Source organism: Bacillus mycoides (assembly GCF_018742245.1).
GTDB lineage: Bacteria > Bacillota > Bacilli > Bacillales > Bacillaceae_G > Bacillus_A > Bacillus_A cereus_U.
Genome location: NZ_CP036132.1, coordinates 2,609,584 through 2,840,269 on the forward strand (window position 1 = coordinate 2,609,584; position 230,686 = coordinate 2,840,269).

Consider the following 230,686-nt stretch of genomic DNA (forward strand, 5'->3'; position numbering starts at 1 on the left):
TGCTCCGATTGTATAGTCGAAACGATATCTTTCAATTTATTATCTTTATTCTCACCTAATCGATATAGAAGAAAATCATCAGCATGCGAGACATCTTCATTTCCTTTTACATATGTATCAACAACACGTTCTAGTTCTCTTTTTCGAATGGAAATGTTTCGCTTTAAATAAACATCGCCTTCTACTAATCCGTCTGGTGAATGATAAAATGCTAATTCATCACCACCGGTAAATGAATAAAACATACTCGCGACAGGTGCTCGCCAATCAATTACAATTGGTTTCATCATATCTTTATCTGAAACACCTACTTTACCGATGTAAATCGGCATTACGTCTTCCTTGCCATCCTCCTGAAAATCTAACCTTCCAAAGTACGGCTCATGTACACCAATACGTAAGCTTTGTCTATTAGACTCCCTCATACTTTCAAGAATTTGCTCTTTAAAATCTTCTCCATAATAAACCGGAATTTTTTCAAGCTGTTCTAATTGATCATCCATCGTACTTAAAGTATCTTTCATTTTTTGTAACTCTGCGTCAAAAATGTTGTTCATTTGATGATTCCCTCCTGTCCGTTCCAATTTTTTTAGTCAAGACATAATTGTATTAAAAATCCATCCATAAAGTCAATAGTTCAAGTAAGAATTTTCCGAAATAAAGAAAAATATAAAAAACCATGCCTCTTTATCTAAGATTTTAAAGTATCCTCAAAACAAATTTTTTCTCTATATTTATTTATGAGAATTACATTCATTTTTTTATTTTGGGGACCAATCAATTTTTCACTTACATGCAGGAATTACATACTTACCAAATAAGTCTAAAGATGAAAGTACTTTATGATGTTCTAATCCACCAAAATTCATTACTGCCATAAAATTCGTAACACCTATTTCACTGTAAGACTGAATTTGTTGAATAACTTCATCAGGACTTCCTATTATTGGATTGAATTTATGTTTAAGGTCTTCATATGAAATATTAGTCCCACGTGGAGTATTCATAAATAGTTGATAAGGGCCTTTTGCATCTGATTCAGCATCTGCAGATGTTTCACCAACATGAACATGAAATGCAATAGGGATTTCCAATTCTTCTGGATTACCGTATCCTGACTTTAGATACGTATTCTTGTAAGTATCAATCAGCTTTGCTAATTCATCTCGTGATTTACTAAACCCAAGCCCCATGAAATTGTTTCCCATACTAGCAACATGATTAACACCTTTTTCACTAGAGGTTGCAATCCAATGAGGCGGAAACGGAGCTTGTGTTGGCTGAACATTAAGCCTAAGGTCTTTGTATTGAAAAAAGTTCCCTTGATGAGAAAAAATCTTGCCTGACCATGCCTTACGTAGCACTTCTAGAGACTCGTTAAAACGCTCAGTTTTTTCCTCCAATGAAATATTATAACCATCAAATTCCTTCTGTGCATATCCACTACCTAACCCAAAATCTAATCTTCCGTTTGATAAAAGATCAACCATCGCATAATCTTCAGCAACTCGTATAGGGTTGTGTAATGGAAGTACTGAAACACCCACACCAAGACGAATTCTATTCGTCCTTTGAGATACCGCAGCGAGCAGAACTGCTGGAGAGGGATTAATACCAAAATCTGAGAAATGATGTTCTGCAAACCATACCCCATCAAAGTTCATTTCTTCAGCCCGAACGGCTTGCTCCAATACCTCATTATAGAATTGTTTAGGAGTTCGGGATAATTGATTGGGGTAATTATCAAATATTGTCAATGTACTGAATTTCATTTAATATCGCTCCTGATAATTTTATTTAGTTTCTTCCCTTCATAGATTGCTTACAAACAATCTAGATGGCACTGTATGTGAAAATAATCATTCTATTTATCCGAATCATTCCACTGACGACTTATTTCTAGGCCATAATCCATATCGTAAACTTCTTTTATAGCTTTAACTTTTTCAAGACTTGCATCGCTAAATACAGATTTATTTTCAAAAGAATGTAGAACGATTCTTTCAAGAAGAACGCCTAGCGAAATATCATGATATTCTGCCATTGCTTTCAAAACTTTTACCATTCTTTTTTCCATCCTAATACCAGTTTGCACACGTTCAACTTTAACTTTTGTATTTTTTTCATTTATTTGTTCATTATTTTGTTTCATAACTTCACATCCTTAATGTAAAAAACGATATTTTGTTACCACGATAACAATGTATCATTATAACATTGATGTATGTTTTGTCAATTGTGTCATTTTATTATTGGTTAAACATAATAGATTCTCGCCCTATTACTATTATCAAGATAATGTAAATTTGTATCCATATAACGAAAAAAACGCTATTCTTTTTATAGAAATATACAAAAAGGATGGCGTTTTTAATATGAATTTATCGATTTTTAATGAACTAGTATTAGTTTTCAAATAATCACAACGATATATGCTGCCTAATAATTTGGAGTGATTAGTTAAAAAGATCTGATTCGTTTAACCAACAAGTGAATATAGTAGACCTATGTGTTTGGTTTAGCAAAAACATAGCTCATACTTCATTAACCCAACCTTTCAGTCGATTAGAAGCTAATAAAAATATTTACATGAATACGGAAGCACTTAACCAACAATCTATATCAACTATTTTCGTCGTATTTGTTTATTAGATTCTACAAATTTGAAATCCCCCTCATACACATAAACTTATCTTAATGTGTATGAGGGATAAGCCCTACCTTTTCTTTATTTCTTTTTTACTTTTATACGATAAGATAAGCAATCATATAGTGAAGCTTGCTCTTTATATCGCGATTGTTCAAAATCAAATGCTCCGCCTGGGAAGAATCCTACTATACTTAAACCTGCTTCACCGCATAGATGGCTAATCTCTTCTACTGTATAGCAACGTAAAGACTGTGTCACAATATCATTTGGATAATTAGGATTCCACCAATGATCTAACATTCTTTCATTTATACTATCATATTCATATTTTCGCATCGCTGAACTTAATGACATTTCTTGTCCACTTATCTTTTTCCAATACAATGGTTGATAAATATCAATAAGTGCACATCCATCATCCTTCATCCAATCTTTAATCCGTTTTAGTAGAAACAATTGCTCATCATCTGTTCCTACACCAAATCCATCTAAATAACTTACTACATCAAATTCTTCCGAAATGTCAATTTGATAGAAATCACCATGGTGAATCGTAATATCCTTACTTGAATGATCCCTTGCAAATTCAACTAATTCTGTTACAAGTTCAACTGTAATCATTTTTACATCTAACTTAGACATCGCCCTTGCGAATCCACCATTTCCTGCACCAAGTTCTAACATCGTTTGAAATGGATGACCAACTTGTTCTTGAACTTCTTTAGCAACCTGCTCTAGCCAGTTTTCTGTATTTATATCATAATTCGACAGTTCAAATTGCTTTTTGTAAAATTCCTTCACATTTAATTCGTTCATTATTATTCTCCTCCCGCAATAGATTTTTCTACTACAGGTGAGAAACTAAATTTCTGATCCCCCTGAAAAATCCCCCTTATCGTTTCCCTATATTCACAATTTATAAAAAAATAAGAATTTTAAAAGTATAAATTCAAAAAGCAGATAATGGATTATTCCACTATCTGCTTTCACATCATTCTATAGCTGCTTTTATTTCCCTTTTTGATACTCCACCCAATCACCAGAAATGATAACTTTCTTCAACATTTCTCTATCTTGAGCAACATACACATATGCATGTGTTTCTATATCCCAAAAATAAATAGTTTGGGTGATCCGGTCATATAAATCACTCTCGGGATTACCTGTATATTCTTCAAGTTCATCTAATTTTTGCAGAACATCACTATTTACTTCATAAACTTCCCCATATACTTTTTCCTCGTTTGAACAAACCATTGCAGGATACCCTTCGTTTGTATCAAATAATTTGCCATACGTCCATGCTCCGTCTGCGATGCATGTTGCACCTTGCATATAATGAGCATTCGTTTGCTCTTTTCTTAACGTGCCATACACGAAAACATGATGCATATGTCCCTATCCCCTTTTTATTGCTCTCTACTTTCTAATTTGTAAATATGCACGAATCATAAAGTAACTCACTTCATCTGGAAGCTGTTCTTTAATAGATTTCAAACCACCTTCTGCATTTTGTACGGCAGTTTCAATAAGAGCTTCATACGCTGCTGGAACAAAGCTTTGCCACTCTACTTCCATACCATCTTCAAAAGAGCGGATTAAGTGGTTTTCAATCGTTTGTCTTGATAGCCCTCTATCTTTCGCAATCTCATTTAGATCAATGCCTTGTTTATACATTTCATATGTTTCTATATGAGAATTCGCTGAAGCTTTTCCTGATTTTTTACGCTCTGAAACAACTTCAGTCTTAATTGTTTCCGCATAGTTTGGATTATCCTCAATAAAGTGCTGAACTGCTTGTAAGAAGTGAGACCCGTACTTCACAAGTTTGTGTTCTCCGATTCCTTTTACAGTTAGGAGTTCGGAGTCACTTTGTGGCATTTTCGCACACATATCTTTTAACGTTTGGTCAGAGAAAATAACGAACGGTGGTACACCTTCTCCTTGCGCAATTTCTTTACGCACTTCACGAAGCACTTCAAATAAAGGATGGTCTTGAACAATTTGTCTCGTTTCCACCCGTTCTTTGCGTAAAACATTCTCTTTACCAATTAATACTTCTTTTCCTTTTTCTGTTACTTTTAATGTCGGATACGTACCATGTTCAACTGCAATTAACTCTTCTGAAATTAAAAACTCAATAAACTCACTGACTTCTTTCACACTACGGTTTGACAAAAGACCGTATGTTGGCAAAGTATGAAAATTAAATTCAATGACTTTCTTATTTTTAGATCCAGTTAATACTTGTGCAATCATTTGCTTTCCGAATCGTTGGTTCGTTCGAATCATACAAGATAGTACCATTTGTGATTCTCTCGTCACATCGATACTTTCACGGTCGTCCGTACAATTACCACAGCGGCCACAATCTTCCTTCGGCTCTTCTCCGAAGTATTGCAAAATAAATGATTGTAAACATTGTTCTGTATGACAGTAATCGGTCATATTTTGGAGTTTTTCAAGTTCGTTTGAAAAACGTGATTCTCCAGTTGATTGATCGATTAAAAAGCGTTGTACTTGCACATCTTGAGAAGAATATAACAAAATACATTCACTATCTAATCCGTCACGACCAGCACGTCCTGCTTCTTGATAGTAACTTTCCATATTTTTTGGCAGTTGATAATGAATAACGTAACGAATATTCGATTTATCAATCCCCATTCCAAACGCTGATGTCGCTACCATAACGCTGATTTCATCTCGTAAAAAGAGTTCTTGCTGTTCATTTCGATCGTGATCGCTCATACCAGCATGATATTTCGATACCGAAACTCCTGCTTTCCCTAAATCTTCATATAACTGATCGACTACTTTTCTTGTAGCTGCATAAATAATTCCAGATTCCTTCTGATTTTGACGAATATAATCTGCTAAATACGCATTACGATCCTGTCCTTTAATTACTGAAAACGATAAGTTCTCGCGTTCGAACGTTGTCATAATTGTATTTTCTTGATTAATTTCAAGCGTATTACAAATATCATCACGTACTTGTGGTGTTGCTGTTGCTGTTAACGCTAAAACGAGCGGTTTTTCTGGAAGATAATCTAATATGCGATGTATATGTAAATAACTCGGGCGGAAATCATGACCCCATTGCGAAATACAGTGCGCCTCATCAATCGCTATCATCGGGATTTTCATATCGATAAGTTGATCAACAAACTCCATAGAATCAAGACGCTCAGGCGCCACGTAAAGCAACTTGTAATGCCCTTGTTTCGCCAATTGAATTCGTTGATTCGCTTCTGTAATAGAAATAGAACTATTAATATATGTAGCGGAAATACCGTTTTGTATTAATGTATCTACTTGATCTTTCATAAGTGAAATCAAAGGTGAGATAACTAATGTCGTTCCTTCGAATACTAATGCGGGAATTTGATAACAAATTGACTTACCACCGCCCGTAGGCATAATACAAACTGTATCTTTCCCATCTAATACATTTTTAATTGTTTCATCTTGTCCTCTTCGGAATGACGAATAGCCGAAATAAGACGCTAAAAGTTCTTGTGCTTTTGTAAACAAAAAAGAGTCACCTGCTTTTCTATATCTTTCATCTATTCCTATTATATCATCACTTATGCGTCATGAAAGTGCTGAATGAAAGAGTTATATATAATCTATCATCAAACTGATTCTCGCCATCCTTTTTCATTATTCTAAGTTTCTCTTCATTTTGGATATTAATTAGTATCGGTGTTTTAGTTGCTTTCTACGTTTTACAACATATAAAACACAAATCTAGTATACAAGAAGAAAGAATTTCAATATAAATATTCATTTTATTCGCCTTCCTAGAATACTACTAATCGTATACATGTGAATTTGAGGAGGTTAAATTATGAAATGTAGTTACAATAGTTCCATCAAGCCTAAAGAGTCAAATAAACAACTCCAATTCTCTAATAATGATGCGTGGAAATATGAATCATTTTATAAGTATCAGCCCTTATTTTCTTATAGCAAGCTTATGAATTTCCTTTCTCAACTTTTTAAACGTTAATACATGTGCCAAATATATATTATTCAAACAAATTTTCTCAACATATAACTTATAGACTTACTACAATACAGTTGTTACCATATATAATAATCTGTTAGATAAACCCCTTATGTTGACCTGCTTAAATTAGCAGGTCTTTTTTATCCTTACATATTGCAATGTATGATATCCTGGCTGAAAAGTCTTTTCTCCATTTTAGAACCCTATTCCACTCTCCACAAATGTTTATAATTCCAAAAAGCAAAATATAAATCCGCTACATTCATACAAGCAATTCATTTTTTCTCAATACACAAAGTAAATTTCATTTGTTATTATGAAGATACTCTAGATGAGTCTTTGCTCATCAACATTATCTAGTTAAAGGGGTCTGCCGCGGGAAGCAGATCCCTTTAACTTTATTAAAAATTATCCTTTTCATTTGGACACATTTACCAGGTTATTTCGAAAGAATTTTATGCTAATATTACGTAGTCGAGTCCGACATCTCGGCAATACCCTTTTGAGGTCCTGCAATTTCCCTTGCAGGACCTCTATTATTTTAAAATTCTTTTGATTCATATATATCATAAGTGTGTTTTTCATTCCCCTTCAACTTTCTCCTTTTCCAACTCTCAAAAAAACTCTTGGACACGTAACTTAAAAATAACGTTTATCATATTGTGAGATATACATGTTCAAAGGAGTGTAACTATTTATGTATACTTATTGGCAATCGTATTACTCCCCTTATCATATCACTAATGGAAACTTCGATTCATTTGTACGAAATTACCGAGTTAGTAAAAACGAAAACTTTTTAAAAGGATATATGCGTTCTTTATGGGAACAACACGTCGCTTGGACACGATTAGCTATTATAAGTATCATCTTTAATTTACCAGACGTAAACGCTACTGTTGGACGTCTTCTACAAAACGCAATTCACATGGGACTTTCACTTGAACCATTCTATGGTGAAGATGCAGTAAAAAAATATAGTGCATTAATTAAAGACCACTTAACAATCGCTGCTGATCTTGTTAAAGCCGCAAAAGCTGGCGATCAAAATGCCGCTTCATCTATAGAAAAAAAATGGTATTCTAATGCCGACGAAATTGTTGAGTTTCTAAACAGTATCAACCCATATATAGAAAAAGAAGAATTTAGAAAAATGTTTTATGAACATTTAGCGCTTACGAAAGCGGAAGCACTTGCCTTCCTAAATAAAGATTATGAGGCAAGCATAAAACTGTACGATAAAATTGAAAAAGAAGCATTAGAAATGGCTGATACTATAACAGATGCAATCGTAAAACAATTTCCGCAAGTATTTCAATAAAGTGAAATTTTAATCAGTGGGTATTTTGTCCATCCCCACTGATTATTAGCCCACACCAATCGGGCTTTTACGAACAGCTGACCTCCCACCTAAATTCTCTACTTAAGCTGAATTTCGAAGTGAGAGCCTTACTGCTCGTTAATGCAGGGTAAAAATAAGCCGATTTGAAAATCAAATCGGCTTATTAAGCGTTCTATCAATGATATTTCACCTCTCCTCTTTACATTTAACGTATATCGATATATTTTATTAATATCCGTTTTTTATAGGAGGAAATAGTTTGATTAACGCCATTGGTCTCGTATTTATACTCACAAATAAACACGAGAAAAAGAAGAAAGTGTATCTGAATGAAAAATTCGCATTAATAGACATTATTGATTCTAAAGAAGTATTTGATGATGAAGGAAACTCATTAGTAGAACTAACATGTAAATACAGTATATATTTAGACGAAAAATACTACTGTAAATCTCTCGATGATTATACTGGACAAGTATTCCCCTTCTTAAGTGCTAAAATAGGAAAAGGACTTCTTAGAAACTTAAATTATTATTTTTCTTACGTTGATGCCTATGATAAAAAACCACCTGTTAAAGAAATAAGACCGCTTATGAAACAAGTAACTAACAGATAACAATAATCATTCAAAAAGAAAGCATCTAATTTTTGATGTTTTCTTTTTTGAATCAAGAACTCGTTACCTTTCATCCTCTTCTAAATGTATGTACCCAGGCATAATTTAAATTAAAAACATTGGAGGATTAGACCGAATGAAATACTCAGAAACAATTGTTAGTAAACGGCTTCGAACACTAAAAATGTCTGGTATGTTTTTCATGCTAGTTTTAATCGCATGGCTTGGATATACAAAATTACTTTATGAAAACGGATTTCTTCAAGAAAAGAAAAATTCAGTTGAAGTAATGAATACTAGCATTACAGGAGAAATTGAAAACACTTTTCATGTAAACTTACAAGGTTATCGTAAAACGAGCCTTGATATCGTAATAGATGCAAGTAAAACCGATCCGAGCGAACTATCATTAATTGAGCTCATCAATAAATCTTGTTCACGAGATTGCATAGGTGAACCCATAACATATGTGAACTCAAACAATGGTTATATCTTTTATAAGGAATCTAACGGAACTAATGTAACTATAAAGATTAAAAAGCAAGATACATGGGAAATTGTAAAAAAATCCGTTCAAAATGGAATCTAAAAGGTTCATACAAAAAAAGAGTACTTACTTCTAAGTACTCTTTCAAAAAAATTACCACTTACGACATTTATCGTCATCATCATCACGTTTACGATTGCAACGGCAATCGTCACAATCACAATGACGTTTACGATTGCAACGACAATCATCACAATCTCTGCGTCTACATCTTCCAAACATTAAATCATCCCAAAATCTATTACAATCTCGGAAATGTCTACAACGACAATTATTTCCCATGAATATGACTCCCCCTAATACATATTAGAATTCATCATATTCTATGTTTAAAAGCATAAAAAGGCTTGTTTAATAGTCTATTTCAAATGTATAAATGTGATGTAATTTGAATCAAGTACTAATTCATGTCTATATTTCCTGCTGCCCTTCCACAGCCCCCTTCAATCTCTGCAACATATACCCAATCCCTCTAGATATGTAATGAGAAATGGCTATATTACACGGTTTATAGATGGGTTCGGTTTAACTAAGCGGATAAATTTATAGGATTTGCGACCAAAATGTGACCGCTATTCAAATAATAACTTGCTATTTGACATAATTATTTCCATTTTATTTTATATAAAGATTACTATACTAATCTAAAATTTCTGTGTTTACATTTTTTCTTTTTATCTCATAATTTTAATTTGGAAAAGGGACTTCACAGTAATTTCTCCTATTATATATATAAATCATGTTTAGTTGAATTAGTTTGATTTTATAAGGAGCCGAAAACCTCTAAATGTTTATTTTATAATTACATAATTAATCCTAACATCTCCAAAAATTGATATAATGATACAGTTATTAATAACCATTAGGGAGATATACAACATGAACTATACAAGTATGCCAAAAAGAATAGGTATGGTTAAGCGGACTCCATTCGCTTCGGTACCGAAGAAATTCAACGGTATTGGTAAGATTGTTAAAAAACAAACAAAAGTGGAGCGCCCTACATTAACCCAAGACGAACAAGAAATTATTGAAAACAAGTTATTATGTTCATTTCTTTCTGAAGAGAAGATGTTGATTACTTATTATAGAGATGGTCATTTACTTAATAGATATATGACTGTAACTGACATAAATCCGATAAAGAATTTAATAACTTGCACTGATGCATCTTATAACAGAATCTTCCTTAAATTTATAGATATAATTGATTTGAGATAAAAAACATACAGTTTTCCAAATATAACCGGGAATAAAAATGAAAGAATCTTGTATTCTAAGTTAAATACAGACAGAGCAAGAGTGTAATTTCTTATGAGAGTTAGCAAGATAAAGGCTGTTTGTTATGGTTATCGAATACAAACTCAATAGAGAAAGCAGAGGAAGCAGTTAGATAAATTCATACCACCATTAGAACCGCCTTTTTCTCCACCATCCCCAACAGTTTGTCCCGTTAGAGCGTTAGGAATCCTACTTTACTTTTTAACTCTCCGTTATATCCTGCTGCGCTTCCACAGCACCCTTCAATCTCTGCAACATATATCCAATCCCTCTACATCCCTCTAACGGATATGTAATGATTTCTTCTGGATATAGCTCCGTCACTACTTTTTTATGTTTCTTCCCTGCAAGTAAAACTATTTCATCAAACTGAAATAAGCCTTTATCAATCATCTGTTGTTTTAATTGTTCAATACTAATAACCTCATCACTCTTTGAATCAAATGCAAGATCATAGTTTTCCTGTACAATATCATTTGGTCTTAAAAATCCATGCTTTGCTGATAATATAACCCAGTTCTCGAAAAACTCAGTTGCATACGCCTGACATGCTTTTCCGAATGGACTAATATATACATCTTTTGCCTCTGCCTCTCCAGAATATGGGTACTTATCCCAAATCTTCTTCTTTCCGCATGGAATTATGCATAACCTTTTCATCGTTATTTCTTACCCCGCTTCTATATTTCTTATGAAATATCAATTTTTCAGTACATTTTTTTACAGAATACTATATACTAATCTTGAAAGATAAAATTACATTATCTTCTATATTTAGTTTAATTTATTTTAGAACAGTCTATTAAGCATATGTATTATTACATAAACACACCGTACTAAAGTCACTTTCATACAGCATGCATACACCTCATCCTTTAGTGAATTTGTAAAGATTTCGTAAAATCAAGTACACTTAATCTCCCAATCGCTATTCAATAGTACAATATATAAATGTATTATAAAAAGGAGGTGAACAACTATGAAAAATATACTCCCAGCATTATTAGCTTATATTATTGTTTGTATCATCGCGATTATCATTCCAGCATCTGACGGCTATAATACTGTAGGTTGGAAATTCTTTGTTGGGCAAGCGTACGCAATACCTATTTTCATTATTGCTGCTATTATTACATTTTATATAAATAAGAAACGATCTTATGAATAAACGATAAGTAGGATAGCTATTGCTATCCTTGTAATTTTATAATAAAAAAGGACAAGCAGCCACTCCGGCTACTTGTCCTTTCTGTTTATCCATACTCAATAATATTAAGCTTGGAATGTTTCTGTTAATACAGGAACGATTTGTTTTTTACGAGATACAACACCTTTTAAAGTAGCTGTGTTATTTTGTAATGTTACGTTGTATGCCTTCTCAACAACGTTTGCTTCTTTACCGATCGCAAGGCCAACAGAATCGTTAGTTAAGATGTCAGTTACAACGAATAAGAATAGGTCTAAACCTTTTTCTTCTACTACTGCAGAAATAACTTTTTCAAGTTCCGCTTGGTGTACAAGAACGTCGTTTGTATCAACAGCGTTTACTTGTGCGATTTCAACTTTCGCGTTACCCATTTGGAATTCTTTAGCGTCAAGGGAGATTAATTGCTCCATTGTTTTTCCGCTTAAGTCAGCACCAGCTTTTAACATTTCTAAGCCGTAGCTATCTGCATCTACACCAGCGATTTCCGCTAATTCACGAGCTGCTGCCACGTCTTGTTCTGTGCAAGTTGGAGATTTGAATAGTAAAGAATCTGAAATAATTGCAGATAACATTAAACCTGCAACTTCTTTACGAATTGCAACACCATTTTCTTTGTACATTTTGTTTAAGATTGTAGCTGTACAACCAACTGGCTCACAACGGTAGTATATAGGATCGCTTGTCTCAAAGTTAGCAATACGGTGATGGTCAATAACTTCTAACACACGAACAGATTCGATATCGTTAGCACTTTGTTGGCGTTCGTTATGGTCAACTAAAATAACGTTGTCCACTTCGTTTGCTACTGTCTCAACAAAACGCGGTCCTTCTACTTTAAAAGAGTCTAACGCAAATTGAGTTTCACCGCTGATTTCGCCTAAACGTACAGGCTCAGCATTCATTCCTAATTCTTTTTTCAATTCTGCATAAGCAATCGCAGAACAAATTGCATCTGTATCTGGGTTTTTATGCCCGAAAACTAGTACTTTTTCCATGTTTTCCACCTCTTCATGAAAAGGATATCTTAAAGAAGCAAATATGACAATATTTAAAGCGTATTTTTTTATAAATAATTGCAGTTTCTTCTATATTTTTCATCGTTTTCACAAAAAAAGACCATCTAAAATATTTTAGATGGTCAAAGGTTATCTTTTCGTTAAAATAAAGATGGAACTTGCACTACGTTATTAACTGCGAAATTGGCAAAGGCAGTCTAATTATCGAATAGCCCTCTTCCTCTCAGATTTGCGGACACAGGCTCCTTTCCTATTTCACGTGCCCATATAGATAACTGGCCGATATGGTGGATTTCGTGGACAATGACATGACGTATTATCTCTCCGTGTGTACATTCAATGACTCGGCGCCTAATTGGTGCGTCTCTAGAGCTAATCGGTTCTTCATTGAAATCAGTTTCTGAAAGTTTCCGAGAATCCATTTCATTTGTCCAAGATGTCACAAATTGCTTCACTTTCTCATGGTATTGAGCTGAAAGATTTTTCACTTTTTGCAAGCTGGCATACTCTTCAAACAACGGCTCCTCGAGCACTGGTTCACCTCGCAAACCTAAGATCCACATATATTCCACATCTACAATGTGAAATAAGGTATGCAGGATACTGCCGAACCCACCGAACCGTTTCTTTAATAGTTCTTCATCCGGTATGTCTTCGCACAATGTAAACCAATCATCACGAACTTGCCAATTATATTGAAACAGTTTCAACATCACAGCAACCTCCATCTTTTAGATTAACATTTAATATTCACCAAAAGACTTCAAAATCCCTATTTAAATAATAACTCTAAAAAACCTATTAAAACCTTCTACAAACTGGCTCTTTAATTGAACATTCCAGATGAAGTTAAAGGGTCAAAAGAAAAACACTATTGTACAGGGTTTTATCAAACTTTATTTTAAATTATCAATCTTTTTTACAAATCAATACACAGACATAATAACAAATATGTCGTTTGAAATTATCTCCCTTTTTAAATAAAAAACTAAATCATTTTATAATAAATAACCGTTGCATCTAACTCACCATTTGGAGAAATTGCATACCCTGGTATTTTGCCGGATTCTTGATAGTCTAATGACTTGTACAATCTATTGGAAGGATCTCCTTCTCTAGTATCTAACACTAAAAGAGACCTATTTTCTTGCTTTGCTCGTTCCTCTGCTTTTTGCATAAGTGAACGTCCAATACCGTTACGTCTAAAGTTTGGATGAGTCATTAACTTACAAATTTCGGCTCTATGGATCCCGTTCGGCTTTGTAACTAGATGTAGTTGAACACTGCCTGCCACTTCATTGTTTATTTTAGCAACATACAATATCACTTCTGGTGCTAATACAGTTTGCCAATACTTTGTCGCTTCTTCTCGTTCCAGTGGCGGTAGAAATCCTATTGAAGCTCCATCATCTACTACAGTTTTCAACAGTTCAGAAAATACTTCAATGTCTTCATCAAGTCGTTTAATCTCTTCTATTACTACACTTTGCATTCCTTTTCCCCCTTTTGTTCACTCAATATACACTTGTATATTACCACTAATTATAAGAGGAAAATTAAAGAAGGAATAACTGAATATTAAGTTGAAATTATTTAAGATATGATTTTTTTAGAAAGGATGGCTTTATGAAATATATTTTAAACAGAACATACGCAAAAGAATTACTTGAGTGGGCGAATCAACAAAACCCAGGTCCTTGGTTCGAACATTCAATTCATGTTGCCCATGCAACTGAGAACATCATTGTCGAACTTATTAAAAATGGGCATGACCTAGATGGTGACATAGCATACAATGCCGCTCTCTTGCATGATATAGGAAGATATAAAGGTTTTACCAAATCGGTTATTCATTCCTATGATGGTTATATGTATATGAATGATTTAGGGTATACAGGAAACGCCATTATTTGTGTGACACACTCATTCCCTTGCAAAAATGAACATATAGATATTGCAGCGGAGTGGAGTCTTGTTCCCGATTATATGGAAAGCCGGTTAATTGAAATATTGAATGAAAATAGTGACTATGACTTATACAATAAAGTAATTACTCTTTGCGACGCTCTCGCTGATGCGGATGGTTTTACTACGCTTGAAAGAAGATTGGTTTCTGTTGGTTTACGTCATGGCACAACCTCTCATACCTCTTTACATTGGAAAGGATTCTACACAATTAAGAATGAATTAGAATCTTTAATCGGTAAGAGTATATACACACTTCTCCCTGATGTAGAGAAATCGATTTATAAAAATATAGAATATTAAAATAAACGAAACTTAAAAACGATAGAATTTGTATTTATGATTCTAAAAAACTCTTTGAAAAGTGGAGGGATAAATTATTAGTAAAATGGGATTTGACTTGATAGAACATAAAGATAACTTTGATTTTGGATATGAAGATATAGTAAGTATATCTAGGAGATGTAAATTTTCTAACTGTTCGCATACTAACGAACCACACTGTGCAGTTCAAAAAGCTCTCTCTGACGGAATTCTTTCTGAAGAAATATTTAATAATTATTATAGAGATATAAATGAGGCACAATATGTTTCTGCACAAAGTAATAAAACAAAAGCTATCGATTATATGAAACAACTGAAACTCTTTCAAAAAAATTAGGCTAAAATAAAAAGCTCTCCTTACAAGCTTATTTTAAGGAGAGCTTTCTCATGTTTAATGAATTTGATTTTTCAATTCCACCATACACTCTTGCACTAAAATCATTGCTTAGCACTTTTCAGTTCTCCTGAAATTGCAGCTAAAACACAACAAGCTTCTAAAATCACTTTACTAAGATCAGCCTTTTTGTTTACGACCAAACAAGGACCATATATAACCCTGATTAAAGATTGAATTTTCAGTTTTTTAATACTAGAAATTTGCATGTTTAAAATTTAACACTATCATCCGCCGATACTTTTTCTTTAGAATTTTCCCTTTCAACCTCTTTACTCCGCTCTTCCCAAATCGTTAAACCTTCAATTCCTACTTTTTTAGGATCAAAAACAGGATCTTTTCCTTCTTTTTTCTGCGTTTCATAATCTTTTAACACTTTTAATGCAGTTTTGCTTAACAATAGGATTGCTATAAGGTTTAACCATGCCATACTACCAATTCCTAAATCTCCGAGGTTCCATAAAAACGAAGCTGATTCTACACTACCGATGTATACCATAATTAAAAATCCAATTTTTAATACTGGTTTTAACCAGCTATATTTGAGCCCACCATCTAAATAAGTAAGCGTCGTTTCAGCGATATAGTAGTAAGCGAGTAAAGTTGTAAATGCGAAGAAGAAGATTGCGATTGAAATGAATATTGGACCAAATCCAGTCATAACAGTTTCAACTGCTTGTTGTGTATAAATTGGACCTGCTTCCACATTTCCTATATTCCGTACAATTGCGCTTTTCCCTTCAGGTATAACATTATACATACCTGTTATTAAAATCATGAGAGCTGTTGCTGTACATACTACAATTGTATCGATATATACAGAAAAAGCTTGAACTAACCCTTGTTTTGCAGGATGCGATACTTCAGCAGCTGCAGAACTATATGTTGCTTCTCCTACACCCGCAACGTTTGAAAATACTGCACGCTTTACTCCCCATGCAATAGCTGCCCCAACGATTCCTCCAAACATTTCATTTACACCAAATGCACTTGAGAAAATTAAAGCAAACATACTTGGAATTTCCGTTACATTCGCAATTAATACGATACATGTAACAATTACATACCCAATTGCCATAAATGGAACTAACATTTGTGAAACGCCTGCAATTCTCTTTACTCCACCAAAAATAATCGCTGCCAATAATACAACTAAAAATATACCAGTTATATATTTACTAATGCCAGAAGAGTTTTCAAATCCAACCGCGATACTACTTGATTGAATCCCTGGTAATAAAACGCCATATGAAAGTGTTACAACCACTGCTACAATGACCGCAAACCATTTCATTTTCAAACCTTTTTCAATGAAATATGGTGTACCACCGCGGTATTCATTTCCTACTTTACTTTTATATACTTGTGCTAATGTTGATTCAACAAATGCACTAGCCGCTCCTAATAGAGCCATCATCCACATCCAAAATACAGCTCCAGGTCCGCCAAAAGCGATAGCTGTCGCGACCCCTGCGATATTCCCTATTCCAACCCTACCTGATAACGCCAAACAAAATGCTTGAAAGGATGATATCCCAGTCTCTGAGCTCTTTCCTTCAAATAATAGTTTAATCATCTCTTTAAAATAACGAATTTGTAAAAAACGAGTTGTAATTGTAAAATACACTCCTGCTCCTAATGCAAAAACAACTAAACCAATACTCCACACTTGCCCTACTAACCATTCTACTAATTTCTCCATCCAAATCCCCCTTATAATTCTTTTGAAAAAGCAATTTTATATATAAGAAAAAGGACAACCTTTATCCTACCTACCAGTTGTCCGCATCTCTTACTATATTTCATCATTCTTTTATCCCGCTATTTGTGGGTAGTATGATTCCCACCTCATGCGTTGAACACAGAGGAAGCAAGGTGGAAAATCACCTACCCGTAAATGCCTGATTGGTTCAACTACTATTCAGCAGGGATGAAAAGACTCCCGACTGAATAGAGTATCACTTAATATTTACCCAAACACTTTTCACTTCTGTATAGTTATCAAGGGCGTATGAACCTAATTCCCGTCCAACACCAGATTGCTTATATCCACCAAATGGTGCAGCAGCATTTTCTAAGTTATAATCATTAATCCACACTGTTCCTGCCTTTAATTTATTGGCAACTTGATGCCCTGTTTTAATATTTTGTGTCCATACACCCGCAGCAAGCCCATATGAAGAGCGATTCGCTCTTTCAATTACTTCTTCTGTTGAATCAAATGGAAGTACAACGACAACTGGTCCAAAGATTTCTTCCTTAACAATTGTCATATCATCAGTAACATTTGTGAATACGGTTGGCTGTACAAAATAACCTTTTTCAAATGCACGTTCACCGCCAGCTGCAACAGTAGCACCTTCAGCTTTTCCTTGTTCAATGTAATTTAGCACACGCTCTTGTTGTTTTTTAGATACGAGCGGTCCCATTTCAGTTTCCGCCTCCATACCTGCCCCAAGCTTCACTTCATTTGCCATTTTTACAAGTTCATTTACGACTGTTTCATAGTGCTTTCGATGAACGAAAACTCGAGATCCTGCGCTACAATTTTGACCATGATTATACATAATTCCTTGGAACGCACCGTTAATCGCTTCTTCTAAGTCAGCATCTTCTAAAATGATGTTTGGTGACTTACCACCAAGTTCTAGTGTTACATGTTTAATTGTTTCTGCAGATTGACGCATAATATATTTCCCTGTAACTGTTGAACCTGTGAAAGCTACTTTATCAATATCATGATGGTTTACAATTGCAGCCCCTGCTTCTTGGCCGAAACCTGGTACAAAGTTTACAACACCGTTTGGAAAACCAGCTTCTTTAAAAAGCTTCGCTGTATATAGTAAAGATAAAGGTGTTTGCTCTGCTGGTTTTAATACAATCGTACAACCTGTCGCAAGAGCGGCTCCCATTTTCCAAGAAGACATAACGAGCGGAAAATTCCATGGAATAATTTGACCTACAACACCAACCGGTTCATGGCGTGTGTAATTTAAATAATCTTTTGAAATCGGAATTGTTTGCCCGATAATTTTTGTAGCCCATCCCGCGTAATAACGATAATTTTCTACAGTTGCTGAAATATCATCATCAAGTGCTACTTGATATGGTTTTCCATTGTCTAAAGCTTCTAGCTGTGCTAATTCTTCTCTATGCTCTTCAATTAAATCTGCTAATTTATAAATAAGATGTGCTCTTTCAGCAGTAGTCATCTCTGCCCACGGGCCTGATTCAAAAGCAAATCTCGCCGCTTTTACTGCGATATCAATATCTTCTTCTTGTGCTTCACATACGACGGCTAGCACATCTTCTGTCGCTGGATTGTATGTTTCGAATGTCTTTCCACTAATAGAAGGAACAAATTCGCCATTAATAAACATTTTAATTTCTTCATTTAAAAACGCTTTCACTTTTGGTTTCAACTCAATGTTTGTCGTTAACATATATGCTCTCCTCCTTGTTTAAACAGCTGCATGAGCTGCAATTTTTGATAAAATCATTTGAAGCTTTTGATCTTCCTCTTCAGTTAATCCTAATCTCGGATAACGAGAAGGTCCCCCGGCTTGTCCGTGTAGTTCCATTGAACGTTTAACGATTTGTACATATTTCCCTGACCCTTCAAGAAACTCGCAAAGTGGTAAAATAGCATCGTTCATTTCCCACGCTTTTTCTAATTCACCATTTTGAAAATGCTCATACATTTTCGTAACGAGACCTGGAACGATATTTCCTGCAACCGAAACCCATCCCGAGGCACCAACTAAATAAGATTCCATAACTAAATCTTCAGACCCACAGAAGACTTGAAAAGCACCTTCGCCTTGTCTTACTAAATCTCTCGCTTTGCGAATATCTCCGCTAGACTCTTTAATATGTGTAACATTTTCACACTCTTTTCCAATTCGAAGCATAAGCTCTGTACTCATATCAATCCCAGAAGTAAATGGATTATTGTATAACATAATTGGTATGTTCACAGCGTTTGAAATTTCTTTAAAATGAAAATAGATTTCTTCTTCTTTCGGTTTACAATAATACGAGTTTATAATTAGTGCACAATCTGCTCCATGTGCTTCTGCATGTTTCGTATACTCAATCGTTTCTTTCGTCGTCTCCGCAGCAGTTCCAACAATTACTGGAATACGGCCATCAACTTCTTTCAATACTGTTTCTACCATTCTAAATTTTTCTTCTTTTGATAAACTTACAAACTCTCCTGTACTACCATTAATGATAATACCCGCAACCTTTTGATCAATAAAGTAGTTTACATTTTGTTTTACCCCATTCCAATTGATCTCTTGAAACTCATCCATCGGTGTTATTAATACTGGAAATGCCCCTTTAATTTTTTGCATATTTATCTCTCCCTTTAATATTTTATTTTAATAAGAAACCTGTCGGAAACGGATCCGTAGGGTCTAATAGAAACGTCTGCATCCCTGTAATAAACCCTCTACTTTCAAAACGGAAAATGTATCCCTTTTCTTCCTTCTTCACTTTTTCAACTGTTATAAAGCTATTAAATATACTTTCATTTTTAAAAGGTTTATCCGTTATAAAATCATTTTTAAATAAAGCATGAATATAAGACACAATTGTAGAAACAAATCCCGGTGAACGCACAATAAAGTTATCTTCATGAAATGTAATTGTCTTTATATTGTTCTCTTCTTTTTGCAATGAATCTACTAAAATAAGCCTTTTAATTAGAGAGTGTTTTTGTATGGCCTGAAGTGTAGCTTCTCCCCATTTTTTCAATTCAGAAATGTTTTCAATACGAATTTCTGGTGATGTCGTATCCTTTTCTACAACTGCATATACTTTATCTGCCTGTATAAGAGAGTAACTTATATTACCAATCTTTAAGTCTTTCTCAACCATGTAACATAGTTTGCTTTCAAACGAAACAGATATAACTTCATCATGCTCTACATACGCATGAACTGAAAAAATACCAGATAGCGTTTCAATTTTGTATTGATTAGACTCCCTCTTTTTTAAATATCCACTTTCTAGTAACATCGTTATTACGGCGACAATACCACCATAATGAAGAGGGATTGATCCTTCATGATTAAAAAACAATACAGCTGCATCCACTTCCTTATGAATAGAAGGAACGACAATACATCCATTTAAACCGATAAAACCACGTGGTTCATTTAATAAAAGCTTCATTTCTTCTGCTAATTCTCCTGAAAATTGTTCATTTAAATGTTCTAAACTGTAGTAGTATTTGCATGGTACGTCTTTCATTACACGAAATGCTTCGCCAGCTACGTGCACATCTACTGCTGTATAAATTTTTTGAATGTTCATTTTACATCCTCCGTTTCATGCTCCATCGGCGGAATTAGCAAAAAGCCTTCTTTAAGCGGATCCTTTTCATTGTAAAAAAATCTATGCATTCCCATAAGCCAAGCTGATCCCGTAATTTTCGTTACTACAGCTTCAATATTTTCGACATATGTTGTATTCATGACACACCCTTTAAATAGAGAACCTACAATACTCTCATGAACGAATTCTTCATCAATGTCGATTTTTTTATGAGCGTATAATACAGCTAACTTCGCTGATGTTCCTGTACCACATGGAGATCGATCAATTCCTCCCGGCGGAACAACAACTGTATTTTTCACATGCGCACTTTCATGAGTAGGATCTGTATAAAATTCAACATGTGTTAATCCTCTTATAAACGAATACTGCGGATGAATGATTTCAAACTTCTCATTAATTGTATTTCTAATATGAATCGCCTTATCAATGATTGTAGATGCGTTTTCTGGTACTAACTCTAGACCTACTGACTTCGCATCGATAATGGCATAAAAATTCCCTCCATACGCAATATCAGCCTCTACAGTTCCAATTCCATCGACGTGTACAGAAATATTTTTCAGTAAAAAAGCTGGTATGTTACAGAAGGAGACTTCTTTCGCCTTACCATTTTGAACAGTAATATCTACTTCAACTAAGCCAGCTGGTGTATCTAGCTTTAAAGAAGTAACCGGTTCAATTACAGGAATTAAACCTGATTCAACTAAAGCTGTACATACACCAATTGTATCGTGACCACACATCGGTAAATATCCACCTGTCTCTATGTATATAACGCCTATATCAGCTTCCGGATGACACGGATCTGTTAATAGTGCTCCTGACATTACATCATGGCCACGCGGTTCATTCATTAACAATTTTCGAATCCAGTCATACTCCCTTTTCATATGTAACATCTTCTCTGCCATCGTCTCTCCAATTAACTTAGGAAGTCCGCTAATTAATGTCCTCGTTGGATTCCCGCCTGTATGTGTATCAATTGTCGTAAAAACTCTTTGTGACCTCATCCGTTTAACACCCTTTCTGTAAAACGACTCAAACGAAGTGGTTCAATAGGAATGATTGTTTCTTTTTCATTTAATAACTCTTCAATCACTTTCCCGGTAACTGCTGCAAGACTAATTCCATCACCTTCATGTCCAGCTGCTATAAAGTAGTTCGGAATATGTTCCACTCCTGAAATGATTGGCAAATGATCTTCTGTCCACGGGCGTAAACCAGCATATGAACGAATCACCATCATATCTGCCATTTTCGGATAAAAACGAATTGCTCTATTCGCAATACATTTAATAACCTCATTGTTAATCCTCGTATGAAAGCCTACAAACTCTCTACTACTACCAATTAAAAAATTTTGGCTTTCTGTCGGTTCAAATACAAGTGCCACCCCGTATTTTTCAGTTAAAGCATCCACTTTTCGTTTTCCGCCAAATTTAGAAATTAAATAACCAAATTCCATTACTTTACGGCAACCTACGTGTTGTTGCCTTGAAGCTACAATAATATGTCCCTTTCTCGGTTCAATTGGGATATTCACATCTAACATCTGTCCGATTTTAGGAGCCCACACACCGGCTGCGTTCACAACTTGTTTCGCAGTAAACGTTCCATTTGTCGTTTCTACAATAAAGGAACCGTCTATATCTCTTTTTATTTCTTTCACTTCTGTATGATTAAAAGCTTTTGTACCAAATTTCTTCGATTCTGCAAGAAGTGAAAAAGCAAGAAGATATGGATTTACAGTTGAATCCGTTGCACATTCTAAACCACCCAATAAATCATCTGCAAAAAATGGTGATTCTTCTTTTATATCTTGCCTATCAAGCATTCGAAACGGTAATCCAGCTTCTTTTTGACGATTTACCCATTGCTGTGCTGCCTCCATTTCTTCGTCTGATTCACAAACGAGAATGCTTCCTGGCGCCCTATATTCAAATGAGTGCTCCAACTCTTCACTTAGTTCTGTTACTAATTTTTGACTTACTAACGACATTTGGCTATCAAACCCTGGGTCTTTATCAATCGCTAAAATATTCCCGTCACACCGTGAAGACGTTCCACTGACAAATTCTCCTTTTTCAATGATCGTTACGTCTCTTCCGTATTTTGAAGTGTAATAAGCGATAGAACATCCTATAATTCCACCGCCTATTATTAAAACGTCACAGTGCCTCATATATAGCACTCCTCCTTTCTCCTAAATCTCTCACTTTTTATTTATGCAATTGGTGTGCCAACTCTACATACAGAACTATTTATATGAAATAATTTTTATTTGTAAAAATATTTTAAATTTATCGTAAATAGGTGTATTATTTCTTTATCACTGTCTAAATTTTTATACATACCAGGAGGACACTATGACATTTTCATTTCCAACAATAAAAGAGTTTATAAAAATTTTATCAATTGATCGTACAAGTGTGTTTAAGCACATGAAACAGGTAGGTGAAAAATTTTATTACATCCATTCATCTACTGAAGAATGGAGTTGCGCAGTTATTTATGAAGAGGACTCTTTCACTACGTTAATCGAAGCTTTTTCTAACAATTCGGCAGTTGTAATTGTGAACGAAAATCTAGATCCTATATGCTGTGTAACTGCTCAACAAATGATTCCATTTCTTTATAAGTCTTACAATGATCTGCTAGCTTTTTATAACACTGTCATTCAAACGACTGATTCTTCTGTTACCGTCATTGATGAGAAAGAATGCGTTCGTACGTGGACAGATGGCGCTGAAAAAATCTTTTCAGTCAAACATAACGAAATTATTGGACAACCGATTACACGTTTTTTTGATTATAAAGATTTAGAAATTTTACAATCATTACATGACGGAAAAAGCATAATCGCCCAGTTCCATCAGCCTCGTCCGGATTTGTTCGTATTAATTAATTCAAATCCAGTTTATTGTAACAATGAAATTATAGGAGCAGTCGTTTCTGAAACTGATGTTACAAATCAAGTCGCTTTGAATGAAAAACTATTTAATATGTCGCATGAAATGCACCGATTAGAACAAGAAGTAGCAAAATATAAAGATACATCCGATCCTTTCCTTGCGATGAATGGAAAAAGCCCTGTTATACAACGAACGATTCAATTAGCTAGAAAGGTTTGTTCAGTGAAATCCACGGTTTTAATACTCGGCGAAAGCGGAGTTGGAAAAGAAGTGTTTGCGAAAGCAATTCATGAAGCAAGTGAAACAGCAAATGCCCCGTTTATTTCAATTAACTGCGGTGCAATTCCTGAAGCGTTATTTGAAAGTGAATTATTTGGTTACGAGCGCGGGGCGTTTTCTGGTGCAAATAGTAAAGGTAAGAAAGGAAAAATAGAGCTCGCGCAAGGCGGTACTTTATTCCTTGATGAGATTGGAGAAATGCCGCTTGATATGCAAGTGAAACTTTTGCGTGTACTGCAAGAACGAAAGTATTACCGAGTTGGTGGAGAAAAAGAAATAAATATTGATTTCCGCATTATCGCTGCTACAAATCGTGATTTACAAGAAGAAATGAGAAAAGGAACTTTCCGGGAAGATTTATACTATCGCTTAAACGTAGTAAGCTTGCATATTCCGCCACTACGCGAAAGACGCGAGGATATTATCGAATTAACCTATTCCTTCTTAAACGATTTTTCAATAAACTATAACAGGCCTATTCGCGACTTACCTTCAAGCATTATGCATGAACTGCTTCATTACAATTGGCCTGGTAATATTCGCGAGCTCCGCAACGTAGTTGAAAGACTCGTCGTATTTGCGACAGACGGCATTATAAAACAAGAATATTTACCGTTTCATACAAATGATACCTTAGACAATCATACGGCTCATTCCCTATTACTCAGCAATAATAATACGATTCTTTCTTTACAAGAAGAAATGGATGAGCACGAGAAAAAGGTAATTGAAAGAGCTTTACGCATTTTAGATGGTAATAAATTAGAATGTGCGAAACAACTTGGGGTAACGAGGGCCACTTTATATAACCGCTTAAAAAGGCTTGGGTTACAATAACCCCTTCTCCTCCTCTATGTTGGCATAGTTATTGCATAATAATTTGTGTAAACCGAACTAGAGGAGGAATACATATGACGAATAAAGAGAATTTAATTGTTTGTCGTTGTGAAGAAGTTACATACGGACAACTTCAATCGACAATTGCTGAATATAATTGCTCAGCTCGTGAGTTAAAACTAAGAACGCGTGCTGGTATGGGTTTTTGCGGGGGACGTACATGTAGAACAACACTAGATCGAATGATCGAAAACGCTAACCCTGGTACATCTCCTGACGAGATTCCATTAAAATATCAACCACCAGTGCGTGCAGTTACTTTTGGGGCGGTAGGTGAAAATAAATGAATAGAATTATAAATCACCCTATTTTAGGTAGTTTAAATAGTAGTCAGCGCATCAATTTTCAATTTAATGGTCAACAATATGAAGCATATGAACATGAAACGATAGCGGCCGCTCTACTTGCAAACGGAATAAGAACGTTAAGAGTGCATGAAGATAGCGGGACGCCGCGAGGTATTTATTGTAATATCGGGCATTGTTCTGAATGCCGCGTGACTGTAAACAATCAAACGAACGTACGAGCTTGCTTAACGGTTGTAGAAAACGATATGATTGTTGAAAGCGGAAAACAGCATCCAAATATCGTGAGAGAGATGGTGAAAAAGCGATGATCGATGTAATTATTATTGGTGCAGGACCAGCAGGATTATCAGCTTCCATCTCTTGTGCACGTTTTGGACTTAACGTACTTGTTATTGATGAATTTATGAAGCCGGGCGGGAGATTGTTAGGACAGTTGCATCAAGAGCCTACTGGGGAATGGTGGAACGGAGTAGAAGAATCCAAACGCCTTCACGAAGAAGCAAAATCCCTTTCAGTCGATATTCGGTGTGGTGTTTCCGTCTATAATTTAGATAAAGATGAAAGTTCTTGGTTCGTGCATACAAATATCGGTACGTTAGAAGCACCGTTCGTACTAATTGCTACTGGGGCTGCTGAGTATTCTATTCCCCTTCCTGGCTGGACACTTCCAGGAGTTATGTCAATTGGAGCAGCTCAAGTTATGACAAATGTTCACCGCGTGCAAGTTGGAAAAAAAGGAATCATAATTGGCGCTAACATTTTGTCTTTCGCCATTTTAAATGAATTACAATTAGCTGGAATTAAAGTAGAACATATTGTACTTCCTGAAAAAAGTGAGCTAAGCCAAAAGGCTGGTGAACCAGAAGAAGTTTTGAACTCTCTTTTAAATGCAGCTCACCTCGCTCCTTCTGCTTTTCTGCGTTTAGGTAGCCGTTTTATGAAATATGATTGGATTCGAAAAGCTGGATTAACCTTCTATCCAAATAGCGGAATGAAAATAAACGGGACGCCGCTTCATCTTCGTAAAGCTGCGCTTGAAATTATCGGAACAGATCAAGTTGAAGGTGTTCGTGTTGCTAATATTGATTCTAACGGAAATGTTATTAATGGATCAGAAAAGATATATGAGGCTGACTTCGTTTGTATTGCCGGAGGTTTATATCCGCTTGCTGAGCTTGCCGCTGTAGCGGGATGCCCATTCCATTACATTCCTGAACTTGGCGGGCATGTTCCGCTTCATTCAGAAGAAATGGAAACCCCTCTTCCCGGTTTATTTGTAGCTGGAAATATTACTGGAATTGAAAGCGGAAAAATCGCAATGGCGCAAGGAGCTGTCGCGGGTCTATCTATTGCTAAACATGCAAGTGAGAAACGTGACGTAGTCGACCAACAATTACAACAAGCAATGCAAAACGTTCACTCTGTTCGTCAAAAAGCAGCGATTCAATTTAATCCAATGATTGATGTTGGTAGACGGAAGATGAATGAACTTTGGTATGATTATTCTTCTACATATGCACATACTAAAAAGAGCTGCTGAGATTACTCTCAACAGCTCTTTTCACTACTCATCTGAGTTATTAAATTTCGCTAATGCGTAAATACCTTCTTCATCATCTAATTCAAGTTGCAATCTTGCTGCAAATGAATTGACGTTGTATTCTCGATCAAGTAGTAAGCGTAGTGCTTCGATTAAGTTCGCTTGAATTAATATTTGCTGGCGACCATTTACCTCTACTTCTGCAGAGAAACCGTAGTCATCATCATACATTAGTTCAACTGAAACTTCTTCTGGACCAACTTGTCTTTTTTCAGCGATATATATACAAAGCGCATTTATAAGCTCTTGTTCAGAAATTTTTATTGTTTCCATGCTACTTCATCTGCCTTTTTCTTACGTTGATCTTTGAAGTATTTAAATGCACGAACTGCTAACATTACGATACCAGCCATTATTAACATATTTACCATAAACGCTAATACAGAACCAAGAGCTCCCATATTTGCAAATAAGCTACCCATTAGTAAACCACCAAGACCACCTAGTAATAAACCTTTCATAAAGCCACCTTTATTACTTTTTGGTGCTGTGTTTGTTGCTTTTGTTTTTGAATCTGTTGTCGTTTTTTGTGAATTTACATTAGAATCTTTTTTGTTTAAATCAACTTTTGAATTTTGACCAGAACTTGGTGTATATGATTTTTTACCAGATTTGTAACTTTTCGCTTCCGCGTGATTTACGAACATAAAGCTACTAGCCCCAAAGATAACCATGAATGCTGTCATTACTGCTACAAGTTTTTTCAACATATTATATCCATTCTCCTTTTATATAGATATATGTGAAATCTACCTTTCTTTTAAAACAAGAATGATAGATTTATTTTAAAACCTTTTTAAAGGTTCTTATGAACTCATTATATGAACTTTTGTCGAAATATGCAAGTATTATTTACTATCGACAATAATTCCATAACAAAGGAAAAATTAAGAAAAACGGAATTGACTTTAAATGAAACAAAACATATTATAAGTTCATAAGAACTTTTTATAATTTTGGAGGTGAAAAGATGGAAACATTTCATCTCACACGAAACGAAATGGCAACGCTCCTTCTATCACTTAGAGGATGGAATCCGAAAAAACCTCTTAGCATTTTACAAGAAGCTTGGGCAAAGTCACATAAAAAAGATATTGAAAGCGGACAAAGCGTTACAGCTTTTATTACAACCGCACTTTCACCTATTTTTGAAAAATTAATTAAAATCGATGATACGGATGTCGGTTTTTCTTTAAATGAAATAGTTGCGCTTGGTAATCAGATTGAAAACACAAGTTTCTCTGTAACTGCTATGCAAAACTGGGTGAAACGAGATATAAAAGAAATGATTGGCTCCCCTCAAAAAGGGAAGAAATACTCAATCGAACAAGCAGCCTTATTATTCATTGTTGAAGATTTAAAAACAGCGCTTGATTTTGAATCTATTCGCAAACTATTACGACTTATCGTAAATGACCCGGCCGATCGAAGTGATGATTTAATTAACCCTGTTCATTTATATGTAGCTTATTCTTCTTTATTTGAAGAACTGAATCAAGGGAACTGCTTACAACTAAATGCAACAGATACCATTCATACGATCGAAAATATTGTAAAAGAAAAAGCTGATAAAATCGCAAGCAAGTTTGATCAAATCAATAACGAACAACGCGAAGCAATTCGTAACGCTATTATTATCGCTACCCTATCTGTTCATACCGCATATGTACAAATGTTAGCGAAACGTTATGTTTCAGCAACATTGTTTTTACAAAATTTAGATGTGAAACCGTAAAAAGAGGAGCCATAGTTTAGACTCCTCTTTTTGTATTTATAAAAGATAGTATATGAAATATCGATGTTGCAACTAGAAATAGCAAACCCTCCTCCCTATTTTTACCACATAGAAAATGAGGATTTTTTAATACTCCTTTCATTTTCTCTTCATGAAAACTCAATTTATTTCCTTTATTATAAATACGAGAGATAAAAAGTATTGAAATAGCAATCCCCTATGTAAATAAGGTATAATCTACATATAGTGAACCTTTTATGTTGTTAAATAAAAGGTTCACTATATTCAAAAATCCATGAACTAGAAGGTGCAACAATGTTAAGTAGTTTTATTCATTCAGTATTAACATTTTTTGAAGGATTAGGTTATTGGGGCATAATGCTTGGACTTATGATTGAAATTATCCCAAGTGAGATCGTCCTAGCTTATGCTGGATACTTAGTATTCAATGGTAGTATCTCATTTGTAGGTGCAGTTATATTCGGTACAATTGGCGGTGTTATTGCCCAAATCTTTGTTTACTGGATTGGTCGATATGGTGGTCGCCCTGTATTAGAACGTTACGGTAAGTATATTTTCATACATAAAAAACAAATGGATGCTGCTGAAGATTGGTTTAATCGTTACGGTACTGGCGTAATTTTCACAGCGCGCTTCATTCCGGTAGCGCGTCATGCGATTTCAATTCCTGCTGGTATCACAAAAATGCCATTACTACGTTTCACTACGTTAACAGCACTTGCGATAATCCCTTGGTCTATCATTTTCATTTATCTAGGTGAAAAACTAGGTGAAAACTGGGAGAATATTAATGAAATTGCTGGACCGTATGTGAAATCATTTGCTGTCGGTGGCGTCGTACTTATTCTTTTATATTTCGTAATAAAAAAGTGGACAAAAAAACGTAAACAGCTTGCTTAAGATTATAATAAAACCGCTATAAATTCATTTAGAATTATAGCGGTTTTTTATTATAGGCTTGTTTATATATTATAAATTGCATTATTTCTTCTTTATGTTTTAAATCATGTTGAATGAGTGATGAAAAATAATCGTTTAATCTCACTCTTTTCGTGCCGAATTGGTAGTCATCTTTAAAATTCCGGGCAGAAATTTGGTTAATTTGATCAACTAACTGTTTACGAGTAAAGCTAAATTGATCTATTAGTTCTTCTTTTGAAATACCAGACCTTGCATATTTTATTGCACCCTTATTCATTTCCTCAACATCTGTTGGAACGTTAGGTACAGATTGTCCACTTATAAAATATGGAATTCTATACTTCATTAAAAACTCATCCCAAACGATAAAATGTGAAATTACATCCGCAATTGCCCATGAACCTTTTTTAAATGGTTGAAACCATTTATCCTCCGATATTCCATTCAATGTTTGGCACCATTCTATTAGACTTAACTTTTCTTCCCGAATCCTTTCTTTCTCCATAATGCACTCCTCTTCCACACTAATAATTCATTCATATTAATGATTTCTAGACATTTCATTAAAACCCTCCAGTTTAAGATTTACTTGGATAAGTTACAATTCATTTGTAACTTCGTATAGTAACTCAAAAGGAGTGATTCCCCTATGCATTGGCATCAAAAAGTACCATACTTAATCGGACGCCCTATCGGCATTTCCTTCATGAATGGACAAGGAACTTCCGGCGTTTTATGCGGTGTACAAAATAATCAATTATTTGTTTACGAATACCTTTACCAAGCTCAATTTGCAATGAAACATTATGATTTTAGACAAATTCAAGATATACACGCCTTTCCAAATTGCCCGCACCAAAATCCTTTATATTAAAAAACAGGAACGGCTTTATCGCCATTCCTGTTTCCATTGTTTATACATTATTTTTCAGAATAAAACTTCTGCACTGCTTCATCAAAATAGATCCAGCCTTTCCAGCCTAAATGAATTGTATCTTTTAAGAAATACTTATCATATTCATGGCTAGAAAAATCAACTACTGGGTATCCTGCTTTTTCGACTTGATCGCGAACCTTGTTATAATACACATCACGGCGTTCTTTTGGGAAACCAGCGTAATCATACCACGGTCCGTTTACAGGCACAGAAATAAAGAGTGGTTTTACATTTTTTTCTTTGAAAAGATCTAAAACAATTTGTAAGTCATCATATTCTGGTGAATCATCATACGATTCATTTGCTCTAAAGTTTTTTAAACCTTTTAATTTTTTCTTTAAATTATGTTTATAGTAATATGGATTTTCAATTCCGAATGTATTTGTTGTGGATCCTACTTTACCTTCTTGTTCCGCATGTTTACGTGCATCTTCCCAAGAAAGTGAACGTAATCCCATATTTGTTTTCTCTTTCATCGGTTCGATTTTAAATAGAGAGTTAAATAGATCTCTATGATCTAAAATATTCCGGTACATGTATGCTAACGGTTTAGCTAGTCCAGCCTTTATGTTATGTTTTATATCGTTATACACAATACTTTCTAGTGAGCTACTTAATATCGCATCCTTACGAACTACTTTATAATCTAGTAAACGTTTCGCAATTTTCTTCTTCATATCAGGATTTATTTCATCATTAAAGATAAAATGATATGCTTGTTGTTTAGAAAAATTATTTAAAAAGTCCCCTTGTGATACACCAGTTTTTGTAAACCATTGTGGTGAAAGAACAAACACTACCTTTTTACCTTCTAATTCATCCATTGTTGACGTCATATTTAATATATGAGCCAAACTTTGCGTACCGCCAGTCCCCATTAAAAATGGTGTAAAGCCAGCTGGATTTACTTTAAAATAGTTAGACGGATGATATGCATCCATTCGTAAAAACTCTGATGAACCATACATCGGTAAGTACTGCGAATTCTCTAACATTTTCTGTTGCAAGAAAACACTTTGTAATTTCTCTTTTTGCAAGGAAGTTGCCGCATCTTCAACTTTCCTATCGCTAATAAGTGATACTAAACTTTTAGATGGAATAAGTAATACAATGAAAAAAAGTACGCAGGCTAAAATAATTGGTCCGAAAGCATGCTTCATCTTCATCTGCTATTCCTCTTTCTAGTACTATTAAATTGTAACCCTTGTTTTTGACACGTCATCATTTCTCTCCTTTTTCTCTATACATGTTCCATTCTATTTATCTATTATTTACATGTATGTATTCCATTTCTTTGCACTATTAAGTTAAATACTTATAGAGCAAGAAAGTGTTTCCAAAGAAACATGTTAATTATACAAGATTCTACATACATTTCACACTGGAATTTTAGTAATAATTTTATTTTTAAGCAGTGAAAAAATACATAAAATGTCTATAATTCATTTGAAGCTATAAGAAAAAACAGACTATCACATACGTGAAGTCTGTTTTTCCTCTTTCTTTACTTTTGTATGTCGGCCCATTTCAAGCTTGTTGCTGGGCCAAATTGATGTACGTATAAATCTTTCACGTATGGTTTTTGTAAGTAAGATAATCCGCGCTGGAATACTGGTGCGATTACTGCATCATCAAGGAGCATTTTTTCCGCATCTTGCAATGCCTTCCAACGAGCTTTTTCATCATTACCTAATTCTGTTTTAATCTTTTTAATTAACGCATCATATTCTGGATTTGCATATCCTGTATTATTTACAGTACTTCCCGAAAGGAATACTTCTAAGTAAGTCATTGGATCTGGATAATCAGGTAACCAGCGTGATAACGACATTTCATATTCTTTTTTCTTCTCTAGCGCTAGTTTTTGAGTATGTGGTTGTAATTTCACATTTACTTTTAGCCCTGGTAAGTTTTTCTCAAGCTCTTCTTTAATATACTCTCCTACTTTTTTAAAGTTTTCTAAGTCATAGTTTAAGAATTCTAACGTTACTTCATTTGTTCCCGTCTCTTGCTTTGCTTTTTCCCAATATTCCTTCGCCTGTTTTACGTTCGTCTTATTAAACTCTCCAGCCGTATCTCTAAAATCTTTCTTATCTGGGCCCTTTAAAAATCCTTTCGGAACGTAGTAGTTCGCAGCTACCGATCCATCATTTAAAAACGAAGTCGCAAGTCCCTTCTTATCAAAAACTGTGCTAAGTGCAAGACGTGCGTTTTTATTTTTAAGAATCGGTACATTTTCATTGAAACGGAAGAAATACATAACCGGATCTGTATATTGTTTCAGTTCTTTATTATTTTTATATTTATCTACGAATTCTGTGGAAATGACAGCTCTGTCAACTTTATCTGTTTCATATAAATTTACCGCAGTTGAAATTTCTTTAACAATTTGGTAGTTTACTTCATCTAATTTCACTTCTTTTTTATCCCAATATTTATCGTTTTTCTTCATTGTAAAACTTGCTTCGTGCTTCCACTCTGATAATGTAAACGGCCCATTATATATCGCTTTATTCGCCTCTAAACCGTATTTATCCCCTTGCTCTTTCGCAAACTTTTCATTAATTGGATAGAATGACGGTAAAATAAGTAGTTTTGTAAAATACGGTACTGGATGTTCTAATTCCACAACGAACGTTTTATCATCTTTTGCTTTCACACCTAATTCTTCTAATCCTAATTGTTTCTTATTTATTTTTTCCGCATTTTTCACATCGTACGCAATATATGCATATTGAGAGGCTGTATCTGGATTAATAAGTTGCTTCCAAGCATATACGTAATCATGAGCTGTTACTGGATCGCCGTTAGACCATTTCGCATCACGTAAGTGGAATGTATAAGTCTTTCCGTCTTTACTCACTTCATATTTCTGTGCCCCAGCCTGGATCACTTCATCATTTTTCGATAAACGGAATAACCCTTCCATTACGTTATTCAAAACGTTAAACGATACGGCGTCTGTTACTTTCCCTGAATTTAATGATGGAATTTCACCCGTTTCTAGTAGCTGTAATACTTTCTTCTCATCTTTCGGCTTTGTAGTTGTTTTTTCTTTTGCACAGCCAACTAAAAATGAAGAAACTAATAGAGTACTAACTAATGAATAGCGAACTACCTTTTTCATTTCAAAACCCCCTCTATTTTTTACGGTAAGTAACGACGAGCACCAGCGTATTCTTCTATATATCCTGGTGTATTTAACGGGATTATTTCAACTGACCTTTCAGCTCTTGGTGAGTGAATCATATTTCCATCACCAATATACATTCCAACGTGATGAACACTACCTTTTCCTTGATTATGTGCAAAGAATATTAAATCGCCCTTTTGTAGGTTTTCTTTATCAACCGCAATTCCTGCTTTTGATTGTGGCCCAGAATCCCTCGGTATGGTAATGCCATGTGATTTATAAATCGTATGTGTAAATCCAGAGCAATCAAAACCAAACCCACTTGTACCAGCCCATATATATGGTAAGCCTAAAAACATCTTGCCGGTGTTTATTAAATCATCAGCTGTTGGCATAGGAATATCATTTTGAGAACGGTGAACAGTTCCATCATTTTTCCGTAGCCACGCCTTCTGACCATTTGGCAACAATACGCGATATGAGATCGTATCTTCACTTAATAGGGGTAAACGCGTATTATAGCTGACTTCAAGCGATTTATGTTTTTCAGAAGGGTTAATATATACAATTGCTGTCGGTTTCGTTACTAATACAAAAGGTTCGTTTGTTTTATCTGCAAATTCCTGATTATACGTTAATTGTTTTTCGGGCATCCATCCCGGGTAACCTACTTCGTTTCGTGGTGTTGGCTGACCATGGACTAACACTTTCACCCAGTCACCTTTCTTATCAACAACCGTTACTTCTTGACCGAGTAGCGCTTGTGTTTCTAATTTATTTGCGTTTGTTAACCAAAGCTTCTCATCAAGCGTCATTGATTTCGTCCACTTCCACAAATCAACTGGATTTGTGGCGCTCGGTGCATCGATTGGCCGAAGCGAATCTGGTGCGGTCCATAACGTCGCAGCTGCCACATCAATAAATGCTTTCTTATCTTTTTTCTCTTCGGCATTTGCCGATGTGAAAGATGAAAAAATGAATAATGTCGTTAATAATGCAGTCCCCACTTTTTTCATAATATATCCCCCTTAAAAGATAGTTTACTAGGTACTCCTCCTAAGATTGTATATTCACTACAGAATGCAGGTTTACCTTTGGGCCAGTGTAAGTCATCCCTTCTGGCGCTTCTACTAACCATAACGGTGCATCAAGATCAAAGTAATGAATGTTCGGATGAGCCGCAGCTAAATGTGCAACAGCGCTAACTGAAAGTGAAGATTCCATCATACTTCCAACCATACACTTCACACCTGCTGCTTCCGCAATATCCGCAATTTTCCAGGCTTCTCGAATACCACCGCATTTCATTAATTTAATATTAAGTAGGTCTGCATATCCTCCTTGGACAATCTTTAATGCGTCGCTTGCCGAAAACATACTTTCATCTGCCATAATAGGCGTTTGTACATTGTCCTTCACGTACTTTAATCCACCCCAATCTTTCGCATGAACTGGTTGTTCTACAAATTCTATATTTAAATTTCTATTCTCCATTTCTCTAATAATAGAAACCGCTTCTTTCGGTTTCCATCCTTGATTTGCATCTAAACGTAACGTCGTATTCTTTGGAACCACATTTCGAATTGCCTCTATGCGTTCCAAATCTAAATGTGCCTCTTTACCCACCTTAATTTTTAATGTTTGGAATCCCTTTTCGATATGCTTTTCTGCTTCTTTTGCCATTAATAAAGGTTCATCCACACTTACTGTAATATCAGTATAAATCTCTTTCTTTCCACCTAGTAATGCGTATAACGGTATGTTGTGAAATTGACAATACACATCGTATAAAGCCATATCTACCGCCGCTTTTGCACTTGTATTTCCTATACAACTCATTTGAATGTGTAACAATAACGTTTGAAATTGCAGTACATCTTTTTCAACTACTACAGAACGAATTGGTCCTAATATTGCTTCCTCCATCCCGTTGGCAAAATCACCTGTAATAACCGGCGTTGCTGCAGCAGCTCCTTTTCCAACAATTCCTTCATCTGTATGAATAAACACATCTATACTTTCGATTTCCGTTACAGTACGAAGCGCTGTTTTAAACGGTGTATGAAGCTTTACATGTCGGCGGTTTACCTTCACATCGGTAATTTTCATTTTGTTCATCCTTTCGTTGTTTATAGAGTAATACTTTAATCCACGGGAGGCTTTATTCTGCCCGTTAATGCGAAACAAAAAAATCCAGCCATAAGAAGATTCTTACGGCTGGATTTTGTCTATGAATGGGTAGACAAAGCAGCGATCTGATTATATTTTTTTTGTGCATCCTTTAGCGCTACAAGTAGCGCCTTTTGAGACGAACCGAAGTATCGATTTTTTATTTCTGTTACTAATGCTGGGTCATTAATATTTTTATGTAGAAACAAATATTTAACAAATTGAGATGTTAATGCAATTGTCGCTGAGCAATCTGCATCTACAATTTCCCCTGTATCCTTCTCAAGTACAAATGCTACAAAATAACTTTTGAACTTTTCGGTAATGGGATTATTTTGAGGTGCTTTCGCATCCCCTACGACGTAAATTGTATTTGAAGCGTACACAGCTATCTTCCTTTCTTATACGAGGATAACGGTTTTCTTAACAGACGTATAAGCTGTTAACTCAACGTTGATCAAAAAATGTATCCGCTTACCTTGTATTATATACAATTGACAGAATTTTAACAATATTTATTTTGACATATATTCCATAATTATGGAAATCTCTTAAAACAATTAAAAATGGCTCAAACTTCTCATTTTTACAATATGTCATTGCTCCTTGTACCATGACATTCACACTACAAACACCTTTTCCTCATACATCAAAAAACAGTTAGCTATCGCTAACTGTTCCACCACTTCACTTTGGCAATACGAATATTGTTTCGTTTGACTTAGAAAATTGATACTCTTTTCTCGCAAACTTTAATATTTCTTCTTCATTATCCGTTAAATTCTCGATGTTAGTCTTTAAAGAACCTTGATCTTTCTTTAAAGAAACTAATTGTTTCTTTTGGTTCGTTATTGTATTTTGTTTGCCATTAATTACTTCTTGTTGTTTCGTCAAAATATATTGAACGTAAAGAGTAGTCGCAGCAATAAAAATGAACATGAAAATAAAACGCCTTAACTTCTTCTTATTTATAGTTCGATTGTCGTTAGGCTGTGATAGTTGCTCTGGTATATTAGGAACATTTACTCTTTTGAGTTTCCTCATTTTCAAATCCCCCTAACCCATATTTTTTCACTACCATAGGCACGATCTCTTATTAACTTAAATTCTATTCTTATAAAATAAGCTCCTTCACAAAAAAATCTCACAAATTAACCAATTAGAGATAGCGTTCGACGACATCTCTGTATTTAAAATGAGAATTTTTATTTATGCTGCTATAAAATAGTAGTTTATGTTATTCTTTTTCCCCAATTGTAGAAAACATTTTTACACATATAAATTCTAATTTTGCATACCGATGTTATAACATGCTTACAAGGAGGAAAAATGATGCACTACCGCACATTGGGTAAAACTGGAATTACTGTTTCTGAAATTGGCTTTGGAGCGTGGGCGATTGGCGGCGATGAATGGGGTCCTGTTAACGACAAACAATCTATAACCGCTATGAAGAAAGCAATTGAATACGGCGTAAACTTTATTGATACTGCTGATGTATACGGATTAGGACATAGTGAAAGGTTAGTAACTCAAGCGATAAGAGAGCACCGTAATAATATCGTTTTATCAACGAAAGGTGGTTTAATTGGACATCACTATGATCCAAGTGGAGAGCCTGTTTATAATACTGCCGAAAAAGTGATCGCAGTATTTGAAACTAGCTTACTGCGCCTAGAAACAGATTATATTGATGTTTATTTCTGTCACATTTGGTGGGATAAACAAGAAGAAACAGAAGCATTTTTACGCGCATTTGAAATATTAAAACGGGACGGAAAAGTAAGAGCTGTTGGTGTTTCAACTCACGACCTACAATATATAAAACACTTCAATAAAAACGATGAAATTGATGTTGTGCAACTTGATTACAACATATTAAACCGAAAACCAGAAAACGACATACTGCCCTACCTACAAGAGAACAATTTAGGAGCTGTTATACGCGGACCTTTAAAAATGGGGATATTAACTGGAAAATTTACAAATAAAACAACTTTTCCTGATGGAGATTTACGCAAAGAATGGCCAAAAGAAAAGTGGTTTCAAGAAGATTTACAAAAAGTAGAAAAATTAAGGTTACTCTCAAATAAAAATCAGACATTAGGACAACTTGCACTTCGCTACGTCCTCTCCCATCCAGCAGTATCGGTCGCAATTCCTGGCGCAAAAACAGAAACACAAGCGAAAGAAAATGCAGATGCAACTACCCGTCCGATCCTTACAGATGAGGAATTAGCGTATATTCAGTCAATATAAAACAAGACCAGCAGTTGGATTTTTCCAACTGCTGGTCTTGTTTTACTTTTAATATTGTAAATCAATATCATATTCCATTCTCTTCGCTGTTTCTTCAGCAACCCGAGCACCTAACAAATTTTTCACAATATGAAATGACATATTAATTCCGGCTGAAATTCCACCAGACGTAATAATATGCCCCTCATCTACAAACTTTACATTTTCTAATACTTCAATATTCGGAAAATCATTTCTAAAACTTTCAATACTTGCCCAATGTGTTGTCGCTTTGAAGCCATCGAGTAATCCAGCTTTCGCAAGTAAAAGCGCACCGGTACAAACAGAAGTCATTAACTTTACTTCTTTCATTTGCTCGCGGATCCAATTTGTTATTATTTCATTTTTCATTTCGTTTTCTCTAACACCTAACCCACCAGGAATAATTAAAATATCAACTGGAGGCAAGTTTTCGATACTATAGTCCGGTTGTACCTTTAATCCATTTCTCGCTGTAATCATTTCTCCATCTTGACTAACAGTATGAACTGTAAATGGTTGACCTTCACTTGTTGCTGTAACGGAAAAAACTTCAAATGGGCCCGCAAAATCTAACACTTCCACTTCCTTAAAAAGAAAAATCCCTACATTCCAGTGGCTAATCAAAAGCTCACTTCCTCTTGCAAATGATGTAATAGGGATTCATGCCCTTTTTCTAAAGCAATATCATATGCGGTTTTCCCATCATTTTTCTTAATCATTTTATTAGCACCATTTTCAAGAAGTAATATAATGATTTCTTCATCTCCTAATAACGCTGCTTCATGAAGTCCTGTCCAGCCACCACTTTGCACAGCATTCACATCTGATCCCTTTTCAATTAAGAAAGCTACAAGCTCGCTTTGCTTATTCGCAATTGCTGCTTGTAGAGGTGTATTTTCATTTTCGTTTTTTGCTCTAATATGTATTTCTGCTCCCTGTTCTAAAAAGAAACTTGCAATTTCTTTCTGTCCAAAATAAGCAGCTAAGTGAAGCGGTGTCCATCCATCTTCACTAAATGAGTTAACAACACTTGGATCCGTATTAATGATTTCTACTACCTTTTCTTTTTCACCGCTTATGACTGCTTGTAATATTGATATGATTTGTTCCATAATGAACCTCCATGTATACAAATATTAAATACCCCTTAATAAATTCCATTAATAATCACATGTTCCTTTCTAAATAATTAAGTTTACATAATAATATTATTTTTATAATTCGTTATCCTAATAAAAAAACAACCCACTCTTGAGTAGATTGTTTTTGAATTTCATTTTTATAATTGTTTTAAAAAATTATCATTTTCACTTGCAACTAATTAACATTAATAAAAATGAAATGAAATTATATATTTAGCAGCCATGAACTGAACTCTTTACATATCGAAACCGGCTATTTACTTAAATCAATAGTTTTTTATCATTTGAAAGCCAAAATGAATTTTATCCTTACATTTGAAAAATCCATATGTAGCAAGCGTCTATAACGGTACTCTTATCATACTAATCTATAACAATTCTGCCTTCTTCCCTTACCTGTATCCTTTAAAACATAAGACTTTAAAACGAGTGCTGTTAGTGAATCTGTTAATGTTTTATATGATAAATTTGAAAGAGCTAATAGATCGTTCGTATATAACATTCTATGCTTCTCTAATAATAATAGTACTAATCGTTCTGACGGTTTTAATGTTTCATCACTTTCTAGTATAAAATCTATATTTTTCATATTCCCTACTTCTTACTCCTTATATAAAAAAATGATTTTAGTAGTTATTTAATATAAAAATACTACATAACAAATTTGAAGATATATCGAAATAACATAACACCCAAACACTTTTATACTATAACATAAAAAAGACATTTCCCCAAATTGAAAATGCCTTTTTATATCTACTTCTCTTTTTTATATAATTGATATGATTGTTCTAGCCCTTTATTATATTTCGTATTATTATCTGTCCATTCTCCCCCCAAGTTTCCTGGCCACCCTGATGTATTAGCAACATATTTAAGCAACTCCCAATCCTGCAGTCCTTTTTTCACACCACGCTCATACGATTTGACCATACTTGAAATTGCTATCGTTGTATTTATACGTGAATCCACTAAACTCTCTTCCGATAATTGTGCTGGTGCTAATCCACCACGATGTAATTGGAATAATCCGAAAGATGTTCCGTTATCTCCTATTGCTTTTCGGTTAAATTTTGTTTCATGATCCGCAATTGATAATGGTATCCAATCTGGAATATCATACCTCTTTGCAACTTCACTAATTACTTGTTTATTATTTTTAATCTCTTTATGCTTTTCATAGTTGGTATGAATTACATAACTTAAGGTAAATAACGTAAGTAATATAAATATATATTGTAACGCTTTTTTCATCATTTCATCTCCTGATTTGTGTATGTTTCACTTTCTATATACACTATAAGACTTTTATGTGACATTCATTTGACAAAATGATATTAATTATACATAAGCTGTTACAGTTTTAACTATCAATCTAAAAACTACAATTCTTCTAAAAGACTCCTTCAACACATAAAAACAATCAGCCTTTCATGTATAGTACATGAAAGGCTGATTGTTTTTCACTACACTTTTTTATGTATACAGTATATCCCTGCTATAATAAAACAAATTGAAATTACCGATAAAATTGCACCCTGGATTTCATAAAATGCAGTAAAGAATTTTCCGCTTGGTCTATCCCAAATTTCTAATGAACCCGCGTAAATTGCGGAAGTTATATATGTAAGACCGAATAGGAGAACTCCCGAAAGAACATAGGTTACTCCACTATTTTTCATTATTAGCTCACCTCCATTAATTCTATTTGTGAATAAAACAAAAAAGACCTTTATACGTTAAAGATCTTTTTCATCTTATTTTTGTTACAAAAAACGCCAGAATCTAAAACAAAAACTTACTTTAGGATAAAACATTTCTATATACAAATTAAATACTACAAGCATCTTCTCGATTAACATTTTTCACATTAAATATCTCTTGCAATATGCGGTTTACTATAATGGCTTGTTCCACCACCGCCTACTATTACTTTACCGCCTTTTTCAAAGATTAATAATTTTCTTGAACCATCAGAAAGTAAAACTACTACTTCCGCATTGTCACTTGTAGCCGTATATATTACATATCCACTTTTCGAAATACAAGTTGCCCAATTTTCATCAAATTCTGATCTTAATACTCGATTAGAATACACTTGATTTTCAATTCTTCCCAGCTGTTCATTTTCCAAATTTTTCTTAACTCCTTCCAAAGTTGTCATTTATATATAAATGACGGTTTCTCAATAAATTAGTGACCGTCCTTAATATAAATAGTATATGTAGTTAGTAGGAGAATGCTTGGACAATGAAAACGTAACAGCATTTAAGTATTTTACAATCGGAATTTCCCCTTAATCATTACAGCTACTTCTTTAGCACTCAAATGAGTATTATTAATTTTTATGTACTCTTCTTTTTCGATTTCACCATGAAGAGAGTTTAATCTATGCTTTTTCATCGTTTTTTTTAAAATTTTTTCAGACCATTCAATATCTCTTTTTTTTGGTTTATGTTCTAATCTATGTGGACTTTTATTCCGATCTAATCTTTCATCTAATTCTGCTTCGAGCTCTACAAAATATACTGCTGCACCTTTTGATTCAAAAATGCTTACTACATGATTTATATAATCCCAATCAGATTGAAGGTCAAATGCCCATACATATGTAAAAATCATTCCGTATAAATCACTTTGAGACACTTCTTCAAATATTTCATTACGAAACAAACTTACTAATCTTTTTGCTTCCTTTGTACTGTAATCAAAAAATGGACTTACTAGATCAATTGTCATGTGATTATGAAAAAGCTTTAAATCTGTAATTTTTGCTAACTCTTGACCGACTGTCATTTCCCCAACTGCTTGTGGGCCGAATATTAATATGAATTTCAATGGTTTTCCTCCGATTTTTCTCTATAAACAATCAAATAAAACATATCCTAAAATTGAAAATAAGGCAGTCGATGTTGTGTCGATTGCCTTATTTTCATGAATATTTCCTATATTATTCGTTTCGCACAGCTTCAAAAGTAATAATTTGATTTGCATTTGACGGTGCTTTTTCATAAACATATTCAGCAGAGCAAGTAATGTCAGTGAAACCTATACTTTCTAAAAGGAGTTTAAACTCTTCTATTCCATACCACCGCATTGCAAAACGTTGTAGTTCAGTTTGTACTAACTGTCCTTTACTCCATTTTTCATATTTTAAATATGATACAGTTACTTGGTTAAGCCAATCTATTTCAATTGATTTATTTTCTAATGTAATTCCGTCCCCGCTTGGCAAGGAAAAAGTCGATGTATGAATCTCACCCGTCTTCCAGTCATATGGAAGCGCAAGATCTACAATTAAACGCCCACCTGGATTAAGATGTTCATAAAAACATTTCAAAGCGTTTATAGAATCATCACGATTTTCAATTAAACAAAAGGATCCGGTAGGAATTATTATCGCCTCATATTTATATGGTAATGAAAATTGTTGTAAGCTTCCTTGGTATAAATTAGGGTTTAAGCCTCTCTCTTTACAACGCTTACGGCAAGAATCTAGCATTTTAGGTGAATAATCTATCCCATCAACTTTAAATCCAACTTCAAGAAGTGGAATAATGACACGCCCTGATCCTACTGCCGCTTCGAGAATTCTTCCCCCACAATTATTTAAACGTTCTTGGTAATACTCAATATCACCATTTAAAGAGTAACCGACAGGTTTTGTGTAATCATAAAGTTCTGTACAAAGTGTACTATAAAAACTAAACATTTATTTTCTCCTCCGTTTTATGTGTACGGAAGATTCTAATTTACTTAATCTTTCCGTACCTCAAATTTTAATGAGAATTCGAAAGAGCTGACTGTCATAATATATCACTCGCTTTCCATGTAATATATTTACATTGTATAATATTTCCTCGCGATTGAACATATCAAAGTTGAAAATTCTGATTATAAACAAAGAGCTTACTATAGTAAGCTCTTCATCAAAAACTATTTATTTCACAATCGGCAATGTCACTTCACTCAATTTTACTGTAAGCTTCGTGCCCGCTTTCGGTCTAATTGTATAATCGTAATCACTTGCGATTAAGACGACTCCTATTTGATGTCCTGCTTTAAATACGTAATCATCTGGCTGCATGTCCCATGAAAATGTGTAATCTTTACCAGGTTGAATCGCTGTTGAATTCTCTATACTATTTAAATTTTGTGGATCCATCCAACCTCTCGTTACAATTTCAGGCTTCGCTCCGCCGTAATCAACGAGTAATGCTGTTAAATTTGATACAGACCGATCAATATTCCCTTTAATTGAAATCTTCGGCGCACCGCTTATTCGCATATCTTTTTGCAGTACAGGCATTGTATATATTAATCGATTCGCTACTTCTAACTCAGGGTTTTCCACTAGTTGATTTGACTTTATTTTAGCATCATCTACTAATGAGAAAACATTGTTTACTGATCCCATACTTAATGGCAAATTGATTGCTTTATTACTTAAATACATACGGACTTTTGATGGTACAGCCGCTGGATCTGGCCAATTTTTTATTTTTTGCCACGATTTATTTTCACGTTGTACATCTACCATCGGTTCAGCCATAATTCCATTTTCAATCCCATATAACCAATAATCGAACCATTTATTTTGCGTTTGTTGCCAGTTATTACTTGATGTTCCGCCGTGTCCACCTTGATGTAACCACATTTTACGAGGAACATTATTTTTGCCAAGAGCTTCCCACCACTGTGAAAACTGCTTCGTTTTTACATTCCAATCATTTAGCCCATGAACTACAAACACACTAGCCTTCACATTCTTAACATCTTTTACATAGTTACGTTTATTCCAAAAATCGTTATAATCGCCTGTTTTACGATCTTGTCCAGCTGTTAGTTCTTTAATGATCTGACCGCAAACTTCTGGGTTCTTTCTTGTTAGTACTGCTTCAGCCATATTATCTGTATCTTCTCCTTGATAACCTCCTGGCGCAATTACTGCTCCATTTGCACGATAATAATCATACCAACTACTAATCGCTGCGATTGGAATAATTGTTTTTAACCCTTCAACTCCAGTCGTTGCGACAGCATTCGGTAACGTACCATTATAAGAAACTCCTGTCATTCCTACATTTCCCGAAGACCAATTTGCATTTACTTCCTTACCATCCTCTGTATATGCTTTCGCACGCCCATTTACCCAATCAATGACAGACTTCGTCCCTAGTATTTCTTGCTCATCTCCAGTTGTCGGACATCCATCTGATTTTCCAGTTCCGATACTTTCGCCTAAAATGACTGCATATCCTCTCGGAACATAATAATTACCATACGATCCAAGATTAACTGCCCCATACGGTTTTCCCTCATACGCATACAATTCTTCATCAACATTATAAACAGGAACGTCTTTTAATCCAGATCGATATGGACTCATTTCATATATAACAGGAACTTTCACATCTGGATTTGTCTTTGGACGCATAACCTTTACTGATACACGATCTTTTTTACCATCTCGATCACTATCAACTTCTGTCTCTACAAATAGATTTTCTACAATGGCTTCATCAAGTGAATAGATTGGTTTCGTCATCCCATTTTCTAATTCAATTTTCGTGTTTGACATTAAAGATTCTGAAACTTGACCATTTAACTTAACATTATTCTCCTTTGCGGAGATCCCTTCTTTATTTTCTGCATGTGCAGTCATACTAGAAACTCCTGAAGTAATTGTTAAAGATAATATAGTCGATAATGTAATTGCTAATTTCTTTTTCTTCATACCCTTCCCTCCCCATATGTTCCTTCTCTTACTATACATCAAAAATACAGAAAATTCAGTTTATATTTTATAAAAAGTTGAGAAATTTGTAGAACTATCAAATCTTTTTATATAAAAGAAAAGGAACTAATAACAATTAGTTCCTTTCTATATACATATAAAATTGTATTTCTCCATCTTCTACCGAAACCCCGTATTCAAATCCATGTCTTTCTAAAACACTTTTTACAATCGCTAGTCCTAATCCAGTACCTGATTTCTCTTTACTACGAGAAGATTCTAATACGTAAAAAGGTTCCCAAATTTTATCTATCTCTTTAACGCCCTCAGCAGCAATACCATTTTGAATTTGAAAATACACAACGTCATTTTTCTCTTCTAATGTGATTTTTATATTTTGATTCGTTGTATATTTTATCGCATTAGAGATTAAATTTTGAAAGACCATTCTCATTTTATTTAAATCAGCATAAACAATCGCGTCACCAGCATTATAGTTCACTTGCAACTTGATTTCTTTCGAATCCAGTTCAATTTTATGCTTATCTATTATACTTTGGACTAGTGGTTCAATAGGGAATTCTTCTTTTTGTAAAATATCTCTTTCTAATTTAGAAAATCGCAATAACTCTTCAATTAAATTTGAAATTTGATCTGTTTGTCTAATGATTGTATCAACATATGTACCATCATCTAAACCATCTTTTATTCCCATAGAATATGCTTTTACTAATGCGATTGGTGTTTTTAATTCATGAGTTACATCGCCCATAAATCGTTTTAAGTGGTCATTTCGATCTGTTAAATCTTGATGTGCTTCATGTAATTTATCACTCATGAGGTTAATACTATTTGCTAAATCACCTATTTCATCATTCGTTTTAACTTTCGTCCGTTTAAATTTCAGACGTGAAATATCTTCTGCGACATCACTCAATTCTTTCAGTGGAGTAGTGATTGTTTTTGAAAGAATCCAAACAAGCACGATAATAAGAAATAGTGAGAATCCCAAAATGTATAAATAAAATGAGTTAAGCGTTTTAATTACTTCATTGGAATGTGCGATAGAAACTCCTACTAAAATCAACATATCATCTTTCGCAATGTATTTCGCAAAAAAACTAGATTTTATCTTTTCTTGATCATATATTTTATTCGATTGTCCGAGGTTCTTCACTTTCGTAATTTCTTCTTTTGTAATCCAAAGTTTATTCAATGCAACTCTCTTTTTTGTAAGTTGCATGCGTAATTCTTCATTAATAGCATCTTCTGAATTATTTATTGATGTATATGCAATCGTAACATTACCTTCATTTTCAATACGATTTATAGCATCATCCAGTTCTTCATGCGGTATCGACTGTATTTCCGCTGTAATGCCTTCTAAGCTTTCACGTGTTTTGTGCACATTATATTTTGGTAAAAAATAGTTAATTAATAATAAAGAGATGACAAAAATAAGGATGACTGTTAAAGAAATGCTGAAAAATAACTTTTTACCGAGCTTATTCACACTCTTCCTCCAAACTGTATCCTAAACCACGATGTGTCTTTATAATATTTTCTCCTATTTTTTTACGTAATCTTCTTACATGCGTATCAACCGTTCGCTCTTCCCCAAAATAATCAAATCCCCAGACGATATCTAACAACTTTTTCCGTGTTAAAATCGTGCCTTTATGATTTAAAAAGCACTTTATTAATTGTAATTCTGTCTTTGTAATGTCTAATTCTTTCGTATTTTTATATACTTTATTTTTGGTGAAATCTATTTTTAAATCTTGAACTTGAATAACATCTTCATGCTGCACAAGCTTTTTCGCTCGGGTTATTAGCACTCCTGGATGAAATGGTTTTTTTACATACTCATCTGCCCCGCTTTGAAGAGCTACTAATTCATCTTCACTTTCACTTTTCGCAGTAAGCATTAATACTTTCACACTTGAATTCTTTTTTATTTCCTGACAGACAGTAATACCACTATTTTTCGGCATCATCCAATCTAAAATAGCTAAGTCAATTTTCTCATCATAAAATATTTGAAGTGCTTCCTCTCCATCCTTTGCTAATAAAACTTCGAAGCCTTCTTTTTCAAAATACGCTTTTAAAATTTTCAGCATATCTTGTTCATCATCTGCGATTAATACTTTCATTACATTTCCTCCATTACCTATAAACAAATATCAATTTTATCATACAACTTCTTTGTTACATGAATGTGACAGAAAAATATTTACAACATTTGAGGGTATAGTAAGTGTGAGGTGTTGTTTCATGTTCAAAAAAATAGGAGTCATTACTTTGCTTTTCTTTTTATTATCAACAAATGCGCTCGCAAATACAAATAAACAAATTGAAGTATTTGATTGTAAAAAAGAAATGGTAGTCCAAAAACAATCTTTAGATCGGGCCATTCAAAAAGAAGCAGTTCAATACGCAAAGTCAATTACCGGTCCATTTAAAAACTTAAATGTCGTTCCGAAAGATGGACATATGATAAAAATCCCTTTATCTAAACCTGTTTCTATTACAAATCAATGGTTACATACAACAATTGATGAAGTACTCATCCTTCTTCCATTTAATGAAAAACCTTATATTATGCTTTACGACGATGAGAATAATCCGCATTTTTATTATGTAAAAGGTGATCCGAAGGGATTATTGAAACAAATGAATGTTAAATTATAATTAATTAAAGAAAGATCCCACAAGTATCATTCGCGGGATCTTTCTTTATCAGTTAACAAGTTGATTTTTTAATATGATTTTCATTTAAAAAATTCACAATCTGCCTTTTGTGATGGTTATCGTGATTTACAAATTCTTTAATAATATATATAAGAGAATACGGCGTTCCAGTATGAGGACAATGCGATACTCCATTGGCAGTTAAATGTTCCTTTAACTTTCCAATAGACAGTCGGTGAAGCTCTTGAACAAGTAAATCTCTTTTAGCTTTTGCTTCTTCAAGAAGTTTTATCTTAGATATACCTGATTTTGCATAATTAGAGGCTAGTTTATTATATGTATCAAAGTCAGGGAACTTCATTCCCTGTCCATCTCTCACTGATGATAATGTCTCACGTAAAAGATAGTCATCCCAGTTCATAATATGAGATACGATCTCACCAACAGTCCATTTCCCCTCTGATATTGGTATCATCCACAATTCTTCTCTCATACCTTTCAATGCATTTATCCAAATTGAATATTCATTGAAATCATTAATAATTTTATTTTCTCCCATCATCTAATTCCCCATTCTAATAATAGATTTAAATAAATCATACCATAAATCTACACAAAAAAGAACAAACGTTCCGTGGAAGAACAAATAATAATTCACTACATCCTTTTATCTAAGTTTAGATAATGGCTCGTTCCTACATACATTGTTCCTTTCACAAATCCACTCGAAGTATAAAATTGATCCCCCTGTTTAGTATCTGTATGTAAGACAACAATAGTAAAATATTTTTTCGCATCGCTTATAATTCTCCCTAGCAGTAACCTCCCCAATCCTTTCTGCCGGTAATCTTTTGCAATATAAAATCTCCTTAATCGACCAATCTTATTATCTTTCGTATACGGATCTTGATTTAATCCTCCAATTCCAATTAACGTATCCTCTCGAAAAATGCCATATAAACATTCGCCCGTTTTACTAAATGTATTTCTTTTACTTTCATATTCATTTATTAATTTTAATAGGAAGTTAAAACCTTCTTCTTTACTTTCTTCGACAAGGTGATTGATCTCATGTTTTAGTAAATCTTCAATTTTCTTAATTTGAATATCTTGCAGCATAATTACCTACTCTTTCTATCGAAATCATTTCAGACTTCTTCTTTATCATAATTTAACCAATTAACCACTATAAGAATTGTATCTGCATAGAAATTAATATCATGTATTGTTTCTACTACTTGAATCGTTCCTAATTTCTGTTCTTCTTCGTCTGCACATTCAATTCGTAACGAGCGTTTTAAATTATATTCAAGCCATCCTAGCCTTCCTAAAAATCCAGCTGCTAATACTATTTTCCAGTTCGCGTGTAGTTCACCATATTTATTTTTATAGCCACTAATAAAAGAGGCGAATCTTTGTTTTTCAAGTTCACCTTGTTCATTTTTTGACCAGTAAATTGCGGTTTCAATTAAATCTTGCATCGGATTTATATAACCAGCTGATTCCCAATCAATAAGCACTGGTTTATTATTATTCCACATTACATTTTTAGGATCTAAGTCTCTATGACTTATTACCTCTGATTTTGAAAGTATTTCAGATGATTCAATTGCTGCCACATTCCATTTTTTGAGGTTATCAAAATTTTTCAGTAGCAACTCATCCCATTCTAAGTGTTCTTCTTTCCCCCTTAGCAAATAATAATTCCAATCAATTAATTGGTCATTATCCAATCCATCACCCGTTATATCTAACTTCGAAAAATCCGTTTTATGTATTTCTGCAAGGGTTTCACCAATCTTTTCACAGTGTACACTATTAATTTCATCGTCTTTCAGCTTTTCGCCTTCTATCCAATCAAATATGAGATAATACTGATCATTTATTTTTTGTATAGAATCGCCTTTAATTTTTTGGGCTGGGAGAGCTGGTACCTTTATAGATACGAGAGTAGCTATCTTTTCTGAATTAATATAGTTTTGTATTGCCATTGGTCTAATCATTATTTGAGGATTTAATAGTTTTATCGCATACTTTCCTTTCGTTGTTTCCATGGCATACATCCTATGCAAAAGCCCACCACATATAGATTTTGGAACATTCAACATCTCGCCAAGTAAAGAATTTTTGCATATGCTTTCAAAGTCTAAGTAATATTTGATAGCATCCATTTTCTCACCTGCTTTTTTATGTAATAGTTTAAAAACTAAAAATATAATTCTAGTAATAAACAAACCCATGCTCTGAAATATATTATTCTGAGCATGGGTTTGTTTGTTAGGTTATTCAATTCATTTCGTAAACATTCTTCATCTCAGGCAATATCACCTTTAACTCTATCAAATCATCTATTACTAAATCAGCATGAGCAAGCTCATCTTCTTTTGCAAAGTCAAAATTGCATCCAATCGCAATCAAGCCATTATCTTTAGCTGCATTGATATCAGATAAACGATCTCCAACTACCGCTGCCTCTTTTATATCGTATTTATTCAAAATACTTTTTACTAAGTCACTTTTATTAAGCGATTGAATTTGTTCAATACTGAATGTTTCCGTAACCCATTGGTCTAAATCATAATAAGAGACAATTGCTTGTAAATATTCCGTTAAGCCGTTACTAGCAATGTAAACAGAACAATTATTTTCCTTTATAAAACTAAAAACTTCCTTTACATTCGGATATAAAGCACCATTTCCGCTCTTTATATTTTCAATTAGTCTTTCTAAAAAATATGCATCTGTTTGTTCCCTTACTTCATTAGAATGATTAGGTAATAAAGCTTCCCAAACTTTAGGTAAAGGTACACCCATAATTTCACGATATTTATCAATTGGTGTTATCGTATTCCATAATTGTAGTGACCGTAAATGATCAAATGTATCATCTAGTGATAACTCTAAAATTTTATCTGTTTGAAATAAAGTTCCATCCATATCGAAAATTAGTGCTTGTAACATGATATTCTCTCCCATTCTTTACTTATGAACTACAATACAGTTTTACTCGAAATATTTTTAAGCATCTCAACAATAATTTCTGAACAATAATTCGCTGCGGTTTTCGCGAAATCATCATATGAAACTTGCGCCTCATCATCTGCACTATCAGAAATGCATCTCAAAACTAGAAATGGTATGTCATTTATATAAGCAACATGTCCAATTGCCGCCCCTTCCATTTCTGTACAATGAGGTGCATATTCAGTGACTAATTGCGCCTTTAATTTTGAATCCTCGACGAAGCATTCTCCGCTGATGATTCTTCCTTCATGAACAGTAATATTTAAACTACTACTATTAACAGCTTTTCTGGCTAAATCTCTTAATTCCTCGCTTGCATGAAACTCTTCTTGAAACGGAAATAGATTCTTCATTTGATTTTTATTAACATCATGATGCGTAACATTTGTAGAAATAACTAGATCGCCAACTTTCACATCCGGATGTAATCCACCCGCAACACCTGTATTAATGATAGAGTCTATATCAAACTTACTAATTAATATTTGTGTACATGCAGCTGCATTTACTTTTCCTACACCACATCGCGTAACAATAATTTCTGTATCCATGTAGTTTCCTTTATAAAAAGGCATTCCCGCAATTGTATGTTCCTCTTTTATATGTAGTTTTTCTAAAAGTAAGTCTATTTCAATTTGCATTGCTCCGATAATACCGATTCTGTTCATGTATGTAGTCCCCTTTGTTAATTTGTAATCCCTTTAATCCTCTCCGCCATAACCGAAAGTAAAAACTTCGGCAATACAAGTTGTCTCTTTATTCTTTTTGGCTGCGACATTAATCTATACAACCATTCTGTTCCAGTATCTCTCATTATTTTCGGTGCTCTTTTTACAGTACCTGATATTATATCAATCATGCCGCCTATACCAATAGATAGTGGCACGTTTAATGTTTGTAAGTTATCATAGATGAATTCTTCTTGTTTAGGTGAACCTAACCCTACCAACAATAAATGCGGATTGAATTGCTTGATTTGAGCTTTTACTTCTTCTATTTCTTCACCGTTTACAAATCCATGCTGTCCTTTAAAATGTGCATATGGATTTTGCTCTTTTAATTTTTCTAATGCTTTTTCATTACTTTCTGGTGCAGCTCCAAAAAGAAAGACACGATATCCATTTTCATTACAACATTTTATTAAATCGCGAGTTAAATCTGCCCCAGTAACACGCTCTTTCAACGTTCCTTTTAATATTCTCGATCCAATTATGACACCAATCCCATCGGCTGTTATTAAATCCGCAGATAGTAACATTTTTTTAAACTGCTTTGATGTAGCCGTGTTTTCCTTAGCTGACATAACAATTTCAGGATTTGCAGTTACTACAAATCTTGGTTTCTCTTGTTTTTCATGTAGCCAACCTTTTAATAAACTTATAGCTTTTGCATATTCTAAAGTTGAAAAAGGTATTCCTTTTATAAGCTGATGATCCACTATACTCTCCCCTTACGTAAGCTGCATATATTCATCAATGTCTTTAGAAATTTGTATAAAAGCTTTATTCCAAAATTCATAATCTGTTAGCTCAATATCAAAATGTTTTTTCATCAGTTCTTCAACTGGAGCTTTTCCCGTTTCTCGCAAAAATTCTTTATACCTCAAATGAAATTCCCTTTTATTTTCTTTCGCTAATTCTAGTAAACTAAAACTTACTAAATAACCAAATGTGTATGGATAATTATAGAAAGGAACATCTGCTATATAAAACTGAACGTATTTCATCCAAACAAACGGCTGATATTCTGTTAGTGCATTTCCATATGCCTTTTCTTGCACGGCTATAGATAATTTCTCAATTTCATCAGCACTTATAGGACCTTCTTTACTTTTTTCATAAAAACTCTTTTCGAACTGAAACGATGCACGAATCGCCATAACATAATTAAAGCTATTTCTAATTTTCCAGCTAAGCAATGACTTTTTCATTTCTGTACATTCTGCTGTTTTTATTAAGTGATCTACAAGTACCATTTCAAAGAAAATAGACGCTGATTCAGCTGTACTCATTGGCAGATAATCATCTAAAAATGAAGTGGATTGTTCAAAACTCATAACATAAAAATGCCAAGCGTGTCCTAATTCATGAGCAAGTACTCTTACACTATCAATACTCCCATCATAACGCATTGAAATACGGGATTCTTTTTCACTGAAAAAAGGAGCACAAAATCCCCCCAGCGGTTTATTATCTCTCGGTTCAGCATCGACCCAGCCATTCGCTATCGCATTCCGCGCGAACTTTGCCAATTCTTCATCTATATTTTCAAATGCATCATATATGTTTTGTACTCCTACTGAAAAAGGAAAAACATTCACATTACTTTCTTTTAATGTCATAAGTTCATGCCATGTAATCGAATTCTTTTCCTTTTTAAAAGCGTTTAAAGCACTTACTAGCTTATCAAGTTTAGATTCCGTTGCATCCCACATTTGTGATAATACAGTTTCAGAAATGCCATTCATTTGAAGGGATTGAGTTAAAACTTCTCTCCTTTCTAATTCATTACTCCGCGTATTACGTAATCTTCCTATTTGGTTCAATACAGTAGCAAAGATTTCTTTTTCCTTATTCAAAGTATTTGTAAGAGAATCGAACACTTTTAATCTTTCATTATGATCATCACTATTCATCGCAACATAATTCGCTTGTCCAAAAGATAAGGTCTCTTTATCGTGTATTACTTCTATCTTATTCCGTAATTGTATGTACATATCTTCCCAAGCTTTTAATTCATCTTCTATTAGCTTAATACTTGAATTATTACCATTAATATTTTGTTCCTTACTAGATTCTATTAATAGTTGAACTTCTTTCTTCAATTGGTTTATTATTACACCTTGTAAATTATTTTCGGGTGGTGGATCATCTTCAGTAGCGCGGCAATATAAGTAATACTCTGCTTTTTCGATAGCCTGTATAAGTTGTGAAAGGATTACTGAGTCTTTTGTTGCTTTATATTCAATTTTTAATCTTTCTATCGTTTCTATAGAAAACGTGAAGTTTTGTTCTTGAGGATATAGCCTGTCCAAATCCCATTGAGATTGAGATTGGGCTTGTATTATTTTATTCATTTTGCATCCTCCTTTTTTACAAATAGTTACAAAATTCTACTCTTTTCACTATTATATATGAACTATCAAAATTTTAACATCTTGAAATATTCAAACTTATATGAATGTAATTTGATATTTCATTTTCTATTTCTTCCTATTTAAATAAGTTGTAAGTATTACTACTTCTTCTAGTGAATTTCTAGGTTCGTATAGACTACACTGTTTATTTACTCTTTCTTTTGTTTGAAGTTTATAACTTTCACTCCACTTGGATTAATGTTATAAGTAATTGTTACAACATGATTTGGTGGGTTATGGGCGTTTGTATAAGTTCGATACTTTGCAACGACAATGAAGTTAAAAGTGTATTTTGGGGATCGGTCAATTTTTATAACCTTCGCATCAGTTAAACTATACTGATGCGAAGGTCCAAGTTTGCTTTGAATCGTTCGACTTGCATACGGAGCCAATAAAGTGTTATAGGAATCATAAAAATCTTTATCAGATATGTTAGCTGCGTTTCCTTCTTTCGGAGATGCAAATATGACCATTATTAAAATCCCGTAAATTATTAGGGATAGTTTACTCTTTAGCATGAGATTCACTCCAGGCTTATTAGATGATAAACTTTAGGATGCTCTAAAAAATAATGACTATTCTCTTTATGTTATTCTTAGCTTATTAAGCATCAAATAAATCAGAGCTTTTACTTGCGAGTCAATATTTTTAATAACATTTATGCTAGCTCGAATGACTGGAACTGATTTTTAAATATATTTCAAACAAATTGAAAAAAATACCGCCCTAACGATCTAAAGATGCTAGCTTTTACTGAGTATATATAGAATTTAAACATAGTAGAAAGTGAGAGAATAACTTATGACAACTCATATTGTACAATCAACCGACTATAATCAAGCATCTGATGCATTACGACTCGAAATTGCTGTAATGCTACAGCGGGTTTGGCCAGATTCTGATTCCCTGCCTGAGGGGAAAATTCCTGAAACACATCTTAAAGAATTTAATGTACACTCATTTTATTCCTATATAGATGAAAAGCTAGTCAGCTATGCAGGTGTAGTGCGCAAAACTATCCATCATAAGGGACAACCATTTAATATAGCCGGACTGAGTTGTGTAGCGATTGATCCAGATTATCATGGTCAAGGTTTAGGTTTACGTACAGTTACTGCCGCTACCAAATGGATTGAAAAACAAAGCGATATAGATTTCGGTATATTTACATGTAAACCGTCTTTAGCTCCCTTTTATAATCGTGCTGGCTCTTGGCCTGTTATACAAGATGTAGTACTTATTGGTAGAGAAGATGAAAATGCTTTATCTAGTGCATCCTTAGAAGTTGCTGTTTTAATGCGTTTGTTTTCAAAGAAAGCGAAATCCCATAAATCAATATTGCGCCATACCACTATTAATCTTGATTTTCCAGTTGCTCAGTTTCTATAATACAGATAAACAAAAGCCAATTTCCATACGATAAGGACATTTGCTTTTTTTTTTTATTTTGCTTCACATACGAAATTCGTATTTTGTGATTCCTTCCCATACAGAACCGCTAATGTGGGATAAAAAAAGGGTCTCCCTAAGAGCGTTAAAACACGTAATCTTTAGGATAACCTCTAATAATTTATAAACTAAGAAAACATATTACTGAAACCCTGTTTTAATCCATTTTATTTTCAGCTGAAATTTTAAAGTACTTCGCAGATAATTTATAAGAGCGATTCTCATTATAAAAGTTACCTAATTCATAGGATAATTCAGCAACTAAGCGATGTTGCTTTTTTTCTACTCCCACTTCAATTACTTTTTGCATATTTTTCTCGTATTCATAATAATCTCCACGCATTTTGAATACTTTAGCTTTCAAACCATATAGTTGGACATATGCAATTGGTACATCATAAATCGATAAAAAATGAAATGCTTCATCCATAACTTTATTAACATTTTTCCAATCTTTAAGTTCTATGTACACCTCTATCATGTTTCGTAATGCATATACCTTTTGATCTTTCCCCGATAAAAATTCACTTAACTCCAAAGTTTCTTCATAGTATTTAATGGCATTCGTATAGTCTTTCAAACCTTGATAAATTTTCCCGTAATCATAAGAAATGATAGGTAAATACTTTGAATCACCATTAGTAGCCAAACTATTTTCTACCTGCTGTAAAATTTCAAGTGCCTTTTCATATAACTCATCCATAATATACAATACGGCAAGCATTAAAAGTGCATTTATTACGTTTTGCTGCATACCGTTTTTTCTGTATATATTGAAAGCTTTTAAGGCATACAAACGACTAATACTTTTATCTTTATAAAGCTCCTTATATACATGACATAAATTATAGTATATATGAGCATGTTGTTCAGTTTCTTCTACTCCAAGTAAACTCTCAGCCTGTACATAAATATCATGCGCAGCAATGTAGTCTTGTTTATTATAAAAATAATAACCTCGAGATTTTAAATAATAAATATAATCTTCAGGATCTTGCATTTCGACCTGACTTGGTATCATTTGCGAAGCTTGATCTACAAGCGACTTCACATATAACAAGTTTTTTTGTCGGGCATGATAGTATATAAGTACACCATATACCTTTAATAATAAAGGGATTGAATCCACTTCACGAACGTATAATTCTAACAAAGATAATTCAGCTTCAGTTATAATTTTATCTTTTTTATATTTATTACATATTTCAAGAATAGTAAGCTTTATCTCCTCGTAATTGCCATCTATGAGAAAATCGCAATCAACACCCAGCTTCTTAGAAACTTGTTTTAAAAAAGAAGATGATGGTTTGATTTTCCCACTCTCAATTCTACTTAAATAGGTTACTGAGCATATTTCTGATACGAGCTCCCCCTGTGTCAATCCTTTATGCATACGAACTTGCCGAATACGTTCCCCTATTTCCATCTTTTTCTCTCCCTAATTAACCATTTCATGCTTTTTACTAATTAAGTCATTATGTATCTACATATTTTTCATACTAAATAAAATATACAATTTCACAAATGTAAAAAAATGTATCATTCATTTTAATTTTACATTCATATTATGATTATTTCTAGATAGCTTGTTAAATTTAATGGTTTAAATTTAAGGTTTTTGCCCACTTTTTTCATACAATTTTACTACTTGTTATTAACAAGGATAGCGCCATATACTTGAATTACGATAAACTTAATGAAAAGGATTTAACTACATGTAAACTATCATTCTTAAAATAGATCGAATGGTTAATTACATTTACCTAGTACATGGAAGACATCTATTGTAAAGGAAAATAAATTAAATGAGCTCAATAGATGAATTATTAATATCACATCCTAGAAATTAGTTTGTCGAATTATTTAGTAAATATGAAAGGATGACAAATATGATTGTAAAAACAAAAAAAGATTCAACACGAAAAATGGCAAGATATGTTGGAGGCGCTGCTACTCTTTTATTGCTAGCATCCTTCCTTTATCAGTGGAACAATGGTTTAGTAGTTGATGATACTGAAACATTTGGTTTCATACTAGCCTTCACTGGTTTCCTATCTACCTTCATACCTACTAAAAAGAAAGTTACTAACTAATATAAAATTACATATTTTTCATCCGCATAAAACAATTATATTAGAATTAAAAAAGGATTGATCAAAAGATCAATCCTTTACTCTACTTCATTTAAGAAGAACAACGTTAACGCACCTGGTCCGGTATGCGCTCCGATTGCTGCTCCAATTGTATTTACAATAAATACTTCACAGCCGAATCTTTCAGTAATTAATGCCTTTAATGCTTCGGCTGTTTCTAAGTCGTCGCCGTGTGTCATACCGATTGTTTGACCTTTAAGGTCTTTCCCACGCTCTTCCATAATATCAACAATTCGGCTTAATACTTTCTTTTTCCCTCTTACCTTTTCAAGTGGTACAAGTTTTCCTTCATCCACATTTAGAATTGGCTTAATATTTAGCAAACCACCGATGAAACCAGCTACTTTACTTAAACGGCCACCTCTTACAAGGTACTGTAAATCAGCTACAGTGAAGATATGCTCCATATGCTCCATTAAAAAAGCGACACGGTTTAAGATTTCTTCTTTTGACGCGCCCTCTTTTGCCATTTTGGCAGCCTCTAATACGACAATACCTTGACCGAGTGAGGCACATTTTGTATCAATAATTTCTAAATTTAAATCAGTGTATGTTTCTTTCACTTCTTCTTTAATGAGAACTGACGATTGATATGTACCAGACAATTCAGATGAAAAGGCTAAATATATACAAGGGTTACCTTCTTTTGCATAGGAAACAAATTTTTCTTGGAATGTTTCAAGTGAAGGCAATGACGTTTTATAAACTGCGCCTTCTCTCATTTTTTGCAATAAAGTAACTGATTTTAATGTAACCCCATCTAAATACTCTGTTTCTGCTTCATCATATACACGGAGTGGAATTAAATCTATATCATATGCTTGCAGCAATTCTACCGGTAAATCCGCCGCACTATCCGTAATGATTTTAACACTCATTTTTAAACCTCTATTCTGTTATAAATATATAAAAAAATAAAATAAAAATATTACTTTTAAATTATATACGTAAAACAAGAATGAAGAAAGGGAAAGTACTTTATATTGTATGCACTCTTCCTCAAAACTTGAACTGTTAAGAAAAATGATTTTGATTTATCCTCTTTTCACTAGTTATTGAGCTATATATAATGAGAATATTAATACTTTTCCAAAGGGGGTTACTTATGAGTATTCAACTAGCTACTTCTAAAGATTTAGAATGGATTAATAATCAATACGAATCAATAGGATTTGTACCAAGTGATTTAAAGCGGGATAAAGTTGCGATTATTACATACAACGGCGAGTATGCAGGTGTAGGTCGTTTAGTTCAAATTGATAAAGATACTATTGAAATGGGTGGTATTTTCATACTTCCTAAATTTAGAGGGTTACAATTAGCGGGAGAACTCGTTTTATTTTTAGTACAAACAGCGAAGGAATTACATATTCAAAATGTATTTTGTCTCCCTTTCGAGGAATTAAAAAACTTTTATAAAAAATACGGTTTTACTGAAGTCGATACTACGCAAGAGGTTGTCCATCCAATTATTCTAAAAAAATATAATTGGTGTTTAAAAACGTATGATAAACATGTATTACTATTTAAATTGTGAATTTTCTCTAATTAGAGGGGATACATATTGTATTACACCTCATATTTTAACAAAGATTTATCCGTTTCATCTATCTTAATAACTAGTATTTTCAATCGCCCCATCAGTTATAGTTCACATCTTTTCCCACCCCTTTATTAGCTAGCTCGTTTGTAAACTTGCTAGCACTATTTTTAAGTTTCTCTATTACATACTCCTGAAAAAAATTTTAGCTAATTAATGGAGATATGATCATTTATGTAATCCGCACACGAACTTCCTTTTCTTGCAATAATTGGATAGTCAATTCCAATACAATATTTTGCATTAACTGATAGAGCTTATCATGAGATGTACTTTGTTCTGAAATAAATTCAATACATTGAAATATATATCCCTCTACAAATAAGCTCCCTTTTTCAATTATAGATGGATTATGTCCTTTCTTTATTATTTTTGGCAATAAGAATTCTTTTTTGGTCAAAATAATTTCCTGTGATACCTCTTTTATTCCTATAACTTTTTCTTTAAATACCACCTTTTCTTGTAAGCTAATTTCACCTTTATATCTCCCTATTTCTATTGGTAGTTTCCCAGTTATATAATTATTTACGTCTGCTTCATCTTCCTTCTCTAATATTATACCGTGGATAGGAATCCACGAAGATGTGTCCACCCAATTCTCTTCCATATCCCCTTTTACTTTTTGATTAGAAAATTCTAAAAGCACTCTCTTTTCATGAAGGTTTGAAGAAACTAAATTACAATTAACTTCTCCATGATAATGTTGCACTGTAGTTAATAACTTAGCATCCAGTTCACGACCCCTAGCATCTTTTTCATTACGAAATACAAATGCTTCTTGTTTTTTTACATTAATATTAGGAAATTTTATAAAACTAGTCACATCCGAAATAATAGAAAATGGAGTTTTCACTATTATTGAACGCACTGAAGTTTCTATTTTTAATCCTGAATCTATACTTTCTTTCTTTGATTCAATTACTATTTCTTCTTTCTCTGATTCTGTTTCTTCATCTTCTTTTGCTGATCCAGTCTCTTCACTTTCTTTCTTTGATTCGGTTTCTTCATCTTCTTTTACTGGTTCAGTCTCTTCACTTTCTTTCTTTAATTCAATTACTATTTCTTCTTTCTCTGATTCGGTTTCTTCATCTTCTTTTGCTGATTCAATCTCTTCACTTTCTTTCTTTGATTCAATTACTATTTCTTCTTTCTCTGATTCGGTTTCTTCATCTTCTTTTACTGGTTCAATTTTCACCTCGTCTTCCTCTAATCCTTTCGCTTTATCTTCTTTTTTTAATTCAGTTTCTTCACTTTCTTTCTCTAATTCAATTGCTTTATCTTCTTTTTTTGACTCTGTTTCTTTACTTTTCTTTTTTTCTCTTATTTCACGCGAATCATCTTGAGCATTTAGCATTTTTCCTTTGTAAACTTTGTTCCATATTCCCTTACCAACCCATGGCTTATCCATCACCATCCCCCCATCTGATGAAATCCATAAAAATATTTTATTTGCCCGCGACCATTTCATCATTATATATGTTTTATAATAATAAAAAAGACATTGTCTTTTTAATAAAGACAATGCTTTTTTAGTTTTATACTTGTACTTGTTGTACTTGTAAAACTTTTAAAGTAAGGTCTAGTACAATTTTTTCACGAAGAGTTCCAAATGGCTCGTTTAATTCTGTTGGACAAGGGGAAAAGTCTAATTCGAAAAATTGAGCGCTTACTAATTCACAATATGGTTGTTCATTATAAAAAACTGTATTTTCGAAGAAGTATTTGTCTAAACGTGGTAAATCACCATTTTTAGGATTAATAAAGTGAGATGTAGTATCTGATGAAGAAGCTACTAAAGCTTGTGATAGAAAATCTGCTGCTGTTAAATCTGCAAAACCAGAAAATGGAACATTTGCAATACGATCATATAGCACTCCATTACACTCATCATTTGCATATTCGATATTTTTACGAATATATCCTTGTACAAATAATTTTGCTCTTGTAACTCGGCGGTAAGGTGTACCAACTACCGGAGTAAATGCTACAGGAACTAACTTACATTGTGTTAAAAATACGTTTTTTAGCACACGTTTAATCTCAGTTGCTGGAGGATCTAATGAAATATCAGATTCTACAACAATTTGAATTGTTCTTTCTGCTAATACAACTGGTATTTTTACAATCGGTGCTCCTGGAGTAAGAATTGGTGTTGCAGCTGCATCACTTAATGGCGTTTGAGTTTGTCCATCTACCTGACATGGTACATTAATTGGGCATTGTTCGCTCATATTTTATAATCTCCTTTATACAATATTTTGGAGTTTTTTAACTCTCTATACTGTATATGTATCTATTCTATTAATGCGTGGGTTCATATAATAGTTACTTTCATCATTTACAAAAAAAATAGCAATTTTATTGTTAGTTAAACACTCACAACTAAATATATTGAGCCTTTATATGTATCTACCTATATAAAAAGAGAATTTCTGAACCCTCATCGTGGACGTAGGAACTGATGTGTTCATTATATTCAATAGCAATGGAAGAGTAATCTTTTTCACTTAATACTATCTATACAACAAAAAATCAATATTGGCGGTACTCTATTAGTAAAAAAATAAAAACCGACTTAAAAAAGTCGGTTTTTATACCCAAAATTTTGCGAACTCCCTCAATCTTACCATTGATATTGTTTCTTTTTTTCAAATTTATCAATAGAATTTATCAATTCTTCTAATAGAACCAATCTGATTGTCATTCTTTCCCTTAACTTCATTAATTAACATCTGTTTCAATGCCTTTAACTTTGGTAAAATCACCTTCGGATAGTTTATATTTGCGATTATAGAAAACAAGTCTAATAAACATTAATTTAATAAGGTTGGCTAACCTTATGACGTTTTATAATTTGTACACACACCGTTTATTTACCTATTATTCACAAAATAAGTATCATACGCCTTATCAAAAACATATCCTAATTTTTCAGCTAGTTTAGCAGAAGTGCTATTGGCTGCATCCCAGTTTGGATATTTCCCATTTTCTAAACAATCCAATATTAATGCTGCACTAACTACAGTTGCCAATCCCTTTCTTCTATGATCAAGATCAGTAGCAACTTCAATTTCAATACCATCATCATAAATACTATATGATGATGCACCACATACGACTTCTCCATTATACAAAATACAATAACCTGTACCTCGATTTACGTGATCATCAATCGATCGAAATTGGCTTGTAAAATCTTCAGAAACGTTGTGTAATGTTGGATCATTTGCGATATGCTCATCTATTTTTCTTAATTCATATCCTTTTGGAAGTGCAGTTATAAAAGATTGTAATTTTAAGCGATTAAACATTTCTGCATTTCTTTTAAATTTATATCGTAAAAACTTATCTATTTTTCTTTCATGGAATCTTTCTAAACGCTTTTTCCACTCATCACTATTAACGATTACTAAAATTCTTTCAGGAATGTTACGCAATAACTCTTCTGTTTCTTTCGCATTTGAGTCTCCAGCGTAAAATGTAAAAATCCCTACGGTAATTTGTGCTACTTTCGGATTTTCAAGATCGTTCACCCACGCGTTACCCATATGCCCTTGTAAATAAGAAAGAAGAACAACATTATTAAAATCCTCGAACATAGAAACTAATTTTTTTCTTGTATGTATATTTGCTTCATATATCATTTACATTCCCGCTTTCTTTAAAATCAACTAGGCTCAACATTTTCATGAGTTAACTTTTATTAGTATTTTTATACACACTTATTTATTATCTAAGTAACTGTCTATGAAACTCAACCTTCAAATATCAAATAATTATAAATTATACGTAAATGCAAATTTATTATAACATCTAATTCTATTGAAATGATTTTCCTATAAAAACATGCTACATACTTATCTACTCATTAATTTAGAATTAATATTCCTACTTTCTGCAAACTTTACTCAGTTTCAGTAAAAATTTAAAGAATTAGAGCGATGGGATCCAAGATACATTTAATCGATTAATATATTTTATGTAACAACTCTCATACATAGCATAGTGTAGTGTATGAGAATTAATTGAAATAGATACGTTATACCTCCTTCTTAGAAGTATAAGATTCCGTCTCACCATTTATATATAGTTTAGTTAACTTAATAATTGAATTGTACATCATACTACTGTCGTTAATAATCTCTTTTTTCATCTCTTCTATTTCGACATTACCTGTTCCACTCTCTATTTTTAAACAGTTCGTTATATTGAGGTATCCCCTTGATGCGAAAAGAATGATAAACGTAATATCAGGGAAATTAATAAATAGCAATCCGAATTTCAAAGGATTCCCAGCTGTATCCGATAAGATTAATCGAAAATCTAACAGTTCAGGTACCGGAACGAAATCTTTAGAAACAATCGCTTCACCTACTATAGTAATTTGCTTTACTACATTCCCAAGCTCATCTACAAATTCAATACATCTAGGTGGATCAATCGTTGTTGTCTGTAAAGATAAACTTAATTCAGGATTATTAAAATCGAAGAATAGTGTACTTCCCTCAGTTAAACAATGTGGACAAACATTTCCAAGTAAACTGAATTCCTCTTCAATAAATTTAACTTTCGTTTTACAACTACAAACTTTCCCTATTCGAATCGCATCAATTCTTGAACAATCTACAAATATTACCTCACTGTCTTCTTGTGCAAACGACACTATACCTTTTATCTCATTAAATGAAATAAAATAGGATACAACTATTTCGTTTCCGCCTATTACGATACTCTCAACTCTAGAATAAGGATTTAAACTTTTCAAAAATTCACATATACTATTTTGACAACACCCACAATCACGTTTCGGCTCACAATCCACTGATTCTCCATTCCTTTCCTATATGTTTTACCTAATAAATATAATATGAAAGGCATGTAAGAAAAGCTTGGACAATATAACTCTAATATTAGTCTAGATAAGTATACAGACATATGCCTGTCAAATTAAGAAACTAATCGTTCCTCAAATAAGTAATAAAATATATTTTTCACTATAAATGCATATAACAATTTCATCTTTCAACAAAAAAGCGTTATAATAAAGTGAAACTTCTATTAGCGGGGAGCTTTATCTCCTACTAATGGTTAGCCCTCACCAATCGGGCTCTTACGGGCAGTTATCTCCCGGCCGTCCTCATCATTTGCTTCTTCACCTTGAGGCGGGAGTCTACTGCTCGTTATTGCGGGATGAATTGCAGCCTCTACGATTACGTTATAAAGGAGATTAAAACAATGACTAAAATTAAAGTATATCAAGTAAAAGAAGAAAATATGGAAGCAGTAAAAAACATTATTGATGTTGAGGAACAAAATCCAACTGCTGAAAACCTACAAAATCTATACGCATGTGTATTAGATACTGAAGATATGGCATTGCCTGAATCATACATTGAAGAAGATATCTTAATTGATTCTATGGAAGTTATGGTTAACGCTTCTCAAAGCAAGCTAAGAGACTTAGGTACATATGATGTAATCGAAGTTCAAAACAAAGGTAAGAAAACACACATTTTATTATTAGAAGACGAAGAATACGAAATTATCGAAGGCTAATTCGACTCCGTACATAAGAAAAAGCTCCTTTCAAAATTGAAAGGAGCTTTTTCTTTACGCTTTTGATGTTTCACTTTTCACCTTGTTTTGTTCTTTCTTATATACCATGCGTTCATTTCCCATAAAGAAAATGAATACGAATGCTAAACCAGCTGGTACCAATGCCCACATGAATGTTTGAACGATTGAACTAGAAAGAGCGTCAATAATTTTATCTAATATTTGCGGCGGAATTTGAGATCTAGCCGATTCTGATAAAATGGCTCTTGAATCTCCTAAAGCGTTTGTATTCATTCCCCCGCTCATACCTTTAAACGCTTCTTCTAATTGATCCTGGAAACCCGTTCTTTGAATCATTCCGAAGATTGTAATACCAAGTGTCATACCTAATGAACGAATGAAGTTACTAGTTGAAGTCGCAGACCCGCGTTGCTCCATACCGAAGTTATGAATAGCAGCCATACTTAGTACAGAGAATGAGAAACCAACTCCAAAGCCGATAATAACCATATAAATTGTTAATAATATACGACTTGTTTCTGGCGTTAATGTACTTAATAAGAATAATCCGATTAGCATAATTACAGCAGAAATAATCATAATATTTCGGTAGCTAAGTTTTGATGTTAAAAATCCACCTAACTGCGCTGTAACTACTGATCCTAACATCATTGGTAATAACAATAATCCTGAGTTTGTTGCCGTACCACCGTATACACCTTGAATAAATAACGGAATGTACACAGTTGCTGACATAAATGCCGCCCCGTAACATAAGGCAATAATTGTACTCATTCCGAATAGACGTTGTTTAAACATCTCAAATGAAATGATTGGTTCTTCTACTTTTCGTTCAATAACAATAAAAGCAATTACTAAAATAGCGAACCCAGCAAATAAACTTAAAATAAAGCTAGAATCCCAATCATACTTTTGTCCGCCTAATTCTAAGGCGAACATTAAACAAATTACTGCACCAACTAAAGTAATTGCGCCAAACCAATCAATCTTTTGTTCTCTATGAACTCGTGACTCTTTATAAAATAATGTAATAAAAATAAGTGCTAAAATTCCAAGTGGTAAGTTAATATAAAACACCCAATGCCAGCTAATATAATCCGTAATATATGCGCCCAGTAGTGGCCCGAAAATACTTGATAAACCAAATACTGCTCCGAATAAACCACCCATTTTCCCGCGCTTTTCTGGAGGGAAAATATCAAAAACGATAGTAAATGCGATCGGCACTAGTGCCCCGCCGCCAATACCTTGAATGGCACGATAAATACCTAACTGTGTAATATTTTCAGCAGTACCACAAAGTGCCGAACCAATCATAAAGACGATTAAACCGAAAATAAAGAATCTCTTTCTACCATACATATCTGATAACTTACCGAAAATCGGCATACCTGCCATTTCTGCAACCATATAGGCAGAAACAACCCATACAAAGTTTTCAAGACCTCCTAAGTCACCAACAATCGTTCCCATTGCTGTTACGACAATGGTATTATCCATTGATGCCATTAAGATACCCAGCAATAAACCGGCAACAACGAAGCCGAGTTTATTATTCTTCTCAACCATATTTCTTGCTCTCCCTCATACTACTTATATTTGTTTGTGTTCTTTTACGACTGAATTCCCTTTTTGGTTAAAACTAGTATGATATTCTACAACACTAATTTCACAGCCAGGGCCAATTATAACATGATTTCCTCTTACTACGTCTGCTATTGTATGTTCTAAATAAATATCATCCCCCTCAATAATTGATGTTTGAAGGCTCCCTGCATGACTTGTAAAAGGAATAAATCTCGCTTTTTTACGTACTGTAATCTTTTTCCCACCGATTTCTCTCACTTTACTTCCTTCATAACGAAGTGAGATTTCAATATTTTCAGCATTAAGCAAACCATCACTTTCAAGACCACCAGTTAGTAATAATTCCTCTACTTCTATATCTCCCTTCACATTTAAAGCGCCTTTCACATCTACGAAATCACCGGATAGCTTCCCTTTAAATTCTATCATACCTCTAACTTTTATTTTATTAATTTGTCCGTCACCTTGTACTTGGGCATTGCCATATACTTTTACATATTCCGCCTCCATATTCCCCTGTACTTCACTATCTCCATACACGACATAATTTTTCGCTTTCATATTGCCACGTACTTCACTCGTACCATACGTTTTAAAATCATTACAACTCATATGATTAGAGATTGTTCCTTCACCGCGAATCTTCACTTTATTATAATCTCCACCTGCCGAGCTACCTGATCCATTTACAGTAAGACTATGTTGATTTTCCATATCGATTGCTCCCTTCCTTTAAACCTGCTTAATTTCTTTCACACTTGCGTTTTTATCAACATTAAGTACACCTGTATATTCAATAAGATCAATCTCACAGTTCGGTCCTACTGTAACATTGTTTCCTCTTACCGTTTTAATGTGAGCATAATCAATATCGATATTGTCACCTTCTAACAATTCAGCCTCTAACTGCAGGCCAAATACTGTTTTAAAAAGTTTACTAAAAGTACTCAATCTATGTCTTACTTTAATTGTTTGACCGCCAATTTCTTTCGCTCTACATGTACCGTGAATATTAATATTAATTTCATCTGCGCTTAATAAACCACCTACCGTAAACTGTCCCTCTGAAGAAAAAACATCAACCTCGCAATTACCATCAATCGTCGCTTGGCCATTGATTTTAAATTCTTCACCGGTGACATTTCCACCTATCGTACCTTTTCCTGCAATTTTTAAACTGTTCGCCTTTACATCTTGTGTAATTGTCGCTTTCCCATCGATTCGCATCATTTCTGCGCTAACTGTACCATCAACTTTACCCGATCCGCTAATTATTGCATTACTACTTTTCAAATCACCAGTAACTGCACCGTAACCATTACATTCAAATTGCTCACATTTAACGTTTCCATTAACAGTTCCTTTTCCGTTTAGCTGTACTTTGTGAAACTCACCGCCATTCGATGTACCGTAACCGTTTATAATTAAATTTTCTGTACGCATGATTTCTCCTCCACTACAACAGTTTAGTTTTTAATGCTTCGGTATATTTCGTAATCGCTTCACGTAAAACAATTTTTGTTCCCTTTTCAAAAATTAAATCATCCACATTTGAAACTAAGAAACATGTAGAAATCCCTAACTTTCGAACGATAATTACATCACAATTTTTATGCTTAATCGCTTCGTAATTTTCACTTAATACTTGTAAGACCATTTTCCCCTCTTCTAAACTAACGTCTCCTGATTGAAGAAGTTCTTCTAACATATACACGTAAAGAATATCTGCAAATTGAAACTCTGCCGTTTTATTCGTTTGTTCTATAAAAAATTGTAAGACTGGTTCTGATGCAATACCCTTACGTAACAAATCATCCTTTGTTAAAAGAATTTCTGTCACGCTCGGTGAAAACATATTTGCTAATTCATCAAGGGATAAATCCTCTTTCATCGTTTGGATTTTATCAATACGTTCTAATATCTTTTCTTTCGGAAAAAATGTTTCCTGGCCTGTGAACGTTGACTTCCGTACAAACCAATCTTCCGGTATTAAATTTTTTCTCTTCCACCTATATAACTGTCCGTATGAAATACCAGTTAACTCTAATAAATCTTTTTTTGAAATTAAATCTGTACTCAACTGTATAACACTCCTTCCTGATAACAATGTAACATAACACTGTTACGCTGTAAACGGACTTTTATAATAAGTAGCGTAACAACGTGTAAAACAAACCTCCTTTTTATATAAAAAAAGGTTCTTACGCATTTCATCAAAATGCATAAGAACCTTTATATATCAAGCTTTAAACCATATATCGTAATAATCAATCCAGCCTTGTGAATTAATCATTACATTTTGTATTTTTTCGTGTGAACTTACTCGCTGTTTATTACGATATAAAGGAATGATATGTATTTCACGTAACAGTGTGCCCTCAATATCGCGTAACAGTGTCACCCGTTTCTCTAATTGATTTTCTGTAAAATAAGGCTGCAATACTTCGTTAAAGTTTATATTGCTATGCTGATGAATAAAGCTGTTTTTTGTAAGAAACATATATAGTAAACTATCTTCTATCCGTTCGCTAATTGTCGCACTATCGTGCATTATATCAGCCTTTTGTATCGTACTCATTTGCAATAACTCTTCTTGTTCAAGAAACTCAATATCAATTTTAATTCCGTATTTTGCACATTCTTTTTGTATCCAATGCGCATCTTCAACGTGATCTTGCCCTGTAAATGTATATAATCGCAGTGTTTCATTACGGTAAGAGCTGCATTTAATAAGTGTATGTATATCCCTGTTAATTTGAATTGTACCGTTCTTTGTAAGTACTAATTCCTCCGCTACTTCTCCGCGCTCTCCTTGTAATTCTTCAACAATTTTATTACCATGAATAATTTTATATAAAGCTCTACGAAACATCACATTTTGCATAGGTCCTTCTTTTGCAGTATTTAACGTAATGTAAGTTACATTCGACTCAAGTCTAGATACTTCTTTATGATGGTTTTCTATATTTTTATAACGTGCTTTCGCTAATATATCGCACGTATTAACTCTGTGCTCTACATTCCATAATTCAATTCGGTCGAGAAAAGGTCGCTCGCGAAAATATAAATCATTTGCTTCTAATACGAATACATCCTCATTCTTTTCACATAACCGAAACGGTCCAGTACCGATTAACTTCCCGTCTTCATCTTCATTTACAATCGAACACTGTTCTGTACTTAAAGCATGTAAAAACAACTTATTATCTGTAGATAAACGAATCTGCACAATATAGTCATCAAGAATATGTAAACTTTCAACGTGCTGTAACATCCAAGCATGTGGATTATTTTTCGCTTTCAAGAATCGTTTAAATGTCTGTTCAACATCATAAACGGTTAGTTCTTTTTTATTATGAAATTGAACACCTTTTCGTAAGTAGAAGGTCCATATATATTTCTGGTCATCATATTCCCAATAAAACGCAAGTCTTGGCTCTACACTGTTTGTATTTCCGTCTACATACACTAATGTGTCGTATATATGTTTTACCATATGACATTCCGAACGCATCGTAGCGTATACAGGGTCTAATGCAATATCTAGATTCATTTGCACTTGCAAACGTAGCACATCTTTTCTTCCTTGGGACGTCCTCTCAACTTGATAACCGAATATCGAATCTATCCAAGTTTGAAATTGAGTTTGAAGCGATGGGAAATCTGAGCTATACCTTTCAATAAATGCACTCCCGCTTTTTACATCCCCTTGTTTCGTTATTTCTTTTCCTCTTTCTAAAATTAAAGAAAGTGGATGTTTTTGAAATAACAACTTTGAACGATTCCCTCTCCCTCGGCCTGGAAACCACATAATCCAATTTAATTCTTCTAATTTTTTTATGATTAATTTACTATTTCGCTCTGTACAAAATAAAGTTTCAGATATATTTTGTATTGTTATTTCTAATCTTTCGTCCTCTGCTCTCCCTTTTCCATACTGGAGCCAAAGGTGCATATATTGCTCCAAAATAGTCATAAAACGCCCCCTAAAAGATGAAAAATCTTCCTCTTTCATTCTACCCTTTTTCATTTCTAGCTTCCATCTTATCATTTCAATATAGAGAGGAGGAATTAAAAATGAATCACCTTTTAAAACGTTATAATAAGCCCATCCTCATTCGGTTGTTCGGTGAATTGTTAGTCCGAACGACTGAGGCGATGTTAGCTATCATTTTTATTGTTCACGTTAATAAAGCTTTAAATGGTAATGTCATAGTTACAATGCTTCTTTTCGGATTACAGCCTCTCGCTGATATTGTGTTTACATTAATCGCTGGGGGTGTAACAGATAAATACGGCCGAAAGAAAATAATGTTACTCGGATTACTTTTACAAGCTTTTGCCGTAAGCGGATTCGTTTTTGCTGAAACGGTCGCCTTTTTCGCCTTATTGTATGTAGTTAATGGTATTGGCCGCTCTTTATATATTCCGGCACAGCGCGCACAAATCGCTGACTTAACGAAGAAAGAACAACAGGCAGAAATATTTGCTGTTCTGCATACTACTGGAGCGATTGGCTCTGTAATCGGACCATTAATTGGTGCCTTTTTCTATACTAGTCACCCTGAATATTTATTTATTTTGCAAGGTGTAGCCCTTACGCTATATGCTATTCTCGTTTGGACGCAGCTTCCTGAAACTGCTCCACTTTTAAGCGACAATGAAAAAATGAAAGAAGTATATTCGCCAAAACAATTTATTTCGAAACATTATGCTGTATTTGGGCTCATGGTTTCTACGCTACCGATTAGTTTTTTCTACGCTCAAACCGAATCGAATTATCGTATATTCGCTGAAAGTGTATTTCCAAATTTTCTATTCATACTTGTATTTATCTCAACTTGTAAAGCTGTCATGGAAGTTATTCTCCAGATTTTCCTTGTGAAATGGTCTGAACGATTTTCTATGCCTAAAATCATTGTTATTTCCTATACTTGCTATACGTTAGCTGCGATTGGCTACGGCTATTCCACAACAATATGGTCATTATTCTTCACATTACTCTTTTTAGTAATTGGGGAAAGTATCGCATTGAATCACTTACTGCGATTCGTTTCACAAATAGCTCCAAGTCATAGTCGCGGATTATATTTTTCTATATACGGTATACATTGGGATATTTCAAGAACTTGCGGGCCTTTTGTAGGAGCATTGTTATTAAGCAAATTAAGCGGTAGTACTCTATTTTATATTTGTGCCTTCTTATTAATAATTGGCGGTATCATTCAATCTGTTTTTGTTCAATCGTTAGAAAGAAACAAAGCAAAAGAGCTGTCCCTATAGGAACAGCTCTTTCATTTAACCCGCCATTTTATTAATACTATCCTCCGGTGAAAACACAGAAATATGATGTACTTTACCAGTTGAATTTGGAATAACGAATTTCAATTCAAACTGGTTATTTACTTTATAAACGTAGATTTTGTCATTACCATTTACTTTAATCGACGTCGGTTTTCCTAAAGCCTTTTCTATTTCTTGTAACGTAATCACCTTAAGTTCTGAATGGTAAGATCGCACGTCAAAAACTTGTGATCCTTTATTAAAGCCAAATGCAACATTTTTATTTGTAAAAGTCGCATACGTCCCGTTCCCTGCTTGATCAGTTTCATCTGCTTTTCCCCACGCTTTTTCTATTTCCTCGATGTCACCGGTATGTGCTGCATATGGTACATCAGGTACTTTACCTTCTTTCGCTTGCTCAAATAAATCTTTTACATGGTTAATTGATTTTTGATTAAGCACTGTATTCTTCGTATTAGACTCCGTTGAAGGTTTTACCGAATCTTGACCTTTTGGTTTTTCCATAGGTTTTTTCTCTGTTTTTGGAGCGGTGTCCTCATTCTTTTTACTCGTTTCTGACGTATCGCTCTTTTTTTCTGTACTATTTTCTGATGTTGAATTCGTTTGTTTCTTTTCCTCAGCGTTATTACACGCGGTTAAAGCCGCTACACACGTTAAAGTTAGGAACAATATAAGCACTTTCATATATATTTTCATAATTTTCAGCCTCCCTCTTCAACATATTCACTTTTGCAACCATTCCATAACACTGTCCTTTAAATTATTTTTAGTCCATAAAGTAAGTGCTTCCGTTTCTCCGAAAGTATGGACCATATACTCTATATATGATGTTCCTAAAAAATAACCGAGTCAGTTGTATCCGAAATAATACGAATGTCTTCTAGTTTTTTAGGATACTTTTTAATTGCACTAGAAAGACGTTCTTCCGTCTTAGGACATTAAAAAAGCTGTCCTATTTAAGGACAGCTTCAAATATGTATTTTTACACTTCGATTGATTTACCATCTTCAACGATATGGTAAAGTAAATGTGCTAAATGATGAATTGGACCATTTTCTTCCTCTTCTTCATTTGTTTCACCTTGGAATTCAAGATCATTTAAGTATAGTGCTAAAAATTGATAGAACAATTTCAAATCAAATCCGTAGCAAGCACTTGGTTCTTCATGATCTCCTTCATATTGTAACATTAAGTATTGCTCGTTTCCTTCTGCATCTTCAGCATCAAAGAATACGAAGAAACCAACGTTTGTATCTAAATCAAATAGATGACGAGTACCTTTTTCTGTTGCTTTATCGAAGTCCTCTTCACTTAATTTATATACTGTTGTTGCCTTTGCATTATCCTCTTGATGAAAATTTACTGTAAATGATTTCAATGCTGACACCTCCTGATTGTATAAAAGTAGCATAACAGATTAAACAACATAATACAAAGGGACTGCTCACAAATGTAAACAGCCCCTTACTATTTATTTCCGTATAGCTCGTAATAAGAAGCTCACAATGAAAATTAATATGACCGCACCTATTAAAGCTGGAATAATTGCAAATCCGCCAATAACAGGACCGAATTTACCAAGTAACAACGAACCAAGCCAAGAACCGATAATACCAGCAATAATATTACCAATTACACCGCCCGGTACATCCTTTCCAGTGATCAGACTTGCAAACCATCCTAAAATACCACCGACGATTAAATACCAAATCATATATTTACCTCCTTTATTTTTGAACAATAAAATTATAATCAGAAACAATTGCTTACCATTAGTTATGTTACATTTTTCATAAGTTATTCGTCTTATGAAAATCATTCAAGTCTGCTCAACATATTAAGGACAATCTGGCTTCAATATTGTTCTCATAAATTCGTCTTTAAACGCTTGATAATTAAATTCAACGGCAATTCTTTGTATAGGACGATTATCAAACGTCGTTGGCTCAGCTATTCTTCTAAAATCTGCAACACTTTGCCCTCTCGTTACATCATTTGTCGTACTTATCCAAACTGCTGATTTTTTATATTCAAAAATATCATCATTTATAAATGAAATGAACGGAAGTAAATCGTGAATCGGACTCCCAGCAATACCTGGATATTCTTTTTTGTAAAAGTTTTTGTAATAAAAATCGATCATTGGCTTAATAAGTTTCGCCTGTCCTGTTCCTTCTTTATCAATAGTATCGACCATTTCAGGAGTAATAAGTGCTTCTTGCGTTACATTTAACGGGTATATAGTAGCATTTTGCGCATATTTCATAACGATATTCGCGGCAATTGGATCGCCGTAAAAATTAGCTTCTGATACAGGTGTAACATTACCCGGAAATAGAAAAGCACCGCCCATTATATAATAAGAACATACTCGATCCATTAAATTTGGGTACAATAAAAATAATGTTGCAAGTGTTGTTAATCGTCCCGTCGCCACTATAATAATATCTTCTGGACAAGGCTCAATTAATTTAATCAATGCACAAAAATTTTCTCTTTCACAAATTCTCATTTTCGGTGGAATAATTGGACCTAAACCGTGCTCCCCATGAATTTCAGGAAAAAATAAAGGTTCTTCAGCTGTCATCGGTCTACTGGCACCTTTAATGATTTTCACTTTTGTAGCATAGTATCTTTCTAAAAAATAAACATTTTCCGTTACAATTTCTCTTGATACATTTCCATACTCTGCAACGATACCTATAATATCTAATTTGCATGTTTTATTCGCATAAATTAACGTTACTGCATCATCAATACCAAAATCTCCGAAAAAGATTATTTTTTTATTAACTTTTCTCACCCCTCTCCAGCATAATCTACTATCATTATTATGCAAAAAAGACAAGGCGGTGAAACGGAGATAATTAAAAAAGCCGCCTATTTATTGGCGACTTCAATCTTCTTATACGATAAATATGCTAGTACATTTTTGCTTGAATCATATTTCGGATTATTCCCTTTTCTCGGTTCTCTCATATGTGTTTTTTCAAACCCAGGAATGTCAGGCATTTTCTCTAAAAATTCAAGCATCTCTTCCTCAGTTCCCTCAATACGTACACGAATCATTATTGCTATTCCTCAATTCTCATTTTATCTGTACTAAGTATATCGTACATCAGAAAGACTGCAAGAAATTTATCTTTTTAATGTTGAACTTTTTTTACATACGAACAGTGCCATTTCAGTATAGAACGATTCTATTTTATTGTTTTCAAATTGAATTTTGAAGAATTCCTGCATTTCATTTGATGTTTTCATCATACACTCTGTTAACTTTACACGTTTTTGCATAGGTACATCCATCATATCGCACCACCAATCAAAATCGAACTTCTTGTCAAAAGTATGACATAATTGCATTTGCAAACCATGCTTCTCTAATAAAGTAATCCATTCTGTTTTTTTCAAAGCTCGTTCATGGCTCGGATCTCTCTTCTTTTCGATAAAGTTATAAAATGTATCAAATTCATTATTTTCTGGTGAAACGTTATCAATTAATATAAATAATCCATTATCTTCTAACGTTCGATTTACTTCAAAAATAAATTGCAAAGGATCAACAAAGTGATGTGCTGCAATTCGGCATGTAATTGTATCAAAAGATTCATCAGCAAATGGTAAATTTTCTGCATTTCCTGCTACAAATGATACATTTTCATGCCCGTTCCCTTCTATAAAACCTTTTGCTTTTTCTAACATTTTTTCTGTTAAATCAAGAGCGACTACCTCTTTAAACATTGGGGCTAACAAATTTGCAACATGTCCACCACCAGTAGCAATATCAAGAAGACGATTATTATGACGAGTTTCAACTTGCTGAACTACATATTGTAAATCCAGTCCTTTTGCATGAATTTTACTTTTCACATACTTCTCTGCATTACTACCAAATTGTTGTTTCACAAGTTCTTCTTTATTCATTTTTATCATCTTCTTTCTATAAAGTATTATATTTAATTTATAAGTTCTCTTTATATAATTTCAAATCCTCTTTTAGTCTCGTCTCTTCTATTAGAGACCTGCTATCAAAAAATTTAACTCTTTTATTTTTAAGTACAAAACAAAAAAGGTTATGGGAACTTATCCCACAACCCCACAAAGTATCTCTTATATTTGAGGATCTTCTTACACGTCTAAATAACTTAATCCCCCTGTAACTTCACAATAACTTCTACTTCGCTATTAGTAGCCTCTCTTGCATGCAATCCATATTGATCCATGCCAATCCATATCCACCCAGGACTATCATAAAGAATATCTATGTTGAAATGCTCCAACTTAGTAAGTTCTGACCTAATAAATTTATTCCTACTAGCTATTTGCTTATCAAGCAAACCATATTCTTTCCCATTTTCAAACAGTGCTATAATCTTTCCTGCAAGTGGATGTATACGAACAATAAAGTGATATTCCTTTTCATTTATATTCGCCACAATCTTACTAGAATCAGGTACATCCCATCTAGAATTAGGCATATTCATATCAATCAGCTCCTTTATTGGTTTCATTAACATCATAACAGATGAATATTTAAATATTATTAATATAATGTAAAAAATATAAAAGCTGACTTCCCTTTAGAAATCAGCTTTTACACATTGTTTATCTTTAAATTTTCTACAAATTTTATAATGTTTCTTTCTCTTCATCATTTCCGGAAACTAAATCTCCTAAAACATCCGCAGTAACTTCAACTACAAATTCACAAATCCCTGCTACAACTTCTCCAATTACTTCCTCCATCTTTCTACCTCCTTGTTTTATGTAACTTATTTGTAGTATAGGAGATATTGGTTAATTTTAACTATCGTTAAAGGTGACAAAAACATTACAGATTTGTAAGCTGTTTCAATGTTTTTTTGAATTTATACTTCTTCCCTTTGAAACTTTAAGTATTATTAACAACCAGATAGGTCATCATAATAGAAAGTATTTAAGAATCCTAATTTAAAGGAGGCGTGTAAAATATACTACGTAAAATTAATTAAAGGTCAATCTTTCTATGCTTTTGATCATCGTTTCTTAATATCTCAAGAAGAAGCGGTTTCGGAAAAAATTTTTAATTACTTACGCCGTAATGAATTCTTTGAAGTGCGTAAAGAAGAATATTCTGCCTAATGTACAAACAGCATCAAGAAACAACTCACAGTATTGTGATTCTTTCTTGATGCTTTTATATTATCGCCCTATATTCAACTTTATTCTCAATTCTATTAACATCTTCTAGTATATGTCCAAGCTAATTCATCGTTACTTTCATATTTTAGTATATGAGGAGGTGACGAACATGACTCATATCATTGATTACCAAGCTACTCAACCAATAAATAAAACGGGTGAAACAACTTTTGCAATTCCCCATTCCCCAAATAAAGCAATTCTAGCAAATATTAAATTGAAAATTTCAAGAAGCGATTCACGTAATAATCGAGTAGAATTAATCGCTACAGTTGGAGTTGAAGGTATAACTGAGATTTCACAAGTTTTATTCCGAATTTTCCGTGACAATACAGAAATCTTCAACGCTCAAGTAGGAATTGAATCTACAGATTCTGAGCAATTTTACGCGCAAACATTTCAAGCTATAGATCAAAATGTTAGCTGCGGGACTCACGAATATTCATTAACTGTAGAAAACCTTACTAGTGGTGCAAGTGCAGATGTTGTTGGTCCACTATCTTTTAGCGGTTTAGCTATTGGACAAGATCATAAGTGTTGCTAAAAGAATCTAGTGTTTGATGTTGCATTTGAGAAAAGTGAGAAGTAGTAACTACGTTCTCACTTTTTTATTTTCTCTATGTTTTTCTTTATTTTCAATTTGTATTTAATCAAGAGTTTTTCACATTTTGAATTACTTATTTCATCATATAATTAATCAAATTTTCAACAAATCAAAAAAATTGAAATCCACTAATGAAACACGTAATATAGACTCTGACTCTAAAAAAGCGCGTTAAAAAATAATGAATAAATACGGAGGTTTTATATACGAGTTTTTAATTTCAAAAGACTGAGAGGTTTAAATTATGTGGCGTAATAAAAATGTTTGGATCGTATTAATTGGGGAGTTTATTGCTGGTCTAGGGTTATGGCTTGGTATTCTTGGTAATCTTGAATTTATGCAAAAATACGTCCCTTCTGATTTTATGAAATCCGTTATATTATTTATCGGACTGTTAGCTGGTGTTCTAGTTGGTCCAATGGCTGGACGTGTCATTGATCAATATGAAAAAAAGAAAGTTCTTCTTTACGCTGGATTTGGTCGTGTTATTAGTGTTATTTTCATGTTTTTCGCTATTCAATATGAAAGTATCGCCTTTATGATTGCATTTATGATTGCACTTCAAATTTCAGCTGCATTTTATTTCCCTGCATTACAATCTGTAATTCCTCTAATCGTTCGTGAGCATGAGTTATTACAGATGAACGGTGTACATATGAATGTTGGTACAATCGCTCGTATTGCGGGTACTTCACTAGGTGGAATTCTTTTAGTTGTAATGAGTTTACAGTATATGTATGCCTTCTCAATGGCAGCATACGCTTTATTATTCCTCTCAACTTTCTTCCTACAATTTGAAGATAAAAAGTCAACTACATCAAGTAAAGAATCAGCTAAAGATAATAGCTTTATGGAAGTATTTCGTATTTTAAAAGGAATTCCTATTGCTTTTACAGCACTTATATTAAGTATTATCCCTCTATTATTTATAGCTGGATTCAATTTAATGGTTATTAACATTAGCGAAATGCAACACGATCCAACGATTAAAGGATTCATATATACAATTGAAGGTGTAGCATTTATGTTAGGTGCCTTCGTTATTAAACGTTTATCTGATCATTTCAAACCTGAAAAGTTACTATATTTCTTCGCAATTTGTACCGCTTTTGCACACCTTTCGTTGTTCTTTAGCGATATTAAATGGATGGCACTTGCCTCATTTGGTTTGTTTGGATTTAGTGTTGGCTGTTTCTTCCCTATTATGTCGACAATTTTCCAAACGAAAGTAGAAAAAAGCTATCACGGCCGCCTCTTCTCATTCCGTAATATGTTTGAGAGAGTTATGTTCCAAATTGTCTTACTTGGAACTGGCTTCTGCTTAGATACAATTGGATTACAGTATATGGTTCTAATTTTCGGCGTCATTTCATTGTTGATTATATTTATTTCCCTATCTAAACAGAAACAATATGAAAAACAACCTTCGCAATCTGCGAATTTATAAAGTGAAACTTTAATCAGTGGGGGTTTTGTTCATCCCCCACTGATTATTAGCCTTCACCAATCGGGCTTTTACGGGTAGTTACCTCCCACCAACCCACCTCGTATTCACCGAATTTTGAGGTGGGAGTCTTACTGCCCGCAAATAGCGGGATAAAACTAATACTTCTTAAGAATGGATCCAGTAGTTTACTTGGGCCATTCTTTTTCAATTTCTAGGATTAAACTTTATATACTTTGTATAGTCCAAATATTTAAAGGTGTATCGCCTACTGTTTTCGAATACAATAAACAATAGATTTTTCAAAAAGGAGCTGTGGAAATGTCTGTTGGAATGCAATTATTAATTACCCTTCTTTTTTCATTAATTATGTTTTGCATCCTTAATTTTTTAGCCATTTCCCTATCTCAAAATAACTTTAAAAGAAGGATTGTTGCAGGTTTCTTATTTTTACTGTTAACTCTCATTATCTTTTTGACTACTACAGCATTTGCTTCTATGTTCGATACAGGTGGATTGGGCGCAGCTAACCTAGCCTTTGTTATTGCAAATGTGTATGTTGTAAATGGAATTGTCATTCTTCTTTCCGCTTCATTTATCCTCAAAAGACATAACATAAGATAGACTGCTAGGCATGAATCTGATATTACACTAGATTCATGCCTTTTTATTTTGAAAATCTCATCTTTATCCAAATTTTTATGTGAAATTTAGTAATTCTTTATAAAAATTTAAACTTTATTTTTTACAATATTCCTATCGTATTCGCACGTTTATAAAAACTAATAAGAAAGGAGTACACAATGAAAAAGTTTCTACTTATTTTTCCTATATTAGTCGTTCTACTTAGTGGATGTAGCAATAATGATATATACGGCTCTTGGGAAATCATTGATAATAAAAAAGGTGAATGCCCTGTATATTATAAATTTGAAACAGTTGTAAAAGAAGAAAAGAAAGAAAAGCTTGTTCAAAACTTAGTAGAAATGCATACAACAAATAAAAAAGAAGATTTATATAAAGGAACATTTGTAAAAAACTCTAATGTGTATCATATTGATTATGGTAATTCTTTTACATCTAATCAATCCATAAGAAATGTAGATGGTAAGTTAAATGTATACTTTACAAGTGTTGATAAAATGTGTACATATAAAAAAACAAGTGATTAATCACTTAAATTAACACTCTTTCAGCAACCACACAACAGATCCACATTTTAACGTGTATGACGCGGAATATATTTTCTGCGTCATTTTATTTTGGAATTTAAAAAGTATGATATTTATAAATTCTTTAATTCGAATGTATTATTTTATAATACATTAATTTATTTCTATGTGAGGTGTTTATTTTGAGAAGTTTACGCTCTTTAGTTATATCAACAATATGTTCAGTAATTCTAATCATTTGGAATTCCCTTTCGTTTTATGATAAATATACAATGGGATACGCATACTATTGGGTTAGCGGCATAATTGGTCTAGTATTCCTACTCTTTTTCATTCGAGACATGCGTGATATTCTTAACAAAAACTATACAACATCCTAATAGCATTGAAAGCAACTACAAAAATAAATACTATACCGAAATTGGATAGCGCACCATAATCACCAAGATTAAGTAGATTTTTCATATAAAATACTTCCCTTCTCTAAATTTGTCAATCGTTTTAATTTTCATAAAAAAATGATAAAATGTAAACATGTGTTTTCAGAATAATTAAAAACGCAGAAAGAAAACACTGTTTTTAGGAGGGGTTTTGATGACTTACACGTTAGCAACTAGAATGAAAGCATTCCAATCTTCTATATTTAGTGAATTAGGGGCCTATAAAAAAGAGAAAATTGCAGCAGGTCATGAAATGATCGATTTAAGTATCGGGAATCCCGATATGCCTCCTGCTGATTTCGTAAGAGAAGCAATGGTACATACAGCAAGTGCAAAAGAAAGTTACGGATATACGTTATCTGGTATTCAAGAATTTCACGAAGCTGTAACTGAATATTACAACAAAACTCATAATGTTATATTAAATGCTGAAAAAGAAGTTTTATTATTAATGGGTTCACAAGACGGACTCGTTCATTTACCTATGGTTTTTGCAAATCCGGGAGATATAATACTAGTTCCTGATCCAGGATATACAGCTTATGAAACAGGAATTCAAATGGCCGGTGCAACATCTTACTACATGCCATTAAAGAAAGAAAATGATTTCTTACCTAACTTAGAAGTTATCCCTGAAGAAATTGCCGATAAAGCGAAGATGATGATTTTGAACTTCCCAGGGAATCCAGTTCCAGCAATGGCTCATGAAGATTTCTTTAAAGAGGTAATTGCATTCGCGAAAAAACATAATATTATCATTGTCCATGATTTTGCTTATGCTGAATTTTATTTTGATGGTCAAAAGCCAATTAGCTTCTTATCTGTACCTGGTGCAAAAGAAGTTGGCGTTGAAATTAATTCTTTATCTAAAAGTTATAGTTTAGCTGGTAGCCGTATTGGTTATATGATTGGTAATAAAGAAATTGTCGGCGCGCTTACGCAATTTAAGTCTAATACAGATTACGGTGTGTTTTTACCGATTCAAAAAGCTGCATCCGCTGCATTACGACACGGCGCTGCATTTTGCGAGAAAAACCGTGGAATTTACCAAGAACGTAGAGATACTTTAGTGGACGGATTCCGCAAATTCGGTTGGAATGTCGATAAACCCGCTGGAAGTATGTTCGTTTGGGCTGAAATTCCGAAAGGATGGACTTCTCTAGAGTTCGCTTATGCACTTATGGATCGTGCAAATGTCGTTGTCACACCAGGCCATGCATTTGGTCCTCACGGCGAAGGCTTTGTACGTATTGCACTTGTTCAAGATAAAGTAGTATTACAAGAAGCAGTTGAAAACATTAAAAATAGCGGTATTTTCTCTATTGAAAAAGTAGCGGAATTAGTTAAAAATTAATAATAACTCCCCTGCTTAACTTTAGCAGGGGTATTATTATTCCTGGAGGTACGATATGAATATTAAAGATACTCTTCCCCATCGCTATCCATTTTTAATGATCGATAAAATTACAAACGTTAAAGAATCTCAATCAGCTACAGGATACAAACTGATCACAAATAATGAGTGGTTTATTAATAACAATCAAAACTATATGCCTCATATGCTAATTGTAGAAGCACTCGCTCAACTTAGTGCTTTTCTAAGTACAGGTGAATCTGAAGGACTTGGTTTCCTCTCCTCTTTAGATGGGGTGGAATTTCATGAAAAAGCGTATCCCGGTGATAAACTTGACTTACATTATGAATTAACACGTAACAGACGAGGTTTTGTTCTTGGGAAAGGAATTGCCTCTGTAAACGGTCAATCAATCGTTACCATTGAAAAGCTATTAATATATCAAGCTGATTAAACAGACTACATAGTAAGGGGTAGGAAAATGCGGAATGTTGTTGGTATTGATGCTGGGGGAACATTAACAAAGATTGCTTACTTTAACCTAGAGGAAAAATTATGTTTTGAAAAATTTTATTCATATGAACAAGAAAGAATTAAAGAATGCCTTCATAATAATAATTCAATTACACAATTATGCATTACAGGTGGTAAAGCTAAACAGTTAGAACAACTACTTTCAGGTTCATATAAAATAGTAGAGTTAAACGAGTTTGAAGCTACTTTAGCAGGCGTACGCTACATACTAAAAGAAGAAAAACGTGCTATAAACAACTTTGTATTAACAAATATCGGTACAGGTACTTCTATTCACTACGTTCACGACAAGCAATACGTTCGTGCTGGTGGGACTGGAGTTGGCGGTGGTACTATTATGGGCCTTTCAAAACTATTAACAAATATAGATCATTTTGAAGATGTGATTCCGCTTACGAAAATTGGTTCAAGAAACAGTCTAGATATTACAGTTGGAGATATTTATGGAGGGATTCTCTCCCCTATTGATAATAACTTAACTGCTAGTAATTTCGGAAAAGCGGCCATTACAGATTCAAATTATAGTAGTTCAGATATACTAGCTACCGTTCAAGGACTTGTCGGTGAAGTCGTCACAGCATTAAGCCTTCAATTCGCCGAAACGAAAAATATTGACCATATCATTTACATCGGTTCTACTCTATGTAATAACGTACATCTTCAAAGTATTATAAGTAGCTATACAGAATATCAAAATAAAATACCAGTCTTTTTACAAGACGGCGGTTATAGTGGTGCGATTGGTGCTTTACTTCATGGTAGGAAATAAAAAAGCTGACTTTTGTCAGCTTTTTTGCAATGGTACTTCAAATTCAATAATTGACTCTCCATTCTCACCAATTCGTTCCACACTAATTCTATTAATTACACAGTCCAACTTCTCATGAAAACTAGGAATCCCCTTCGCTATTTCAGCCACTAACTCTGCGCTACCTTTTCTCCCAACCGTTACATGTGGTATGTATGGAATATCCGTTCTAAAAAATTGTAGTAAAGGACCTGTATACAATCTATCGTGCAATTCTTCTATTTTTTCTTTCCCTCTTTCTACTTCCAAAAATAAATACTCTCCCTCGCTGCTTATCCGGCTAGCAAACTCAATTTCAATCGTATGAATCCCTTTGGACACATTCAAAATATGTAATTTCAGATCATCATTCGAAATGGAACTTTCAAACGGGAATACAATTGTTATATGAGGAGGAATTAATCCAAATAAAGGATCATACTTTTCTCTCATACTTTCTATTTCATCAATGGGCATGTTATGTAAAAATAGTAAAATTGTACGCACTTTTATATCCCCTACTTCCCCTCAATTTTTTTATATTTATCATATTGTATGGTAGCGTGAACTTCAATAAATTATTTTGCTTGCATATAAAAATAAAAAACTTCTCAAATGAGAAGTTTTCATATAACATGGTTATTATTTTCTCGCAAAACTTTCCTGAATTTTATATAACAAGCAATTCTCCACGGAATAATATACGATACTGCAACGACGTAAAATAATAAACCGATCGTTTGTTGATCTAAATCAACAATATATTGTCTTGAACCATATCTCAAAACGACAAGTGCAATAAAAGTAATTAAAAAAGCTACACTTTTTTTCGTATAAATATTCCCATCATCTCTTCGCTCATAATTTGTTAGAATTATAAGTGGTACGGCGAAAAGACCCCCAATTAATGCTGCTATAACTACTTGTAATAGTGCTGGATGTACGGGTCCAAAAAACCATATTATCCCCGGTGTTAAAAATAGTAATGGCCACAAAATACGTTTTCCCGTCCCCTTAATCGGCTTATACATAGATCGATAACGGCGCCAAAAAATTAGTAAGGCCACGCATAAAAAGACGGTTATTAATGAAGAGGTGTCTCCCATGTATTATTCCTTCTCTCCTTTAATATTAATCTAACAATCTTTTAAACTGTTTGTTCGAATGAAACTTTACGAATAAATATACTACTAGTTAGGATATAAAGAATAGTTAATCCAATTGAAATTACAGTAAAATAGGGAATATCTATTAAAGATATATCACTCGTAAATAATAAACCGTTTATCCCTACTTCTCCATAAAGCACACTGTTTGTTGATAAGAAAAGCGTTCCACCTATCATGAGACCAATCCACTGAAATCGTTGTTTAAAAACTACTGCTACTTGGAAGAAACATGCTGTCGTAACATAAAACAAAAATTGTATAATAAACTGTTGTGCTGATTGCTCCCAAAAGCTAACATTTACTATGTTATATTTCATATCGTTTAAAAACATTACTTGAAGAAATGAAAATAATGCGGATTGCAGTACAATATAACAAATCGCTCCGATGAAATATTGAATTCTCGTTACACCAAATGAAATAGCTAAACGAAATAAATCATCTTGTATATTGAAAGTACTCACTATTATAAACATCATAATTGCTATTGAAGGATTATTGATAATTTCGGGTAAATAACTAATTTTCAATCCATTTAAATGAGCAGCACTCAAAGCTCCTTTTATTAATAAAGCTAAAATCCAAAATATTAAAATTGCTTTATAATGAAAATTTATATGTAATTTTAACTGCTTCATTAACATCGTCATTTCAATTCACCACCTGTTATGTGAATAAATAATTTTTGTAATGTAATTCTATCAACTGCTATTCCTTCTTTTTCGAGAGAGTAATAATCGTCACTAGAAAGCTCTTCCCATATAACAGCTATACCTTTCTTTCCATAAACTTCTCGATTTATTACTTTTTTATTGATTGAAAACTCATCCACTTTGTCTTTTCGCCCTGAAATAATATGACCTTGTTGTAATAAATCTTCCACTGATGATTGAACGACTAATCTTCCTTCTTTTATGATGATTACATCTTCAATAATATGGGTTACTTCTTCTACTAAATGTGTTGATAATATAATTGTTCGGGGATACTCACCGTAATCTTCTAATAGTAAACTATAAAATAACTCTCGATGTGCTGCATCTAAACCGGTAGTTGGTTCATCAAAAATAGTAATCGCTGCCCTACTTGCTAGACCTTGAATAATTCCTACGACTGTTTGCATACCGTGTGATAATTTATGGTATTTCTCTTTCATATTAAGCTGAAATTTCCCTGCCAGTTCTTCAGCATATTTCTGATCCCAATTTTTATAAAACATGTTACATAGCTCAAAAATCTCTTTAATTTTATTACTTAAATGCGTTTCTTCTTTCACTTTAACAAAGCAAATTTTTTGCATCGCTTTACTATTTTCAAAAACATTTTCGCCAAATATAGATACACTTCCACTACTTGAAATAATTTGTCCAGCAAGTAAGTTTAATAAAGTCGTTTTCCCTGCTCCGTTTCTTCCAAGCAAACCATATATTTTATGATTTTCTACATTAATTGTTACTTCGTTTACAGCTAGTTTCTTTTTATATTTTTTCGTTAAATCTTTCGTTTCAAGTGCAAACATTACTCTTTCCCCTCCTTCGTAATTTTTTGTATCATATCCATCAATTCGTCTTTTGATATTTCTAGTACTTTTGCTTCTTCCCACACTTTAGGTAAATACTCTGTCATAAACGTCTTTTGTCTTTTTTTTAGTACGACTTCTTTTGCTCCCTTTGCAACAAACATCCCAATCCCTCTCTTTTTATATAAAATCCCCTCATCCACTAATACATTTACCCCTTTAGCTGCAGTGGCTGGATTAATTTGTAACACCTTCGCAAATTGATTTGTCGACGGAACTTGTTCTTCTTCTAGTAATATGTCTTTTAAAATATCAGATTCAATGGTTTCTGCAATTTGTATGTATATTAACTTATTTTGCTCCAGAGTAGGTTTCACATTTTCACCACCTTAGGTTCATAGGTTCATTACTTATGTAATTAACCATAGCACATCGTTTTATTTTTTTCCATAATTTTCATCAAAAAAGAGTCATTCGATAATGAATGACTTCCTTTAAAAAATGTTCGTATTTTCAATCGTGAAATGACCCCCTCTTCCTCCATATCACTTAGATTCCCGCACAGGATGTTCATCAAAAAATTGCTTTCGAAAATCTTTATTATTAACTAGCTTTTCTATTTTTTCTTGATTACCGTAAAAGAAGTTCATTACGATTCCCTTATTCCATATAAGATCATCCTTTGGCAAATCATTAAATTCTTTATAAAGTATGGGTAAAAGTTCTTCTCTTTTCAATGCAAAACTTTGATTTTTAACCTGAAACTCATACCCTTTCGCATTTGGCACTAAAATTGCAAGATAAATAGCATTAAAGAGAAAGTTCTTTTTCATCGTATCCCTTTCATCAAACCAATACGTCTCAATGATATCTTCTGTTAAATTACCACTCTTTTTCTCACCGTATTTCACCGCGATCTTCTCATTTTTCAAATTTATACTTTGAACTGTTCCACCACCAGGTAAGTTTTTAACAATCGCAAACACATCGGAATTATTTCCAACGTATGTCCCCGTATATTTTTTGAAAGCCCCAGGTTCAATATGCGATATTTCTTTTATTTGTTCCCCATTAGAACAAGCAGTAACAAATAAAAAAATTGTTAGCATAACACCTGCTATTCTATTCATATAGTTCATTAGACACCCCCAAGTTCTATTTACTATCCAATCTATACAATGTATCCCTTAAAAACCCTTTAAAATATACGCATTTTAATCAAAATTAAAAATTTTCAATTTTTCTGTATACAATTATCCATTAATTGTATATACTTACTAACGTAAGAAAAATATTCTAAAAGGAGGTCGAAGAAAATGATGAAATTACAATTACATGCTTTAACTTTAGCGTTAACTGCACCTGTGTTTTTCGGACAATTAAATATGAATTCGACCACCCTAACGGAGAATTGAAAATCGTACTTTATTTCTATTAATTCATAAATTCGCCACAGGAGGTCGTATACTTTCCTGTGGTTTTTTCACGCCCAGCCATAGGAGAACGATATCTTCCTGTGGCTTTTTTGTGCGATTTTTTAGTCTCATACATTATTTTTTAAAGAAAGGAGCAACATTCGATGACTATTAGCGTATTGTTTTTAAGTATTACGATTCAAAGAAATACACTTTCCAAAGCTGAAATTCTTCATAATGAGCAAATTGCAAAAGCTATGAATGATGTTAAGGAGCGCCAAGTGCTTTATTGTAATCACCTGTAATTCCTTTTCGAAAGGAGGAATTCGTCTATGACTTTTCATATTTTCTTTTTTACGACAGCACTTCAGAAAAAAACGTTATCTGAAGCTGAAATCTTTCGTAAACAACAATTAAAACAAACTATGGATAAAATAACGGACATTAAAAGTTCGTATTATACACAAATGTATTAAAATTTTTTTAAAAGGGGTAATAATCTAATGAAATTTAAAGCTTTCTTTTTAACAATCACCATTCAAAAATACAAACTTTCAAAAGATGAAATTTCTCACGAACAACAAATTAAAAATATTATGGACGGAGTAAAAGAGCGCCAGTCCTCTTATTACAATCGTCTTTACTAAATAAATTATAAAGGGGTAAAAATCCAATGAAATTCAAAGTATTATTTTTAACAATTACCATTCAAAAAAATAAACTGCCTGAGTTTGATATACTTCATGGCCAACAAATTGAACAGGCAATGGACAACGTAAAAGAACGACAAAGTCATTATTGTAGTCACCTGTAATTCCTATTCGAAAGGAGGAATTCATGTATGAAGTTTCACCTTTTCTTTTTAACCATTACGATTCAAAAAGAAACTATATCTGCAAATGAAGCAAAACAAGAGAGACAGTATAAAAAGATTATAGATGAGGTTCGTGATCGTAGAAGCAAGTACTACACTCACCTATAATTGTTTGAAATTATATTAGAAATGAAAGGAGTCGATTATGATGTTAATGACGCAGTGTAAAGAGATGATTTGGATAGTTCAGAGGGATTCCACATAGTTTATAAAGTTTATTTAACAAAAAATTATCGCCTGATTTGATGTGTAAAAAATATATAATAATAAGTATTTCATACACTCTAAAAAAATAAAAGATACACCACTTTTTGCGGTGTATCTTTCTCAACATATTCTATTTCCGTTTACTTCGTTTCGTCTTAAACAATCTCACTAAGTTCGAAACAACTGTTTTCGTTACCGCATAAACAGGCACTGCTAAAATCATTCCGATAATTCCCGCGAAATTACCTACCCCTAAAATAAGGATGATAATTGTTAACGGATGGATGTTTAATTTCGAACTCATAATACGTGGAGATATGATGTTACTTTCAAACTGCTGTACAATTGTTACAATAATAATTACGTACAGAGCTTGCATCGGAGATACGAACAGCCCTACAATTACAGCTGGTGCTGCTCCGATAAATGGACCTAAGTTCGGAATTATATTTGTAAATGCTGCGATAATCCCTAAAACGAAAGCATACGGTAAACCGATAATTAAATAACCAGTAAATGTAAAGGCACCTATAAATAAACAAACGAGCGCTTGCCCTTGAATATATGCAGATAATGTTTCGTTCGTTTCCTTTATGATACGAAGTCCTTCTTCACGGTAAGACTCTGGTAATACACTAACAGCTTTTCCTGGAAATGCATGTCCATCTTTAAACATATAAAATAAAATGAACGGTACTGTAAAAATAACTAACGCCACGTTCGTGATAATACCAAATAAAGCCGTTGCACTCGACGTAATTGTGTTTGGTATTTCCTTTAAGTATTCAATCGCATTTTTCTCAATTGTTTCAATGGAAACGTAGTTTTGTGTAGATAACCATTCAAATAACCTATGATGGGATAGATCTTGTATGTATACTTTCCCCTCTTTTATATAAGTCGGCATGTTTTTCACTAAATCCATTAGCTGTTGTGAGATGGTTGGAACAACTACTCCAATAGCAACTCCAGTTAATGTGATAATAAAAAGATACAGTAGTAAAATCGCTAAACCTCTAGGTACTTTTTTATTCTCCAAAAAGACTAACAATGGGTTAAATATGAAGTATAAAAATAACGCTATTAAAATTGGGAAAAATAATGTTGATATGAAGATACCAATCGGTTGAAATAGAAACGATATTTTTGTGCAAATAAATATAATTCCTACAACCATCAGCACTTCTAATGTCCAAAAGTGCACTTTCGATTTCAAAAAAACGTCCTCCTTTAAACTAGCACTTCTCTTCATTGTACCAAATTAAACTTAGATTTCACATAATATTTTCCTTTACAACATTCCAAAATCCCATTAAATACACTACAATGAGATTACAGACAAATTTGCAGGTAAAGGTGATAAATATGACACAATGCATCATTTGCAGAAAAGATACGAAAGAACTTAGTGAACAATATGTCATTCCAGAGATATTATGTGGATATTATTTCACAAACTCAATTTGTGATTCCTGTCATGAACATATGACAACAAATATTGACCGTCCTTTAATTAGACATAAATTAAGTCAATATAAGATTGAGCAAATGAAAAAACAAATCGACTCCCCTCTCTATACGAATGAACATGGTGAGGAGCTAGCAGCCGCTGAGACAGATGTAGTCGAAGTAAGTGATGAGATACTTTATTCTAATGCATTAATTATGAAACTATGTAAAAAGCACGATATTTCATTACATAATGAAATTTGGAAAGAAGAGCGCGTAACAAAAGTAGCTAGTTCTATTCAACGTGAATTGCTTTTAGATAACCGTAAATATAAGATGAGTGTATTAAAAATGGCTTATACTTTTGCTGTACAAACAATTGATGGCTACTTTGACGATCCAGATGCGATTGATATTTCTACCATTCTATTAAATGCCGATTTCATGGAATTAAAGGAAAAGAGTATCGTTCGTGACTTAAGCAAAAGCTCTTTATGGAATACATTAAATACAACAAGCGAAAACCATTACTTTATTTTACTTAGTGATAAAGACGGTCTGTTCTGCTTCATTCGCCTATTTGATATTTTTGATGTTGTTGTTCATTTATCAGAAAAGAGATACAATCTTCCATCACCAATTGTCGGCGTAAATAATGTAGACAAAAAAGGATTTTTTGTGGAAAGTTTAAAACAGTATATGGATGGGCTATTTAAAGAAACTACACGTTCTATTTAATCTACATGAGAACATACGGTCTCCTTTCTTCATGAAAAGACACTGTGTTATAATGAGTATGAAAAGAACAATACAATCACATAAAACAATTAAAAACTGTATATAAATAAAAAAGACTAGTGTGCGGCTACACACTAGTCCACGTAACTTAGCAGATTGGATTGTTCATTTATCCTATTTGTTTCGTACAAACACAACAACCCACATTCTATAGGCATAGGTGGGTTGTTATTTTTTGAGCTTGTCAATTAAGACGACAATAAACGTTAACAGTGCAATGAGAAACAGTCCACCTTGCAGTAACAACGTAATTTCACTCACTTATTATCACCCCCCTCCTACTCGGAGAAGTGATAATTGAACAACCAACCTTACCATAAGTTACCTCTTAATTTTATCATATTTTTTAATTGTTTACGACGAAAACCCGCAAGCTATTAAGTTGCGAGTTTTTTATTTTTCACTATTTTTACTCCTATTTCAATTTCTCCATAACCGCATCATAAAATTTCCGTTCATCGTCTACATTTAAGTGAACACGACTTACTGTTTTAGAAAATCCATATAACAACTGCGCTTTAATTGGCTCTTTTAACGTTATTTCAAAAGTTGCAGGTTCCTTTATAAATTCCATAACAGTTGCGTCAAGAATCTCTTTCTCTTCTTCTTTCGGTAAAGATTCGCCTTTATAAAATGCAATGTTATCAATTTGTATAAATGGTATAACGATTTTCTTTCCTAATCCAATTTGAATAATCACTTTTTCTTCCGCAACGATAATTGGATTTTTACGCATCGCTTGTATTTCAGCTAAAAAATAAAACATCGCATATATGTTTAAGATGAGTAAAATCCAAGCTATTACTGGATTCCATTGATGAAGTAAATAATGAAAACCGATACTTTCAATTAATGTTGCATGAATAATCATGATATAAACACCTATTGCACCGGTCTTTTTATGATATGAGTATGTGAATTCACTTTCTAATACTTTTTCACGCCACGATAAAAAAGCATAATAGAGTAATTTACACTCTGTTAGAATGATATTTACTGTCTTACTTCTCTTCATATTAGCATCAAATGCTGCATCAATCGCATAAGAAAATGAAGAATACTCACTTCGATATTCTTTATATCGTTTTATTATTTTAGGAAGTACTCTTATAATTTTATATATCAGAATCAGTTCAAAACATACGAACACAATTTCTCCAGCAACTATTACATACGAAACAAATGAAAAAGCTTGTAAATAATCACTAGGAATTATAAATCTTGCGAATACGTATCCAGCTATAACTACAGGAAACATATACGTTAACGAATATCTTTTCCGTATAATAAAGAAATATGTGATAACCGGAATTACAAACATAAAATCTAATAATGAACCGAGGACTACTTCTTTCGGGGCAGCTGGTACTATTGGAAGGGCATACAATAAATAGTTTGATAACATAATTAAAGATATGAGCCCAATCCAAATGCCTTTTCGCCTTCGTGAAATTGATGGATTCATTCCTTCTCTCCTCTATTCAAAAACCTCATTTAAATGATCTTTATAAAATGAAATGGCACGTTCAAATTCTTTTACTTCCTCTACTTTTACGACCATTTCAAGTAGTAATTTCATCGCGGATTCATGATCGTTTACGTTATATTTTGCTAATGATAAAAATACTTTCATCACGTCATTTTCAGGGAACTTCTTTATCCCTGCTTCTAATACAGTAATCGCTTTATCATATTCCCCTATACAACGATACGTACTGCCAAGACCGATATACGCACCGCGAAGTGATTCACCATCAAGTCCGTTCGCAATCGCCTGTTCATAATACGGAACCGCCTCCATTTCAAGACCCATGACATCATGTATCCAAGCGCATTGATATAGCACTTCTGCATCTCTCGTAAAATTTGTTAATCCTATAAGTATCTCTCTAGACTGCGCATATTTCTTTTCATTTCTAAGTTTAATAGCTTGCTTTAATAAATGTTCCATACAATCCACTCCTCACAAAATGTTCATTATGCATATATCATGTATTACACATTTACGAGCAGCTAATGGCCTATTCCATTGATTTGATTCAATTTAATACTTAGTGAGGGATACGTTCCCCCACTAAGTTAATATTAACTCCATTATATACTATGCGACTGCAGCTCTTTCTAAAAGCTTAAATTTCCATCGCAGTAGTACGATTACATAAATGCTCTAACATATTGACAATTTCTTTTGCAGTTTTATCTTTCCCATTACATAACTTCACATTACCATCTTGTCCAATGACGTGATGCACGGCGCCGCGAGAATATAAAGAATGCGGTGAGTTCGCAACCATTACACTCGCTTTTGCACCTTCCATTCTTTTACTTGCTCTTTCAATAAGTTCTGCTTCATTTACATCACTTTCCAGTTTAAAGCCTACGAGTATCGTTTCTGGATCCCAACTCTTTATTTGTTTTAATATTTTTGGCGCTTTTTGAAAATGAATAATTGGTGCGATATCACTTGAAATCTTTCCGTTCATATTAAGAACATTTCCATCTTGATCACAAATTTTTTCGACAACCCAATCTGAGCCAGCTGCAGCCATAATAACTGCATCTACTTTTTCATGTGTAATAATACTTTTCATCTTATCTTGTAAATCAATAATCCCCTCAAATGGGTGCAATTCTAATTGGTTATTTACATCCATTGGCTTCTCAGCAAAGTAGCCATGCAAATATATTACATTTGCTCCTTTTGTCATTAGCTCTTCTGCAATGATTCTTCCAATCGTACCTTTTGCTAAATTTGTATGCCCGCGTACTTGATCCCATTTTTCTAGGCAACCGCCGCTCGTAATTAATACTTTTTTCCCCTTCATAATAACCATCCCTTACTGATTTTTCGCACGAAACCACTCTGTTCCAAAGTCAACTGCATCACGTTGCCTCATAAAACGGCACGTCGCATTCCCTATCTTCCCACGCGTAACTGTTCCTTTACGCTCATATTCAACTCCGATTTCTACAAACGTGTCAGAATCGTAATCCATTTCAACGAATTCTTTCCATACTCTTACACCTTCTTCTATAATAGGTGCTCCTACCTTTATTAACTCACGTGCACCTGTACGTACCTCAGATAAATGTATGGACGTATTGGAGTCATAACCGACACCAAGTAATAATATGCATCCATCTAAATCGTATATTTTTCGTAATGGCGATTCTTCACCAAAACTTATGGAAAGTGAATGATTCGCTGTAATTTCTTCTGCGTGTTTCCCCCATGCTGCAAAACTACTGAGCGGATGATTACTGCGCAATACATTCGGATATGTACGAAAACATTCAACTACTTCTCCCATTGCCCTTGTTGGTGTTATACGTGGGTCAAATGCTGGGACGTTATCCCGAATAATTTGCCACCAGTCTTCTGGTACAGGTGGTCTTGACCAATGTTTTGGATCGGATAAGTCTGAAGATTGGGTTGGCATAATGATTGTTCCCTCTTCCGTAATGACTTTCATTAACGCCTCTACTACTGCAACTGCTCCGCCAGATACCCAACCAATCGAACTTAATGATGAATGAACAATAACTGTCATTCCTTTTTCTATCCCTAATTCTTTTAAATCATTTGTAATTGTTTCGATTGTATTTGGAAGTTGTGTACTCGCCACTATTTCATTCATTTTCACGATTGTTCCCCCATTTTGCTTTAAACTAGTACATACATATATTATCATATTTTTCTTAATTTTTAACATAATCCATATAGATTACTATACTCCTATCGTTCTTATCATATCGGAAACAGTTAAATTATGGTATATTTATTTAAAATTAATAAAGGAAGGTGAAAACAATGAAGAAAATTATATTACCCCTTTTCATATTAGGAATGATTAGCTTAAGTGGTTGTACTTTTTCTAATAATGAATATGAAGATTTTTGGGTGTTAGAAAAGTCTAGATATAACGAAGGTGGATATGGTCCTTCAAACTTATACGAAAAAGCACAAGAAGATCCAACTATGATCCATTACTCAAATGATAGCATTAGTGAAGGAAAGAGAATGGTATATTTAGCATTTGGAGAAAAGTATAAAAATGATAAAATTACAGTAAAAGAAGTTAAAGACGAAAAAGATACATCCGTTATCGTCTTACGTATTGAAAAAAACAAAGGAAAAGATAAAAACCCTGTTATGTATATCGGTGTGCCTAAACTTAGAGATTCTATTAAAATTGTAGATGAAGATGGTAAGAAAATTTTTGAAATGAAACAAAATGAAAGCGTTACATCACAGCAATGAAAAACTTTCACTCTAGCAATCTTAAATCAAACTTTATACTCATATGAAAGAGTCCATCACAAACGATGCGCTCTTTATTTTATTCATTCTCTAAATAACAATAAAACCTTTCTATCCCCGGGTATTTTTCTCCCAAACTTTCAATCTTAAAGTTACATTTCTTATAAAATCCGACTGCCTCTCTGTCTGTCTCAGCCTCAATATATGTTAACTCATATTTCCTAACTATTTCTTTAATCATTTGAAGTGCAATTCCATGATTACGATATTTTTCATCAACAGCTATGTGACATATTCTCGCTCTATTTGTATCAATTAACGCAATACCTATGCAACCCTTATTCCCATATTTATATAGCACTGCATGATTATTTTCATACAATGAAACTGCTTTAATTAAGCTTACTTCACTCGGGCCGGTCGCATGCTTTAATACTTTCTTAATTGGATCTATTTCTATATGCTCAACACGCTGTAACATCATATCGCCATCCCTTTTCATGAAAAATGACTAGCTCTTTATGGAAAAGAGCTAATCATTTTACGCGGTTATTTTTTCTGCTTTTTTCACAACTACAGCTACATAACTATGAAGTATCATTCCAACAATTACAAGGCTCATTCCAATCCAAGATAAAGAAGACGGAATTGGAGCCGATAGCCAAATGAGCTCTCCTACTAGCGCAAATAAAACTTCGCCGGACTGTGTCGCTTCGACTGTTGCTAATTTTTGCGGATCATCTTTTACAAGATCTGTCGCATAGAAGAATAATACTGTTGCAATTAAACCTGAACTAATCGCAACGATAAAACATTGAAAAACTTGACTACTTGACGGTAAACCGCTTGTAGATACTTCATATCCAGATAGTAAAAACCAAAATGGTAAACTTGCTAATGTCATACCTAGAACCCGCTGGAAGACATCTAATTCGCCCTTACATACTTGCATCATTTTTCTATTTCCAAGTGGGTACGCAAACGCAGCAATGAGTACCGGAACTACACATAAAATGGTTTCACGAATTCCTAAAGAAGAAGCGTGTTCTACTTGCATAAGAACAACACCGAATAAAATAATGCCTGACATTACTAATTCCTTCATCGGAAGCTTCTTATGTAATGGGTCTACCGCGAAAAATGGTGTTAATAAAATTCCTGCGACTATCGTAATTTGCCAAGTTGAAGCAACGAGCCACCCCGGTCCAAACGCACCCGCGAAACTAAGCGGTGCATAAAAGAGACCAAATCCAACAATACTCCATAACAACCATTCTTTCGGATTGTTTTTCATATATTGAAAGAGTTGTTTTAAGTTCCCTCTATACATAACAATAAGTAATAGCATTGGAACCATAAAGTAATACCGTAGTGATGCACTCCAAATCCAACTTCCGCCTTCTAAGTCCATCGACCGGTTTAACACAAAGGTAAAGGCAAAGAAAAACGATGCCACTATCCCTACTGCAATAGCTTTCATTATAAAACCCCTTATATACTTTCTCCTTTTACTATATAACAAAATGAATATAATTAATATTCGAAAATCTCATTATGGATGTAGTCTTTAAAGAAACAACACCATATTTTCATCATCACTATACACACCATTCATCTTTATAGCTCTTTTTTCAATTGCATACGTTTTAAAGCCCATTGATTCGTACAATTTTTTTGCTGGTTCGTTTGTGGATACAACCCCTAAGTTCAATTGCTCTAGTTCTATTTCTCTCGCTCTTTGAATTGCATTTGCAATTAACTCACGTGCCAGTCCATTACGTCTATTTTGTGCATCTACATACATCGCAACGATATGACCTTTATGCTTATACGCCTCTTTCTCTTCTGTTAGTAAAGTGACAACTCCAATTAATTGATCTTCTTCATTAAAAGCACCAAATGTACAGCTAGTATTAGATGTTAAATTACTTGCAACTCGCTCAAGAGGATTTTCTTGCCGCACCGCTTCTTCATAAGTTGTTACAAATGCCTCTGGATTTACTTGTAAGGCTTGTAAACGTAAGTCCCAATATTGCTCCGCATCTTCTTTAGTAAGTAATCGAATCATTTTCCCCATCCCCTTTAAGTTTACATAATATTTTTATAGACTATTGAATAAAGATTGATATTCTTCTTTTAACATACTATAACGATAGCGATGAATGAACTTACCTTGACGTAATCGATCATTTCTCATTATTCCTTCACAAACAAATCCAGCTTTTTCATAACTCTTTCTAGCTTTTAAATTATCTTCGTCTACTCGTAGCCAAACTTTTTCTAATTGGAATTCAGAAAAGCCGATTTGTAACATACTGTATAGAGCTGCCATTCCATATCTTTTACCCCAATATTCTTTATTTCCAATTGCAATCCCTAGTTCGGCATTTTTATTTGTATTATCAAAGTTTTTTAGGTCTACCCATCCAATGTGTATACCTTCCTTTGTAACGATAGCTCGTTGTTCATAACCATTCTTTCGACTTATGCATGCTTCAATCCACCTTCTCGTATCTTCACGAGTGAACGGTGGATATTGATTTGGTACAACTAAATGCTTTGTTACTTCTGTATCTAATGACCATTGATATCGATCTTCTACATTGTCTAGTGTCAATTCTCTTAATTGAACGAATGGTATATTCACTTTGCTATCCCCTTCTCATTTCCCTATAGAAAAGCCTTCGAACATTCTTCCTCCATACTGATCTAGCGTGCTTTCTACAAAAGTAATTAATTCATTTTTCTCCTCTGTTTTATAAAAATGATCAAAAGCCGCTACAAAATGTTCTGCATATTGCTCGTCATACCTTCTTAACACTCTAATAAACCATTTTGAATTTCCAAGCCACCTACCATTTACCCTTAAAACATATTCATGTACTAAATCAGCTAATAAATTTGCGATGAACAATTCTTCTTCTCTCTTTGTTGCACCAATGAAATCATCCAAAGTATCCGTAATAAAATAGCGTTTCTGTTTCATCGTTTCTTCTGACCATTTCTCTGGTCCTTTATTTAATAATTCATTCGCTTCTCTTTTGAGTATCTCTACAATTTCATCTTTACCTTTTAATTCAATCCCTTCTGAAACTAATTGAGGTAATGAAGGTCGCCCGCGCTCACAATCACTTTTAAAAAAGGTTTTGTACGTTTCAAAATTATGTACGAATACTTCAACAGGCCAGCCATTACTATAGAAAGATTCTCTATAACAAGATGACAAACTTTGGTCAAATATTACAATATCAAGGTCAGATGTTTTCGTAGCCTCTCCTCTAGCAACACTTCCCCCTAGTAAAGCAACATCACAATTCGAAAATTGTGATGTAATAATACTTCGTGCCGCTTCAATTGGTTTCATAGCCTTTCTCCTTCTCATATTTTACTTTCTTCTTTTCAGCTCTTTCTCGTGTCTTTTTAATATAGGATTCTGCATCTGGTGTTTTGCATGACGTTTCACCGTGATCAACTTCTACTTTTCCAACTTCACGTGAGATTTCAATTGCTTGTTGCTCTAAAGCTTCATTTCGAACCCCTACCGCAATTAAAGCTCTATTCATCGCTTCTCTTTTACGATTTTTTTCATTATGTATATGAACTTTAATCTCTTCTAAATACGGTAAGAAAAAATCATCGTCTAACGTTTTATTTTTTATTGCGATATTCGCTAATAATGACCAACCAGCTCTTCCAATCCATTCATCATCAGACTTCGTCCATTCTTCCATTCTTTCTATCGCGATTGGCGACGTACATATAGCTGTCATAAGAACATCCATTAAACAATAATAATCAACATCTTGAACCCATCTATTTAGCTGTTCTGACGTTAGTTTCTTCGGATCTAAAACCATTGTTGCTAAAGTCATTGCGTCCATATTTTTTGTTTCCCATAATGAGATTGCTAAATCATGATCTTTTTTTATCTTCTTTTTCAACAATTTTAAATTTGCAAAACTAACTCCAAATAACGGCTCTTTCGCCCCATGGTTTTTATACGTCTTACGAGTTTGTTCTGTCCCATATTCTTCTAGTTGCTGCATTACTTCTTCAAGTAACATAGGTCCACCTCTTTTATATATTTTGTTGACTTCACATATGTATGTAAGATATATTCTACATTACTTTTTGGTTTTCCTATATTTATTTTTAAAATACGGTATGTGAAATTTTTAATGATGCATTTTAAAACAACAAATATCCTCTTCTTTATTTTTCACACGGTTGTTCATTCACACTCTGTATACAATACTCCACTAGCGCATTCAACGGATTCATTATGTTCCTTCCTATTATATTTTCTACCCTTGTAGCAGCGTCTACCATTGATAATTGCGCAACTGAAAGCATTTCGTTTCTACCTTTCATAATTTCATATAAATACTTTTCTAATTTAACATCATGCTCTTCTTTACGACCTTGCATAATTAATTCAAATATCCCCTCTATCACTTCTACTTTTACATGTATGGATTTATTATTCTGCCGAGCGTATTGTTTTAAACGTTCCATCGTTCCTGAAACAGTGCGGTTATTTGTAAAAAGTATGGTCTGTGGCTCTTCAACATGACAAATCATTTCAAAGAATGGCTCATCAATTTTCAATATAGGTATGTCTATTTTGAAATTCTCATCTAATAGCGTAATATAATCTGTACAAGTTAATAAAAGTGTGTCTACATCACTTTTGGCTATATACTTTATAATATCTTTTAAATTATTTCGTGCTTGTTCTTTTTCAAAATCACAATCTTTTTTTAATATGCGCGATAAGATGGGATCTACAAAATGGAGTATTTCTATTCCAAAAGATTGCAACGCTCGGTCAATGTATTCAATATTTGAATGATGAGCATGTAAACAAGCTAGTTTTTTCATACTTATCCTCCCTTTCTAAAACAAAAAACATGAATGAGCCGTAATAAATGCCGTTCCACACATTCAATTCTTGTTTCATTTTATTAAACCTGCAAAACAACTGAAATCTTGCATATTTTCTAACAAACTTTTTTGCGCTTGTAAAAAAGTTTTTTTGCATTTCCCCCTCTAAAATTGCTAATATAGTAGAGTAGAACTTTTATAGAGAGTAGGAAAATTATGCACAATGGAATTCGGATGACAACTTTAGTGAAAAGGGCTCTGTTGATTTGCGCCGGGGTATTATTTACATACGAAGCTGCTTACGGATCAACACATATCGCTCTAGCAAGTACAGAGGATGACGCTAAATCTGTTCAACTTGTAAGTGAAATTCAAACATCCCTTGCTCCGAAAGAAGCTCCAAAGCACTATAATGGGCAAGTTAGAAAAGTCGCTTACTTAACATTTGACGATGGTCCTGGAAAATACACAGCTGAGCTTTTAGATATGTTAAAGAGTGAAAATGCAAAAGCAACATTCTTCCTAATTGGTTCAAACGTAAAAGCTTTCCCTGATCTTGTAAAACGTGAAGATGCTGAAGGCCACTATGTTGGGATGCACAGTATGACTCATAACTACAAGAAGCTTTACACAGAAGGTCATTACGTTGATGAAATGAAAGAAGACCAAGGCTTAATCGCTGGCGTTCTAGGAAAATCACCAGTATTAACTCGTCCAGCTTACGGCTCAATGCCAGGGTTAAATGAAGCGCTTCGCAACAAAGCTGTTGAAAATGGTTTAAAAGTTTGGGATTGGACAATTGATTCATTAGACTGGAAATACAACAAAATGCCAGTTGACGCTGCATCTGCTAAAATCGTAGAAAACGTTCTAGCTGGTGCTACAAATCCAACAGAAGTTATTCTTATGCACGATATTCATCCACAATCAGTTAAAGCAGTACCTGGAATTATTAAAGGGCTGAAAGAAAGAGGATATGAATTAGAAAGCTATCATGAGAACGAACACTTCCCATTAAACTTCTGGCATGATAATCGTATTTAATGAAAAAGACTTGATTTCCTCTAGTAGGTTATCAAGTCTTTTTATTATCGTTTTGGGAATTTCTTTTGCTGCTCTTCAATAGAACGAATAATATTCTCTCTATCATCTTGAGTGATACTGATAGAAAATTCGTACTCCTCTTCCTTACACCATGAAGGATTAAGTTCCAGCGATAAGCGAATAACAAGGTGAAACTCCCCTTCTTTTTCTCCCATAAATTCAAACGCTAAATTTGGCTCGATGAAATCTAGTTCGTTATATGTAGGGTTTGGTAATGCTTGAAACCATTTTATCATGTACTGTAAATCGGATGTTTGTAAAAAAGGATCCATCGTTTCAAAAACTTTATTTTCTTCTGACAGTCTCGCTTTTACTCTTAACCAATTTCTATCACACTCGTCTTTTGCATCTTTATATTGGTATTTCACAACCTCTAAATGTAATGCTACTTTTTCATTTTTAAAATTCATGAATATCCCCCTTCTATCTCTGGATCTTTTGTTTTATAAATTTTTATTAATCCCGATCCTTAAAATCATTACCCTTTATACATGAAATAAATTTGATTTGCAATATAATCTGAACTAAAGTGAAGTCCATTCCTTATCCACCACATGATAATACCTACCAATGAGGCTGTTTTAATATCAACCGCAACATAATCATCTGGCAAATCCTTTTTCGTATTCTCTCTTCTCGTTTCTATTAACTCTTTTAAAAATAAAAATAGTTGCTCCTCAAATTGATTCATTTTAAATAATATAAATAAATAATTTCGGTGAATATATAAATAATCAAGTAATTGTGTTAGCTTTTGTTTTTCTGATAAATCTTTTGCATGTATCAAATCAACAATTTTATTAGAAAGCTCATTTGAAATCTCATTCGTGATTTGGTCTAGTAAATCTTGAATATCTTGATAATGTAAGTAAAATGTCGTTCGATTTAATCCTGCCGTTGTTGCGACTTTCTGAACCGTTAAGCTTGAAATACTAGGATTCTCACATAGGAGAGAAAAAACAGCATTTTTAAACATTTCTCTTGAACGAACTGTACGTGGATCTTCTTTTTTAGGTGTAGACATTTTGAAACTCCTTTATAGATTTTCTCTTTACTTACTCGACAGTGCATACCTTCAGTGCCGAGTAGTGAACATTTTCAACAAAACTGTTCATGGTCAAAGAAAATTTATTTTGTTACCATTAATTTTATCGACACATTGTCGATAAATCAAGAAAACAACGAAGGAGTTTACCAATGCAAAAGGAAATATCAGAAAGAAATAAAAAAATTATATTAGTTGTGCTCATTGCCGGCTGTTTTTTATCAACATTAAATCAGACGCTATTAAATGTGGCGATGAGTAATTTGATGGAAGTATTTGATGTTTCGGCTGCAACAGTGCAATGGCTATCGACAGGCTTTATGCTCATAAATGGTGTTCTAGTGCCAATTACAGCATTTTTAATGAAACGATTTACTACAAGGCAGCTATTTATTAGCTCGATGCTCTCTTTGTTTATCGGGACTGTTCTTTGTGCATGCGCCATGAATTTTGGCACTTTGTTAACAGGAAGAATGATTCAAGCAGTTGGCGCAGGAATTATTATGCCACTAATGATGACAGTTATTTTATATTTATACCCTAGTGAAAAGCGTGGCAGTATTATGGGAACCATCGGCTTCGCCATAATCTTTGCGCCAGCCATCGCTCCAACATTATCTGGCTTTATTATTGAATATGTATCATGGAGATGGTTATTTATTGGATTAGCTCCCTTTGTATTAATCGTTATTATTCTCGCGCTAAAACATTTAATGAATGTTGCTGAGACAACAAAAGCAAAATTAGATATCGTAAGTGTCATTTTATCAACGATTGGCTTTGGTTGTATTATATTCGGGTTCAGTAGTGCAGGAAGCAAAGGATGGGATCATCCAGTTGTTATTACTACAATTATCATCGGAATACTTGTTACAACGCTATTCTGTTTACGTCAAATAAAGTCTAGCGATCCACTATTAAATTTATCCGTATTTAAATATAAAATTTTCACTCTTACATCAGTCATTAACGTACTCATTACGATGATTATGTATGCTGATTTAATTCTTCTACCGATTTACTTGCAAAATGGACGAGGTTTCACTGCTTTTGAATCCGGTTTACTTCTATTACCTGGCGCTGTAATTAATGCCTTCTTATCACCTATCACAGGTAAAATGTTTGATAAATACGGGGCAAAACCACTCTTTATTACAGGTTTAATATGTATCATTATATCAATGTGGGGTGTAATTGACTTGACCGAATCCACCACTTATATGTATTTAATGGTTCGTACTATTATTCTACGCATTGGACTAAGTTTCATTTCGATGCCTTTAAATACAGCAGGTTTAAACGCTTTACCAAGAGAACTGGGTTCACATGGTTCCGCAGTGAATAATACCGTACGTCAATTAGCTGGTGCTATAGGAACAGCAGTCATTATCACTGTGTATACAATTCAATCTACTTCACATACTTCACAGTTATCTAGTGAGAATGGAAGCATATCAGCTATGCAAGTAACGAAATTAGCTTCTATCTTCAGCTCAAGTGATGCCTACGCATTTATGTTAGTCTTATCTTTTGTAGCTTTGATTATTGCATGTTTTATGCCTAAAAAAGTAGCACTCCAAAAATCCGAAAGTAAATCTTAAAACAAAAAATCCTACTCGTATTCCATACGAGTAGGATTTTTTATTATTTATTTCGTTTCCCCGTCTTCAGTCGTCTTCACCTTCGTTTTATTGTTATCACGATGGTTATAGTTATACTTAGAAGGTTCTACCGGTGTAAATCCTTCTGGTGTGTAGAATCGTAATAAGTCACCGTTAACAACTTGGTCGGAGTATTTTAGTGATTTTTGAACCATTTGTTCATTTTGTTTTATTTCATCTGTAAATTCTACAGGTTTCCCAGTCGCTGTATCATAATATTTACCGTTAAGTGCTGTAACTGTTGGGCTTACGTAGTTACCGTTACGGAACGGAACGACTTGTTTATGCTCTGGTGATAATAAATCTGATCCGAATTGGACATAATTTTTCGTATCTGTACCTAGTAAGTGTAATAACGTTGGAAGAACGTCAATTTCTCCGCCGTATTGATGTTGTACGCCGCCTTTCATTCCTGGTACGCGAATGATTAAAGGTACACGTTGTAATTGAGCATTTTCAAATGAGTTCATTTCTTTACCCATTATTTGAGACATTGCTGCGCTATGATTATCTGAAATACCGTAATGGTCACCGTACATAACGATAATTGAGTTATCGTATAAACCAGATTGTTTCAAGTAATCCATGAATCCTTTTACAGACTCATCTAAATAGCGTGCTGTTTGGAAATACGTATCTACAGAAGTATCACCTGTTTTCGCTGGTTCAATCGTTGCTTCTGCCTTATCGATAGGATAAGGGAAATGGTTCGATAACGTAATGAACTTCGAATAGAACGGTTGTTTTAACGTTTGTAATAATGGAATTGATTCATTAAAGAACGGTTTATCTTTTAATCCATAGTTTACTACATCTTTTTCGTTCATATCATAGTATGACGCATCAAAGAATTTATTAAAACCAAATGATTTATAAATTTCATCACGGTTCCAGAACGTTTTATAGTTACCGTGGAACACTGCTGATGTGTATCCTTGTTGACCTAAAATAGCTGGTGCTGATTGATACGTGTTATGAGCTTTATTTGTAAAAACAGATCCTTGTGGTAATCCAAACATTGAATTCTCTAACATGAACTCCGCATCAGATGTTTTACCCTGTCCTGTTTGATGGAAGAAGTTATCAAAGTATAACGTATTCGCATCTTTTGTAAATGAGTTTAGGAATGGTGTAACTTCTTGGCCATTTAGCTTGTAGTTTAGTAAAAAGTTTTGGAATGACTCTAAATGAATATAAATTACGTTCATTCCTTTTCCTTTACCGAAATACTCAGGATTTGGACTTGCATAAGTTGATGTAAGATAGTTTCTAACTTCTGTCATATTATCTCCATCCGCTAATGCTCGTTCTGTTGATGCTTTCGCACTTTGAATACCATCATAAATCGTAAAGTTGTACGCCCCTAAATATTTCACGATATAATTGCGGTCAAATGTTCTTGTTAACAATTCAGGACGGTCAGATTCTGCCAGACCTAAGTTAACGCTAAAGAATAAAATACCTGCTACAAATACTAGAGATAATTTATGCTTCGCAACACGGATTGGTTTAGGATTTACAAATTTCGTTGCGACTAAAACAATTAAAATGATTGTATCTAAGAAATATAGTGGATCATATAAGTGTAGCAATGCAAAAATACTACCACCTAAATCTCCAAAGTTATTCGATTGTGTTAATGTCGGGAACGTAATAAAGTCGCTGAAAAAGCGATAATATACTACGTTGGCGTATAAAAGTATAGACATTAGCAAATTAATAATAATTAACCAAATGTAAGCTCGTTTCCCTTTTGCGAATAATGCGAGTCCTAAAAATAGAACTGCTGAGCTTAACGGGTTGAAAAACAGTAAGAACTTTTGGATTGTGTTCGATATCCCTAAATTAAATTCTGTCACATATGCTGCATATGTTTTTAACCAAAGTAAAATAACGGCAAATACGAAAAATCCAAAATGATTACTTAATACTCGTTTACTCTTTAATAAAAATTGTTGCATCTCTCCACCTCTTTTGATCATCCAAGGCTTATTTTATATAAGTCTGTCTCTCTATTTGATTTTTCTTCTTCAGATAGATTTTATTTGTTTAACTATATGAAGAATATTAGTAATTATAATTTGTAGCTTTTATTTATTCAACTATTTCTTTTTAAACATTTTGACCTTGGTTTCTATTTAACAAAATACATTTGTAACATTTCCTGTTTTCTCCCAAGGCTCATCCACTAATTATGACTCCACAAACTATAATCCTTTATTTCCTCATTTGCAAACTAATCTATCTCCAATTTTGGTACATATTTCACATAAGAAAAAGTGTAGTTTGAAGTAAATGCTCAAACTACACTTTTCCTACAATCTTATCCTTTATAACTAACTTCCTCCTACTTCAGGAGTATTTTCCGTTACTTTATTCGTCCCTTCCAATGTAAAAAAACATTTCTTCATCATTTCAGGGTTTATCCACGCTTCAAAATTTTCTTACCATTGCTAATGTTATTTTCGAATAACTATTGATTTCAGTCCCCCCCTTTATTTAAATGAAAAGATTGTATTTCTTTTCAACAAAACCCCCGCTCTCATAAAAGAGAGCGGGGGTTTTAATCATTCATTATTGACCTTTGTACATTGCATCAACTTGTTTTTGAAGTTCTTCATTTTCTAAGAACTCATCATACGTTGCTACCTTATCAACTACACCGTTTGGCGTTACTTCGATAATACGGTTTGCAATTGTTTGTACGAACTGATGGTCATGAGAAGTGAATAGTAATGTTCCTTTAAATGTGATTAAACCGTTGTTTAATGCTGTAATAGACTCAAGGTCTAAATGGTTCGTTGGATCATCTAATGTTAATACGTTTGCACCGCTTAACATCATTTTAGATAACATACAACGAACTTTTTCTCCTCCAGATAAAACAGAAACGTTTTTCTTTACTTCTTCACCAGAGAATAGCATACGGCCTAAGAAACCACGTAAGAAACTTTCTGATTCATCTTGTGGAGAGAACTGACGTAACCAATCAATTAAAGTGTAATCACTGTTCTCGAAGTACTCAGAGTTATCTCTTGGGAAATGAGCTTGAGATGTTGTTACACCCCATTTGAATGAACCGCTATCTGGCTCCATTTCACCCATAAGAATTTTAAATAATGTTGTCATTGCAATATCGTTACGGCCGATAAATGCAACTTTATCACCTTTATTTAAAGTGAAGTTCACATTATCTAATACTTTTTCTCCGTCGATTGTTTTAGAAATACCTTCAACCGTTAATAAGTCATTTCCTACTTCACGCTCTGGTGTGAAACCAACGAACGGATAACGACGTGATGACGGTCTAATATCATCTAATGTAATTTTATCTAATAATTTTTTACGAGAAGTTGCTTGCTTCGCTTTAGATGCGTTTGAGCTAAAGCGTGCAATAAAGTTTTGTAACTCTTTTACTTTCTCTTCTTTTTTCTTGTTAGAATCTTGAGTTAGTTTTAATGCTAATTGGCTTGACTCATACCAGAAGTCATAGTTACCAACGTATAATTGAATTTTACCGAAATCAAGATCAGCCATGTGCGTACATACTTTATTTAAGAAGTGACGGTCATGGGATACAACGATAACTGTATTTTCAAAGTTCATTAAGAAGTTTTCTAACCATTGAATCGCCTTTAAGTCCAAATGGTTGGTAGGCTCATCTAGTAATAGAATGTCAGGTTGACCGAATAAAGCTTGAGCAAGTAATACTTTTACTTTCTCTGCCCCTGTTAATTCAGACATCTTTTTATCATGAATATCTTCACCGATACCTAATCCTTTTAGAAGGATTGCAGCTTCTGACTCAGCTTCCCAACCGTTTAGCTCAGCGAACTCACCTTCAAGTTCTGCAGCACGCATGCCATCTTCATCACTAAAGTCTTCTTTCATGTAAATTGCATTTTTCTCTTGCATTACTTTATAAAGACGTGTGTGACCCATCATTACTGTTTCTAGTGCAGGGAACTCTTCATATTCGAAGTGATTCTGTTTTAATACTGCTAGACGCTCACCTGGCGTAATATGTATGTCACCTGTTGATTGGTCAACTTCTCCAGATAAAATCTTTAGAAATGTTGATTTACCAGCACCGTTTGCTCCGATTAAACCGTAGCAATTACCTGGCGTGAATTTTATGTTAACATCTTCAAATAATTTGCGATCTGCGAAACGCAAACTAACGTTACTTACTGTAATCATTTGTGTCCTCCTACTAATACCGCTTATTTCAGCGTTTTCTCACCGATTGTCTTAAAAAATCGCATATTACGACTCAATTATTGTAGACTATAGCTATTATATAGTAGAAGCTGGATGAATAGCAACGGTTGATTAGCTTTCTACAATGAAATCGAATAGTTTTTATCCATTCCCCTAGCTATTTTTTGTATATCATCGACCTCTTTCTAATATCCCTATTCGCTTCTCATTCTGTAATACATTGAATCATTTTTTCATTTCATATTTTATATAAAAAAAACCTGTAGAGAAAACATTCCCTACAGGTTTTTTTTATTTCGTATTTATTATTTTCTCTTTATAACTCTTCAATTTACTCGTCAATCCTATTAAAGCAGGTAACAACATTGGCAATACAATTACAGCTAATAGTAACAGGGCAACGCCAACAACTGATGCTACTTGTATAAGCGTCAATACTCCTGATGGAATTAACGCTGCAAATGTACCACCTAAAATAAGTGCCGCCGATAATACAACCCCTCCAATATGGCGAGATGCATTTACAATTTTCGTTACTGAATCCCCTTCTAGCTCATTGTATCGCATCATTACGAAAATGCTATAATCCACTCCTAGTGCAACAATCATAATGAAGCTAAAGAATGGAACATTCCAGCTTAGTGACTCCACGTTTAATACATGTATACTAATTAATTCACTTATACCAAGTGATGTGAAATACGCTAAAATTAATGATCCAATAATAAAGATTGTGTTTACGAATGAACGTGTAATCATGATTAATACAAGTGAAATACCGATCAACATAATAGTAGCTGTACGTAAGAAGTCTTTTTGTGTTACGTCTTTTAAATCCACGTTTCGAGCAGTTGTCCCGCCGATTGCTGTTTTCGTCGATTTTAATTCTGTACCATTTAACGTACCGTCTATCGTTTTATTAATCTCCTGAATGATTGGCATCGCTTCTTTTGAATACGGGTTTACGTCTAAAATAATTGTCATTTTAGCAGTCTTTCTATCATGTGACATGTACGTATTCAATGCTTTTTGGAAATCTTCTCCTTCTAAAACTTCTTTCGGAATATAAAATTTCTCAGAGCTTTTCGACTCATTTAGCTCTCCTAAATATTTTTGAGCATCCCCTAGGCCATTACTTACTTTTCCAAGCCCTTCTGTACTTTTAGATAAGCCTGATTGTAATTGCCCCATCTTTTCTTGCAAATCTTTCAATCCAGTTAATAATTGCCCTTGCCCATCGTTTATTTTCGTTAATCCAGATTGTAACTCAGCTGATTTGTTCGCAATTTGTTTTGAACCTGTAGCTCCTTCGTTCAATCCATTTTTCAGTTCAGCAGCTCCTTTTTGTAGTTGCGTTACTCCATTGTTCATTTCCTTTAAACCATTATCTACTTTTAGTAACGATTGATTTGCTTCTTTAAATGAACTCATCGCTGCTTTGTGCTGCGTCGCTAATTGATTTAATTCATTTGAAAGAACACTCAATTGCTTCTGAGCTTCTTTTGCAATTCCTAATGTTTGCTGCACATTAGGATCATTTGCTAATTCTGGTTTTGTTTGAATGAAATTGTTCATTAACGTTTCAATTTGTTCATATCCTTTTTTCGCACCATCAATCGCTTGAGAAATACTTCCGAAATATTGATCGTACGAACTTAAACCTTTTTCTAACTGAGCATAACCAGCATGAAGCTGTGAAGTTGCATTTGACAGGGCATTGATATTTCCGTTTAATGATGCTAGCCCATCCTCTATTTGCTTCGCTCCTTGTGCTCCATTGTTTATTCCATTCGATAATTGATTTAAAGCTGTCCCTAATGCTGATACGCCATTTTTCGCTTCATTTGTTCCATCAATTAACTTTTGAACATTTGCGAGACTATTTGAGTCATTACTACCCATTTTATCTTTCGCATCAGTTAATCCTTCATTAATTTCTTTTATGCCACCATTTGCATCTCCTAAGCCTGTATTCAATTCTCCGGCTTGTTTATTTATATATAATTCTTTAATCTTATCTCCAGTTGGACGCGTCGGTGAATATACTTCTGAGACTCCTTTAACTTTCGAGATTTTATCAGTAAGTTCATCTAAAGTTTGTAAAGAAGTCGCCTCATCTAACTTTTTATCCGATTGAATGACTAACGTACTTGGTGAAGAAAAACCAGGCGGAAAATGCTCTTCTATTACGTTAATCCCCATTTTTGATTCATATTTATTATCCACTTCAAATAAATCATTGTAATTAAGCGTGTTAGAATATTTTAATATGAAAGGAATCGATATCACTAATACGATAATTAAAGCGATAAAAGGTCTTGCTACTGAATTTTTCGCAAAGAATCCCCATAAACGACTATCCTCATGTCCTTTAAATGTTTTAACTGGATAAAACATTCCTTTTCCTAATAGCACCATGAAAAATGGATTTAAAGTGGTTAATACAAGTAGTAATACTGCGACACCAATTGCTACCGCTGAAGTAGATTGATATAATTTAAAACTTGCTAAAGCAAGTGATGCAAAACCAATTAGCACTGCAATTCCGCTATATAAAACGGTTTTACCTGCTGATTTAAATGTTTCTTTCGTAGCTAAATATGCATTTTCTTGTTTACTTAATTCTTCTTTAAACCTCGTATATAATAAAATGTTATAATCTGTTCCCACTCCAAACAGTACGACAACTACAAATACTTGCGTAAAGTTAGAAAACGGAAAATTAAATTGATCTACAAGATGAGAAATAATCCCCATTGAGACTAAATACGATACACCAACTGTAAGAAGAGAAACAATCGGAACAACTGGTGAACGGAATACAATGATTAATACTACAAGAATGAAAATGATTGAAATAACTTCTGTCTTTTTCACTCCCTCTTGAGAGGATGTAAGAAAATCACCCGCTATTAAATCACTTCCTGTTAAGTACGTTTTAACTCCTTTCGGTTTAATTTTATTATGAAGTACATTTGCAACTTTTGATATTTCACCATGCTTTTTATCTACCGATATTTGCGTTAAAATAGTCGTATTGTCTTTAGAAATTAACTGTTTTTCCAAGTCTTTATTATCTAAATGTGAAACAACTTCCTTAATTCCTAATTGCTCTTTTTCACTTTGTAACGCATTGATCGTTTTTGTTATTTCCTCTTTTTGCTCAGTAGTTAAAGCTGCTTTATTACCACTATTAAAAACGGCTATAATTTCGTACTTTTCAACACCTTCTTTATCCATCTCTTTTATCATCTTGTCAGCAATACTACTTTGTTCTGTATTAGGAATCGTAATTTGCCCTTTTTCTTTCACTAACTTATCCATATTAGGCATCGTTACGACCATTGTAATAGTAATAACTACCCATAATAGAAAAGATAAACTTCTCCAACTTTTTAATTTGCTCATATGAATCATCTCCTACTTTTAGAATTTCATGTTGCATTCGGAATGAACGTTCATTCCTATTATTCTATTAAATTATTTTTAAATCTATTTACCTACCTCTATCGGAATGAATATTCATTCCTTTAGTTGTACGGATATATCATCTCCTGTTCTCATTTTATATATCTATTTCGGAATGAATGTTCATTCCTATCCTTATAGAGCTATAGAATCAAATGATTCTAATAGCATTCCAAGAGCTTTCTTCCAATTCTTTTACTAATTCTTTTGAGTATTCTAATTGCCCTGTTGCCATTACTTTAGTTAATTTTTCTAGCGGTTGATATACAATAATAATTAAAGCAACTGGAGGCAATGGACGGAGCAAACCTTTTGCGATTCCATCTTCTATAATATTCATAAAGAAGCCTATAAAATCGTCAAATATTTTGTTACTCTGTTCATCAAGAAAATAACTATCACAGTGAGAATTTGTAAAAAGAAAAGCATCCACATTGTTTCTCGCAAATTCAAATAAACGGTTATAAATATGACTAAACTGTTCACGAATATTTGCTTCAACAGGAAAATCAGTTTTTAGTATTTCAGATAATTGCAACATGCTCTTTGAAAATAGTGAGTTAACGAGTGCCTCTTTATTTTCAAAATAGCGATAAATAGTACCAGCGCCAACATTTGCTTTTTCAGCAATCATCGGAATTGTCGTACCATCGTAACCACGCTCTGCGAAAAGTTTTATAGCAGCATCAAAAATATCCTCTTGTTTATTTTTAGCCATTTTGCTCACCTCAATTTTTAGGAATGAAAATTCATTCCGTTTTTAATTATAAATTACACGGATTAAAAGTCAAGTGCGTGACAAAGTAATACAGAATTTTTATAGCCCATGCTTGTGAATGAAATTACATCAGCGATTTTTAAGATATATCGACTTACCGACAAAAACTGACAACATAAGAGGAAGCCATCCAAAAATTTTATTTTGGACAGCTCGATTTCATATATGTGAATTAAAAGAAATCATAAATAAATGCTTCTCGTACCGGTACTAAATTCTCAAATACTCGTATTTCCTCTTCGCTTCCGCTAATTAATTCAAGTTCTTTTAGCTCTAACGGACGTTTGTAGCCAAACATTATTGTAGATAACGCATTGATATCTAGTCTAATTCCTTTATGCAATGTCTCTTCGTTTATAATTGTTACTTCATGATTTGCAAGTTTCACAGTTACGTTATTCCAAGGTGCAAATGAATCTGTAATTTGTAAGATCACTTCTTGCTGCGCACTGTTCCAATTAAACTCATATTGATTTAAGAACTGCTCCACATCTACAATTCTACCCATAAAATATGGTTTCAGTTCTGCCTTCACTCGCGGTTCTTGCAATGTATATAACAATGGTTCTTTTTCACTTAGTATCATTTCTAGATCTTTAATCATAGAATCATGTTGGCAGATGAAGTTCCAAAGACCAATTCTTGCTTCATTATGTAATGGGACAAATTCTTCTACTTTCATTTTAGAATTCTCTATTTTGTATAAAATGTAACCAGCTACCGTTTTATTTTCATCATAGTAAATTGCCAATGTTAAATCATGATACACCGCTTGTAACCACCATTTACGTCCGCGAACTAACATACCAGAAAATCGTTCTGCAAATGTTTCATATAGATTCTCTACTTCTTCTGGATGATTATCTTTACTAAAACGTTTCACTGTACCATTCACTTGTTTTTTAATTATTAAATCGCTCTTTGTCATCTGACATACGATTCGATTCGCACAAAGTTCCCAGCCGTATTTACGATAAAATGAAACGGCAAATGGATGTAACATCGATACACTATATCCATCTCTTTTCATAGTTTGCAGTGAATGCTGAAGTAACTCTTTTACATATCCACTTCTTCTATGTTCCGGATACGTCGCTACCCCCGCAACGCCGCCCATTTTAAATTTGTCTTTGCCTATGTAAATATGAAAAGGAATAAGGTGCAGTTTTGCTGCTAAATCTTTCCCTTCCATAATGCCGTATATTTCATGACTTTCTTTCATTCGAGTAAGTTGCTGCTGCAATCGTTCCTCATTTACTTTATATTGAAAAGCGTATTCTGATAAACGTAATGCTTCTCTGAACTTATCTTCTTTTAATTGTATGACGGTCATATAATTCTCCTCCATTCCCTATATGTATTGTATTATAATTTTGAATGTTTCGGGTTGATGATTAGAAATATATCAACGTTTTGAATCCCAGATAAGATTGGTAGGAAAATATGGATTTTCAACGCTAAGTAAATCCTATAATAAAAAAGCTTAATTTCTCGGTATTGTAAGAGAGAAATTAAGCTTTAGTTAGTTCATATGACTTATAAAGACACATTTACCACTTTAAATAATATTAGGGTGATTTTTCTCGTTGTAAAGTTATAGAAAATTAATCCCCCGCATTATCTTTCCATTTACAGATTCTTAATCATTGTGCGATGAGGGATACCCGCATCTATAAATTCTTCAGAAATACTTTCATACCCTAAGTTTTCATAGAAACCAATTGCATGTTTTTGGGCATTCAATTTCACTTTAGAAATGCCCTGACTTTGTGCAAACTTCTCAATTTCATTCATAATTAATTTTCCAGAACCCGCTTTACGATCAGTTGCCACTACACAAATTCGTTCAACTTTACCAACGCCATCTACAATACGAAAACGTCCAGCTCCAATTGGCTTGCTATTATCGTATAACACAAAATGAGTAGCGGTTTTGTCATGTTCATCAATTTCTTCTTCTACATCGACTTGTTGTTCTTCTATAAAAACCTTTTGTCGAATAGCGTAAGCATCTTCTAATTGTTGTTGATTATTTACGATTTCTACTATCATAAATATTTCTTCCTTTCTAAGTTGAAATGTTTCATCAATTGTCCAGTTAATAAAATAAATGAAAACGATTAAAATCAATAGGTACCTTTCTTCTTGTTCGGCTTCTTTTCAACGTTAAGGGAAAAACCTTGTCTCAAAAGTCCTATCGTTGTTAAATAATTCATTTTTAACATTGTAAGTAACTTGCTTATCAAGTCCTTACGAGCTTAATGTATATTTAATACTGTATACCTGCTTTTCATCCTACTATTTAGCTAACTTTTGAAGTTCTTCGAAGAACGTAGGATATGATACTCCTACTGCTTCTGCATCTTCAATTGTTGTTTCTCCTTCGGCTATACAGCCAGCAATTGCAAGCATCATTCCAATGCGATGATCACCGTGACTATGTACTGTATTTCCTTTTAGCTTCGATTTACCGTAAATAATCATTCCATCATCAGTTGCTTCTATGCGAGCTCCTAGTTTCGTTAATTCCGCAACGACTGTATCGATACGATTTGTTTCTTTCACTTTTAGCTCGTGTGCATCTTTAATGACTGTAATTCCGTCTGCTTGTGTTGCTGCTAAGGCGATAATTGGAATTTCATCGATTAGTCTCGGAATAATATCCCCGCCGATTTCGATTCCTTTCAGTGACGATGTTTCAATTGTAATGTTTGCAGCTGGCTCTGATGCACCTTCGTTAATTGGCTCTACAGTAAACGTAGCCCCCATTTTCTCAAGAACATCAATAATACCTGTACGAGTCGGATTCATTCCTACATTTTGTAATAACAGTTTACTATTTGGAATAATTGCACCTGCTACTAAGAAAAATGCCGCAGATGATACATCACCCGGAACTTGAACGTCTGTTCCTTTTAGATTTTGTCCACCAGCTAGTTTTACAGTTTTCCCTTCGCGAGTTACTGTAACGCCAAACGCCTCAAGCATTCTTTCTGTATGATCACGCGAAACGTGAGGTTCTGTAACAGTTGTTACACCTTCAGCACGAAGACCTGCAAGTAAAATAGCTGATTTCACTTGCGCGCTTGCGACAGGTGAAGCATATTGGATCGCTTTTAAATCTCCTCCGCGTATTGTTAGCGGCGTAAACGTTCCTTCTTCTCGACCATCAATTTTTGCGCCCATTTGCTTTAGTGGATTTGTTACACGCTGCATCGGTCTCTTCGCAATTGAAGCATCACCTTGCACGCAAGAAAAGAATGGTGTGTTTGCAAGTATTCCTGACATTAATCGGATCGTTGTACCAGAATTACCAACATCTAATACAGCTTTTGGTTCTTGCAAACCTTCTAATCCTTTTCCAATTACCGTAACTTCGTCTTCATTTTGCGTAATCTCTACTCCCATTTCTTTAAAACAAGAAATCGTACTTAAACAATCCGCACCAGGAAGAAATCCTTTAATTGTTGTTTTTCCATCTGCAATTGCGCCAAACATGACAGCGCGATGCGAAATTGATTTATCACCTGGGATTGTAATTGTGCCATTCAATCCATTAGTTACAGGTTGTATTTTTGTTCCCTTCACGTTCTCACCTTCTTTTTTAAATTGTTTCATACGTTTGGTATTCTTCTTTTCCTAGCGCCAGCTTTGCCTGCATGCGGTCTTCTTCTCTTTGGAAGCTAATTCTAAGCACCCCAAGCAATCCTTCGCGCGCTTCTAATATTTGCAAGTTTGTAATGCTAATTTCTTCTTCTGCTAAAATACTCGTAATATGAGCTAATGCCCCTACTTTATCTAAAACATCGACGTATAAGTCGTGATAGGCAGGAATTGCGCCTCTCTTTCGCACTGGTAAAGAGTCACGGTATTCTTTCGCATCTGCAAAATAGCTTTGTATTTCTCCTGCATCTCCTTTAGAAACCGTCTTATATAACTCTTCCATTTCTGAGATCCATTCTTCTAATAGTTCCAATAAATGACCGCGATTTTGTTTTACGATATCACTCCACATTTTCGGACTACTTGATGCGATACGCGTTATATCTTTAAATCCGCCTGCCGCTAGTTGGTGAATAAGCGGGTTATCCCCTGCATGTTTCTCAACTTGTTTTACTAATCCTGCTGCGATTAAATGTGGGAAATGACTAACTATTCCTGTTACATAATCATGTTCTTTTGTATTTAATACGAGAAAATGAGAACCTGTTCCTTTTAACCATTCTTTTAGCTCGTCTACTTGATCCGCCTGCACGTGATTCATTGGCGTTAAAATGTAAAATGCGTTTTCAAAAAGGTGTGCCTTTGCACTTTCAACTCCTGTTTTGTGAGAACCTGCCATCGGATGACCGCCGATAAATGAAACTTTCTTTGTTAATAAAGCCTCCGCTTCATTCATGATTGTCCCTTTCGTACTTCCTACATCGGTAACAATGACATCTTCTCGTAAATGAAATGATGCAAGTTTGTGTAATAACTTTTTCGTTTCTTCAACTGGAGAGGCAAAAACAATTAAATGTGCCTCCTCACATGCACTCTGTAAATCTACTGCTACTTCATCAACTACATGTAATTCTTTTGCGCGCTCTACTTGCTCTTTAAATATGTCATAGCCGGTAATCGTTACATCGTGCTCTTTTTTTATCGCTAATGCAAGTGAGCCTCCTATTAATCCTGTTCCAATTAATACTACCTTTTTACACATTTGCCTCATCTCGAGACTTACTTTTTTTATTTTCAAAGTGTTGTTTTAACACTGAAATCACTCCCTCATTTTGTTCCCTTGTTCCAATTGTAATGCGCACGCCATTTGGAAACGGACGAATAATAAAACCAGCGTGCGCGCAAGATTCATAAATTTCTCCAGCATCATCTACTGGTAAGAAGATAAAGTTCGTTTGCGACGGATAAAACGGGATTTCATTTTCTGTACAAAAACTTTCGTACTGGTGTAATCCCTCTTTATTAACACGTACTATTTCCTCAATAAACGCTTCATCACTAAAGGCAATCGTTGCCGCTTTTTGCGCTAATGAAGATACGTTAAATGGCAAACGGACAACATTTAATTTCTCAATTAACTCTTCCTGCCCTATTGCATATCCGACGCGGAAAGAAGCTAATCCGTATGCTTTAGAAAATGTTCTAAGTACAAGAATGTTTTTATGCTTTTCCAGAAGTGGTAATATCTCTGGAAAATCTTTTGCTGTTACGTATTCATAGTACGCTTCATCAATGACAATTAACGTATTTTCACTAATACCTTCAATAAATCGAGTCAATTTTTGCTCATTAACATATGTGCCTGTCGGATTATTCGGATTACAAATCCAAACGATTTTTGTATGTTCATCAATTGCTGAAGAAACTTCGTCTAGATCATATACACCGTTATTTAAAGGAACTTCTTTCACTTTACATCCTTCAATAACCGCATGGTGACGATATTGAGGGAATGTCGCACCAGCAGTAACAATGTTATCTCCTGCTCTGAGCACTGCACGGCTTATAATTTGAATGACTTCATCGAGCCCACTACCACAAAGTACTTGTTCCATTTTCACTTGTAATTTCTCTGCAATCGTTTGACGGAGCGTTGTAGCTCCGCCATCTGGATACAATGCATGTTCCTGCCACGATTTTTGTAATTCTCCTAAAACACGAGGTGAACAGCCAAATGGATTTTCATTTGATGCTAACTTAACAAATGAATGATTCCCGTATACTTCTTTCATTTGCTCTGGTGATTTACCTGGTTTATACGGTTGTAATGATGATAGTTGATCTTTTACTCGCATGTTAACCCCGCCTTTTCATTAAAATTCTTTTGCGTATTTGTTATGTTGCGTAATGTTTTGCTTTAGTAATTCCATGCGGTCTTTTCCGAATTGTTCGACTAGTGAATCTGCAAGTTCCCATGCAACAACCGCTTCAGCTACAACACCTGCTGCAGGTACTGCACAGCTATCAGATCTTTCAATACTCGCTTGGAACGCTTCTTTCGTATCAATATCTACGCTTGCTAACGGTTTATATAATGTAGGAATTGGCTTCATTACACCTCTTACTACAATTGGCATACCTGTTGTCATACCACCTTCTAAACCACCCGCATTATTTGTTTTTCTCGTGTATCCTTTCTCTTCATCCCACATAATTTCATCGTGCACTTTACTTCCCGGCTGTCTTGCCGCTTCAAAACCAATTCCGATTTCAGCACCTTTAAATGCATTCACGCTCATAATAGCACCGGCAAGTTTTGCATCTAATTTACGGTCGTAATGGACGTAGCTACCAACTCCAATTGGCATACCTTCTGCAATTACTTCAACAATACCACCGATTGAATCTCCGCTGCTTTTCGCATCATCAATCGCATCCATCATCTCTTGTTCTACTTCTTTATCTAAACAGCGAACAGGTGAATTTTCAGTAATCGTTTGAATTTCTTCTATCGGCAAGTGAGTAATAGGCTTCGCTTTTACTCCGCCAATTTCAAGAACATGTCCTGCGATTTCCACACCTAGTTCTTTCAAAATTTGTTTCGCAACTGCACCAGCCGCAACTCTAACAGTCGTTTCTCTTGCAGAAGAGCGCTCTAATACGTTTCTTATATCACGATGACCGTATTTAATTGCCCCGTTTAAATCCGCATGTCCTGGACGTGGTTTTGTAATCGTACGCTTCATTTCTTTACTTTCTTGCTCTGAAATTGGTTCTGCGCCCATTACTTTCGTCCAATGTTTGAAATCATCATTTTTTACGATTAACGTAATCGGTGAACCGAGTGTCATCCCGTGACGTACACCACTTACAATTTCAACTGTATCTGTTTCAATTTGCATGCGTCTTCCGCGCCCATGCCCTTTTTGTCTTCTTAATAATTCTTTATTAATATGTTCCGCCGCGAGTGTTAAACCTGCTGGTACACCCTCTAAAATAACTGTTAACTGCGGACCATGTGATTCTCCAGCTGTAATGTATCTCATTTCTCTTACCCCTTTATTATTTTTTTGTACAAAAAAGTCCCTACTGAGCGCTCAGTAGGGACGATGTTTATCGCGGTACCACCCTAGTTGTAGACTTATTTCGTCTACCTCTCTTCTGCTTTAACGATCGTTTGACCGTCTTTCCCTTCAAAAGTTGGCGGGAAAGATGCTCCAAGGCTGTAATTCATGCTTACCTTTGTACTGATTCACACCGACCATCAGCTCTCTTTAACAGTGAGATAAGCACTACTGTTTCCTCTTCAGTGCATATATGATATGGAATTAAGATAATTTATTTTTGAAACCTTTTAACTCATCCATGAATCTATGGAATTCTGGAATATCCATTTGTTGCGCAGAATCTGATAACGCAACTGCTGGGTCCGGATGTACTTCCGCCATTACTGCATCTGCTCCAATTGCAAGTGCCGCTTTCGCTGTTGGTAATAATAGATCTCTACGTCCTGTTGAATGTGTTACGTCAACGATAACTGGTAAATGTGTTTCTTTCTTTAAAATCGGTACTGCTGAAATGTCTAATGTGTTACGTGTCGCTCTTTCGTATGTGCGAATACCGCGCTCACAAAGAATAATTTGGTCATTACCTTGTGCAATAATGTATTCCGCTGCATTAATGAACTCATCAATTGTTGCTGCTAATCCACGTTTTAGTAATACTGGCTTATTAACTTTACCTACAGCTCGTAGTAAATCGAAGTTTTGCATGTTACGTGCTCCAACTTGAATTACATCAACGTATTCTAGCGCCATTTCTACGTCATTCGGATTTAAAATTTCACTAATAATCGCTAAGTCGAACTCATCTGCTACTTGGCGTAAAATTTGTAAACCTTCTACTCCTAAACCTTGGAAATCGTATGGAGATGTTCTCGGTTTGAAAGCACCGCCGCGCATTAATTTAAGTCCTTGATCTTTCATCGCTTGCCCTACTTGGCGAACTTGCTCTAAACTTTCTACCGCACAAGGTCCCATAATGAACGTTTGTGTTCCGTTTCCAATCAATTCACCTTTAACATTAACAATTGTATTTTCTTTTTTCTTTTTACGTGAAACTAGTAATGCTTTACGGTTATCATCTTCTTGTAATTCTAAGCTTGCTTTGAAAATCGTTTTGAAAATATGTTGAACCGTTGACGTTTCGAATGGTCCTTCGTTATGCTCTGCGATCATATCAAGCACTTCACGCTCACGTACTGGATCGAAGCGTTTCGTACCTTGTACTTGTTTTTGCTCTCCAATTTTTTGAACGATTTCACCGCGTTTGTTTAAAAGGTGTAATAGTTGTAAGTTAATTTCATCTACCTGTTTACGTAATTGATCTAATTCATGATTTGCCATTTGGAAATCCTCCTCTAATGTTTTAAAAGTATAGTAAGAGAATGTAAAATTCTCTATTTTCTGAACTGATAAATTATACAAATTTAAAGTGGAATCGATACCTCTTCTTATTTTAAACTAATAATTACCATAAAAACACTATCTACTAGTTAAAAATCACTTTTTTTGTACAAAAAATCCCTACTGATCCAATCAGTAGGGACGATATTTATCGCGGTACCACCCTAGTTGTAGACTTATTTCGTCTACCTCTCTTCATTGTTAACGATCATCTGACCGTCTTTCCCTTCATAAAGACAATAGTATCTTTACTACGAAAAAGATGCTCCAGGACTGTAATTCGCTCTTGTTTTTGTACTGGTTCGCACCAACCACCAGCTCTCTGTTACAGGGAAACAACAACTACTCCTTTTCCTTTCAACGCATATATATTTTATTTTCAAGTTGGACCATTAAAATACAAAAAGTCCCTACTGAATAAATCAGTAGGGACGATATTTATCGCGGTACCACCCTAGTTGTAGACTAACTTTCCGTCTACCTCTCTTCACTGTTAACGATCATTTGACCGCTCTTTCTTCATAAAGACAATACTATCTTTACTACGAAAAAGATGCTCCAAGACTGTAATTCATGATTATCCCTGTACTGGTTCACACCAACCACCAGCTCTCTGTTACAGTAAGACTAACCACTACTGTGATCTCTTCATTGCACTTTGTTTATTCAAATGTTTTTGAAATTGAATAAGTATGATTCGTATTATAGAACGCTTTTCAAAACACTGTCAACAACTTTTTATTTATTTTTTAAAAATCCGTTTTCGCCTTATGATTCCTCTTGTAAATTCTCCGTTACAATTCCGATACGAATTATCTCATTTTCTATTAAATTCAATACATGTCTTTCTACACCATACTTGGTTAATAGTTCTTTTATTTGTATAATTTCACTTTCAAGTAAATCGGCTTCTTGACACGTCTGAAGTAAAGTGAAAAACACATTTGCATACAATTCTTTATACGCTTTCAAACTCTCTTTCTTTTCAAGTATCTCTATAAACAACTGTTTCATTTCTTCTTGATTACATTGTCCTTCCACACCTTGAAATTTACTCGAAATAATATTTAGTCCTTTTTCTAAAACCTCATCCATGCATAAAACAATACGTAAAAGCATCATGTATTCTCTCGTTGATATTACGCCCATTTTCGGACGTTCTCTTAAAAACACACTAAGCCACGCTGTCCAAAATTTTTGTTGTTCCTTACCACTTAACGTTTTTACGTAGTAGAATAAATACTGCATAAATTTAATTTTATTTTCTTCGTTTTCTTGCATCAAAAGTGGATATAACCAATCTGTTTTTTGCTCCCAATATAATACGCATTTAATAAATACAAAGCTAAGCCATTTTAAAAATGCTTCTCTCGTATATGGATGTAGTGCCTCTAAATGTTCTACCGCATACTTAATATATCGCCTTATTTCTGTAAACAAAGGCACATTAATTTGCGTATAACATAATCCCGCCCACGCATATTTCGTAAGCTCACTTTCTTTCTTTAAATCTAAGTAAGGTAATAAATTTTTTCGACACCATTGCTTCTCAATATGGTATAAAAACGTAATATCTGCTGTTAAACGAGCAAACATAAAGTTCTTTCTTTCCGAAGTAATCCTTACCTGCTCCTCAAATAAAAATAAATATTCATACACGTTGCGATCGTATAAATGATCATATGCTAACAGTTTTAGTAATACAGCAGTCATCTTCCCAACAGGATGCTGAATAGATTCATTGTAAAACTCTTGTTTTCCAATCTTAAAATCCGATTCCCCTCTCATAACTTGTGGAAGTACAGAAAAAGAAAAACGTTTTACAATCCGTATACTATTTTCATCTAACTCTTCTAATCGATTACTAATTTCATATAGAAAATTACTAATTAACCAATGAAAAGCAGTATTTCTAACAAACTTCTGCAATAACGGTATAATCTTTTGAATTTGTTCATTCGTCAAATTTCTGTTATTTCGCCATTCTCTAATACACACAAACCATACTTCATTACTAATTTCGTGCACGCCTACTAGTTGATAAGCAAACGAAATACTCCACTCTACATTCAATTTACACGCTTTTGATAACATCTCTGAAAAATGACGTTGCTCAAAAACACCATCTCTTGAAAATTGCCGAACTTGCTCCATTATTTCATCGTCTTTCAGCTGCAGCAATCCATCAGCTGTTACATTGCATGTAATACGTTGTTCATTTGCCTCTTTCTTTGGAACACTGTATTGATCTGAAGAAAAATGAGGGTGTTTCTGTTTCATTAGCTCATATCCTTCCGCCGTACACTTACTATTCGGATCACACGTGAATAGTAAGTCTAATACAAGACAAGCATCAAACGCCCTCTCTTCTGCAAGATACTCTAATACATGTTGAATTACTTCTTCTTTCGTTTCTTCTAAAGCATCTGCGTAATAATTCTTTAAAAGTTGAAACACTTCATGTTTACATGTGAAATCTAAAAGAACATCTGCATGTAACGACCACTTCAGTTTGTCATCCGCTGTAATGAATACATTATTAATCATTGCTTCAATCGCAATTCGCTTTTGAAGTACGCTATCAGTTTCAATCATTTCTGTAATATAATAATTTGCTTTTTTCTCATTGTTTTCACATAAATATGTAAGACACTCTTTTACAATTTGAATTAAAAATGTAAAATCATTTTGCTGTAACTCCTGCACTGAAATTTCTCTATCTCTTTTTTTCAGTGCATGTTGTCTTAATGACAATAGTTGTATCTTTTCTAATCCCATAACCATAATTGGATTTGCGTAGTAAGCGATATGTGGTCTCATTTTCTCTTTCCAAATTTGCTCCACATGAGAAAAAATAGGCATTGGTATACGACTCGATTCCTCGAGTTCAATCGACTCTTGCGTATCATTTCCCCATCTTCTTACACGCTTCAGTTTAAGTTTCCCGTCTAAAATAAACGTTAATAGCAACAAGCCAATTTCTTTATGCTCAGGGAAAGAACATTTTTGCAATAAATATGTGATCATTTCAATAGAGCTACTATCTTTCTCTGCTGTTTCTAATAAAAGCAATGTCCATCTTGCAAACAACAAAGGGTCCATCGTTTCTTTCGTTTCGTTTAAGTAAGTACAAATTGTTCGCCACCATAACGGGGATATTTTAGAATGATTTTTAAAAATCAATTGAAATAGTTCTTTTTGATGACTAAATAGAAATTGCCCCACTAACCATTCCGCAAGCAATTCATCTACTTCATCATAATTTGCTGTAAGCAGAAATAAGTTTCTTAATTTCCCTTCTGCTTCAAGCCATTCCACCCATTCATAATCACGAGCAAATTCAACGAAGTACCGAACGGTTTCAATTTTTTTTATTGACTGTTTTATATAGGATAATTGCTCCTGCTCTACTGATGGAGGAACGGTTACAATATCACGAATACGCATTCTTTTCGTAATATAATTATCCCCCATTAATTCCGCCCACCGCTTCACCGCTTTCACAAGTGCCTGATGATTATTTGCTTTATTCGGATACACAATCGGTCTTATCCCTAAATGCTCCCAATGATATGTATTATCACCTTGTGCGACGAAAGCATAACGCCTTGTACTCGGTGGTAAGCCTGTTGCTAAATATTTCATTACAGGATCATTATGACTATACCCAACGAATAAAACAGTGTAATTTGAAAATAAATCAACTAAAAATCGTCTCGCCCATCCTTCTGTTAAGTAAGCCCTTCCAAAATCACCATCCGTTAAAATTAAAGCTTCTTTCTCTTGTTCTATATTCCCATGTATGTAAGCCAACCCTTTAAACGCTCTCCCTGTCGGTAAAGCAGGTGCATAATAAATATTCAGCTCTCTATTCATTTCTGTAATTACAGACGTAAAATGTTGATCAAAGTTTGTCGTTACAATTCGAACATCCGCATCTAACGGAAACAGCCTTGGAATCGCATAGTGTAATGGATTTGGTTTTGATTTTTCTATATTAACGAGGTCTCTTGCAACTTGATGCACATCTTTCGTTTTCGCAATTTTACCGAGATAATAATCGTGGGGTTCTGTCATCTCACGCCTTTCGACATATAAAGCTTTCGAAATTTCATCAACTAAATCATCGAAATTCGGTAAGTTTGATTTCCCCTTCATAGAAACTCCTGCTCCAACGAATAATACTAACTTCCCTTGTTCAAGGTGATCGATTAACTCATCTGGAATTTCTACTTCTGAAGTAATCCACATCCCGGATTCCCCCTTACCTAAAAATGTCATACGCTCTCATTTCACTATAACATTTTTTGAATGTTTTTTTAATATTTAGATAAAATTTCGACGTGATAAAGTTTTATCTAATTTAAACACTTACAATGTATGAACTCCTGAATTTATTGTAAAACTATGTATAAATGGGAGGTGTAAATATTGAGTGATATTACTGTAATACTTATTAAATTTATATCATGCATCATCGCTTTTAGTATCGGACTAGCTCTATTTTTCCCAGCAACGCTCGTCCAAATCATTTCTTTTAGTCTCTTCGTCACAATCGTTTCTTATATGTTTGTTGATAAAATTATTTTAAATCGAATTGGCAATTCCGCTGCCATTATGACGGATTTCTTACTTACGTATTTAAGCGTTTGGATTTTCGGTAATATTTTATTAGACAACTACATGCAAATTGCATGGGGCAGTATCCTTTCTGCCATCGTCTTTACATTATCAGAAGTAATCGTCCATCGCTTTTCTAATTCCCACTCAAGGCACAACAATGATAACATTCGAATTAATCGCCGGTTTGCATATGGTACGGAGTTTGCTGAAGAACAGAATGTGTTGGATAAAGATAAGAAGAAATAAAGCCATAATTACTGGTGCAAAAAAGGAGCTGTCTCATCAGTCGAATTTTTGACGATGTGGCGCTCCTTTTTATTTTTTGTAATATCAATACGGTGAATGAAATTATATTAACGATTTTTTGAATATATCAACGATTCGACAAAGAATATCGATTTACCGACAATGTTTGACGACCTATCCTCAAATAAAAAAGCTGCCCCCATTTAGAGACAGCCACTTCAATACTTACGCTTCTACTTTTAGATCTTTCAATGCAACAACATCCGCAAATGATCCAAACACAACATTATGATGCTTTACAATATCTTCAGCACGCAATACATCTGTATCAAACGTACTATGCGCATCGCTCACTAATGTTACTTTATATCCTTCACTAAACGCTCTGCGCGTTGTCGTATCAACACAGTACTCTGTTTGCATTCCTGAAATAATAACATGCTCAATCCCTTTTTCTTGTAACACTTCGTTTAAGTTCGTCTTATGGAATGAATCTGGCGTCGTCTTTTCAACGATATTGTCCCCTTCTTGCGATGCAATCGCCGCATGTACTTTCCAGCCATCTGTACCTTTTTCTAACGGATGATCTTTTGGCCCGTTATGTTGTACATAAATAACCGGAATACCACTTGAACGACATTCCCCAATAAGCTCTTGCAACGTTTCTAAAAACTTTACCCCATTATGTACTGGGATTCCTGCTGTATACATACCCGCTTGCACATCAATAACTAGTAATGCCTGTTTCATTTCACACAGCTCCCTTTGTTTGTATAAGCCCTTTCATAAATCATTATAATTGTTTATATTCCATCATCCAACAATCTTCTAATTTCCCCTCATGCAGTTCATGTTCCTTTAAAATCTTCACTTTTTTAAATCCGCATTTTTCATAACACTTTATCGCACGTTCGTTATTTACTTTAGGGTCCATTGCAATTGTTTCTGCACCCTCTTCTTTCATAATGTATGTAATTGCTGCTTGAACGAGTTTTGTTCCAATTCCCTTTCCCCAAAAGAGTGGTTCACCGATAAATTGGTCCATTCCCCATACATTTTGTGATTCTTCATATCCATATAACGCTTTCCATTCAAAATCAACTGGATACATTTGAATGTAACCGATCGGCACTTCATCGAATTCTATTAAACATCTTTTTTCATTACTGTTTGGATTATGTATAAAATGGGCAAGTACCTCTTCTACAGATTGCGGATTATCTCTTCCTTCGTAATACTGTAGGACTTCTGGGTCTTTTAACCATTTAGAAATGATAGGTGCATCGTTTTTTGTTACATATCTAACTAATAATTGTCCCTTTTGGAATAACATAGGCCACCTCCTTATTAGTTACTCTTATAATAACTTTTCTATATACGGATAGTAATTTTTTAAAACAGCTTTACTTGCATAATCCCACAATAAGAAATTATTCTGTTCAACTTATACTGAGTATCATAAACTATTACTTAACAAACTAAAAGAATGTTTCCCATAATGAAGTTCTTTTGTAACAAGACCTAAAAAACTAAAACAATTTGGAGATGAGACTTTGAAATCGACATTAATCATTCTTCGCGGAAACTCCGCAAGTGGCAAAACAACAATCGCAAAGGAACTGCAAGAACATTTCGGGCAAGGAACACTTCTAGTCTCACAAGACGTTGTGCGCAGAGATATGCTAAAAGTTCACGATACAATAGGTAACTTATCTCATGATTTACTATTTGAAATTACGAAGTACGGAAAAGGAAAATGTGAATTTGTTATTTTAGAAGGTATACTGAACAGTCGTAGATACGGTGATATGCTGAAAGAATTAATACATTATTTCGAAGGAAACGCTTATACATATTATTTTGACTTATCACTTGAAGAAACGATTAGACGGCATAATACGAGAGAAAAACGACTTGAATTTGGAGAAGATTTATTGAGTAAATGGTATAACCCGCACGATACAATTGAAGTTGATAAAGAAACTGTTTTTACAGATGATTTCACGCAAAAAGACATATTTCATGCCATTGTTAATGATGTGACACATCAAAAATAAGACTGACAGGATAAGTCAGTCTTATTTTCATTATGTTCCTTGTATTTCAGTTTTGATAACTGAACAATCTTTACATAAGTAATAATATATCTTCATTTCACCAAACTGAAAATCAACTACTGAAATAAGTTCCCGTTCCTCAAGGTCTTGTGTAATTGTAGCAACATATTTCATCTCTTTAGAACAAGCTGGACATCCCAAATCTTCTGGAACTTCATCGTATAAAGGCGCTCCTAACAATCTACATATATATTCCGAACCGAATAAGTCAAAAGCTTCCCAGTAACGATCTTCATCAGTAGGTATATCTTCATTTTTCATATTTGTTAGCTTTACATTAGTTTTTGGTAGATCGACCGGTAGTTTATCCTCATCTTCCATTATCCAATCTTCCGTATTGTCCTGCTTTATTATTTGTACCGTTTTACCACCATTACTTAACTGAAAATATTGCGGCTCCCACACCATCGAACAATTCAAGCAAGAAACGAATGGTAAAACATTCATTTCATCATTTTTAAGTTCAACAAGCCTATCATCTTTCAAATCTAAACTAAAGATTTGATGCATTTTCTCATTGCATAGCTTACATAGTGGTAAGTCACAATCTTGACCGCCAAAATAATGATTATATGAATCTTTCCCTTCAATTACTCTATACCCTTTTATTTCATTGTAATGTGTGCCATATAATTCTGTTGTCATATTTAATCCTCTTCTCGCTTATAAAGGTGATCCTCGATACTAATCTTTTAATAACTTTCGGTACATAAAACATTTTTTATTGTTGCTAATCATCATTTTTCTTATTCTTATCACCGTTATCTTTTTGGTATGAATACGATAATAAAATAATAACAATTTACCAGAAGACTGAGTTCTGTATCCATTCTGACACTATAGGGATTTGGAACGTTATAAACCCTAGTATAAGACTAAATAAAATAATTACTATTTTATGAATATTTTTCTCCTATTTATCTAATTGTATTTTAATAGTGATAGAAGTGCTAGAAGAACAATATGGTTGTCAGAAATACAAATAAGGATTAAATAATTCAATATGGTTACTTTTACTGCTTACTGTACTCAGCAGCAAAAGTAAGGTTTTATTCTTTTACATATCCTTCAAATTTTTTCAATGAATCACATTAAGGCAAAAAATAAAAGCCAGTCTCAATAAAGAGAACTGACTTCTATTTGGATAACCATTATTATAAAACTTTTACTTTAACAGTTTGTCTTCCCCAGTTCATAGCTTTACTTTTTGAACCCATTAAAACATCAATACGATTTCCTTTAATAGCACTACCAGTATCACCAGCAATAGCTTCTCCATAACCTTCTACCCATACTTTAGATCCTAATGGGATTACCTTCGGATCTACTGCGATAATTCTCATATTAGGATTTTCCGTTAAATCATGACCCATCGCAGTTAAAACGCGTCCACCATATGTACCATTTTCACTTGGATCAGCAGTATATGCTGTCGCTACTACCGTTAATTCACGTTTAGCAGACTGTGAGTTATTTTTAGATACTTCTTGTGTCTTTGTTGCTTCTTTTGCTTTCGCTTGTTCTTGCTCTTTTGCTTTCGCTTGTTCTTGTTCTTTTACTTTCGCTAATTCTTGTTCTTTCGCTTTCGCTAATTCTTGTTCTTTTGCTTTCGCTTGTTCTTGTTCTTTTGCTTGTTCTTGTTCTTTCGCTTGTTCTTGTTCTTTTACTTTCGCTAACTCTTGTTCTTTCGCTTTCGCTAATTCTTGTTCTTTCGCTTTCGCTTGTTCTTGTTCTTTTACTTTCGCTAATTCTTGTTCTTTCGCTTTCGCTAATTCTTGTTCTTTTACTTTCGCTTGTTCTTGTTCTTTCACTTTTACTTCTTCTTTCACTTTTACTTCTTCTTTCGCTTTTACTTCTTCTTTCACTTTTACTTCTTCTTTCGCTTTTACTTCTTCTTTTGCTTTTACTTCTTCTTTCGCTTTTACTTCTTCTTTCGCTTTTACTTCTTCTTTCGCTTTTACTTCTTCTTTCGCTTTTACTTCTTCTTTCGCTTTTACTTCTTCTTTCGCTTTTACTTCTTCTTTCGCTTTTGTTGCTACCTTAGCTTTTGCAACTTTCTGCGTTTTTGCTTCTTCCTTCGCATTTACCGCTTTTTGTACTTTCGCTACTTGCTTCGTTTTCTCTTCAGCTTTCTTTTCAATTGGTGCTGTACTTGATAGGAAAGAAACGTTTGCATAAGCTGTTTTTCCTTTATACTCAAATTGTAGCCATCCATCTTTTACTTGATGCGTTGATTCAATTACATCATCTTTTTTCAGTCTGCCAAGAATTTCTGATTCTGTGTTTGCTTCAGAACGTACATTTAATAGGTTTGCTGTTACATGATAAACATCTTTTGTAAATTCCGAACTTACAAACAATTCTTTACCATTTAAATCAATTTTTGACCATCCTTCTTCAGTATGTATGACTTTTAACTTTTGTCCTTCTTTTACTTTTTCGATAACTTTTGATTCCGTTGTTGGCTTTTCACGTACGTTGAGTACATCCGCTGTTACGATAGTTTCTGCGATAGCAGATGTTGTAAAAGCCCCCAATCCAAAAACTGTTGCTGTTGCTGCGCCAATTAATTTTTTCATAATAGCCTCCATTGCGTTTTTTGGGGTTTTATCAAATGCTTCCATAAAATTAGGTGATTTCACGGAATATCAAAACATTTGCAAAGGTACATTGATATCGCTTAATATACCGTTATTAAAACCCTTTACTCCAATAGTATCAAATTCTCATTTTTAATTCTATACATTATAAATCTACTTATCTTATATAAACGTTTCCTATCCTTCTTCTTTTTACTAAATGGTTGTCGCAATTCCTGCCAGAAATAAACTTACGATTGCTAAAAATTGAGTACCGACTATAGCCCCTCTTAAATGAAACTTGTAATCTTTATATCCCTTCATCCCTTCCGTACAAGGAATAACAACAAATCTCGGAGTAATCCAGCAAAATATAAGCCAATCGATTATTAATAAATCTACTAAATTGAAAATCATTAAAATGCTAAAACTATGTAAATAGGCCTCAATATACAATAGTTTTTCATGTTGATGTAATATATATGTTGAAACGAAAGGAGTACCGAAGAGAATCACATTGTATGCAATACTAAAGTAAATCGTTTGCTTTTTTTCATTAATCGATTTCGGAAAAACTACCTTTTGAATATCTTTTGGATAATCATTTAACCAAAGACGAGGATTATAATATAAAGACCCCAAAATCATTACGGATAGTACAATAGACATGATGACACCAACGTACATTGTTTGCTCTAATTGACTCATAAGTCTCATTCACCCTTTTCTGTAATTCCTATGTAAGTCATTCACTTAATTACACATTGTATGTACGTATACAACCAAAAATTAACAATTGCCTTTAACACCGAATCAAATTTCTTGCAATGTACATGCAACTTTTATACAGTGGAAGCCTAATTAGTACAGATAGGATTGGTGAAACCTATGAAAATCGAACATATCGCAATTTGGGTAAATGATTTAGAATTAATGCGTACTTTTTATACGAAGTATTTCAACGGCAAAGCAAACTCTTTATATCATAACGAAGTAAAACAATTTGAATCTTATTTTATTACGTTCGAATCTGGAGCAAGGCTTGAACTTATGCGTAAGAAAGGTATAGAAAACGAGCCTAATCTTAATATAACTGGCTATGCACATATGGCTTTCTCTGTTGGCAGTAAGGAACGTGTGAATGAACTGACAAAAACGTTAAAAGAAGCAGGCTATTCTTTATTAAATGGACCACGTTTCACTGGAGATGGCTATTATGAAAGTGTAATAAGCGATCCAGAAGGCAATCAAATAGAAATCACGATTTAACTATCGTTTATCTTTTCTGAAGAACAAATGAAAATTAGTTTGGAGGAAGCATATGCATAAGCTACATTTCAAAAAATTTGAAGCAACAGATTTTAATCACTACTTCCTGCTCGTATCAAATGAAAGAGTAATGGCACAAATTACAGAGCGCACCATTCCGTTAGATGAAGCACAAAACGACTATGAAAAATTATTAAGGCGCAATGAAAAACATAAACTGTATGGATCTTATAAAGTTTATAACAGTGCAACAAATGAATTTATCGGACTTGGACATATAACAGTAAATGAGGATGATTTTAAAGAAGCTGAACTTGGTTATATGTTATTGCCAGAACACTGGGGAAAAAGATATGGTAGTTGTATTGCAAGAGAATTAATTGAAATAGCGAAGCATACTGATGTAAACGTACTAAAAGCAATTATCGATCCAAATAATATCCCCTCTCGAAAAATTTTATTAAACGCTGATTTTACATCAGATATAGTTTGTGAGATTGATGGATTACCTGGGGAGATTTTAATTAAATATATTTAATTTTATTTAGGCAATGCTGCATTTATAATTTGTGTGGTGTTGCCTTTTATTTATTATTTCGATTCACTGATTCATCCGAAAACCTCATTCTAGGAATAATCCCCCTCACTCATTCATCTACTTATAACGTATAGTCAGTTCTATTTTTATATCCGCTTTTCCACATTACGAATAGCAATATAGATATTTTATTATGTGGCAAGGAGAGAATGCTTAAATGAGTAATCAAAACATTGAACTTACAGGACGTATCGTAACTCCCGAAAATCCAGAATATAATTCAGCTCGCGAGGAGTTCAACACATTCTTCAACAAATTCCCATTAATTATTGTCTTTGCTCAAAATACACAGGATGTAGTAAATGCAGTTCGCTGGTCGAGACAGTATAACGTACCTATGCGTATGCGCTCTGGTCGTCATAATTATGAAGGTTTATCCGTTAACAACGCTGGAATTGTAATTGATGTAAGTGAAATGAAGCAACTAGAAATAGATCATAACGGCGGGACTGTTACAATCGGAACTGGGTGGAGAAACCTTTCTTTAACTGAAACGCTCGCAGCTGAAGGGTTAGTTGTGCCAAGCGGCGTTTGTCCTACTCCTGGCATTGCAGGTGTAACATTAGGCGGCGGACATAGTATACTCTCCCGTCCATGGGGATTAACTCTTGATCATTTAATTGAGCTAGAGATGGTTGACGCGAACGGTTGTATTGTACGTGCCAACGCTAAGCATAATTCAGATCTCTACTGGGCATATCGAGGTGCAGGTGGTGGTAACTTTGGAATATGTACTTCATTCAAATTTCGAACACATAAAATTAACACAGTGGGATTTACGGAAATAAGCTGGGACTTAACAGATTTAAAATCTGTACTAAAGTCTTGGCAAGAATATACTCTTCCTTGCGCTGATAAGCGACTTACGAGCACCCTCTTCATGTCTTCAGAAGTGGAACCATCGTTATTAATGCAAGGAGTATTCCTAGGATCAGTCCAAGAATTGCAAGCACTTCTGCAGCCATTATTACAAGCCGGTTCACCGTTAACAGTAACTATAGAAGAAATACCTTGGGTAGAAGCGGCAACACGAATAGCTGCAACACAGCCTATAGAGCCTTTACCATTTAAAAGTGTAGGTCCATATGTGTATGCACTATTGCCAGAAGAAGCACTCACGATCATCGAACACTTTATAAACAATACACCACAACATGCAACAACTTCTGTATTTTTCCATGGATTAGGCGGAGCCGTAGCTGAAATATCGAACGAAGCTACAGCTTATTTTTACCGAAAAGCACTTTCGAACATGTCAATATTCGCCACTTGGAATCAAGCAGAAGGTGCTGCCGCAAGCATTCGGTGGACCGAAGATTTTCGATTAGCGATGCTCCCGTTCACAAAAGGCGTTTACGTTAATACACCTGACCTTTCCATTAAAGACTGGCCAGATGCTTACTACAGCTGTAACTTTGACCGGTTAATGGAAGTAAAGGCTAAATATGACCCGAAAAATGTTTTCAACTTTCCGCAAAGTATTCCGCCCTTTTAATAGTCCAAAATGAAAGGTATAGTTTATATTTCTCGCAAAAAAATGAACGATTCTTTCTGTAATTCTCACAGGAAAAATCGTTCATTTTTTATGTTGGAAATAATTCATTTCTTTTGTATGATATTGCTTTGTTTTCGCACCTTTCCATCACCTTACATAAAGCAAGTGAACACGAACGCCGGTGGAATATTCCAGTTTATTTTCTTCACCTCAATATTTGCAAAAAAAGAACGGAAAAATTGTTGTTTAAAGCGTGTATATTGGAAAGTAATAAATTTCCCTTCTTCCCCTAATACTTCTTTTGTTACCTGTAATATCTTTGTAGAAGTATCAAGGGATAAACTGGTAAATGGCAATCCTGAAATAATATAATCCACTTGGGTAATTTTATATTTCTGAACATACTTTTCCGTATATTCGGCAGAATCATGAATAATGTACACATTTTCCATGTGTGAATATCGCTTTTGAAGTATACGGTAAAACTGTACGTTATTCTCAATGATTAACAATACTGTTTCATTATGTTTATGTTGAATGAGCTGTTCCGTAAACACTCCAGTTCCTGGTCCATACTCAATAATGCATTTTGCTTGTTCAAAATTTATAGGGGCTACCATTTGTTTTGCAAGTTGCTTAGAACTTGACAATACCGCTCCTACAGTTCTTGGGTGCTTTATATATTCACTTAAAAAATGTAGTACATGCATAGTCTTCTTCCTCTTTCCTTGTAGGATACAAGGTATACACTACTAAAAAAATATTAAAATCTGATGAGAAATACATAAGATATTCTTAATATCCCCCTAAATACAAAAGAAACTTAACCGATTAGTCTCCAACTTATTGTTCGCAAAACAAAAAGACGTAGTATTACAAATACCCAATCACACATGCTTCAACATAGAGACACAAGTATTATAGCGTCAAATGCTTGTTATTATGACGGTCTTGGCATGTGAGTCATGCTTGTATAGACTCCATGTCAAACTATTATTTTGCAGAAAACGACCAACTTAGGATATCAAATGAAGAGTATCAATTTTGCTGTATTTTCAATGTCGCGAACAAAAAAAGGATATACTTTTTTAACTGTATTTGTTAAATAAAAAAGACACTTTAGAAATTTCTTTTTTTCATCTTATTTTAATGATTTTTTCATCCAAATTTCATCTGAATCTCATTCTTATTAGTTACACTCTGTATATAAATTGGCGCTGGCCATAAAAAACTAATAAGGAGGAATCCTACATGAACTATTATGAGAAGGATCAGGATAAGAATAGAGAAAATCCATCCATTTCTGATGAAGTCGCTTCCGTTTCATCACGAGGCTGGCAGATGCTGAACAAAGTTCCAGAAATCACGATTTTCTTCTGGATTATCAAAATCATGGCAACTACAGTGGGCGAAACAGGCGCAGACTTCTTAAATACAAACCTGAACTTTGGCTTGACTAAAACGACCTTTGTTATGAGTGCTCTCTTGCTCATCACACTGTTCTTCCAGTTTAGGTTGAAGAAGTATGTTCCAGGGATTTACTGGCTCACTGTCTTGCTGATTAGTGTTGTCGGTACGCTAGTCACCGACAATCTTACGGACAACTTCGGGGTCGCTCTAGAGACGACCACCATCGTTTTCACCCTTTCCTTAATGGCAACTTTTGCTGCTTGGTATGTGAGTGAGAAGACACTGTCCATTCACTCTATTTACACAATAAAGCGAGAAGCATTCTACTGGTTGGCTATCCTGTTCACCTTCGCCTTAGGTACTGCAGCTGGTGATCTCGTAGCAGAGCGTCTCAACTTAGGTTACTTGATTTCAGCGCTCATATTTGCCGCATTAATTGGGGCTGTAGCCATAGCTTACTACCGCTTCAAATTAAATGCAGTGTTGGCCTTTTGGATCGCTTATATTTTAACTCGTCCTTTCGGCGCCTCTTTTGGCGATTATTTATCACAGCCTCACGATTCCGGTGGCCTTGGTCTCGGTACGGTAGGAACAAGCGTAATCTTCCTCGTAATAATCTTGAGCTTAGTTATTTATTTGACCAAGACGAAAAAAGACGTAAGCCAGAGCCTAAATTAATATATATTTTGTCTAAACCTTAAAATAGGTGACATGATTGCCTAATCGTTAGTACAAAATTTCAAACAAAAGAAAATGAAAAGGCAATACTACGTTTAAACTACCAGTAGTATTGCCTTTTTTATAAAACAAATCATTATTCCCTTATTTCGTCTACTATACTTTGAATTAAAGAAATAAGAGCTTGCTTTGTATCCTCATCTGTAACTTTTGCATCATCACTAAATTTAGTACGCACAGACGGGATTAATAACGAACCATTTTGAACGACAACTGTATCAATCATACCTAGTGTAAGTAACAAAGATTCATGGGCTTTATCCCCCCTCCTCTAAACCAAGTAAAGTTTGGGATAGTTCAATTCCAATCTACAATTGAAGTTTTTTTGTGAAATTCATTGAAAACATACAAACAGCCATTATACATAATCTTAACTTGATGACTGCGTTATTTATAACAGCCAAGCAACCTCCCTACTATACAATAGAAAACATCATATACACTCCAACAACGAAGAAAACGGCTAATGTCTTAATTATCGTAATACCAAAAATCTCTTTATAAGCTTCCCGGTGCGTTAATCCTGTAACCGCAAGTAAGGTTATAACTGCCCCGTTATGAGGTAAAGTATCCATACCTCCTGCTGCCATTGCAATTACACGATGCAGCACATCTAACGGAATATCAAAGTTCGCTGCCGCTTCAATATATTTATCTGCCATTAAACCTAATGTAATACTCATTCCACCCGAACCTGATCCCGTCAGACCGCACAAAATATTCGTCATGACCGCTCCGCTAATTAAAGGGTTTGAAAATGTACCTGTCAAAGAATTTTGAATCATGACAAATCCGGGTAAAGCTGCTATAACGGCACCAAATCCATACTCGGCTGCAGTGTTCATGGCAGCTAAGATTGAACCACTTACGCCCACGCTTGTAATAGATTGAAACTGTTCTTTTACCGCTTGGAAGTTTAATAATATAGCAGCAAGTATTCCGATAAGAAGTGCCATTTCCACTGACCAAATACCTACGACTTGTCCCATATCAATCGTTCCGTACTCCTTCAAACCTATAGATGCAAAATCAAATCCCTTTGTATACCAAACCGGGATGAATTCTGTAAAGACTTTATTCATCACTCCGACCAGTACAAGCGGAAGAAAAGCTACCCAATAACTAGCTGGAATAACATCGCTGGAAACAATAGGCGCTTGCACCAATTGTGCGCTAGTTGTGGCAGCCAGTTCAGAAGTGGCACCGCTTTTTCCGAAGTACCCCTCTCCCTTAGCAGCAGCCTTCTTCCTACACCTTTCCAAATACAGCATGCCACATATAAAGATAAACAGTGCTCCGATAATCCCTAATGTAGGAGCTGCATAAATATCTGTTTTAAAGAACGTAGTTGGAATAACATTTTGGATTTGAGGTGATCCAGGAAGTGAATCCATCGAAAACGTGAATGCGCTGAATGCGATTGTCGCTGGAATGAGACGTTTCGGAATATCCGCCTCGCGAAATAATTGCGCCGCAAATGGATAAATCGCAAATACTGCGACAAATAAACTGACACCACTGTATGTAAGAATCGCTCCCATTAACACGATGGAAAGAATCGCTCTTTTCACACCTATAAAACGGATGATAATTTTCGCGATTTTTTCTGCTATTCCAGTGATTTCTACCACTTTACCGAATATCGCTCCAAGCAAAAACACAGGAAAATATAATTTTATGAATCCGACCATCTTCGCCATAAAAACATTAGAAAAGAATGGTAAAACATTCGCCGGTTCCGTTAAAAATACAGCCAACAAAGCACATAACGGAGCGAATAAAATGACTGAGAATCCTCGGTAAGCTACAAATATAAGCAAGCCAAGCGATAGCAATACAATCAATAAATCCATAACCGCATTCCCCCTCAATAAAATAGATTCTCTTAAATTTACTTTACACCCTTTTATATTTATATATATTATTGCAACACCTGCCAGAGGCAGGCATTACTTTTTGTTATTTTATTTATGATGAAAAAGCGGTACCCTCTTTTCTATAAAAGCCTCCACTCCCTCTCTTACATCACTCGTTTGAAATACATGGCCGAAATTCTCAGCTTCTATTTTTAGCCCGTCCTCAAGAGAAGAAGATAATCCCTTATTGATAGATTGCTTCATCAAAGATAAAGCAGGAAGGGAAAATTGAGCCATCTTCGCGGCTAGTTCCTTCGCCTTATTCAGCGCTTCGCCACGCGGAACAACATGATTCACCAAACCAACTCGCCAAGCTACCTCGGCAGTGAACGGTTCACCAGTGAACATCATTTCTTTCGCACTTGCAGTTCCTATCAATCGAGGCAAACGTTGCGTGCCTCCCGCACCTGGAAACAATCCTAACTTCACCTCTGGAAGTCCGATTTGGGCATGTTCTTCTATAATCCGTAAATCACATGATAAGGCTAATTCACACCCGCCCCCAAGCGCTAATCCGTTAATAGCAGCGATTACAGGCTTCGACAATCTTTCTATTTTATTTAATGGATTCTGAAGCCACAATGATTTTCCCTCTGCATATTCATTCCCTTTCCCAATCCATTCCGGAAATGACTTGATGTCTCCTCCTGCAACGAAGGCCTTTTCTCCAGCGCCAGTTAGAAGTACAGCAATTACTTCATCATCCCGTTCGATTTCATCGACCACCACCGTCAGTTGCTCAACCACAGCACCGCTCAATACATTCACAGGAGGATTATCAATGATGATTGTCGCGATTCCTTTTTCTTTGGACCATGTAACAACCCGCTTATTTTCCAATTCAATCCCTTCTTTCCAATATGTAATGAGATAAAAAGCAAACTGTTTTACTCCCCTTCAGCACATCAACTCGTTCTTTTAATTACATAGCCGACCTGTTCGCGATCCCAAGCAGTACTGATTCCTTCCTCCTTCAGCTTGAACTTCTGAATCCGTTCCGTCGCGGTTTTTGGGAAAGTTTCACTGAACTGAACATATCGCGGCACCATGAAGTAAGCCATACGTTCTTGACACCAATCTATAATCTCTTCATGGGACATCGTTTCTCCTTTCTTTACAATCACATATAATTTGACATCCTCTTCTCCCACTTCCGATGGAACACCGATGGCCGCTGATTCAAGTACTTTCGGGTGATTATTCACTACCTTTTCGATTTCCCAAGAGGAGATATTTTCTCCACGCCTCCGGATACACTGTTTGATTCGATCGCAAAAATATAAGTAACCTTCCTCGTCTAGATAACCACGATCTCCTGTATGGAACCATCCCTCCTTCATCGCCTCTTCTGTTTTATCCCGCATTTTATAGTAGCCTTCCATGAATGCTTGTCCCTGTAAGGAACGTATAAAAATCTCTCCAATTTCACCAGTCCGCGCTTCATTTCCATCCTCATTGACAATCTTCGTCTCTACGTAAGAATAAGGCTTTCCAATAGAAGGCGGCTTATTGGCATTCAATGGATTCGTTACACAAAAACCCGTCGTTTCCGTTAATCCGTAACCTTCTACAATCTGGACGCCAAACCTCTCCTCAAACGGCTTCCAAAATTCCTTAGGCGTAGCAGCACAAGCCGTCACCCTTACAAAATTTTCATTATCGTTTTCCTTTTCTGGTTGCTTGCAGAGAATAGGAATCATAGATCCTAAAGAATTAAAAATGGTTGCGCCATGACCGCGAATTTCATCCCAAAATCCAGAAGCACTAAACCGCTTGCCAAGAGCAATTGTCGCATTGGAAGAAATAGCACCGAGTACTGTATGGGCCTGGGCGTTAATATGGAATAACGGCAGCGCTGTAAATAAAATATCTTTCGAACTTGCGCCAACCATATAGGTGGCAAATGACTGCGCAGAATTTACATAGGCAGAATGACTTAACATGACCCCTTTAGGTAATCCAGTCGTTCCAGAGGTATAAAGAATACTGTTAATAGAAGAGGAGGAAACAAATTCAGTTGGAAGGTGATGATTATTTGTATTCAGTACATCTTTCAATTCGATTACCAGCGGTTCTTTACTATCGTTCAAAATGATTGCGCTTTCATCATTTCCGTAAACGACAATTTGAATGTCCCTTTGTATAAATGGCAAACAAGAAGCAATTTGAGGAACAAATTCCTTATCAACGATAATCAGCTTGCAATCAGAGTGAGATAAAATATACTGCAAACCTTCCCCTTTTAAATGCACATTCAGAGGCACCGCAATTGCTCCCATAAAAGATAAAGCAAACCATACATCCAGATATTCAGGAGCGTTATGAAGCATAATACAAACCTTATCCCCTTTTTGAATACCGAGCTCACAAAATCCCGCTGCAGCTTTTGTAATTCGATGATAGAGCTCCTCATACGTAACTCTTTGTTCTTCAAATTGTAAATAGACCTTACTTGGTGTTTTTTCAATACTTTGCATAATAAAATGTGGCAAACTGTGATTTTCCAGCATTGAATTCCATCCCTTCTTGCTATAATCTTTTTTATTTATATAGCAAGAAACATGCCAAAAATCGACTCATTCTCTATTCCCTTATTCCTTCAGGGACATACCCCAAGTCTCCCTTACATGTCCACCTTCACATGTCGCATTTGCGCTACAAATGATTACGATCATGTCGCATCCATAAGAAAGTGTCGCAAAAAAGAGACAGTATGTATTACTGCAAACCAAACAAAAAAAGGGCCTGTTTGCCCTTTGCTTCCTTTCACGAAATTCCATATTTTTCTATTTTACGATATAAGCTAGCCCGATGAATCCCTAAAAGCTTGGCTGCCTCTTTTATATTTCCAGCTGTCTTTTCCAAAGCCCTTGTAATCGCCCGTTTTTCAGCCGATTCCACTTCCTCCTGCAGTGAATAACTCATCTCATTCTTCTCTTGATCCACCGCAAATATTTCATGATATAACTCTTCTTCCAAATCTTTTTTCCGCAAATATACAGGAAGATGATGCACTTGAATAATCATTCCTTCTATAACATTCATCGCTCGTTCTAACACATTCTCTAGCTCCCTAATATTGCCTGGCCAATCATGCTCCATGAATATATCCCTTACTCTCTCATCCAATGAAAGAACGCTACTACCCAGCTCCCCATTCAATTTCCGAATTAAAAATTCCATTATATGTATCATATCTTCCTTTCTCTCTCGTAACGGAGGAATATCGATCGCAAACACATTCAACCTATAATATAAATCCTCCCTAAATTCCCCTCTTTGCACCATTTCACGAAGATTTCGATGTGTCGCCGCAATGAAACGGACATCAATCTTTTGAATTTTCGTACCACCAATTCTTTCAATCTCTTTCTCTTGCAACACACGCAGCAACTTCACCTGCATGTCCAAAGACATATCACCGATCTCATCTAAAAACAACGTTCCCTTATGGGCCAACTCAATCTTCCCAGGCTTACCACCTTTTTTCGCTCCTGTAAAAGCCCCCTCTTCGTATCCAAATAATTCAGCCTCCAAAAGATCCCTCGGAATCGCAGCACAATTCAAACGAATAAATGAACCCCTAGCACGCGGACTTGCACGATGTACCGCATGCGCAAAGAGCTCCTTCCCTGTACCGCTCTCTCCTCTTATCAAAACGGTAGACCGACTTTTAGAAACCTTCAAGGCCATCGTTTTAACTTCTTTCATTTTCGCACTCTCTCCTATAATACTTTGAAAGGACAACCTACCTTCTTGCAACCGCTGTAATTCAGTTTGATAGTAAGATAACTTTGATTCCATTGCACTAATCTGATCCCCCAAAGCTTTAAACTGCTGTATATCATGAAACATAATTTTACCAATCGCACCAATAACCTCCCCGTCCTTAACAATAGGTATGCGAGTTGCGATAATATTCCGATTACTTATACGCTGGATATGCCCAATTTCCACCTGTCCCGTCTTCACGATAATATGCATCCTCGTATTTTCAACAACCTCCGTACAATGCTTACCAATCGCTTCCTTTGGATCATTAATCCCTAAAAATTGTGCATAAGAACCACTTAAAAAATTGACAATCCCTTGTTCATTTACCCCTAGAATACACTCCGACAGTAAATTCAAGGCATTTTCATACCGACTGATGATACTTTCCAAGGACTGTATACTTTTTTCCTTGTTTTCCAAAATGGCAATTGATCCATCTTCTTTCCCGCTCTGATATACACGGGATTCATTCATAATCAATACTTGGTTGCCCACCTTACACTCGTACTTGTACAAACTATCATTTTGATTCACTACTAGCTTTTTACGATCAGGAATAATCGTTGATATATGCTTACCTATTATTTCATTTTCTTTTTTATGTAACATGCTGCAGAATGGTTGGTTGCTGAATGTGATGATTCCATCATGACTTATGACAGCAATTCCGTTATTCATTACCTGAAGAGCCTGGCTTGTTAACTGCAAATTCATTCTTTCATCCATATGCATTTGGAAGCCCCTCCTATCAAATTGTGCTCTTTCTCGCATGTATTATATATTCATTTTAAACATTTACTTTCCTTCGGCTCTTCCGTTTGAAGTAATAATTTCTTGAACCAGTAATATAGCTGATTAACCGGTAGGTTCTTTTTTGACACCTGTCAGGTTTTAATAATCCAATTTCTTTAAATCCTTGGATGTAAGAAGATGAATCTCATGGGCTATTTACAACTTGTAGGTGAGGAATATTTGACGCTTACCTTAGATACCTAATGAGTTTTATGAAAAGTAAAAAACAGTTGATGGAGTGTCTTCCATCAGCTATTTTAATTACGAATTTTGGTGATGAAACCCATAATTATTAGATTTACTTTAGCATAGCTTCTTATCCCCCAATCCCCAACTAAACCATCTCCCATGCCCTTCCGTTTCCCCAACAGTTTCACAATATTCGTTTCCGTTAATATAATAATCAATATGAAGGTCCCGGTCCCACATATTGTTATATAGGTGGAATACATCACGTTTTGCACCGATTTCTTTAATTTGTTTTTCTAGCGCATGTTTTACTTGCTTAGGTATTTGATTTGCGACGTGTGTATGGAAAATGCAGATAACAGCATCTTCACTTATTTGTTCAATAATAGATGGCAACAGCTCTACACCGTCTCCTTCTATTAATCGGACGGATTCATTTTTAACTAAAGATGCTGCTTGATCGAACAGTTCAAGTCTTTCTTTATGTTCTGGCCAAATTAGTGCACGTAGCCATAAATAATCTTCCTCATTATGTAAATCATTCACATGTAAATCAAGCCCGATTCTTTCTACGACAGGTGGACTTTGTTTTAGAAAACGGGGCACATTCTCCCCTCTTATTTCAGAGGTTAAATGTACATTCGAATTTATATTTCCATATGTTTCATCTGTTCCGTACGAATAGCTATATTGGTCCCAGAACAGTTGTAATCCAGAACTTGTACCAATTTCAATTACCACTAACGGTTTATTCACTTTGTTAAATATGTAGCAGAAACTTGGGTATAAGTATGCACATCGTCTTACTTCATTCGTTTGAACGAGTTTCGTTTGTAATAAAGTAATGATTTCTTCTCGGTACTCATTACAGAAATCTTTAAATTGTTCAAAAGCTTTATCTAAATTTGTTTTAGCATTTTCAACTAAGCTACTATAATACGTTTTTAAATGATGGTCTTTCCCTTTTAGCAATAAATAATGTACTGCACCTAATAATAAGTTTGGGATTGGTTGTCCTACTTGAGCGTAGGAAGATAGTGTAAGCACTTCCTCATCTTCAGAAATCTTCATTGATAAGTATTCGTATAAATCACTTGATCCTTTACATTCCTTGATTGAAAAATTTCGAAATAAGTTTGCGACTTGTTTTTTTGTAAGCATTGGTATCCCTCCTTGGTTATTTTCAGAATAATCTTATCATTTATTTGTTATTTACTCTATTTTTTCAAATTAGATGTTACAAAAATAGAATTTTACTAGTTCTCAAAGATAAAACATAAAAATAGAAGTTTTTTTGAGATAACATCAAACTGGAATTCTTCTTCAAATTCCGCTTTACTACTATGCTTTTTACCCTTATGACAGAAGAATTCTATGAAATAAAACGTTAAATAGTTTAAAATTATCAGATAACACTAGATATTTTAGTCTATTAATTATTATAATAGACTATGAGATGGTTATATAATTGAGACAAAAAAGGTAAATACCTAGGTGGGGCCTAGGCGGTGTTTTCTTTTTACGGCTTAGATATAAAAACACCTACTCTTTTTTGCCAATATAGGGGATGGAGAGATTATCATGAGCAACATGCAGCAAAAAACAGACGTTATCTTAATTGGCGCAGGAATTATGAGCGCAACGTTAGGATCATTACTTAAAGAATTGGCACCTGAATGGGAAATTAAAGTATTTGAAAAACTCGCTAATGCCGGAGAAGAAAGTTCTAACGAATGGAATAATGCTGGTACAGGACATTCTGCGCTATGTGAGCTTAACTATACATCCGAAAAATCTGACGGGTCTATAGATATTGGTAAAGCTGTAAAAGTAAATGAGCAATTTCAACTTTCAAGACAATTTTGGGCGTATCTTGTTAAGAGAAACTTAATTCGTAATCCACAAGATTTTATTATGCCACTACCTCATATGAGTTTGGTGCAAGGAGAAAAAAATGTAGAGTTTCTAAAAAATCGTTTTGAAGCGCTTTCAAAAAATCCTCTATTCCAAGGGATGGAATTTTCTGATGCACCTGACACATTAAAAAAATGGCTTCCACTCATTATGGAAGGCCGTACTTCTAATGAACCGGTGGCTGCAACGAAAATTGACTCTGGAACAGATGTTAACTTTGGTGCGTTAACGCGCATGTTGTTTGATTACTTAAAAACTAAAAATGTCGAGCTAAACTACAAACATAGTGTTGAAAATATTAAACGTACGAAGAACGGTTTGTGGGAAGTAAAAGTACACGATATGAATAGTGGTAAAATCGAACACCATACTGCAAAATTCGTCTTTATCGGCGGCGGTGGCGGTAGTCTACCTCTACTACAAAAGACTGGTATTCCTGAATCAAAACATATCGGCGGATTCCCAGTAAGTGGACTATTTATGGTATGTAAAAACCAAAAAGTTGTAGAGCAGCATCATGCAAAAGTATACGGAAAAGCTAAAGTGGGTGCTCCGCCAATGTCTGTACCTCACCTTGATACAAGATATATAGACAACAAAAAAGCTTTACTGTTTGGACCGTTTGCAGGTTTCTCGCCTAAGTTCTTAAAAACTGGCTCAAACCTTGATTTAATTGGTTCTGTAAAACCGAATAACGTCTTAACGATGTTAGCAGCCGGTGTAAAAGAAATGGGATTAACAAAATACTTAATCCAACAAGTTATGTTATCACACGAAAAGCGTATGGAAGAATTACGTGAGTTTATTCCGAACGCTAAAAGTGAAGATTGGGATACTGTCGTTGCTGGACAACGTGTGCAAGTAATTAAAGATACTGATGCAGGTGGTAAAGGAACACTTCAATTTGGTACAGAAGTTGTTAGTGCAAATGACGGATCAATCGCTGCGTTACTTGGCGCTTCTCCAGGTGCTTCTACTGCGGTTCACGTTATGCTTGAAGTATTAGAAAAATGCTTCCCAGAACGTATACTAGCATGGGAGCCAAAAATAAAAGAAATGATCCCTTCTTATGGCGTATCACTAACGGAAAATCCAAGACTGTTCCAAGAGCTTCACGCTTCAACAGGACGCACACTTGGGTTAAATGAAAAAGAAGCTGTTCACAATTAATGAATAGATTAAAAAAACGACATAATAAAAACGTCCGATATATTCGGACGTTTTTATTTTCTACTAGAAATTATACTTATCGATATTATCTTTCGTAAATACAACTCGTTCAGGTAATACGATAATACCATTTCCTTCTGCCTCATAGTCATACCCTTGAATAGAGTTCGGCTCTACTTTCACTTTTCCGATTCCTTTTACTTCAAAGCTATCCCCGACTTTTAACTTCTTCCCTTTTACAACAATTTCATTTGCAACATAAGTTGCTAGTGCACCTTGTTGTTTTACATCCCATAATCCAAATTGTTGTACTGTTCCTCGTTTCACATAATCACGCATAACGTTCGGTGTCGAAAACCCCGTTACGACTACTTTCTTATCCATTTTCAAATTCTCAGCTGCTTGTGCCATTGCTGGTAGTGCTGTTGCATCTGGACATATTACTGCGTTAATATCTGGATACGTTTTTAAAATACTCTCTCCAACTGATAAAGATTTTTGCGCATTATTTTCACCGTATTGCGTCGTTACAATTTCCCAATTCGGATATTTCTCTTTAATAATCTCTTTCGCCTTCGTTACCCACTGATTTTGATCTGTTACAGTCGGGCTTGAATAAAAGAATGCTACTTTTCCTTTATCTCCAATTTGCTTAGAAGTCATTTCAATTAATAAGTTTGCAAGTTGGTCTGGTGTACCTTGGCTAATATAAAACGAACGGTCTTTCGGATTCACATCAGAATCCCACGTTAATACTGTCATCCCTTTTTTCTTTGCACGTTGTAATGATTGCGAGAGACCATCAACTGACGTAGATGAAACCATAATTGCATCATAGTTTTGGTTAATAAAATTGTTTATATATTTTACTTGCCCTGATACACTTGCCTCAGACGGTCCATCGTACTTCACTTGTACACCTAACTTATCTCCCATCTCTTTTGCACCTTCACCACCTGATGTGAAGAAGCCAACTCCCGTTAATTTCGGAATGAACGCAAATTTTACATCATCTGCTTTTTTCTTATCCGCAGTTTGGCTAGAACAAGCAATTAAACCAATTAAACAAATACACATAATAATAACAATCCCCAGTTTTCTCTTCATGACATTTCCCCCTTATGCAAATTCCTTCTTTTCCCCGTAGCGAATCGTTGTAATTTGAAATGTCTCATAATAACAGAAACAATAAGGATAATACCTATTACTACATTAGATTGTTCATTCGTTAAGCCCGTCATTTGCAAACCGTACTGCATGAGTCCTATAAAAACACTCGCTAGTACTGTCCCAATAATACTCCCTTTTCCGCCTGTAATTAGTGTGCCGCCTAATACAACTGCCGTAATAACTGGCAAAATGGTTTCACTTCCAATATCAGCACGAGCAGAACCGAAATACGCTGTTAAGAAAGCTCCTCCTAATCCACCTCCTAACCCAGAAAGTACGTAAGCAGTAATCACTACTTTCTTCGTTCGAATTCCGGAATATTTCGCCGTACTTTCATTTGCGCCAGTTAATTTTGCGTGGCGACCGTATGTTGTACGGTGAAACAATATCGTAAATACTATCGTTAAAATGACAAGGAGCCATAATAAATTAGGTATACCGATAAAACTACCATTTGCCAGTTGCACATATGAATCTGGTAAACCACTTATTCCTTCATAGCCCGCTGCACCCGAACCACCTGAAATAACAAGGGCGATTCCTGCATATAAAAACATCGTTCCAAGTGTAACGACAAGAGGTTCTACATCTGTCATTTTTATAATAAGTCCATTTAATCCGCCCGCTATGCAACTTATTACGAGCGCAATGATAACAGCTAACAGTATAGGCATGCCATTCATCCAAAGTACTCCGATAAGAATCGAAGTAAGCCCCATAATAGATCCTACTGAAACATCAATTCCGCCAGTTACAATGACAAATGTCATCGGAATAGCCGTGATTGAAATAATAAGGAAATCGTTCATACTAAAAAGGAGGTTACTAATGTTTAAGAAATCACTATTTATGAAACTAAAGAGAATGAATTCTACGAGAAGCAATATGAGAAGAACCCCTTCCCATCTATACAAGCTACGTATTCCCCTCATAGATTCACCCTCCTTTCTTCTAATTGCCGGAGTTTCTTCCATTTTTTTAAGACACTATCTAATATGATGATGAGTAAAAGTAAAAATCCTGAAATAGCACTATTCCAAAATGCAGGTATTTTTAAAAAGACGAGTGAACTGCTTATCACTTCTAAGAAGAATGCACCTAATGCCGCTCCAAATATAGAACCTGTTCCTCCTTTTAAATGAATACCACCTAAAACAGCAGCAGCGATAACTTGCAATTCTATCCCTGTACCTGTTTGATTTGGAACGAATCCAATATTCATTACGAATATACATCCAGCGAACCCAGCGCTTATGCCTGATATGATAAACGCGTATATTTTCACTTTATCTACATGTATTCCAATAAGCCTTGCACCATCTTCATTATCACCGACCGCATAAAAATATCTTCCAATTTGAACTTTCATTAAAAAGAAATATAGCAGCAGTAATATGATAAGAACGGTCCATACCGTTATCGGAATCCCTAACATCATAATAGAAGAAATTTGTTTATACTCATTCGGAATATCTTCAATCCACTTTCCGCCCGTAAATATTAACATTACGCCTCTAATAATCCCGAGCATTCCTAATGTCATAATGATAGCTGGCACCCTAAATTTCGTAACGCCAATTCCGTTTACCATACCAATAAGGGCGCTAAGTATAATTGCCGCAAATATTGAAATAAAGGCACTGTATCCATCTGTTAACAACATCCCGCAAACCGCAGCGCTTAATCCCATAATAGATCCTACTGATACATCTATATTTTTCGTAAACAATACGAAAGATTGACCAATTGCCAAAACAACTAAAATAACGCTTGATTTCATAATTAAAGATAAAGAGCTAAACTGAACAAAACTAGGGTTCATTACTCCAACGAAGGCTATGTAAAGAAGTAATAAAATAATAATAGACGTCTCATGCATTTTAAATAAACGGTTCACTCCGTTACACCTCCCTTTCCTCCGTACGCAAGGCGTGTAACTTCATCAATACAAATTTCCTTCTTCTCCAAATGAGAGACGAATTCTCCGTTTCTCATCACATAAACACGATTCGCTAATTGAACGATTTCTTCCATATCTGAAGAAATTAATATGATCGCAAGTCCCTCTCTCTTCAAACTTTGTATCGTTTCGTATACTTCTAGTCTTGCTTTCGCATCAATACCGCGGGTCGGTTCATCAAGAATAATCACTTTCGGATTACATGCAAGATATTTCGCTAGCACGACCTTCTGTTGGTTCCCACCTGATAAAGACGTCATTTTCTCATTCATATGAGGGACAACAATTCGAAACTGTTTTATATACAATTCAGATAAAGCGCTTTCTTTTTTGTTATTTAAAAAGAAGCTACTCATACTGTTTAAAAATGCAGCTGTTATATTTTCTTTCACAGACGCAATTGAAAAAATGCCATTCCCTGCCCGGTCCTCCGGTACATACACCATACCTTCCTTTATTCGCTTATGTACCGAATACTTCGTAATGGATTTTCCCTCTAATAAAACAGAACCTGATTTCAAAGGCATTAATCCAAATATTGATTCAGCTAATTCAGTCCTACCTGATCCGACGATACCTGCAATCCCTACAACTTCTCCAGTGTGTACAGTTAATGATACATTTTGAAACGCATAACTAGACGCATTCGTGACATCTAATACTTTTTCCGAATGCTCTATTTCTTCTTGCGTGATTTCTTTCTTCTCCTCAAGTTTATAACCTTTCGGTAATAACCCCTCCATTAGCATGTCATATGTATAGCTTGATACATCCCCTTGACTTACAATCATTCCGTCACGCAAAATTGCTACTTTATTCGCAATTTCAAAGATTTCTGGAAAACGATGCGTAATGTAAATCATGCCAATTCCTTTTTCTTTTAAACTTTTCATCAACACAAAAAGACTCTTAATTTCGTGAGTTGTTAATGTCGATGTTGGCTCATCTAAAATAAGAATCTCAGCTTCTCTTATTAATCCCCTCAATATTTCTACTAATTGTTGCTGGGCAATGGATAACGATAACCCTAGCTCATGAAGTTGAATGTTCCAACCTAAGCCTTCTAGCAACTTATTAATTTTATTTCGAAGTTCTTTCTTTTTCGCTTTCATTCCGATACAAATGTTCTCTTCAATTGTCATATGCGGAAAGATGAGTGGCTCTTGTGGTATTAAATATATGCCATGTTGATGTGCTTCTGCTGTGTTTGAAAACTGTTGTATTTCTCCTTTCACAAACATATTGCCAGCATCGTATGAATACAAACCCGTTAATATTTTCATTAATGTTGATTTCCCGGCACCATTTCCTCCGACTAAAGCGTATACATCTCCACGCTCTAATTGTAAATTGACTTCTTTTAATACGAGTTGATCTGCAAATGATTTATTCATCTTTGTAACTTGTAATAAGGGCACTTTCTCCACATGTTGTCACCTGCCTTTATGCAGAACATTTTTTGAGAAAATGATTTTTTGTTCTACTTGTTTTGTAGCATTGTATATTTCTTTTTTCATATCTAGAACACTTTTTTCACCGGACTATTTATCGCTTCAACTGGAATAAACAAAATAACGAACACATATGTTTAAGCAGTGGTCAATTGTTGAAAGGGATGAAGAGTATGTCACAGCTCAACTTTGAAGACAATTTGTTAACAAAAGTAGCTTGGTACTATTATAAAGATCAATTAACCCAGCAAGAAATTGCTTCACTTCTTCACATTTCAAGAAATAAAGTCGTTCGGTTGTTAGATAAAGCACGGACGGAAGGTGTCGTCACATTTCACGTAAAAGGTACTGGTTTGCACTGTTTAAGCATCGAACGTGACCTTATGAAAAAATTCCATCTAAAAGATGCTTTCGTTATTCCAACGCCAACTGAGGATTATGCATTTTCACTCGGAAAAGCTGCCGCACAATATTTAGAAACTCATCTGCAACAAGGGGATTTACTTGGGATTGGCTGGGGAGAGACGATAAGTAAAATGCTAGAAAGCATTCATTTTGATAGCTCTATGAATCTTTCAATCGTTACTCTTACAGGAGGCGTAAATCACTATATTCCAAGAAACCAAAGCTATTTAAACTACATGCAAGGCGATCTTCATATTATTCCTACCCCTTTTCTTACATCTACAAACGAAATGACGCAAATTATTCTATCTGAACCGAGCGTGAAAGATATGCTTCACGTCGCTTCACTCGCTCATACAGCAGTAGTTGGCATTGGAAGCTTATCTCAAGACGCCACAATTGTGAAAGAAGAAAAACTAACGCTACGTGAAATGACTTATATACGTAGTCAAAACGGGGCCGGAGATATTTTAGGGCAATTTTATAATACTAACGGAAAACAATTAGAACTTCCTCATCATAATCGTCTTATCGGCACACCACTCTCTGTTCTTCAAAACATGAAACATGTCGTTGGTGTAGCTGGCGGTACGGAAAAGATAGATGCAATTTACGGCGCCTTAAAAGGAAAGTTCATTCATACATTAATTACGGATGAAGAAACTGCCCTCTCCTTATTAAGAAAGGAAGGTGACTCTTAATGTCTACTCTATTAGCTTACGACGCTGGTACAGGGAGCATTCGAGCAGTTCTTTTTGATTTAAACGGTAATCAACTTGCTGTTAGTCAAAAAGAGTGGGTTCATAAATCAGATAGTCGCTACCCTGGTTCTATGAATTTTGATGTAACAGAAAACTGGCAGATCGTTCAAGAATGCACGAAGGATGTTCTTCAAAAAAGTAATACGTCCCCCTCTTCTATTAAAGGTATTAGTGCAACGAGTATGCGTGAAGGCTTTGTTTTATACGATAAAAACGGGCAAGAAATATGGGCTTGTGCAAATGTTGATGGCCGCGCGTCAGCGGAAGTTAGTGAACTAAAACAAATTCGTTCCGAAATTGAAGAAGGTTTATATAGAAAATCAGGTCAAACTTTTTCGTTAGGTGCTTTACCTCGCTTACTTTGGATTAAAAAACATGAACCAGACGTGTACAGAAACATACATTCTTTCACGATGTTAAACGATTGGATTTTATATAAGTTGTGTGGCACACTGCAAATTGATTCTTCAAATGGATGTACATCCGGTATATTCAATTTACAAAATAGAGCTTGGGATAACTGGGTTGCTGAGCAATGCGGTCTTACTCTAGCCTTTTCTCCAAAAGTAAATGAAGCTGGGACAGTTATCGGGAATATCACAAAACGAAGTGCTGAATTAACAGGATTACATGAAGGAACACCAGTCGTTGCTGGCGGCGGAGATGCACAAATGGCATCTCTTGGAACTGGAGTTGTAAAGCCTGAACAAACATTTATATGCGGGGGCAGTTTTTGGCAACAAGAAGTAAATATAACAAAACCAGAAACTGATCCAAATGCGGCGATTCGTGTAAATTGCCACGTCATTCCTAACCTATGGCAATACGAAACAATCGCTTTCTTCCCTGGCCTTGTTATGAGATGGTTTCGAGATGCTTTTTGCCAAGAAGAAAAAAGGCTCGCTGAAAAACTTGGCGTAGATACTTATGAACTACTAGAAGAACAAGCGAAAGAAGTACCTGTAGGTTCACATGGCATAATCCCCACTTTTTCAAATGTAATGAATTATATTTCTTGGCGACATGCTGCACCATCCTTTTTAAATTTAAGTTTAGATGCTGAAAAATGCGGTAAGAAAGAAATGTTCCGCGCAATTGAAGAGAATGCCGCCTTCGTTACACTCGGCAACTTGAAATTAATAGAAGCTCTCACAGGTAATTTCCCTTCTGAAGTAACCTTTGCTGGCGGCGCTGCTAAAGGTAAACTTTGGCCACAAATACTGGCAGATGTCCTCGGAATCCCTGTTAAAGTACCCGTTGTAAAAGAAGCCGCTGCTTTAGGTACGGCAATTGCCGCTGGAGTTGGCGTAGGCATTTTTGAATCGATGGAAGAAACTGCCGAACAATTTGTACAGTGGGAAAACACATTTAAGCCAAACGCTGAAAATCATGAGCTTTATAAAGGGTTCTATGAAACATGGAAAACAGTGTATGCTAGCCAACTTTCTTTAGCTGATAAAGGCCTCACATCACATATGTGGATTGCCCCAGGTGCGCTGTAACACATTACATAAAGGAGTGATTTCTATGCTTAAAGTGAATGAGGATGATTTCACCTATCGCTTCGGTGATAACGGGCCTAAATATTTAATACAAGGTCCAAATATCGATCTTGGCCTAGTCGTTATTCAGCCTGGGCAAGAGTTTCAAAATCACTATCATACAACGTGCGAAGAAGTCTTCTATGCGTTAGAAGGCGAAATAGATTTCTATGTGAATAACGAGAGAGTTCCGATCAAACAAGGTGATGTCTTGCAAGTTCGCCCTCATGAATCTCATTATCTTATTAACCATTCCGATAAGCCTTTTAAAGCTGTTTTTATAAAGTCACCACATTTACCAAATAAAGATACTGTACAAACTGAAAATCCAACATTAACGAAGGAGTGATTTCGAATGACCTGGGGATTTAAAAATCGATTAAACACAATTTTACCTGACGGCAGAGCAGTTATGTTAGCGATAGATCACGGCTACTTTTTAGGACCGATTCACGGACTAGAACAACCGTTAGAAACAGTTAAAAACTTGCTTCCATATACTGATTCCCTCTTTTTAACACGAGGCGTATTAAGTTCCTGTATTCCTGAAAACTGCAGCACGCCGATGGTTATGCGTGTATCAGGTGGAGCAACTGTAGTCGGTAAAGATTTAGCGAATGAAACAATTGTTACACCTGTGAAAGAAGCCGTAAAACAAAATGCAATTGGCGTCGGCGTTTCTGTTTTCGTTGGATCAGACTATGAAACACAAACCGTTTCAAATCTCGCAAACGTAGTCTCTGAAGCTCACGATTATGGCCTGCCAGTACTCGGTATTACCGCCGTCGCAAAAGAACTGCAAAAACGTGAAGCACGGTTCCTAGCACTCGCTTCCCGTGTATGTGTTGAAATGGGAGCTGACATTATTAAAACATATTACTGCGAAGGATTCGAAAAAATTACGAGCACATGCCCTGCCCCAGTCGTAATCGCGGGCGGCCCAAAACTAGATTCAATCGAAGACGCATTAAACATTACGTACAATGCGCTGCAAGAAGGCGCAATCGGAGTAGACATGGGCCGAAACATATGGCAATCCGAACATCCAGCTGCGATGATTCAAGCAATTCATGGCATTGTGAAAAATAGATTGAATGTGAAAGAGGCGCTGGAACTATATAATGATGTGAAAAATTAATGTGAAAATGACAGACTATATATTATAACCGATTCGGTTCAGGGGTGTAAAACTTGTTTTGACACTCAAAATACACAAAGAAAAGGATGGCAAGTGCCATCCTTTTTGACATACATTGAACTTTTATTGTTTTCAAGTTACCTTCTTCGACTAACGAGCCAGAAATTTTAATCAACCTTTAACTTTATAGCTTTTGTAGCAATAAAAGTTTTAATATGCTTATCTAATATCCTTGTTCCACCAAAATCATCCTCATAAAAACCCATTATAACAAAACCAGCTTCAATTTGACCTTGGATTTGATCTTCTAGAGTATGTGCGTATTCTATTGTTTGATTTGAATTAATGTAATCTTGAACTTCATCCTCTGGTAAATAATCCAATGTTGATGAAGGTATTGAATGTTTAACATCCAAAATACCTTTTTGTTCTTGATTGTCATCAAAAATCCATAGTAAAGGATTTGTAAATCCAGAAATAAGAATACCTTTATTCTTTAAAACCCTTGAAATCTCATTCCATACAAGATGAACATCTTTTACAAACAAATTAGAAACAGGATTTACGACAATATCAAAATATCCATCTTCAAAATCACTAAGGTCTGACATATCTCCTTGTACTGTTTTTAAAGTTAATCCATCCCGTTCCGCTACCTTTTCATCTTGTTCCAATTGCTTCTTAGATATATCAGTAACTGTTACATCTGCTCCAGCAGCAGCCAGCACTGGTGCTTGTTGCCCTCCACCTGATGCTAAACAAAGTATCTTTAATCCCTCTAATGACTTTGGAAACCAATCTCTAGGAACTGATTTTTCTGTGGTGACTGTGATTTCCCATTCACCTGATTTACTTTTTTCAATAACCTCACTACTTACAGGTTGAGTGTATCTCGAACCTTCTTCAACCTTCTTATCCCATGCATTACTGTTTTGTTGTGTAGTATCCATTATAATGATTCCTCCTAACTATCTAGTTGCATTTTAATTGTGACATTATTAACTATTTACACCCTTTTTCTATTAACCTGCCGATAGTTAATAAATGGTTTTCTATATTTATTTTAACACATAAACACCCTATTTTTCGCAATATTTCAATTAATTGATTTTATTGTAAAAAATGAGAATTGTTTCAGTTATAATAAGATATGAAAACAAAAATAAAGGAAAAGAGGAATGACGATGAATCGAATGCCTTTTGAACGCCCTACTGATCATTACGATGAACGCTTATACTCTATTGATGAAAAAATTTGCGCCCTATTAAAAGAAAGAAAAGAACTTTCGAATGGGAACCCAGGATTTCCGCCTAATGAGGCTACTTCTAATTGGGCAAAGCAGTACGGATTTTATCCAGACTATTTAAATTCATTATTCTCTTCCATGATGGACGAAGAAGAATTTAAACCTCGGGTTGAACCGGCTAAGTTTAAAAAACATGTACCCGTTTTAAAAACTTATGAACGTAATGGAACAGTATATACTGTAACCTTTATTCGTCAATATTCTAATGCTAGCGTAATTTACTTATATAAAGAATGGGATTCGAAAAACAAAACACTTAATGAGGTAAATACACATAGCCTTGTTGAATTATCTATAAATACTACATACGATTGCTGGTCAGAAGGATGGACTGGAACAGATGGACATGTGAGCTACCAATTTGTTGTTTCCCCTACTCTTTCTGATAATTTGTCTGGAATAAGCTTATTATTTAAAGAGCAAAGTATGCCATTTATGAAAGATCGAGCTGTGCTTGAGTTTGAAATTCGGTTAGATTAATAAATAAATAAATAAATAAAGGAGCTGTCTCATAAGTCGGATTTCTGACTAAAAGATGCGTTATTTTATCCCTTTTAATCTATTTATCTAAAGGCGTGTATTTATAGTGAAAAATGAACAGAAGATCGGAACTGAAAGGCTGATTAAGGAACTATTGGGTAGTAATAAAGTTACTCCACTAAAGGGCCAGATTGTGTAATTGGAATATGATTAATAGAGAAGCAGAATGTTTTATACTAATGTAGAATGCTTATCTTGAATCTTTGCGAAAGGAATGTCTATATATGTCTAAAATGGTTAACATGCTTTCTATTTTATGGCTCCTCAAAACGAGAAAACAATTGACTGCTAAAGAATTAGCAGAGGAATTAGAAATCAGTATTCGTACGGTGTACCGCTATATTGATGCTCTGTGTGCAAGTGGAGTACCAATTATTTCAGATGCAGGGCATAATGGTGGGTACAGTTTACTGAATGAGTTTACAAAGGCACCTTTGTTTTTTAATTTGGATGAGCAGAAAGCGCTTGTCCATGCTGCAAAGTTTGCAATAGATGCAGGGTATCCCTTTAGTGAAGCGCTAGATGCATCAATTTCTAAATTAAAAATGTATACAAACGAGGAACAATTGAATCATATCAATCGTCATTTAAGAGGGTTTGAAGTCATCCATCCTACTGTCGAACCCTCTTTGAAATCTATTCTTCAAGATTTAGAAATTTCTGTTGCCGAAAGTTATAGGTTATTTATTGTTTATCGTAAGGGTGGAGAAATCGAACCTCAATCACGTCATATTGATCCTTATGGTCTTGTTTATTGGAAAGGCAAGTGGTACACAGTGGCTTATTGCCATCTGCGTAAAGAAATTCGAAGTTTTCGAATCGATCGTATTCAATCATTATCCCGAACAGATAAAAAATTTGATCGGCCCTTGGAATTTTCAGCGCGTTCTTTCTTTCTAAAAGACATTTTACCTGATTCAAACCAACTTAAAGAACTCATTTCTGTCCGTATCCAAGGCATGCCACATGCGCTTGATGATTTATGTCAGCATTGGTTATTTAACCATGCTTTAATAGAACGAAAAAACAATCAAGCTCTTTTTAAGGTTGATATAGAGTCTATTCATACTTTTGTACCTTACTTCCTTCTCCCTTATGGTAAATCTATTAGCATTCTGGAACCAACTTTATTACAAGAAAGATTGGCAACTATCAGCTTTGAATTATTCAATCATTATAAAAACCCTTCACTTCACTGACCGTAATTGTCAGTGAAGTTTTTTTATAATGTACATGTAGCGAATTAAATTTTTAGGAGGCATAAAAATCATGAAGAATTTGATGTATGAATTTTATATTGCAGGCTCACCAGAGGCAGTTTGGAAGGCATTGATCTCTCCTGAGGGTACAAAACAAATTTATTATGGGTCCATCATTCGATCTACATTTCAAGTGGGCGATCTCTTGGAATATGTAGGTCCTGGATTAGATGGAAATGAAACGGTGCATGTATACGGAAACGTATTGGAATATGAACCAAATCAGTTACTTCGATTTACTCACTATCCTGGAAAGTCTTATATGAAAGATGATCGTGTATTTGAGTCAAGAATTTCTTATATTCTAAAGCCTATTGGATCATGCACGAAATTAATACTCATTCATGACCAATGGAAAGAAGATGATCCTTATTATGAGAACAGCAACAAGGCCTGGTGGATGATATTAAATAATACAAAGACTTTAGTAGAAACAGGAAGTACACTAGACTTTGGTGAAATCTCATAGGCCCATCATAAATGATTTAACAGAAAGAAAATATTGGATTTCAGCTCCTGAACGAATTTGTATTTTAAGAATTATGTTTTTTGGCCTAGCTCACTGATTGTGAAGTAAACAACTTAAATGTGACTTAAAAAACTTAACCGTGACCTAGAATTTTTCTATACAACTGATTTCTTTGAGAAAATGATTAAACTTTTTTATAACACCATAACTGAAAACTGCTAGAGAATAATATGGGTTTGTGGAGTGTTTTTGATTAAACTTTATTTCAAGTCAACACATTGATACCTCCATATTTCCCCTATTATTTACCTTAACTAAAAAAAACAGCTAGTTAACCTGTTAAGTGAGAGTAGTTCAAATGATTAAATTTAGCTTTTTGAATAACGAGCATTATGATATCAAGCCCCTTCCCAAACTTGATAAGGGGCTACATATACACCTTCAAACAATTACTCTTGATGAATGCTATTTAGTTTTGAAACTTTCTTACCATCTCTATAATCAAGGCAAGAAACTTCAATTAATAATCCATTAAATATTGTAAAATAAAAACCATAACTACTACCTCTCATTGTATAAGGTTCCTTGTCTATTTCAATGCCGCCAGTTACTAAACGATTATATGCTCGATCAACTTCACTTGAAGTTTCCACCAAAAAACCAATATGAAAAGCTTCAGGATATGTAACGTCCTTGTTCCCCTTGAACGCTTTTGGATCACTTAACACAAGTATAAATCCATTCTCATCACTCATCACTACAAGGGCCTTTCCCTTTTGTTCCAAAAATTGAAAATCAAAAAATGTTTCAAAGAAATGTCTAGCTTCTGATAAATCATCAACACATAGATTTAAATGATTCAACCTCATTTACCCATCTCCTTTTAAACAGGGATTACACAGAAGTGTATTGCCCCATATTAATAACACTTGAATGTTAAAGGGGTTGTATTCAAGTGTTCATTTTTTAATAGTCTAATACTTTTTTCTATCGTCTAGAACGTTTTTTTAATGCAACATTTGGAATACAGTAAATGAAATTATATGAACGATTCGACACGGAATCTCGATTTACCGATAAAGATTGACAATCGTAGTAATCTACTTAATTCTTTGTGCAATTGGGTGATCATCTTTTAGTTGCAGCAGGTCCCATAAATTCCCGTATAAATCCTTAAACACTGCAACAATTCCATATGATTGCTCTTTCGGTTCTCTCACAAATTCTATTCCTCTTGAAATCATTTCATTATAATCTCTCCAAAAGTCGTCAGTATTTAAGAAAAGAAATACTCTACCACCTGATTGATTACCAATAAAGGGCTCTTGCTCAGGTTTAGATGCCCTAGCTAATAATATTGTGGTGCCGACTGAACCTGGAGGAGATACCACTACCCACCGTTTGTTTTCCTCTGGCTGATAAATATCTTCAACTAATGTGAAATTTAGTTTCTTTGTATAAAACTCTATTGCCTCATCATAGTCTTTTACTACTAATGCAATATGAACTATCGATTGAACCATTACTGTCCCTCCTAATCTTACTCACTAATCGAATTTATATTATAACATTTCTAATTTTAACCTGTCCGTTAATTCTTCTTACATCACATACGAATCATTCTCTTTATTCAATGTTAATAACCATCTATCAGTAAACAGATAGATGGTTATTTATTTGAAAAATTATAATTAAACAAATGTATTATTACGACTGTTGATAAGCCGATTTCGATGATTTCACATAATAAACCGCATGATCTACATTAATAATATGATCTGGTTTTGGTTTACCGCGGCCCGCTCTATGTCCAGCTAAATGTTCTTCACTAGTTTCCCAGTTTTTCCATGCTTCTTCCGATTCCCATCGAATCATAACTACTACTTCTTCATCTCCGCGTCTCACTTTTTTCACGAGAACACTTAAGTCGATGAAGCCTTCAAATTTTTCAATAATGCCTTCTCCTGTAAAACGCTCTACAACTATATCTGATGTACCCTCTTTTACTGTAAATGTTTTAGTTTCGATAAACATATATCCCACTCCCTCTTTGTAATACGAATACTAGTATTCTTCTATTATAATTGATTATGATAATTATTTTCAATTAAAAAGTTTCAAATCTTTAGAATTATGCTGACTTCTCCTCAATCGCCTCATCTAAAAATTTGAAATATGGAAGCAATATTCCTATTAAAGAAGTGACACATATAATCGAACCAATTATAAAATATAACACTCTCACTCCCCACATTTCACTCAGTATTCCCCCTAATAATACCCCTAATGGCATAGCGGATCGTATGAAAAATAACCGCACTGAAAATACTTTTCCTATCATATTATTTGGGACTGTTTGTTGGCATATCGTCGTGTTATGAACATTGAAAAATGCAATACATATACCGGCAATTACTTCGATTACAATCGCAATAATAATACTATTATTTAAACCTAGTGAAATGTAAGTAAGGCCCCCTACGAATAATCCTCCAAGCATTAGTAGGCGACGGCTTCTATACTTCACTTTCCCAACTAACATGGAACCAACTACATAACCAAGCGGGAAACCTGCCATGAAGTAACCGTACTCAGCATATCCTGCTGAAAGTTCGTCTTTTATATAAGGAAGATTCGTAACCATCGTTACTCCTACTCCGAATTGAACGAAAGTAAGAAATACCCCGAGCCAAACGATAACTGGTTTTGTGAAAAAGTATGTAAACCCGTGAAGAAACTCTTCTAGCCACGTTTTTCGAAGTTCTTGCTTTATCCTCTTTTCTCTAATGAAAAGTAATAATCCTCCACTTATAAATAGACAAATACACACAAAAAATAGTGTAAGCTTCATTCCAATTAAATGAATGACGATACCACCTAATACTGGCGCAAGAAACATCATAAGACGAGTCATCCCATCTATATACGCATTTGCATCTTGAAGCTGTTCTTTACTTACAATGCTCGGTGTAATCGCTTGACTGGCGGGTGTATACAGCGGCGTAATGAGCCCTATTATAATTTGAACAACGTAAATGTGCCATACTTCTACACTGTTAGTAACAAGCATTACTAAAGGCAGTAAGAAAACAGAGGCCCGCATCCATTGCGAAAAAATCATAATCCACTTTCGGCTCCATTTATCAATATATGGCCCGCTTATAAGTTGTAGTATGAGCGACGGGATAAAATATAGTAACCACATGCTGCTTAATGCTGTTTTTGATCCTGTTAATTCATAAACGAGAATTGAATTACATAGCGTCCCGAAAGCGCCGCCTAATTCCGAAATCGCACTACCTATCCACATAAAAAAGAATGAACGCTTTTTCAATACACTCTTCACTATAACTCACCAACTTTCCTATTAAATTCCTCCCTTTATGTACATTCTCGTTGTATATTATCTATTCAAAAACGCTTCTAATTCTTTCGCTAAGGACTGCACTGCTTTCTTTCTCAACACATATTTTCCGTCATGAATATCTACTAACTTTGCTGAACGTAAAAGTTTCAAATGATGATGTACTGTCGATTTTCCTAATTGTAATCTTTCCGTTATTTCTTGCAGCGTACGCTCTTGTTCAAATAGTAGTTTTACAATACGCAATCTTGCCTCATCCCCGAGCGCCTTATGTTTATGAACTAAAAAATAACTCGGCTCATATGGATCTTCTGGATGTATACTTTCATTTGCGACCGGATAATGAAACACTTTCGTATCTTCAATATCCGCTTCTATGTTCCACGGTCTGTACGTAATTTGCGGGATAAGAAGTACGTGATGAACACTTGGCTCAGGCATATATGTAACGCCACCTGTTGCCCACTCTACAAACTCTTCCGGTTTCATCTTTTTATTCATTTCATTTTTCGCTTCATAATCTCGCTGTAGTATAGAAACAATTTCTTCTGCCTCTTTTTTAACAACACAGTCATACCACCCTGTCATAATGGCGATTAAATGCGTTTTTAGTTCGCGCACATCGACATGACATATAAACTCAATATACGTAGAGAAAAACTGATGATCATGTGTCAGTTCCTTTAGTTCATGTATTACAGATACTTCTCCGCTTGCAGCTAAACGTCTTTTCGCTTGATACGCTTCTCCTAAAAACGGTAAACATATATACTTTAAATCTTCTTCTAAAAGTGAATCGATATTTGCAATAAACTGTGATAGATCCTGAAAATCTCCCTCATACAATAACTGAAGCAATGCTTTCCATGTATTATTTTCTTCTACAAACTGTAAATGCTCTCTCATCTCTACCGATAATGATTGTCTAATTTCTTCCCATTCGCTTTGAGATTTTTCAAGCGTGTCGATTAACCTCTTATGAGTAATTGCCGCAATGCCAAGTGCACATTCGAAAAGTGTCGAATACCTCATTTGAACGTTGTACGTTTCCCTCTTTCTGCTCGTTACGTGAAAGACTTCCATTTTATCCCCTCCTTATTTGCTATGTATCGAATTCTATATTTATCGAATTATACCTTCTATTTTTTTAGAATTTTAAAACCTTCTGAAACTTTATATTGCTACAAGTTTTTAAATTTAAGCTGCAGTTAATTTTCTTGTTCAACTATGAGGCAGGTTTCTTGAAGAGAAAGGAGAATTTATTGCATTAAGAAAAATGATTTAGAAAGCATAAGTTTATTTCTACAATTACTACAACGACGCCATATTGTTCTTTTAGAAACTTCCAAACATCAATCAGATGATATGTAGGTACGTTCCTATCCAATTTATCTAACACTTATTGTTGGTCTATCTCATAGTTAAGGAGGCTATACGAATGGGTAAAAAAGAAATATTACAAAATGGGTTCAAGCAGGTTTTTTACGAAGAAGAATGGTACCCACCGATATCAGAAGCGTTAAAGAATCTTACCGCTGCACAAGCATGTTGGCAACCCGAAGGAACGGCCAGTAATACGATTTGGGAAAATGCAAACCATTTACTAACCTTTAAAGAGCGTTTACTTTCCCGCTTACATCAAGATGACACATTTGTTGCTCCACAAAATAATGATGACACGTTTGTCCAAGGTGGACCTAATGATGATGATGCTTGGCAACAAACAGTGAAGCAAACGCTTCAAGTACATGATGCCTTGCAATCTTCATTAACATCCCTTCAAGAAGCAGAACTGGATCAACCAAGTCCGTCTCTACCAGTTTGGCAACAATATCTGAATATCCTTTTGCACGATGCTTATCATACAGGACAAATTATACAACTTCGTAAACTCCAAGGTTCATGGCCATCGCATCGTTCATATTTATAAACAATGGTTAAAGATGATAGACCAGCATATGATTCTATATTTAGCAGAATAAGTACAAAAAAGGCAAATGAGATTCTAACTCTCATTTACCTTTTTTGCATGTTGGAGAAACGTCCTGCATAGATAAAATAAAACTTTAATCAGTGGGATTTTGTCCATCCCCCACTGATTATCAACCAAAACCAATCGGGCATTTCTGGGCCATTATCTCCCACCTCACTTCCTCGCATTCGCCGAGTATTAAGGTAGGAGTCTTACCGCCCATTAATACGGGATAAAAAATTCATTCACACTTATTAATTCATCTGCGCATCGTTCAATAGCCCAATTATTTCACTCAACATTTCTTCTGTAAAAGCACCTGCGCTAAAGTTCACTAATGCTCGTAATGGCATATAGTTCAGCATAGCATCCATCATTTCAGAGGCATCACTATCCCCTTCAGTCATACTACCAAACGGACTGTCTTTTAATGCTTTTTCCATAAGCCCTTTTGCTATTGGTGCTAAAATTGGATCCGTAAATATGTCCCCAAGTAACGTATTACGATGCACTGGTTTTTGAATTATAGTCGTTGATTGAACATACATGCTATCATGTAAAACGATCTCTTTTGAAGACTTTCCTACTAAAATTTCAAATTCACCTGTTTCAACATGCCAGTCCTTTAATTCAACATTATAATAAGCAAATGATCTTTTATTTAAAGTAAAGCTAACCGTTTTTTCTTCTCCCGGCTGCAATTCTACTTTTTCAAATCCTTTTAGCTCTTTTTCAGGACGAGTCATACTGCTTTCAACATCTTTTATATAAAGCTGAACAATTTCTTTCCCTGCTCTACTACCAGTATTTTTCACGTTCACACTGATAGAAACAGTGTCCGTATCCGTTATCTCTTTCTTATTTATTGAAAGATTACTATACTCAAAATTTGTATAGCTTAAACCAAAACCAAATGGGAACAACGGTTCAATATTTTTCGCATCGTAATAACGGTATCCGACGAACACACCTTCTTTGTATTCTACTTTGTCACCTTCACCAGGGAAGTTTAAGTAAGAAGGATTATCGCTTAACACTTTGGGGAATGTTTCCGCTAATTTCCCGCTTGGATTCGCATCACCAAATAATAAATCAGCAATCGCTCCGCCTAATGCTTGTCCACCTAAATAGCCTTCAAGTATTCCTTTTACTTTACCTATCCATGGCATTTCAATTGGAGCACCGTTACTTAAAACTACAACGATATTACTTTGAACTTCAGCAATAACCTCAATTAATTGCACGTGATTTTCTGGCATCTGTAAATGTTTTCGATCAAAGCCTTCAGATTCATAACGATCTGGAAGTCCAACGAAAAGGACCGCTGTATCTGCTCGCGCTGCTATTTTTTTCGCTTCATTAACCATGCTTTCATTTACATCATCACTGGAAATGTCATAGCCTTGGGCAAATAATATGTTCGTTTTTTCACCTGATACAGTTTCAATTTCTTCAAGAATACTTTCAAGATTTGTTGGATTAATATGAGAGCTTCCGCCGCCTTGAAAACGTGGTTGCTTTGCAAATCCTCCAATTACTGCTACCGTTCCCTCTTTTTTCAGCGGAAGAATTGCATCTTCATTTTGTAACATAACCATACTTTCACTTGCAACTTCTCTTGCAAGCTGATGATGCGTATCCTTACTATACACAGCGTTTTCTAATTGGTTATCATAAGCTTTAAAAATAATGTCAAGAAGACGCTCTGCTGCTTGATCAAGTTTTTCTACAGATAGCTCACCACAGTTAACTGCATCAACAATTTTCTTCTCACCAATTCCAAAGCTTGAAGGCATTTCTAACTCCAAGCCGTTCGCTAAACTTGCAACACGCTCATTTACCGCACCCCAATCAGAAACGACAAAACCTTCAAATCCCCATTCATCTTTTAAAATATCATTTAATAAATAGTTATTTTCCGAAGCGTATTCGCCATTTACCTTGTTGTAAGCGCTCATTACTGTCCAAGGCTGTGCTTCCTTAATGACATCTTCAAAGCTAGCAAGATAAATTTCACGCAATGTTCTTTCATCGACAATTGCATCTACAGACATTCTGCGATGCTCCTGATTATTAGCAGCGAAATGTTTTAATGACGTTCCAACCCCTTGACTTTGTACGCCTTTAACATGGTTTGTAGCCATTTGTGCTGATAAATATGGGTCCTCTGAAAAGTACTCAAAGTTTCTTCCGCAAAGTGGCGAACGTTTTATATTTGCACCTGGCCCAAGGAGAACTCCTACATTTTCAGCCTGACATTCTTCTCCTAATGCAATTCCTACTTGTTTTATTAATTCTTTATTCCATGTACTCGCTAATCCTACTGCTGAAGGGAAACAAGTCGCTGGAATACTGTTATAAATCCCTAAGTGATCTGCTCCCTCTGCCTGTTTTCTAAGCCCGTGTGGTCCATCAGTTACCATAATTGAAGGAATTTCTAATCGCTCAATCCCTTTTGTATTCCAAAAGTCTAATCCAGAACATAGACTTGCCTTTTCTTCTAATGTCATTTGTGAAATGATTTTCTTAATATCTCTTTTCATGATAGCCCTCCTAAAAAATAATTAAGTAAACGCTTTCTTAATGTCATTATAGTTATTATTTTTTAGATATTATGGTATATTTTTTAGAATACTTGTAAAAATTTTAGCTGATTTTTAAAGAATAGAGGTTACAATAATGAGTTGCTCCAAACTAGAGGATTTATATTATATTTGTAAACTAATCTTTGACGTACATAAAACACCTATCTATTTTCTTAATAACAAAGGAGATTTAGTATTTGAAATCTCGTCCAATATTCAGCATAACCCTATGTATTCTTCAAAAGAGGCGATACTTAATGAACTATTTAAGGAACAGCCCCCCTTTACTTTTCCGTCATTAGAAGAGACAGCCTTTCTTGAAAATTTTTTCGCAATTAATTTGCGTTTGAACGACCAAATTAGTGGGAATATCATTGTTGGACCCGTACTTTATTCCAGGCTATCAGAAACATCAATTAAAGGTATCGTTAATGATCTTCAACTAAAAATAGACAAAGAAGAAATGATTCGATATTATCGTTCTCTACCCGTATTAAATAATTTGAGTTTTTTAAATATAAGTTTAGTGCTTTATTACATGCTGTATCAAAAACAGTTGAACATAGCAGATGTTCTGCAAAAAAACATGCTTGTAAAAAAGGTGGAATTTAAAATTGAACAGCCCGAAATACATATATCGGAGCAACGACAAAGTACATTAACTCATATCGATCCACTAGCTGAGAGGAAAATATTTGAATGTATTAAGCAAGGGAAAAAGGAGGATTTAATTAAAAATCTAAGGAGATTACCTGAATCAGGAGAGCTTGGGGTGTTATCAAAGACAAGTCACCTGCGAAGCCAAAAAAATTCTGCCATTGCAGCTATTACACTTGCAACTAGATCTGCTATAGAAGGAGGACTTTTCCCTGAAATCGCATATACTCTTAGTGATTTATTTATACAAAAACTCGAAGAAATACATAAAAATGAAGCCATTTCCCCTTTTTTGGAGAATGCTTTACTTGAGTTTGCAGAACGTGTCAAAAATGGGACTATAAAAAAACATTCCAAACCTATAAACGAATGCCAAAATTATATATTTACTCATCTTTATGGTGATATTACGCTAACTATCCTTGCAGAAATAGTCACATTAAACCCTAGTTATCTATCTTCCCTTTTCAAAAAAGAAGTTGGAATTTCTCTAAATGAATATATTCAGTGTGCCAAAGTAGATGAGTCAAAAAAGTTAATGACTTATACGAGACATTCTATATCCGAAATTTCTACATTATTAAATTTTCACGACCAAAGTCATTTTACAAAGATCTTTAAAAAACATACTGGTATTTCACCTAAACAATTTAAAAATGGATGCAACTATTAATTGTCCTTCGTTCTACCAATAGATTTATTTTGTTGCTTTACATTATTAATACCTATCCTTTATACAGCGAAAAAACATTAATTTTTAGTACATAAATTGAAATAGATTGATCCCAACATAATTTACATTCTTCATAACTTCTGATCATAATCCAAATTTGGAAGAATAGAGGCTTTTTTATATACAAATAATAAGCCTCAAGGAGTTGTTGACATGCATTTCATATTAAATATGTTAGGGATTTTTGTTGTAATATTAATCGTTTTTCTATGTTCGCCTAATAAAAAACAAATAAAATGGAGACCAATCGTTATTCTAATAATATTGGAGCTTTTTATTACGTGGTTTATGTTAGGCACCAAATTGGGCAGTATTATCATTAATAAAATTGCGTCATTTTTCAGTTGGCTACTTTCATGTGCGAATGAAGGTATTCGATTTGCATTTCCTTCAGCTATGGAAAATCAAACAGTTGATTTCTTCTTTAGCGCCTTACTTCCTATCATTTTTGTTATCACTTTTTTTGATATCCTTTCTTATTTTGGAGTCTTAACTTGGATTATTGATAAAGTAGGTGCAATTATTTCAAAGATTTCTCGTTTACCAAAGTTAGAAAGCTTCTTTTCCATTCAAATGATGTTTTTAGGAAATACGGAAGCACTTGCAGTTGTTCGTGATCAATTATCTGTGTTAAAAGAAAATCGTTTATTGACTTTTGGAATTATGAGTATGAGTAGTGTCAGCGGATCCATTCTTGGTGCTTATCTATCAATGGTTCCAGCAACATATATTTTCAGCGCTATTCCTTTAAACTGTATTAACGCATTAATTTTAGCCAATGTTTTAAATCCTATTGAAGTTACTAAAGAAGAAGATGTTATTTATAAACCTTCAAAAAATGAAAAAAAAGATTTCTTTTCTACTATTTCTAACAGTATGTTAGTCGGAATGAATATGGTTATCGTTATTTTAGCTATGGTAATTGGATATGTAGCTTTAACAGCATGTTTAAATGGTATTTTAAGCTTTTTTGTAACAGGTTTAACAATTCAAAAAATCTTCTCTATTATCTTTAGTCCCTTTGCTTTTTTACTCGGTTTAACAGGCAAAGATGCTATGTATGTAGCTGAATTAATGGGGATAAAAATAACAACGAATGAATTTGTTGCAATGATGGATTTAAAATCAAACCTAAAGTCTTTACAACCACATACAATTGCAGTTGCCACAACATTTCTAGCTTCTTTTGCAAACTTTAGTACAGTAGGTATGATTTATGGAACTTACAATTCATTATTTGGCGGGGAAAAATCATCCATAATCGGTAAGAATGTTTGGAAGCTTCTTGTTAGCGGAATGGCTGTTTCCTTATTAAGTGCTATGCTTGTGGGGCTTTTTGTGTGGTAAATGAATAACTGTAATAAGATGAAGACACTTAAACTGAATTGGGTGTCTTCATCTTATTACTTGTTCTTTTATAATTTTTATCTTCGAATTTGTCCATTTCCACGAATCACATATTTTGTGGAAGTCAATGCAGGTAGCCCCATTGGTCCCCTTACGTGTAGCTTTTGCGTACTGATGCCAATTTCTGCGCCGAAGCCGAATTCAGATCCATCTGTAAAACGAGTCGATGCATTATGGTAGAGTGCTGCGGCATCAACAGATGTGAAAAACTTGCTGACATTTTCCTCGTTCTCTGTAATAATCGCTTCGGAATGCATGGATCCATACGTATTTATATGATGAATCGCTTCTTCTACAGTGGAAACCACTTTAACTGCCAGCGTGAGAGATAAAAATTCCGTTTCCCAGTCTTCTTCCGAAGCTAATACAATAGAAGAATCAATTGTCAATGCTTTATTATCACCACGTAGCTCCACGCCTCTTTCCTTCAAGGAAGAAAACAGCTCGCTACCAAATTGCTGCGCCCAATTCTCATGAAGTATAATCGTTTCAATTGCATTACATACAGATGGACGCTGCGTTTTTGCGTTTATAATAATATCAAATGCCATTTGTTTATCCGCTGTTTCATCAATGAAAATATGACAATTTCCCGCACCTGTTTCAAGTACTGGAACAGATGCTTCTCTCACTACAGTATCTATTAACTGCTTCCCGCCTCTTGGGATAAGAACATCCAAGTACTCATTCAATGTAAACAACTGCTTTGCACTATCGCGCGTTGTATCTTCTATGAGCTGTACACTTTCTGAAGGCAAGCTTGTTTGTTTGAGCGCCCGGTGAATCACGCTAACGATGGCTTTGTTAGAATGAATAGCAGAAGAACTACCACGTAGTATTACTGCGTTTCCTGTTTTTAAGCAAATTGTAGCAGCATCCACTGTTACATTCGGCCTTGCCTCGTAAATCATGCCGACAACACCAAGTGGTACTCGCATCTCCTGAATAGATAATCCATTTGGTCGTTCCCATGCACTTACACATTCTCCAACAGGATCACGTAAATCAATTAGTTGCTTAATACCTTCAGTCATATCAATGATACGCTGTTCATTCAGCATAAGACGATCAAGAAGAGAGTCAGAAAATCCTTTTGCCTTACCTTCTTCGATATCCTGTTTGTTTTCCTCTAAAATATAAGCTGTTTCTACTATCAGCTGATCAGCAATCGCAGCAAGTGCTTCGTTTTTTTGATTTGTAGATTTAAGCACAAGTTCTCTAGCGATTTTTTTCGCTTTTTGTCCCTTTGCTAACACTTCATTCATTTTCATTTCCTCCTTTTATAAAGTTAATACGTAAAAATTCGAAACCCGTTTATCTCCACCAACTAAGTGTTTCCCGCCTATGGAATTAAAGAATTTGAGCAGTGGACTCTGCCCTCTCTATTCTTAAAATGAAACCCAATTATCCCTATGGATAACTTCATAACTATGCCTTTCCCCTCTTGCTTGAATATCCTGGCTCTGCATACCTTTTAGATTTTTTAGTTCCTGTGCACTATATGTGCATTGGCCTTTCCCTATTACGCGTCCCTGTTGCGTGATTACCTCCACAACTTCCCCGACTTTGAAAAATCCTGACACATTAGTAACACCAGCAGGAAGAAGACTCTTTCCATGTTGAATGATGGCAGCGGCTGCCCCGGCATCTACTTCAATTTGTCCGCTAACAAGCGAATGTAGTGCGATCCATTGCTTGTTCATCTTAATCACTTTTTGAGGAGCATTCCCTATATATGTTCCATCACCTTTGCCCTTCATAACATCTAAAAACTTCTCCTGTCCACATCCCGTTCCGATAAATACACTCACCCCAAGAGACAATGCCGTCTTTGCAGCATCGATTTTTGATTTCATACCGCCAGTCCCAAGTTTTGAGCCAGCATCTCCTGCAAGAGAAGCAATTTCTTCTGTAACCTCAGGAAGGAAATAATATTTTTTCGCATCCGCATTTTTCTGAGGATTTTTGTCATACAATCCGTTCACATCGGTAAAAATCATGAGCATATCTGCCGACACAAGTCCGCTTACTAAAGCTGACAGCATATCATTATCTCCGAACGTCAACTCTTCTAAAGAAATGGAATCATTTTCATTGATTATAGGAAGAGCAGAACGGTTTAGTAGCTCTCCTAAAGTAGCGTAAGCGTTACTGTATTGTTCTTTTCTAGAAAAATCACTTCTCGTTAGTAAAAGTTGTGCAGTAACGATACCATATTTACGGAATTCCTCCGTGTATGCCTGCATTAATAAACTTTGTCCGACAGCGGCAGCAGCCTGTTTCCCTTTAATTGTCACAGGCCTGCTAGGATACCCTAGAGCAGAAAAACCTGCAGCGACTGCCCCGGATGTAATTAGTAAAACTTCATGCCCTTCCTCTTTCAATCGTGCCAATGCAGCAACGTGATCTGAAAGTTGTTCTTTACAGATGCCTCCATGACTCGCTGCCAAGGAACTACTCCCAATCTTTACAACAATTCTTTGCTTTCTCACTTTTTTATCCCCCAAGTCTAAAATCAAAGTTTTTCATAAATTACACTTCTATCCATACAGTGTGCATCGATTTCTATCCTCATCAATGCTGCATCTATAGTATTAAAGGGCAAAATAAAAATGACCGCTTCGCCCTTAATAAAATAAAAAGGACGAAACGGTCATTGTTCCGCGGTACCACCTTAATTGATATACATAGATATCCACTTGGCGCCTATAACGCAGGCGTACGCCTAAACTTTCATTTAAGACTCAGGGATAGGTTCGATACATTCTATACGAGGAATCTTTCAGCCGGTGAATTCCACTCTCTTTCGCAAGAAGACATATGTACTATTTCCCTTCAACGATTTTCAATTTAATTTTTTATATTATGCTATATAGTTCCTTTTTGTGTCAAGAGGTATTTTGCAAAATGAATATGATGACAAGTTCCTTGTATGAGATTACGGACATACTGGATGATAGTGAAAATTGATATAACTATACTCATATTCATAAACATAAAATCTTTTAAAAAATCTCTCCTGGCATTCATGCGATTAATAACATATATTGTTCTCCATACCAAGGTATATAAAGTGAAACTTTAATCAGTGGGGGTTTTGTTCATCCCCCACTGATTATTAGCCCTCACCAATCGGGCGTTTACGGGCAGTTGATCTCCCACCTGAATTTTGAGGTGGGAGATCAACTGCCCACAAATAGCAGGATAACATAAAATCTTTAAATATAATGCGTGTACTTACATAATGTCGAATATAATTTTTTTTATATTTTGTATTGCAAAAAGGCACACACTCTCTTAAAATGTTTCTTTATATTGCATGGAGATATCATCATTATTTTAGAATAACAATATCAGACCGATATAATTTATGATAAAAGGAGCCAGATTGAGTTATTATGGACAAACAAATTGGATTCATCGGATGTGGAAATATGGGGATGGCTATAATTGGCGGGATGCTAAACAAAAATATAGTGTCTTCAAATAAAATCATTTGTTCAGATTTAAACACTACGAATTTAAAAAATGCCAGTGAAAAATACGGGCTAACTACAACTACTGACAACAATGAAGTAGCTAAAAATGCTGATATTTTAATTTTATCAATTAAACCAGACCTATACGCATCAATAATTAACGAAATAAAAGAAGTGATAAAAAACGATGTTATCGTCGTAACGATCGCTGCAGGAAAAAGCATCAAAAGTACTGAGGATGCTTTTCATAAAAAGTTAAGGGTTGTAAGAGTAATGCCTAATACACCTGCTCTTGTTGGAGAAGGAATGTCTGCGCTATGCCCTAATGAAATGGTGACAGAAAAAGATTTAGAAGATGTACTAATCATTTTCAATAGTTTTGGTCAAACAGAGATCGTAAGTGAAAAATTAATGGATGTTGTAACATCTGTAAGTGGTTCTTCGCCAGCATATGTATATATGCTTATAGAAGCGATGGCAGATGCAGCTGTATTAGATGGTATGCCAAGAAATCAAGCATATAAATTCGCAGCTCAAGCTGTGTTAGGCTCTGCAAAAATGGTGCTAGAAACAGGAATACATCCAGGTGAATTGAAAGATATGGTTTGTTCCCCTGGCGGAACAACTATAGAAGCTGTAGCAATATTAGAGGAAAAAGGCTTACGAACAGCAATCATTTCAGCTATGCAGCGTTGTACGCAAAAGTCTGTTGAACTATCTAGGCAAACTAAAGAGTAAAAACTGTAAAAGAGATCACTTTAGCTGAATACACATATCTTTAAATAGTTTTAGACTATATGCACATTTCATTTACATACTCCTCCTTTTTCACCAGTAACTGAACGGGCAAATTCAAGGATAATTGAGTTTGTCCGTTTTACATTTTGTTATTCTAAAATAATTCACCTATTCTTATTATCATTTATTTCATAGCGTAATACCCTTTTATTTATTAAGGTAACATCATTTCCATATGTATTTGCTGCAGATTGTATTAAGTTTTAAATCATACGTTTCTTGTAAGACATGATGCATACCAGATGAAATATACTCAGAGACTAAGCATAATATCTATTGAAAAAAGTAATATCAATCGCCTCAAATTGTTAACATAATATTTTTATCGTCTTCTTATATTAATACCTACTATTTCCTAATCCACCTCCATTACAATTTAAATCATTTAAGTTTTCTCCATATCGTACATCTACTATTTAAACAAAAACTCCCCTTAAATCGAAAATGATTAAGGGGAGTCAGTTATATGTGGTGAAGTTATAGTTCTGATTTTACTGGAATAGAAACATTGTTTTTCACTAAATTTTTAACGTCTTTAAAGCTAACAAAATTGTTACTTTGTTCATCCCATAGACGGAAACGAATTGAACGCAAACTTGTAGCAAGAGTAATCGTTGGTACATTTTTTAAAGGAAGCGTATTATTGTGTGCCTCTTCTAGTTTATAGTTAGGTACTCTTGGACTTAAATGGTGAACATGATGAAATCCAATATTACCAGTTAGAAATTGCAGGATTTTGGGAAGTTTATAAAATGAACTTCCTTCTACTGCCGCTTTCACATATTCCCAATCTTTATCTTCTTCAAAATAAGAATCCTCGAATGTGTGCTGTACGTAAAACAGCCAAATACCTATTGAACCTGCTATTAAGAATATGGAACCATGTACTAAAAGAAACGATTGCCATCCAATTGCCCAGCAAAGTAATCCTACTAAAGCAACAATTAAAACATTCGTCAAATAGGTGTTCATGCGTTCCTTCTTTCTAGCACCTTTTCGGTTAAATCTATTTTTAAGTAGGAAAACATAAATCGGACCTAATCCAAACATAACGAATGGATTGCGATATAAACGATATGCTAAACGGAGTCTAAATGGCGCTGCCAAATATTCATTCACTGTAAGGGTCCAAATATCTCCTGTACCTCGCTTATCCAAATTACCACTTGTAGCGTGATGAACGGAATGCTCATGCCCCCATTGATCAAACGGGAATAAAGTTAAAACACCCATACATGTCCCTACTATTCTATTTACACGACGACTTTTAAAAAAAGAATGATGGGTACAATCATGAAAAATAATGAAAACCCGTGTCATAAATCCAGCGGCTAACAGAGATGGAACTAATGCTAACCAATAAGAAACGGACAGGCTTTTATAAGCAAGGTACCATAAGATAATAAATGGCACTACCGTATTGATGATTTGCCAAACACTTTTTTTTGCCGTTGATTTTTCAAAAGGAGCAACTTGTTTTTTTAAATTTTTAGTATTTTGTAATGTCATTTTTTCTAATTCCTTTCCTTTATGTTGCTAATTCGTATTATAACACATTATTAGTAGTAGGTGTTATACGCAGGTATAATAAATATTTTATACTATGAAAATCTCTTTTTTCTTACTCATTCCTTACAAATTGCTTACGTCCAAAATAGCTTCTATTATAGGATAGAAGGAGCATTTGTGCCGGAAATTCCGAAGTTTTTCCCAATAAATATATTAATTAAAAAGAAACACAGAGTTTTTTTCCCTTCTGTACTGCCCCGTTTCCACAATAAGAAGTGAGCTGTCCCATAAGTCGGTGACACCGACTTTGATATGCTCCTCTTAGTTTCACCTTATTCTATCGATGAACGTAATGTTCACTTGTTGCAACTGATTTTACCGGAACTGGATCTATTTCATGAAACAAATCAAATTACATTTCAAATAAAAAACTAGTCTATTTTGAAAACTTCCTTCACTTTTATTTCACTGTTATTCTATATAAAATATAAAAATTTAATGTCCGTTTATTTAATTTTAAATCTATGATATATTCAAAATATTAATCATACAAAGTTAATAAAATGAAAATAAGGGAAATTTATGAAAAAACGTATTTTATATTCATACTAAAATCACATAGTTTTTAGTATAGAAAGGAGATTCAAAATTTGAATAAGAATTTAACCAAAATTACATTAATAAGCGGTATCGCTCTTATACTTTATCATTTTTTTAAATGGTATTTAGTTGAATTCCTTACCCCATTTATTATGCCATTTCTTTCAATAATAGTTCATGGATTGTTTTTCTTAATATTAATTTTCACAATCATACATCTCATCAAACACAAAAATTGGAAACCGTTAATTATTCAACTAATCATAGTAATTACTTGGATATGTATACCATTTAATGAGATTTATATAAATTTAGATTTTATTATCTATAAAGAAGACCGTGAAAAAGTTATAGCACTTATAGAACATAAAGAGTTAACTCCTAATGTTCATTATGATAGTAGACAAATTCATTTACCTAAACAGTTTGCATCCACCTCCAAAAACGGTGGGGATGTAATTATTCAACAAAATAAAAATGGTACTTCTGTTTTCTTTTTTACTTATCGTGGTATATTAGATAATTTTTCAGGATTTATTTACACACCAAATGATACTAGACCAAACAAATACGACTTTAATAATGAATATAAAGAAATCACAGAAATAGAACAAAACTGGTATTATGTCAAATCATATTAAAGAACACAAAAATTTTCTTTTAATTATATTAAAAACATACCGTATTTATAGAAAGGGAATGCTTGTATACTATATACTGATCTGTACTGCATTCCCTAATTAGGCCCGATACGAATTCTTGTCGTATTAGCTCATTCAAGGTGATGCATTTTTTTTACAAGCGATACATCTTTTTTATCATATACGTCGCTTTAACACCACTCAATATAGAGGTTGCTGTTTCAAATGAATCGAACCTTAACATAGGAGTAGCATCACACATCCATCAACTTCAGAATTTTCTCGTTTTGGATTATTTGTTTTTCTCAGCTTGATTGTGACAGGGCATTGCCAACAAAAAGCGATTTTCGTACGCTAAGATTCTTTCAACATAAAGATTGTTGATAACTTATACGTGTCAGTAATACCATCTAGCTGTAGAGTACCGAAAAAAAGTGAAGCAAACAAAAAATAACTCCAAAATCAACTTGTATTGTATATTTGGGAGTTACTTGACGTTTACTTTGCAACGAAAGAGAACCGCAACACTGCCTAAAACCTGGGCGCTTATCACATCCACAAACACACAAAATTAAGAAGCCTTCTTCATTCGTTGTTGCTCTTTAATTTGTTCAGCAATAGCTGCAACATGAATACATTCCATATATAGGTCGTCAGCATCTGTATCTTTCACGCTAACCTTTATACTTGTATACTCAAAATCCCGTTGATTTGTTTTTGGATGGTAAAACATGTTTCTCTACTCTTTCATATAGAGTAAGCAATTGCTTGATAAAAGAAAATTTCGGTACTAACCAATACGAAAATAACGCTGAAACACATCCTATTAAAGCCCCTATTACAACATCAAAAGGATAATGAACCCCTACCCAAATACGAGAGATCGCTACACAAAATGCAAGTATAATCCATAACCATCCAGTCTTTTTACGAACAAGCAAAAACGAAAAACAAATCGAAAAAAAGAGAATCGTATGGTCACTAGGAAATGAATTATCTACAGCATGGTCGACAAGTTTATTAACATCAGGCAATACTGCAAACGGTTGATAATTCAAATGAAATTTCCCTGCTATTTTTCCAATCACCTCAGCAATCACAAAAGCAACCATCGCTTGAATAACCATCATCCTACTTTTTCTGGACCCGGTAAACCAATAAGCTATAATAATTAAACCAAAAATATATACCATATATTCTGCCAAAAATACCATGGCTGAGTTTAGGAATGAATATTGTTTACCTAAATCATTAATTGCTCGAAAAATATCAATATTGAATTGAGAAAAAGACATTTTCAAATCCCTCCTTTATAGTAAGGTGTTTAACTGATTGCCATATACCTTCATTACACGAATAGTTTTGATTATTGTACTCATCTAAAAATACCAACCTTCTTGTGCGCTTATAATTTTATTATGGGAAAAAAGGTTTAAATGGGACTTAACTACTTCTTAACTATGTGAATGTACTGTTTCTTCCTCTAACATGACGTTTTCACTTAAAAAATAAGCGGCATACGTACGTATATTTCGACTAACGTTTTTAAACGCGAGCTGAGAAAACGTCATCTTCTGTCCCCTCCCACGCTTTTTTACTTCCATAAAAATAGGTATCACCATGAGTATGACATCTCCTTCTTCTTTCTTCTTTTTCACTATAATAAAAAAAGGAAAAGGAAAACATCGAACTTTCTTACATACATTCGTGCATTCTTACAGTTTTGTCATTTTGTAAATGTGTTTATCACCTTGCCTTTCGCTATTTTCAAAAACTCTTGTAACTCTGGGTTTATATTCGTCTTTCGGTATGCAACGGCTAGTTCCGCAACAATTTTAGAATCACATATTTCTTTGTAGACAACTTCTGATTGATATAATTTATTTGCAGACACCTATCCGCTGTTAATTAAATAAGAAAAATTATATGTTTCTAATACATGTTTTTGATCGAGCTTTAATTTAAACCTACAAAGAATTAAGGAAAGTACCCAAAACGACCGTTTATGGTACTTTCCTTATTTTTATCCAGATTGAGAAAAATACTATTCAAATTCAGTTTCAAAACTCATTACCAAAAATAAACGCTCCTAACATATTAGTCATATACAATATGTTAGGAGCGTGATATTTTAAGTGTTTTTTGGATTTAGGTCTTGATAATATACGCTAAGCAATCTTTCATATAAAAAAGCCGATTCCCTGTAATCTAAAGGATAATCGGCTTTTTGCTATTCATTTATTTGTAGTAGTTGAAGAAATTCTAAAGGTATAATCACCTTAATTATTATCTATAAAACAATTCGTTTCTCAGTTTCTGAATCAAAGTAATGCACTTTGTCCATGTTTAAACCTAGATCTATATTAGATTGACTTTGCACATCTAAAGATGTGTCCACACGTGCAACAAAGGATTGTCCATTAATGTTAGAATATAGATATGTTTCTGCCCCCATTAATTCTGCTACATCAATACATACCGTTACTTTTGCGTTATATGGTAAATACTCGATTTCTTTTCCATAATAAAAGTCTTCTGGACGTATTCCTATTATGATTTCTTTATTCGTATAGCCCTTATTTCGCAAGCCTTTCATCTTCTCTTCTGGCACTTCAATTTTCCACTTATCAATCATAACTGCATTATCTGTTAATACTCCTTTGAAAAAATTCATTCCAGGAGAGCCAATGAATCCGCCGACAAATACATTCTCTGGATTATCATACACTTCTTTCGGTGTACCGACTTGCTGTATAATCCCATCTTTTAGTACAACCAAGCGCGTCGCCATCGTCATAGCTTCAATTTGATCATGCGTGACATATACAGATGTCGTTTGCAGCTGCCTGTGTAATTTTGTAATCTCAGCACGCATTTGAACACGCAACTTCGCATCTAAGTTTGATAAAGGCTCGTCCATTAAAAATACCTTTGCATTTCGAACAATCGCTCGGCCTAAGGCAACACGCTGACGTTGCCCACCTGAAAGTGCTTTTGGCTTTCGGCTTAAATACTGCTCAAGTCCAAGAATTTTTGCTGCATGTTGCACACGCTGGTCAATTTCTTCTTTACTATATTTTCGTAGTTTTAATCCAAACGCCATGTTTTCATACACACTCATATGCGGATAAAGTGCATAGTTTTGAAATACCATTGCAATATCTCTATCTTTCGGTGTAACATCATTTACACGCTTTCCATCAATATAAAAGTCGCCCTCTGAAATCTCCTCAAGTCCTGCAATCATACGTAATGTTGTAGATTTCCCACACCCTGAAGGGCCAACCAAAACGATAAATTCTCCATCATTTACTTCTAGGTTAAAATCTTTTACGATTGTCACATCATGATCATATTTTTTGTAAATGTTTTTGAATGATAGTTGAGCCATAATATCCTCCTAGAATTCGAGCTATATTTATAGATATTGTTAAAAATTATGATGACATGAATTATAAAATCTTCGAAATATCCTTCATACTGTTTAAAATATAATCCGCTTTTCCTTCTAAATCTTCCTTCCTGCTCGCACCCGATAAGACACCCACTACTTTAATGTTACTATTTCTTGCAAATGTAACGTCTGTTAATGTATCACCTACCATAAGCACATCTTCTTCAGTTAGTGAAAATTTTTCTTTAAACATATGATAAAAGTCACTTTCAGGTTTTGTTCTATTCACACCATCATCTGCACCTAAAAAATCTACATAATCATATAACTCAGTCATTTTCAGAGAATGAATAGCTGCATCAACATCGTCTGCCGTAACAACCCCAATAATATATTCATTGTCTTTTAAATATCGTAACGTTTCCTTTGCACCTTCCACTTCTGTAAATACAAGATCATCTGCAGTAGAGTACTTTTTGAATAGAAGACATACATTTTGAATAAAACCCTCTTTATTCACATGTTGATTTTCTAACAACGAATACCATGCAGCCGCAATAAAGTAATTTGTGCGACAAGCTAGTAAACTCGTACTCTCAAAATCGTTATCATTCATACCAATAATCGTTAAGTAGTCATCTCGTTTACTTTTTTCATTTGGATACGTTTGAAATATATCATCTAACACACGATGCACAATTTTGTACCAAACTGAATCTAACTGTATTAATGTTCCATCTTTATCAAAAATAATCGCTTTATTCACCTTTTATTCCCCCTATAACTTCATTCCATGTTTTTATATTTTTATTCTGAACTTTATTATGAATAGGATTAATAAACGCTACTAATTCGTCCTCTTCCCATCCCTCAACTCTAGCGTACGCCCCTTCATTTAAAGTAAATGCAAAGGTTACATCGCTTCCGTATTCTTTTTCAATCATTCTTCCATTTATAAGTAATCTCCACTCACACGGTTTATCTGCTTGAACGTTATAAATAATATTTCCTTTAGCCTCATCTCCGACAGCAATCGTTTCACCTTCGTTTTGAATATCTATCGTTAGTTTTCTAAATCGAGAGAAATAAATTCTTCCGTTTTTGATCGCAAATTTCAAGTTTTTAATTGATAAACCGTTACATAATACATATGTTCCTGGATCACCGTAAATGGATGGGTCTTTTGATCCTGGGAATGTTTTAGACGGATGTAAATGAGAATCACTTCCTCCTATTCCCCAGATTTTAAGACCATTTGACCACATTTGATCGAAACAACGCAAAGCTTCTAAAGTAGATGATTTACTTTTTTTATACGTTGGATCACACATAATTTCCATCGTATGAACATTTTCTAAGTTAATATTAACTTGGTTCGCCCAAGGCTTCATAAATGGATGATTCACACTCAATAAATACCCTTTTTCTTTCATGAGTGAAAATAGTACATTCATTTTTTCAGCACTAAATGATTCATCTACATACTCTGTAAAATCAACAAATTCTCTTATGCCAAATATATTATAATGACCATAAGGAGTTGTAAGTTCCATAGATGGTATAATTAATGTGTTTCCTTTTTCATAAGATGGCATAACAATATTGTGCTCCGTCGCATATAAAAAATCTAATTCTTGTTTTTCACATACTTTCATTCCAAGTTCATCATCTATCTCGCCATCTGTTAAATCTGTATGTTCATGAAAATCCCCTTTGTACCAGCGATGTTCTTCATTTACTACCTTATTAAAACGGTCTTCATCGATAAAAACATTGCTCTTACAAAAATGCTCTCTATTATACTTTCGCTCCAACTGATCATTCACTTCCACATTTACTGTATAGTCAACTTTTTCCCCAGTAAATTTCACTACTTTCTTTGCACAATGAGGGATATATACGACTTCTAATTCCCAATTACCTGACTGTATGTCTCCTCCAATACAACCAGCAGAACAAAACTTTGAATCTTTCGAAACGACTAGTTTTTCATTTACAATTGGAGTTTGATATTGTATACGTACATAACCGTTAGGATCTCTTAAGATTAGTAAAAGCGGAATTTTCCGGCTATCCCCTTGATCAATTGTTAATGTAAAGTTTGTAATATCAGTTTCATCCATTGGGAAACAGTGTTTATTTTTTACGAATGGAGAGAGTGTTATCGTACTTGTTATTTCGATCATAGTTCTCACACCTTTTCAAGTGAATTTTAGAGGCACTTCCTTCGTTCAAAAGCACCTCACGTTCGTACTACAAACAGGTTTACTTCTTCTTTTTCAAAACTTTATCTAACTCTTCTTGCGCAACTTTAGCTGCTTCATCTAATGCTTTCTTTGCTGGAACCCCTTCAATCTCTACTTTATCTTTTGCTACATTTAAAGCGTCATTGATTTTTCCGCCCGTTGGATCTACAAATGGTCCCACTCCATTATTGTTGGCTTGTTCTAACGGAACTAATGCTTGTGGTTGTTTTTTAACAAATTCAGCATATGGACCGTACTCTGTTACATTGTTACGAACAGGAATATAGCCTGTTGCCATTGACCATTCAGCCGTTTTCTCCGTACTTGTCGCAAATTTCATAAAGTCATATGCACCTTTTGCTACTTCTGGATCAATATTTCTCGTTAATGTGAATAAATATGTTTCTAATTTTGGCGCTGGTTTATTATTACCCCAAGCAGGCTGAGGTAATGCTTCAAATGTGTTAAGGCGTTCTTCTTCCGTCATTCCTTTTCCTAATGATTTAAAGACAAATCCTTGATCACCAGATGATCCTGTAAATCCTAATGTTCTACCTTCAACTAAATCAATTACAGTTTTATCCCAATATTCCCATCCAGTACCACCTGAATGTATTTTCATAATTTTATCTTCATGTAGCCATGTACGGAATTTCTCCCATATCGAAACCCAAGTGTCATCGTTAATTAATACTTTTTTACCATCTTCACTTAATACGTTTCCACCGGCACTGCGAACCGCATCAATTAAATTGGAAGTTCCCCACATTGGCATCCAGCCCGCATATGTTACATTTCCATTTTCACCACGTTTTGCGACTGTTTTTGCTACCTTTTCTACACCTTCCCACGTCTTTAAATCCTCTTTTGTAAAGCCATTTTCCGCTAATGCTTTTTTATTGTAATAAAAAATTTGCGTTGTACCGTAAAACGGAATGCCATATAACTTCTCGTCAATTGTTGCTTGCTCCATAAACCCTTTCCCATAATCTTCTTTTTTAAAATTAGTATCATTTTTAACATATTCATCTATAGGTACGATTAACTGTTTTTTAGCATATTCTTGAATGACATCAGAACCTAGTAATGCAATTGCTTCTTGGTTATTCGCTGCAAATCCACTTTGTAGCTTTTGATATGACTCATCGTAGCTACCCGCTTTTGTCGTTTTCACTACATATTTGTCCTGACTTTTATTGTATTCTTCCACAATCTTATCTACACGATCTGCAAGAGAGCCCCCTACTCCATTAATGAATGGAACAACAACCTTCTCCCCTTCTTTACTCGCTTTAACCGTACTCCCTTTTCCACCTGAACAACCCGCAAGTGCACTAACAAACAATGTTATAACTGTTAGAAGCATGAATAGTTTTTTCATCCCACATATCTCCTTTAATATTTAATTACCCCTTTATTCCTGAATCAGTAACACCAGATAAGAACCATTTTTGTAGAATTAAAAATACGATTAAGAGCGGCACCGTTGCGATTGTACTTGCAACCATAATGTGTGACCAATCTCGTCCTAAAGAACTATTAATGAAATAATCAGCAATTCCATTCGTAATTAACTTTTGCGTATTATCTTTCAATATAAGAGCTGGCCAGACGTAATTATTATAATTACCAATAAATGTGACCAATCCTAGAGTTACAAATGATGATCGTGTCATTGGAAAAATAATCTTCCAAAGAATTCGCCAATCACTCGCTCCATCAATTTTGGCTGCTTCTACTATTTCAAAACCAACTTTGTGGAACGTTTGTTTCAAATAGAAAATGCCGAATACGCTAACAGCCATAGAAATCATGTATCCAAAATGTGAATCAAGCAAACCAAACTTCCCTAACATTACATATACAGGAACATACGAAACAGCTCCAGGAATCATATAGGTTGCCATCACGACACTAAATGTAATATTTTTACCTTTAAACTTGTAAAATGCTAACATATAAGCAAACAGTGCAGACGAAACAAGCACATATATAGTAATGATGAAAGATGTATAAAAACTATTAAATAAATATGTGTTAAATGGTAGTATGTCTAATACTTGCCGATAATTTTCCCAGTGAAATTCTTTAGGCCAAAAACCTCCTTGTAATACTTCACTAGATGTTTTAAACGAACCAAGTACCATCCATATGAATGGAAAAACAAATAGTATACTTGCTAATGCTAAAAAGAGATGCTTTACGATTAATGGACCTTTTTTCATATTATTCACCTTAATAGTTCACCCACTTATCACCTATTATTTTGTTAATAACAGATAGTAAAATTGTAATGATTAGTATGATAAATGCGATTGCTGTTGCAGATCCCATATCAAACTGTTCAAATCCTTGTTGGAAGAATAAATACAGTAACGTACGCGTTGAACCACTAGGCCCACCTTGTGTTAAAATTTTTATTTGATCGTAAGCCTGCACCGAAGAAATTGTATTAACGACAACTAAGAAGAAAGTTGTTGATGAAACCATCGGCAGTGTTACATATCGGAATTTCTGCCATGAATTTGCCCCATCAATACTAGCTGCTTCATATAAACTATCTGGAACTTTTTCTAATGCACCGATATAGAAGATCATCGTCCAACCAACTAATTTCCAAACCGTCATAATAATGACTGCTAACATCGCTGTTTGACTACTTTGAAGCCAGTCCAAACCTGGTATCCCGAAAAAGTTTAGCACTTTATTAATAACTCCAAATTGAGGTTCATATAAAAGTGACCACACAATGGATACAGCTATTGTTGGCGTTACCCAAGGTGAAAAGATCATTAATTGGTACAATGCAGAACCTTTAAATTTTTTTCGGAAGAATAATGCGAAACCTAAGCCCAATGCAATCGTTGGAATCACTGTTCCAATTCCGAAATAAAACGTATTGAGCAATGCTTGCATAAAAGAATCTTGTGTAAATAAATTAAAATAGTTTTCTAAACCAACAAAGTTAAAATCATTCGTCATAAAATCCCAATCAGTAAAACTAATACCTAAACTAATGAAATTCGGAATAATCCAAAACAATATTAGAGGTATTCCAACTGGTAGTAAAAAGAACACAGCTTTTGATAGTTTTATTTGCATTCTTGCCACCTCCTAATTCATATTGTACGAGTTCATTATTAACACAATGTTGTTTATTTGTTAACTAATTGTAAAAACAACAAATTAACAAAACAAAACAACATATAAACAATAAAAGAAGACTATTTCTCAACTTACTAAGAAATAGTCTTCTTTTAGCTTTTCTATACTGTTATTACTTCAACCCCATTACTTGTTAGCATATTTTGCCACGATTCATCGAGCTTCGCATTCGTATATAACGCATCAATATCACTAAAACTCCCGCTTTTATAAAACTTTGTTAAATTAAACTTTGACTCATCTACCATCATTACAACTTGTTTTGCATTATTCTTTAACTGCTTATATATTTGTGCATCTTCAATATACGAACATGTTAGTTCTTTTTCTAAAGAAATTCCATCACAAGAAGCAAATAACTTATTAACAGTGAAATGGTCAAGATAGTTTAACGTCATTTCTCCAGACAATGCTAATGAATTTGTATTCAATATTCCTCCAATGACTATTAACCTGCAATCAAAGGAATCATATTGTTCTTTAAGCTCAATAATTTTATTAACAGCTGGTATCGAGTTTGTTAAAATCGTCAAATTCTTTTTATCGTGTATGTAATCTAAAATTTGCATTGTGGTTGTCCCAATTTCAATTGCGATAATATCATTATCTTCTACGAGTTTACTTGCTTCCATTGCAATTTTTCGTTTTTCTTCAATATTCTCAGCTCGGCGCCTATCAAAATGAAATTCTAGTGTTTGATCTTTTTTCTTAATTGCACCACCATGTATTTTCGTAAGCTGCCCTTCCTTGTGCAACATATCTAAATCTCTTCGTATCGTTTCTGTTGTAACATTTAGTACCTTCGCTAAATCATTTACCATAACTCGGTTGTACTTTTCTAACTCATCTAGTATGTGTTTTCTACGTTCAAATTGCGTGTACGATTTCATTTCATTAACACCTCTTCAAATTACGAAAAATATTGATTTTCTAAAAACTCTTATTATACGTTACTTTTAACATAACATCATTTACAGAAAGAAGGAACGATTATCTGTACTATATTTCGTCAAAGGAACAATGGTATATATCACTATATTCACCATACTTTTTTATTACAAGAAGTCTATTTGTTTGGCACCCTTTTTTATAAAGAGCAGTACTTTTTATTTTCATCTAAAATTCAAATTTACTTAACAATAAAAACACGATTATAATAAATAAAAATTTATTGTTAAACGATAAATTTCATGTTAGATTAAATAGATAATTAATAAATGAGGTGCTTTATATGAAACAAAGATCAACACTCTTTTTAAAGACAGCTATTATTCTGATTGGAATCCCTATTCTTGCTTTGTGTATATTTTTAGTTCCTAACATAGGGAATTATGCAGCGGAATTGTATCCCGATATTGCATATATAAAATATCTTATTTTAATCAATCTGTATGCAACGGTGGTACCTTTTTATTTCGCTCTGTATCAAGCTTTTAAACTTGTAAGCTTCATTGACAAGGGTAACGCTTTCTCGAAATTATCTGTTAGAGCTTTAAAAAAGATAAAAAACTGCGCAGTAACAATCAGTATTTTATATGTGGTAGGTATGCCACTCTTCTATCTTGTGGCGGAAAGAGATGATGCACCTGGTATTATTATACTTGGCATGCTCCTAATCTTTGCTTCAATGGTTATCGCAGTCTTTGCTGCCGTTCTCCAAAGACTTTTAAAAGATGCGATAGATATAAAATCAGAAAATGATTTAACGGTCTGAGGTGAATAACATGGCAATAATAATTAATATTGATGTAATGCTAGCGAAAAGAAAAATGAGCGTAACTGAACTTTCAGAGAAGGTTGGAATTACAATGGCTAACCTTTCTATATTAAAAAATGGAAAAGCAAAAGCAATTAGAATTTCAACTTTAGATGCTATTTGTAAAGCATTAGAATGCCAACCTGGGGATATTTTAGAATATCAACCTGAAGATACCGAATAAAAAGAGTCCTTCTTATATGAAGGACTCTTTTTATTGCTCATTACGGCGCAAAATTTATTTGGCCAGTAAACAATAAGATAATCGCGATAATCCAAAAAATAAAGAACGATGAGGAAAGTATTAATGAGATAATTGCAATTGCCTTCTTCTCTGTTTTTTTCGTCATTGTGATTATTGAAATTATGATACCTACGCCTGTCAGAGCAATCGTAATATAATCTCCGACTATATTACCCGCATTCGCTATTCTCGTCGGAGTTATAAAAACGAATAAAAAACACATAATTCCGATGAGTAAAGATACATAGCTTATTATGCTGTACTTCTTTTTGGAAAATATTTCCGTTTTCATAATTCCCCCCTTCTATATGGCTATGAACTCATTTTAGCAAAAATAACCATAATTTGGTTAAAATAAAAAAACAGATAAAGTGGACACTCCCACTTTATCTGTTTTTTATTTAATATATAAACCTGCTATTTCTTCTTTATCATTATAAGTTACGATAAAGGTACGTTGTTCTTTACTATATTTTGCTACAAGAACAACTGTATATAAACCATCTTTTTCTTCAATCGACTTTTTTTCAATCTTTTCGAATGTACCAGCTTTTGCAATTACAGGAGTAAGATCTTTCATTTTCTCCTCTGATAATGCAGTTTTCATCTTGCTATCAAATTTTTCATGCACTTCTTTATACTTAGATTCATTTAGTAACGTTACAATTTCTTCCGCTTTCGGAATAAACTTTTTTGAAGTACTTTCATCTACTTTATTACCAGTACATGCTGCAAGTGCGAACGCCGCAATAGCACTTATAATAATGAGTAACATTCTTTTCATTTTAATACACCCTTTCTTTTTAAGATGAAACTATAACTAAATACAAGTAACGCACAAATTGCTATTGTAACTTCTACAGTAAATATAGCCCTATTTGCTGGTACGTATAGCGGTATGATGCCTGCTAGTGCATTTACAGTCCCATGGATGAAAATTGCATATACAACATAACGAAATTTATTTTGGACAACTGCTTGCAATACAATGAATGACAGACCGACATGGATTAACATCGCAAAGATACGTTCCACTCCACCGATAAAATAACTATCCGTATTTCCGCTAACTGTTTGCGATAATAATAGAGATACTACTGGAATACCGACTATCAACACAGCTTCAATACCACCGTGCCCTACTCCGAATAAAAATCCTGACTGCCAATCTCGTTGTTTCATAAAATAGCGCATTGCAATAAAACGAGCTATCTCTTCAAAAATACCAGCTGAAAAACTAAGCATAATCGCAAATAATATAGGCTGCATGACACTAAACATTGAAAAAGCTGTGCTATTTCCATTTAAATAATTCAGTATTGGTATACGGATTAAAATTTGTGATACAACAAATGCCAATACGCCTAGCATATACGGGATATAGCGTTTCTTCCAAAAAGCATATAAAAGTGCAACAAGTGGTAACCCTATACTTATAAACGCTGTAAAAATAAGACCATTCATCTCGTTTCACCTCTTACTTGAAGTGTATAAAAACGATTGAAGAAAGTATGTAGTTATTTCTTATTCGGTTTGATTTCCATCATAAATGGTTATCTGTTTTTTTAGTATGAAAGTTTGCGTGAAATGAGGACTCATATAAGTCGTTTCTAGCGTTGCATTATTCGTTTTATTTATAATACGTTTTAATGAGAATAACCCATATCCTCTGCCCTCTTCTTTCCTCGAATAGTTCTTCTCATAAATTTTTTGTAAATCAATCTCTTTATAATTGGAGCTATTACGAACAACAAAATATTGCTCTGCATCCATTTCAAAAAAGGCAATTTGCAGTACCTTTTCCTCACTATGTACCGCTTCTTCAGTTGCATTATCTAATAAGACTGAAATGATACGAATAAAAGGAACTATAGGCATCGAAACCTTCGCTATTTTTTCCGGAATATCAAGCATTACTTTTATTTGTTGTTGCTGGGCAGTACCCACTTTTGCTCTTAATACACTTTTCACTTCAGGTATATGTATACGAGATAATTTCGCAATATCGAGTTCATGATCATTGATTAATTTTAAAGTAGGAGTAATAACCTCATAATAAACTTGCTCGATTTCATTCACATTTTTTGTACGTATTCCCGCTTCTAACGCAAGTAACACATTAATATAATCGTGGCGGAAACTGGCCAATTCATCATGCATCGATTCTAATTTCTCAACATAATCGAGTAATTCTTTATCTAACCTTGTTTCATGTTCTTCTACCAACTTCGCTTTCGCCAAATGCGAACTCAGTAATACAATAAGTAGTAATACTAAGAACAATATAATTGCTGAAATAAAACTCAATTCACCATATTGCTGATTTAACTTTGCTAAAAAATCAGTGGATGGACTCGTTAAAATTAATTCAATAATAAACCCGATAATTAACAAAATATAAGTAACATAATATAGTGGACTTCCTACTATGTACTGAGCGATACTTTGAATTCGTTTACGAGCTAATACAATACCTATAAAAGTTATGAGCGACACGATAAGATGAATTATACTCGCTGTCCATAAATAGAAATCAAATGGTGTTAACATAAATAGTTTCATACCCACTTCGAGAAATAGCATTTTCACAAGCGTAATAATAACCATGCTAACAAGCGCAAAATATAAATTCCGCATAAAATTCAATTCATTTTGCATCATTCCTAAACTTATTAGAAATAACACAATTGTACTATTAAGCTCTGGATATCTCGTTACTGTTACGACAATTACAAGTAAAATAATAAATACAACACTTAAAGACGCTAACATTCTATATGACAATCTATTGTACCGGATTAATTGAATGTATAAGAAGGTATGACTCATACTAGTGAGCAACAGTGCAAACACATCATAAATATACATTACATCTCACCCTTTAACATTGTACGTACTTTACTAACTAAACGCCGCGATACTGGAATTCGTTTCCCACTTTTTAATATCATCATCTTCTGCGTTGTATCATAAGAAGACATTTGTGTAATATTCACGACATATGATTGATGACAACGAAATAACCGTTCATCTACTATTTCAATCTCTTTTAATGTTCCATAAAAATAAACGATACGATCTAACGTCACTAAAGCTAAACGATGTGGATCATCGGTCATAATATATTCGACTGCATGAAATGGCAGTCGCACAGTAGCGTTACTATTTTCAACAATAAAATCATCCTTAGGAATAGTAGTCTTATTGCGTGCCTCATATTGAAGCAAACATTGCTCAAATACTTGATATCGTTCTTCATACGGCAAACCTTTATCAATAAATGTTAAAGCTGATACCATGTATTGATACGAGATCGGTGCAAATTCTGAATGCGTCGTTACAAACACAATAATCCCTTGCGTATCATATTTACGAATTTCTTGCGCTACTTGCAACCCTTTACGTTCTTCTCTTTTTATCTCAATATCTAAAAAATAAATTGGTACATAAGTCGCCCGTGGAATGTTTTTAATAATGTTTTCACTTTTACTAGTTACTTCGATAAAATCGTACGGCAACATATATTTCTCACAAATCTCTTCAACTAACCGCTTCATTTGCTGCGCTTGTATGACATCATCTTCTAAAATGAAAATACTCATATTATCACTCGCCTTATAGAAATCTTTCACTTACTTAAAAAAGTTCAAAAACATACCCCTTTATCTACAGATTTATCTATAACTATATAATTCACATTATTATAACAATCTCCTTCTATACACTTGAAAGTATTAATCCACTATAGTTTTTTTAAACATAGAAAATAACCTCTACTTTCCGAGTAAAAAGTAGAAGTTTTAATCAAGCCGTTTATAAAGAAAACTCTCTATCTCTATCAATAACTACCTTAAAAAACTCAGAGTAATGCGATAAAGAATAGTCCGCTACATCACATTTATCTTGAAACATACATGTTGAAATACCTAATTCCTTCGCAGGCAATAGATCTAACTCTCTATCTCCAATTGCTAGATCAATATTGTGCTTTTTATGTAAATGATCATAAGCTAAAGAGTTCGGTTTTCGAGGGAAACCATCGTCAATTGTAACCATATCGACGAAGTATTTGTCCCATCCATAATACTTTAAGATTTCCATAACTCCTGCCCTATGTTTATGTGTCATAATCACGTTTTTATGCGCAAATTTCAAAATCTCTTCGACACCTTCAAATGGTTTCATATCTTTTGGAGTAAACTGTTTCTTCAAAACTTTAATCTGTTCTTCCTGTTCATTTGAAATGTTGTAATATTGAATTGCGTGGGAATATGATATTTTTAAGTTTTTGTATATTTCTTGTTTATCTACTGCATCACCTAATATTTCAGAAAGCATCATTGTATATGCAGGATACGTATTAAATAACGTCCCATCAAAATCCCATAAAATATTCATTTTATCCACCTTCTATTTTGTAATTACTAAATCCGCTCTCTCCCTTGGCAATTCCGCTTCCAAATAATGCTCCTCAGCTTTCCAATACCTACTTTGAAATTTGGAAAGGTTCTTCTGCGTTTCTGGACTTTCACGTAGAAACCTTGTCTCTCTTGAACAATCCAAATACACCATATAATGAAAGAAATCTCTCCATTCTTTTCGCTGCAGAAAAACACCTTCAACAATTATTACACCTACTAAAGGAAGCTGTATTTCTTTCATTTCACATATGTCTGTTTCATCATGATAGAAAGGCAATTGTATTTGTATATCGCTTTGTAACTTCCCAAAAAAGTTTCGCTGCAACCACTCTATATCCCATTGAAGGTTGTAGTACTCATACCATTCTGCAAATCCAGTACTATATCGCTTGTTACGCTCGGTAATGTGATCGTCAATATGAAAAATATGAAACGAGATTCCATTTCGTTTCATATTTTCTTCTAATTTTTTAACCAATGTTGTTTTACCCGAACGACTTAGTCCGTCTATACCTAGTATAAATCGCTCATCTTTATGTTCCTTAATAACTTTCATTATTTCATTTGTGCTCATTACTTTTTCCAATCTTCTTTTAATAATGAATAAACGACCGTGTCATGAGCAACATCATTTTGAATCATATATTTTCGAAGTAATCCTTCTTCTTGAAATCCGGCTTTTTTTAATAAATTACGGGAAGCTTCATTTTCTATATATACGACAGCTGCAATTCTTATAAAGTGCAACGTTTCAAATCCGTAAGCTAGCATTGCTTGCAGTGCTTCGGTTGCGTATCCTTGTCCCCAATATGTATCATCTAGCTCATAACCAATTTCAGCTCGTTTATGATGATTGTTAATTAAATGAAATCCACACGTACCAATTAATTGATCTGTGCCTTTCTTCTCTATTCCCCAGCGAAATACACTTCCCTCTTCATTACGCTTTCTAAACGTTTGAATAGTCGTTTTCGCTTGCTCAACATTTTCGAAAGAGTCCATTCCAAAATAACGAATAACGGATTCTTTTGAAAAATAATGGAACATTGTTTCTGCATCTAATAGTGTAAGTTCTCTTAATAGTAAACGTTCTGTTTCTAATTTTGGAAACCCCATCCTCTTTTTCTCCTTCTATTCTAATGAACTACAAATTTCAATATAATTACCGTCTGGGTCAGCAATGTAAGCAATTGTTTGTCCCCACGGTTTTACGATTGGCTCAACTAGAACTTTAACCCCTTGTTCTTTTAATTTCTCAATCGTTTCCTTAACATCATCTACAACAAATCCTATTTCAAAATGAGAAGATTGTAGTACACCTTCTGTAAGAGGTAGTCCCGTTAACTCCTTAACATCCTCTCGTGTATTCATCGCTAAAATTGTTGCTCCTGTTTCAAATTCAATATATGTACCGTGCTCTGCTTTTATAGGTAACTGTAAAATATCTTTATAGAACCTTAAACATTCCTCAAACTTTTCTACATATAAAATAATGTATTTCATTTTTAAGTTCATAACTATTCCCCCCTTTACCTTCACCTCTAAAAATTCGACAAATGTTTTTAAAAACCTTGTACCTTATAGAGATGAGCACAAAAAAATGAGGCCGATTTCTCGGCCCCCAGCTTATTGGCATAAAACAGGAGATTTGGTTTGGACATAACCAGTTCTTACATTTATTATATTTTATTTTTTCTGAATTTTAAATACATTAAAAACCTATTTATATTGAGAAAGTTTTTTTACTTGCATAAAATCATAGTGCTTAAGAAATGCTACAAATGGAGGTGTATACATATGGAACCAATGCTATGTCCAAGCTGTAAAACGAACCGAACTCGCTTTAATATTCTTGAGCAACAAGTAAAACCAGTGAAATTAAATCCACAAACTGGTCAAGTAGAAGAAGAATACACAAACGAAACGATGAATGCTTTTCATATGGCTTATCAAGGACCTACTTATCGCGTCCAATGTGCTGTATGCGGGCTTGTTGAAAATCCAGAACAATTTATAAAACCTGCGCAAAATCAGTCTTTCTCTTAAACATTTTCCCTACCCCCTATCAATTTTCTATAGGGGGGTTTTTCCGTTTTACGTAAGTAAGGTGGACAATTGCTGTTTAATCAAAGGTTCCTAATTCATCTACATGTCTACTATTCATACACCGTCATATATTTTTCAATTTCACACGATTATAGTGGACCCAATAGAGTTAAAGAACAGCTAAGCCTTGCGATCCAAAGTAAGGAAAATTGGATGAAGCAACAACCTGCAACCTTACTAGACTACCATCACTTTGAATATTAAATGCTGACACTGTCCCCTGATTTCCGTTAAGGGTGTAAAAATTTCGTCCATCTTTACTCACTCCAACATCCATCGGAAGACCTGGTGCTGTCCCCGGCGGTGTACTAGTAATATGCCTTACTACTGACAGTGCTCCATTCGGGGCGATTTGGTAGGTGGATATGGTGCCACTTAAAGTGTTCGTAGTATAGGCAAAACGTTCATCCTTCGTTGTTATAACCCAACAAGCAGTTTTATATCCGTTTTGTACAGAGCCGCTGATTACATGAAGAGTACCGTCATTGCTCAATGAATAAGATGACAACGCATTTGAAACTGCTTCTGTAACTAAGAGAATTCCGGACGATAGAAAGTAAGCACCCAATGGGCCTTTACCGTAAGAATCATTAACAATTGGTCCTGTAACCGTACCATCTTTATTTACATGGAAGACACTGAGATGGTTTGATGTAAGCTCGGAGACAACGATTTTACTACCATCCGGGGTGAAGAGAACTTGTGCAGGCTGAGCATTAAAGGTACTGAGAGCATGAGTGGATCCTGGAATATGTGTAAGGTTTCCCTTATCATCTATGTGAAATCCGGTAATATTTGATGCAAAATTGTTTGCAGCATTACCTACATTGGACACGTAGAGAAGATTATCATACACACCAATGCTATTGGGCTGAGCACCTCCTGATGGCTTTACATCCACGAAAATCGGCACCCCGTTATCTGCTATGATAAAACTACTGATACTATGACTGCCTGCGTTAACTGCAAATAGGAAACGACCATCACGGGACAATGTCAGAGAACCTTGTGATGCTAGAGGATCTATACCATCGTTTGCCGTTTCTGTAGAAACTTCCTTTATACCAGTACCTCTTCCGTAAGTTCGGTAAGAACCTAAAAAGGTGAGCATTCCATTCGTATCCATATGAAAAGCAACAATGTGATTCATTACTTCATTATTAGTCATCATGTATACCATACTCGCACGAGCACGAAAATAATTGTTCATTCTCTGCATTTTATGACTTTCCCCCCTTCATAATTTTATATGGTTCTTTTTTCATTTAAATTCCCATGCAAATGGAAATTGATTTAGGAACAAATGCTACTCACCTTGTAATTTCTTTAAGTGAAAACCTTATTCACTTCCATATTATATTTTCAACTCCACACTCTTTTGGTAATATTTACACAAGAGAGGTGAAATAAATGATTTTAAATAAAAAGTTAATGATTCCATCTACATTTCTACTATTAACTTGTCACATAGGCATTTTTTACTTTTGGATCTTCGATTGGAAGAAGATCTCGACTCCTTACGGTCTAGTTATATGGATTATTTCTACTGTTTGCGGCTTTTTACTTTATTACCACTTTAAACATCAAAACTCTAATAAAATAGTATTAATCGGTAGTTCATTATTATTAATCGCTTCTTCATCACTCATGATTTTTTTAGGTATTATTACTAGTATTATCTTTGTAACTGTTAGTTCTATGCCTTAAATATATAGTCTTTTATTGTGTAAAAAAGAGTGAACAAAATAGAATCACATAAAAATTAAAGAAGATGATTCCGGTAATCATCTTCTTTTAAAATCCAATCTTTATTATAATATTTCGCTTTTCAATTTCTTAATTTTCCATAAGAGCCTCATAAAGAAATAAACATACATACAACCTACAAGCCCTGTCATAACTTTCGCCCAAATTGGCACTCTTGATTCTGTTGAATTTAAAAATACGCTATACATTGAGGGTAATATAGTTATTGAAATCAATGCGAAAAATTGTAATAACTCCTTCATTTTTTGCACCTTCGTGTCCTTCTCTGAATATATGTCAGGTAACTCAATTCCCTCCTCTACTTCCTTACAAAAATAATTCCATCTTGTAAAACTTGTGACACGTTTCCAACCAGACATTTCATATATTTCAAAGTACTCTTGTTGTTTTTCTTTTGAATCCCTGTAAACCAATCTAAAATCCGCTTTATATATTACATCTTTTGGTTCTGTTTTCTTAAACGTATACATCAAATTATACCTTTGTAACGCCCAGCCTTTTTGATGCATTTTCCGTAAAAAAACTTCTTCTTTTTCTAAACTCCATGCCATGAAAAATTTGAATACCTTTTTTGTCTTCATCTTCCATTCACTCCCCTAATATACTGTTTCCATTCCTTACAGATCTCTGCAACCTGTTATACTCTAGCTCTAACACTTCTCTACCAAACGGCGTTAACTCATAGCACTTCTTTCTGTCTGTTGAGGCAACTTCAACAATTAACTTTTCTTTTAATAACTTCGTCGTATTCCCATATAAAGTACCAGGACCTAGCTTTACTTCCCCATTTGTCATCTCTTCTACCATTTGCATAATTCCATAACCATGCATTGGCTTAACTAGTGACAATAATATGTAATATGTCGCCTCAGTTAATGGAATGTATTTTTGCGCTTTCGCATTCATTATAACTACCTCCGATACATCGCTTCATGATATATCGACTAACGATACATCGTATACCGATATTATATAATCACATTCCAAAATATGCAAATAGAATTTAAAATTAAATATCCATTTCTTCGGATTAAAAAATCATACCAATTTTCTGAATAATTTGTTAAAATATAGAAATACTAACTCTTTTATTATGGAAGGAATGTTACATATGATAAATAAATTAAAAGAAAATATAGGGTCTGTTTTTGTCGGTAAGGAAAATGTAATTGATTTACTCCTCGTTTCATTACTTGCTGATGGACATGTACTGCTTGAAGACGTTCCTGGCACCGGGAAAACATTACTAGCAAAAACAATTTCTAAAAGCATTGGTGGTAATTTTTCTCGCGTTCAATTTACCCCTGATGTACTTCCGAGTGATGTAACAGGTATTGAATACTTCAATCCAAAAACGAGTGAATTCGAGTTAAGACTTGGACCAGTCATGACAAATATACTACTTGCAGATGAAATTAACCGCGCGATGCCGAGAACACAATCTAGTTTGTTAGAAGCGATGGAAGAACGACAAGTAACTCTTGAAAAGCAGTCTACTCCTCTTCCGAAACCATTCTTTGTTATTGCGACGCAAAACCCGATTGAATCACAAGGAACTTTCCCGCTTCCAGATGCACAACTTGATCGTTTTTTAATGACGATTTCAATTGGTTATCCGTCTCCTGAAGATGAGCTAAAAATGATGCGCCGTTTTCGTAACAATGCACCTTTAGAAAGCGTCACATCTGTCATTTCTTTAGAGGACATTTTAGAAGCGCAGCAACAAGTGAAAGAAATTTTCGTATCAGAACCGTTAGAACACTATATTATTAAACTTGCTCACGCTACAAGAAATCATGATTACATTGCCAATGGTGTAAGCCCACGCGCTACATTAGCTTTAGTACGTGCTGTTCAAGCATTAGCCTTTTTACGCGGCAGAGAATATTGTACACCTGAAGATATACAATTTTTAGTTCCTTCTGTTTGGAATCACCGTATCGTCTTATCAATGGAAGGTGCATTACGTACGACAAAAAACGAATTAATGCAAAGGATTTTAAAAGAAGTTGACGTACCCGTGGAGATTGAGCAAGCATGAATGGACAGCGCGTTGTAACTGTACCTTTATTTTTTCAAATCCACATTATTCAATTAACTGTGCCCATCGCTTTACTATTTACGTTTTTTCTACCGCAACGAATTATTATGTTTCTCTTTTTCTCCTACTATTTATTTGCGATTTTCATTTATAAATATGTCGCTTACATAGAGAAAAGATTTCAAGTTATAAATGAAAAACAAACAACTCGGCTTTTCCCTGATGAATCCGGACAGTTTTTTATTCATTTAAAAAATGGGGCAAATATACCACTCGTTAACGGTGTTTGTTACTTTCATTTAAATTCGTCCCTTATACCGCATAAAGATCAAGGGATTGAACAAATATCAAAAACGTTATTTTCTTTCCCATTTTCACAACCTGCTCATTCAGCACAAAAATGGGATTTAACATTAACCGCAACGAAGCGTGGTGTCTTTCAAATTGAACAATTTGAATGTGTTTTAAAAGACCCTTTTCATTTATTAACTGTCCATTTACCTGTTTTCGATAAATTAAAGACTGAAATTATTGTATACCCTACTCCTAAAGAAGTAGCCGGTTTACAAGAACTTCAGCAACTATTAACAGGTTCGTATCGAACGAATTTCTCTTTTTACAATGATGAAACATCCATTATCGGTGTTAAACGATATGAACGTGAATCTTTCCGCTCTATTCATTGGAAAGCATCTGCTAAAATGCAGGCGTTACAAGCGAAGCAATATGAACCTGTAAAAAATTATAGTTGGACGATTTGTCTTTCTTTAGCTGCTGATCGTGGGTTTGGTTGGAAAGAGAATGTAGAAGACCTTATTTCATTTACCACATACATTTGCCAATACGCAACGAAGCATCAAATTCCGTTTGAGTTATTTATTAGTATATTAGCAGAAGGTGGCCCTTTGCATTTACCATTAAACGAAGGACAAGCGCATTACGGGAAGGCATTAGAGGAATTGGCACGTATTTCAGATGATAGTACGCTTCTTCCGAAACAAGGATTTCTTCACTATGTAACGAGAAAAAGAGAACGCTCGTCTACGATGATTTACATCGGTATACAGAAGAATGCGCTCCCTCTTCTAACGCAACCTACATTTCTCATAAATAATGAAGGGATGGTGGAAGCAGTTGAAAACTTGGCTCTATCACGTTAATGACTTTATTCTGCTGCTCCTCCTTTCGTTATTAACGGAAAGAAACGAAATAGTTGGTATTGCTATATTTTTAGCGACCGGTTATGTAGGAGTACTTCTTATTAATAAATTAATGAAGAAAAAAACAACAGGATTTGTAATACTGTTAGTTGCTCAAATAGTCGGTTGTTCTTTCATTCTACCTTTTTCTCTTTTTGGCACAATTATGTTACCACTTTTCTTCTTTATCGTACACGCAGTTGGGCCTGGGTATCCGGTACAAAAGTCGTTAGGCGGTATTATATGGTTTGTCTTTTCAGCTATATTTCATGCCCCTTTTCCACCGTTATGGAAATTGTTACTATTAGTTTTTCACATTATGATTACATTTTGGCAAACAGGTTCAAATCGTAATCAACAGCTATTACGTTTTTCTTCTATTATTGCTATTGGAACAATTAGTGCTTTACTTATTCCGGTATTCCCTTATATTCGTCTTATTTTTTCTTATATCGTTCAAGTAGTTGCGTTAGGATTCGGATACGCTATCAATCCGTTATTTTCGGCAGCTGCATTAAAAGAAACAGATGATTTTTGGTCGAATAAAGGGAATCTAAAAGATCCTACAATTAAGGAGGAATTGGGGCAACGTACTTTTGATCCAACTCTCATAAATAGCGTTACAATAATAGTCTGTACAGCTATCGCTATTTACGTCGTTTGGAAAATAGTAAAAAAACGAAAATATTTAAGCTTAGCAAACATGCCAGTCTTCGAATCTACAATCATTACTGATAAAGAAGGAATCAGCCAAAAACGCTTCAAACAAAATAAACCACCAAATAACGAAATTCGAAAAGAAATTTTCAAACTTGAGAGTAAACTATCCCCTCCTTTAAATCGTGAACGAGGAGAAACTGTTGAAGCTTGGCTAGAAAGAGTAAATCATGAAGAAGAGGTAAATATTCAGAGTCATATCATTATAGATGCGTATAATGCAGTACGTTATTCAAACAGTGAAAATGCTGTGCTTTTGCATGAATTTAAGGAAGAGGTTCATAAGCTTTATGCTTATCAGAAGAGTTTGAAGAAGAAGAGAAAATAATGTATACAAAAAGACTCCTATTAAACTAGGAGTCTTTTTGTATAAAAGTCCACGTTGCTTTTCACAAATTATGCTTTTTTTCCTGCTTCAATTTCTAAAGATTCTTCATGCCACCAAAGTGTTTCTTCAGGATCCTCTTTAGCGATTTGATGTGCTTCTTTCTTCGATTCTACGGTAGGATAAGATCCTTTTAATGCACGTCCTGATGTTGTAACAAACAGTACACTAAATACAACTAATCCAATTACACTTACACCTGTTAAATAAAATGCTGGTGCGAGCGGGTTACCAGTCACATGAACTAAGTATGAACATACAAGCGGCGTTGTACCACCGAATATAGATACAGAAATATTAAAGGAGATAGAAAGTGCACGATAACGTACATCGGTGAAAAAGAGTGCTGGTAATAACGAAGGCAATGTTCCTTCATAAACACTAAGGAAGAAACCTAAGACGAAAATACCCGCAAACATGGCTACAATATGTCCGTTACCAATTAATAAAAATGCTGGAATTGAACATAATGCTAAACCAAGTAAACCAATTTGTACTACGCGTTTATTACCTACTTTATCACTTAATTTACCGAAATAAAGTGCCAGTGGAATCATAAGTGCCATCGTAATTGAAATAATCAATAAGCCAGTTGTTTCTTTGACTTTTAGTACTTGTGTTAGATAAGAAGGAATATACGAAAGGATCATATAGTTTGTAATGTTAAAGAAGGCAACAATTACTGTGCTTAATAAGAAGTCTTTTTTGTGATATTTTAATATATCCATAAATGAAAATTGTTCGTTGTCTTCAGATTCCTCTTGTGCTTTTTCCATCTCTTGAAAGATTGGAGATTCATCTAAATGACGTCGTAAATATAAACCGACCAAACCAATTGGTGCAGCAATTAAGAAAGGAATACGCCATCCCCAGCTGAGCATTTGCTCATCTGTTAATAATAACGTTAAAATGGTAACAATTACCGAGGCAGCAATGTAACCTGAGAGTGTTCCAATTTCAAGACCACTACCGAGTATACCACGCTTTTTATCTGGAGAAGATTCTGCGATATAAACCATTGCTCCTGAATATTCGCCGCCTGTAGAGAAGCCTTGAATCATTCGAGCAACTAAAAGTAGTATTGGTGCCCATACACCAATTTGTTCATAGGTTGGTAGTAATGCGATGAATAATGTAGAAAGTGCCATTAAAATAATAGTTGTACTTAAAACAATCTTTCGGCCATACTTGTCTCCTATTCTACCAAAGAAAATACCTCCAATTGGTCGAACTAGAAAGGCCGCCGCAAATGTACCAAATGTAAGTACAAGTTGCAAACCACTATCATTCACACCCGAGAAGAATAATTGACTTAAAATAACCGCTAAATAAGCATATAATCCGAAGTCAAACCACTCCATTGCATTCCCAATGCCAGTAGCAACAACTGCTTTCCTAGCTTGTTTAGGATTGACAATATTAACGTCTTGAGGTTCAAAATTTAAATCATTATTTTGTTGCATATAGTCAAACAGCCCCTTATTTAATTTAACTTCTTTCAGCACACCTTCTCTTACTAGAATAAATTCAATACGAAGCACTTAAGGAAAAGCAACGTCTCCTTATCTGTTATTATTGTTTCACATAATTAAGTATTTGTCCAATTAGATTCTTTCTAGGTTAAGTAATTAAGTATTTTAAAAAGCTGAAAAAGCGCTGTATGAGTGCCTTTTTCAGCTTTTTATTTTAATATATAAATTTATTTTTTGTCCTTATTTTCTTCCTGTACGAATTATAAATAAGGTACTTTTTATATTTGTATTTTCATCAAAATTCTTAAACACTTGCTATAGCTGCCACACTATGAATAGCGAATATAAATTCATTAATAAATGCATCAATTTCCTCTTTCGTAATTATATACGGGGGAAGTAAACGGATGATATTCCCTTGTGTAACATCGACTAACATCCCTTTCTCCATTAATTCTAGCTGTAATTTCTTTACGTTTTCATTTGTATCATTCATACTAATTCCAAACATCATCCCAGCATGACGTACTTCCTGAATATAATAAGAATTTTCTTTCTGAATTTCTTGCAGTTTATCATTTAAATATAGTGACGTTTCATAAGCTTCTTGCATTAAACCATCATCAATTAATGTTGTTAATACCGTTAAACCTAAAGCTGTTCCCATTGATGAATGAGCAAATGTTGTTCCGTGATCTCCTGGTGAAAATACATCACATAACTTTTCACCTACAATGATTCCTCCTAGCGGTATCCCGCCTCCTGCTCCTTTACCAAATTGAATAATGTCTGGTGTAATATTGAAATTTTGATAAGCAAATAGTTTCCCAGTTCTGCCTATACCACTTTGTACTTCATCAACAATTAGAATTACATTATATTTATCACATAGATATTGAACACCATGTAAATATTCACTTGATAAAGGATAGATCCCACCGCTTCCTAAAACAGGCTCTAGCATAATTGCAATGGGATGTTCATTAACAATTGTATCTTCTAATTCCTTTATATTTTCACGCTCCACTTCATATACAGGAATAGATGTTTTAGGGAAGTTTTGATATATACTTTCTTGTCTTGTAAAGTGAAGAGCTCCTAATGTTCGTCCGTGGAAACTACCTTTCAGTACAACGACTCCATCACGTTCTTCATTCGTAATAGATCTATATTTATCTATTAATTTTAACGTTGTTTCTGTCGCTTCTGTACCAGAGTTTGTAAAAAAGACTTTTCCATTTTTTAAAGAGTAATCAACTAATTTCTTTGCATACTCAATCGCAACTGGGTTTAAAAAATGAAATGGCAGATGCAACGACTTCGTAACTTGCTCCATTGTCGTTTGCACAATTTTAGGATGATTGTATCCTAATACGTTTACCCCTACACCAGAAAACATATCTAAATACTCTTTTCCATCTACATCATAAAGTTTACAACCTTCTCCTCTTTCTATTGCAACCTCCGTGCGACAATACGTAGGCATCATATATTCTTTATCTAATTGAAACCAATCCGACATGTTCAATTCCTCCTATTTATTTTTACTATTTTTTAATGTTCATTATCTATAAAGTTATTTATCAATTAATTTTTAAGATTGAAATTTTAATAGTGGGTTTTCCACCTTTTTACTAAAACGTGTTATTTCTCTTCCCGATATTCATTTTTCCATAATTTCTTCTATTTCAACAGGTCCACTGTATGTGCCTTTTTTTCATCTAGCGGTATGTTACTAATTTGAACTTCGTATGTAATACATAATCAAGGCTAAAGAATCATATTTAGTAACAATCAACGAAAAAATTTTGGAGGCTATGTCGATGAATGAAAAACATGATAAACAGAGGCAATCTTTATTAGGAGAAGACTTAAATAGCAATCGAGAACTTAATGAACCAGCTAAACTTCACTCTCAAACAGTTGGTTCACGTGGACCTATTTTAAAGCAAGATAATGTACTGCACGAGGCGTTACAAGAATTTATCCATGAAAAAATTTTAGAAAGACCTGTTCATGCAAAAGGATTTGGTGCATTCGGTTATTTTCAAACGATATATCCGATGTCTGAACATACAAAACTAAGCTTTTTACAAAATTCAAATGAGAAAATTCCTGTTATGGTGCGATTTTCATTAGCTGTTAGTACGAAAGGAACACCTGATACTTCTAGAAATGTACGCGGTTTTGCTACAAAATTTTATACTAAAGAAGGCGTATTTGATCTTTTATGTAATCACCTTCCTGTCTTTTCTGTTCGTGATCCGATGCGTTTCCCTGAAACTATTAACGCGTTATTGCCTTCACCTAAAAATAACTTACTAGATCCTGATAGATTTTGGAGTTTTGTCGCTAGAGCACCCGAATCCATTCATTTTGTTGTCCGTTTATACTCTGATGCTGGTACGGCAAAAAGTCTTCGCCACATCCCAGGACATAGTGTAAATACATATGTTTGGAGAAATGCTCAAGGTAATCGAAAGTACGTAAAGTATCATTGGTATCCATTTGAAGGTGTACAATCCATTACTAGTGAGGAAGCAAATAAACTAGCTGCCGAAAATCCTGATTATAGTGGAAAAGATTTATACGATGCAATTGAGGCTGGTAAACCAGTGGAATATGGTTTATATGTCCAGCTCATGGATCCGAAAGATGAAGCACATCTTTCTTATGACCCTTTAGATGATACTAAAGTATGGGATGAAAAGAAGTATCCTCTTATGCCAGTAGGCAAAATGGTATTAAATAAAAATCCTGAAAACTATATCGAACAAGTAGAAAAAGTCTCCTTCTCCCCTTCTAATTTACTAGACGGTGCAGAACTATCAGATGATAAAATGCTGCAAGGTCGCGCTAATATTTATAGTGATTCTCAAAGAAGAAGAATTGGACCCGAATTTCGTAAATTAGCGATCAACCAACAGCAAGATTGGACACCCGCTAATCAAATTACAAGCGGTGACGGAAGATACGTTGAAGGAAAACTCGAAAGAACTTCTATAACTAAGCAAGATGATTTTGGGCAGGCTGGTGAATTTTATGCGAAGTTATCACACATTGAAAAAGAACATCTTGCTGAAAATTTAGCTAATGATTTGAAAGTTATATCCAATGATATTAGGAAGATAGTTTTGGGGTATTTCGATCAAGTATCAACTGATTTGAAAACAAGCATTGAGACAAAAATGAAAGAGCATTAAGAAGATTAAAACATGCTTTACGAATGAGAATTCAAATCTATATTAATTATTTTCTTGTCAAAATCCAATGAGGTTATTTAATTTAAAAATATAAAGCCAATATACCCCTGTTCTATAATTAGAACAGGGGTATATTGAAGTAGTTTAATGTTTAACATTAACTACTTTACTTAGCTAAAAAATGCAATAAGTAGCCTTTCAAAACAAACTATAGTAAATTATTTTACTTGCACTGTATAATTCCCTGTTCCACCGCCATACTTATATACACTTAAGTAATATTTCCCTGGCTTCGCATTATAATTTCCAAGCAATTTATTTCCATCACGTTTTGTTGCATAAGCTACATAATTATTTAGATCTGATTCAGAATATAATACCCAGTTCAGTCCAAGGTTTTGTTCGTTCGTAACAGAAATCTGTAAATCTTTTTGATCCTTTACATCAATAACAAATTTATCCCCCTGATCTTGATCGCTTAAGTTTCCTCTTAACAAAATGTTCAAAGATAGTGGATTCGCTGTATCAAATGAATTATTCGGTTCTTTTTCTACAGCCGTACCTTCTTCCGTATTCAGCCCGCTAAATACAACATCATATTCAAATTGTCCAGCATTATTTACACGGTAATTTACAAAATAAGCAGTCAATGTTTTATATCCAGTCCACGCTTTTCCTGAAAGACGTTTCAACATATCATTTGTTGCTTGATTCATTACTTTCCAATCCTCAATCTCTCCTTTTGCCGCACTTCCAGTATATGTCCCCTGTAGTGTAAATGTATTAAAGAATTGTGATTTATTCTTTGTTACTTTCACATCTTTTAACTTTGCTTCATTAGTGATATCTGAAGTAACGTCCGAAAGCGATTTTGGATCATGCTGCGCTAAGTACTCATCTGATACTTGTGGAATTGTATACTTATCACGATTATCAATAAGCATTTGCATATAAGATTGATATTCTTCATTTAATTTATTATCTTTGCTTAATGTAGAACGGTATGCATCGTAACTTGAAACATCATTAGCACGAATTAAATCATGCACTTTATCGAACATTTCAGGACGGTTATTATACATATATGATTGCAATGCAAACGAATAGTTATAAAAATCAAACGTTCCATATTTCGCATTTAATGTTTGTGCTGCTGTGTATCGTTTTGCAGGATCATTAGATAATCCACCAATTATACTTTTTCGCGGTACTACACTATCTAATCGCGTTGAACCTGCAAAGAACTCCGCATTCCCTTCTTCAAACCATGTTAAACGTTCATTTTGATACATTTCCCCTTGGCCCCATAATCCCTGAACCTCGTATCTTCCCTGTAAGTAGTGTGTAAATTCATGGCGGAACAATTCTTCCAAACTATAAATACTTTGCTGTGGTGTACGTTCATATGTAAAGAAAGTTCCCGTTCCTTCAATGTACATTCCACCATTATTCGTTTCATATCCATACAATTGACGGTTAAATTGATATTCATCTGGACTATTATAAATAACCATTGTTAACACGTCATCAACATGTCCACTTTCAAGTGGTTTATCACTACCAACTGTACGATAAAATTGAGAGCGTACTTCTTTTGCCGCCCAGTATAGACGTTTAATTTTCTCTTCGCTAACTTTATCCCCAGCTTTAAAGACAATTGCTCCATCATCAAACGTATACGTTTTCGGTAAATATTTCTTTTTACCCTCTTCTCGAATTTGATCTAAATTCACAGTTTTTCCGTTCGCATCTAATCCGCCATAATTTGTAGTAATTTGTTCTGCTGCAACAAAGTATTGCTCTCCTAAAAATGGATAAATTCGCATTGCATCTGTAACAACTTGTTGTCCTTTTGTTGGCGTACTATGAAGCTTTCCTAATCGACCAGCATAGTAAATTCCGTTATTAATTAACCATCCATTTTTATCTGATACAGTACCAATTAGTGCGAAACGACTTACTTCATTAATAAAGTTATCGATATTTCGATACCACATCGTATCTTTCGGCTCTTTTCCAGTCGTGTACATATCCGTCTGAATATCAAAGTCAATTCCCTTCATCAACTCATATATAGCGTCTCCTTTTGTTCGGTCTTCAATGAAAGTTGCAAGGTTATCGTTATATTGTTTAAAAATTTCGCCTGCATATAAAACCGTTTCAACATCAGCCGATGCATTTCCAATTAATTTTCCATATGATGAAATAACTTTATTTTGTTCTGATGTACCAAGTTTGAAATTCGGATTTTTTGCAATTGTTTTTAAAGCCGGTAAACATTTATCCTGGTAGCTACGCTCATTTAATTTGCTTAATTCATCATGGTAAAAACCTAAATAAAATGCTGCACGTAGAGCTTCTACTAATGTTTCAATCCCTTTTGAATCATCTTTCGTATAAGCTTGTCCTTGTTCTGCTAGTTTATTAATAATCGCTTGCATTCGGCTATCATCTTGATAGAATTTGAGACTATCACTATTAAACTGAAATAATTCCGGAATTTGATACCAATTAATTGTCACAAGAAGATCAGTTAATTGTTTGTTACTTAATTGATTTAACTCAGCCATCGAATACTTTTTTTCTTCAGCTAACGGTTTAACATCCTCGTTTGGTGCTAGCGGACGCTGCGATAAATCCGATAACTTTAACCGTTTTGTAAAAGATGCATTTTCTTGTACTTTTGAAGAGTGTGCCAACTCATCAACGGATTTCTGTATGCCTACCGGCTCCATTTGTAATACGTTCTTCACATTTTTTTCTTTTGTCTCTGCTTGAATTTGTAAACCATTGCATGATATTGTCACTAGTCCAACACCAAGAATCAACTTAGAAATTTTCGAATATTTAACCATACCATTGCCCCCTTATAATTTTAAAGAAAATTCTGAATTTTAAAATCAGAACATACTTATTTGTATGTACTTACAGTTCCGCTATAAATACAAGTATGATCAATGATGCAATAGTAGCTTGTTTTATACTATTACGAATACAGATTCCTTAAATACAATTCCCCTTCCTTAAATTTAATACAAGCAAAAACTGTGCCAATGCTATTTCTTATGAATAGCCAACATTCTTTTATTAATACTGTAGAATAAAATATACATAGATGTTTCAGCAATGTATAAATATTTTGACACAAACTCCTCTTTTTACGATGAAGGATTCGTTGGAAATTATAAGCACATTTACTAGCAAGTAATTTGCAATATACACCATCCCAAATGTTAATAACCTCAAAAAAAAGAAGGTAAGTATACATAAGGTTAATATGTATACTTACCTTCTTCTATAGCAACCTTTCAGCTGATAAAAACAACATTAATTAGTATTTCATTTCATATTATGATACTCATTTCTCTTTTTCAGATAATCCTTTTCACATTGTAACGGTTTGTATTCCACCATTTTCCCTTGCTTCTTTTTCGTTTCGGTAACAACCCATTCCCCTTTTTCAAGTTCAAGATGTTTTATTACATTTGTATCGTCTATTTCTTTATAAAGTAAAAATGCTTCAAGCGGCTTTACAAACAGCCTAGGCTCTCCTCTATATCCACCACTTTCAAAAACTTTAGTTAACGAATTATAATAAGTATCATCAACCCGGCCACCATACATGAAGTGTGCAGCTTCTAAATCTCTTTTATCAACTTCCCAAAAGCTATTTTCATCAAAATTCAAATTAAACGTGGATCTAATATCCCTCATTATATTTTTCCCATACTTTTCATCTCGAACTTTTCTTTCTTCGAGACAATCCGAAGATAAGCTTGGTGCATCTGATTGGGAATGTACAACATGTTGAATAGATACACATAAAACAAATACGCTTAAAATATACAATAGTTTTTTCATATTTACGTATCACCTCAAATAATGTAGATACTATATTATTTGAGGCTTAAGATATTCTTATGCTATAAATGAGAAATGTCCTATAAAATAGACTTTTTATAGGACATTTCCTTTTAATATTGCTTTATTAGATTTACCGGTGAAGCAAGTACTTTACTACTTTTCACATCATATAATCCTATAGGCGTTACCCGTATAAAAGGCAAGTGCGTCGCAGAAAAGAATAAAATCGTAAATGCTGGATCGTTATAGGCATATCCTCGCTCTTGTAGTAATTTCACCATTTTTTTCTCTTTATGTATTAATTCGCTCATTTTTAAATCGGACATAATCCCGAGCAACGGTAATGCAATTTCGTGTAACACTTCATTTCTTTCCGCTATTACCATACCGCCACCTAGCTCTTTTACTCTATGAAAAGCTGTAAGCATATCTTCTTTACTTTTTCCAATAAGAATGATGTCACCTGTACCAGAATAAGAACTTGCAAGACCTCCTAATTCTTTCGCAAAACCTTTCACAACTGTATTCACTCGCCAAGTGCCATCACGAGCAATCATCATAAGGAAACATTCATCATGCTCAATAGAAAGTTCCTGACCGTTTAAGTCGATTTCAGTTACATATGGTTTTGAAATAACATCATTTAATAATTTTATACCTGTTGTTTCAGAAAAAATCATATCTTCTTTCTTTAAAGACCAGTCTAGTTGTAGAGGGGTTACTTGAAATTCATCCCATTCTATACGTAATGATTCATTTTTGTTTACTCCGTCACGCTTCACCCATCGTCCCTTTGCAATTACACTAATCGGCACCGGGTTTTCTTTACTTTCCAAAATGTTAATATTGGCGATTCTACCTGTGGCAATCGCACCATGTAAATGCTCCATATTATAATAACGAGCAATGTTATAACTTGCCATATTATAGGCATCTATAACTGGTATCCCTTGCTTAATCGCTATTTCTATCAATCTATTTGTCATTCCGTTTTCATAAAATGACGGATGCGAACCGTCTGTTGTGAAAATGAATCTATCAAATTGTTTAACACCTAGTTCTAGCAATTCTTTTACTAAAATTTCTAAATCTGGACGGATAGAAGAATTTCTAAGAGAAACGGTGTAACCTTGCATAAGGCGTGTTAATGCTTCCTGCCCTGTCATCGCTTCATGATCACAATCCGTACCTAACAATTTTAACTTTGTTAAAGTTGTTTCAGACGCTCCGGGAAAATGACCTTCTACTTTCTTCTGTAATCGTTTTGTTTCCTGTACCCAATTTAACATGTCCTCATCGCCGTGTAATAGTTTTGGCCATGCAGTTAACTCGCCGCCCTGAAGAACATCTTCATGCTTCAGCCACTCCATTATTTCTTCACTATTAAATAAAGATTCCCCATTTTGCAGTTCAGTTTGCCCATCAAAACGACACCACCAATACATACTTGCAGGAATCTTTTTAAATTCATCTAATAAACGAAACGCTACTTCACGCTGTAATGTGAAAAATAAAGTTAGATTATCATTAATGAAAGTTGTTGTCCCAAATTGCATCGCATGATTTGCTAAAGTCTCTGGATTATATAATTGATATGGATGTGCATGCGGTTCTATGTAACTAGGAACTACATACTTTCCATCGCAATCAATAACTTCACATTCATGTAGTTGCTCTGGTAATTTTTCTCCCACATATACAATTCGGTCATCATAGATCCAAATATTTGCTACAGTCCATTCACGTATGTACGGATTTAAATATGTCGCATTCTTTAATAGAATGTGCGGACTTCTAGTACCATCTACTACTTCAACATGCTCTCGTAATTGTTCATTGCTCCATCTAAACTGATTTTGTCCCAATGTACTCAACTCCAAATCAATATACTAGTATTTTCATTTAAATCGACTTGATAGAAACTAATAGTTTGAATAAACCAAGATGTCCTTAACTAACTAAAGTATTCTATATAACCTTAAAGCTTATTTGAATTTTTCTAAACACGATACCTATAGTTTCAATTATACAGAACAAGATAAATAATGACAATTTTCAGTATAATTAACCAAGTAGTTTTGTTTTCAAAAAAGAGCATATAAAAAATAAAGGTGAATATCTATTCCTCCACCTTCTCATCCTGATTTATCCACCTCATTGTTTTCTCTACATCTAATTCCGAACAGATCTTTTCACCATAACGAACAGACTCATATATCGGAATAATATCTCTCGTTCGACATATTCGTTTTAACCATTGTTGTATCGTTTCATAGGACCTTCGCTGTTCGTGCAATTGTAATGTTCGTTCCCATTCAATTAACCTTTTCCGTATTGGGTCTGTAGGCAGTGGCCGCACTAACTGATGACTTACTGTTTCATTCTTTACAGTTCTTACCGAATTCTCTTTTGTTATCGATTGTTTCTCCTGCTCTATTTCTGTTTTCGTTAACCTTTTCCTAACATACTTGTAGAAATAATATATGATTGCCACTGCAATAATCACAGAAAAAGCTACAGTAATCCATGAATTTGAAAGCACAGAAAATACGTCTCCCCATGAATTTTCCCGTTCGAAACCTTTAAATTTTTTACCCGTCGTTGTTCTTTTCCCATTATCTCCCACTTTTTTATCTTCTATAGGTGTTCCATAATCTTCAATATTTCCAGAGTTTATTGTTTCCTTATAAATTTCTGTAGATTTCTTTTCACTAAAAAAACGCTCTTTTACTATGCCCTGTAAATGCACAACACCTTGTGATACCGTTATCGCACTAACCGCAAAGAAAAGTATGATTAAAGCTCTTACACTCCAAAACTTCACTTTCATATACCGCTTTTTATTAACCATGACATAAGCCCTTTCTTATTCTTTAATTACAATCCATTTATTCGTTCTACTATATTTCTTTGGAGAAGTACCAAGAATTAAAGGAACCGCACCCAATTCCTTTCGACGAAATCCAGCTGTGTAAAAATAAGAAGATGATACAGGCGTATCTTGATCCGATATTGAGGCAAGTACCTTTAATACATTTTGCAAATGTTTCCGATTATCCCCGTTTTTTACATGCAACAATCCGTTATCTTTCACGCTATTAATCCATAATTCAAATGAGCAATCTTGCATAAGCAGTTGTTTACATATGCCAGCTGTTAGTTCAATTAGTTCTTCTGTATCATTACGTAAAGAAACGCCACTTTTATTTTGTAAATTAAGATAAACCGAGTATTTATCTGATTGTGTTCGTTCATATTTTTTCGCCGTTATCGTCCCTGTTTTTGCTGTTGCACCCCAATGGATAGAACGAAAATCTTCATTTTCATAAGATTTCACTCCCATTACTTTCGTTTCATCATATAGCGGAGAAGACATTGCTTTTCGAAATCCACGTGACCATTCTTGTAATTCAGGTACTTGTATTTTCGGAACAGCTGGCAAAACTAAATAGGACGGTGTATCAACTTGACTATATATTATGTGATTCGTTATAAATCCCAAAAGATCCGTAATAACAATTTCAACTTCTTCCCATTTCGCGATACCTCTTTTTAGTGCTATAGCTTGCATATCAAATGAAACTGTCTCTCCACCTTTTATATTAAAATTCATATAATAATTTGAACCTGTACTATGATTTTTGTTTAGCTCCTCATGATCCCAAGTTAGCTTATTTTCACATTTAAATCGAAATACGATATTGAAAATAGGAAATATCGAGTTGTTTGAAATTTTTATTTTGCACGTATTCGTTTCACCTATAAAAACGTTCGAATTACCTTGATTGTATTCCCATTGAACATGAGATACTTTACGTATGTATCCATGCGTAGCTCCTATTAAAATTAAATATAAAAATACGAGGGATAAAATTAGCAGATTACTTGAGAATACACATAAAATAACGGCTACAACTGATACAACTCCTATTACAAAGGGTTCCGCTAACGGTGTATACACGAGCTGTTGTTTCATCGTGCATTCTCCACTGGTACACTAATCGCACCAAGAATTTCTTTAATGATTTGTTCCTTCGTCGTTTTCATCTCCCCTTCAATCGTTAACGTTAACCGGTGAGAACAAACGGCTGCAGCAAGCGTCTTAATATCATCTGGCGTACAGTAATCTCTTTCATTTAATATTGCCCGTGCTTGAATCGCTCTCATAAATGCCAATGTACCTCGCGGGCTTACACCAATTTCAATCAGTTCATGCTTACGCGTTGCCTCAATGATTTCAAGAAGATAATCTTGCACATCATTCCCTACTAACACTTCCCTTGCACGTTTTTGCACCGCAATAATTTCTTCACTTGAAATAATAGAATGTAATGCTTCTAGAGGATCATTCGTTTGAAATCGTCTCATCATTTCCTTTTCTGCTTCTCTCGTAGGGTAACCTTGGCGTATAGTAAGTAAAAATCGGTCTAATTGAGCGTCTGGTAAAGGAAATGTACCCGCTGACTCGAGAGGGTTTTGCGTTGCAATAACTAAAAAAGGTTCTGGTAATGAATGTGTCTGTTTCGCAATCGTAACGGTACGTTCTTCCATAACTTCAAGTAACGAAGATTGCGTTCTCGGCACAGCTCGATTAATTTCATCAACTAATACTATATTTGCAAAAATAGGCCCTAATCTCGTTTTAAATTCCGATTCCTTCACATCAAAATATTCGAGACCAATAACATCCCCTGGCAAAGTATCAGCTGTGAATTGAATTCTTTGAAACTTCGCATCCACACTTTTCGCCAAACTTTTCGCTAATGTTGTTTTTCCAGTCCCAGGTACATCTTCTAATAAAATATGTCCTCTTGCTATAAGAGCTATAGCTGCCAGTTCAATCGATTCATCTTTTCCTATAATGACCTTTGAAATATTGTTAGTGATTTTCTTTAATATGTTCATATATTTCACTACCACCTTTATTTTTTAAAAATTAAGAATATTTATTTTCCAAATTATAACATATAATTAAAAGATGAAATAGAGTAAAAAGGAAACTTATATTTTTTCTTCACTGCACGTAAAAAAGCACCTATTGTCGTACGTTGACAATGAAGTGCTTGACTCCGGAAATTTTCGTTTTAGCTGTTTGACATCTTATATAAATACATTACCTTTCTATTTCACTCCAAATTTCAACATCATTTTCATTTAAGATTGCTTTAATTTTGTCTTTCTCAAAAACTACTAAATAATTATACGGTAAGGCTAGTACTTGAATAATTGCAGGTTTCATTTTTAATAATTCGTAGGCGTATATGGTTTCCAATTCACCTGATTCTTCTTCATTGATAGGTCCTATATACCAACCCGAATCACCTTCACCACACCCGCTAGATCTTTGTAAATAGAACTCTTCTTGTTGCAACACATTTTTCGCTATCACAATCTTATCGTTAAATTTTATCAATTCTCCCTCTATATTTAATCGACGTAAGCAATGCGATTGCTCTAGTTGTACCCATAAAGCAATCGTTAAATCCTCTGACGTATCCTTAAAAGGGTTTTTAGTATAATCTGGGGTAATAATTTGATAACACTCTTCATAGTTACATAAACTAAAAACAGACCATCCAACTTGTATTGAAAATCCATCTGCTAATTTATCTTCTACTTTAGATAACAAATTAAATAAGGTTTCTACTTGAAAACTTAAAGGTTCTTCTACTTTAGCTTTTATATTTTTATTACCTATATTTTTAATCATTATTTTCAAATAAACGTTCCCCACTTCTATTGAATTTCCTCACTCAATCTCTATTCCTCAACTCGCCTTAAATAAACCTAGCAGCAGGATGACTTTCGCTATTAACACGAATAAAATTCCTAATATTAAAACTCTTCTTCCCATGATTCTTTTGCATCTATTAACCTTTGTGATAAAAATTCATAAAAGTTCTTTGCGGTATTGTAGTCATCAAGTCTCCCTTGTCTATTCCAGGCTATTATTGGACACTCATTATTTTCCATATTACTAACATCTAAACAATACGCATATTCCCCAGCATCTTCAATAACTACTAAATTCTCACTCATTTCTAAATCCCTTTAACTCTCCGTTACAATAACAACAGAAGCTATATTCGACTTACCAACTCCTAAAATATCAACGCCAAATAATCCACCGGAACCATATGTATTTAAAAACCACTTATAGCTATCTGGTAATTCTACACCTAGCCTATTTTGAACAACATAAATTTGACTTTCATTTACTCCGCCTGTAAAGTCGTCTATTTCCTTATGTGCTTTAATAAAATTTGTTAATTCCTCTTTATTCATTAACTACTACTCCTTATTTTGCAGCTTCTATTTACATTCCCGTTATAAAAATCCATTAACTTACCTTCACATAAGCATTTCACTTCACATAGAAACTCATAACAAAATATGTACATCGTTTCAAATATCGTTCTCCTTTTATATCACGTCAAAGTTTATCTTTAACCTTCTCTTCTTTATCATAAGCATCTCCAAGTGATTCAAAATTTGTTTTTAGCCAATACCAATATTGCCCTTGATTGTTAATGAGGTTTTTAAGTAAATCAGTAAATGAATTTGCGATAATTTTTGACTCTCCAACTATACCGTGTCGATCGAAGAAACTATCATAACATCTACCTAATCTCTCTTCACTTAAATCTATCGTTACATACCCATCCATACGATCATTACCTATAATATACCAATTTGATGAAATATCCTCCGCACATAACTCTCCTATAATTATAGGATTAGCTAAAACAAACTCCTCTGGCTTCACAATATGAATAGCGTATTCCTCATTTTCAAATAAAATAAGCCCTCCACAAAGACTATAAAATTCTTTTACATCACTTGGAAGCATATGCTTATCCTTATCAAATTCCGGGAATTTTGTAGGCTCATGAACCCGACAATTTGGTAATGTTTTTATTATTTCAATCAACCGCTTCATACTATATTTATATTCCCCTTCCATTTATTTAATTATTTCGAAATTTATTCACACATATCCCTCTGCTACTCTCCATTCCTTAAAACAGCAGTATGTAGGTCACAATTTTCATAAAAGGTTTTTACTTTCTTCTCATTAATTCTATTCCAAGGGTTTTTTGTAAATTAGACCACTTATCACAATAATAATTTTCCATTATTTATACGCCTTTCCTTTAATATCACAAATAACACACCCTTTTTCATTAGCCTCGTCACTAATTTTTTGAGGAACTGTTTTTGTGTACAGAGATTTCCAAATTCAATTCTCCCTTTAGTTGATCACCTTTTAAAGCCAATATTTCTTCTCTATTGTAATCAACTATTGCCAAGAAATACTCTTCAAAATTCTCAAACCTATCTATTTTTTCTCCTGCAAACCAAATTATCTCACCTGGTCTACGTGAATTTGGTAAACATAAAACAAATAAGTCCTTATCCAATTCAGAGACCGCTATTGGTAATAACTCCTGTCTTAAAACACCATTTTCTTTTAAAACATCGTCATCAATTACTGTTAATAACATTTGAGCGTGATCCATTATAGCGGATTTCTTCAGTTGTTCTATACTAAATAAGTCCACAGTTTGATAAAAACCTTTCCAACCATTAGCATGTTGTAGAAAATCTCGATATATTAAATCAAGTTTATAACCCAATTCTTGTTCAAGAGCATACACATACTCTTCGCTTGCTCCTATTTCCGGAAAGTGATGTGGCCATATTTGCTCTACATCTTGTTTCATTAACTCTTGCTTCACTAAAACCAAAGTTGCTATCTTATCTTTCCAGTTAATCATCTTTTAGTCCTCCTCTACAAATTTAAGTTCAGTAGGTTTATAACCCATTATTTATCTATTAGCCCACCCATCAAGATTTAACCAACTATGAGGATTCAGTTTTCCCATCTAAGTTGTATTAAACACAAGACCAATATGCTCTTTATATGATTTTTCGTTTTCCGGAAAATTTTCAACACTCTACTTAAATTACATAGCCGTATGCAAATACAAAAATAGTGACAGTCGGATTCCACAAACTACCACTATTTATAACCTCTTACTTCATTAAATTCTATACACTCTTGATGTACTGGTTATAGAACTTCCTCTACATCGACACTCTCTATCTTCACTTCATATATATTTGGGATATTTGCTTCTTTTGGTACCCATGCATAATAATTTTGATCATTCTCTAAAATAAATTGAACTAACTTTGTTTCTGAAACATTCCAGAAATTTTTAAGATTATCAATGTAGTCCTCTAAATCCTCTTTATAGTCCAATTGTAAAATATAATCTCTTACCGTCAGGGCAAACACAATTAAACTTCCTAATAGATTTTTTTGCTCATTTTCTTCTTCATACTCTTGTGGTAAAAACCACACTTGACCTATTCCTATTGTTTTTTTGTATTTTTCATAAAAACTACTATCATCCATATTCTTATAATCATGTATTAATTCATTGACCAATGAATGCCATTTTGGAGGAATAATATTTTCCAATGCAGGATTATTTTCAATTCCTTTTACTATTTCTTCATTTTCTTCTGTCTCATCTTCATAGTGATATTCACTTTGGCCTATATGCTTAAATTTCATTTCATTTTTATAATGTGCCAAATCATATGGATAATGGTTATTATCTTTTAAACTTGTATCATCAAGTTCGAGTATCTTTACTAGTGCAGCTGTCTCAAAGCTCCAGTACCCTACATATCCAGGTTCTTTATGCGCATTTTTCCATTCATAATCATAATGGCCTTTAAACCATTCTTTCTCCATATACGTTTGTAATCTTTTAGATGCTTCTTTTTTATCTGTTTGTGCAAGTTCTATAAATTCTCTCGTTTTTGCATATGGATTTTCTTTAAAATAAACATTCGTCATTTTTGTGTATCCGATATCACTAGCGCATAAGAGGCAATCTATTACTGCATCATTCACATTTTTTTTATCAACTATCTTTTTTAATCTTTCTATATTTTTTTTATCCGTTTCTAACAAAATTCCTAAAGAAATTATCCAAAGCATATATATATAACCCACTTTGCTAGTCCCTGTATGCTCTAAATCATCCATTGCATTATAAAAATATACTTCCATTGTGCTAATGTCTTCTCCTAAAGAATACATTGCTCTAATGTCGTTCATCTCATGTATAAAATTCCTTAAATATCTTCCTTCTATAATACTTATATTATCTTTAGGCTTTCTTTGTATACCATTCTTTTCATCTTCTTCTAAACTTCTAATCTCCTCTCTATTATCTTCAATAAACTTTTTATGGAGTTCTATTCCTTTTTTACATTTTTCTTCTATGCACAATTGATCTCTCATTCTATTTAATTCCTCCTAGCTTCTAAATTATGGCCATTCTCCAATGTTGTTTCCTTCTTCATCTAACCTATATGTTTTTACGTTTCCACTACTATCGACTTTTGATAATACTCTTTCAACTTCACTATCTTCCAATGCATTCGCAATCTTTTCTGCTAATACTTCATCTCCATCAACAGCTTTCAATATTCTACTTTTTCCAGTTTCAGAACCGTTCAACCAATCATTTGACATTTGTGGTCCATCTTTAGTTTTCCCTAATTTTGAACTACCAAACTTCGCTTCATCAATAACATATTTAATATTTGAATTTGGATTTGCATTTTCGTATAATCCATCAATCCCTTTTACTATTTTATCATTTATGCTTGATGGTGTACTTTTGCCGACTAGTTTCAAATCAAATCCAGCATCTTTTAAACTTTGATTATTCAATAAATTGTCACTAGATTTTATTTCACCATAATTACCTTTTTGCTTATTTGTAGCTGTTTTCGCATCAAAATTATCTACATTTGTATTTTTGCTACTGCTGGGTTTACCATTACCACCATCTTTAGACTTCGCAAACTTATAAAAAGCTTCTATAAATGCTATACACTTTTGATTTACTTGTTATAGAACTTCCTCTACATCGACATCCATATACTCAAAAGCATAAATAGTTAGTTTTCATACCAATGTTTAATTGAAAATTTCTTTAATAGAGCCAATAAAAGAGACCTCAAATATGAGGTCTCTTTTATTGGCTCTACTCCACCTGTAACTTTCTCTTCACTTACTTAAAGCTAAATAACATGGTTCATTAAAATATACAATTCTAAAAAACTTCTTCTTCGAAAAATTCTTTCCTTGATCCAAAAATCTAGCAAAATAAATTAGAACATAAATAAGTGATAAAGAATTATTATTCTGGTAAGTGAATATTGATGAATGTGTCTACTCATTTCTATCCTAAAACGCAAAAAAGCACTTGTTGCCTTTAATTGACAATCAAGTGCTTTAAGTTCATATGTTTTTAAGTAGCATAAATTTGTAAGTTTTGTAGTAACAGTATGACACCTTTTATACATCATGACAAATACTATGTTAAAACTTACGAGTTTGTACGAGTTCGTTAGTTTCATATACATTCCATGCGTTTTATTCATCACTCATTAAAATCTCATCTCGCCTAAGCTCGTACTTCTTTTTCTATTCTATCATTGCACGTAGTACTCTATGATGGTACAACCATCATGGAGTGCGTACTTCAAAATGACCTTTTCTTTTTTTGTACACTTCAACTATACCTTAATTCAATCAGCCCATATATTCCGAATGACTAAAAAAACAATTTTATTGTCTCTATAAAAATAGGCTTCAAAGTTTAAAGTACAACGTCCTGATAACCTACCTCAGTTACTTCACCTTTCACAAGACAAAGGCCTAATCCATTTTCCATATCCCATGTACAGTCCAACGTAAGTCCGATATCAAGAAAGTCGATAAGGTCATTATCCGGAACGAAAATTCCAGATAAAGTTATTTTTTCAGGAATTTGAGTAACTGTTTCTATTAAAGGATAATTTTCGTTAGATTCAACATCGTAACCAAGTTCATATCTTTTTTGTTTATAATAATCTAATATAGGCTCCAAAATACTTTGTTGTAATTGTTGCCATCTTTCTATTAAAAAATTATATGCCATATATTGTTCTTCCTCAAACTGACCATCATCTTCTCCCCTAACTATTAACGCCACCTTAACTTCGTTCCCAAAAAACTCAATGTTTTTATATCCAATCCAATCATAATTATTAAACTCAAGTTCGCCAAAAACTGCATCATTTATTTTCATTATATATATCTCCTTTATTGTTTACTAGCAAATCCATTTGGCATAAACGCTCCTGCATTGATTTCACCTACTCCACCAAGATGTCCAAATTTGCTGTTGATCTCTGTTGGTACAAGTTGCACTATCTTTACATCATTCAATTCATGCCAAGTTAACTTATTTGCACGTCGATATTTCTCTATTTGTTTCCATGTAATTCCACCAGATTCCATCCCAAACTTACGTGCTAATTCAGGAGAATTATTCAATTGCTCAGCCAATTTTTCATCAGCTTGAGTAAAATTAAGACGTCTTGCTGCTGATCCATATCCAGCAGTGCCACCTACCATGTAATTGATTTCTACCTGCGCCTTTGATACTGGCGAAAAATCAGGAACTCCATTTTTATATTGAATACCTTTAATCCCAGCTTCATCTAATATACGTTTCAATATAGGGTCTGGTGGTGGTTTAGGCGTACTTAAAGATTCTCCTCTGATTCCTTCAAATTCAACCTTCGAATTAACTGGTGAAGGTGTCTGATTATACCTTGCTTCATAAGAACTAGCAAAATCGGTTTGTCTAAAAGCAGGTGGAACTTCAGCCTCTCTATTACCCGTACCCTTACCACCATCTTTAGACTTCGCAAACTTATAATAAGCTTCTATTAATTCGCCTTGTGGTATTTTGGTTATGATAGTTCCACCAACACTAGAGAATGCATAAGAAGCATCCCTCTTAAATGATTGTAACATTTCAAGCGTAGGCTTTAATTCTTTTGCTAGTTTTACTGCATTCGCAATTGTACTTATTCCACTTGATGCTTTTGCTCCTTTTGCGACATGACCGATTTTATTTAGTCCCTTATCGCCCAAAAATGCGGTAGCTACTTGCGTTAATATATAAGTAGACAATTCAGTACGGCTCTCTGCATCTCCATCTATCATATCTCGTTTTATTTTATTTGAAAATGCATGCCACATATTTTTTGCAGTCTCATCCAAATGGAAAAGTGCATAGGTTACATTAATAAAAGTTCCTATATCCATATTACTTAAAGCTACTGCGGACTCGATTTCATCTCCAATAGCTTTCCCAGATCCTCTTTGAGTCGCTTCCCACATCTTTTTCACTATTTCAAACATGCCAACTATACTGTCTGCCGTATCGTCCCAAGCATTTCTAACCGGAGATTTCTCCTCAATTATGTTATTTGTTTCTATATCCTTAATTGACTGATCGGTTTTTCGGGCTGTTTCTTCTATAATCCCCTGAATAGAACTCACCCAATCCATATTCAACCCTTGTGTACTAAACGTACCACTTACAGGACTAAATCCTTTCCCGCTTTGCACTTCAGCGAGTCCGGCTGTGATGCTAGCTGCTAATTGGAGGGCGGTGCTGTAATTGTTGCTGGACGTATGATTGAATTCATTTAAACTCTCTCCTTAATTTACAGAACCATTCGTAAACAGAAAAATAGTGGCAGTTGGATTCTCCAAACTACCACTATTTTCAATCTCTTTATTCATTAAATTCCTTATAATTTAGTTTTTCAGCGTTACTCATGATGCACAATGTTTTAATTTGCTCGTTATAGAACTTCCTCTACATCGACACTCTCTATCTTTACTTCATACATATTTGGGATATTTACTCCTTCCGGTACCCATGCATAATAGTTTTGATCATTCTCTAAAATAAATTGAACTAACTTTGTTTCTGATCCATTCCAGAAATTTTTAAGATTATCAATGTAATCCTCTAAATCCTCTTTATAGTCCAGTTGTAATATATAATCTCTTACGGTAAGGGCAAACACAATTAAACTTCCTAATAGATCCTTTTGCTCATTTTCTTCTTCATACTCTTGTGGTAAGAACCACACTTGACCTATTCCTATCGTTTTTTTGTATTTTTCATAAAAACTACTATCATCCATATTCTCATAATCATGAATCAATTCATTGACCAATGAATGCCATTTTGGCGGAATAATGTTTTCCAATGCAGGATTATTTTCAATTCCTTCTACTATATCCACGATTTCTTCTGTCTCATCTTCATAGTGATATTCACTTAGGTCTATATGCTTAAATTTCATTTCATTTTTGTAATGCGCCAAATCATATGGATAATGATTATTATCTTTTAAACTTATATCATCAAGTTCGAGTATCTTTACTAGTGCAGCTGTCTCAAAGCTCCAATACCCTACATATCCAGGTTCTTTATGTGCATTTTTCCATTCATAATCATAATGGCCTTTAAACCATTCTTTCTCCATATACGTTTGTAATCTTTTAGATGCTTCTTTTTTATCTATTTGTGCAAGTTCTATAATTTCTCTCGTTTTTGCATATGGATTGTCTTTATAATATCTATTCGTCATTTTTGTGTATCCGATATCACTAGCGCATACGAGGAAATCAATTACTGCGTCGTTCATATTTTTTTTATCAACTATCTTTTTTAATCTTTCTATATTCTTTTTATCCGTTTCTAATAGAATCCCTAAGGAAATCACCCACAGCATATATATATATCCAATTTTGTGAGTACCTGTATACTCTAAATCATCCAATGCATTATAAAAATATGCTTCCATTGTACTTATGTCTTCTCCTAAAGAATACATCGCCCTAATATCGTTCATCTCATGTATAAAATTCGACAAATGATTTTCTAATATAATACTTTTGTTATCATTAGGATATCTTTGAATACCATTTTTTTCATCTTCTTCTAAACTTTTAATTTCTTCTCTATTTTCTTCAATAAACTCTTTATGATATTCTATTCCCCTTTTACATTTTTCTTCTATACATAATTGATCTCTCATTCTATTTAATTCCTCCTAGCTTCTAGCTTATGGCCATTCTCCAACGATGTTACCCTTAGAATCTATCTTAAACGTTTTAACCTTTCCACTACTATCAACTTTTGATAATACTCTTTCAACTTTACCTTTTTGCAATGCTTTCGTAATCTGTTCAGCTAATACTTCATCTCCCTCAACAGCTTTTAATATTCTACTTTTTCCAGTTTCAGAACCTTTCAACCAATCATTTGACATTTGTCGTCCATCTTTAGTTTTCCCTAATTGTGAACTGCCAAATTTTGCTTCATCAATAACATATTTGATCTTTGATTCTGCATTTGTATTTTCGTATAATCCATCAATTCCTTTTACTATTTTATCATTTATGCCTGACGGTGCACTTTTTCCGACTGGCTTTAAATCAAATCCAGCTTCTTTTAAACTTTGATTATTCAATAAATTGTCACTTGATTTTATTTCACCATAATTACCTTTTTGCTTATTTGTAGCTATTTTTGCATCAAAATCATCTACATTTGTATTTTTGCTACTGCTAGGTTTACCGTTACCCGTACCTCCACCAGAAGACTGGATTTTTTGAATAGTATCCTTAGCATTTTGAATCGATTTATCCCAAACAAATCCACCATGTACAAAAAGACTAGCCCCAGTAGCTGTTGCAGCTATATCTAGTGGAATAACAATTGGAGACGCTAACCCACCAGTTCCTACTTCTGCCACGAAAGTTAAGAAATTAGATCCGCCTATAAGCGAAATACCTTCAAACATTTCTACAATGGACCCAGCTATTGATATAACATTTCCAGCCAACCTTCCAGCTTGGTAAGTTGTCTTACTTTCTAATTTATCATTCTCATGCGGTTGTAGTCCAACAAAGTTTTCTAGTGCTGCATCACCAGCACCTTGAAAAAATTCGATAACTCCATGCAAAAATGATTGAGCATAAATGGCTGTTTTTTCATGCCATGATCTATCGTCTTCCTGCTCTTGTAAGTTCAATTGTTGTTCTTGCAAATTAATTTCTTTCAGCTCGTTTTGACGAGCTTGTACTTCCATAATCCCCTGAATAGAACTCACCCAATCCATATTCAACCCTTTTGTACTAAACGTCCCACTCACAGAACTAAATCCTTTCCCGCTTTGCACTTCAGCGAGTCCGGCTGTGATGCTAGCTGCTAATTGGAGGGCGGTGCTGTAGTTGCTGCTGGATGAATGATTGAATTCATATAAATGCTCTAGTTTTTCTTCCAGTTTTTTTCTCATTGCACCTAATACCGTTACAATTGCACCTACTCCGGGCATTGGTGTAAGTACTTCTATTGCTTCTATACTTGTAATCGATTGATTAATTCCCCGTATTTGTTCTCTTATTTCTTGTTCAATCACATCTGTTGAAGCAACTTTCGCTTGGAACTCGTTTGGGAATGCTTTATTTTGGCGAATTAATTCTTCACATAAGCATATGATTCCTTGCGCTAATGGCCGAAATGTTTGGACAAGGTAGGCTTTTGCACTACTGTATGTTTGTCCTTGTAATACTGTATCTACCGCAAAGGCATCAATAGATTGAATAGCTTGTTCCATACTTTGAATCGTAGCATTACATATAGCGTTCATACTTTGAGTTTGACTTTGTACTTCTCCCAAATACATGTTTAAACTCATGTATTGACCTCCCTTTGTAGTTGCCGCTGTTCATAGGAAAGGTCGTTTTCTTTCTCACTGAGATGCCGTTTTTCTTTAAGCAACGTCTCTTTTTCGTTTTCTAATTCGAATGTAAGTTTTCTTTCATACTGTCCGATCTCTTGCCGCATATTCGTAAAAAGGTGAAATACTTCTTTGTCACCATGCCAAGTTTCTAGTATTCGGTTAAATAAACGATTGCTTCGATTTTTCCATTCATAAAAACTAGCCTCAGCTCGGTCTTGATTTTGCAGCGCAATTCGGTTTTCATTTTGTTCTTCAAATATACTTCGTAATTTTTGATTACATTGACTGATTCTCGTTTCAATTTCTTGACTCATCTTTTCTCCCTACCTTTTCCCCTTTACGTAGGCTGTTACATTATTGAAAAGTCTTTTGAAGTCCGTTATCCATTTTCTCAAATTCATTTGCTACGGAATGGATATTATCAATCGTCTGTTGAAAAGCAGCGCAAAATTGTTTCGTAATGTGTAAATTTTGCTGATTTGCTTCTTGTGCTTTGAAGTTCACAGATAGTGTAGTACGCGTTGCCTTATTTATAGTGCGACTAGTAGCACTTTGCATTCTATCTGAAGCATTTCTCATTTTCGTTGCAAGTTGCGTTGCCGTATGCAAATTACTTTGAAATTCTCCCATCACTTACTCCCCTCTACCTTTTATTTTCTAGAAAATTATACCATGGAAAAATATCCTAATAAACCGAATGTTCGAATTTAACATACAATTCACCACTGTCATTGAAGATAAGAGCAAAACTTCTATTTCAACATAACTGTACCGAAATTAGCTTCTACTTATACAAAAAAAGATGACCTCAGCTTTTTGCTAAAGTCATCTTTTTCACCATATTATTTTACTAACGTTCCATTATAAGCTTTTATATCAAGCGGAGCAGTTAAAAATTGTGCTGCTTTACTAACGAAAGATGTGAAGTGTTCACTCGTATTATGATTCGCAACTGCTTCTTCATCTTTCCATACTTCTACCATCGTATAAACATTTTCTTTTTCTGTATCTTTATATAAGTCATAAGATACATTTCCACTTTCTTCTCTTGAACCATGGATGAGTGGCTGAATTTGTTCTAAAAATGATTGTTGTTTTTCTGGATTCACTTGAAATATTGCGTGAATAATAATCATGGTGTTTCCCCTCTCATATCTCACTTATTTCTATTTGTATAAAATTACTTCCACTCAGCAACTTTTTCAATTGGAAGACGTACTGATGGATAACCACTGTCAGCAGCTTTTCCGATTGAAATTAACATAACTGGTACGTGGCGTTCTTTATCTAATCCGAATGCTTCTGCGATTTGGTCTTTTTCAAATCCACCAATTGGGCAAGTGTCATAACCGTGAGCACGAGCTGCTAGCATAAATTGCATTGCTACAAGACCACCATCAATTAAAACTGTATCTTTCATTACTTCTGGTGTAACCATTGAGAAGTAACCTGAAAGTTTTTGCATTTGATCTTCTTTTACTTCAGCTGGCATTAAACCACGCTCTACTGCTGTACCGTAAATTTCTTCTGCGTTATCAAAGTTGTTTAAGTCACCAAATACAGCGATCATTGCTGAAGATGTTTCTACTTGAGATTGATTGAATTTCGCAAGTGGCGCAAGTGTTGCTTTTGCTTCGTCACTTTCAATAACTAAGAATCTCCATGGTTGCATGTTTACAGAAGATGGTGCAAGTGTTGCTTCTGTAAGAATTTCAGTCATCTCTTCTTTACTAATTTTCACTGAAGGATCGTACTTACGAATTGAACGACGTCCTGTTAAAATTTCGTTAAAATCATTTGTTTTTACTGAGTTAGTCATAGTTGTATTCTCCCTTTTTTATAATTCTTTTATGTTTTCTTGAATGCGGTCTAACATCGTTAAAAGATTGTCGCGCTCTTCTTCACTTAATCCTTTAAATGCTGAAGTGGCGAAACGCTCTTTTTCCTCTTGATACACTTGAATTTTATTTCGCCCCTCTTCTGTAAGAGAAACTAACGTAATTCTGTTATCATCTGGATTTTTACGTCTTGTAATCATTCCGTTTGCTTCCAGCTGTTTTAAATGCCTCGTAATCGCGGCATTATCAATATTCACTTCTTGCTGAAGTGCTTTTTGACTAATTTCATCTACTTCATATAACTGAAGTATAAGCTCTAGTCTAGATTGACTCATACCCGTACAACCTTCAAACTTCGAACTTACTTCTTTATTGAGGAAGTGTAATTTATATAAAATTATTGCTTCTTTTGAGCATGAACTTGTCAAATTACCCCTCCTTTACATCCAAACCAAAAACGTTTGATGCATCAATAGTTGATATGTCAATTAATATAATCTATATCGATTTATAATGCAAGCATTTTGTTTTCTTTTTACCCCGCTTTAACGGGCAGTAAGGCTTCCCTCTCAAAATTTTCGAAAACAAGGAAGTTAGGTGGGAGCTCCACTGCCCGTAAAAGCCCGATTGGTTCAACTAATAATCAGTGGGTTGAAAAACTCCCACTGATTAAAGTTTCACTTTATTTTTCCAAATTAAGGCGCTTTGTCACATTACAAAAAATGTTAATTGCATTATAATAGTACTAATTTAAATGACTGGAGAGTGATTGTAATGCGGCACTACACAAATAGAAATGAGGAAATAAAAATGGAAAATGAAATGAGGATATTTATATATGACAACAATAAATATAGGGATTGTCGCGCACGTAGATGCTGGCAAGACGAGTTTGACTGAGCGTATTCTTTATGAAACGAATGTGATTAAAGAAGTTGGCCGAGTAGATAGTGGTAATACGCAAACTGACTCAATGGAATTAGAAAGACAACGCGGAATTACAATTAAAGCATCTGTCGTTTCTTTCTTTATTGATGATTTAAAAGTAAATGTCATTGATACACCCGGACACGCTGATTTTATCGCTGAAGTGGAACGATCATTCCGCGTTTTAGACGGTGCCATTTTAGTTATCTCTGCCGTTGAAGGTGTGCAAGCACAAACGAAGATTTTAATGCGAACACTACAGAAACTAAACATACCGACTGTTTTATTTGTAAATAAAATAGACCGTAGTGGCGCAAATACTGAAAAAGTTGTGAAACAAATAAAAGCAATTCTTTCAAAGGATGCATTCCCCTTCTACTCTGTAGAGAACGAAGGAACAAAGGAAGCTCGTATTATTGAATATAAGTCATATGACGATTGTATTGAACGATTAGCACCATATAACGAATCATTGCTTGCATCATATGTAAATAACGAAATAGTACCGGACGCACTATTAAGAAAAGAACTCGAAAAGCAAATACAGCAAGCAAATGTGTTTCCTATCTTTTTTGGTTCAGCAATGACAGGTATAGGTGTAACTGAACTACTTGAAAATATTTCAGCCTTAATTCCAACTACTAAATCGGCACAAGATGAAACATTATCCGGTGTTGTTTTTAAAATTGAACGCGAATCTTCTGGGGAAAAGATTGCTTATGTAAGAGTTTTTTCTGGTTGTTTACACGTTAGAAAATATGTTGATATTCAGCGCAGTGAGTCTCTGTCACATAAAGAAAAGATTAAAAAAATGTGCATATTTCATAATGGAAATGCAATTCAAGCTTCTACTGTTCAAAGTGGAGAGTTTTGCAAAGTGTGGGGACTTACGAATGTTAAAATTGGTGATATTATCGGTGAACGGACAGATTATATTAAAGACATTTACTTTGCCGAACCGCAAATGGAAGCAGCAATCGAGGCAGTTCCTAAAGAGCAAATTCATGATTTATACGCTGCACTTATGGAGCTATGCGAAGAAGATCCACTCATTAAAGTGTGGAAAGACGATGTTCATAATGAACTATACATTCGCCTTTTCGGTGAAGTACAAAAAGAAGTTATCGAAACAACACTTTATGAAAAATACAATTTACAAGTTAATTTTTCAAATACGCGAGTTGTATGTATTGAAAAACCAATTGGCATAGGGAATAGCGTTGAAGTAATGAGTGAAAAAGAGAATCCTTTTTACGCAACAATCGGCTTCAAAGTGGAACGTGGTGTGCTTAACTCTGGTATTACGTATAACTTAGGCGTTGAACTTGGATCACTACCTTTAGCATTTCATAAAGCGATTGAAGATACAGTATTTCAAACGTTAAAACAAGGTTTATTTGGATGGGAAGTTACTGATATTATCGTCACGTTAACACATACTGGTTATGCAAGCCCTGTTACAACAGCGAGTGACTTTAGAAACTTAACACCGCTCGTATTAATGGCTGCTTTAAAGCAAGCTGAAACATGTGTATATGAACCATTAAACGAATTTGAATTAACTGTTCCAGAGCACGCAATTAGTACCGCAATGTATAAACTAGCTGCCATTCCAGCAACTTTCGCAGAGCCTATATTCTATAATGACTCTTACTATTTAACAGGATCATTACCTGTTGCGAAAACAGAGAATTTTAAACGAATGCTCCATTCATTTACTGAAGGAGAAGGTATCTTTATAACAAAGCCAACTGGTTTCACAAAGCTGCAGGCTTCCTTCCCTACTCGAAAACGTGTTGACTTTAATCCGCTGAATCGTAAGGATTATTTGCTTCATGTTTTGAAGGCTTATTAATTAACAAATAGAAAAAGTGCCCTCTTGTATGATATTTTCTTTACTAGAGGGCACTTTTTTACACAATATTAAGGTAGAGCTGGTTCAAACTCTCCTGTGATTGTTTGATATCCATTATTGTTCTCATATTCCTGTTTCCGCTCTAACCCGAACTTTTCTAAAATAGGCAGGTCATTTGTTGAAAATACATAACTATTTTCTAGCGCAACGTGTTCGTGCCATGCCCAGTTTGGTACAACAAAGAAGTCTCCTTTCGACCAGTCAAAGCGAACACCATTAATAATCGTATATCCTGCCCCTTCATGCACATGATAGATTGATGCATGCGTATGACGATGTGCTTTTCCTTTGAATCCCTTCGGCAATTTTTGCATCCAAGCTGCAATCGTTGGACACGCTGTTTCACCGTTTGATGGGTTTATATACTCAACAGCATAACCATCATAAGCATCTGGCTCAAAACGACTTAATCCGTTAAGCGCTGCTTCCGTCCCTAACCATTTGTAAGAACTAAGTGGAGCTTTCTTTACATATCGGTCGGAAATCGGTCGAACCATTCCACCTTCATAACGCTGAGCAGTATAATTGTCCGGCACGTTTGGCTGTTCAATTTTTTCTGGATACGGCTCAAAGAACGTACCGCCGAGATAATAAATGGTCGGAATATCAAGGCAATCCATCCAAATCATCGGTTTGTCACCTGTGTGACCATGTCCATGCCACAGTCCATTTGGAGTTGTTAAGAAGTCTCCTCGTTCCATGAAAATACGCTCTCCTTGCACAATTGAGTAAGCCCCTTCTCCTTCCATGACGAAACGTAACGCATTTTGAACATGCCGATGTGACGGAGCGGTTTCTCCAGGTTGTATCAATTGAACCGCTGCATATAACGTTTGGGTGGTCGATGCCCATCCCCAAGGTTTTCTATAATTAAGTCCAGGATTTTGAAAGTAGATGGCCCTGCGTTCTCCCCCGCGGTCTGGTGTAAATATTTGCGTCGCCTCTGTTAACTTCTTTTGAAGCAATTCAGATTTCCAAAGGTACGCTTGTGCATGAGGCTCAGGTGTATGTTTCATTAAATCTGGGATCGCGTTCCAAAGTGGTCCGAGATGATATTGTTCTATATCACGATTGAAATCTTGTACGAGTGTACTTTCAAAAAAAGCATTTTTTTCCGCCATTTTATTTGCCCCCTTTATTGCTCATTAAATTTAAGTACATTCCGCTCGATTTGTTTATAATGCTTTTCTGTATGTTCTACGATGAGGTGATTCACGATAAAGTCAATCGGCTTATTGTTGAAACGAGGATTACGACTTGGAGCCTGAATATTTAACTCTTCGTCTGTTAATGTGTTTAGTACATTTTCTATGATTAGTGGTATAGAAGACAGCTGCTCTATGACTTCTTCTATAGATTTTTTGTTTATATTCTCTTCTGATACTGCTTGTAGACGTACTTCATCTGTTAAACCGCGGCCCCATACGTTTTCATGGTTTAATTTAATATTGTTAATTTCTTTTGCCCAATACGGGATAGCTTCCGCTACATGTGTAATAATTTGCATAATTGACCATTCATCTTCTGAAGGTTTCCAATAGATGATTTCCTCTGGCAAAGACTTAACAATAGTCTTGATCTTATCGATTGATTCATAAACAGATTCGGCTGCGTGGATTTGCAAGCTTTTCGTCATAGTACTGGCACCTCTACTGTTTGTCTTACTTTATTTTCAAGTACGCCTACTCCATCAACTTCAATACGAACGATATCTCCATCTTTAAGAAATACTTGCGGATTACGTGCAACACCTACCCCACCTGGCGTACCTGTTAAAATGACATCCCCTGGCTCTAGTGTCATTAAACCGGATAAAAACGAAACGAGATATTGTACCGAGAATACTAAATTAGCAGTATTAGATCGCTGACGTGTCTCTCCATTCACTGTTAAGACAATTTCCAAGCCAGATGGGTTCGTTAATTCATCTGAAGTAATTAACCACGGTCCCATTGGAGCACTTCCTTCAACTGTCTTACCTTGAAGCCATTGAATCGTACGGCGCTGAATATCACGATAAGTAATATCATTCGCAATTGTGTAACCAGCTACATATTGGAGGGCATCTCCTTCTGAAATATTTCGAGCACGCTTCCCGATTACAAAAGCAAATTCAGCTTCGTAATCTAGTTGTTCAGAAATCGGGTAATGTGGAATATCATCTTCTGGACCGATTACTGTATTGGCAAACTTCGCAAAGATGACTGGAAATGCAGGTAAGTCGCGTTTCATTTCCAAAATGTGTTCACGATAATTGTGACCTACACATATAATTTTTCCTGGCGAAGGTACTGGAGCTTCTATTTTCACTTCACCTTCTTCAAATACCAATTTATCTCCATGGTTTTTCATAAGCGCATAAGCGATCGCATCTTTTGCTAAATTCATACTTTCCGTTCCACCTTGTAAAAATCCATTCATATCCTTTGGTATATACGCCTCTGCAATTTGAGCGGCCCTAAGGTTTCCTTCGCTTGTCAATTTCGCTTTAAAAGCAGCATGCAAATCAATCAATTTCCCGTTTTCTAAAGCAGCAATTCTCGTTTCTCCATTACGTGTAAAAGTAACAAGTTTCATAGTAATCTCCCTTTCCTTTAAATGAATGAAAATTCTACCCTGAACGATAGTAACGTATAACTTTCCGGCCCTACTCTTTGTTATAAAAGATAAAAAGCATTTCCTTCTGGACCAAGTGGTACATGTCCCATTTCTATTAACTCTATAATTGGGAGAAATACATTTTTTTCTTCAGCTAATTCAGCAGCACATGCAAGAACACTTACGTACATCGCATGCCCAACGAGAAATTCCACTATTTTTTCCTCTCCTAAAATTTCGAACGCTTGTTTATAAACACCATGAAAGATTGCTTCTGGTACTTTATCTATTACATCTACAAGAAGTTTTTCGTTACCTACACGTACAATTTTTTCTTTCAATTGATCTGGCACTTCTGCTAGTGCCCCCCATAAAGCGTTACCTTCAAATGAAATCCGCCCAATGGTCTCATGTAATTGTTTTCTTGAAATCCATTTAATTTCATATTCACTAACGTTTAGAGAACTCATAAATTGATCTATTTTCTTCTCAGCCTCTAGATTTTGCTGTCCAATATTCCTATACCAGTTCATCGTCATTAACCGCTCAATCATTCCATTTGTAGAACGGGCATGAGAACCATACTTTTCTTCATTCATGAATTGAGACAAAACCATTTCTTATCGCTCCTTTCATCTTGTTCACGTTACTCATCTAATTATTTTTATAATTTTAATATTTCGTTGTCAGTTCAGGAGGTCCAAATTTCGGTCCATATGGTCCCTCATCAAGCCATCTTCCAAGCCTCGGAACGATAGATACCATCGAGGCAGCAATGTCGCGTTTCATGTTCATTTCAGGAGAATTCCCTTGAAGGTGATAAAGAGCTGTAGTTGAAGCGTCGCGGTTCCATTTAGCTGCAATTCGGCGTTCGTTTGCAGCTGCTTCAATCGCGTACACCCGCTCTTCTTCAGAATTAGATTGTAGTGCTTTCTCAATACCTCTCGCAGCAAGAACAGCATCTGGAATTCCAGAATTTAATCCACGTGCTCCGAATGGGGCGAATAAATGTGCTGCTTCTCCAGCTAGAAGAACACGACGTTTTTCGTCAGTAAATGAATTTGCCACTACTTGATGGAAACGGTAG

General features: G+C 34.4%; 234 protein-coding genes, 7 pseudogenes and 4 other annotated features (2 of these 245 running past the window's edge). Of the genes and pseudogenes, 67 read left to right on the forward strand and 174 right to left on the reverse strand.

Annotation, left to right across the window (positions count from 1 at the left end; all coding sequences use genetic code 11):
• The 6 genes from EXW56_RS13280 to recQ all read right to left on the reverse strand — a co-directional run.
• A protein-coding gene (locus EXW56_RS13280; protein ID WP_215596627.1) for a HelD family protein crosses the window boundary here: on the reverse strand, positions 1-557 show its 5' end (the start). Its footprint begins 1,513 nt before the window's first position; 557 of the gene's 2,070 nt are visible here — the first part of the coding sequence; the start codon lies at positions 555-557; its stop codon lies off the left edge, out of view.
• 228 nt (positions 558-785) lie between these two features.
• On the reverse strand, positions 786-1,772 hold the full coding sequence (locus EXW56_RS13285; RefSeq protein ID WP_215556953.1) for an LLM class flavin-dependent oxidoreductase: 987 nt from the start codon (positions 1,770-1,772) through the stop codon (positions 786-788).
• 92 nt (positions 1,773-1,864) lie between these two features.
• Positions 1,865-2,152 carry a hypothetical protein gene (locus EXW56_RS13290; RefSeq protein ID WP_215556954.1) on the reverse strand — a complete coding sequence of 96 codons (288 nt, stop codon included), beginning with the start codon at positions 2,150-2,152 and terminating at the stop codon, positions 1,865-1,867.
• Positions 2,153-2,728: 576 nt separating this feature from the next.
• On the reverse strand, positions 2,729-3,466 hold the full coding sequence (locus EXW56_RS13295; RefSeq protein ID WP_215556955.1) for a class I SAM-dependent methyltransferase: 738 nt from the start codon (positions 3,464-3,466) through the stop codon (positions 2,729-2,731).
• Positions 3,467-3,658: 192 nt separating this feature from the next.
• A complete protein-coding gene (locus EXW56_RS13300; RefSeq protein ID WP_002110302.1) occupies positions 3,659-4,042 on the reverse strand; it encodes a gamma-glutamylcyclotransferase family protein in 384 nt (127 codons plus the stop codon).
• 27 nt (positions 4,043-4,069) lie between these two features.
• A complete protein-coding gene (gene recQ / locus EXW56_RS13305; protein ID WP_098988638.1) occupies positions 4,070-6,187 on the reverse strand; it encodes a DNA helicase RecQ in 2,118 nt (705 codons plus the stop codon).
• A gap of 1,175 nt (positions 6,188-7,362) precedes the next feature.
• On the opposite strand from recQ, the gene EXW56_RS13310 reads away from it, so the two are divergent.
• From EXW56_RS13310 to EXW56_RS13320, 3 genes are all read left to right on the forward strand, one after another.
• Entirely contained in the window at positions 7,363-7,986 is a 624-nt protein-coding gene (locus EXW56_RS13310) for an acetylglutamate kinase (protein ID WP_215556956.1), read from the forward strand.
• Between the two features lie 280 nt (positions 7,987-8,266).
• Positions 8,267-8,623: a hypothetical protein gene (locus EXW56_RS13315; RefSeq protein ID WP_000606233.1), complete on the forward strand. Its 357-nt coding sequence runs from the start codon at positions 8,267-8,269 to the stop codon at positions 8,621-8,623.
• Positions 8,624-8,759: 136 nt separating this feature from the next.
• Positions 8,760-9,212, forward strand: coding sequence for a hypothetical protein (locus tag EXW56_RS13320; RefSeq protein ID WP_002200237.1), 453 nt, complete (start codon positions 8,760-8,762; stop codon positions 9,210-9,212).
• A gap of 51 nt (positions 9,213-9,263) precedes the next feature.
• Here the strand turns inward: EXW56_RS13320 and EXW56_RS13325 are convergent, their stop codons facing one another.
• Positions 9,264-9,452, reverse strand: coding sequence for a hypothetical protein (locus tag EXW56_RS13325; RefSeq protein WP_252188319.1), 189 nt, complete (start codon positions 9,450-9,452; stop codon positions 9,264-9,266).
• A gap of 597 nt (positions 9,453-10,049) precedes the next feature.
• Between EXW56_RS13325 and EXW56_RS13330 the strand changes: the two genes are divergently transcribed.
• Positions 10,050-10,391 carry a YolD-like family protein gene (locus EXW56_RS13330; RefSeq protein WP_002110308.1) on the forward strand — a complete coding sequence of 114 codons (342 nt, stop codon included), beginning with the start codon at positions 10,050-10,052 and terminating at the stop codon, positions 10,389-10,391.
• A 261-nt stretch (positions 10,392-10,652) separates the two neighbouring features.
• On the opposite strand, the gene EXW56_RS13335 is transcribed toward EXW56_RS13330, so the two are convergent.
• Positions 10,653-11,111 carry a DUF6884 domain-containing protein gene (locus EXW56_RS13335; RefSeq protein WP_215556959.1) on the reverse strand — a complete coding sequence of 153 codons (459 nt, stop codon included), beginning with the start codon at positions 11,109-11,111 and terminating at the stop codon, positions 10,653-10,655.
• A 319-nt stretch (positions 11,112-11,430) separates the two neighbouring features.
• On the opposite strand from EXW56_RS13335, the gene EXW56_RS13340 reads away from it, so the two are divergent.
• Positions 11,431-11,619, forward strand: coding sequence for a DUF4017 family protein (locus EXW56_RS13340; protein ID WP_000789863.1), 189 nt, complete (start codon positions 11,431-11,433; stop codon positions 11,617-11,619).
• A gap of 104 nt (positions 11,620-11,723) precedes the next feature.
• Here EXW56_RS13340 and ppaC read toward each other — a convergent pair whose 3' ends face one another.
• From ppaC to EXW56_RS13355, 3 genes are all read right to left on the reverse strand, one after another.
• Entirely contained in the window at positions 11,724-12,653 is a 930-nt protein-coding gene (gene ppaC / locus EXW56_RS13345) for a manganese-dependent inorganic pyrophosphatase (RefSeq protein WP_002200235.1), read from the reverse strand.
• A 218-nt stretch (positions 12,654-12,871) separates the two neighbouring features.
• The gene (locus tag EXW56_RS13350; RefSeq protein ID WP_002200234.1) at positions 12,872-13,387 is read right to left on the reverse strand and encodes a DinB family protein; all 516 of its coding nucleotides are present in this window, start codon (positions 13,385-13,387) and stop codon (positions 12,872-12,874) included.
• 275 nt (positions 13,388-13,662) lie between these two features.
• Positions 13,663-14,166, reverse strand: coding sequence for a GNAT family N-acetyltransferase (locus EXW56_RS13355; protein WP_002200233.1), 504 nt, complete (start codon positions 14,164-14,166; stop codon positions 13,663-13,665).
• A 134-nt stretch (positions 14,167-14,300) separates the two neighbouring features.
• On the opposite strand from EXW56_RS13355, the gene EXW56_RS13360 reads away from it, so the two are divergent.
• Together EXW56_RS13360 and EXW56_RS13365 are read left to right on the forward strand one after the other, a co-directional pair.
• Positions 14,301-14,942, forward strand: a complete 642-nt coding sequence (locus EXW56_RS13360; RefSeq protein ID WP_215556961.1) for an HD domain-containing protein — start codon at positions 14,301-14,303, stop codon at positions 14,940-14,942.
• Between the two features lie 85 nt (positions 14,943-15,027).
• The gene (locus EXW56_RS13365) at positions 15,028-15,300 is read left to right on the forward strand and encodes a hypothetical protein (protein ID WP_002200231.1); all 273 of its coding nucleotides are present in this window, start codon (positions 15,028-15,030) and stop codon (positions 15,298-15,300) included.
• Between the two features lie 268 nt (positions 15,301-15,568).
• Here the strand turns inward: EXW56_RS13365 and EXW56_RS13370 are convergent, their stop codons facing one another.
• The 6 genes from EXW56_RS13370 to EXW56_RS13395 all read right to left on the reverse strand — a co-directional run bounded on the left by EXW56_RS13370 (position 15,569) and on the right by EXW56_RS13395 (position 22,885).
• Positions 15,569-17,059 carry an alanine/glycine:cation symporter family protein gene (locus tag EXW56_RS13370; protein WP_215556962.1) on the reverse strand — a complete coding sequence of 497 codons (1,491 nt, stop codon included), beginning with the start codon at positions 17,057-17,059 and terminating at the stop codon, positions 15,569-15,571.
• Positions 17,060-17,315: 256 nt separating this feature from the next.
• Positions 17,316-18,800, reverse strand: a complete 1,485-nt coding sequence (locus tag EXW56_RS13375; protein ID WP_002110322.1) for an aldehyde dehydrogenase family protein — start codon at positions 18,798-18,800, stop codon at positions 17,316-17,318.
• Between the two features lie 18 nt (positions 18,801-18,818).
• A complete protein-coding gene (gene dapA, locus EXW56_RS13380; protein ID WP_215556963.1) occupies positions 18,819-19,715 on the reverse strand; it encodes a 4-hydroxy-tetrahydrodipicolinate synthase in 897 nt (298 codons plus the stop codon).
• 22 nt (positions 19,716-19,737) lie between these two features.
• Positions 19,738-20,679, reverse strand: a complete 942-nt coding sequence (locus EXW56_RS13385; RefSeq protein WP_002200227.1) for a proline racemase family protein — start codon at positions 20,677-20,679, stop codon at positions 19,738-19,740.
• Entirely contained in the window at positions 20,676-21,713 is a 1,038-nt protein-coding gene (locus EXW56_RS13390) for a proline racemase family protein (protein WP_002200226.1), read from the reverse strand. The genes EXW56_RS13385 and EXW56_RS13390 overlap by 4 nt, the downstream gene beginning before the upstream one ends.
• Positions 21,710-22,885: an NAD(P)/FAD-dependent oxidoreductase gene (locus EXW56_RS13395; RefSeq protein WP_002200225.1), complete on the reverse strand. Its 1,176-nt coding sequence runs from the start codon at positions 22,883-22,885 to the stop codon at positions 21,710-21,712. The genes EXW56_RS13390 and EXW56_RS13395 overlap by 4 nt, the downstream gene beginning before the upstream one ends.
• 184 nt (positions 22,886-23,069) lie before the next feature.
• On the opposite strand from EXW56_RS13395, the gene EXW56_RS13400 reads away from it, so the two are divergent.
• The 4 genes from EXW56_RS13400 (at position 23,070) to EXW56_RS13415 (ending at position 26,639) form a co-directional block, all read left to right on the forward strand.
• Complete coding sequence (locus tag EXW56_RS13400; protein ID WP_002200224.1) at positions 23,070-24,731, forward strand: sigma-54 interaction domain-containing protein; 1,662 nt, start codon at positions 23,070-23,072, stop codon at positions 24,729-24,731.
• 74 nt (positions 24,732-24,805) lie between these two features.
• Complete coding sequence (locus tag EXW56_RS13405; RefSeq protein ID WP_002065856.1) at positions 24,806-25,078, forward strand: (2Fe-2S)-binding protein; 273 nt, start codon at positions 24,806-24,808, stop codon at positions 25,076-25,078.
• On the forward strand, positions 25,075-25,407 hold the full coding sequence (locus tag EXW56_RS13410; RefSeq protein ID WP_215556965.1) for a (2Fe-2S)-binding protein: 333 nt from the start codon (positions 25,075-25,077) through the stop codon (positions 25,405-25,407). The genes EXW56_RS13405 and EXW56_RS13410 overlap by 4 nt, the downstream gene beginning before the upstream one ends.
• Positions 25,404-26,639, forward strand: coding sequence for an NAD(P)/FAD-dependent oxidoreductase (locus EXW56_RS13415; protein WP_215596628.1), 1,236 nt, complete (start codon positions 25,404-25,406; stop codon positions 26,637-26,639). The genes EXW56_RS13410 and EXW56_RS13415 overlap by 4 nt, the downstream gene beginning before the upstream one ends.
• Before the next feature lie 24 nt (positions 26,640-26,663).
• Here EXW56_RS13415 and EXW56_RS13420 read toward each other — a convergent pair whose 3' ends face one another.
• Both EXW56_RS13420 and EXW56_RS13425 read right to left on the reverse strand, forming a co-directional pair.
• Positions 26,664-26,972 carry a YxcD family protein gene (locus EXW56_RS13420; RefSeq protein ID WP_002110338.1) on the reverse strand — a complete coding sequence of 103 codons (309 nt, stop codon included), beginning with the start codon at positions 26,970-26,972 and terminating at the stop codon, positions 26,664-26,666.
• Complete coding sequence (locus EXW56_RS13425; protein WP_215556966.1) at positions 26,960-27,409, reverse strand: hypothetical protein; 450 nt, start codon at positions 27,407-27,409, stop codon at positions 26,960-26,962. The genes EXW56_RS13420 and EXW56_RS13425 overlap by 13 nt, the downstream gene beginning before the upstream one ends.
• 260 nt (positions 27,410-27,669) lie before the next feature.
• Between EXW56_RS13425 and EXW56_RS13430 the strand changes: the two genes are divergently transcribed.
• Together EXW56_RS13430 and EXW56_RS13435 are read left to right on the forward strand one after the other, a co-directional pair.
• The gene (locus tag EXW56_RS13430; RefSeq protein ID WP_002110340.1) at positions 27,670-28,434 is read left to right on the forward strand and encodes a DUF1836 domain-containing protein; all 765 of its coding nucleotides are present in this window, start codon (positions 27,670-27,672) and stop codon (positions 28,432-28,434) included.
• Positions 28,435-28,749: 315 nt separating this feature from the next.
• On the forward strand, positions 28,750-29,355 hold the full coding sequence (locus EXW56_RS13435; protein WP_002110341.1) for an undecaprenyl phosphate transporter UptA: 606 nt from the start codon (positions 28,750-28,752) through the stop codon (positions 29,353-29,355).
• 34 nt (positions 29,356-29,389) lie between these two features.
• Here the strand turns inward: EXW56_RS13435 and EXW56_RS13440 are convergent, their stop codons facing one another.
• Positions 29,390-29,881, reverse strand: coding sequence for a DinB family protein (locus tag EXW56_RS13440; protein WP_002200222.1), 492 nt, complete (start codon positions 29,879-29,881; stop codon positions 29,390-29,392).
• A 144-nt stretch (positions 29,882-30,025) separates the two neighbouring features.
• Here EXW56_RS13440 and EXW56_RS13445 point away from each other — a divergent pair, with 144 nt between their 5' ends.
• Positions 30,026-30,250: a hypothetical protein gene (locus tag EXW56_RS13445; protein WP_002110344.1), complete on the forward strand. Its 225-nt coding sequence runs from the start codon at positions 30,026-30,028 to the stop codon at positions 30,248-30,250.
• A 47-nt stretch (positions 30,251-30,297) separates the two neighbouring features.
• Here EXW56_RS13445 and dltD read toward each other — a convergent pair whose 3' ends face one another.
• The 6 genes from dltD to EXW56_RS13475 form a co-directional block, all read right to left on the reverse strand.
• Positions 30,298-31,479, reverse strand: a complete 1,182-nt coding sequence (gene dltD, locus EXW56_RS13450) for a D-alanyl-lipoteichoic acid biosynthesis protein DltD (protein ID WP_215556967.1) — start codon at positions 31,477-31,479, stop codon at positions 30,298-30,300.
• A 338-nt stretch (positions 31,480-31,817) separates the two neighbouring features.
• Complete coding sequence (locus EXW56_RS13455; RefSeq protein WP_215596629.1) at positions 31,818-33,440, reverse strand: peptide ABC transporter substrate-binding protein; 1,623 nt, start codon at positions 33,438-33,440, stop codon at positions 31,818-31,820.
• A 20-nt stretch (positions 33,441-33,460) separates the two neighbouring features.
• A complete protein-coding gene (locus tag EXW56_RS13460; protein WP_098988644.1) occupies positions 33,461-34,462 on the reverse strand; it encodes a C40 family peptidase in 1,002 nt (333 codons plus the stop codon).
• 40 nt (positions 34,463-34,502) lie between these two features.
• The gene (locus EXW56_RS13465; RefSeq protein WP_215596630.1) at positions 34,503-35,564 is read right to left on the reverse strand and encodes a dipeptide epimerase; all 1,062 of its coding nucleotides are present in this window, start codon (positions 35,562-35,564) and stop codon (positions 34,503-34,505) included.
• A gap of 110 nt (positions 35,565-35,674) precedes the next feature.
• Entirely contained in the window at positions 35,675-36,001 is a 327-nt protein-coding gene (locus tag EXW56_RS13470; RefSeq protein WP_002012954.1) for a DUF3870 domain-containing protein, read from the reverse strand.
• A 301-nt stretch (positions 36,002-36,302) separates the two neighbouring features.
• Positions 36,303-36,659: an FtsB family cell division protein gene (locus EXW56_RS13475; protein ID WP_215556970.1), complete on the reverse strand. Its 357-nt coding sequence runs from the start codon at positions 36,657-36,659 to the stop codon at positions 36,303-36,305.
• A gap of 288 nt (positions 36,660-36,947) precedes the next feature.
• Between EXW56_RS13475 and EXW56_RS13480 the strand changes: the two genes are divergently transcribed.
• Positions 36,948-37,874 (forward strand): aldo/keto reductase, encoded by a 927-nt coding sequence (locus EXW56_RS13480; RefSeq protein ID WP_098988645.1) that lies wholly within the window; start codon positions 36,948-36,950, stop codon positions 37,872-37,874.
• Between the two features lie 48 nt (positions 37,875-37,922).
• Here the strand turns inward: EXW56_RS13480 and EXW56_RS13485 are convergent, their stop codons facing one another.
• The 11 genes from EXW56_RS13485 to EXW56_RS13535 all read right to left on the reverse strand — a co-directional run bounded on the left by EXW56_RS13485 (position 37,923) and on the right by EXW56_RS13535 (position 46,927).
• Positions 37,923-38,519, reverse strand: a complete 597-nt coding sequence (locus EXW56_RS13485; RefSeq protein ID WP_016105111.1) for a DJ-1/PfpI family protein — start codon at positions 38,517-38,519, stop codon at positions 37,923-37,925.
• Positions 38,516-39,007 carry an ankyrin repeat domain-containing protein gene (locus EXW56_RS13490; RefSeq protein ID WP_002161472.1) on the reverse strand — a complete coding sequence of 164 codons (492 nt, stop codon included), beginning with the start codon at positions 39,005-39,007 and terminating at the stop codon, positions 38,516-38,518. Before EXW56_RS13490 ends, EXW56_RS13485 begins: the two co-directional genes overlap by 4 nt.
• Positions 39,008-39,395: 388 nt before the next feature.
• The gene (locus tag EXW56_RS13495) at positions 39,396-39,626 is read right to left on the reverse strand and encodes a hypothetical protein (RefSeq protein WP_000789035.1); all 231 of its coding nucleotides are present in this window, start codon (positions 39,624-39,626) and stop codon (positions 39,396-39,398) included.
• Between the two features lie 167 nt (positions 39,627-39,793).
• Positions 39,794-40,294 (reverse strand): lysozyme family protein, encoded by a 501-nt coding sequence (locus EXW56_RS13500; protein ID WP_002110354.1) that lies wholly within the window; start codon positions 40,292-40,294, stop codon positions 39,794-39,796.
• 209 nt (positions 40,295-40,503) lie between these two features.
• Positions 40,504-40,719 carry a hypothetical protein gene (locus EXW56_RS13505; RefSeq protein WP_002110356.1) on the reverse strand — a complete coding sequence of 72 codons (216 nt, stop codon included), beginning with the start codon at positions 40,717-40,719 and terminating at the stop codon, positions 40,504-40,506.
• Positions 40,720-40,907: 188 nt separating this feature from the next.
• Entirely contained in the window at positions 40,908-41,171 is a 264-nt protein-coding gene (locus tag EXW56_RS13510) for a hypothetical protein (protein WP_215556971.1), read from the reverse strand.
• 143 nt (positions 41,172-41,314) lie between these two features.
• Positions 41,315-41,875, reverse strand: coding sequence for an AAA family ATPase (locus tag EXW56_RS13515; protein ID WP_215556972.1), 561 nt, complete (start codon positions 41,873-41,875; stop codon positions 41,315-41,317).
• Positions 41,876-41,987: 112 nt separating this feature from the next.
• Positions 41,988-42,749, reverse strand: coding sequence for a class I SAM-dependent methyltransferase (locus EXW56_RS13520; RefSeq protein ID WP_215556973.1), 762 nt, complete (start codon positions 42,747-42,749; stop codon positions 41,988-41,990).
• Positions 42,750-42,977: 228 nt separating this feature from the next.
• Positions 42,978-44,774, reverse strand: coding sequence for a Xaa-Pro dipeptidyl-peptidase (locus EXW56_RS13525; RefSeq protein ID WP_215556974.1), 1,797 nt, complete (start codon positions 44,772-44,774; stop codon positions 42,978-42,980).
• Positions 44,775-44,910: 136 nt separating this feature from the next.
• A complete protein-coding gene (locus EXW56_RS13530; RefSeq protein WP_215596631.1) occupies positions 44,911-46,287 on the reverse strand; it encodes a sensor histidine kinase in 1,377 nt (458 codons plus the stop codon).
• Positions 46,280-46,927, reverse strand: coding sequence for a response regulator transcription factor (locus tag EXW56_RS13535; protein ID WP_002200206.1), 648 nt, complete (start codon positions 46,925-46,927; stop codon positions 46,280-46,282). The genes EXW56_RS13530 and EXW56_RS13535 overlap by 8 nt, the downstream gene beginning before the upstream one ends.
• 121 nt (positions 46,928-47,048) lie before the next feature.
• On the opposite strand from EXW56_RS13535, the gene EXW56_RS13540 reads away from it, so the two are divergent.
• Entirely contained in the window at positions 47,049-47,465 is a 417-nt protein-coding gene (locus EXW56_RS13540; protein WP_215556976.1) for a hypothetical protein, read from the forward strand.
• A gap of 52 nt (positions 47,466-47,517) precedes the next feature.
• On the opposite strand, the gene EXW56_RS13545 is transcribed toward EXW56_RS13540, so the two are convergent.
• The 8 genes from EXW56_RS13545 to EXW56_RS13580 form a co-directional block, all read right to left on the reverse strand.
• The gene (locus tag EXW56_RS13545; protein WP_098988649.1) at positions 47,518-48,024 is read right to left on the reverse strand and encodes a DinB family protein; all 507 of its coding nucleotides are present in this window, start codon (positions 48,022-48,024) and stop codon (positions 47,518-47,520) included.
• Between the two features lie 98 nt (positions 48,025-48,122).
• Positions 48,123-48,584 (reverse strand): GNAT family N-acetyltransferase, encoded by a 462-nt coding sequence (locus EXW56_RS13550; protein ID WP_215556977.1) that lies wholly within the window; start codon positions 48,582-48,584, stop codon positions 48,123-48,125.
• Positions 48,585-48,613: 29 nt separating this feature from the next.
• A complete protein-coding gene (locus tag EXW56_RS13555; RefSeq protein WP_215556978.1) occupies positions 48,614-49,636 on the reverse strand; it encodes a phosphotransferase in 1,023 nt (340 codons plus the stop codon).
• A 115-nt stretch (positions 49,637-49,751) separates the two neighbouring features.
• Positions 49,752-50,426 (reverse strand): HAD family hydrolase, encoded by a 675-nt coding sequence (locus tag EXW56_RS13560; RefSeq protein ID WP_215556979.1) that lies wholly within the window; start codon positions 50,424-50,426, stop codon positions 49,752-49,754.
• Positions 50,427-50,455: 29 nt separating this feature from the next.
• Positions 50,456-51,157: a 5'-methylthioadenosine/adenosylhomocysteine nucleosidase gene (locus EXW56_RS13565; protein WP_002200201.1), complete on the reverse strand. Its 702-nt coding sequence runs from the start codon at positions 51,155-51,157 to the stop codon at positions 50,456-50,458.
• Between the two features lie 17 nt (positions 51,158-51,174).
• On the reverse strand, positions 51,175-51,927 hold the full coding sequence (locus EXW56_RS13570) for a WecB/TagA/CpsF family glycosyltransferase (protein WP_215556980.1): 753 nt from the start codon (positions 51,925-51,927) through the stop codon (positions 51,175-51,177).
• Positions 51,928-51,939: 12 nt separating this feature from the next.
• Positions 51,940-53,565 (reverse strand): M3 family metallopeptidase, encoded by a 1,626-nt coding sequence (locus tag EXW56_RS13575; protein ID WP_002200198.1) that lies wholly within the window; start codon positions 53,563-53,565, stop codon positions 51,940-51,942.
• A gap of 209 nt (positions 53,566-53,774) precedes the next feature.
• Positions 53,775-54,143, reverse strand: a complete 369-nt coding sequence (locus EXW56_RS13580) for a DUF3888 domain-containing protein (protein WP_002110384.1) — start codon at positions 54,141-54,143, stop codon at positions 53,775-53,777.
• Positions 54,144-54,426: 283 nt separating this feature from the next.
• Here EXW56_RS13580 and EXW56_RS13585 point away from each other — a divergent pair, with 283 nt between their 5' ends.
• Positions 54,427-55,014 carry a GNAT family N-acetyltransferase gene (locus EXW56_RS13585; protein WP_215596632.1) on the forward strand — a complete coding sequence of 196 codons (588 nt, stop codon included), beginning with the start codon at positions 54,427-54,429 and terminating at the stop codon, positions 55,012-55,014.
• A gap of 217 nt (positions 55,015-55,231) precedes the next feature.
• Here EXW56_RS13585 and EXW56_RS13590 read toward each other — a convergent pair whose 3' ends face one another.
• Complete coding sequence (locus tag EXW56_RS13590; protein ID WP_215556982.1) at positions 55,232-56,500, reverse strand: helix-turn-helix domain-containing protein; 1,269 nt, start codon at positions 56,498-56,500, stop codon at positions 55,232-55,234.
• Between the two features lie 463 nt (positions 56,501-56,963).
• Here EXW56_RS13590 and EXW56_RS13595 point away from each other — a divergent pair, with 463 nt between their 5' ends.
• On the forward strand, positions 56,964-57,167 hold the full coding sequence (locus EXW56_RS13595) for a hypothetical protein (RefSeq protein WP_002189898.1): 204 nt from the start codon (positions 56,964-56,966) through the stop codon (positions 57,165-57,167).
• A gap of 77 nt (positions 57,168-57,244) precedes the next feature.
• Here the strand turns inward: EXW56_RS13595 and EXW56_RS13600 are convergent, their stop codons facing one another.
• On the reverse strand, positions 57,245-58,105 hold the full coding sequence (locus EXW56_RS13600) for a DegV family protein (protein WP_215556983.1): 861 nt from the start codon (positions 58,103-58,105) through the stop codon (positions 57,245-57,247).
• Positions 58,106-58,332: 227 nt separating this feature from the next.
• Here EXW56_RS13600 and EXW56_RS13605 point away from each other — a divergent pair, with 227 nt between their 5' ends.
• Entirely contained in the window at positions 58,333-58,764 is a 432-nt protein-coding gene (locus EXW56_RS13605) for a GNAT family N-acetyltransferase (protein ID WP_016105124.1), read from the forward strand.
• Between the two features lie 235 nt (positions 58,765-58,999).
• Here EXW56_RS13605 and EXW56_RS13610 read toward each other — a convergent pair whose 3' ends face one another.
• The 4 genes from EXW56_RS13610 to EXW56_RS13625 form a co-directional block, all read right to left on the reverse strand.
• A complete protein-coding gene (locus EXW56_RS13610; RefSeq protein WP_215558613.1) occupies positions 59,000-60,235 on the reverse strand; it encodes a BC_2427 family protein in 1,236 nt (411 codons plus the stop codon).
• Positions 60,236-60,362: 127 nt separating this feature from the next.
• Positions 60,363-61,058 carry a CsxC family protein gene (locus EXW56_RS13615; RefSeq protein WP_215556984.1) on the reverse strand — a complete coding sequence of 232 codons (696 nt, stop codon included), beginning with the start codon at positions 61,056-61,058 and terminating at the stop codon, positions 60,363-60,365.
• Between the two features lie 642 nt (positions 61,059-61,700).
• Positions 61,701-62,471: a GNAT family N-acetyltransferase gene (locus tag EXW56_RS13620; protein ID WP_215556985.1), complete on the reverse strand. Its 771-nt coding sequence runs from the start codon at positions 62,469-62,471 to the stop codon at positions 61,701-61,703.
• Positions 62,472-62,866: 395 nt separating this feature from the next.
• The gene (locus EXW56_RS13625) at positions 62,867-63,649 is read right to left on the reverse strand and encodes a BC_2878 family exosporium-associated protein (protein WP_215556986.1); all 783 of its coding nucleotides are present in this window, start codon (positions 63,647-63,649) and stop codon (positions 62,867-62,869) included.
• 413 nt (positions 63,650-64,062) lie between these two features.
• Here EXW56_RS13625 and EXW56_RS13630 point away from each other — a divergent pair, with 413 nt between their 5' ends.
• Positions 64,063-64,383 (forward strand): hypothetical protein, encoded by a 321-nt coding sequence (locus EXW56_RS13630; protein ID WP_002200188.1) that lies wholly within the window; start codon positions 64,063-64,065, stop codon positions 64,381-64,383.
• A gap of 54 nt (positions 64,384-64,437) precedes the next feature.
• Here the strand turns inward: EXW56_RS13630 and EXW56_RS13635 are convergent, their stop codons facing one another.
• The 5 genes from EXW56_RS13635 to EXW56_RS13655 form a co-directional block, all read right to left on the reverse strand.
• Positions 64,438-65,973, reverse strand: a complete 1,536-nt coding sequence (locus EXW56_RS13635) for an MDR family MFS transporter (RefSeq protein WP_215556987.1) — start codon at positions 65,971-65,973, stop codon at positions 64,438-64,440.
• A gap of 24 nt (positions 65,974-65,997) precedes the next feature.
• Complete coding sequence (locus tag EXW56_RS13640) at positions 65,998-66,705, reverse strand: polymer-forming cytoskeletal protein (RefSeq protein ID WP_002200186.1); 708 nt, start codon at positions 66,703-66,705, stop codon at positions 65,998-66,000.
• Between the two features lie 18 nt (positions 66,706-66,723).
• Complete coding sequence (locus EXW56_RS13645) at positions 66,724-67,434, reverse strand: polymer-forming cytoskeletal protein (protein ID WP_215556988.1); 711 nt, start codon at positions 67,432-67,434, stop codon at positions 66,724-66,726.
• 13 nt (positions 67,435-67,447) lie between these two features.
• Positions 67,448-68,071, reverse strand: coding sequence for a YhbD family protein (locus EXW56_RS13650; protein ID WP_002161451.1), 624 nt, complete (start codon positions 68,069-68,071; stop codon positions 67,448-67,450).
• Between the two features lie 159 nt (positions 68,072-68,230).
• Positions 68,231-70,006, reverse strand: coding sequence for an SgrR family transcriptional regulator (locus EXW56_RS13655; protein WP_215597576.1), 1,776 nt, complete (start codon positions 70,004-70,006; stop codon positions 68,231-68,233).
• Between the two features lie 62 nt (positions 70,007-70,068).
• Here EXW56_RS13655 and EXW56_RS13660 point away from each other — a divergent pair, with 62 nt between their 5' ends.
• On the forward strand, positions 70,069-71,274 hold the full coding sequence (locus EXW56_RS13660) for an MDR family MFS transporter (protein ID WP_215556989.1): 1,206 nt from the start codon (positions 70,069-70,071) through the stop codon (positions 71,272-71,274).
• A gap of 15 nt (positions 71,275-71,289) precedes the next feature.
• Here EXW56_RS13660 and EXW56_RS13665 read toward each other — a convergent pair whose 3' ends face one another.
• The 8 genes and pseudogenes from EXW56_RS13665 to EXW56_RS13695 all read right to left on the reverse strand — a co-directional run bounded on the left by EXW56_RS13665 (position 71,290) and on the right by EXW56_RS13695 (position 75,779).
• The gene (locus EXW56_RS13665; protein WP_215558615.1) at positions 71,290-71,994 is read right to left on the reverse strand and encodes a YjgB family protein; all 705 of its coding nucleotides are present in this window, start codon (positions 71,992-71,994) and stop codon (positions 71,290-71,292) included.
• A gap of 24 nt (positions 71,995-72,018) precedes the next feature.
• Positions 72,019-72,162: pseudogene (locus EXW56_RS27655) on the reverse strand (aminopeptidase); the annotation flags it as partial.
• A 115-nt stretch (positions 72,163-72,277) separates the two neighbouring features.
• Positions 72,278-72,673 carry a hypothetical protein gene (locus tag EXW56_RS13670; RefSeq protein ID WP_002200181.1) on the reverse strand — a complete coding sequence of 132 codons (396 nt, stop codon included), beginning with the start codon at positions 72,671-72,673 and terminating at the stop codon, positions 72,278-72,280.
• Between the two features lie 93 nt (positions 72,674-72,766).
• The gene (locus EXW56_RS13675) at positions 72,767-73,009 is read right to left on the reverse strand and encodes a GlsB/YeaQ/YmgE family stress response membrane protein (protein ID WP_002110405.1); all 243 of its coding nucleotides are present in this window, start codon (positions 73,007-73,009) and stop codon (positions 72,767-72,769) included.
• Between the two features lie 123 nt (positions 73,010-73,132).
• Entirely contained in the window at positions 73,133-74,098 is a 966-nt protein-coding gene (locus EXW56_RS13680) for a nucleoside hydrolase (protein WP_215596633.1), read from the reverse strand.
• A gap of 77 nt (positions 74,099-74,175) precedes the next feature.
• Positions 74,176-74,364, reverse strand: a complete 189-nt coding sequence (locus EXW56_RS13685) for a DUF3970 family protein (protein WP_002110407.1) — start codon at positions 74,362-74,364, stop codon at positions 74,176-74,178.
• A gap of 69 nt (positions 74,365-74,433) precedes the next feature.
• A complete protein-coding gene (locus EXW56_RS13690; protein WP_215556991.1) occupies positions 74,434-75,219 on the reverse strand; it encodes a class I SAM-dependent methyltransferase in 786 nt (261 codons plus the stop codon).
• A 221-nt stretch (positions 75,220-75,440) separates the two neighbouring features.
• Positions 75,441-75,779 (reverse strand): hypothetical protein, encoded by a 339-nt coding sequence (locus tag EXW56_RS13695; protein WP_002200178.1) that lies wholly within the window; start codon positions 75,777-75,779, stop codon positions 75,441-75,443.
• A 484-nt stretch (positions 75,780-76,263) separates the two neighbouring features.
• On the opposite strand from EXW56_RS13695, the gene EXW56_RS13700 reads away from it, so the two are divergent.
• The 9 genes from EXW56_RS13700 (at position 76,264) to coaW (ending at position 82,793) form a co-directional block, all read left to right on the forward strand.
• Positions 76,264-76,416, forward strand: coding sequence for a YqbF domain-containing protein (locus tag EXW56_RS13700; protein WP_080018204.1), 153 nt, complete (start codon positions 76,264-76,266; stop codon positions 76,414-76,416).
• A 169-nt stretch (positions 76,417-76,585) separates the two neighbouring features.
• The gene (gene exsC / locus EXW56_RS13705; RefSeq protein ID WP_016105137.1) at positions 76,586-77,020 is read left to right on the forward strand and encodes an exosporium protein ExsC; all 435 of its coding nucleotides are present in this window, start codon (positions 76,586-76,588) and stop codon (positions 77,018-77,020) included.
• Positions 77,021-77,324: 304 nt separating this feature from the next.
• Complete coding sequence (locus tag EXW56_RS13710; RefSeq protein WP_215556992.1) at positions 77,325-78,527, forward strand: MFS transporter; 1,203 nt, start codon at positions 77,325-77,327, stop codon at positions 78,525-78,527.
• Positions 78,528-78,845: 318 nt separating this feature from the next.
• Positions 78,846-79,148 (forward strand): hypothetical protein, encoded by a 303-nt coding sequence (locus tag EXW56_RS13715; RefSeq protein WP_215556993.1) that lies wholly within the window; start codon positions 78,846-78,848, stop codon positions 79,146-79,148.
• A gap of 179 nt (positions 79,149-79,327) precedes the next feature.
• Positions 79,328-79,696 (forward strand): hypothetical protein, encoded by a 369-nt coding sequence (locus EXW56_RS13720; protein WP_215556994.1) that lies wholly within the window; start codon positions 79,328-79,330, stop codon positions 79,694-79,696.
• 182 nt (positions 79,697-79,878) lie between these two features.
• Entirely contained in the window at positions 79,879-80,076 is a 198-nt protein-coding gene (locus EXW56_RS27660) for a hypothetical protein (protein ID WP_252188320.1), read from the forward strand.
• A gap of 214 nt (positions 80,077-80,290) precedes the next feature.
• Positions 80,291-81,490, forward strand: a complete 1,200-nt coding sequence (locus EXW56_RS13725) for an LL-diaminopimelate aminotransferase (RefSeq protein ID WP_215556995.1) — start codon at positions 80,291-80,293, stop codon at positions 81,488-81,490.
• Positions 81,491-81,545: 55 nt separating this feature from the next.
• Positions 81,546-81,944 carry a 3-hydroxyacyl-ACP dehydratase FabZ family protein gene (locus EXW56_RS13730; RefSeq protein ID WP_215556996.1) on the forward strand — a complete coding sequence of 133 codons (399 nt, stop codon included), beginning with the start codon at positions 81,546-81,548 and terminating at the stop codon, positions 81,942-81,944.
• Between the two features lie 27 nt (positions 81,945-81,971).
• Complete coding sequence (coaW, locus tag EXW56_RS13735) at positions 81,972-82,793, forward strand: type II pantothenate kinase (protein WP_215556997.1); 822 nt, start codon at positions 81,972-81,974, stop codon at positions 82,791-82,793.
• A gap of 15 nt (positions 82,794-82,808) precedes the next feature.
• Here coaW and EXW56_RS13740 read toward each other — a convergent pair whose 3' ends face one another.
• The 6 genes from EXW56_RS13740 to EXW56_RS13765 form a co-directional block, all read right to left on the reverse strand.
• Positions 82,809-83,318 carry a 2'-5' RNA ligase family protein gene (locus EXW56_RS13740; protein WP_215556998.1) on the reverse strand — a complete coding sequence of 170 codons (510 nt, stop codon included), beginning with the start codon at positions 83,316-83,318 and terminating at the stop codon, positions 82,809-82,811.
• A gap of 119 nt (positions 83,319-83,437) precedes the next feature.
• On the reverse strand, positions 83,438-83,917 hold the full coding sequence (locus EXW56_RS13745; protein ID WP_215596634.1) for a CcdC family protein: 480 nt from the start codon (positions 83,915-83,917) through the stop codon (positions 83,438-83,440).
• A 41-nt stretch (positions 83,918-83,958) separates the two neighbouring features.
• On the reverse strand, positions 83,959-84,630 hold the full coding sequence (locus EXW56_RS13750; RefSeq protein WP_215596635.1) for a DUF4052 family protein: 672 nt from the start codon (positions 84,628-84,630) through the stop codon (positions 83,959-83,961).
• Entirely contained in the window at positions 84,627-85,499 is an 873-nt protein-coding gene (locus EXW56_RS13755; RefSeq protein WP_215557001.1) for an ATP-binding cassette domain-containing protein, read from the reverse strand. The genes EXW56_RS13750 and EXW56_RS13755 overlap by 4 nt, the downstream gene beginning before the upstream one ends.
• Entirely contained in the window at positions 85,499-85,876 is a 378-nt protein-coding gene (locus EXW56_RS13760) for a GntR family transcriptional regulator (protein WP_215557002.1), read from the reverse strand. The genes EXW56_RS13755 and EXW56_RS13760 overlap by 1 nt, the downstream gene beginning before the upstream one ends.
• Positions 85,877-86,044: 168 nt before the next feature.
• Positions 86,045-86,638, reverse strand: a complete 594-nt coding sequence (locus EXW56_RS13765; RefSeq protein ID WP_002200165.1) for a DUF4825 domain-containing protein — start codon at positions 86,636-86,638, stop codon at positions 86,045-86,047.
• Between the two features lie 440 nt (positions 86,639-87,078).
• Between EXW56_RS13765 and EXW56_RS13770 the strand changes: the two genes are divergently transcribed.
• The 5 genes from EXW56_RS13770 to EXW56_RS13790 are packed head-to-tail and all read left to right on the forward strand — an operon-like array spanning position 87,079 to position 87,896.
• Entirely contained in the window at positions 87,079-87,219 is a 141-nt protein-coding gene (locus tag EXW56_RS13770; RefSeq protein WP_002200164.1) for a YrzI family small protein, read from the forward strand.
• A gap of 27 nt (positions 87,220-87,246) precedes the next feature.
• Positions 87,247-87,390 carry a YrzI family small protein gene (locus EXW56_RS13775; RefSeq protein ID WP_000142704.1) on the forward strand — a complete coding sequence of 48 codons (144 nt, stop codon included), beginning with the start codon at positions 87,247-87,249 and terminating at the stop codon, positions 87,388-87,390.
• Between the two features lie 27 nt (positions 87,391-87,417).
• Positions 87,418-87,561 (forward strand): YrzI family small protein, encoded by a 144-nt coding sequence (locus tag EXW56_RS13780; RefSeq protein WP_215596636.1) that lies wholly within the window; start codon positions 87,418-87,420, stop codon positions 87,559-87,561.
• A 26-nt stretch (positions 87,562-87,587) separates the two neighbouring features.
• Entirely contained in the window at positions 87,588-87,728 is a 141-nt protein-coding gene (locus EXW56_RS13785) for a YrzI family small protein (RefSeq protein WP_002200162.1), read from the forward strand.
• A gap of 27 nt (positions 87,729-87,755) precedes the next feature.
• On the forward strand, positions 87,756-87,896 hold the full coding sequence (locus EXW56_RS13790) for a YrzI family small protein (protein ID WP_215596637.1): 141 nt from the start codon (positions 87,756-87,758) through the stop codon (positions 87,894-87,896).
• Positions 87,897-88,125: 229 nt separating this feature from the next.
• On the opposite strand, the gene EXW56_RS13795 is transcribed toward EXW56_RS13790, so the two are convergent.
• Entirely contained in the window at positions 88,126-89,211 is a 1,086-nt protein-coding gene (locus tag EXW56_RS13795; RefSeq protein ID WP_002110426.1) for an AI-2E family transporter, read from the reverse strand.
• Positions 89,212-89,360: 149 nt separating this feature from the next.
• Between EXW56_RS13795 and EXW56_RS13800 the strand changes: the two genes are divergently transcribed.
• The gene (locus EXW56_RS13800; protein WP_002110427.1) at positions 89,361-90,182 is read left to right on the forward strand and encodes an HNH endonuclease; all 822 of its coding nucleotides are present in this window, start codon (positions 89,361-89,363) and stop codon (positions 90,180-90,182) included.
• A gap of 228 nt (positions 90,183-90,410) precedes the next feature.
• On the opposite strand, the gene EXW56_RS27665 is transcribed toward EXW56_RS13800, so the two are convergent.
• From EXW56_RS27665 to EXW56_RS13820, 5 genes are all read right to left on the reverse strand, one after another.
• Positions 90,411-90,503 (reverse strand): putative holin-like toxin, encoded by a 93-nt coding sequence (locus tag EXW56_RS27665; RefSeq protein WP_087945754.1) that lies wholly within the window; start codon positions 90,501-90,503, stop codon positions 90,411-90,413.
• A gap of 154 nt (positions 90,504-90,657) precedes the next feature.
• Positions 90,658-91,707, reverse strand: coding sequence for a hypothetical protein (locus EXW56_RS13805; protein ID WP_215596638.1), 1,050 nt, complete (start codon positions 91,705-91,707; stop codon positions 90,658-90,660).
• 12 nt (positions 91,708-91,719) lie between these two features.
• A complete protein-coding gene (locus EXW56_RS13810; RefSeq protein ID WP_002110429.1) occupies positions 91,720-92,193 on the reverse strand; it encodes a tetratricopeptide repeat protein in 474 nt (157 codons plus the stop codon).
• A 178-nt stretch (positions 92,194-92,371) separates the two neighbouring features.
• A complete protein-coding gene (locus EXW56_RS13815) occupies positions 92,372-93,067 on the reverse strand; it encodes a phosphopantothenoylcysteine decarboxylase domain-containing protein (RefSeq protein ID WP_215596639.1) in 696 nt (231 codons plus the stop codon).
• A 12-nt stretch (positions 93,068-93,079) separates the two neighbouring features.
• A complete protein-coding gene (locus tag EXW56_RS13820; RefSeq protein ID WP_131798908.1) occupies positions 93,080-93,880 on the reverse strand; it encodes an AAC(3) family N-acetyltransferase in 801 nt (266 codons plus the stop codon).
• Between the two features lie 173 nt (positions 93,881-94,053).
• On the opposite strand from EXW56_RS13820, the gene EXW56_RS13825 reads away from it, so the two are divergent.
• Positions 94,054-94,503, forward strand: a complete 450-nt coding sequence (locus tag EXW56_RS13825; protein WP_002110433.1) for a hypothetical protein — start codon at positions 94,054-94,056, stop codon at positions 94,501-94,503.
• 79 nt (positions 94,504-94,582) lie between these two features.
• On the opposite strand, the gene EXW56_RS13830 is transcribed toward EXW56_RS13825, so the two are convergent.
• The 7 genes from EXW56_RS13830 to EXW56_RS13860 form a co-directional block, all read right to left on the reverse strand.
• A complete protein-coding gene (locus EXW56_RS13830) occupies positions 94,583-94,984 on the reverse strand; it encodes a GNAT family N-acetyltransferase (protein ID WP_070128605.1) in 402 nt (133 codons plus the stop codon).
• Between the two features lie 60 nt (positions 94,985-95,044).
• Positions 95,045-95,983, reverse strand: a complete 939-nt coding sequence (locus EXW56_RS13835; protein ID WP_002200157.1) for a DMT family transporter — start codon at positions 95,981-95,983, stop codon at positions 95,045-95,047.
• A gap of 87 nt (positions 95,984-96,070) precedes the next feature.
• Positions 96,071-96,571, reverse strand: a complete 501-nt coding sequence (locus EXW56_RS13840) for a GNAT family N-acetyltransferase (RefSeq protein WP_070128499.1) — start codon at positions 96,569-96,571, stop codon at positions 96,071-96,073.
• A gap of 33 nt (positions 96,572-96,604) precedes the next feature.
• Entirely contained in the window at positions 96,605-97,150 is a 546-nt protein-coding gene (locus EXW56_RS13845) for a GNAT family N-acetyltransferase (protein WP_215596640.1), read from the reverse strand.
• Positions 97,151-97,165: 15 nt separating this feature from the next.
• The gene (locus EXW56_RS13850) at positions 97,166-97,867 is read right to left on the reverse strand and encodes a nucleotidyltransferase domain-containing protein (protein WP_215596641.1); all 702 of its coding nucleotides are present in this window, start codon (positions 97,865-97,867) and stop codon (positions 97,166-97,168) included.
• Positions 97,854-98,567 (reverse strand): DNA alkylation repair protein, encoded by a 714-nt coding sequence (locus EXW56_RS13855; protein WP_215596642.1) that lies wholly within the window; start codon positions 98,565-98,567, stop codon positions 97,854-97,856. Before EXW56_RS13855 ends, EXW56_RS13850 begins: the two co-directional genes overlap by 14 nt.
• A 148-nt stretch (positions 98,568-98,715) precedes the next feature.
• Positions 98,716-99,384, reverse strand: a complete 669-nt coding sequence (locus tag EXW56_RS13860; protein WP_078181098.1) for a hypothetical protein — start codon at positions 99,382-99,384, stop codon at positions 98,716-98,718.
• A gap of 219 nt (positions 99,385-99,603) precedes the next feature.
• Here EXW56_RS13860 and EXW56_RS13865 point away from each other — a divergent pair, with 219 nt between their 5' ends.
• Positions 99,604-100,431: a peptidoglycan-N-acetylglucosamine deacetylase gene (locus EXW56_RS13865; RefSeq protein ID WP_070146637.1), complete on the forward strand. Its 828-nt coding sequence runs from the start codon at positions 99,604-99,606 to the stop codon at positions 100,429-100,431.
• Positions 100,432-100,475: 44 nt separating this feature from the next.
• Here the strand turns inward: EXW56_RS13865 and EXW56_RS13870 are convergent, their stop codons facing one another.
• Both EXW56_RS13870 and EXW56_RS13875 read right to left on the reverse strand, forming a co-directional pair.
• On the reverse strand, positions 100,476-100,901 hold the full coding sequence (locus EXW56_RS13870; RefSeq protein WP_215596643.1) for a WapI family immunity protein: 426 nt from the start codon (positions 100,899-100,901) through the stop codon (positions 100,476-100,478).
• Between the two features lie 68 nt (positions 100,902-100,969).
• Positions 100,970-101,515: a TetR/AcrR family transcriptional regulator gene (locus EXW56_RS13875; protein ID WP_002200148.1), complete on the reverse strand. Its 546-nt coding sequence runs from the start codon at positions 101,513-101,515 to the stop codon at positions 100,970-100,972.
• A gap of 173 nt (positions 101,516-101,688) precedes the next feature.
• On the opposite strand from EXW56_RS13875, the gene EXW56_RS13880 reads away from it, so the two are divergent.
• A complete protein-coding gene (locus EXW56_RS13880; RefSeq protein ID WP_215557016.1) occupies positions 101,689-103,137 on the forward strand; it encodes a DHA2 family efflux MFS transporter permease subunit in 1,449 nt (482 codons plus the stop codon).
• Between the two features lie 47 nt (positions 103,138-103,184).
• Here the strand turns inward: EXW56_RS13880 and EXW56_RS13885 are convergent, their stop codons facing one another.
• The 13 genes and pseudogenes from EXW56_RS13885 to EXW56_RS13940 all read right to left on the reverse strand — a co-directional run bounded on the left by EXW56_RS13885 (position 103,185) and on the right by EXW56_RS13940 (position 124,353).
• Complete coding sequence (locus tag EXW56_RS13885) at positions 103,185-105,158, reverse strand: lipoteichoic acid synthase (RefSeq protein ID WP_215557017.1); 1,974 nt, start codon at positions 105,156-105,158, stop codon at positions 103,185-103,187.
• Positions 105,159-105,536: 378 nt separating this feature from the next.
• Positions 105,537-105,611, reverse strand: a pseudogene (locus EXW56_RS27980) (ATPase); the annotation flags it as partial.
• Positions 105,612-105,771: 160 nt separating this feature from the next.
• Positions 105,772-107,397 (reverse strand): ABC-F family ATP-binding cassette domain-containing protein, encoded by a 1,626-nt coding sequence (locus EXW56_RS13890; RefSeq protein WP_002110450.1) that lies wholly within the window; start codon positions 107,395-107,397, stop codon positions 105,772-105,774.
• A 312-nt stretch (positions 107,398-107,709) separates the two neighbouring features.
• Complete coding sequence (locus tag EXW56_RS13895; protein WP_215557018.1) at positions 107,710-110,826, reverse strand: MMPL family transporter; 3,117 nt, start codon at positions 110,824-110,826, stop codon at positions 107,710-107,712.
• A 211-nt stretch (positions 110,827-111,037) separates the two neighbouring features.
• Positions 111,038-111,604 carry a TetR/AcrR family transcriptional regulator gene (locus EXW56_RS13900; RefSeq protein WP_002110452.1) on the reverse strand — a complete coding sequence of 189 codons (567 nt, stop codon included), beginning with the start codon at positions 111,602-111,604 and terminating at the stop codon, positions 111,038-111,040.
• Positions 111,605-111,836: 232 nt separating this feature from the next.
• Positions 111,837-112,997 carry a GNAT family N-acetyltransferase gene (locus EXW56_RS13905; RefSeq protein ID WP_215596644.1) on the reverse strand — a complete coding sequence of 387 codons (1,161 nt, stop codon included), beginning with the start codon at positions 112,995-112,997 and terminating at the stop codon, positions 111,837-111,839.
• A gap of 296 nt (positions 112,998-113,293) precedes the next feature.
• Positions 113,294-113,716, reverse strand: a complete 423-nt coding sequence (locus EXW56_RS13910) for a GNAT family N-acetyltransferase (protein WP_033714084.1) — start codon at positions 113,714-113,716, stop codon at positions 113,294-113,296.
• A 246-nt stretch (positions 113,717-113,962) separates the two neighbouring features.
• Positions 113,963-115,252 (reverse strand): 3-phosphoshikimate 1-carboxyvinyltransferase, encoded by a 1,290-nt coding sequence (gene aroA, locus EXW56_RS13915; RefSeq protein ID WP_199692936.1) that lies wholly within the window; start codon positions 115,250-115,252, stop codon positions 113,963-113,965.
• A 16-nt stretch (positions 115,253-115,268) separates the two neighbouring features.
• Positions 115,269-116,369, reverse strand: coding sequence for a prephenate dehydrogenase (tyrA, locus tag EXW56_RS13920; RefSeq protein WP_215596645.1), 1,101 nt, complete (start codon positions 116,367-116,369; stop codon positions 115,269-115,271).
• Entirely contained in the window at positions 116,362-117,462 is a 1,101-nt protein-coding gene (gene hisC / locus EXW56_RS13925; protein WP_215596646.1) for a histidinol-phosphate transaminase, read from the reverse strand. Before hisC ends, tyrA begins: the two co-directional genes overlap by 8 nt.
• 18 nt (positions 117,463-117,480) lie before the next feature.
• The gene (gene aroC / locus EXW56_RS13930; protein WP_215596647.1) at positions 117,481-118,653 is read right to left on the reverse strand and encodes a chorismate synthase; all 1,173 of its coding nucleotides are present in this window, start codon (positions 118,651-118,653) and stop codon (positions 117,481-117,483) included.
• Positions 118,654-118,706: 53 nt separating this feature from the next.
• Positions 118,707-118,926 (reverse strand) — a binding site (T-box leader).
• A gap of 9 nt (positions 118,927-118,935) precedes the next feature.
• The gene (locus EXW56_RS13935) at positions 118,936-120,012 is read right to left on the reverse strand and encodes a bifunctional 3-deoxy-7-phosphoheptulonate synthase/chorismate mutase (protein WP_001273572.1); all 1,077 of its coding nucleotides are present in this window, start codon (positions 120,010-120,012) and stop codon (positions 118,936-118,938) included.
• A gap of 194 nt (positions 120,013-120,206) precedes the next feature.
• Positions 120,207-120,442, reverse strand: a binding site (T-box leader).
• Positions 120,443-120,496: 54 nt separating this feature from the next.
• Positions 120,497-120,733: a binding site (T-box leader), on the reverse strand.
• Between the two features lie 107 nt (positions 120,734-120,840).
• A complete protein-coding gene (locus tag EXW56_RS13940; protein WP_215557023.1) occupies positions 120,841-124,353 on the reverse strand; it encodes a DUF4020 domain-containing protein in 3,513 nt (1,170 codons plus the stop codon).
• Between the two features lie 150 nt (positions 124,354-124,503).
• On the opposite strand from EXW56_RS13940, the gene EXW56_RS13945 reads away from it, so the two are divergent.
• Positions 124,504-124,941 carry a YndM family protein gene (locus EXW56_RS13945; protein ID WP_002110461.1) on the forward strand — a complete coding sequence of 146 codons (438 nt, stop codon included), beginning with the start codon at positions 124,504-124,506 and terminating at the stop codon, positions 124,939-124,941.
• 225 nt (positions 124,942-125,166) lie between these two features.
• On the opposite strand, the gene EXW56_RS13950 is transcribed toward EXW56_RS13945, so the two are convergent.
• Both EXW56_RS13950 and EXW56_RS13955 read right to left on the reverse strand, forming a co-directional pair.
• Positions 125,167-125,691 (reverse strand): cysteine hydrolase family protein, encoded by a 525-nt coding sequence (locus EXW56_RS13950; protein WP_215596648.1) that lies wholly within the window; start codon positions 125,689-125,691, stop codon positions 125,167-125,169.
• Positions 125,692-125,734: 43 nt separating this feature from the next.
• On the reverse strand, positions 125,735-126,274 hold the full coding sequence (locus EXW56_RS13955) for a GNAT family N-acetyltransferase (RefSeq protein ID WP_215596649.1): 540 nt from the start codon (positions 126,272-126,274) through the stop codon (positions 125,735-125,737).
• Between the two features lie 220 nt (positions 126,275-126,494).
• Between EXW56_RS13955 and EXW56_RS13960 the strand changes: the two genes are divergently transcribed.
• Entirely contained in the window at positions 126,495-126,998 is a 504-nt protein-coding gene (locus tag EXW56_RS13960) for a kinase (RefSeq protein WP_016105177.1), read from the forward strand.
• A 30-nt stretch (positions 126,999-127,028) separates the two neighbouring features.
• Here EXW56_RS13960 and EXW56_RS13965 read toward each other — a convergent pair whose 3' ends face one another.
• From EXW56_RS13965 to EXW56_RS13975, 3 genes are all read right to left on the reverse strand, one after another.
• Positions 127,029-127,703: a hypothetical protein gene (locus EXW56_RS13965; RefSeq protein ID WP_215596650.1), complete on the reverse strand. Its 675-nt coding sequence runs from the start codon at positions 127,701-127,703 to the stop codon at positions 127,029-127,031.
• 509 nt (positions 127,704-128,212) lie between these two features.
• The gene (locus EXW56_RS13970; protein ID WP_252197269.1) at positions 128,213-129,637 is read right to left on the reverse strand and encodes an SH3 domain-containing protein; all 1,425 of its coding nucleotides are present in this window, start codon (positions 129,635-129,637) and stop codon (positions 128,213-128,215) included.
• Positions 129,638-129,853: 216 nt separating this feature from the next.
• Positions 129,854-130,345 (reverse strand): hypothetical protein, encoded by a 492-nt coding sequence (locus EXW56_RS13975; protein ID WP_002110474.1) that lies wholly within the window; start codon positions 130,343-130,345, stop codon positions 129,854-129,856.
• Positions 130,346-130,525: 180 nt separating this feature from the next.
• On the opposite strand from EXW56_RS13975, the gene EXW56_RS13980 reads away from it, so the two are divergent.
• From EXW56_RS13980 to EXW56_RS13990, 3 genes are all read left to right on the forward strand, one after another.
• A complete protein-coding gene (locus EXW56_RS13980) occupies positions 130,526-130,906 on the forward strand; it encodes a VOC family protein (protein WP_215557024.1) in 381 nt (126 codons plus the stop codon).
• Positions 130,907-130,958: 52 nt separating this feature from the next.
• Positions 130,959-131,444 carry a GNAT family N-acetyltransferase gene (locus EXW56_RS13985; RefSeq protein ID WP_215596651.1) on the forward strand — a complete coding sequence of 162 codons (486 nt, stop codon included), beginning with the start codon at positions 130,959-130,961 and terminating at the stop codon, positions 131,442-131,444.
• 217 nt (positions 131,445-131,661) lie between these two features.
• Complete coding sequence (locus tag EXW56_RS13990; protein ID WP_002013453.1) at positions 131,662-132,999, forward strand: FAD-binding oxidoreductase; 1,338 nt, start codon at positions 131,662-131,664, stop codon at positions 132,997-132,999.
• A gap of 152 nt (positions 133,000-133,151) precedes the next feature.
• On the opposite strand, the gene EXW56_RS13995 is transcribed toward EXW56_RS13990, so the two are convergent.
• Positions 133,152-133,709 carry a class I SAM-dependent methyltransferase gene (locus EXW56_RS13995; protein WP_002013455.1) on the reverse strand — a complete coding sequence of 186 codons (558 nt, stop codon included), beginning with the start codon at positions 133,707-133,709 and terminating at the stop codon, positions 133,152-133,154.
• A gap of 541 nt (positions 133,710-134,250) precedes the next feature.
• Between EXW56_RS13995 and EXW56_RS14000 the strand changes: the two genes are divergently transcribed.
• Entirely contained in the window at positions 134,251-135,087 is an 837-nt protein-coding gene (locus EXW56_RS14000) for a COG4705 family protein (protein WP_215596652.1), read from the forward strand.
• Between the two features lie 136 nt (positions 135,088-135,223).
• Here the strand turns inward: EXW56_RS14000 and EXW56_RS14005 are convergent.
• The 6 genes and pseudogenes from EXW56_RS14005 to EXW56_RS14030 form a co-directional block, all read right to left on the reverse strand.
• A pseudogene (locus EXW56_RS14005) lies at positions 135,224-135,412 on the reverse strand (flavoprotein); the annotation flags it as partial.
• A 151-nt stretch (positions 135,413-135,563) separates the two neighbouring features.
• Positions 135,564-137,000, reverse strand: a complete 1,437-nt coding sequence (locus tag EXW56_RS14010; protein ID WP_088078772.1) for a GntP family permease — start codon at positions 136,998-137,000, stop codon at positions 135,564-135,566.
• Between the two features lie 111 nt (positions 137,001-137,111).
• Positions 137,112-137,903, reverse strand: a complete 792-nt coding sequence (locus EXW56_RS14015) for an enoyl-CoA hydratase (protein WP_002161387.1) — start codon at positions 137,901-137,903, stop codon at positions 137,112-137,114.
• Between the two features lie 65 nt (positions 137,904-137,968).
• Positions 137,969-139,573 (reverse strand): ATP-dependent acyl-CoA ligase, encoded by a 1,605-nt coding sequence (locus EXW56_RS14020; RefSeq protein ID WP_078181119.1) that lies wholly within the window; start codon positions 139,571-139,573, stop codon positions 137,969-137,971.
• 256 nt (positions 139,574-139,829) lie between these two features.
• On the reverse strand, positions 139,830-141,569 hold the full coding sequence (locus EXW56_RS14025) for a sigma 54-interacting transcriptional regulator (protein WP_215557028.1): 1,740 nt from the start codon (positions 141,567-141,569) through the stop codon (positions 139,830-139,832).
• Between the two features lie 363 nt (positions 141,570-141,932).
• Positions 141,933-142,979: a DUF2332 domain-containing protein gene (locus EXW56_RS14030; RefSeq protein WP_215596653.1), complete on the reverse strand. Its 1,047-nt coding sequence runs from the start codon at positions 142,977-142,979 to the stop codon at positions 141,933-141,935.
• Between the two features lie 420 nt (positions 142,980-143,399).
• Here EXW56_RS14030 and EXW56_RS14035 point away from each other — a divergent pair, with 420 nt between their 5' ends.
• Positions 143,400-144,902, forward strand: a complete 1,503-nt coding sequence (locus EXW56_RS14035) for a malate:quinone oxidoreductase (RefSeq protein ID WP_002110486.1) — start codon at positions 143,400-143,402, stop codon at positions 144,900-144,902.
• A gap of 63 nt (positions 144,903-144,965) precedes the next feature.
• Here the strand turns inward: EXW56_RS14035 and lsrB are convergent, their stop codons facing one another.
• The 4 genes from lsrB to EXW56_RS14055 are packed head-to-tail and all read right to left on the reverse strand — an operon-like array spanning position 144,966 to position 149,459.
• Positions 144,966-146,009, reverse strand: a complete 1,044-nt coding sequence (gene lsrB, locus EXW56_RS14040; protein ID WP_002110487.1) for an autoinducer 2 ABC transporter substrate-binding protein LsrB — start codon at positions 146,007-146,009, stop codon at positions 144,966-144,968.
• Positions 146,006-147,004: an ABC transporter permease gene (locus tag EXW56_RS14045; protein ID WP_215596654.1), complete on the reverse strand. Its 999-nt coding sequence runs from the start codon at positions 147,002-147,004 to the stop codon at positions 146,006-146,008. Before EXW56_RS14045 ends, lsrB begins: the two co-directional genes overlap by 4 nt.
• Positions 147,001-147,969: an ABC transporter permease subunit gene (locus tag EXW56_RS14050; RefSeq protein ID WP_002110490.1), complete on the reverse strand. Its 969-nt coding sequence runs from the start codon at positions 147,967-147,969 to the stop codon at positions 147,001-147,003. Before EXW56_RS14050 ends, EXW56_RS14045 begins: the two co-directional genes overlap by 4 nt.
• Positions 147,966-149,459 carry a sugar ABC transporter ATP-binding protein gene (locus EXW56_RS14055; protein WP_215557030.1) on the reverse strand — a complete coding sequence of 498 codons (1,494 nt, stop codon included), beginning with the start codon at positions 149,457-149,459 and terminating at the stop codon, positions 147,966-147,968. Before EXW56_RS14055 ends, EXW56_RS14050 begins: the two co-directional genes overlap by 4 nt.
• A gap of 197 nt (positions 149,460-149,656) precedes the next feature.
• Here EXW56_RS14055 and EXW56_RS14060 point away from each other — a divergent pair, with 197 nt between their 5' ends.
• Genes EXW56_RS14060 through lsrF form a run of 4 tightly spaced genes read left to right on the forward strand, consistent with a single transcriptional unit; the run spans position 149,657 to position 153,328 of the window.
• Positions 149,657-150,589 (forward strand): sugar-binding transcriptional regulator, encoded by a 933-nt coding sequence (locus tag EXW56_RS14060; RefSeq protein ID WP_215557031.1) that lies wholly within the window; start codon positions 149,657-149,659, stop codon positions 150,587-150,589.
• Positions 150,589-152,151: an autoinducer-2 kinase gene (gene lsrK, locus EXW56_RS14065; protein ID WP_002200121.1), complete on the forward strand. Its 1,563-nt coding sequence runs from the start codon at positions 150,589-150,591 to the stop codon at positions 152,149-152,151. The genes EXW56_RS14060 and lsrK overlap by 1 nt, the downstream gene beginning before the upstream one ends.
• Before the next feature lie 25 nt (positions 152,152-152,176).
• Positions 152,177-152,539, forward strand: a complete 363-nt coding sequence (locus tag EXW56_RS14070; RefSeq protein WP_000921867.1) for a cupin domain-containing protein — start codon at positions 152,177-152,179, stop codon at positions 152,537-152,539.
• Between the two features lie 6 nt (positions 152,540-152,545).
• Positions 152,546-153,328, forward strand: coding sequence for a 3-hydroxy-5-phosphonooxypentane-2,4-dione thiolase (gene lsrF, locus EXW56_RS14075; protein WP_002084866.1), 783 nt, complete (start codon positions 152,546-152,548; stop codon positions 153,326-153,328).
• Positions 153,329-153,495: 167 nt separating this feature from the next.
• Here the strand turns inward: lsrF and EXW56_RS14080 are convergent, their stop codons facing one another.
• A complete protein-coding gene (locus tag EXW56_RS14080) occupies positions 153,496-154,278 on the reverse strand; it encodes a class I SAM-dependent methyltransferase (RefSeq protein WP_002200120.1) in 783 nt (260 codons plus the stop codon).
• Between the two features lie 234 nt (positions 154,279-154,512).
• Between EXW56_RS14080 and EXW56_RS14085 the strand changes: the two genes are divergently transcribed.
• The 3 genes from EXW56_RS14085 to EXW56_RS14095 all read left to right on the forward strand — a co-directional run bounded on the left by EXW56_RS14085 (position 154,513) and on the right by EXW56_RS14095 (position 156,903).
• On the forward strand, positions 154,513-155,115 hold the full coding sequence (locus tag EXW56_RS14085; protein ID WP_215596655.1) for a hypothetical protein: 603 nt from the start codon (positions 154,513-154,515) through the stop codon (positions 155,113-155,115).
• 284 nt (positions 155,116-155,399) lie between these two features.
• A complete protein-coding gene (locus EXW56_RS14090; RefSeq protein ID WP_002200118.1) occupies positions 155,400-156,374 on the forward strand; it encodes a helix-turn-helix transcriptional regulator in 975 nt (324 codons plus the stop codon).
• Positions 156,375-156,444: 70 nt separating this feature from the next.
• Positions 156,445-156,903, forward strand: coding sequence for an SRPBCC domain-containing protein (locus EXW56_RS14095; protein ID WP_131230422.1), 459 nt, complete (start codon positions 156,445-156,447; stop codon positions 156,901-156,903).
• Between the two features lie 449 nt (positions 156,904-157,352).
• Here EXW56_RS14095 and EXW56_RS14100 read toward each other — a convergent pair whose 3' ends face one another.
• The 5 genes from EXW56_RS14100 to EXW56_RS14120 all read right to left on the reverse strand — a co-directional run bounded on the left by EXW56_RS14100 (position 157,353) and on the right by EXW56_RS14120 (position 161,350).
• Positions 157,353-157,772 (reverse strand): VOC family protein, encoded by a 420-nt coding sequence (locus EXW56_RS14100; RefSeq protein WP_215557033.1) that lies wholly within the window; start codon positions 157,770-157,772, stop codon positions 157,353-157,355.
• A gap of 231 nt (positions 157,773-158,003) precedes the next feature.
• Positions 158,004-158,426: a VOC family protein gene (locus EXW56_RS14105; RefSeq protein ID WP_002084855.1), complete on the reverse strand. Its 423-nt coding sequence runs from the start codon at positions 158,424-158,426 to the stop codon at positions 158,004-158,006.
• A gap of 184 nt (positions 158,427-158,610) precedes the next feature.
• Positions 158,611-158,937: a heme-degrading monooxygenase HmoA gene (gene hmoA / locus EXW56_RS14110; protein ID WP_002200114.1), complete on the reverse strand. Its 327-nt coding sequence runs from the start codon at positions 158,935-158,937 to the stop codon at positions 158,611-158,613.
• Positions 158,938-159,034: 97 nt separating this feature from the next.
• Positions 159,035-160,249 carry an MFS transporter gene (locus EXW56_RS14115; RefSeq protein WP_215596656.1) on the reverse strand — a complete coding sequence of 405 codons (1,215 nt, stop codon included), beginning with the start codon at positions 160,247-160,249 and terminating at the stop codon, positions 159,035-159,037.
• A 57-nt stretch (positions 160,250-160,306) separates the two neighbouring features.
• On the reverse strand, positions 160,307-161,350 hold the full coding sequence (locus EXW56_RS14120) for an ArsR/SmtB family transcription factor (RefSeq protein ID WP_002200112.1): 1,044 nt from the start codon (positions 161,348-161,350) through the stop codon (positions 160,307-160,309).
• A 355-nt stretch (positions 161,351-161,705) separates the two neighbouring features.
• Here EXW56_RS14120 and EXW56_RS14125 point away from each other — a divergent pair, with 355 nt between their 5' ends.
• Entirely contained in the window at positions 161,706-162,197 is a 492-nt protein-coding gene (locus EXW56_RS14125) for a DinB family protein (RefSeq protein WP_215557035.1), read from the forward strand.
• Positions 162,198-162,493: 296 nt separating this feature from the next.
• On the opposite strand, the gene EXW56_RS14130 is transcribed toward EXW56_RS14125, so the two are convergent.
• Positions 162,494-164,782: a glycoside hydrolase family 3 C-terminal domain-containing protein gene (locus tag EXW56_RS14130; protein ID WP_215596657.1), complete on the reverse strand. Its 2,289-nt coding sequence runs from the start codon at positions 164,780-164,782 to the stop codon at positions 162,494-162,496.
• Between the two features lie 136 nt (positions 164,783-164,918).
• Here EXW56_RS14130 and EXW56_RS14135 point away from each other — a divergent pair, with 136 nt between their 5' ends.
• Positions 164,919-166,154: a helix-turn-helix domain-containing protein gene (locus tag EXW56_RS14135; protein WP_215557037.1), complete on the forward strand. Its 1,236-nt coding sequence runs from the start codon at positions 164,919-164,921 to the stop codon at positions 166,152-166,154.
• A gap of 213 nt (positions 166,155-166,367) precedes the next feature.
• A complete protein-coding gene (locus tag EXW56_RS14140; protein ID WP_002200109.1) occupies positions 166,368-167,561 on the forward strand; it encodes a nucleoside transporter C-terminal domain-containing protein in 1,194 nt (397 codons plus the stop codon).
• Between the two features lie 77 nt (positions 167,562-167,638).
• Here EXW56_RS14140 and EXW56_RS14145 read toward each other — a convergent pair whose 3' ends face one another.
• Together EXW56_RS14145 and proB are read right to left on the reverse strand one after the other, a co-directional pair.
• Positions 167,639-168,886: a glutamate-5-semialdehyde dehydrogenase gene (locus EXW56_RS14145; RefSeq protein WP_215557038.1), complete on the reverse strand. Its 1,248-nt coding sequence runs from the start codon at positions 168,884-168,886 to the stop codon at positions 167,639-167,641.
• A 123-nt stretch (positions 168,887-169,009) separates the two neighbouring features.
• Positions 169,010-170,113, reverse strand: a complete 1,104-nt coding sequence (gene proB, locus EXW56_RS14150; RefSeq protein WP_199659625.1) for a glutamate 5-kinase — start codon at positions 170,111-170,113, stop codon at positions 169,010-169,012.
• Between the two features lie 145 nt (positions 170,114-170,258).
• Positions 170,259-170,469: a binding site (T-box leader), on the reverse strand.
• Between the two features lie 550 nt (positions 170,470-171,019).
• Here proB and proC point away from each other — a divergent pair.
• Positions 171,020-171,838: a pyrroline-5-carboxylate reductase gene (proC, locus tag EXW56_RS14155; protein WP_199659626.1), complete on the forward strand. Its 819-nt coding sequence runs from the start codon at positions 171,020-171,022 to the stop codon at positions 171,836-171,838.
• 537 nt (positions 171,839-172,375) lie between these two features.
• Here the strand turns inward: proC and EXW56_RS14160 are convergent.
• A complete protein-coding gene (locus EXW56_RS14160) occupies positions 172,376-173,407 on the reverse strand; it encodes a Delta(5) desaturase DesA (RefSeq protein ID WP_002110507.1) in 1,032 nt (343 codons plus the stop codon).
• A 650-nt stretch (positions 173,408-174,057) separates the two neighbouring features.
• Between EXW56_RS14160 and EXW56_RS14165 the strand changes: the two genes are divergently transcribed.
• Entirely contained in the window at positions 174,058-174,648 is a 591-nt protein-coding gene (locus tag EXW56_RS14165; RefSeq protein ID WP_215596658.1) for a hypothetical protein, read from the forward strand.
• Between the two features lie 571 nt (positions 174,649-175,219).
• Here the strand turns inward: EXW56_RS14165 and EXW56_RS14170 are convergent.
• From EXW56_RS14170 to EXW56_RS14210, 10 genes and pseudogenes are all read right to left on the reverse strand, one after another.
• On the reverse strand, positions 175,220-175,381 hold the full coding sequence (locus EXW56_RS14170) for a hypothetical protein (RefSeq protein WP_165497469.1): 162 nt from the start codon (positions 175,379-175,381) through the stop codon (positions 175,220-175,222).
• Entirely contained in the window at positions 175,344-175,943 is a 600-nt protein-coding gene (locus EXW56_RS14175; protein WP_215557039.1) for an undecaprenyl-diphosphatase, read from the reverse strand. The genes EXW56_RS14170 and EXW56_RS14175 overlap by 38 nt, the downstream gene beginning before the upstream one ends.
• A 431-nt stretch (positions 175,944-176,374) precedes the next feature.
• Positions 176,375-176,542: pseudogene (locus EXW56_RS27985) on the reverse strand (LysR family transcriptional regulator); the annotation flags it as partial.
• Positions 176,543-176,938: 396 nt separating this feature from the next.
• Positions 176,939-178,039, reverse strand: a complete 1,101-nt coding sequence (locus tag EXW56_RS14180) for an ABC transporter ATP-binding protein (protein WP_215596659.1) — start codon at positions 178,037-178,039, stop codon at positions 176,939-176,941.
• A 61-nt stretch (positions 178,040-178,100) separates the two neighbouring features.
• A complete protein-coding gene (locus tag EXW56_RS14185; RefSeq protein ID WP_002110510.1) occupies positions 178,101-178,808 on the reverse strand; it encodes an HAD family hydrolase in 708 nt (235 codons plus the stop codon).
• Positions 178,801-180,228, reverse strand: coding sequence for a CehA/McbA family metallohydrolase (locus EXW56_RS14190; protein WP_002200100.1), 1,428 nt, complete (start codon positions 180,226-180,228; stop codon positions 178,801-178,803). The genes EXW56_RS14185 and EXW56_RS14190 overlap by 8 nt, the downstream gene beginning before the upstream one ends.
• A gap of 79 nt (positions 180,229-180,307) precedes the next feature.
• Positions 180,308-181,669: an extracellular solute-binding protein gene (locus EXW56_RS14195; protein WP_215557043.1), complete on the reverse strand. Its 1,362-nt coding sequence runs from the start codon at positions 181,667-181,669 to the stop codon at positions 180,308-180,310.
• 25 nt (positions 181,670-181,694) lie between these two features.
• On the reverse strand, positions 181,695-182,513 hold the full coding sequence (locus tag EXW56_RS14200; RefSeq protein ID WP_098988850.1) for a carbohydrate ABC transporter permease: 819 nt from the start codon (positions 182,511-182,513) through the stop codon (positions 181,695-181,697).
• A 10-nt stretch (positions 182,514-182,523) separates the two neighbouring features.
• A complete protein-coding gene (locus EXW56_RS14205; protein ID WP_078182215.1) occupies positions 182,524-183,390 on the reverse strand; it encodes a carbohydrate ABC transporter permease in 867 nt (288 codons plus the stop codon).
• Between the two features lie 164 nt (positions 183,391-183,554).
• Complete coding sequence (locus EXW56_RS14210) at positions 183,555-184,343, reverse strand: DeoR/GlpR family DNA-binding transcription regulator (RefSeq protein ID WP_098988849.1); 789 nt, start codon at positions 184,341-184,343, stop codon at positions 183,555-183,557.
• Between the two features lie 341 nt (positions 184,344-184,684).
• On the opposite strand from EXW56_RS14210, the gene EXW56_RS14215 reads away from it, so the two are divergent.
• On the forward strand, positions 184,685-185,167 hold the full coding sequence (locus EXW56_RS14215) for a DUF2975 domain-containing protein (protein WP_002200095.1): 483 nt from the start codon (positions 184,685-184,687) through the stop codon (positions 185,165-185,167).
• Positions 185,168-185,177: 10 nt separating this feature from the next.
• The gene (locus EXW56_RS14220; RefSeq protein WP_000974613.1) at positions 185,178-185,393 is read left to right on the forward strand and encodes a helix-turn-helix domain-containing protein; all 216 of its coding nucleotides are present in this window, start codon (positions 185,178-185,180) and stop codon (positions 185,391-185,393) included.
• A gap of 40 nt (positions 185,394-185,433) precedes the next feature.
• Here the strand turns inward: EXW56_RS14220 and EXW56_RS14225 are convergent, their stop codons facing one another.
• The 9 genes from EXW56_RS14225 to EXW56_RS14265 all read right to left on the reverse strand — a co-directional run bounded on the left by EXW56_RS14225 (position 185,434) and on the right by EXW56_RS14265 (position 191,389).
• Entirely contained in the window at positions 185,434-185,745 is a 312-nt protein-coding gene (locus tag EXW56_RS14225) for a hypothetical protein (protein WP_002200094.1), read from the reverse strand.
• Positions 185,746-185,850: 105 nt separating this feature from the next.
• Positions 185,851-186,237 carry a DUF3887 domain-containing protein gene (locus EXW56_RS14230; protein ID WP_002200093.1) on the reverse strand — a complete coding sequence of 129 codons (387 nt, stop codon included), beginning with the start codon at positions 186,235-186,237 and terminating at the stop codon, positions 185,851-185,853.
• Positions 186,234-186,917 (reverse strand): YhfC family glutamic-type intramembrane protease, encoded by a 684-nt coding sequence (locus EXW56_RS14235; protein ID WP_215596660.1) that lies wholly within the window; start codon positions 186,915-186,917, stop codon positions 186,234-186,236. The genes EXW56_RS14230 and EXW56_RS14235 overlap by 4 nt, the downstream gene beginning before the upstream one ends.
• Positions 186,918-186,977: 60 nt before the next feature.
• Positions 186,978-188,321, reverse strand: coding sequence for a GHKL domain-containing protein (locus tag EXW56_RS14240; RefSeq protein WP_215596661.1), 1,344 nt, complete (start codon positions 188,319-188,321; stop codon positions 186,978-186,980).
• Positions 188,321-189,055: a response regulator transcription factor gene (locus tag EXW56_RS14245; RefSeq protein WP_078174266.1), complete on the reverse strand. Its 735-nt coding sequence runs from the start codon at positions 189,053-189,055 to the stop codon at positions 188,321-188,323. Before EXW56_RS14245 ends, EXW56_RS14240 begins: the two co-directional genes overlap by 1 nt.
• Before the next feature lie 211 nt (positions 189,056-189,266).
• Positions 189,267-189,851: an HAD-IA family hydrolase gene (locus EXW56_RS14250; protein WP_070170302.1), complete on the reverse strand. Its 585-nt coding sequence runs from the start codon at positions 189,849-189,851 to the stop codon at positions 189,267-189,269.
• Positions 189,852-189,863: 12 nt separating this feature from the next.
• Positions 189,864-190,448, reverse strand: a complete 585-nt coding sequence (locus EXW56_RS14255; RefSeq protein WP_215557048.1) for a kinase — start codon at positions 190,446-190,448, stop codon at positions 189,864-189,866.
• Positions 190,448-190,990: a GNAT family N-acetyltransferase gene (locus EXW56_RS14260; RefSeq protein WP_002110526.1), complete on the reverse strand. Its 543-nt coding sequence runs from the start codon at positions 190,988-190,990 to the stop codon at positions 190,448-190,450. The genes EXW56_RS14255 and EXW56_RS14260 overlap by 1 nt, the downstream gene beginning before the upstream one ends.
• Positions 190,991-191,005: 15 nt before the next feature.
• A complete protein-coding gene (locus EXW56_RS14265; protein WP_002161342.1) occupies positions 191,006-191,389 on the reverse strand; it encodes a VOC family protein in 384 nt (127 codons plus the stop codon).
• 282 nt (positions 191,390-191,671) lie between these two features.
• On the opposite strand from EXW56_RS14265, the gene EXW56_RS14270 reads away from it, so the two are divergent.
• Entirely contained in the window at positions 191,672-191,920 is a 249-nt protein-coding gene (locus EXW56_RS14270; protein WP_000433610.1) for a hypothetical protein, read from the forward strand.
• Positions 191,921-192,089: 169 nt separating this feature from the next.
• Here the strand turns inward: EXW56_RS14270 and EXW56_RS14275 are convergent, their stop codons facing one another.
• Positions 192,090-193,199, reverse strand: coding sequence for a lactonase family protein (locus tag EXW56_RS14275; RefSeq protein WP_215596662.1), 1,110 nt, complete (start codon positions 193,197-193,199; stop codon positions 192,090-192,092).
• A 191-nt stretch (positions 193,200-193,390) separates the two neighbouring features.
• Here EXW56_RS14275 and EXW56_RS14280 point away from each other — a divergent pair, with 191 nt between their 5' ends.
• The gene (locus tag EXW56_RS14280; RefSeq protein WP_215596663.1) at positions 193,391-193,687 is read left to right on the forward strand and encodes a hypothetical protein; all 297 of its coding nucleotides are present in this window, start codon (positions 193,391-193,393) and stop codon (positions 193,685-193,687) included.
• 104 nt (positions 193,688-193,791) lie between these two features.
• Here the strand turns inward: EXW56_RS14280 and EXW56_RS14285 are convergent, their stop codons facing one another.
• Both EXW56_RS14285 and EXW56_RS14290 read right to left on the reverse strand, forming a co-directional pair.
• A complete protein-coding gene (locus EXW56_RS14285) occupies positions 193,792-194,328 on the reverse strand; it encodes a DUF2812 domain-containing protein (RefSeq protein WP_078174262.1) in 537 nt (178 codons plus the stop codon).
• A 7-nt stretch (positions 194,329-194,335) separates the two neighbouring features.
• Entirely contained in the window at positions 194,336-194,653 is a 318-nt protein-coding gene (locus tag EXW56_RS14290; RefSeq protein ID WP_000991891.1) for a PadR family transcriptional regulator, read from the reverse strand.
• A gap of 205 nt (positions 194,654-194,858) precedes the next feature.
• Here EXW56_RS14290 and EXW56_RS14295 point away from each other — a divergent pair, with 205 nt between their 5' ends.
• The 3 genes from EXW56_RS14295 to EXW56_RS14305 are packed head-to-tail and all read left to right on the forward strand — an operon-like array spanning position 194,859 to position 198,032.
• Positions 194,859-195,788 (forward strand): AAA family ATPase, encoded by a 930-nt coding sequence (locus tag EXW56_RS14295; protein ID WP_002110531.1) that lies wholly within the window; start codon positions 194,859-194,861, stop codon positions 195,786-195,788.
• The gene (locus EXW56_RS14300) at positions 195,785-196,948 is read left to right on the forward strand and encodes a DUF58 domain-containing protein (protein ID WP_215596664.1); all 1,164 of its coding nucleotides are present in this window, start codon (positions 195,785-195,787) and stop codon (positions 196,946-196,948) included. Before EXW56_RS14295 ends, EXW56_RS14300 begins: the two co-directional genes overlap by 4 nt.
• The gene (locus tag EXW56_RS14305; RefSeq protein ID WP_215596665.1) at positions 196,923-198,032 is read left to right on the forward strand and encodes a DUF4018 domain-containing protein; all 1,110 of its coding nucleotides are present in this window, start codon (positions 196,923-196,925) and stop codon (positions 198,030-198,032) included. The genes EXW56_RS14300 and EXW56_RS14305 overlap by 26 nt, the downstream gene beginning before the upstream one ends.
• A gap of 68 nt (positions 198,033-198,100) precedes the next feature.
• Here the strand turns inward: EXW56_RS14305 and EXW56_RS14310 are convergent, their stop codons facing one another.
• Together EXW56_RS14310 and EXW56_RS14315 are read right to left on the reverse strand one after the other, a co-directional pair.
• Positions 198,101-199,552 carry an MFS transporter gene (locus EXW56_RS14310; RefSeq protein WP_215557052.1) on the reverse strand — a complete coding sequence of 484 codons (1,452 nt, stop codon included), beginning with the start codon at positions 199,550-199,552 and terminating at the stop codon, positions 198,101-198,103.
• Between the two features lie 313 nt (positions 199,553-199,865).
• On the reverse strand, positions 199,866-201,083 hold the full coding sequence (locus tag EXW56_RS14315) for an aspartate aminotransferase family protein (protein ID WP_215596666.1): 1,218 nt from the start codon (positions 201,081-201,083) through the stop codon (positions 199,866-199,868).
• A gap of 301 nt (positions 201,084-201,384) precedes the next feature.
• On the opposite strand from EXW56_RS14315, the gene EXW56_RS14320 reads away from it, so the two are divergent.
• Positions 201,385-202,764, forward strand: a complete 1,380-nt coding sequence (locus tag EXW56_RS14320) for a catalase (RefSeq protein WP_215596667.1) — start codon at positions 201,385-201,387, stop codon at positions 202,762-202,764.
• A 218-nt stretch (positions 202,765-202,982) separates the two neighbouring features.
• Here the strand turns inward: EXW56_RS14320 and colA are convergent, their stop codons facing one another.
• From colA to EXW56_RS14425, 21 genes and pseudogenes are all read right to left on the reverse strand, one after another.
• Positions 202,983-205,619: a collagenase ColA gene (gene colA / locus EXW56_RS14325; protein ID WP_215596668.1), complete on the reverse strand. Its 2,637-nt coding sequence runs from the start codon at positions 205,617-205,619 to the stop codon at positions 202,983-202,985.
• 484 nt (positions 205,620-206,103) lie between these two features.
• Positions 206,104-206,625, reverse strand: coding sequence for a hypothetical protein (locus tag EXW56_RS14330; protein ID WP_215596669.1), 522 nt, complete (start codon positions 206,623-206,625; stop codon positions 206,104-206,106).
• Between the two features lie 113 nt (positions 206,626-206,738).
• The gene (locus EXW56_RS14335; RefSeq protein ID WP_215596670.1) at positions 206,739-208,493 is read right to left on the reverse strand and encodes an adenine deaminase; all 1,755 of its coding nucleotides are present in this window, start codon (positions 208,491-208,493) and stop codon (positions 206,739-206,741) included.
• Between the two features lie 254 nt (positions 208,494-208,747).
• The gene (locus EXW56_RS14340) at positions 208,748-209,479 is read right to left on the reverse strand and encodes a 6TM ABC transporter family protein (protein ID WP_215557058.1); all 732 of its coding nucleotides are present in this window, start codon (positions 209,477-209,479) and stop codon (positions 208,748-208,750) included.
• A 15-nt stretch (positions 209,480-209,494) separates the two neighbouring features.
• On the reverse strand, positions 209,495-210,604 hold the full coding sequence (locus EXW56_RS14345) for a DUF58 domain-containing protein (RefSeq protein ID WP_199660922.1): 1,110 nt from the start codon (positions 210,602-210,604) through the stop codon (positions 209,495-209,497).
• A complete protein-coding gene (locus EXW56_RS14350) occupies positions 210,601-211,533 on the reverse strand; it encodes an AAA family ATPase (RefSeq protein WP_215596671.1) in 933 nt (310 codons plus the stop codon). Before EXW56_RS14350 ends, EXW56_RS14345 begins: the two co-directional genes overlap by 4 nt.
• Before the next feature lie 208 nt (positions 211,534-211,741).
• A complete protein-coding gene (locus tag EXW56_RS14355; RefSeq protein ID WP_215557061.1) occupies positions 211,742-212,347 on the reverse strand; it encodes an immunity protein Imm33 domain-containing protein in 606 nt (201 codons plus the stop codon).
• Positions 212,348-212,463: 116 nt separating this feature from the next.
• Positions 212,464-212,913, reverse strand: a pseudogene (locus EXW56_RS14360) (SMI1/KNR4 family protein).
• 148 nt (positions 212,914-213,061) lie between these two features.
• Positions 213,062-213,568 (reverse strand): SMI1/KNR4 family protein, encoded by a 507-nt coding sequence (locus tag EXW56_RS14365; RefSeq protein ID WP_016105236.1) that lies wholly within the window; start codon positions 213,566-213,568, stop codon positions 213,062-213,064.
• Positions 213,569-213,824: 256 nt separating this feature from the next.
• On the reverse strand, positions 213,825-214,406 hold the full coding sequence (locus EXW56_RS14370; RefSeq protein WP_215557062.1) for an SMI1/KNR4 family protein: 582 nt from the start codon (positions 214,404-214,406) through the stop codon (positions 213,825-213,827).
• Positions 214,407-214,702: 296 nt separating this feature from the next.
• Positions 214,703-215,950 carry a PoNi-like cognate immunity protein gene (locus EXW56_RS14375; RefSeq protein WP_215596672.1) on the reverse strand — a complete coding sequence of 416 codons (1,248 nt, stop codon included), beginning with the start codon at positions 215,948-215,950 and terminating at the stop codon, positions 214,703-214,705.
• 27 nt (positions 215,951-215,977) lie between these two features.
• A pseudogene (locus EXW56_RS14380) lies at positions 215,978-216,538 on the reverse strand (hypothetical protein); the annotation flags it as partial.
• 781 nt (positions 216,539-217,319) lie between these two features.
• A complete protein-coding gene (locus EXW56_RS14385; RefSeq protein WP_215557064.1) occupies positions 217,320-217,790 on the reverse strand; it encodes a DUF6985 domain-containing protein in 471 nt (156 codons plus the stop codon).
• Between the two features lie 14 nt (positions 217,791-217,804).
• A pseudogene (locus EXW56_RS14390) lies at positions 217,805-219,214 on the reverse strand (HNH endonuclease); the annotation flags it as partial.
• Between the two features lie 149 nt (positions 219,215-219,363).
• Entirely contained in the window at positions 219,364-220,611 is a 1,248-nt protein-coding gene (locus EXW56_RS14395; RefSeq protein ID WP_215557065.1) for a PoNi-like cognate immunity protein, read from the reverse strand.
• A 27-nt stretch (positions 220,612-220,638) separates the two neighbouring features.
• Positions 220,639-222,276 carry a T7SS effector LXG polymorphic toxin gene (locus tag EXW56_RS14400; RefSeq protein ID WP_215557066.1) on the reverse strand — a complete coding sequence of 546 codons (1,638 nt, stop codon included), beginning with the start codon at positions 222,274-222,276 and terminating at the stop codon, positions 220,639-220,641.
• Positions 222,273-222,635, reverse strand: coding sequence for a DUF3958 family protein (locus EXW56_RS14405; protein ID WP_215557067.1), 363 nt, complete (start codon positions 222,633-222,635; stop codon positions 222,273-222,275). Before EXW56_RS14405 ends, EXW56_RS14400 begins: the two co-directional genes overlap by 4 nt.
• A 40-nt stretch (positions 222,636-222,675) precedes the next feature.
• Positions 222,676-222,951, reverse strand: a complete 276-nt coding sequence (locus EXW56_RS14410) for a TIGR04197 family type VII secretion effector (protein WP_002110571.1) — start codon at positions 222,949-222,951, stop codon at positions 222,676-222,678.
• Positions 222,952-223,163: 212 nt separating this feature from the next.
• Positions 223,164-223,457 (reverse strand): putative quinol monooxygenase, encoded by a 294-nt coding sequence (locus EXW56_RS14415; protein WP_002110572.1) that lies wholly within the window; start codon positions 223,455-223,457, stop codon positions 223,164-223,166.
• Between the two features lie 44 nt (positions 223,458-223,501).
• Positions 223,502-224,140, reverse strand: a complete 639-nt coding sequence (locus EXW56_RS14420) for a nitroreductase family protein (RefSeq protein WP_002110573.1) — start codon at positions 224,138-224,140, stop codon at positions 223,502-223,504.
• 18 nt (positions 224,141-224,158) lie between these two features.
• Positions 224,159-224,587: a MarR family winged helix-turn-helix transcriptional regulator gene (locus EXW56_RS14425; RefSeq protein WP_000204168.1), complete on the reverse strand. Its 429-nt coding sequence runs from the start codon at positions 224,585-224,587 to the stop codon at positions 224,159-224,161.
• A gap of 410 nt (positions 224,588-224,997) precedes the next feature.
• Here EXW56_RS14425 and EXW56_RS14430 point away from each other — a divergent pair, with 410 nt between their 5' ends.
• The gene (locus EXW56_RS14430; RefSeq protein ID WP_215557068.1) at positions 224,998-226,941 is read left to right on the forward strand and encodes an elongation factor G; all 1,944 of its coding nucleotides are present in this window, start codon (positions 224,998-225,000) and stop codon (positions 226,939-226,941) included.
• 68 nt (positions 226,942-227,009) lie between these two features.
• Here the strand turns inward: EXW56_RS14430 and EXW56_RS14435 are convergent, their stop codons facing one another.
• The 5 genes from EXW56_RS14435 to EXW56_RS14455 all read right to left on the reverse strand — a co-directional run.
• Positions 227,010-228,122 carry a cupin domain-containing protein gene (locus EXW56_RS14435; RefSeq protein WP_215557069.1) on the reverse strand — a complete coding sequence of 371 codons (1,113 nt, stop codon included), beginning with the start codon at positions 228,120-228,122 and terminating at the stop codon, positions 227,010-227,012.
• 14 nt (positions 228,123-228,136) lie between these two features.
• On the reverse strand, positions 228,137-228,637 hold the full coding sequence (locus tag EXW56_RS14440; RefSeq protein WP_071151435.1) for a DinB family protein: 501 nt from the start codon (positions 228,635-228,637) through the stop codon (positions 228,137-228,139).
• Positions 228,634-229,578, reverse strand: coding sequence for a fumarylacetoacetate hydrolase family protein (locus EXW56_RS14445; protein WP_070139579.1), 945 nt, complete (start codon positions 229,576-229,578; stop codon positions 228,634-228,636). The genes EXW56_RS14440 and EXW56_RS14445 overlap by 4 nt, the downstream gene beginning before the upstream one ends.
• Before the next feature lie 80 nt (positions 229,579-229,658).
• The gene (locus EXW56_RS14450) at positions 229,659-230,216 is read right to left on the reverse strand and encodes a hypothetical protein (RefSeq protein WP_215557070.1); all 558 of its coding nucleotides are present in this window, start codon (positions 230,214-230,216) and stop codon (positions 229,659-229,661) included.
• Between the two features lie 55 nt (positions 230,217-230,271).
• Positions 230,272-230,686 carry the 3' end of an FAD-dependent oxidoreductase gene (locus tag EXW56_RS14455; protein WP_215557071.1) on the reverse strand. Its footprint extends 815 nt past the window's final position, so 415 of the gene's 1,230 nt are visible here — the last part of the coding sequence; its start codon lies beyond the right edge, outside the window; it ends in the stop codon at positions 230,272-230,274.

What these genes read in the sequence shown, in the direction of transcription:
- EXW56_RS13285 (WP_215556953.1), bottom strand. Translation starts at nt 1,772, where the DNA reads ATGAAATTCAGTACATTGACAATATTTGATAATTACCCCAATCAATTA.
- EXW56_RS13290 (WP_215556954.1), bottom strand. Translation starts at nt 2,152, where the DNA reads ATGAAACAAAATAATGAACAAATAAATGAAAAAAATACAAAAGTTAAA.
- EXW56_RS13295 (WP_215556955.1), bottom strand. Translation starts at nt 3,466, where the DNA reads ATGAACGAATTAAATGTGAAGGAATTTTACAAAAAGCAATTTGAACTG.
- EXW56_RS13300 (WP_002110302.1), bottom strand. Translation starts at nt 4,042, where the DNA reads ATGCATCATGTTTTCGTGTATGGCACGTTAAGAAAAGAGCAAACGAAT.
- EXW56_RS13310 (WP_215556956.1), top strand. Translation starts at nt 7,363, where the DNA reads ATGTATACTTATTGGCAATCGTATTACTCCCCTTATCATATCACTAAT.
- EXW56_RS13320 (WP_002200237.1), top strand. Translation starts at nt 8,760, where the DNA reads ATGAAATACTCAGAAACAATTGTTAGTAAACGGCTTCGAACACTAAAA.
- EXW56_RS13325 (WP_252188319.1), bottom strand. Translation starts at nt 9,452, where the DNA reads ATGGGAAATAATTGTCGTTGTAGACATTTCCGAGATTGTAATAGATTT.
- EXW56_RS13330 (WP_002110308.1), top strand. Translation starts at nt 10,050, where the DNA reads ATGAACTATACAAGTATGCCAAAAAGAATAGGTATGGTTAAGCGGACT.
- EXW56_RS13335 (WP_215556959.1), bottom strand. Translation starts at nt 11,111, where the DNA reads ATGAAAAGGTTATGCATAATTCCATGCGGAAAGAAGAAGATTTGGGAT.
- EXW56_RS13340 (WP_000789863.1), top strand. Translation starts at nt 11,431, where the DNA reads ATGAAAAATATACTCCCAGCATTATTAGCTTATATTATTGTTTGTATC.
- ppaC (WP_002200235.1), bottom strand. Translation starts at nt 12,653, where the DNA reads ATGGAAAAAGTACTAGTTTTCGGGCATAAAAACCCAGATACAGATGCA.
- EXW56_RS13350 (WP_002200234.1), bottom strand. Translation starts at nt 13,387, where the DNA reads ATGTTGAAACTGTTTCAATATAATTGGCAAGTTCGTGATGATTGGTTT.
- EXW56_RS13355 (WP_002200233.1), bottom strand. Translation starts at nt 14,166, where the DNA reads ATGCAAAGTGTAGTAATAGAAGAGATTAAACGACTTGATGAAGACATT.
- EXW56_RS13360 (WP_215556961.1), top strand. Translation starts at nt 14,301, where the DNA reads ATGAAATATATTTTAAACAGAACATACGCAAAAGAATTACTTGAGTGG.
- EXW56_RS13365 (WP_002200231.1), top strand. Translation starts at nt 15,028, where the DNA reads ATGGGATTTGACTTGATAGAACATAAAGATAACTTTGATTTTGGATAT.
- EXW56_RS13370 (WP_215556962.1), bottom strand. Translation starts at nt 17,059, where the DNA reads ATGGAGAAATTAGTAGAATGGTTAGTAGGGCAAGTGTGGAGTATTGGT.
- EXW56_RS13375 (WP_002110322.1), bottom strand. Translation starts at nt 18,800, where the DNA reads ATGTTAACGACAAACATTGAGTTGAAACCAAAAGTGAAAGCGTTTTTA.
- dapA (WP_215556963.1), bottom strand. Translation starts at nt 19,715, where the DNA reads ATGCAAAAAATTAAAGGGGCATTTCCAGTATTAATAACACCGATGGAT.
- EXW56_RS13385 (WP_002200227.1), bottom strand. Translation starts at nt 20,679, where the DNA reads ATGAACATTCAAAAAATTTATACAGCAGTAGATGTGCACGTAGCTGGC.
- EXW56_RS13390 (WP_002200226.1), bottom strand. Translation starts at nt 21,713, where the DNA reads ATGAGGTCACAAAGAGTTTTTACGACAATTGATACACATACAGGCGGG.
- EXW56_RS13395 (WP_002200225.1), bottom strand. Translation starts at nt 22,885, where the DNA reads ATGAGGCACTGTGACGTTTTAATAATAGGCGGTGGAATTATAGGATGT.
- EXW56_RS13400 (WP_002200224.1), top strand. Translation starts at nt 23,070, where the DNA reads ATGACATTTTCATTTCCAACAATAAAAGAGTTTATAAAAATTTTATCA.
- EXW56_RS13405 (WP_002065856.1), top strand. Translation starts at nt 24,806, where the DNA reads ATGACGAATAAAGAGAATTTAATTGTTTGTCGTTGTGAAGAAGTTACA.
- EXW56_RS13410 (WP_215556965.1), top strand. Translation starts at nt 25,075, where the DNA reads ATGAATAGAATTATAAATCACCCTATTTTAGGTAGTTTAAATAGTAGT.
- EXW56_RS13415 (WP_215596628.1), top strand. Translation starts at nt 25,404, where the DNA reads ATGATCGATGTAATTATTATTGGTGCAGGACCAGCAGGATTATCAGCT.
- EXW56_RS13420 (WP_002110338.1), bottom strand. Translation starts at nt 26,972, where the DNA reads ATGGAAACAATAAAAATTTCTGAACAAGAGCTTATAAATGCGCTTTGT.
- EXW56_RS13425 (WP_215556966.1), bottom strand. Translation starts at nt 27,409, where the DNA reads ATGTTGAAAAAACTTGTAGCAGTAATGACAGCATTCATGGTTATCTTT.
- EXW56_RS13430 (WP_002110340.1), top strand. Translation starts at nt 27,670, where the DNA reads ATGGAAACATTTCATCTCACACGAAACGAAATGGCAACGCTCCTTCTA.
- EXW56_RS13435 (WP_002110341.1), top strand. Translation starts at nt 28,750, where the DNA reads ATGTTAAGTAGTTTTATTCATTCAGTATTAACATTTTTTGAAGGATTA.
- EXW56_RS13440 (WP_002200222.1), bottom strand. Translation starts at nt 29,881, where the DNA reads ATGGAGAAAGAAAGGATTCGGGAAGAAAAGTTAAGTCTAATAGAATGG.
- EXW56_RS13445 (WP_002110344.1), top strand. Translation starts at nt 30,026, where the DNA reads ATGCATTGGCATCAAAAAGTACCATACTTAATCGGACGCCCTATCGGC.
- dltD (WP_215556967.1), bottom strand. Translation starts at nt 31,479, where the DNA reads ATGAAGATGAAGCATGCTTTCGGACCAATTATTTTAGCCTGCGTACTT.
- EXW56_RS13455 (WP_215596629.1), bottom strand. Translation starts at nt 33,440, where the DNA reads ATGAAAAAGGTAGTTCGCTATTCATTAGTTAGTACTCTATTAGTTTCT.
- EXW56_RS13460 (WP_098988644.1), bottom strand. Translation starts at nt 34,462, where the DNA reads ATGAAAAAAGTGGGGACTGCATTATTAACGACATTATTCATTTTTTCA.
- EXW56_RS13465 (WP_215596630.1), bottom strand. Translation starts at nt 35,564, where the DNA reads ATGAACAAAATGAAAATTACCGATGTGAAGGTAAACCGCCGACATGTA.
- EXW56_RS13475 (WP_215556970.1), bottom strand. Translation starts at nt 36,659, where the DNA reads ATGAGGAAACTCAAAAGAGTAAATGTTCCTAATATACCAGAGCAACTA.
- EXW56_RS13480 (WP_098988645.1), top strand. Translation starts at nt 36,948, where the DNA reads ATGCACTACCGCACATTGGGTAAAACTGGAATTACTGTTTCTGAAATT.
- EXW56_RS13490 (WP_002161472.1), bottom strand. Translation starts at nt 39,007, where the DNA reads ATGGAACAAATCATATCAATATTACAAGCAGTCATAAGCGGTGAAAAA.
- EXW56_RS13495 (WP_000789035.1), bottom strand. Translation starts at nt 39,626, where the DNA reads ATGAAAAATATAGATTTTATACTAGAAAGTGATGAAACATTAAAACCG.
- EXW56_RS13500 (WP_002110354.1), bottom strand. Translation starts at nt 40,294, where the DNA reads ATGATGAAAAAAGCGTTACAATATATATTTATATTACTTACGTTATTT.
- EXW56_RS13505 (WP_002110356.1), bottom strand. Translation starts at nt 40,719, where the DNA reads ATGAAAAATAGTGGAGTAACCTATGTTCTTTCGGGAGTTCTCCTATTC.
- EXW56_RS13520 (WP_215556973.1), bottom strand. Translation starts at nt 42,749, where the DNA reads ATGTTTAGTTTTTATAGTACACTTTGTACAGAACTTTATGATTACACA.
- EXW56_RS13525 (WP_215556974.1), bottom strand. Translation starts at nt 44,774, where the DNA reads ATGAAGAAAAAGAAATTAGCAATTACATTATCGACTATATTATCTTTA.
- EXW56_RS13535 (WP_002200206.1), bottom strand. Translation starts at nt 46,927, where the DNA reads ATGAAAGTATTAATCGCAGATGATGAACAAGATATGCTGAAAATTTTA.
- EXW56_RS13540 (WP_215556976.1), top strand. Translation starts at nt 47,049, where the DNA reads ATGTTCAAAAAAATAGGAGTCATTACTTTGCTTTTCTTTTTATTATCA.
- EXW56_RS13545 (WP_098988649.1), bottom strand. Translation starts at nt 48,024, where the DNA reads ATGGGAGAAAATAAAATTATTAATGATTTCAATGAATATTCAATTTGG.
- EXW56_RS13550 (WP_215556977.1), bottom strand. Translation starts at nt 48,584, where the DNA reads ATGCTGCAAGATATTCAAATTAAGAAAATTGAAGATTTACTAAAACAT.
- EXW56_RS13555 (WP_215556978.1), bottom strand. Translation starts at nt 49,636, where the DNA reads ATGGATGCTATCAAATATTACTTAGACTTTGAAAGCATATGCAAAAAT.
- EXW56_RS13560 (WP_215556979.1), bottom strand. Translation starts at nt 50,426, where the DNA reads ATGTTACAAGCACTAATTTTCGATATGGATGGAACTTTATTTCAAACA.
- EXW56_RS13565 (WP_002200201.1), bottom strand. Translation starts at nt 51,157, where the DNA reads ATGAACAGAATCGGTATTATCGGAGCAATGCAAATTGAAATAGACTTA.
- EXW56_RS13575 (WP_002200198.1), bottom strand. Translation starts at nt 53,565, where the DNA reads ATGAATAAAATAATACAAGCCCAATCTCAATCTCAATGGGATTTGGAC.
- EXW56_RS13580 (WP_002110384.1), bottom strand. Translation starts at nt 54,143, where the DNA reads ATGCTAAAGAGTAAACTATCCCTAATAATTTACGGGATTTTAATAATG.
- EXW56_RS13585 (WP_215596632.1), top strand. Translation starts at nt 54,427, where the DNA reads ATGACAACTCATATTGTACAATCAACCGACTATAATCAAGCATCTGAT.
- EXW56_RS13590 (WP_215556982.1), bottom strand. Translation starts at nt 56,500, where the DNA reads ATGGAAATAGGGGAACGTATTCGGCAAGTTCGTATGCATAAAGGATTG.
- EXW56_RS13595 (WP_002189898.1), top strand. Translation starts at nt 56,964, where the DNA reads ATGATTGTAAAAACAAAAAAAGATTCAACACGAAAAATGGCAAGATAT.
- EXW56_RS13600 (WP_215556983.1), bottom strand. Translation starts at nt 58,105, where the DNA reads ATGAGTGTTAAAATCATTACGGATAGTGCGGCGGATTTACCGGTAGAA.
- EXW56_RS13605 (WP_016105124.1), top strand. Translation starts at nt 58,333, where the DNA reads ATGAGTATTCAACTAGCTACTTCTAAAGATTTAGAATGGATTAATAAT.
- EXW56_RS13610 (WP_215558613.1), bottom strand. Translation starts at nt 60,235, where the DNA reads ATGGATAAGCCATGGGTTGGTAAGGGAATATGGAACAAAGTTTACAAA.
- EXW56_RS13615 (WP_215556984.1), bottom strand. Translation starts at nt 61,058, where the DNA reads ATGAGCGAACAATGCCCAATTAATGTACCATGTCAGGTAGATGGACAA.
- EXW56_RS13620 (WP_215556985.1), bottom strand. Translation starts at nt 62,471, where the DNA reads ATGATATATGAAGCAAATATACATACAAGAAAAAAATTAGTTTCTATG.
- EXW56_RS13630 (WP_002200188.1), top strand. Translation starts at nt 64,063, where the DNA reads ATGACTAAAATTAAAGTATATCAAGTAAAAGAAGAAAATATGGAAGCA.
- EXW56_RS13635 (WP_215556987.1), bottom strand. Translation starts at nt 65,973, where the DNA reads ATGGTTGAGAAGAATAATAAACTCGGCTTCGTTGTTGCCGGTTTATTG.
- EXW56_RS13640 (WP_002200186.1), bottom strand. Translation starts at nt 66,705, where the DNA reads ATGGAAAATCAACATAGTCTTACTGTAAATGGATCAGGTAGCTCGGCA.
- EXW56_RS13645 (WP_215556988.1), bottom strand. Translation starts at nt 67,434, where the DNA reads ATGCGTACAGAAAATTTAATTATAAACGGTTACGGTACATCGAATGGC.
- EXW56_RS13655 (WP_215597576.1), bottom strand. Translation starts at nt 70,006, where the DNA reads ATGAAAGAGGAAGATTTTTCATCTTTTAGGGGGCGTTTTATGACTATT.
- EXW56_RS13660 (WP_215556989.1), top strand. Translation starts at nt 70,069, where the DNA reads ATGAATCACCTTTTAAAACGTTATAATAAGCCCATCCTCATTCGGTTG.
- EXW56_RS13675 (WP_002110405.1), bottom strand. Translation starts at nt 73,009, where the DNA reads ATGATTTGGTATTTAATCGTCGGTGGTATTTTAGGATGGTTTGCAAGT.
- EXW56_RS13685 (WP_002110407.1), bottom strand. Translation starts at nt 74,364, where the DNA reads ATGATTCGTGTACGTATTGAGGGAACTGAGGAAGAGATGCTTGAATTT.
- EXW56_RS13690 (WP_215556991.1), bottom strand. Translation starts at nt 75,219, where the DNA reads ATGAATAAAGAAGAACTTGTGAAACAACAATTTGGTAGTAATGCAGAG.
- EXW56_RS13695 (WP_002200178.1), bottom strand. Translation starts at nt 75,779, where the DNA reads ATGAATATGCCTAATTCTAGATGGGATGTACCTGATTCTAGTAAGATT.
- exsC (WP_016105137.1), top strand. Translation starts at nt 76,586, where the DNA reads ATGACTCATATCATTGATTACCAAGCTACTCAACCAATAAATAAAACG.
- EXW56_RS13710 (WP_215556992.1), top strand. Translation starts at nt 77,325, where the DNA reads ATGTGGCGTAATAAAAATGTTTGGATCGTATTAATTGGGGAGTTTATT.
- EXW56_RS13715 (WP_215556993.1), top strand. Translation starts at nt 78,846, where the DNA reads ATGTCTGTTGGAATGCAATTATTAATTACCCTTCTTTTTTCATTAATT.
- EXW56_RS13720 (WP_215556994.1), top strand. Translation starts at nt 79,328, where the DNA reads ATGAAAAAGTTTCTACTTATTTTTCCTATATTAGTCGTTCTACTTAGT.
- EXW56_RS13725 (WP_215556995.1), top strand. Translation starts at nt 80,291, where the DNA reads ATGACTTACACGTTAGCAACTAGAATGAAAGCATTCCAATCTTCTATA.
- EXW56_RS13730 (WP_215556996.1), top strand. Translation starts at nt 81,546, where the DNA reads ATGAATATTAAAGATACTCTTCCCCATCGCTATCCATTTTTAATGATC.
- coaW (WP_215556997.1), top strand. Translation starts at nt 81,972, where the DNA reads ATGCGGAATGTTGTTGGTATTGATGCTGGGGGAACATTAACAAAGATT.
- EXW56_RS13745 (WP_215596634.1), bottom strand. Translation starts at nt 83,917, where the DNA reads ATGGGAGACACCTCTTCATTAATAACCGTCTTTTTATGCGTGGCCTTA.
- EXW56_RS13750 (WP_215596635.1), bottom strand. Translation starts at nt 84,630, where the DNA reads ATGACGATGTTAATGAAGCAGTTAAAATTACATATAAATTTTCATTAT.
- EXW56_RS13755 (WP_215557001.1), bottom strand. Translation starts at nt 85,499, where the DNA reads ATGTTTGCACTTGAAACGAAAGATTTAACGAAAAAATATAAAAAGAAA.
- EXW56_RS13765 (WP_002200165.1), bottom strand. Translation starts at nt 86,638, where the DNA reads ATGAACTATATGAATAGAATAGCAGGTGTTATGCTAACAATTTTTTTA.
- EXW56_RS13770 (WP_002200164.1), top strand. Translation starts at nt 87,079, where the DNA reads ATGACTATTAGCGTATTGTTTTTAAGTATTACGATTCAAAGAAATACA.
- EXW56_RS13775 (WP_000142704.1), top strand. Translation starts at nt 87,247, where the DNA reads ATGACTTTTCATATTTTCTTTTTTACGACAGCACTTCAGAAAAAAACG.
- EXW56_RS13780 (WP_215596636.1), top strand. Translation starts at nt 87,418, where the DNA reads ATGAAATTTAAAGCTTTCTTTTTAACAATCACCATTCAAAAATACAAA.
- EXW56_RS13785 (WP_002200162.1), top strand. Translation starts at nt 87,588, where the DNA reads ATGAAATTCAAAGTATTATTTTTAACAATTACCATTCAAAAAAATAAA.
- EXW56_RS13790 (WP_215596637.1), top strand. Translation starts at nt 87,756, where the DNA reads ATGAAGTTTCACCTTTTCTTTTTAACCATTACGATTCAAAAAGAAACT.
- EXW56_RS13800 (WP_002110427.1), top strand. Translation starts at nt 89,361, where the DNA reads ATGACACAATGCATCATTTGCAGAAAAGATACGAAAGAACTTAGTGAA.
- EXW56_RS13805 (WP_215596638.1), bottom strand. Translation starts at nt 91,707, where the DNA reads ATGAATCCATCAATTTCACGAAGGCGAAAAGGCATTTGGATTGGGCTC.
- EXW56_RS13810 (WP_002110429.1), bottom strand. Translation starts at nt 92,193, where the DNA reads ATGGAACATTTATTAAAGCAAGCTATTAAACTTAGAAATGAAAAGAAA.
- EXW56_RS13815 (WP_215596639.1), bottom strand. Translation starts at nt 93,067, where the DNA reads ATGAAGGGGAAAAAAGTATTAATTACGAGCGGCGGTTGCCTAGAAAAA.
- EXW56_RS13820 (WP_131798908.1), bottom strand. Translation starts at nt 93,880, where the DNA reads ATGAATGAAATAGTGGCGAGTACACAACTTCCAAATACAATCGAAACA.
- EXW56_RS13825 (WP_002110433.1), top strand. Translation starts at nt 94,054, where the DNA reads ATGAAGAAAATTATATTACCCCTTTTCATATTAGGAATGATTAGCTTA.
- EXW56_RS13830 (WP_070128605.1), bottom strand. Translation starts at nt 94,984, where the DNA reads ATGTTACAGCGTGTTGAGCATATAGAAATAGATCCAATTAAGAAAGTA.
- EXW56_RS13835 (WP_002200157.1), bottom strand. Translation starts at nt 95,983, where the DNA reads ATGAAAGCTATTGCAGTAGGGATAGTGGCATCGTTTTTCTTTGCCTTT.
- EXW56_RS13840 (WP_070128499.1), bottom strand. Translation starts at nt 96,571, where the DNA reads ATGATTCGATTACTTACTAAAGAAGATGCGGAGCAATATTGGGACTTA.
- EXW56_RS13850 (WP_215596641.1), bottom strand. Translation starts at nt 97,867, where the DNA reads ATGAAACCAATTGAAGCGGCACGAAGTATTATTACATCACAATTTTCG.
- EXW56_RS13855 (WP_215596642.1), bottom strand. Translation starts at nt 98,567, where the DNA reads ATGTTACTTGAAGAAGTAATGCAGCAACTAGAAGAATATGGGACAGAA.
- EXW56_RS13860 (WP_078181098.1), bottom strand. Translation starts at nt 99,384, where the DNA reads ATGAAAAAACTAGCTTGTTTACATGCTCATCATTCAAATATTGAATAC.
- EXW56_RS13865 (WP_070146637.1), top strand. Translation starts at nt 99,604, where the DNA reads ATGCACAATGGAATTCGGATGACAACTTTAGTGAAAAGGGCTCTGTTG.
- EXW56_RS13870 (WP_215596643.1), bottom strand. Translation starts at nt 100,901, where the DNA reads ATGAATTTTAAAAATGAAAAAGTAGCATTACATTTAGAGGTTGTGAAA.
- EXW56_RS13875 (WP_002200148.1), bottom strand. Translation starts at nt 101,515, where the DNA reads ATGTCTACACCTAAAAAAGAAGATCCACGTACAGTTCGTTCAAGAGAA.
- EXW56_RS13880 (WP_215557016.1), top strand. Translation starts at nt 101,689, where the DNA reads ATGCAAAAGGAAATATCAGAAAGAAATAAAAAAATTATATTAGTTGTG.
- EXW56_RS13885 (WP_215557017.1), bottom strand. Translation starts at nt 105,158, where the DNA reads ATGCAACAATTTTTATTAAAGAGTAAACGAGTATTAAGTAATCATTTT.
- EXW56_RS13890 (WP_002110450.1), bottom strand. Translation starts at nt 107,397, where the DNA reads ATGATTACAGTAAGTAACGTTAGTTTGCGTTTCGCAGATCGCAAATTA.
- EXW56_RS13895 (WP_215557018.1), bottom strand. Translation starts at nt 110,826, where the DNA reads ATGAGCAAATTAAAAAGTTGGAGAAGTTTATCTTTTCTATTATGGGTA.
- EXW56_RS13900 (WP_002110452.1), bottom strand. Translation starts at nt 111,604, where the DNA reads ATGGCTAAAAATAAACAAGAGGATATTTTTGATGCTGCTATAAAACTT.
- EXW56_RS13905 (WP_215596644.1), bottom strand. Translation starts at nt 112,997, where the DNA reads ATGACCGTCATACAATTAAAAGAAGATAAGTTCAGAGAAGCATTACGT.
- EXW56_RS13910 (WP_033714084.1), bottom strand. Translation starts at nt 113,716, where the DNA reads ATGATAGTAGAAATCGTAAATAATCAACAACAATTAGAAGATGCTTAC.
- tyrA (WP_215596645.1), bottom strand. Translation starts at nt 116,369, where the DNA reads ATGTGTAAAAAGGTAGTATTAATTGGAACAGGATTAATAGGAGGCTCA.
- hisC (WP_215596646.1), bottom strand. Translation starts at nt 117,462, where the DNA reads ATGCGAGTAAAAGATCAACTATCATCATTACAACCGTATAAACCAGGT.
- aroC (WP_215596647.1), bottom strand. Translation starts at nt 118,653, where the DNA reads ATGAGATACATTACAGCTGGAGAATCACATGGTCCGCAGTTAACAGTT.
- EXW56_RS13935 (WP_001273572.1), bottom strand. Translation starts at nt 120,012, where the DNA reads ATGGCAAATCATGAATTAGATCAATTACGTAAACAGGTAGATGAAATT.
- EXW56_RS13940 (WP_215557023.1), bottom strand. Translation starts at nt 124,353, where the DNA reads ATGACATTTTTAGGTAAGGGGGAATCCGGGATGTGGATTACTTCAGAA.
- EXW56_RS13950 (WP_215596648.1), bottom strand. Translation starts at nt 125,691, where the DNA reads ATGAAACAGGCATTACTAGTTATTGATGTGCAAGCGGGTATGTATACA.
- EXW56_RS13955 (WP_215596649.1), bottom strand. Translation starts at nt 126,274, where the DNA reads ATGTTATTCCAAAAGGGACAATTATTAGTTAGATATGTAACAAAAAAC.
- EXW56_RS13965 (WP_215596650.1), bottom strand. Translation starts at nt 127,703, where the DNA reads ATGACAACAGAATTATATGGCACACATTACAATGAAATAAAAGGGTAT.
- EXW56_RS13970 (WP_252197269.1), bottom strand. Translation starts at nt 129,637, where the DNA reads ATGAAAAAATTAATTGGCGCAGCAACAGCAACAGTTTTTGGATTGGGG.
- EXW56_RS13975 (WP_002110474.1), bottom strand. Translation starts at nt 130,345, where the DNA reads ATGAGTCAATTAGAGCAAACAATGTACGTTGGTGTCATCATGTCTATT.
- EXW56_RS13980 (WP_215557024.1), top strand. Translation starts at nt 130,526, where the DNA reads ATGAAAATCGAACATATCGCAATTTGGGTAAATGATTTAGAATTAATG.
- EXW56_RS13985 (WP_215596651.1), top strand. Translation starts at nt 130,959, where the DNA reads ATGCATAAGCTACATTTCAAAAAATTTGAAGCAACAGATTTTAATCAC.
- EXW56_RS13990 (WP_002013453.1), top strand. Translation starts at nt 131,662, where the DNA reads ATGAGTAATCAAAACATTGAACTTACAGGACGTATCGTAACTCCCGAA.
- EXW56_RS13995 (WP_002013455.1), bottom strand. Translation starts at nt 133,709, where the DNA reads ATGCATGTACTACATTTTTTAAGTGAATATATAAAGCACCCAAGAACT.
- EXW56_RS14000 (WP_215596652.1), top strand. Translation starts at nt 134,251, where the DNA reads ATGAACTATTATGAGAAGGATCAGGATAAGAATAGAGAAAATCCATCC.
- EXW56_RS14010 (WP_088078772.1), bottom strand. Translation starts at nt 137,000, where the DNA reads ATGGATTTATTGATTGTATTGCTATCGCTTGGCTTGCTTATATTTGTA.
- EXW56_RS14020 (WP_078181119.1), bottom strand. Translation starts at nt 139,573, where the DNA reads ATGCTGGAAAATCACAGTTTGCCACATTTTATTATGCAAAGTATTGAA.
- EXW56_RS14025 (WP_215557028.1), bottom strand. Translation starts at nt 141,569, where the DNA reads ATGCATATGGATGAAAGAATGAATTTGCAGTTAACAAGCCAGGCTCTT.
- EXW56_RS14030 (WP_215596653.1), bottom strand. Translation starts at nt 142,979, where the DNA reads ATGCTTACAAAAAAACAAGTCGCAAACTTATTTCGAAATTTTTCAATC.
- EXW56_RS14035 (WP_002110486.1), top strand. Translation starts at nt 143,400, where the DNA reads ATGAGCAACATGCAGCAAAAAACAGACGTTATCTTAATTGGCGCAGGA.
- lsrB (WP_002110487.1), bottom strand. Translation starts at nt 146,009, where the DNA reads ATGAAGAGAAAACTGGGGATTGTTATTATTATGTGTATTTGTTTAATT.
- EXW56_RS14045 (WP_215596654.1), bottom strand. Translation starts at nt 147,004, where the DNA reads ATGAGGGGAATACGTAGCTTGTATAGATGGGAAGGGGTTCTTCTCATA.
- EXW56_RS14060 (WP_215557031.1), top strand. Translation starts at nt 149,657, where the DNA reads ATGTCACAGCTCAACTTTGAAGACAATTTGTTAACAAAAGTAGCTTGG.
- lsrK (WP_002200121.1), top strand. Translation starts at nt 150,589, where the DNA reads ATGTCTACTCTATTAGCTTACGACGCTGGTACAGGGAGCATTCGAGCA.
- EXW56_RS14070 (WP_000921867.1), top strand. Translation starts at nt 152,177, where the DNA reads ATGCTTAAAGTGAATGAGGATGATTTCACCTATCGCTTCGGTGATAAC.
- lsrF (WP_002084866.1), top strand. Translation starts at nt 152,546, where the DNA reads ATGACCTGGGGATTTAAAAATCGATTAAACACAATTTTACCTGACGGC.
- EXW56_RS14080 (WP_002200120.1), bottom strand. Translation starts at nt 154,278, where the DNA reads ATGGATACTACACAACAAAACAGTAATGCATGGGATAAGAAGGTTGAA.
- EXW56_RS14085 (WP_215596655.1), top strand. Translation starts at nt 154,513, where the DNA reads ATGAATCGAATGCCTTTTGAACGCCCTACTGATCATTACGATGAACGC.
- EXW56_RS14090 (WP_002200118.1), top strand. Translation starts at nt 155,400, where the DNA reads ATGTCTAAAATGGTTAACATGCTTTCTATTTTATGGCTCCTCAAAACG.
- EXW56_RS14095 (WP_131230422.1), top strand. Translation starts at nt 156,445, where the DNA reads ATGAAGAATTTGATGTATGAATTTTATATTGCAGGCTCACCAGAGGCA.
- EXW56_RS14100 (WP_215557033.1), bottom strand. Translation starts at nt 157,772, where the DNA reads ATGAGGTTGAATCATTTAAATCTATGTGTTGATGATTTATCAGAAGCT.
- EXW56_RS14105 (WP_002084855.1), bottom strand. Translation starts at nt 158,426, where the DNA reads ATGGTTCAATCGATAGTTCATATTGCATTAGTAGTAAAAGACTATGAT.
- hmoA (WP_002200114.1), bottom strand. Translation starts at nt 158,937, where the DNA reads ATGTTTATCGAAACTAAAACATTTACAGTAAAAGAGGGTACATCAGAT.
- EXW56_RS14120 (WP_002200112.1), bottom strand. Translation starts at nt 161,350, where the DNA reads ATGGAAGTCTTTCACGTAACGAGCAGAAAGAGGGAAACGTACAACGTT.
- EXW56_RS14125 (WP_215557035.1), top strand. Translation starts at nt 161,706, where the DNA reads ATGGGTAAAAAAGAAATATTACAAAATGGGTTCAAGCAGGTTTTTTAC.
- EXW56_RS14130 (WP_215596657.1), bottom strand. Translation starts at nt 164,782, where the DNA reads ATGAAAAGAGATATTAAGAAAATCATTTCACAAATGACATTAGAAGAA.
- EXW56_RS14135 (WP_215557037.1), top strand. Translation starts at nt 164,919, where the DNA reads ATGAGTTGCTCCAAACTAGAGGATTTATATTATATTTGTAAACTAATC.
- EXW56_RS14140 (WP_002200109.1), top strand. Translation starts at nt 166,368, where the DNA reads ATGCATTTCATATTAAATATGTTAGGGATTTTTGTTGTAATATTAATC.
- EXW56_RS14145 (WP_215557038.1), bottom strand. Translation starts at nt 168,886, where the DNA reads ATGAATGAAGTGTTAGCAAAGGGACAAAAAGCGAAAAAAATCGCTAGA.
- proC (WP_199659626.1), top strand. Translation starts at nt 171,020, where the DNA reads ATGGACAAACAAATTGGATTCATCGGATGTGGAAATATGGGGATGGCT.
- EXW56_RS14160 (WP_002110507.1), bottom strand. Translation starts at nt 173,407, where the DNA reads ATGACATTACAAAATACTAAAAATTTAAAAAAACAAGTTGCTCCTTTT.
- EXW56_RS14170 (WP_165497469.1), bottom strand. Translation starts at nt 175,381, where the DNA reads ATGTTTTACCATCCAAAAACAAATCAACGGGATTTTGAGTATACAAGT.
- EXW56_RS14175 (WP_215557039.1), bottom strand. Translation starts at nt 175,943, where the DNA reads ATGTCTTTTTCTCAATTCAATATTGATATTTTTCGAGCAATTAATGAT.
- EXW56_RS14180 (WP_215596659.1), bottom strand. Translation starts at nt 178,039, where the DNA reads ATGGCTCAACTATCATTCAAAAACATTTACAAAAAATATGATCATGAT.
- EXW56_RS14190 (WP_002200100.1), bottom strand. Translation starts at nt 180,228, where the DNA reads ATGATCGAAATAACAAGTACGATAACACTCTCTCCATTCGTAAAAAAT.
- EXW56_RS14195 (WP_215557043.1), bottom strand. Translation starts at nt 181,669, where the DNA reads ATGAAAAAACTATTCATGCTTCTAACAGTTATAACATTGTTTGTTAGT.
- EXW56_RS14200 (WP_098988850.1), bottom strand. Translation starts at nt 182,513, where the DNA reads ATGAAAAAAGGTCCATTAATCGTAAAGCATCTCTTTTTAGCATTAGCA.
- EXW56_RS14205 (WP_078182215.1), bottom strand. Translation starts at nt 183,390, where the DNA reads ATGCAAATAAAACTATCAAAAGCTGTGTTCTTTTTACTACCAGTTGGA.
- EXW56_RS14210 (WP_098988849.1), bottom strand. Translation starts at nt 184,343, where the DNA reads ATGAAATCGTACACGCAATTTGAACGTAGAAAACACATACTAGATGAG.
- EXW56_RS14215 (WP_002200095.1), top strand. Translation starts at nt 184,685, where the DNA reads ATGAAACAAAGATCAACACTCTTTTTAAAGACAGCTATTATTCTGATT.
- EXW56_RS14220 (WP_000974613.1), top strand. Translation starts at nt 185,178, where the DNA reads ATGGCAATAATAATTAATATTGATGTAATGCTAGCGAAAAGAAAAATG.
- EXW56_RS14225 (WP_002200094.1), bottom strand. Translation starts at nt 185,745, where the DNA reads ATGAAAACGGAAATATTTTCCAAAAAGAAGTACAGCATAATAAGCTAT.
- EXW56_RS14230 (WP_002200093.1), bottom strand. Translation starts at nt 186,237, where the DNA reads ATGAAAAGAATGTTACTCATTATTATAAGTGCTATTGCGGCGTTCGCA.
- EXW56_RS14235 (WP_215596660.1), bottom strand. Translation starts at nt 186,917, where the DNA reads ATGAATGGTCTTATTTTTACAGCGTTTATAAGTATAGGGTTACCACTT.
- EXW56_RS14240 (WP_215596661.1), bottom strand. Translation starts at nt 188,321, where the DNA reads ATGTATATTTATGATGTGTTTGCACTGTTGCTCACTAGTATGAGTCAT.
- EXW56_RS14245 (WP_078174266.1), bottom strand. Translation starts at nt 189,055, where the DNA reads ATGAGTATTTTCATTTTAGAAGATGATGTCATACAAGCGCAGCAAATG.
- EXW56_RS14250 (WP_070170302.1), bottom strand. Translation starts at nt 189,851, where the DNA reads ATGAATATTTTATGGGATTTTGATGGGACGTTATTTAATACGTATCCT.
- EXW56_RS14255 (WP_215557048.1), bottom strand. Translation starts at nt 190,448, where the DNA reads ATGAGCACAAATGAAATAATGAAAGTTATTAAGGAACATAAAGATGAG.
- EXW56_RS14260 (WP_002110526.1), bottom strand. Translation starts at nt 190,990, where the DNA reads ATGGGGTTTCCAAAATTAGAAACAGAACGTTTACTATTAAGAGAACTT.
- EXW56_RS14265 (WP_002161342.1), bottom strand. Translation starts at nt 191,389, where the DNA reads ATGAACTTAAAAATGAAATACATTATTTTATATGTAGAAAAGTTTGAG.
- EXW56_RS14270 (WP_000433610.1), top strand. Translation starts at nt 191,672, where the DNA reads ATGGAACCAATGCTATGTCCAAGCTGTAAAACGAACCGAACTCGCTTT.
- EXW56_RS14275 (WP_215596662.1), bottom strand. Translation starts at nt 193,199, where the DNA reads ATGCAGAGAATGAACAATTATTTTCGTGCTCGTGCGAGTATGGTATAC.
- EXW56_RS14280 (WP_215596663.1), top strand. Translation starts at nt 193,391, where the DNA reads ATGATTTTAAATAAAAAGTTAATGATTCCATCTACATTTCTACTATTA.
- EXW56_RS14285 (WP_078174262.1), bottom strand. Translation starts at nt 194,328, where the DNA reads ATGAAGACAAAAAAGGTATTCAAATTTTTCATGGCATGGAGTTTAGAA.
- EXW56_RS14290 (WP_000991891.1), bottom strand. Translation starts at nt 194,653, where the DNA reads ATGAATGCGAAAGCGCAAAAATACATTCCATTAACTGAGGCGACATAT.
- EXW56_RS14295 (WP_002110531.1), top strand. Translation starts at nt 194,859, where the DNA reads ATGATAAATAAATTAAAAGAAAATATAGGGTCTGTTTTTGTCGGTAAG.
- EXW56_RS14300 (WP_215596664.1), top strand. Translation starts at nt 195,785, where the DNA reads ATGAATGGACAGCGCGTTGTAACTGTACCTTTATTTTTTCAAATCCAC.
- EXW56_RS14310 (WP_215557052.1), bottom strand. Translation starts at nt 199,552, where the DNA reads ATGCAACAAAATAATGATTTAAATTTTGAACCTCAAGACGTTAATATT.
- EXW56_RS14315 (WP_215596666.1), bottom strand. Translation starts at nt 201,083, where the DNA reads ATGTCGGATTGGTTTCAATTAGATAAAGAATATATGATGCCTACGTAT.
- EXW56_RS14320 (WP_215596667.1), top strand. Translation starts at nt 201,385, where the DNA reads ATGAATGAAAAACATGATAAACAGAGGCAATCTTTATTAGGAGAAGAC.
- colA (WP_215596668.1), bottom strand. Translation starts at nt 205,619, where the DNA reads ATGGTTAAATATTCGAAAATTTCTAAGTTGATTCTTGGTGTTGGACTA.
- EXW56_RS14330 (WP_215596669.1), bottom strand. Translation starts at nt 206,625, where the DNA reads ATGAAAAAACTATTGTATATTTTAAGCGTATTTGTTTTATGTGTATCT.
- EXW56_RS14340 (WP_215557058.1), bottom strand. Translation starts at nt 209,479, where the DNA reads ATGGTTAATAAAAAGCGGTATATGAAAGTGAAGTTTTGGAGTGTAAGA.
- EXW56_RS14345 (WP_199660922.1), bottom strand. Translation starts at nt 210,604, where the DNA reads ATGAAACAACAGCTCGTGTATACACCGTTAGCGGAACCCTTTGTAATA.
- EXW56_RS14350 (WP_215596671.1), bottom strand. Translation starts at nt 211,533, where the DNA reads ATGAACATATTAAAGAAAATCACTAACAATATTTCAAAGGTCATTATA.
- EXW56_RS14365 (WP_016105236.1), bottom strand. Translation starts at nt 213,568, where the DNA reads ATGAAGCGGTTGATTGAAATAATAAAAACATTACCAAATTGTCGGGTT.
- EXW56_RS14370 (WP_215557062.1), bottom strand. Translation starts at nt 214,406, where the DNA reads ATGATTAACTGGAAAGATAAGATAGCAACTTTGGTTTTAGTGAAGCAA.
- EXW56_RS14375 (WP_215596672.1), bottom strand. Translation starts at nt 215,950, where the DNA reads ATGAGAGATCAATTGTGCATAGAAGAAAAATGTAAAAAAGGAATAGAA.
- EXW56_RS14385 (WP_215557064.1), bottom strand. Translation starts at nt 217,790, where the DNA reads ATGAAAATAAATGATGCAGTTTTTGGCGAACTTGAGTTTAATAATTAT.
- EXW56_RS14395 (WP_215557065.1), bottom strand. Translation starts at nt 220,611, where the DNA reads ATGAGAGATCAATTATGTATAGAAGAAAAATGTAAAAGGGGAATAGAA.
- EXW56_RS14400 (WP_215557066.1), bottom strand. Translation starts at nt 222,276, where the DNA reads ATGAGTTTAAACATGTATTTGGGAGAAGTACAAAGTCAAACTCAAAGT.
- EXW56_RS14405 (WP_215557067.1), bottom strand. Translation starts at nt 222,635, where the DNA reads ATGAGTCAAGAAATTGAAACGAGAATCAGTCAATGTAATCAAAAATTA.
- EXW56_RS14410 (WP_002110571.1), bottom strand. Translation starts at nt 222,951, where the DNA reads ATGGGAGAATTTCAAAGTAATTTGCATACGGCAACGCAACTTGCAACG.
- EXW56_RS14415 (WP_002110572.1), bottom strand. Translation starts at nt 223,457, where the DNA reads ATGATTATTATTCACGCAATATTTCAAGTGAATCCAGAAAAACAACAA.
- EXW56_RS14420 (WP_002110573.1), bottom strand. Translation starts at nt 224,140, where the DNA reads ATGACTAACTCAGTAAAAACAAATGATTTTAACGAAATTTTAACAGGA.
- EXW56_RS14430 (WP_215557068.1), top strand. Translation starts at nt 224,998, where the DNA reads ATGACAACAATAAATATAGGGATTGTCGCGCACGTAGATGCTGGCAAG.
- EXW56_RS14435 (WP_215557069.1), bottom strand. Translation starts at nt 228,122, where the DNA reads ATGGCGGAAAAAAATGCTTTTTTTGAAAGTACACTCGTACAAGATTTC.
- EXW56_RS14440 (WP_071151435.1), bottom strand. Translation starts at nt 228,637, where the DNA reads ATGACGAAAAGCTTGCAAATCCACGCAGCCGAATCTGTTTATGAATCA.
- EXW56_RS14445 (WP_070139579.1), bottom strand. Translation starts at nt 229,578, where the DNA reads ATGAAACTTGTTACTTTTACACGTAATGGAGAAACGAGAATTGCTGCT.
- EXW56_RS14450 (WP_215557070.1), bottom strand. Translation starts at nt 230,216, where the DNA reads ATGGTTTTGTCTCAATTCATGAATGAAGAAAAGTATGGTTCTCATGCC.